The organism is Jannaschia maritima (genome assembly GCF_030973515.1).
Lineage (GTDB): Bacteria > Pseudomonadota > Alphaproteobacteria > Rhodobacterales > Rhodobacteraceae > Jannaschia > Jannaschia maritima.
Genome location: NZ_JARGZA010000009.1, coordinates 1 through 171,595, shown reverse-complemented (window position 1 = coordinate 171,595; position 171,595 = coordinate 1). Strand labels below are relative to the sequence as shown.

Annotated in this window: 195 protein-coding genes, 3 tRNA genes and 2 pseudogenes; 139 read left to right on the top strand and 61 right to left on the bottom strand. The window is 68.4% G+C overall.

Translation table 11 applies throughout. From position 1 onward, the window contains the following. A partial coding sequence (locus P0084_RS10945) for an EF-Tu C-terminal domain-related protein (protein WP_219435318.1) occupies positions 1-77 on the top strand: 77 nt, incomplete at its 5' end. 588 nt (positions 78-665) lie between these two features. Then, a complete protein-coding gene (locus tag P0084_RS10940) occupies positions 666-953 on the top strand; it encodes a hypothetical protein (protein ID WP_308916884.1) in 288 nt (95 codons plus the stop codon). Between the two features lie 58 nt (positions 954-1,011). Here P0084_RS10940 and P0084_RS10935 read toward each other — a convergent pair whose 3' ends face one another. Then, positions 1,012-1,278 (bottom strand): hypothetical protein, encoded by a 267-nt coding sequence (locus P0084_RS10935; protein WP_308916883.1) that lies wholly within the window; start codon positions 1,276-1,278, stop codon positions 1,012-1,014. Positions 1,279-1,431: 153 nt separating this feature from the next. Beyond that, the gene (locus P0084_RS10930) at positions 1,432-2,004 is read right to left on the bottom strand and encodes a peptide-methionine (R)-S-oxide reductase (protein WP_308916882.1); all 573 of its coding nucleotides are present in this window, start codon (positions 2,002-2,004) and stop codon (positions 1,432-1,434) included. Between the two features lie 293 nt (positions 2,005-2,297). Between P0084_RS10930 and rpsJ the strand changes: the two genes are divergently transcribed. The 43 genes and pseudogenes from rpsJ to P0084_RS10715 all read left to right on the top strand — a co-directional run bounded on the left by rpsJ (position 2,298) and on the right by P0084_RS10715 (position 31,170). Next, a complete protein-coding gene (gene rpsJ / locus P0084_RS10925) occupies positions 2,298-2,606 on the top strand; it encodes a 30S ribosomal protein S10 (RefSeq protein ID WP_308916881.1) in 309 nt (102 codons plus the stop codon). 10 nt (positions 2,607-2,616) lie between these two features. Continuing rightward, positions 2,617-3,471, top strand: a complete 855-nt coding sequence (gene rplC, locus P0084_RS10920; RefSeq protein ID WP_308916880.1) for a 50S ribosomal protein L3 — start codon at positions 2,617-2,619, stop codon at positions 3,469-3,471. Continuing rightward, a complete protein-coding gene (rplD, locus tag P0084_RS10915; RefSeq protein WP_308916879.1) occupies positions 3,468-4,085 on the top strand; it encodes a 50S ribosomal protein L4 in 618 nt (205 codons plus the stop codon). Before rplC ends, rplD begins: the two co-directional genes overlap by 4 nt. Next, entirely contained in the window at positions 4,082-4,366 is a 285-nt protein-coding gene (locus P0084_RS10910; RefSeq protein ID WP_308916878.1) for a 50S ribosomal protein L23, read from the top strand. Before rplD ends, P0084_RS10910 begins: the two co-directional genes overlap by 4 nt. A 138-nt stretch (positions 4,367-4,504) precedes the next feature. Further along, on the top strand, positions 4,505-5,263 hold the full coding sequence (locus P0084_RS10905) for a glycosyltransferase family 25 protein (protein WP_308916877.1): 759 nt from the start codon (positions 4,505-4,507) through the stop codon (positions 5,261-5,263). 11 nt (positions 5,264-5,274) lie between these two features. Next, positions 5,275-5,907 (top strand): trypsin-like serine peptidase, encoded by a 633-nt coding sequence (locus P0084_RS10900; RefSeq protein WP_308916876.1) that lies wholly within the window; start codon positions 5,275-5,277, stop codon positions 5,905-5,907. 227 nt (positions 5,908-6,134) lie between these two features. Beyond that, entirely contained in the window at positions 6,135-6,977 is an 843-nt protein-coding gene (gene rplB, locus P0084_RS10895) for a 50S ribosomal protein L2 (protein WP_308916875.1), read from the top strand. Positions 6,978-6,980: 3 nt separating this feature from the next. Then, the gene (gene rpsS / locus P0084_RS10890; protein WP_308916874.1) at positions 6,981-7,259 is read left to right on the top strand and encodes a 30S ribosomal protein S19; all 279 of its coding nucleotides are present in this window, start codon (positions 6,981-6,983) and stop codon (positions 7,257-7,259) included. After that, complete coding sequence (gene rplV, locus P0084_RS10885) at positions 7,256-7,636, top strand: 50S ribosomal protein L22 (RefSeq protein ID WP_308916873.1); 381 nt, start codon at positions 7,256-7,258, stop codon at positions 7,634-7,636. The genes rpsS and rplV overlap by 4 nt, the downstream gene beginning before the upstream one ends. Further along, complete coding sequence (gene rpsC, locus P0084_RS10880; RefSeq protein ID WP_308916872.1) at positions 7,636-8,358, top strand: 30S ribosomal protein S3; 723 nt, start codon at positions 7,636-7,638, stop codon at positions 8,356-8,358. Before rplV ends, rpsC begins: the two co-directional genes overlap by 1 nt. A 16-nt stretch (positions 8,359-8,374) precedes the next feature. Then, positions 8,375-8,800 (top strand): 50S ribosomal protein L16, encoded by a 426-nt coding sequence (rplP, locus tag P0084_RS10875; protein ID WP_308916871.1) that lies wholly within the window; start codon positions 8,375-8,377, stop codon positions 8,798-8,800. Between the two features lie 158 nt (positions 8,801-8,958). Beyond that, positions 8,959-9,573 carry a hypothetical protein gene (locus P0084_RS10870; protein WP_308916870.1) on the top strand — a complete coding sequence of 205 codons (615 nt, stop codon included), beginning with the start codon at positions 8,959-8,961 and terminating at the stop codon, positions 9,571-9,573. Positions 9,574-9,581: 8 nt separating this feature from the next. Continuing rightward, positions 9,582-10,202: a TIGR02466 family protein gene (locus tag P0084_RS10865; RefSeq protein ID WP_308916869.1), complete on the top strand. Its 621-nt coding sequence runs from the start codon at positions 9,582-9,584 to the stop codon at positions 10,200-10,202. A 62-nt stretch (positions 10,203-10,264) separates the two neighbouring features. Further along, on the top strand, positions 10,265-11,020 hold the full coding sequence (locus P0084_RS10860) for a hypothetical protein (RefSeq protein ID WP_308916868.1): 756 nt from the start codon (positions 10,265-10,267) through the stop codon (positions 11,018-11,020). Between the two features lie 38 nt (positions 11,021-11,058). Continuing rightward, positions 11,059-11,178 (top strand): annotated as a pseudogene (locus tag P0084_RS10855) (putative 2OG-Fe(II) oxygenase); the annotation flags it as partial. A gap of 129 nt (positions 11,179-11,307) precedes the next feature. Then, positions 11,308-11,517, top strand: a complete 210-nt coding sequence (gene rpmC, locus P0084_RS10850) for a 50S ribosomal protein L29 (protein ID WP_308916867.1) — start codon at positions 11,308-11,310, stop codon at positions 11,515-11,517. Positions 11,518-11,520: 3 nt separating this feature from the next. Next, entirely contained in the window at positions 11,521-11,850 is a 330-nt protein-coding gene (gene rpsQ, locus P0084_RS10845; protein ID WP_308916866.1) for a 30S ribosomal protein S17, read from the top strand. A gap of 68 nt (positions 11,851-11,918) precedes the next feature. Further along, positions 11,919-12,287 (top strand): 50S ribosomal protein L14, encoded by a 369-nt coding sequence (gene rplN / locus P0084_RS10840; protein WP_308916865.1) that lies wholly within the window; start codon positions 11,919-11,921, stop codon positions 12,285-12,287. Continuing rightward, positions 12,287-12,592, top strand: a complete 306-nt coding sequence (gene rplX, locus P0084_RS10835) for a 50S ribosomal protein L24 (RefSeq protein ID WP_308916864.1) — start codon at positions 12,287-12,289, stop codon at positions 12,590-12,592. Before rplN ends, rplX begins: the two co-directional genes overlap by 1 nt. Then, complete coding sequence (gene rplE, locus P0084_RS10830) at positions 12,592-13,155, top strand: 50S ribosomal protein L5 (RefSeq protein ID WP_308916863.1); 564 nt, start codon at positions 12,592-12,594, stop codon at positions 13,153-13,155. Before rplX ends, rplE begins: the two co-directional genes overlap by 1 nt. A 12-nt stretch (positions 13,156-13,167) precedes the next feature. After that, positions 13,168-13,473: a 30S ribosomal protein S14 gene (gene rpsN, locus P0084_RS10825; protein ID WP_308916862.1), complete on the top strand. Its 306-nt coding sequence runs from the start codon at positions 13,168-13,170 to the stop codon at positions 13,471-13,473. Between the two features lie 13 nt (positions 13,474-13,486). Then, the gene (gene rpsH / locus P0084_RS10820; protein WP_308916861.1) at positions 13,487-13,879 is read left to right on the top strand and encodes a 30S ribosomal protein S8; all 393 of its coding nucleotides are present in this window, start codon (positions 13,487-13,489) and stop codon (positions 13,877-13,879) included. A gap of 10 nt (positions 13,880-13,889) precedes the next feature. Next, positions 13,890-14,423, top strand: coding sequence for a 50S ribosomal protein L6 (rplF, locus tag P0084_RS10815; RefSeq protein ID WP_308916860.1), 534 nt, complete (start codon positions 13,890-13,892; stop codon positions 14,421-14,423). 12 nt (positions 14,424-14,435) lie between these two features. Beyond that, on the top strand, positions 14,436-14,795 hold the full coding sequence (rplR, locus tag P0084_RS10810) for a 50S ribosomal protein L18 (protein WP_308916859.1): 360 nt from the start codon (positions 14,436-14,438) through the stop codon (positions 14,793-14,795). A gap of 369 nt (positions 14,796-15,164) precedes the next feature. Then, positions 15,165-15,752, top strand: coding sequence for a 30S ribosomal protein S5 (rpsE, locus tag P0084_RS10805; protein ID WP_308916858.1), 588 nt, complete (start codon positions 15,165-15,167; stop codon positions 15,750-15,752). Between the two features lie 3 nt (positions 15,753-15,755). After that, positions 15,756-15,941: a 50S ribosomal protein L30 gene (rpmD, locus tag P0084_RS10800; protein ID WP_308916857.1), complete on the top strand. Its 186-nt coding sequence runs from the start codon at positions 15,756-15,758 to the stop codon at positions 15,939-15,941. Positions 15,942-16,057: 116 nt separating this feature from the next. Further along, a complete protein-coding gene (gene rplO, locus P0084_RS10795) occupies positions 16,058-16,528 on the top strand; it encodes a 50S ribosomal protein L15 (RefSeq protein WP_308916856.1) in 471 nt (156 codons plus the stop codon). A gap of 128 nt (positions 16,529-16,656) precedes the next feature. Next, the gene (secY, locus tag P0084_RS10790) at positions 16,657-18,027 is read left to right on the top strand and encodes a preprotein translocase subunit SecY (RefSeq protein ID WP_308916855.1); all 1,371 of its coding nucleotides are present in this window, start codon (positions 16,657-16,659) and stop codon (positions 18,025-18,027) included. 27 nt (positions 18,028-18,054) lie between these two features. Then, positions 18,055-18,705 (top strand): adenylate kinase, encoded by a 651-nt coding sequence (locus P0084_RS10785; RefSeq protein ID WP_308916854.1) that lies wholly within the window; start codon positions 18,055-18,057, stop codon positions 18,703-18,705. Positions 18,706-18,908: 203 nt separating this feature from the next. Continuing rightward, complete coding sequence (rpsM, locus tag P0084_RS10780; RefSeq protein ID WP_308916853.1) at positions 18,909-19,277, top strand: 30S ribosomal protein S13; 369 nt, start codon at positions 18,909-18,911, stop codon at positions 19,275-19,277. A gap of 15 nt (positions 19,278-19,292) precedes the next feature. Then, positions 19,293-19,688, top strand: coding sequence for a 30S ribosomal protein S11 (rpsK, locus tag P0084_RS10775; RefSeq protein ID WP_308916852.1), 396 nt, complete (start codon positions 19,293-19,295; stop codon positions 19,686-19,688). Between the two features lie 119 nt (positions 19,689-19,807). Then, positions 19,808-20,824, top strand: coding sequence for a DNA-directed RNA polymerase subunit alpha (locus tag P0084_RS10770; protein WP_308916851.1), 1,017 nt, complete (start codon positions 19,808-19,810; stop codon positions 20,822-20,824). A gap of 158 nt (positions 20,825-20,982) precedes the next feature. Beyond that, positions 20,983-21,402, top strand: a complete 420-nt coding sequence (gene rplQ / locus P0084_RS10765) for a 50S ribosomal protein L17 (RefSeq protein ID WP_308916850.1) — start codon at positions 20,983-20,985, stop codon at positions 21,400-21,402. Positions 21,403-21,678: 276 nt separating this feature from the next. Then, positions 21,679-22,260 (top strand): autoinducer binding domain-containing protein, encoded by a 582-nt coding sequence (locus P0084_RS10760; protein ID WP_308916849.1) that lies wholly within the window; start codon positions 21,679-21,681, stop codon positions 22,258-22,260. Positions 22,261-22,336: 76 nt separating this feature from the next. After that, complete coding sequence (locus P0084_RS10755) at positions 22,337-22,927, top strand: acyl-homoserine-lactone synthase (protein WP_308916848.1); 591 nt, start codon at positions 22,337-22,339, stop codon at positions 22,925-22,927. A 53-nt stretch (positions 22,928-22,980) separates the two neighbouring features. Continuing rightward, on the top strand, positions 22,981-24,303 hold the full coding sequence (locus P0084_RS10750; protein ID WP_308916847.1) for a replication-associated recombination protein A: 1,323 nt from the start codon (positions 22,981-22,983) through the stop codon (positions 24,301-24,303). A gap of 32 nt (positions 24,304-24,335) precedes the next feature. Next, a complete protein-coding gene (gene crcB / locus P0084_RS10745) occupies positions 24,336-24,710 on the top strand; it encodes a fluoride efflux transporter CrcB (protein WP_308916846.1) in 375 nt (124 codons plus the stop codon). Next, a complete protein-coding gene (locus P0084_RS10740) occupies positions 24,707-25,738 on the top strand; it encodes an RluA family pseudouridine synthase (protein WP_308916845.1) in 1,032 nt (343 codons plus the stop codon). Before crcB ends, P0084_RS10740 begins: the two co-directional genes overlap by 4 nt. Further along, positions 25,735-26,454, top strand: a complete 720-nt coding sequence (locus tag P0084_RS10735) for an ATP12 family chaperone protein (RefSeq protein ID WP_308916844.1) — start codon at positions 25,735-25,737, stop codon at positions 26,452-26,454. Before P0084_RS10740 ends, P0084_RS10735 begins: the two co-directional genes overlap by 4 nt. 214 nt (positions 26,455-26,668) lie before the next feature. Continuing rightward, positions 26,669-27,688: an amino acid ABC transporter substrate-binding protein gene (locus P0084_RS10730; protein WP_308916843.1), complete on the top strand. Its 1,020-nt coding sequence runs from the start codon at positions 26,669-26,671 to the stop codon at positions 27,686-27,688. Between the two features lie 136 nt (positions 27,689-27,824). Further along, positions 27,825-29,066: an amino acid ABC transporter permease gene (locus P0084_RS10725; RefSeq protein ID WP_308916842.1), complete on the top strand. Its 1,242-nt coding sequence runs from the start codon at positions 27,825-27,827 to the stop codon at positions 29,064-29,066. Between the two features lies 1 nt (position 29,067). Then, positions 29,068-30,366 carry an amino acid ABC transporter permease gene (locus P0084_RS10720; protein WP_308916841.1) on the top strand — a complete coding sequence of 433 codons (1,299 nt, stop codon included), beginning with the start codon at positions 29,068-29,070 and terminating at the stop codon, positions 30,364-30,366. Between the two features lie 9 nt (positions 30,367-30,375). Then, positions 30,376-31,170, top strand: coding sequence for an amino acid ABC transporter ATP-binding protein (locus P0084_RS10715; protein WP_308916840.1), 795 nt, complete (start codon positions 30,376-30,378; stop codon positions 31,168-31,170). 177 nt (positions 31,171-31,347) lie between these two features. On the opposite strand, the gene preA is transcribed toward P0084_RS10715, so the two are convergent. From preA to P0084_RS10695, 4 genes are all read right to left on the bottom strand, one after another. Further along, entirely contained in the window at positions 31,348-32,691 is a 1,344-nt protein-coding gene (preA, locus tag P0084_RS10710) for an NAD-dependent dihydropyrimidine dehydrogenase subunit PreA (RefSeq protein ID WP_308916839.1), read from the bottom strand. A gap of 52 nt (positions 32,692-32,743) precedes the next feature. Next, positions 32,744-33,730 (bottom strand): sulfotransferase family protein, encoded by a 987-nt coding sequence (locus P0084_RS10705; RefSeq protein WP_308916838.1) that lies wholly within the window; start codon positions 33,728-33,730, stop codon positions 32,744-32,746. Between the two features lie 115 nt (positions 33,731-33,845). Further along, the gene (locus tag P0084_RS10700; RefSeq protein WP_308916837.1) at positions 33,846-34,205 is read right to left on the bottom strand and encodes a hypothetical protein; all 360 of its coding nucleotides are present in this window, start codon (positions 34,203-34,205) and stop codon (positions 33,846-33,848) included. Further along, positions 34,202-35,527, bottom strand: coding sequence for an NAD(P)-dependent oxidoreductase (locus P0084_RS10695; RefSeq protein WP_308916836.1), 1,326 nt, complete (start codon positions 35,525-35,527; stop codon positions 34,202-34,204). Before P0084_RS10695 ends, P0084_RS10700 begins: the two co-directional genes overlap by 4 nt. An 87-nt stretch (positions 35,528-35,614) precedes the next feature. Here P0084_RS10695 and P0084_RS10690 point away from each other — a divergent pair, with 87 nt between their 5' ends. Both P0084_RS10690 and P0084_RS10685 read left to right on the top strand, forming a co-directional pair. Further along, entirely contained in the window at positions 35,615-35,902 is a 288-nt protein-coding gene (locus tag P0084_RS10690; RefSeq protein ID WP_308916835.1) for a DUF1330 domain-containing protein, read from the top strand. 186 nt (positions 35,903-36,088) lie between these two features. After that, positions 36,089-36,685: a thermonuclease family protein gene (locus tag P0084_RS10685; RefSeq protein WP_308916834.1), complete on the top strand. Its 597-nt coding sequence runs from the start codon at positions 36,089-36,091 to the stop codon at positions 36,683-36,685. 62 nt (positions 36,686-36,747) lie between these two features. Here P0084_RS10685 and purL read toward each other — a convergent pair whose 3' ends face one another. Next, on the bottom strand, positions 36,748-38,907 hold the full coding sequence (gene purL, locus P0084_RS10680) for a phosphoribosylformylglycinamidine synthase subunit PurL (protein ID WP_308916833.1): 2,160 nt from the start codon (positions 38,905-38,907) through the stop codon (positions 36,748-36,750). A gap of 141 nt (positions 38,908-39,048) precedes the next feature. On the opposite strand from purL, the gene P0084_RS10675 reads away from it, so the two are divergent. After that, on the top strand, positions 39,049-39,705 hold the full coding sequence (locus tag P0084_RS10675; protein WP_308916832.1) for a hypothetical protein: 657 nt from the start codon (positions 39,049-39,051) through the stop codon (positions 39,703-39,705). Between the two features lie 4 nt (positions 39,706-39,709). On the opposite strand, the gene P0084_RS10670 is transcribed toward P0084_RS10675, so the two are convergent. From P0084_RS10670 to P0084_RS10660, 3 genes are read right to left on the bottom strand one after another with little or no spacing between them, the layout of a single operon-like run. Continuing rightward, the gene (locus P0084_RS10670; RefSeq protein ID WP_308916831.1) at positions 39,710-40,375 is read right to left on the bottom strand and encodes a DUF1638 domain-containing protein; all 666 of its coding nucleotides are present in this window, start codon (positions 40,373-40,375) and stop codon (positions 39,710-39,712) included. Beyond that, positions 40,372-40,701 (bottom strand): YbjQ family protein, encoded by a 330-nt coding sequence (locus tag P0084_RS10665; protein ID WP_308916830.1) that lies wholly within the window; start codon positions 40,699-40,701, stop codon positions 40,372-40,374. The genes P0084_RS10670 and P0084_RS10665 overlap by 4 nt, the downstream gene beginning before the upstream one ends. Then, on the bottom strand, positions 40,698-40,913 hold the full coding sequence (locus P0084_RS10660) for a hypothetical protein (RefSeq protein WP_308916829.1): 216 nt from the start codon (positions 40,911-40,913) through the stop codon (positions 40,698-40,700). Before P0084_RS10660 ends, P0084_RS10665 begins: the two co-directional genes overlap by 4 nt. A 148-nt stretch (positions 40,914-41,061) precedes the next feature. Here P0084_RS10660 and P0084_RS10655 point away from each other — a divergent pair, with 148 nt between their 5' ends. From P0084_RS10655 to P0084_RS10610, 10 genes are all read left to right on the top strand, one after another. Next, the gene (locus P0084_RS10655) at positions 41,062-42,249 is read left to right on the top strand and encodes an ABC transporter substrate-binding protein (protein ID WP_308916828.1); all 1,188 of its coding nucleotides are present in this window, start codon (positions 41,062-41,064) and stop codon (positions 42,247-42,249) included. Between the two features lie 75 nt (positions 42,250-42,324). Then, complete coding sequence (locus tag P0084_RS10650) at positions 42,325-43,104, top strand: ABC transporter ATP-binding protein (protein ID WP_308916827.1); 780 nt, start codon at positions 42,325-42,327, stop codon at positions 43,102-43,104. Positions 43,105-43,258: 154 nt separating this feature from the next. Continuing rightward, the gene (locus P0084_RS10645; RefSeq protein WP_308916826.1) at positions 43,259-44,095 is read left to right on the top strand and encodes an ABC transporter ATP-binding protein; all 837 of its coding nucleotides are present in this window, start codon (positions 43,259-43,261) and stop codon (positions 44,093-44,095) included. A gap of 8 nt (positions 44,096-44,103) precedes the next feature. After that, the gene (locus tag P0084_RS10640) at positions 44,104-44,589 is read left to right on the top strand and encodes a hypothetical protein (RefSeq protein ID WP_308916825.1); all 486 of its coding nucleotides are present in this window, start codon (positions 44,104-44,106) and stop codon (positions 44,587-44,589) included. Next, the gene (locus P0084_RS10635) at positions 44,583-44,951 is read left to right on the top strand and encodes a hypothetical protein (protein WP_308916824.1); all 369 of its coding nucleotides are present in this window, start codon (positions 44,583-44,585) and stop codon (positions 44,949-44,951) included. Before P0084_RS10640 ends, P0084_RS10635 begins: the two co-directional genes overlap by 7 nt. Then, complete coding sequence (locus P0084_RS10630) at positions 44,948-45,271, top strand: hypothetical protein (RefSeq protein ID WP_308916823.1); 324 nt, start codon at positions 44,948-44,950, stop codon at positions 45,269-45,271. The genes P0084_RS10635 and P0084_RS10630 overlap by 4 nt, the downstream gene beginning before the upstream one ends. Positions 45,272-45,644: 373 nt before the next feature. Next, a complete protein-coding gene (locus tag P0084_RS10625; RefSeq protein ID WP_308916822.1) occupies positions 45,645-46,655 on the top strand; it encodes a branched-chain amino acid ABC transporter permease in 1,011 nt (336 codons plus the stop codon). After that, a complete protein-coding gene (locus P0084_RS10620; protein WP_308916821.1) occupies positions 46,652-47,944 on the top strand; it encodes a branched-chain amino acid ABC transporter permease in 1,293 nt (430 codons plus the stop codon). Before P0084_RS10625 ends, P0084_RS10620 begins: the two co-directional genes overlap by 4 nt. A gap of 1 nt (position 47,945) precedes the next feature. Next, on the top strand, positions 47,946-48,293 hold the full coding sequence (locus tag P0084_RS10615; RefSeq protein WP_308916820.1) for a hypothetical protein: 348 nt from the start codon (positions 47,946-47,948) through the stop codon (positions 48,291-48,293). A gap of 3 nt (positions 48,294-48,296) precedes the next feature. Further along, on the top strand, positions 48,297-48,674 hold the full coding sequence (locus P0084_RS10610) for a hypothetical protein (protein WP_308916819.1): 378 nt from the start codon (positions 48,297-48,299) through the stop codon (positions 48,672-48,674). A gap of 37 nt (positions 48,675-48,711) precedes the next feature. Here P0084_RS10610 and P0084_RS10605 read toward each other — a convergent pair whose 3' ends face one another. Continuing rightward, on the bottom strand, positions 48,712-49,368 hold the full coding sequence (locus P0084_RS10605; protein WP_308916818.1) for an SDR family NAD(P)-dependent oxidoreductase: 657 nt from the start codon (positions 49,366-49,368) through the stop codon (positions 48,712-48,714). 93 nt (positions 49,369-49,461) lie between these two features. Between P0084_RS10605 and P0084_RS10600 the strand changes: the two genes are divergently transcribed. Next, a complete protein-coding gene (locus tag P0084_RS10600) occupies positions 49,462-50,031 on the top strand; it encodes a biotin transporter BioY (RefSeq protein WP_308916817.1) in 570 nt (189 codons plus the stop codon). A gap of 108 nt (positions 50,032-50,139) precedes the next feature. Here the strand turns inward: P0084_RS10600 and P0084_RS10595 are convergent, their stop codons facing one another. Further along, positions 50,140-51,363, bottom strand: coding sequence for a cytochrome b/b6 domain-containing protein (locus tag P0084_RS10595; RefSeq protein ID WP_308916816.1), 1,224 nt, complete (start codon positions 51,361-51,363; stop codon positions 50,140-50,142). Between the two features lie 161 nt (positions 51,364-51,524). Between P0084_RS10595 and fabD the strand changes: the two genes are divergently transcribed. The 5 genes from fabD to ccmE all read left to right on the top strand — a co-directional run bounded on the left by fabD (position 51,525) and on the right by ccmE (position 55,030). After that, positions 51,525-52,481 (top strand): ACP S-malonyltransferase, encoded by a 957-nt coding sequence (gene fabD, locus P0084_RS10590; RefSeq protein ID WP_308916815.1) that lies wholly within the window; start codon positions 51,525-51,527, stop codon positions 52,479-52,481. Then, the gene (fabG, locus tag P0084_RS10585) at positions 52,481-53,218 is read left to right on the top strand and encodes a 3-oxoacyl-[acyl-carrier-protein] reductase (RefSeq protein ID WP_308916814.1); all 738 of its coding nucleotides are present in this window, start codon (positions 52,481-52,483) and stop codon (positions 53,216-53,218) included. The genes fabD and fabG overlap by 1 nt, the downstream gene beginning before the upstream one ends. A gap of 142 nt (positions 53,219-53,360) precedes the next feature. Beyond that, positions 53,361-53,594 (top strand): acyl carrier protein, encoded by a 234-nt coding sequence (locus P0084_RS10580; protein WP_308916813.1) that lies wholly within the window; start codon positions 53,361-53,363, stop codon positions 53,592-53,594. 186 nt (positions 53,595-53,780) lie between these two features. Then, on the top strand, positions 53,781-54,590 hold the full coding sequence (locus P0084_RS10575; protein WP_308916812.1) for a glutamate racemase: 810 nt from the start codon (positions 53,781-53,783) through the stop codon (positions 54,588-54,590). Further along, positions 54,587-55,030 carry a cytochrome c maturation protein CcmE gene (gene ccmE / locus P0084_RS10570; RefSeq protein WP_308916811.1) on the top strand — a complete coding sequence of 148 codons (444 nt, stop codon included), beginning with the start codon at positions 54,587-54,589 and terminating at the stop codon, positions 55,028-55,030. The genes P0084_RS10575 and ccmE overlap by 4 nt, the downstream gene beginning before the upstream one ends. Before the next feature lie 5 nt (positions 55,031-55,035). Here the strand turns inward: ccmE and P0084_RS10565 are convergent, their stop codons facing one another. Continuing rightward, entirely contained in the window at positions 55,036-55,449 is a 414-nt protein-coding gene (locus P0084_RS10565; RefSeq protein ID WP_308916810.1) for a type II toxin-antitoxin system VapC family toxin, read from the bottom strand. Then, positions 55,442-55,741: a type II toxin-antitoxin system Phd/YefM family antitoxin gene (locus P0084_RS10560; protein ID WP_308916809.1), complete on the bottom strand. Its 300-nt coding sequence runs from the start codon at positions 55,739-55,741 to the stop codon at positions 55,442-55,444. Before P0084_RS10560 ends, P0084_RS10565 begins: the two co-directional genes overlap by 8 nt. A 139-nt stretch (positions 55,742-55,880) precedes the next feature. Between P0084_RS10560 and P0084_RS10555 the strand changes: the two genes are divergently transcribed. From P0084_RS10555 to cysE, 25 genes are all read left to right on the top strand, one after another. Beyond that, on the top strand, positions 55,881-56,492 hold the full coding sequence (locus tag P0084_RS10555; protein ID WP_308916808.1) for a holin-associated N-acetylmuramidase: 612 nt from the start codon (positions 55,881-55,883) through the stop codon (positions 56,490-56,492). Continuing rightward, positions 56,492-57,046 carry a holin family protein gene (locus tag P0084_RS10550; protein ID WP_374213637.1) on the top strand — a complete coding sequence of 185 codons (555 nt, stop codon included), beginning with the start codon at positions 56,492-56,494 and terminating at the stop codon, positions 57,044-57,046. Before P0084_RS10555 ends, P0084_RS10550 begins: the two co-directional genes overlap by 1 nt. Positions 57,047-57,241: 195 nt before the next feature. Continuing rightward, positions 57,242-59,218 (top strand): heme lyase CcmF/NrfE family subunit, encoded by a 1,977-nt coding sequence (locus P0084_RS10545; RefSeq protein ID WP_308916806.1) that lies wholly within the window; start codon positions 57,242-57,244, stop codon positions 59,216-59,218. Next, entirely contained in the window at positions 59,215-59,667 is a 453-nt protein-coding gene (locus P0084_RS10540; RefSeq protein ID WP_308916805.1) for a cytochrome c-type biogenesis protein, read from the top strand. Before P0084_RS10545 ends, P0084_RS10540 begins: the two co-directional genes overlap by 4 nt. A gap of 66 nt (positions 59,668-59,733) precedes the next feature. Beyond that, positions 59,734-60,510: an enoyl-CoA hydratase-related protein gene (locus P0084_RS10535; protein WP_308916804.1), complete on the top strand. Its 777-nt coding sequence runs from the start codon at positions 59,734-59,736 to the stop codon at positions 60,508-60,510. 89 nt (positions 60,511-60,599) lie between these two features. Further along, positions 60,600-61,865: a beta-ketoacyl-ACP synthase II gene (gene fabF, locus P0084_RS10530; RefSeq protein WP_308916803.1), complete on the top strand. Its 1,266-nt coding sequence runs from the start codon at positions 60,600-60,602 to the stop codon at positions 61,863-61,865. Positions 61,866-61,885: 20 nt separating this feature from the next. Next, positions 61,886-63,043 (top strand): endolytic transglycosylase MltG, encoded by a 1,158-nt coding sequence (gene mltG / locus P0084_RS10525; protein ID WP_308916802.1) that lies wholly within the window; start codon positions 61,886-61,888, stop codon positions 63,041-63,043. 264 nt (positions 63,044-63,307) lie between these two features. Continuing rightward, complete coding sequence (locus tag P0084_RS10520) at positions 63,308-63,655, top strand: hypothetical protein (protein ID WP_308916801.1); 348 nt, start codon at positions 63,308-63,310, stop codon at positions 63,653-63,655. Continuing rightward, positions 63,621-64,931, top strand: coding sequence for a DNA-packaging protein (locus P0084_RS10515; protein ID WP_308916800.1), 1,311 nt, complete (start codon positions 63,621-63,623; stop codon positions 64,929-64,931). The genes P0084_RS10520 and P0084_RS10515 overlap by 35 nt, the downstream gene beginning before the upstream one ends. A 53-nt stretch (positions 64,932-64,984) precedes the next feature. Further along, the gene (locus P0084_RS10510) at positions 64,985-66,139 is read left to right on the top strand and encodes a phage portal protein (RefSeq protein WP_308916799.1); all 1,155 of its coding nucleotides are present in this window, start codon (positions 64,985-64,987) and stop codon (positions 66,137-66,139) included. Further along, a complete protein-coding gene (locus P0084_RS10505) occupies positions 66,136-66,378 on the top strand; it encodes a GTA head formation protein, RCAP_rcc01685 family (RefSeq protein WP_308916798.1) in 243 nt (80 codons plus the stop codon). The genes P0084_RS10510 and P0084_RS10505 overlap by 4 nt, the downstream gene beginning before the upstream one ends. A 26-nt stretch (positions 66,379-66,404) precedes the next feature. Continuing rightward, positions 66,405-66,935, top strand: coding sequence for an HK97 family phage prohead protease (locus P0084_RS10500; RefSeq protein WP_308916797.1), 531 nt, complete (start codon positions 66,405-66,407; stop codon positions 66,933-66,935). Between the two features lie 28 nt (positions 66,936-66,963). Beyond that, positions 66,964-68,106 (top strand): phage major capsid protein, encoded by a 1,143-nt coding sequence (locus P0084_RS10495; protein ID WP_308916796.1) that lies wholly within the window; start codon positions 66,964-66,966, stop codon positions 68,104-68,106. A 124-nt stretch (positions 68,107-68,230) separates the two neighbouring features. Continuing rightward, entirely contained in the window at positions 68,231-68,785 is a 555-nt protein-coding gene (locus P0084_RS10490) for a head-tail connector protein (protein WP_308916795.1), read from the top strand. Further along, the gene (locus P0084_RS10485) at positions 68,782-69,135 is read left to right on the top strand and encodes a head-tail adaptor protein (RefSeq protein WP_308916794.1); all 354 of its coding nucleotides are present in this window, start codon (positions 68,782-68,784) and stop codon (positions 69,133-69,135) included. The genes P0084_RS10490 and P0084_RS10485 overlap by 4 nt, the downstream gene beginning before the upstream one ends. Further along, positions 69,125-69,529 (top strand): DUF3168 domain-containing protein, encoded by a 405-nt coding sequence (locus P0084_RS10480; protein ID WP_308916793.1) that lies wholly within the window; start codon positions 69,125-69,127, stop codon positions 69,527-69,529. Before P0084_RS10485 ends, P0084_RS10480 begins: the two co-directional genes overlap by 11 nt. 20 nt (positions 69,530-69,549) lie before the next feature. After that, positions 69,550-69,963, top strand: a complete 414-nt coding sequence (locus P0084_RS10475) for a phage major tail protein, TP901-1 family (RefSeq protein WP_308916792.1) — start codon at positions 69,550-69,552, stop codon at positions 69,961-69,963. Continuing rightward, positions 69,963-70,289, top strand: a complete 327-nt coding sequence (locus tag P0084_RS10470; protein WP_308916791.1) for a GTA-gp10 family protein — start codon at positions 69,963-69,965, stop codon at positions 70,287-70,289. Before P0084_RS10475 ends, P0084_RS10470 begins: the two co-directional genes overlap by 1 nt. Beyond that, complete coding sequence (locus tag P0084_RS10465) at positions 70,286-70,486, top strand: rcc01693 family protein (protein WP_308916790.1); 201 nt, start codon at positions 70,286-70,288, stop codon at positions 70,484-70,486. Before P0084_RS10470 ends, P0084_RS10465 begins: the two co-directional genes overlap by 4 nt. Continuing rightward, the gene (locus tag P0084_RS10460) at positions 70,476-70,907 is read left to right on the top strand and encodes a hypothetical protein (RefSeq protein WP_308916789.1); all 432 of its coding nucleotides are present in this window, start codon (positions 70,476-70,478) and stop codon (positions 70,905-70,907) included. Before P0084_RS10465 ends, P0084_RS10460 begins: the two co-directional genes overlap by 11 nt. A 13-nt stretch (positions 70,908-70,920) precedes the next feature. Next, positions 70,921-71,547 (top strand): DUF2460 domain-containing protein, encoded by a 627-nt coding sequence (locus P0084_RS10455; RefSeq protein ID WP_308916788.1) that lies wholly within the window; start codon positions 70,921-70,923, stop codon positions 71,545-71,547. After that, positions 71,544-72,401, top strand: coding sequence for a DUF2163 domain-containing protein (locus P0084_RS10450; protein ID WP_308916787.1), 858 nt, complete (start codon positions 71,544-71,546; stop codon positions 72,399-72,401). Before P0084_RS10455 ends, P0084_RS10450 begins: the two co-directional genes overlap by 4 nt. Then, entirely contained in the window at positions 72,302-72,826 is a 525-nt protein-coding gene (locus P0084_RS10445) for a C40 family peptidase (protein ID WP_308916786.1), read from the top strand. The genes P0084_RS10450 and P0084_RS10445 overlap by 100 nt, the downstream gene beginning before the upstream one ends. A gap of 1 nt (position 72,827) precedes the next feature. Continuing rightward, positions 72,828-76,649 (top strand): baseplate multidomain protein megatron, encoded by a 3,822-nt coding sequence (locus tag P0084_RS18580; RefSeq protein ID WP_459554090.1) that lies wholly within the window; start codon positions 72,828-72,830, stop codon positions 76,647-76,649. A gap of 75 nt (positions 76,650-76,724) precedes the next feature. Further along, the gene (cysE, locus tag P0084_RS10430) at positions 76,725-77,552 is read left to right on the top strand and encodes a serine O-acetyltransferase (protein ID WP_308916785.1); all 828 of its coding nucleotides are present in this window, start codon (positions 76,725-76,727) and stop codon (positions 77,550-77,552) included. Here the strand turns inward: cysE and P0084_RS10425 are convergent. From P0084_RS10425 to P0084_RS10365, 13 genes are all read right to left on the bottom strand, one after another. Then, positions 77,510-77,932 (bottom strand): MliC family protein, encoded by a 423-nt coding sequence (locus P0084_RS10425; protein WP_308916784.1) that lies wholly within the window; start codon positions 77,930-77,932, stop codon positions 77,510-77,512. The two genes, cysE and P0084_RS10425, sit on opposite strands and share 43 nt — an antisense overlap. Next, positions 77,932-79,320: a pyruvate dehydrogenase complex dihydrolipoamide acetyltransferase gene (locus P0084_RS10420; RefSeq protein ID WP_308916783.1), complete on the bottom strand. Its 1,389-nt coding sequence runs from the start codon at positions 79,318-79,320 to the stop codon at positions 77,932-77,934. Before P0084_RS10420 ends, P0084_RS10425 begins: the two co-directional genes overlap by 1 nt. A 12-nt stretch (positions 79,321-79,332) precedes the next feature. After that, a complete protein-coding gene (locus P0084_RS10415) occupies positions 79,333-80,718 on the bottom strand; it encodes a pyruvate dehydrogenase complex E1 component subunit beta (RefSeq protein WP_308916782.1) in 1,386 nt (461 codons plus the stop codon). Position 80,719: 1 nt separating this feature from the next. Beyond that, positions 80,720-80,893, bottom strand: coding sequence for a hypothetical protein (locus tag P0084_RS10410; RefSeq protein ID WP_308916781.1), 174 nt, complete (start codon positions 80,891-80,893; stop codon positions 80,720-80,722). Continuing rightward, positions 80,893-81,930, bottom strand: coding sequence for a pyruvate dehydrogenase (acetyl-transferring) E1 component subunit alpha (gene pdhA, locus P0084_RS10405; RefSeq protein WP_308916780.1), 1,038 nt, complete (start codon positions 81,928-81,930; stop codon positions 80,893-80,895). Before pdhA ends, P0084_RS10410 begins: the two co-directional genes overlap by 1 nt. Positions 81,931-82,042: 112 nt before the next feature. Further along, complete coding sequence (locus tag P0084_RS10400) at positions 82,043-83,428, bottom strand: protein adenylyltransferase SelO (protein WP_308916779.1); 1,386 nt, start codon at positions 83,426-83,428, stop codon at positions 82,043-82,045. Next, a complete protein-coding gene (locus tag P0084_RS10395) occupies positions 83,425-84,354 on the bottom strand; it encodes a nucleoside hydrolase (protein ID WP_308916778.1) in 930 nt (309 codons plus the stop codon). Before P0084_RS10395 ends, P0084_RS10400 begins: the two co-directional genes overlap by 4 nt. 12 nt (positions 84,355-84,366) lie before the next feature. Then, positions 84,367-85,176 (bottom strand): nucleoside triphosphate pyrophosphohydrolase, encoded by an 810-nt coding sequence (mazG, locus tag P0084_RS10390; protein ID WP_308916777.1) that lies wholly within the window; start codon positions 85,174-85,176, stop codon positions 84,367-84,369. Between the two features lie 8 nt (positions 85,177-85,184). Continuing rightward, positions 85,185-85,547 carry a hypothetical protein gene (locus P0084_RS10385; protein ID WP_308916776.1) on the bottom strand — a complete coding sequence of 121 codons (363 nt, stop codon included), beginning with the start codon at positions 85,545-85,547 and terminating at the stop codon, positions 85,185-85,187. 8 nt (positions 85,548-85,555) lie between these two features. After that, on the bottom strand, positions 85,556-85,903 hold the full coding sequence (locus P0084_RS10380) for a hypothetical protein (RefSeq protein ID WP_308916775.1): 348 nt from the start codon (positions 85,901-85,903) through the stop codon (positions 85,556-85,558). 58 nt (positions 85,904-85,961) lie between these two features. Beyond that, the gene (locus tag P0084_RS10375) at positions 85,962-86,972 is read right to left on the bottom strand and encodes a patatin-like phospholipase family protein (protein ID WP_308916774.1); all 1,011 of its coding nucleotides are present in this window, start codon (positions 86,970-86,972) and stop codon (positions 85,962-85,964) included. A gap of 76 nt (positions 86,973-87,048) precedes the next feature. Continuing rightward, on the bottom strand, positions 87,049-87,585 hold the full coding sequence (locus P0084_RS10370; protein ID WP_308916773.1) for a carboxymuconolactone decarboxylase family protein: 537 nt from the start codon (positions 87,583-87,585) through the stop codon (positions 87,049-87,051). Then, complete coding sequence (locus P0084_RS10365; protein WP_308916772.1) at positions 87,582-88,367, bottom strand: 3-hydroxybutyrate dehydrogenase; 786 nt, start codon at positions 88,365-88,367, stop codon at positions 87,582-87,584. The genes P0084_RS10370 and P0084_RS10365 overlap by 4 nt, the downstream gene beginning before the upstream one ends. A 388-nt stretch (positions 88,368-88,755) precedes the next feature. Here P0084_RS10365 and P0084_RS10360 point away from each other — a divergent pair, with 388 nt between their 5' ends. After that, positions 88,756-90,558 carry an extracellular solute-binding protein gene (locus tag P0084_RS10360; RefSeq protein ID WP_308916771.1) on the top strand — a complete coding sequence of 601 codons (1,803 nt, stop codon included), beginning with the start codon at positions 88,756-88,758 and terminating at the stop codon, positions 90,556-90,558. A gap of 22 nt (positions 90,559-90,580) precedes the next feature. On the opposite strand, the gene P0084_RS10355 is transcribed toward P0084_RS10360, so the two are convergent. Beyond that, positions 90,581-90,871, bottom strand: coding sequence for a DUF3572 family protein (locus P0084_RS10355; protein ID WP_308916770.1), 291 nt, complete (start codon positions 90,869-90,871; stop codon positions 90,581-90,583). A gap of 69 nt (positions 90,872-90,940) precedes the next feature. Here P0084_RS10355 and P0084_RS10350 point away from each other — a divergent pair, with 69 nt between their 5' ends. Genes P0084_RS10350 through P0084_RS10340 form a run of 3 tightly spaced genes read left to right on the top strand, consistent with a single transcriptional unit; the run spans position 90,941 to position 93,347 of the window. Further along, positions 90,941-92,326 carry a diguanylate cyclase gene (locus P0084_RS10350; protein ID WP_308916769.1) on the top strand — a complete coding sequence of 462 codons (1,386 nt, stop codon included), beginning with the start codon at positions 90,941-90,943 and terminating at the stop codon, positions 92,324-92,326. 51 nt (positions 92,327-92,377) lie between these two features. Further along, complete coding sequence (locus P0084_RS10345; protein ID WP_308916768.1) at positions 92,378-92,755, top strand: DUF983 domain-containing protein; 378 nt, start codon at positions 92,378-92,380, stop codon at positions 92,753-92,755. Next, positions 92,739-93,347, top strand: a complete 609-nt coding sequence (locus P0084_RS10340; protein WP_308916767.1) for an NUDIX hydrolase — start codon at positions 92,739-92,741, stop codon at positions 93,345-93,347. Before P0084_RS10345 ends, P0084_RS10340 begins: the two co-directional genes overlap by 17 nt. A gap of 3 nt (positions 93,348-93,350) precedes the next feature. Here the strand turns inward: P0084_RS10340 and P0084_RS10335 are convergent, their stop codons facing one another. Beyond that, entirely contained in the window at positions 93,351-94,247 is an 897-nt protein-coding gene (locus P0084_RS10335; RefSeq protein WP_308916766.1) for a DMT family transporter, read from the bottom strand. Positions 94,248-94,471: 224 nt separating this feature from the next. On the opposite strand from P0084_RS10335, the gene P0084_RS10330 reads away from it, so the two are divergent. Together P0084_RS10330 and P0084_RS10325 are read left to right on the top strand one after the other, a co-directional pair. Beyond that, the gene (locus P0084_RS10330) at positions 94,472-94,834 is read left to right on the top strand and encodes a hypothetical protein (protein ID WP_308916765.1); all 363 of its coding nucleotides are present in this window, start codon (positions 94,472-94,474) and stop codon (positions 94,832-94,834) included. 68 nt (positions 94,835-94,902) lie between these two features. Beyond that, complete coding sequence (locus P0084_RS10325) at positions 94,903-97,176, top strand: NADP-dependent malic enzyme (protein WP_308916764.1); 2,274 nt, start codon at positions 94,903-94,905, stop codon at positions 97,174-97,176. A gap of 55 nt (positions 97,177-97,231) precedes the next feature. Here P0084_RS10325 and P0084_RS10320 read toward each other — a convergent pair whose 3' ends face one another. Further along, complete coding sequence (locus P0084_RS10320) at positions 97,232-98,248, bottom strand: nuclear transport factor 2 family protein (protein WP_308916763.1); 1,017 nt, start codon at positions 98,246-98,248, stop codon at positions 97,232-97,234. Between the two features lie 97 nt (positions 98,249-98,345). Here P0084_RS10320 and P0084_RS10315 point away from each other — a divergent pair, with 97 nt between their 5' ends. Next, positions 98,346-99,491, top strand: coding sequence for an ABC transporter ATP-binding protein (locus tag P0084_RS10315; RefSeq protein ID WP_308916885.1), 1,146 nt, complete (start codon positions 98,346-98,348; stop codon positions 99,489-99,491). Positions 99,492-99,503: 12 nt separating this feature from the next. Here the strand turns inward: P0084_RS10315 and P0084_RS10310 are convergent, their stop codons facing one another. Both P0084_RS10310 and P0084_RS10305 read right to left on the bottom strand, forming a co-directional pair. Beyond that, positions 99,504-99,983: a fasciclin domain-containing protein gene (locus tag P0084_RS10310; RefSeq protein ID WP_308916762.1), complete on the bottom strand. Its 480-nt coding sequence runs from the start codon at positions 99,981-99,983 to the stop codon at positions 99,504-99,506. 183 nt (positions 99,984-100,166) lie between these two features. Then, positions 100,167-100,598 (bottom strand): GFA family protein, encoded by a 432-nt coding sequence (locus tag P0084_RS10305; protein ID WP_308916761.1) that lies wholly within the window; start codon positions 100,596-100,598, stop codon positions 100,167-100,169. A gap of 55 nt (positions 100,599-100,653) precedes the next feature. Between P0084_RS10305 and P0084_RS10300 the strand changes: the two genes are divergently transcribed. Next, a complete protein-coding gene (locus P0084_RS10300) occupies positions 100,654-101,187 on the top strand; it encodes an ester cyclase (RefSeq protein ID WP_308916760.1) in 534 nt (177 codons plus the stop codon). A gap of 7 nt (positions 101,188-101,194) precedes the next feature. On the opposite strand, the gene P0084_RS10295 is transcribed toward P0084_RS10300, so the two are convergent. Next, positions 101,195-101,410 (bottom strand): hypothetical protein, encoded by a 216-nt coding sequence (locus P0084_RS10295; RefSeq protein WP_308916759.1) that lies wholly within the window; start codon positions 101,408-101,410, stop codon positions 101,195-101,197. Between the two features lie 76 nt (positions 101,411-101,486). Between P0084_RS10295 and P0084_RS10290 the strand changes: the two genes are divergently transcribed. Continuing rightward, complete coding sequence (locus P0084_RS10290; RefSeq protein WP_308916758.1) at positions 101,487-101,747, top strand: DUF2312 domain-containing protein; 261 nt, start codon at positions 101,487-101,489, stop codon at positions 101,745-101,747. 42 nt (positions 101,748-101,789) lie between these two features. Next, positions 101,790-101,862 (top strand) — tRNA-Thr (locus P0084_RS10285). Positions 101,863-102,109: 247 nt separating this feature from the next. Here P0084_RS10285 and P0084_RS10280 read toward each other — a convergent pair. Then, positions 102,110-104,380: a leishmanolysin-related zinc metalloendopeptidase gene (locus P0084_RS10280; protein ID WP_308916757.1), complete on the bottom strand. Its 2,271-nt coding sequence runs from the start codon at positions 104,378-104,380 to the stop codon at positions 102,110-102,112. 493 nt (positions 104,381-104,873) lie between these two features. Between P0084_RS10280 and P0084_RS10275 the strand changes: the two genes are divergently transcribed. The 8 genes from P0084_RS10275 (at position 104,874) to P0084_RS10240 (ending at position 112,240) form a co-directional block, all read left to right on the top strand. Then, positions 104,874-105,269 carry a DUF4112 domain-containing protein gene (locus tag P0084_RS10275; protein ID WP_308916756.1) on the top strand — a complete coding sequence of 132 codons (396 nt, stop codon included), beginning with the start codon at positions 104,874-104,876 and terminating at the stop codon, positions 105,267-105,269. Between the two features lie 70 nt (positions 105,270-105,339). Further along, positions 105,340-106,332, top strand: coding sequence for a YihY/virulence factor BrkB family protein (locus P0084_RS10270; protein ID WP_308916755.1), 993 nt, complete (start codon positions 105,340-105,342; stop codon positions 106,330-106,332). Further along, positions 106,316-107,530: an AI-2E family transporter gene (locus tag P0084_RS10265; RefSeq protein ID WP_308916754.1), complete on the top strand. Its 1,215-nt coding sequence runs from the start codon at positions 106,316-106,318 to the stop codon at positions 107,528-107,530. Before P0084_RS10270 ends, P0084_RS10265 begins: the two co-directional genes overlap by 17 nt. Positions 107,531-107,630: 100 nt before the next feature. Further along, on the top strand, positions 107,631-108,593 hold the full coding sequence (locus P0084_RS10260; protein ID WP_308916753.1) for a Bug family tripartite tricarboxylate transporter substrate binding protein: 963 nt from the start codon (positions 107,631-107,633) through the stop codon (positions 108,591-108,593). A gap of 81 nt (positions 108,594-108,674) precedes the next feature. Further along, positions 108,675-109,115 (top strand): tripartite tricarboxylate transporter TctB family protein, encoded by a 441-nt coding sequence (locus tag P0084_RS10255; RefSeq protein WP_308916752.1) that lies wholly within the window; start codon positions 108,675-108,677, stop codon positions 109,113-109,115. Then, positions 109,116-110,639, top strand: a complete 1,524-nt coding sequence (locus P0084_RS10250; protein WP_308916751.1) for a tripartite tricarboxylate transporter permease — start codon at positions 109,116-109,118, stop codon at positions 110,637-110,639. It begins immediately after the preceding gene. Continuing rightward, on the top strand, positions 110,620-111,954 hold the full coding sequence (locus P0084_RS10245; protein WP_308916750.1) for an acyclic terpene utilization AtuA family protein: 1,335 nt from the start codon (positions 110,620-110,622) through the stop codon (positions 111,952-111,954). The genes P0084_RS10250 and P0084_RS10245 overlap by 20 nt, the downstream gene beginning before the upstream one ends. Continuing rightward, entirely contained in the window at positions 111,947-112,240 is a 294-nt protein-coding gene (locus P0084_RS10240) for a DUF4387 family protein (RefSeq protein ID WP_308916749.1), read from the top strand. Before P0084_RS10245 ends, P0084_RS10240 begins: the two co-directional genes overlap by 8 nt. A 10-nt stretch (positions 112,241-112,250) precedes the next feature. On the opposite strand, the gene P0084_RS10235 is transcribed toward P0084_RS10240, so the two are convergent. Then, a tRNA-Tyr gene (locus P0084_RS10235) sits at positions 112,251-112,334 on the bottom strand. A gap of 79 nt (positions 112,335-112,413) precedes the next feature. Here P0084_RS10235 and P0084_RS10230 point away from each other — a divergent pair. Continuing rightward, positions 112,414-113,190 carry a TrmH family RNA methyltransferase gene (locus P0084_RS10230; protein WP_308916748.1) on the top strand — a complete coding sequence of 259 codons (777 nt, stop codon included), beginning with the start codon at positions 112,414-112,416 and terminating at the stop codon, positions 113,188-113,190. Between the two features lie 286 nt (positions 113,191-113,476). Here the strand turns inward: P0084_RS10230 and P0084_RS10225 are convergent, their stop codons facing one another. The 3 genes from P0084_RS10225 to hisF all read right to left on the bottom strand — a co-directional run bounded on the left by P0084_RS10225 (position 113,477) and on the right by hisF (position 115,354). Then, positions 113,477-114,145, bottom strand: a complete 669-nt coding sequence (locus P0084_RS10225; protein WP_308916747.1) for a PRC-barrel domain-containing protein — start codon at positions 114,143-114,145, stop codon at positions 113,477-113,479. 139 nt (positions 114,146-114,284) lie between these two features. After that, positions 114,285-114,596: a phosphoribosyl-ATP diphosphatase gene (locus P0084_RS10220; protein ID WP_308916746.1), complete on the bottom strand. Its 312-nt coding sequence runs from the start codon at positions 114,594-114,596 to the stop codon at positions 114,285-114,287. Beyond that, positions 114,593-115,354 carry an imidazole glycerol phosphate synthase subunit HisF gene (hisF, locus tag P0084_RS10215; protein ID WP_308916745.1) on the bottom strand — a complete coding sequence of 254 codons (762 nt, stop codon included), beginning with the start codon at positions 115,352-115,354 and terminating at the stop codon, positions 114,593-114,595. Before hisF ends, P0084_RS10220 begins: the two co-directional genes overlap by 4 nt. A 113-nt stretch (positions 115,355-115,467) precedes the next feature. Here hisF and P0084_RS10210 point away from each other — a divergent pair, with 113 nt between their 5' ends. Then, a complete protein-coding gene (locus tag P0084_RS10210; RefSeq protein ID WP_308916744.1) occupies positions 115,468-115,908 on the top strand; it encodes a DUF302 domain-containing protein in 441 nt (146 codons plus the stop codon). Positions 115,909-115,922: 14 nt separating this feature from the next. On the opposite strand, the gene hisA is transcribed toward P0084_RS10210, so the two are convergent. Next, entirely contained in the window at positions 115,923-116,642 is a 720-nt protein-coding gene (gene hisA / locus P0084_RS10205) for a 1-(5-phosphoribosyl)-5-[(5-phosphoribosylamino)methylideneamino]imidazole-4-carboxamide isomerase (protein WP_308916743.1), read from the bottom strand. A 135-nt stretch (positions 116,643-116,777) separates the two neighbouring features. Here hisA and P0084_RS10200 point away from each other — a divergent pair, with 135 nt between their 5' ends. Beyond that, positions 116,778-117,161, top strand: a complete 384-nt coding sequence (locus tag P0084_RS10200) for a DUF2147 domain-containing protein (protein WP_308916742.1) — start codon at positions 116,778-116,780, stop codon at positions 117,159-117,161. 3 nt (positions 117,162-117,164) lie between these two features. On the opposite strand, the gene hisH is transcribed toward P0084_RS10200, so the two are convergent. The 6 genes from hisH to P0084_RS10170 form a co-directional block, all read right to left on the bottom strand. Next, on the bottom strand, positions 117,165-117,803 hold the full coding sequence (gene hisH, locus P0084_RS10195; protein ID WP_308916741.1) for an imidazole glycerol phosphate synthase subunit HisH: 639 nt from the start codon (positions 117,801-117,803) through the stop codon (positions 117,165-117,167). 4 nt (positions 117,804-117,807) lie between these two features. Next, complete coding sequence (gene hisB, locus P0084_RS10190) at positions 117,808-118,395, bottom strand: imidazoleglycerol-phosphate dehydratase HisB (RefSeq protein WP_308916740.1); 588 nt, start codon at positions 118,393-118,395, stop codon at positions 117,808-117,810. A gap of 62 nt (positions 118,396-118,457) precedes the next feature. Continuing rightward, positions 118,458-118,532 (bottom strand) — tRNA-Gly (locus P0084_RS10185). Between the two features lie 71 nt (positions 118,533-118,603). Further along, a complete protein-coding gene (locus P0084_RS10180; protein WP_308916739.1) occupies positions 118,604-119,323 on the bottom strand; it encodes a Flp family type IVb pilin in 720 nt (239 codons plus the stop codon). Positions 119,324-119,481: 158 nt separating this feature from the next. Beyond that, on the bottom strand, positions 119,482-122,922 hold the full coding sequence (gene pyc / locus P0084_RS10175; RefSeq protein WP_308916738.1) for a pyruvate carboxylase: 3,441 nt from the start codon (positions 122,920-122,922) through the stop codon (positions 119,482-119,484). A 73-nt stretch (positions 122,923-122,995) separates the two neighbouring features. Beyond that, complete coding sequence (locus P0084_RS10170) at positions 122,996-124,276, bottom strand: DUF2254 family protein (protein WP_308916737.1); 1,281 nt, start codon at positions 124,274-124,276, stop codon at positions 122,996-122,998. Positions 124,277-124,406: 130 nt separating this feature from the next. Here P0084_RS10170 and P0084_RS10165 point away from each other — a divergent pair, with 130 nt between their 5' ends. Continuing rightward, positions 124,407-126,836 carry an ATP-dependent helicase gene (locus tag P0084_RS10165; protein WP_308916736.1) on the top strand — a complete coding sequence of 810 codons (2,430 nt, stop codon included), beginning with the start codon at positions 124,407-124,409 and terminating at the stop codon, positions 126,834-126,836. Between the two features lie 419 nt (positions 126,837-127,255). On the opposite strand, the gene P0084_RS10160 is transcribed toward P0084_RS10165, so the two are convergent. After that, the gene (locus P0084_RS10160; RefSeq protein WP_308916735.1) at positions 127,256-127,465 is read right to left on the bottom strand and encodes a DUF1127 domain-containing protein; all 210 of its coding nucleotides are present in this window, start codon (positions 127,463-127,465) and stop codon (positions 127,256-127,258) included. Between the two features lie 281 nt (positions 127,466-127,746). Between P0084_RS10160 and P0084_RS10155 the strand changes: the two genes are divergently transcribed. The 11 genes from P0084_RS10155 to murD all read left to right on the top strand — a co-directional run bounded on the left by P0084_RS10155 (position 127,747) and on the right by murD (position 139,174). Further along, positions 127,747-128,820: an Mrp/NBP35 family ATP-binding protein gene (locus P0084_RS10155; RefSeq protein WP_308916734.1), complete on the top strand. Its 1,074-nt coding sequence runs from the start codon at positions 127,747-127,749 to the stop codon at positions 128,818-128,820. Between the two features lie 699 nt (positions 128,821-129,519). Then, positions 129,520-130,026, top strand: a complete 507-nt coding sequence (locus P0084_RS10150; protein WP_308916733.1) for a division/cell wall cluster transcriptional repressor MraZ — start codon at positions 129,520-129,522, stop codon at positions 130,024-130,026. Next, positions 130,023-130,997 (top strand): 16S rRNA (cytosine(1402)-N(4))-methyltransferase RsmH, encoded by a 975-nt coding sequence (gene rsmH / locus P0084_RS10145; RefSeq protein ID WP_308916732.1) that lies wholly within the window; start codon positions 130,023-130,025, stop codon positions 130,995-130,997. Before P0084_RS10150 ends, rsmH begins: the two co-directional genes overlap by 4 nt. 3 nt (positions 130,998-131,000) lie before the next feature. Continuing rightward, positions 131,001-131,417: a cell division protein FtsL gene (gene ftsL, locus P0084_RS10140; protein ID WP_308916731.1), complete on the top strand. Its 417-nt coding sequence runs from the start codon at positions 131,001-131,003 to the stop codon at positions 131,415-131,417. Further along, the gene (locus tag P0084_RS10135) at positions 131,414-133,174 is read left to right on the top strand and encodes a peptidoglycan D,D-transpeptidase FtsI family protein (protein ID WP_308916730.1); all 1,761 of its coding nucleotides are present in this window, start codon (positions 131,414-131,416) and stop codon (positions 133,172-133,174) included. Before ftsL ends, P0084_RS10135 begins: the two co-directional genes overlap by 4 nt. 48 nt (positions 133,175-133,222) lie before the next feature. After that, positions 133,223-134,674 (top strand): UDP-N-acetylmuramoyl-L-alanyl-D-glutamate--2,6-diaminopimelate ligase, encoded by a 1,452-nt coding sequence (locus tag P0084_RS10130; protein ID WP_308916729.1) that lies wholly within the window; start codon positions 133,223-133,225, stop codon positions 134,672-134,674. Beyond that, entirely contained in the window at positions 134,671-136,047 is a 1,377-nt protein-coding gene (locus tag P0084_RS10125; protein WP_308916728.1) for a UDP-N-acetylmuramoyl-tripeptide--D-alanyl-D-alanine ligase, read from the top strand. The genes P0084_RS10130 and P0084_RS10125 overlap by 4 nt, the downstream gene beginning before the upstream one ends. A gap of 7 nt (positions 136,048-136,054) precedes the next feature. Beyond that, positions 136,055-137,137 carry a phospho-N-acetylmuramoyl-pentapeptide-transferase gene (gene mraY, locus P0084_RS10120; protein WP_308916727.1) on the top strand — a complete coding sequence of 361 codons (1,083 nt, stop codon included), beginning with the start codon at positions 136,055-136,057 and terminating at the stop codon, positions 137,135-137,137. Beyond that, on the top strand, positions 137,137-137,517 hold the full coding sequence (locus P0084_RS10115) for an ACT domain-containing protein (RefSeq protein ID WP_308916726.1): 381 nt from the start codon (positions 137,137-137,139) through the stop codon (positions 137,515-137,517). Before mraY ends, P0084_RS10115 begins: the two co-directional genes overlap by 1 nt. After that, positions 137,514-137,777 carry a hypothetical protein gene (locus P0084_RS10110; protein ID WP_308916725.1) on the top strand — a complete coding sequence of 88 codons (264 nt, stop codon included), beginning with the start codon at positions 137,514-137,516 and terminating at the stop codon, positions 137,775-137,777. The genes P0084_RS10115 and P0084_RS10110 overlap by 4 nt, the downstream gene beginning before the upstream one ends. Beyond that, positions 137,774-139,174, top strand: a complete 1,401-nt coding sequence (gene murD / locus P0084_RS10105; RefSeq protein ID WP_308916724.1) for a UDP-N-acetylmuramoyl-L-alanine--D-glutamate ligase — start codon at positions 137,774-137,776, stop codon at positions 139,172-139,174. Before P0084_RS10110 ends, murD begins: the two co-directional genes overlap by 4 nt. A gap of 397 nt (positions 139,175-139,571) precedes the next feature. Here the strand turns inward: murD and P0084_RS10100 are convergent, their stop codons facing one another. Then, on the bottom strand, positions 139,572-140,093 hold the full coding sequence (locus tag P0084_RS10100; RefSeq protein WP_308916723.1) for a DUF3859 domain-containing protein: 522 nt from the start codon (positions 140,091-140,093) through the stop codon (positions 139,572-139,574). A 280-nt stretch (positions 140,094-140,373) separates the two neighbouring features. Here P0084_RS10100 and P0084_RS10095 point away from each other — a divergent pair, with 280 nt between their 5' ends. Next, positions 140,374-141,822 carry a TrkH family potassium uptake protein gene (locus tag P0084_RS10095; protein ID WP_308916722.1) on the top strand — a complete coding sequence of 483 codons (1,449 nt, stop codon included), beginning with the start codon at positions 140,374-140,376 and terminating at the stop codon, positions 141,820-141,822. Between the two features lie 12 nt (positions 141,823-141,834). Here P0084_RS10095 and P0084_RS10090 read toward each other — a convergent pair whose 3' ends face one another. Then, a complete protein-coding gene (locus P0084_RS10090; protein WP_308916721.1) occupies positions 141,835-143,547 on the bottom strand; it encodes a serine protease in 1,713 nt (570 codons plus the stop codon). Positions 143,548-143,684: 137 nt separating this feature from the next. Between P0084_RS10090 and P0084_RS10085 the strand changes: the two genes are divergently transcribed. The 8 genes from P0084_RS10085 (at position 143,685) to glmM (ending at position 154,291) form a co-directional block, all read left to right on the top strand. Beyond that, entirely contained in the window at positions 143,685-144,617 is a 933-nt protein-coding gene (locus P0084_RS10085) for a glycine--tRNA ligase subunit alpha (RefSeq protein WP_308916720.1), read from the top strand. A gap of 259 nt (positions 144,618-144,876) precedes the next feature. Beyond that, complete coding sequence (locus tag P0084_RS10080; RefSeq protein ID WP_308916719.1) at positions 144,877-145,395, top strand: DUF6446 family protein; 519 nt, start codon at positions 144,877-144,879, stop codon at positions 145,393-145,395. A gap of 4 nt (positions 145,396-145,399) precedes the next feature. After that, entirely contained in the window at positions 145,400-147,505 is a 2,106-nt protein-coding gene (gene glyS / locus P0084_RS10075) for a glycine--tRNA ligase subunit beta (protein WP_308916718.1), read from the top strand. A gap of 352 nt (positions 147,506-147,857) precedes the next feature. After that, positions 147,858-150,404, top strand: coding sequence for a putative PEP-binding protein (locus P0084_RS10070; RefSeq protein WP_308916717.1), 2,547 nt, complete (start codon positions 147,858-147,860; stop codon positions 150,402-150,404). Positions 150,405-150,478: 74 nt separating this feature from the next. After that, complete coding sequence (locus tag P0084_RS10065; protein WP_308916716.1) at positions 150,479-151,108, top strand: cell wall hydrolase; 630 nt, start codon at positions 150,479-150,481, stop codon at positions 151,106-151,108. Between the two features lie 53 nt (positions 151,109-151,161). Then, positions 151,162-151,971: a dihydroneopterin aldolase gene (locus tag P0084_RS10060; protein ID WP_308916715.1), complete on the top strand. Its 810-nt coding sequence runs from the start codon at positions 151,162-151,164 to the stop codon at positions 151,969-151,971. Then, a complete protein-coding gene (gene folP / locus P0084_RS10055; protein WP_308916714.1) occupies positions 151,941-152,951 on the top strand; it encodes a dihydropteroate synthase in 1,011 nt (336 codons plus the stop codon). Before P0084_RS10060 ends, folP begins: the two co-directional genes overlap by 31 nt. Continuing rightward, entirely contained in the window at positions 152,948-154,291 is a 1,344-nt protein-coding gene (gene glmM, locus P0084_RS10050) for a phosphoglucosamine mutase (protein ID WP_308916713.1), read from the top strand. The genes folP and glmM overlap by 4 nt, the downstream gene beginning before the upstream one ends. Before the next feature lie 97 nt (positions 154,292-154,388). Here the strand turns inward: glmM and P0084_RS10045 are convergent, their stop codons facing one another. Continuing rightward, on the bottom strand, positions 154,389-155,321 hold the full coding sequence (locus tag P0084_RS10045; protein ID WP_308916712.1) for a DMT family transporter: 933 nt from the start codon (positions 155,319-155,321) through the stop codon (positions 154,389-154,391). A 103-nt stretch (positions 155,322-155,424) separates the two neighbouring features. Here P0084_RS10045 and P0084_RS10040 point away from each other — a divergent pair, with 103 nt between their 5' ends. Further along, positions 155,425-155,571: a hypothetical protein gene (locus P0084_RS10040; protein WP_308916711.1), complete on the top strand. Its 147-nt coding sequence runs from the start codon at positions 155,425-155,427 to the stop codon at positions 155,569-155,571. 81 nt (positions 155,572-155,652) lie between these two features. Here P0084_RS10040 and ilvC read toward each other — a convergent pair whose 3' ends face one another. After that, on the bottom strand, positions 155,653-156,675 hold the full coding sequence (gene ilvC / locus P0084_RS10035; RefSeq protein ID WP_308916710.1) for a ketol-acid reductoisomerase: 1,023 nt from the start codon (positions 156,673-156,675) through the stop codon (positions 155,653-155,655). 128 nt (positions 156,676-156,803) lie between these two features. Between ilvC and P0084_RS10030 the strand changes: the two genes are divergently transcribed. Next, positions 156,804-157,259, top strand: a complete 456-nt coding sequence (locus tag P0084_RS10030) for an Lrp/AsnC family transcriptional regulator (protein WP_308916709.1) — start codon at positions 156,804-156,806, stop codon at positions 157,257-157,259. A gap of 278 nt (positions 157,260-157,537) precedes the next feature. After that, complete coding sequence (locus tag P0084_RS10025; RefSeq protein WP_308916708.1) at positions 157,538-157,993, top strand: Lrp/AsnC family transcriptional regulator; 456 nt, start codon at positions 157,538-157,540, stop codon at positions 157,991-157,993. Between the two features lie 96 nt (positions 157,994-158,089). On the opposite strand, the gene metG is transcribed toward P0084_RS10025, so the two are convergent. Further along, positions 158,090-159,808: a methionine--tRNA ligase gene (gene metG / locus P0084_RS10020; protein WP_308916707.1), complete on the bottom strand. Its 1,719-nt coding sequence runs from the start codon at positions 159,806-159,808 to the stop codon at positions 158,090-158,092. A gap of 165 nt (positions 159,809-159,973) precedes the next feature. On the opposite strand from metG, the gene P0084_RS10015 reads away from it, so the two are divergent. Genes P0084_RS10015 through P0084_RS10005 form a run of 3 tightly spaced genes read left to right on the top strand, consistent with a single transcriptional unit; the run spans position 159,974 to position 161,660 of the window. Beyond that, the gene (locus tag P0084_RS10015) at positions 159,974-160,516 is read left to right on the top strand and encodes a hypothetical protein (protein WP_308916706.1); all 543 of its coding nucleotides are present in this window, start codon (positions 159,974-159,976) and stop codon (positions 160,514-160,516) included. Continuing rightward, entirely contained in the window at positions 160,516-161,304 is a 789-nt protein-coding gene (locus tag P0084_RS10010) for a hypothetical protein (RefSeq protein ID WP_308916705.1), read from the top strand. Before P0084_RS10015 ends, P0084_RS10010 begins: the two co-directional genes overlap by 1 nt. Next, complete coding sequence (locus P0084_RS10005; protein WP_308916704.1) at positions 161,301-161,660, top strand: hypothetical protein; 360 nt, start codon at positions 161,301-161,303, stop codon at positions 161,658-161,660. Before P0084_RS10010 ends, P0084_RS10005 begins: the two co-directional genes overlap by 4 nt. Before the next feature lie 42 nt (positions 161,661-161,702). On the opposite strand, the pseudogene P0084_RS10000 reads toward P0084_RS10005, so the two are convergent. The 3 genes and pseudogenes from P0084_RS10000 to P0084_RS09990 form a co-directional block, all read right to left on the bottom strand. Further along, a pseudogene (locus tag P0084_RS10000) lies at positions 161,703-161,996 on the bottom strand (class I tRNA ligase family protein); the annotation flags it as partial. A 71-nt stretch (positions 161,997-162,067) separates the two neighbouring features. Beyond that, the gene (locus P0084_RS09995) at positions 162,068-162,796 is read right to left on the bottom strand and encodes a methyl-accepting chemotaxis protein (protein WP_308916703.1); all 729 of its coding nucleotides are present in this window, start codon (positions 162,794-162,796) and stop codon (positions 162,068-162,070) included. A gap of 47 nt (positions 162,797-162,843) precedes the next feature. Next, on the bottom strand, positions 162,844-163,608 hold the full coding sequence (locus tag P0084_RS09990) for an NAD kinase (protein WP_308916702.1): 765 nt from the start codon (positions 163,606-163,608) through the stop codon (positions 162,844-162,846). A gap of 160 nt (positions 163,609-163,768) precedes the next feature. Here P0084_RS09990 and glyA point away from each other — a divergent pair, with 160 nt between their 5' ends. Beyond that, positions 163,769-165,073: a serine hydroxymethyltransferase gene (glyA, locus tag P0084_RS09985; protein WP_308916701.1), complete on the top strand. Its 1,305-nt coding sequence runs from the start codon at positions 163,769-163,771 to the stop codon at positions 165,071-165,073. A 17-nt stretch (positions 165,074-165,090) separates the two neighbouring features. Beyond that, positions 165,091-165,378: a hypothetical protein gene (locus P0084_RS09980; protein WP_308916700.1), complete on the top strand. Its 288-nt coding sequence runs from the start codon at positions 165,091-165,093 to the stop codon at positions 165,376-165,378. A gap of 29 nt (positions 165,379-165,407) precedes the next feature. Here P0084_RS09980 and P0084_RS09975 read toward each other — a convergent pair whose 3' ends face one another. The 7 genes from P0084_RS09975 to P0084_RS09945 all read right to left on the bottom strand — a co-directional run bounded on the left by P0084_RS09975 (position 165,408) and on the right by P0084_RS09945 (position 171,586). After that, positions 165,408-166,469 carry an ABC transporter ATP-binding protein gene (locus tag P0084_RS09975; protein WP_374213639.1) on the bottom strand — a complete coding sequence of 354 codons (1,062 nt, stop codon included), beginning with the start codon at positions 166,467-166,469 and terminating at the stop codon, positions 165,408-165,410. A gap of 8 nt (positions 166,470-166,477) precedes the next feature. After that, positions 166,478-167,275, bottom strand: coding sequence for an ABC transporter permease (locus tag P0084_RS09970; RefSeq protein WP_308916698.1), 798 nt, complete (start codon positions 167,273-167,275; stop codon positions 166,478-166,480). Then, positions 167,275-168,135: an ABC transporter permease gene (locus P0084_RS09965; protein ID WP_308916697.1), complete on the bottom strand. Its 861-nt coding sequence runs from the start codon at positions 168,133-168,135 to the stop codon at positions 167,275-167,277. Before P0084_RS09965 ends, P0084_RS09970 begins: the two co-directional genes overlap by 1 nt. A 60-nt stretch (positions 168,136-168,195) precedes the next feature. After that, positions 168,196-168,813, bottom strand: coding sequence for a CHRD domain-containing protein (locus P0084_RS09960; protein WP_308916696.1), 618 nt, complete (start codon positions 168,811-168,813; stop codon positions 168,196-168,198). A gap of 244 nt (positions 168,814-169,057) precedes the next feature. Continuing rightward, complete coding sequence (gene rpsI / locus P0084_RS09955) at positions 169,058-169,561, bottom strand: 30S ribosomal protein S9 (RefSeq protein WP_308916695.1); 504 nt, start codon at positions 169,559-169,561, stop codon at positions 169,058-169,060. Positions 169,562-169,565: 4 nt separating this feature from the next. Further along, complete coding sequence (gene rplM / locus P0084_RS09950; protein ID WP_308916694.1) at positions 169,566-170,024, bottom strand: 50S ribosomal protein L13; 459 nt, start codon at positions 170,022-170,024, stop codon at positions 169,566-169,568. A 152-nt stretch (positions 170,025-170,176) separates the two neighbouring features. After that, complete coding sequence (locus tag P0084_RS09945; protein ID WP_374213638.1) at positions 170,177-171,586, bottom strand: aminotransferase-like domain-containing protein; 1,410 nt, start codon at positions 171,584-171,586, stop codon at positions 170,177-170,179. Positions 171,587-171,595 lie beyond the last annotated feature (9 nt).

Genomic DNA, 171,595 nt, shown 5'->3' with positions numbered 1-171,595 from the left:
AGGACGGCCTGCGCTTCGCCATCCGCGAAGGCGGCCGCACCGTCGGCGCCGGGGTCGTGTCGAAGATCATTGAGTAAGCGCAGCCGCCCCACCGGGGCGGATGCGCGAACCCCGGCAGCGTATCCCGCAGGGATGCGCGAGAGGGGGGAGGCGGTCCGTCCCTGCGGGGCGACGAATGCCGGTGGCCCGGCCGCGGCAGCGGTCTCGCCGAAGGCGACGACCGCGAGAGCGGCCGGACCACACGGCAGCCATTCCAGGCGCCCCACACGACATCGCAACGAAGGCCCCCCGCACGGGGGCCTTCGCACGTTCGGGGGAGGCGGGCCGCGACGGCACACATCCCCGGCCCACGCGCGGGCCGCCCCGGCGCATCGCCCACCCCCGTGATCCCCCACGACCCGCAACCCTGTCCGACGCATCGCAGACGCGGAGCAGACGCGCGGCAGACACCCGCCCTCCGCGTCCGGCGCATCCCCTCCACGCCACCGGACCACGAACCGAACCCCCCGAACCCCTATCTTCGCAGCCCGACGCCCGACTTGCCCCGAACCCCCGCTCGCGGTCATACTGACCACCTGGCCACCCCCGGTCCCACCGACGCCGCCGACCTTTCCGCCGCACCGCAGCGAAAACGCCCGGAGAACGGCCGACCCCGCCGCGATGCCATGCCCGACACCCTCCTGAACGACCCCGCCGCCGCGGCCGCGCGTCTCGCGCACCTGAACGACCCGCATATGCGCCCCCTCGCGGCAGCGACATCGGTGATGCGCGAATGGGGCACACGAGCGTACCCGAACGACAAGGTGGCCATGCCTTGGTACGACGACCGATCAGGACAGGAGGACTTCTGCGAGGGGCCTTCGTCAAGTTCGAGCCATCTTAGGCAGGAGTACCGCCCCGACGACCCAGGATCGATCCGCTCCGCCATCCGCGCGACGTGCCTAAGCCTTTGAACGAAGAAGGGCCGCCCCGCGGGGCGACCCTTCCGAAACTCGGTCCGATCCGGATGGATCAGCTGCCGCTGTTCTCGATGATGGCTTCGACTTGCTGCATCTTCGTGCTGTCGTTCTCGTCGGAGTCGATGATCGACTTGATCGCGGCGATCTCGGACAGGCGCAGGTCGTTCAGGACCATCGGGTCGATGCCCATGCGCTCGATGTCGTTCATGATGGAGGCCTCCAGCATGCTGAAGCCTTCCTGCAGGTGGGCGTCGGCGAAGGCGGCACCACCGAAGGCGATCGAGGCGGCGGTGATGGCGGTGGCAATAGTGCGGTTCATCGTATGTCTCTCCTAAGACGTTGTCAGGTTCGGCCAACCGGAGGTTGCGTTCGCTCGACCGAAGCCGTGTTGACCTTAACCCCGGAAAGCTGCTCCGTGTAAAGCCAACTTGCGGCGCGCGTTACCGTTCCACAAAGATACGTGACACCAGCATCAGCCCCGTTGACCGATCTCCAGCGCCGTCCCGTTGATGCAGTGCAGGTTCTGGCCGTCCACGTCCAGGTGATGCCCCAGATGACATCCGCAGCGGCGGCAATGGATCTCGATCAGGGCCAGTCGATCGTCGGCCATCCGCACCTGTCCGTACTGTCGGACGGGTCCGTCGATTCCCAACATGATCGCGTTCGGGATCGAATGCTCGAAGAAGACCCACCCCTTGTCCAGCGGAACGAACCACGCGCCGTCGTACACCGGCAGGTCGCAGCCGCGGCAGCGGTACTCCCCATCCACCGCCTCGCGCCACAGATCGGTCGTCTTCGGCCACTCGGTGTCGGCTTCGCGCATGATCTTGTAGGCGTCGTCGCCCAGATCCGCCCGCCACTGCTCCTCCGACATCGTGACCTCGAACGGGAAGTCGGAGGTCGCCGGGACGTATTGCTCGAACGTCTTGCCGGTCGCGCTCGTGACGCGTTCCTGCGCTGCCGCCGCGGCGGGTGCCAACGCCAACGCCGCGCTGCCGGCCATCAGCTGCCGCCGCGACACGGCGGTGGTCCTGCGTTCGTCCATGGTCTCGTCCCCTCGCGGCTGTGTCCGTTCCCCGCCGTTATGGCCAATCGGGCGACACGTTGTCATCTCACGTCTGCGCGGTCGGCCGTGATGGACCGGGCGCGTCGGAAAACTGCCCCGATAGCCTTGCGGCACGAGCCCATGGGGTGTAGGCGCGCGCATCCCGGGTGGCCGCACGGCCCATGCCGGAGGTTCCGACGAGGGGTGCGGATGCGCCGCCCTCCTCCTCTCGAACCGAACGACGGGTCGGATGGCCGGATGGGCCGCCCCCCGTGCAATCGAGCGAAGTGCCGATGAAAAGCCAAAATATCCGCATCCGGCTGAAGGCGTTCGATTACCGCGTCCTGGATTCCAGCACGCAGGAAATCGTCGCCACAGCCAAGCGGACGGGCGCGCAGGTGCGCGGCCCCATCCCGCTGCCGAACAAGATCGAACGGTTCACCGTGCTGCGCGGTCCGCATATCGACAAGAAGTCCCGCGACCAGTGGGAGATCCGCACCCACAAGCGTCTGCTCGACATCGTCGATCCCACGCCGCAGACCGTGGACGCGCTGATGAAGCTCGACCTCGCCGCTGGCGTGGACGTCGAGATTAAAGTCTAAGGGGGGTCACATGCTTCGTTCAGGAGTGATCGCCCGCAAGGTGGGCATGACGCGTCTGTTCCAGGAGGACGGGCGCCAGGTTCCGGTCACCGTGCTGCAACTCGACGGCCTGCAGGTCGTGGGCCAGCGCACGGCAGACAAGCACGGCTACAGCGCCGTCCAGCTCGGCACCGGAACGGCCAAGGCCAAGCGCACGTCGAAGGCGATGCGCGGCGTGTTCTCGGCTGCGGGCGTCGAGCCCAAGCGCCGGATCGTCGAGTTCCGCGTCGATCCCGACAACATGATCGAGGTCGGCGAGGAGATCATCGCCGACCACTACTTCGAGGGCCAGTTCGTCGACGTGTCCGGCACGTCGATCGGCAAGGGCTTCGCGGGCGCCATGAAGCGCCACAACTTCGGCGGCCTGCGCGCGTCGCACGGCGTGTCGATCAGCCACCGCTCGCACGGCTCGACCGGCCAGTGCCAGGACCCCGGCAAGGTGTTCAAGGGCAAGAAGATGGCCGGCCACATGGGCGCCGCCCGGGTGACCACGCAGAACCTGCAGGTCGTTCGGACCGACACCGACCGCGGCCTCATTATGGTCAAGGGCGCCGTGCCCGGATCGAAGGGTGGCTGGGTCACGGTCAAGGACGCCGTGAAGAAGCCCACGCCCGAGAACGTGATCCTGCCCGCGGCGCTGGCATCCGCCAAGCGCGAGGCCCAGCGCCTGGCCGAGGAGGCCGCCGCCGCCGCCGAGGCCGAGGCCAAGGCCGCGGAGGAGGCCGCCGCCCAGGAGGCCGCGTTGGCCGAGGCCGAAGCCGAAATCGCCGAGGAGAAGTCCGACACCGACAACTCCGACGCCCCGAAGAAGGAAGGTGACGCATGAAACGCGACGTCATCACGCTCGACGGCGGGACGGCCGGCGACATCGACCTGTCGGACGCCCTGTTCGACGTCGAACCGCGCGCCGACATCCTGCATCGCGTCGTCCGCTGGCAGCGCAACAGGGCCCAGCAGGGGACCCACAAGGTCAAGACCCGGTCCGAGGTCAGCTATTCGACCAAGAAGATCGTCCGGCAGAAGGGCTCCGGCGGTGCGCGCCACGGCTCCCGCAAGGCGCCGATCTTCCGCAAGGGCGGCGTCTACAAGGGCCCCACGCCCCGCAGCCACGCCCACGACCTGCCCAAGAAGGTGCGTCGCCTGGGCCTGCTGATGGCGCTGTCCGCCAAGGCCCGCGACGGCGACTTGGTGATCCTGGACGCGGCCGCCGTGGACGGCAAGACCGCCGCCCTGGCCAAGCAGGTCGCGAACCTGGGTTGGAAGCGCACGCTGGTCATCGACGGCGCGGACGTGAACGAGGGGTTCGCCCAGGCGGCCCGCAACCTCGACCACGTGGACGTGCTGCCCAGCCAGGGCGCCAACGTCTACGACATCCTGAAGCGCGACACCCTGGTCATCACCAAGGCCGGCGTCGAAGCCCTGGAGGCACGGCTGGCATGAACACCTACGACGTGATCCGAAAGCCCATCATCACCGAGAAGGCGACCATGGCCTCGGAGGCCAACGCCGTCGTCTTCGAGGTGGCGATGGACGCCGCCAAGCCGCAGATCAAGGCCGCGGTCGAGGAACTGTTCGGCGTGAAGGTCAAGGCGGTCAACACCGCCATCGCCAAGGGCAAGGTCAAGCGGTTCCGGGGCCGTCCCGGCAAGCGGCGCGACGTCAAGAAGGCTTACGTCACGCTGGAGGAAGGCAACACCATCGACGTGACGACCGGCCTGTAAGGCCCGTCCCGACCCGACGACGCGGCCGGCCCCCCGGGGCCGGCCGTCCGCGTTCACCGCGATGCCCCCGCGGCCCTTGCACCGGCCCCCGCGACGCGGTTCTGTCCCCCGCAGCCGGACCGAGTGGAGTGACCCCCGATGCGACCCGACCCGACGCGCCCGGACCGGGCGGCGCTGCGCGACCGTCTGCTGTCCGTGTTCCGTCGCGTCCACGTCATCAACCTGCCCGAGCGCACCGACCGCCGGCACGAGGTCGCGGTCCAATTGCGCCGGGTGGGCCTGGACTTCGACCACCCCGCGGTCGAGCTGGTCGCCGCGAACCGGCCCGACGCGCCGGGGGGGTTCGGCTCGATCGGCGCGCGGGGCTGCTTCCACAGCCATCTGGGCATCCTGGCGCAGGCCCGCGCCGCATCCGGCCCCGTCCTCGTGCTGGAGGACGACGCCGACTTCGCCCCCGACGCCGAAGCGCGGTTGGACGGCATCGTCGACGGTCTGTCCCGCGGCGGGTGGGACGTCTTCTATGGCCATCCGGGTCCGGACGGCCTGGGTCGGGCGGGGCAGGGGGCGGCGGGACCGCTGACGACGTGGGCGCCCGACGATCCGATCCGGGGCACGCACGTGATGGGGTGGACACCGGTCGCCGCGGGTCGGGCCTTCGCCTATCTCGACGCGATGCGCGGGCGGACGCCGGGCCATCCGGACGGCGGGCCGATGCACGTGGACGGCGCGTTCAGCTGGTTCCGCGCGGCCCATCCGGACCTGACCACGCGGGTAACCCCCGACCCCCTGGCGGTGCAGCGGGCGTCGCGGACCGACATCCAGGCGATGCGCTGGTTCGACCGGGCGCCAATCCTGCGCGACGGCGCGCAATGGCTGCGTCGGATGCGGCGGGGCTAGGGGGGCGCGCGATGCGGACGCCGCCCATCCTCCCGACCTGCCTCGCGATCCTGCTGGCGGTCCAGGCGCACGCGCAGTCCGGGCGGCTGGGGTCGCGGGACGGCATCCAGGGCTGCGGGGCCACCGCCATCGGCTCCGACCTGATCGTGACGGCGGCGCATTGCGTCCACGACGGCCGCGGCGGTCCGTTCTATCACCCCGGCGGCGGCCTCGACCCCATCCCGCTGCGGCGCATCGTCCACGACCCCGACTATGCCAAGACGTCCGACCGCCACGCCAAGGCCGGGCGCGACCTGGCCCTCGGCCGCCTGGCCCGCCCCATGGGCGCGGGCCCGATCCGCCATACCGTCGGCCCGCCCCCTCGCGCCGGCGAGGTTCTGGTGCTCGAAACGCTGTCCCATCCCGGGCGGGGCGAGACGCGCCGCCAGACCTGTCCCGTCGTGCGCCGAACCGAAGGGGCCGCCACCTTGTCCTGCGCCGTCGTGTCGGGCGACAGCGGCTCGCCCGTGCTGCGGATCACCGACACCGGATCCGAGATCGCCGCCGTCGCCGTGGCCCGCACCACGTTCCTCGGCGCCCCCGCCACCGTGGCCGCCGACCTCCTCCCCCGCATGCGCGTCCTGCGGGGGCGGCTGGGGAACTGACGGCGTCGGGCGGGCCCCGGGGAACGACCGCCCCTCCGGTGCCGCACCACCCCCACCCCGCTTGACCCCGTCCCGCAACCCCCCTACACGCCCCCATCCGCAGCGCGCCCCGGACCCCGTCCGGGGCTTCGTCGTCTGGCGAATGCGGCACCAACCGGGGACCTACGGGGCCCTTCACCTTCGCGGGGGCCAGCCCTCCGCCACATAGCCAACGGAAGACAGTCAACATGGCACTCAAGTCGTACAAGCCGACGACGCCGGGCCAGCGCGGGCTGGTGCTGATCGACCGTTCGGAGCTGTTCAAGGGCCGCCCGGTCAAGACCCTCACGGAAGGGTTGACCAAGAAGGCGGGCCGCAACAACACCGGACGGATCACGATGCGTCGTCGCGGGGGTGGGGCCAAGCGGCTCTATCGGATCGTGGACTTCAAACGCACGCGCCGCGATTCCTCCGCCGTCGTCGAGCGGATCGAATACGATCCCAACCGCACGGCTTTCATCGCCCTCGTCCGCTACGAGGACGGCGAACGGTCCTACATCCTTGCGCCGCAGCGCCTGGCCATCGGCGACCAGGTCGTCGCGTCCGAGCGCGCGGACATCAAGCCGGGCAACGCGATGCCGTTCCAGGGCATGCCCATCGGCACCATCGTCCACAACGTCGAGCTCAAGCCCGGCAAGGGCGGCCAGATCGCGCGCGCGGCCGGAACCTATGCCCAATTCGTCGGGCGCGACGGCGGCTATGCCCAGCTGCGCCTGTCCTCGGGCGAGTTGCGCCTCGTGCGCCAAGAATGCATGGCCACGGTGGGGGCGGTCAGCAACCCCGACAACTCGAACCAGAACCTCGGCAAGGCCGGCCGCTCGCGCCACATGGGCAAGCGCCCATCCGTTCGCGGCGTCGTGATGAACCCGATCGACCACCCGCATGGCGGCGGCGAAGGCCGCACCTCCGGTGGCCGGAACCCCGTCACCCCGTGGGGCGTCCCCACGAAGGGCAAGCGGACCCGCAACAAGAACAAGGCGTCGTCGAGGCTGATCCTTCGCACGCGCCATGCCAAGCGCAAGGGGCGCTGATACATGACACGTTCAGTCTGGAAGGGTCCGTTCGTCGACGCCTACGTCCTCAAGAAGGCGGAGAAGGCTCAGGAATCGACCCGCAACGACGTCATCAAGATCTGGTCGCGTCGCTCCACCATCCTGCCGCAGTTCGTCGGCCTGACCTTCGGCGTGTACAACGGGCAGAAGCACGTGCCCGTCAACGTGACCGAGGACATGATCGGCCAGAAGTTCGGGGAATACTCGCCCACCCGCACCTATTACGGGCATGCGGCCGACAAGAAGGCGAAGCGCAAATGAGCAAGGACAAGAACCCCCGCCGCGTGGCCGACAACGAGGCCATGGCCAAGCTGCGGATGCTGAAGACCAGCCCGCAGAAGCTGAACCTGCTCGCCGCCATGATCCGCGGAAAGAAGGTCGAGCGCGCGTTGAGCGAGCTGACCTTCTCCAAGAAGCGGATCTCGGAGGACGTGCGCAAGTGCCTCCAATCGGCCATCGCCAACGCCGAGAACAACCACAACCTGGACGTCGACGATCTGATCGTCGCGGAAGCCTGGGTCGGCAAGAACCTGACCATGAAGCGTGGACGCCCCCGGGCGCGCGGTCGCTTCGGTCGGATCACCAAGCCGTTCGCCGAGCTGACGATCAAGGTCCGCCAAGTCGAGGAGCAAGCCTGATGGGCAACAAGGTCAATCCGATCGGGATGCGCCTGCAGGTCAACCGCACCTGGGACAGCCGCTGGTACGCCGATACGAAGGAATACGGGAACCTCCTGCTGGAGGATCTGAAGATTCGTGAGTTCATCGAGCGGGAATGCAAGCAGGCCGGCATCAGCCGCATCATCATCGAACGTCCGCACCGCAAGTGCCGCGTGACGATCCACACGGCGCGGCCGGGTGTCATCATCGGCAAGAAGGGCGCCGACATCGAGACGCTGCGCAGGAAGCTGGCGGCGTTGACCGACAGCGAGCTGCACCTCAACATCGTCGAGGTCCGCAAGCCCGAGCTCGATGCCGCGCTGGTCGGCGAAAGCATCGCGCAGCAGCTGGAACGCCGTGTGTCCTTCCGTCGTGCGATGAAGCGGTCGGTCCAGAACGCCATGCGCATGGGCGCCCTGGGCATCCGCGTGAACCTGGCGGGTCGCCTGGGCGGGGCCGAGATCGCGCGCACCGAATGGTACCGCGAGGGTCGCGTGCCGCTGCACACGCTGCGCGCCGACATCGACTATGCCGGGATCGAGGCCGTAACGCCCTATGGGATCATCGGGATCAAGGTCTGGATCTTCAAGGGCGAGATCATGGAGCACGATCCGCAGGCCCGGGACCGCAAGGCCCAGGAGCTGCAGGACGGGCCGGCACCCCGTGGCGCGGGCGGCGGACGCCGCGACCGCCGCAACTGATCGGGAGGGGTAGGATATGCTGCAACCGAAACGGACCAAGTTCCGCAAGCAACACAAGGGCCGCATCAGCGGCGAGGCCAAGGGCGGCGCCACGTTGAACTTCGGCACGTTCGGTCTGAAGGCCGTCGAGCCGGAGCGCGTGACCGCCCGCCAGATCGAAGCCGCCCGCCGGGCCATGACGCGCCACATGAAGCGTCAGGGCCGGGTCTGGATCCGGATCTTCCCCGACGTGCCCGTCACGTCGAAGCCCGTCGAGGTGCGCATGGGCAAGGGCAAGGGTTCGGTCGACTTCTGGGCCTGCAAGGTCAAGCCCGGCCGCGTCATGTTCGAGCTGGACGGCGTGCCGGAGCCTGTCGCGCGCGAGGCCCTGCGCCTGGCCGCCATGAAGCTGCCGGTGAAGACCCGCACCGTCATGCGCGAGGACTGGCATACGACGGCCTGATCCGTCGGCATCCGACCGAAAAAGGGGCGCCTTCGGGCGCCCCTTTTTCGTGGCGCCGCAGGGCGATGCGCCGATGGACCGGGACGCGCATCGGTCCACAGACAGAATCTCGTCACGTAAGTTCGCCTGATTCAGCATGCCTTCTCAGGAGAAAGCCAATGACCCGAACAGTGATTCTAGCCGCCGCGACCCTACTGCTGACCGCCCCCGCCCAGGCGGCCGTCGTCGAGGTAACAAGCGGCGACACGGCCTCCGACAGCTTCTTCGCAGATTACTTCGCCACGGGGCAGATCGGCGCCGCCCTCGCCCCGTATGCCGACGATCCGGCCCTGTCCAACGGCGCAGTCCTGGAGGTGACGCTGACCGTCTCCGGCGGCTTCCGGGGGTTCGGGCCGCTCAGTTCTGACACCGGCTTCGATCCAGGTCTGGCGGAACCCTACGATTGGACCGGATCGCTGGACCTGACCTTCGTGGCGCCATCCGGCCTCTCGCTGCCCGGCCTGCAGGCGTTGAACGTCGCCTCCCTCGGTTCGCAAGGCTTCGCAGGATCGGGCCCGAACTTCGGTTATTCCGAAGGCGATTACGACATAGCCCTGTCCGCCAGCCTGACCTATTTCGACGGGGACGACCTGCCGCCCGTGGTCCCGCTGCCGGCAGCCGGTCTGCTGCTCCTGGGGGCGTTCCGGCTTTCTGGGCCTGCAGCGCCGGGCATAGCATCGCCGGGTCGGTGGCTCCGTCCGCCGGCGCTTACGTACGGCCCGCAGCCGGGGTAGGGGGGCGCATGGCCGATCTATCATCCCTCTTCGTGACGCGTCTCTACCGGGCCTTGCTGTCCGACCACGATCCGAAGGTCGATGCGGGCGAACTTCGCGCATCCTGCATCTCGATCGCCGAAGACGACGAAGCCGGGCAGGAATGGTGCGACCGGAACGACTTTCCGGGCTACACCTCCTATGCCTCGCTCACGGACCTGCCGTGGCGCTTCCCCATCTTCGACGCGCTGCGCCGCAACCTGGACCGGCACGTCTCGGCCTTCGCCGCCGACGCCGCCTTCGACCTCGACGGGCGCGACCTCGCCCTGGACGACATCTGGATCAACGTCCTGCCCCCCGGCGGCATCCACACCGGCCACCTGCACCCCCACGCCGTCGTCAGCGGAACGACCTACGTCGCCTTGCCCGACGGCGCCGGGGCGATCCGGTTCGAGGATCCGCGCCTGCCGTTCATGATGGCCGCGCCCGGCCGGACGCCCGACGCGCCCGCCGACCGCCGCACGTTCCATACGGCCCGCCCCGCCGTGGGCGACGTCCTGCTATGGGAAGGCTGGCTGCGCCACGAAGTGCCGATGAACATGACCGACGACGACCGTATCAGCGTCAGCTTCAACTATCGGTGGGGATAGGGATTAACCAAACGGGTTCGTCTGCGTTGATACCTGACTCTGCGCCGTCCTATAGATACTTTTTGAGTAGTTTGTTGTGTGTTGTAATGATTGGTCACGGTACGTTCTCGTTGTCGGTAGCGATTTGGCAGCGTCCTCCCAATGCGCTCTTCGTCTTCGCGCTTTCCCTGACGGCTTGCTTCTTTGTCTCGCAGTTGATGCTCAGCGAATGCACGACCGCAGCATGTCGTGTCGTCCTCGTCCTTTTCGACCTTGGCGGGGAAGCGAACCTGCCCACCTGGTTTTCATCCAGTTGCTGGCTGCTGATGGCGATCCTCTCGCTTTTTGCGGCTAGGCGGCAGGATATGAAGAACCTACGGCTGGGTTGGGTCATCGTCGCACTTATCGCAGTTTACATATCGGTCGATGAAACCGCTATGTTGCACGAGACGTTCGGCGGCGCTATCGGCAGCCGTATTGTCGGCGGCGCCCCGCTGGGGATTTTCCATTGGCAAGTCTACGGAGTGCTTGCGGTCTGTGGATCCATGATAGTGCTAGCGCCGTTCGCGTATCGCTTGCCGGCTGCGGTTCGGAACCGGTTAATCCTCGCCGCGTGCGTGTTCATCCTGGCTGCGCTCGGCATGGAAACTATCGAGGCGAAATTCTTCATTCCCGATCCCCAGATGAACCCTGACATGATCGACCCGTCAAATTGGGTTCGGATGTTGCGCACAACCGTCGAAGAATTGGGCGAGATGATCGCAATCATTATCGCGATCTCGGCGGTCATCGTTTATCTATTGGTGCCAGCTTCGATAAACGAACGCCGCACGACCTGACAGCTTGATCGCGAAACGCTCGCGAGCCCGCACCCACCTTCGTCCGCCCCCACGCGGGCGACGTCTTCCTGACGGATTCCTGGCTGCGGCGAGAAGCGCCGACGAACATGACCGACGACGACCGCATCAGCGTCAGCTTCAACTATCAGTGGGGGTAGGGCACTAAAAGTTCCCGCGGCCCATTGCGCCACGCCGGGCCTTCGTCTAATGGCCGCGCTCTAACCTCTCCACCGGGATCGCGGGTCACCCTCACGGGGCCTGCCGGTGATGTTGACAGGAGAATGGCGATGGATGCCAAGGAACTGCGGGGCAAGACCCCGGACGAGTTGCGCACGCAGCTGACGGCCCTGAAGAAGGAGGGGTTCAACCTCCGCTTCCAGCAGGCCACCAATCAGTTGGAGAACACGGCGCGCATGCGCCAGGTCCGCCGCGAGACGGCGCGTGTGATGACTGTTCTGAACGAAAAGGCGCGCACTGCGCCCGAAGCGGAGGCGTAGACCATGCCCAAGCGTATTCTCCAGGGCGTCGTGACGTCCGATCAGAACGCCCAGACCGTAACCGTGTCGGTCGAGCGCCGCTTCAAGCACCCGCTGCTGCAGAAGACGGTGCGGAAGTCCAAGAAGTACCGCGCCCACGACGAGACGGACGCGTTCAAGGTGGGCGACACGGTCCGCATCCAGGAATGCGCGCCCAAGTCGAAGACGAAGCGCTGGGAGGTGATGACCGCCGAGATGGTCGAAGCCTACGAACGCACGCGCCAGGAAGACGCGAAGCAACAACAGGTCGACGACGCTGAGCGTCACGCAGCCCACGAGGCTGCCGCCCACTGAGGGCGTTGCCGTAATCGAAACCCTGGGGACACGGGCCGCATCGCCCCCCCAAAGGTCGGGAGAAACCAATGATCCAGATGCAGACCAACCTTGATGTCGCTGACAACAGCGGTGCACGCCGCGTTCAGTGCATCAAGGTCCTGGGCGGGTCCAAGCGGAAGTACGCCTCCGTCGGCGACATCATCGTGGTGTCGGTCAAGGAAGCGATTCCGCGGGGACGCGTGAAGAAGGGCGACGTCCGCAAGGCCGTGGTCGTGCGCACCGCCAAGGAAGTGCGCCGCGACGACGGCACCGCGATCCGCTTCGATGGCAACGCCGCCGTCATCCTCAACAACAACAACGAACCCGTCGGCACCCGCATCTTCGGGCCGGTGGTCCGTGAACTGCGCGCGAAGAACTTCATGAAGATCATCTCGCTCGCGCCGGAGGTGCTGTGATGGCTGCGAAACTGCGCAAGGGCGACACGGTCGTCGTGCTGGCGGGCAAGGACAAGGGCAAGACGGGCGAGATCGAATCCGTGGATCCCAAGGCCGGAAAGGCCGTCGTCGGCGGCGTGAACATGGCTATCCGTCACACCCGTCAGTCCCAGGCCAGCCAGGGCGGACGGATCCCCAAGGCGATGCCGATCGACCTGTCGAACCTGGCCATCCAGGACGCAAACGGCAAGGCGACCCGTGTCGGCTTCCGCTCGGAAGACGGCAAGAAGGTTCGCTTCGCCAAGACCACGGGGGACGTGATCTGATGCTCGACCAAGCCAACTACATCCCGCGTCTGAAGGCGGACTTCCAGGACCGCATCAAGCCGGCCATGAAGGAAGAGTTCGCCTACAAGAACGACCTTCAGATCCCGCGGCTCGAGAAGATCGTGCTGAACATCGGCGCCGGCGCGGAATCCGTCCGGGACAGCAAGAAGGCCAAGAGCGCACAGGACGACCTGACCGCGATTACGGGCCAGCAGGCCGTCGTCACGAAGGCCAAAAAGTCCATTGCGGGCTTCCGCGTCCGCGAGGGCATGCCCCTGGGCGCCAAGGTCACGCTGCGCGGCGATCGCATGTACGACTTCCTGGACCGCCTGGTCACCATCGCCCTGCCGCGCGTCCGCGATTTCCGTGGCGTGAGGGCGTCGGGGTTCGACGGGCGTGGGAACTACAACATGGGTCTGAAGGAGCATATCGTCTTCCCGGAGATCAACTTCGACAAGGTCGACGAGAACTGGGGCCTGGACATCGCGATCGTCACGACGGCGAAGACCGATGCCGAGGCGCGGTCCCTCTTGGGCCACTTCAACCTGCCGTTCACCAGCTAAGGGGTCAGAGAGATGGCTAAAGAATCCATGATCCAGCGTCAGAAGAAGCGCGAGCGGCTGGTCAAGCAGTACGCGGAGAAGCGTGCGGCGCTGAAGGAAATCGCGAACGATGAATCCAAGCCGATGGAGGATCGGTTCAAGGCACGCCTGAAACTGGCCGAATTGCCCCGTAACTCGTCGCCCACCCGTCTGAACAACCGCTGCCAGCTGACCGGTCGCCCGCGCGGTTACTATCGCAAGTTGAAGCTCAGCCGGATCATGCTGCGCGAACTGGCCTCGAAGGGTCAGATCCCCGGCATGGTCAAGTCGAGCTGGTAAGGAGGATCACGCAATGAACGATCCCATCGCCGACATGCTGACCCGCATCCGCAACGCGTCCCTGCGCGGCAAGTCGACCGTCCGGCCCCCCGCATCGAAGCTGCGCGCGCGCGTCTTGGACGTCATGGCCGACGAAGGCTATATCCGTGGATACGAGCAGGTCACTTCCGATCGAGGCCATCCCGAGATCGAGATTAGCCTGAAGTACTACGAAGGCGCGCCCGTCATCCGTGAACTCAAGCGGATCTCGAAGCCCGGCCGCCGCGTGTACTTGGGCGCCGCATCCGTGCCTTCGGTCCGCCAGGGCCTGGGCGTATCCATCGTGTCCACGTCGCGCGGCGTCATGTCCGACGCCTCCGCCCGTTCGCAGAACGTCGGCGGCGAAGTGCTCTGCACCGTATTCTGAGGAGGGTTCCATGTCTCGTATCGGAAAACGGCCCGTGGACCTCCCTTCGGGCGTAGAGGCCAGCGTCAGCGGCCAGACAATCCAGGTGAAGGGTCCCAAGGGCACCCGCAGCTTCACCGCGGCCGACGACATCAGCCTGTCGGTCGCGGACAACGCCGTCAGCGTTGATCCGCGCGGCAAGTCCAAGAGGGCGCGCCAGCAATGGGGCATGTCCCGCACCCAGGTCGCAAACCTGGTCCAGGGCGTGACCATCGGCTTCAAGAAGGACCTCGAGATCCAGGGCGTCGGCTACCGGGCGCAGGTTCAGGGCAAGACCTTGAAGCTGGCTCTGGGGTACAGCCACGACGTCGAGTACGACATCCCCGAAGGCATCACGATCACGGCGGCCAAGCCGACCGAAATCACCGTCGAGGGGATCGATCAGCAGCAGGTCGGCCAGGTCGCTGCCGAGATCCGCGCGTGGCGCGCGCCCGAACCCTACAAGGGCAAGGGCATCCGTTACAAGGACGAGTACATCTTCCGCAAGGAAGGCAAGAAGAAGTAAGGACCGGACATCATGGCACTTTCCAAGCGAGAGCTGTTCCAGAAGCGCCGCATGCGCGTCCGGAGCAAGCTGCGGAAACTGGCCGCCGGGCGCCCGCGCCTGTCGGTCCACCGCTCCAATAAGAACATCAGCGTGCAGGTCATCGACGACGCGCAGGGTCGGACCTTAGCGTCCGCGTCCTCGCTGGAGAAGGACCTAGGCCTGATCGGCAAGAACAACGTCGAGGCCGCGGCCAAGATCGGGGCCGCCATCGCGGAACGCGCGAAAGCGGCGGGGGTCGAGGACGTGTATTTCGATCGCGGCGGCTTCCTGTTCCACGGCAAGGTGAAGGCCCTGGCCGACGCCGCGCGGGAGGGTGGTCTGAGGTTCTGATGGACGACGACGCGTTCAAGGCGGCCGTGCTGGAGCGGTTCGATCAGCTCGATAAGCGGGTTGATGAGGGTTTTTCCCGTTCGGATTGCCGCATGGATGCATTGTTTGCCTGAAATGAGGCGGTCGAAACTGAACTGGACCACATGGCGCGTGACCAGCGGGCGCTTCGGATGACAGTGATGGAGTCGATCGATGCGCACGGCGTGCAATCGAACGGATTTATGAACTGAACCGCCGGATCGTTCGGTTAGAATACCCCGACGAAGACTGATGCAGGGGGCTGCACCGGCCCCCTCGATGGTCCGGGCGCATTCTGCGCATCGCGGCCGGTGAAGCGGGCAGTAGGCCCGGAACAGCAGGAGATGCCGGATGGCAGAACGTGACAACAACCGCCGCGGACGCGGGCGCGATCGGGATGAGACGCCGGAATTCGCCGATCGCCTCGTCGCGATCAACCGCGTGTCGAAGACCGTCAAGGGCGGCAAGCGCTTCGGCTTCGCGGCCCTGGTCGTCGTGGGCGACCAGAAGGGCCGCGTTGGTTTCGGCAAGGGCAAGGCCAAGGAAGTGCCCGAGGCCATCCGCAAGGCCACCGAGCAGGCCAAGCGCCAGATGATGCGCGTTCCGCTGCGCGATGGCCGCACGTTGCACCACGACATCAACGGGCGCTGGGGTGCGGGTCGCGTGACCATGCGAACCGCTCCCGAGGGCACCGGCATCATCGCCGGTGGTCCGATGCGGGCCGTGTTCGAGATGCTGGGCATCAAGGACGTCGTCGCTAAGTCGCTGGGATCGCAGAACCCCTACAACATGATCCGCGCCACGCTGGACGGCCTGCGTGCCTCGCAGTCGCCGCGCAACGTAGCGCAGCGCCGTGGCAAGAAGGTCGCCGACATCCTGCGCAAGGACGACGCGCCTAAGATCGACGGCGAACAAGCCCCCGTCGCAGAGGAGGCCTGATCCATGGCAACTATCGTCGTAAAGCAGGTTGGCTCTCCCATCCGCCGCCCCGCCGAGCAGCGCGCCACGTTGATCGGCCTGGGTCTGAACAAGATGCACAAGACCCGCGAGTTGGAGGATACGCCCTCCGTCCGCGGAATGATCCGCAAGATCCCGCACTTGGTCGAGATTGTGGAGGAGCGGGGCTGACCCCGCGACCCTGAATTCGACGCCCGCCCTCACGGGGCGGGCGTTTCACGCGAGAACACATGCCGCGTCCGGTCCATTCGCTTCGGGGACCGCGTCCGGCGAACAGGAGAAGCGAGATGAAACTCAACGAACTGCGCGACAACCCCGGCGCCACCCACAAGCCCAAGCGCGTCGGTCGCGGTCCGGGTTCGGGCCTGGGCAAGACCGGTGGCCGCGGCATCAAGGGTCAGAAGTCGCGTTCCGGCGTGGCGATCAACGGGTACGAAGGCGGTCAGATGCCGCTGTACCAGCGCCTGCCCAAGCGTGGCTTCAACAAGCCGAACCGCAAGGCATATGCCGTTGTGAACCTGGGCAAGATCCAGCAGTTCATCGATGCGGGCAAGCTGGATGCCTCGAACGTGACCGAGGATGCGATGGTCGCCGCGGGTCTGGTCCGTCGCAAGCTCGACGGCGTCCGAGTCCTCGGCAAGGGCGCCCTGACCGGCGCTGCCACGATCACCGTGACGGGCGCGTCCCAGTCGGCGATCGACGCGGCATCCGCGGCCGGCGGCAGCTTGACCGTCGCGATCGCCCCCGGGGCGGAGTGACCGCCCGGCGGTACGGGTTGTGACCCGTTCCGCCACCGCCTACATCGGTCCGGGCACCGTGCCGTGCGTCCCGGGGGGGACCGGATCGACTGGCACGATCGCCTGAACGACACCATTGGGAGGCCGCGATGGCATCCGCTGCGGAACAAATGGCCTCGAACATGAGCTGGGGGGCGTTCGGCAAGGCGAAGGAGCTGCGCCAGCGCATCCTGTTCACCATCGGCCTCCTGATCATCTACCGCTTCGGGACGTACATCCCGGTCCCCGGCATCGACACGACGGCGCTGCGCGACTTCATGGACCAGGCGGCCGCCGGTCTGGGGGGCGTGCTGAACATGTTCACGGGCGGCGCGATTGGACGGATGGGCGTCTTCGCCCTGGGCATCATGCCGTATATCAGCGCGTCGATCATCGTGCAGCTGATGGCCGCGATGGTCCCGCAACTCGAGGCCCTGAAGAAGGAGGGCGAGCCGGGACGCAAGAAGCTGAACCAGTACACGCGCTACGGCACCGTGGCCCTGGCGACGCTTCAGGCCTACGGCCTGGCGGTCAGTCTGGAATCGGGTGGCCTGGTCGCCGATCCCGGCTGGTTCTTCCGGGTGTCCTGCGTCGTGACGCTGGTGGGCGGAACGATGTTCCTGATGTGGTTGGGCGAGCAGATCACCGCGCGGGGCATCGGCAACGGGATCAGCCTGATTATCTTTGTGGGCATCGTGGCCGAGCTGCCCGCCGCCCTGGCGCAGTTCTTCGAGTCGGGGCGCACGGGCGCGCTGACCACGCCAGTCATCATCGGCGTGACGCTGATGTTGCTGGGAACGCTGGTCTTCGTCGTGTTCATGGAACGGTCCCTGCGCAAGATCCACATCCAGTACCCGCGCCGACAGGTCGGGATGAAGGTCTATGACGGGGGGTCCAGCCATCTGCCGGTAAAGGTGAACCCGGCGGGCGTCATTCCTGCGATCTTCGCGTCCAGCCTGCTGTTGCTGCCGACCACGATCAGCACGTTCTCCGGCGCGGAGACGGGTCCGATAATGGCCACCGTACTGGCCTATTTCGGGCCTGGGCAGCCGCTGTACCTGCTTTTCTTCGCGGGCATGATCATCTTTTTCGCGTACTTCTACACGCACAACGTGTCCTTCAAGGCGGAGGACGTGGCCGACAACCTGAAGAACCAGAACGGTTTCATCCCCGGCATCCGTCCCGGCAAGCGGACGGAGGAGTACCTCGAATACGTGGTGAACCGGGTCTTGGTCCTTGGGTCCGGCTATCTCGCCTTGGTCTGCCTGATCCCGGAGGTCGTGCGGAACGAACTGGCGATCACGGCCTATTTCGGGGGCACGTCGATCCTGATCATCGTATCCGTCGGGATGGACACGATCCAGCAGGTCCAATCGCATCTGCTGGCCCACCAGTACGAGGGGCTGATCGAGAAGTCACAGTTGCGCGGCAAACGCCGTGGGCAGCGGGGCCGGGGAAAGGCCGGAAGCGCACGCCGGTAGGGCAGGCGCATCCGGGGGGAGGACATCATGAACATCATTCTGTTGGGACCGCCCGGTGCCGGCAAGGGCACGCAGGCCCGTCGGCTGGTCGAGGATCGGGGTATGGTTCAGTTGTCCACCGGGGACATGCTGCGTGCTGCCCGGTCGTCCGGCACCGAGATGGGGCGCCGTGTCGCCGCGATCATGGATGCGGGCGAACTGGTCACGGACGAGATCGTGATCGGACTGATCGAGGAACAATTGCAGACGTCGCGTGGCGGCGGCTTCATCTTCGACGGGTTTCCTCGTACGTTGGGTCAGGCCGACGCGTTGGGCGACCTGCTGGCGGCCAATGGCGCCATGCTCGACGCCGTCATCGAGATGCAGGTCGATGATGCTGCGCTCGTGGCGCGGATCGTCGCCCGGTCCACCTGCGGCGACTGCGGCGAAGTCTACAACGATCAGACCAAGCCCATTCCCGCGGACGGGCGGTGCACGAATTGCGGCGGCGCAACGTTCAATCGCCGCGCCGACGATAATGCCGATGCGCTGACGACCCGGTTGATGGAATACTACAAGAAGACGTCGCCACTGTTGGGCTACTACTATGCCAAGGGCGACCTAGTGAGCGTCGATGGCCTGGGCGAGATCGAGACCGTCGCCGGGGCCATCGCGGAGGCACTGGCCGCGCGGAGCTAGGACGCGCCGGTCAAAAAGTTCTTGACAGCCTTTCGCTGGTCTTGACGGCGACGGGGTCGGCTAGTACGTGCCGACCCCTGACCCGGGGACGGGTTCATCCATACGCACCGATGTTCGGATTGCCGCCATGGCGGCGCGGTCGGTCGCGGTTGTGAAAAAAGGGTCTGGAACGACGGATCCGCAACGAACGAAGGAAACGCGACTTGGCACGTATCGCTGGCGTTAACATCCCCACGGGCAAGCGGGTTCCGATTGCCCTGACATACATCACCGGAATCGGGCAAAGCGCGGCCAAGCAGGTTTGCGAGGCGGTGGGCATCGACCCGAGCCGTCGTGTGAACGAACTGTCCGACCAGGAAGTCCTGCAACTGCGCGAGTATATCGACGCGAACCTGACGGTCGAGGGCGACCTGCGCCGCGAAACGCAGATGAACGTCAAGCGCTTGATGGATTTGGGGTGCTACCGTGGTCTGCGCCATCGCCGGAACCTGCCGGTCCGGGGCCAACGCACACATACCAATGCACGCACGCGCAAGGGCCCCGCGAAGGCCATTGCCGGCAAGAAGAAGTAAGGGAGGGCATAGGACATGGCACGTGATACTCGCCGTGCGGCCCCCCGCCGCAAGGAACGCAAGAACATCGCCACCGGCGTGGCGCATGTGAACTCGTCGTTCAACAATACGAAGATCCTGATCTCCGACGTGCAGGGCAATGCGATCTCTTGGTCGTCTGCTGGCACGATGGGGTTCAAAGGGTCGCGCAAGTCGACGCCCTATGCCGCCCAGATGGCGGCGGAGGACGCGGGCCGCAAGGCGCAGGAGCACGGGATGAAGTCTCTGGAGGTCGAGGTTCAGGGTCCCGGCTCGGGTCGCGAATCTGCCTTGCGCGCCCTGGCGGCGCTGGGCCTGCAGATCACGGCGATCCGTGACGTTACGCCGATCTCACATAACGGGGTCCGCCCGCCGAAGCGCCGCCGCGTCTGAGCGCGGACCATTCGAACCGCACCGCATTCGCCGGGGCCGCGTCGCGCGGTCCCGACGTGCCGTTTCAACCTCGGGATTCCGGCAGACGCCCCCGCCGGATGGGAATGGAGGGATTGGGCATGATCCACAAGAACTGGCAAGAGCTTATTAAGCCCGCGCAACTCGACGTTAAGCCGGGAAACAATCCCGCCCGTCAGGCCACCGTCACGGCCGAACCGTTGGAGCGCGGTTTCGGTCTGACGCTGGGCAACGCGCTGCGTCGCGTGCTGCTGTCGTCGTTGCAGGGCGCGGCGATCACGAGCGTGCAGATCGACAACGTCCTGCACGAGTTCAGCAGCGTATCGGGCGTCCGCGAGGACGTGACCGACATCGTGCTGAACCTGAAGGGCGTCAGCCTCAAGATGGAGGTCGAGGGACCAAAGCGCGTCACCGTACAGGCCAAGGGACCGATGGTCGTCACCGCGGGCGACATCAGCGAGAGCGCGGGCATCGAGGTGCTGAATCGCGACCACGTCATCTGTCACCTGGATGACGGCGCCGACCTCTATATGGAACTGACGGTTGAGACTGGTAAAGGTTACGTGTCCGCCGACCGTAACAAGCCCGAAGACGCGCCCATCGGTTTGGTGCCGATCGACGCAATCTATTCGCCCGTCCGCCGCGTATCCTACGAGGTGACGCCAACGCGCGAAGGTCAGGTACTCGACTACGACAAGCTGACGATGAAGATCGAGACCGACGGCTCGGTCACGCCGGACGATGCGGTCGCCTATGCCGCGCGCATCCTGCAGGACCAGTTGCAGGTCTTCGTCAACTTCGACGAGCCCGAGGCGGCGCGGTCCGGTGACGATGCCGATGACCTGGAGTTCAATCCGCTACTGCTGAAGAAGGTGGACGAGCTGGAACTGTCGGTGCGGTCCGCGAACTGCCTTAAGAACGACAACATCGTCTACATCGGCGACCTGATCCAGAAGACCGAGGCCGAGATGCTGCGCACCCCGAACTTCGGCCGGAAGTCCTTGAACGAGATCAAGGAGGTGCTGTCCGGAATGGGCCTGCATCTAGGCATGGACATCGTCGATTGGCCGCCCGAGAACATCGAGGATCTGGCGAAGAAGTTCGAAGACAACTTCTGAGACGTCCTTTGATCGAGCCCCGGGTCTCCCCCCGGGGCCCGACGGGTCCGGCGCAACGTCGGACCTGCTACGTCGAGCAGACCGGGCGTGGTGCCCCAACAAGGAGGCGATCCCAACGCAGGATCGCCGGACAAAGCATAATCTGACGGAGAAAACCCATGCGTCATGCCCGCGGCTATCGCCGCCTGAACCGCACCCACGAACATCGCAAGTCGCTGTTCAAGAACATGTCCGCCAGCCTGGTGGAGCACGAGCAGATCAAGACGACCCTTCCGAAGGCGAAGGAACTGCGCCCCATCGTAGAGAAGATGGTGACCCTGGCCAAGCGGGGCGACCTGCATGCCCGCCGCCTGCTGGCGTCCCGCCTGCACGACGATGCGGCCGTTGCCAAGCTGATGGACGTGATCGGACCGCGTTATGCGGACCGGAACGGTGGCTATGTCCGCGTGCTGAAAGCCGGATTCCGTTATGGCGATATGGCGCCCATGGCGATCATCGAGTTCGTCGATCGCGACGTGGACGCGAAGGGCGCGGCGGATCGCGCCAGGGTGGAAGCCGAGGATGCCGTCGACGGGTGACGTCCGGTGTCGGACCTTGCCCGTGGAGCCCCGGCCAATGCGGCCGGGGCTTCGTCGTTCTGGTTCGAAGAGATGGGCGCGACCTTCCCGCCTCTGGACTTTCGGGATGGCAATTCCGACGTAGAGGCAGTCCGATCAGCCTGCCGCTACGTCGCCTGACGCGTTCATGATTCGTTAACCACCTTCGTCGTGTAACGGATGGGCAGCCGGACCACGTCGTCGCATACGGGGTCCCCAAACGTCATGTCCGAGAGCCGAAGTCTGATGCACCGTCACATGCAGAGCCTGGAACAGCTTGCCCCCTCGGGGTTCAGTGCCGGGCTGCATATCCGCTTCGCGGCGCCGCTCTTCTTTCGGTCGACCTATCCGCGGGCTTGGCAAGATCGATACAGCAGCAACAACTTCGGCCTGCGCGATCCCCTGGTCTTCTGGGGCATATCCCAGACTGGCGCCATCCGGTGGAGCGCGATCACCCTTCCCGACCCGTTCGGCATCCTCCGGCAGGCGCAGGAACATGGCCTGACCTATGGTGTCGTGGTGTCCTGCGGAAAGATCACCTCCCGCAGCGTCGTCGGCGCAGCCCGGACGGACCGCGAGTTCTCCGACGCGGAGATCGCGGAGATCCAGGCCGTGGCTGCCGACCTTCATGCAGTGACCCGGCCCCCCGACGACCTGAGCGCACCCATGGTCGATGCGTTGCGCGCGGTGGCGTTGGGCGACAGCCAGCCCGGTGCCGCGGCCGCATTGGGAATTACCGAGGGTGCGCTAACGCGGCGCCTCTCGTCGGCCCGGCAAACGCTGGGCGTGGAAACGACGGACGAAGCGTTGAGAATGGCGAGGGAGTACAGGTTGTTCTGACGACCTGACTGTTCAACGACATCGGGAGAACGCAGCGGCCATTGGGACGGGACCAGGGGCATAGGAGGGACTTGCCTTGCAGACGACGACACTTTCCTTCGACAACATACATTCGCATGGCCGGCTCTTCGCCAACCTGCTGCGTGCACGCCACCGAACCTTCATCGAGCAGGCCCATTGGGATCTGCCGGCCGCCGACGGCATGGAGTTCGATCAGTACGACACCCCCGCAAGCCGTTGGGTCGCGGTCCACGACGATCTGGGCGGCATCAAGGCGGGCGTCCGACTGACGCCGACGACGCATCGATGCGGGATCTACAGCTATATGATCCGCGACGCGCAGCTGGGCCTTCTGGACACCATTCCGCGCGACATCCTGTTCGGCAATGCGCCCATTGCCCCCCACATATGGGAAAGCAGCCGGGTCTTCGTTTGCGACGACGTTCCGGCCTGTGACCGCACGCGGGTGCAGTTGCAATTGATCGGTTCCATGGTTCAGTCCGCCCGCGAACTGGGTGCGACCAGCCTGATCGGATTGATTCCCGCCAGCGGGCCGCGTCTCGCGCGGCGCGTTGGACTGGACTGTCGCCCCGCCGGCCCCGTCCGCGATATCGGCGGATCCGACTCCGTGGCCGTCACGATCTCGATGCAGACGAAGATGCATTGACGCGGCCCCTCGGACCCCTTCCCAGAAAGGGTTTTCCTGCCTAACTTGGGGTCATGGCCGACCTGTTCGACATGACCCCCGCGACGCGAACGACGGAAGATGCATCCGCTTCATCGGGGGCTCCCCTGGCGGAGCGTCTTCGTCCGGCCACATTGGAGGAGGTGATCGGCCAGACGCATCTCCTGGGGCCTGACGGCGCGCTCACCGCGATGCTGGACGGCCATCTGCCCAGCCTGATCCTGTGGGGGCCGCCGGGCGTCGGCAAGACGACGATCGCCCGCTTGCTCGCGGACAGGACGGGACTGCGGTTCGTGCAGATCTCGGCGATCTTCACGGGGGTCGCCGATCTGCGGAAGGTGTTCGACGCGGCGCGCCTGCGCCGTCAGGACGGGCAAGGCACGTTGCTGTTCGTCGACGAGATCCATCGCTTCAACAAGGCGCAGCAGGACGGTTTCCTGCCCCACATGGAAGACGGCACGATCACCTTGGTCGGCGCCACGACCGAGAATCCATCATTCGAACTGAACGCCGCCCTGATGTCGCGCGCACAGGTCCTGGTGCTGGATCGGTTGAAGCCGCGCGACACCGAACTGCTGATGCAGCGGGCGGAACGGATGCTGGGTCGCAAGCTTCCGCTGGACGGACCTGCACGCGACGCCTTGCAGGACATGGCAGACGGCGACGGCCGCGCCTTGCTGAACCTGATCGAGCAGGTGGCGGGCTGGGACGCCGCGATCCCCATCGACCGGCGGGGGCTGTCGAAGCGGCTGCAGCGGCGGGCCACGCAGTACGACAAAGCGGGTGACGCGCACTACAACCTGATCTCGGCGTTGCACAAGGCGGTCCGGGGGTCCGATCCGGACGCCGCATTGTACTGGCTCGCGCGGATGCTGAAGGGGGGGGAGGATCCGCGCTATCTCGCCCGGCGCATCACCCGCATGGCGGTGGAGGACATCGGTTTGGCCGAGCCGCAGGCGCAGGGGGTCTGCCTCCAGGCGTGGGAGACGTACGAACGGCTGGGCAGCCCGGAAGGGGAGCAGGCATTGGCGAACGCCGTCCTCTATCTCGCGCTGGCGCCGAAGTCGAACGCGGGCTATGCGGCCTACAAGGCCGCGATGAAGGCGGCGGCGGAACACGGGTCTGAGCCGCCGCCCAAGCACATCCTGAACGCCCCTACCAAGATGATGAAGGACCAAGGCTACGGGTTCGGATACGCCTATGACCATGACGCGGCGGATGGATTCTCGGGGCAGAACTACTTCCCCGACGGAATGCGCCGTCCCGTCTTCTATGTCCCCGTGGACCGGGGATACGAACGCGAACTGGGCCGCCGGTTGGACTGGTTCGTCCAGCAGCGTGAGAAGCGGCGCGGTTGACAGCGACGCGGCACGGGAAGACAGGACGGGCCATGATCGTCTCGATGATGCAGGTCGCCCTAGGCGGGGCCATCGGGTCCGCCCTGCGGTTCGGCATCGGGGCGACGTTGACGCGGCCCGGACAGGCGTTTCCCGTGGGTGTCCTGACGGTGAACGTGCTGGGATCGTTGCTGATGGGGTCGTTTGCGACATGGTTCGCCTCCCGCGGCGGTGCATCCTGGCAGCCCTTCGTCCTGACGGGCCTCCTTGGCGGGTTCACGACGTTCTCCGCCTTCTCGCTCGAAGCGTGGACACTGTGGGAGCGGGGGCAGGGCGGGCTGGCCGCCTCCTATGTCGGGGCGTCGGTGACGTTGTCGTTGGCTGCCCTGGCCCTCGGCGTCTGGCTGGCCCGCGCAGTGGCGGCATGAGCGGGGTGCAGACGCTCACCGTCGGCGCCGACGACGGGGATCAACGGCTGGACCGCTGGCTGCGCCGTCGGTTTCCGCACGTCAACCAAGGCACGATCGAGAAGTTGTGCCGGAAGGGCGAGATCCGCGTCGATGGTGGGCGCGCCCGGGCGAACACGCGCGTGCAGCCGGGTCAATCCGTCCGGGTCCCGCCCCTGCCGGACGGGCAGGCGCCGACTCGACCCAAGCTTCTGAAGGCGTCGAACGACGACGTCGCGATGATGCGGTCCATCGTCCTATACCGGGACGACCATCTCATCGCGCTGAACAAGCCGCCCGGCATCGCCGTGCAGGGCGGGTCCGGTCAGACGCGGCATCTCGACGGGCTGTCCTCCGCATTGCAGTGGGACAAGCCGGAGCCGCCGCGTCTGGTCCATCGCCTCGACCGGGACACGTCCGGCATCCTGCTGCTGGCGCGTGACCGGACGACCGCGGCGGCCATCGCGGACGCCTTCCGCGAGCGGGAGACGCGCAAGATCTACTGGGCCGTGGTCGCAGGCCAGCCCAGCCCCCGCATGGGCACGATCCGGTATGGCCTGGTGAAGGCGGGCGGATCCGCCGAGAAGATGCACGCCGTCGCTCCCGACGCGGTGCGGACGACGCCCGGCGCGAAGAACGCGACGACGGATTATGCCGTTCTCCAAGCACTGGCGACGCGGGCGGCCTGGGTCGCGCTGGTGCCTGTGACGGGTCGGACCCATCAGCTGCGCGCCCATATGGCGGAGATAGGGCACCCGGTCATCGGCGACGGCAAGTATGGCGGGTCTGGCCAGGAGAACCTGGGCAACGGTTGGGGCGCGATGCTGGGGGGAGACGTCAGCCGCAAGCTGCACCTGCACGCGCGCAGCCTGACGATGGATCACCCCGTGACCGGCGCGCGCCTGCATCTGACCGCGCCCCTGCCGGACCACATGGCGCGGACCTGGGACATGCTGGGATGGGACGCCGCCGACGTTCCCGTGGACCCCTTCGCGGAGGATGCGGGATGACCGAGTGGAAGGCCCGCCGGTTCTGGACGGAAGCCACCGTCGAGGGTCGGGACGATGCGTTCGCGGTTCGTCTGGACGGCCGCCCCGTGCACACCCCGTCGAAGATAGTCCTGGCGGTCCCGACGCTTGCGTTGGCGGAGGGCATCGCGGCCGAATGGCGCGCGCAGGGCGAGGTCATCGACCCCCTGTCAATGCCTTTGACGCGGGCCGCCAACAGCGCGGTCGACAAGGTCCGGCCCCAACACGACGCCGTCGCAGCGGAACTGGCGGGCTATGGTGGGACGGACCTCCTGTGCTATCGCGCGGCAGCCCCGGAACGTCTGGTCGCGAAGCAGGCGGAAGCGTGGGATCCGATGCTGGACTGGGCGGCCGCCGACCTCGGCGCCCGGCTGGCGGTCACGTCGGGCGTCATGCCCGTCCAGCAGCCGGCGAATGCCCTGGCCACCCTGCGCGAGCATGTGAAAGCCCTGTCGGACTGGCATCTGACGGCCCTGTCGGAGTTCGTGACGCTGACCGGAAGCTTGGTGCTGGGACTGTCCGTCCTGCATCGCCATCGTCCGGCGGCGGAGGTGTGGAACCTGTCGCGCATCGACGAGGAATGGCAGATCGCTCAGTGGGGCGAGGACGAGGAGGAGGCGGCCCGCGTCGCAGTGAAGCGTGCGGACTTCCTCCAGGCGGACCGGTTCCTGCACCTGATCGAAGACGGCTCGTCCTGACGCCCGGTAACGGATCGCAGCTCGCGCGGGTGGCCCGGAAGGGTCGGTGCGACCGGGGAGTGAATTGTATCCCTACACCTTGACCTTGCCGGTCGCATTTCGTTTGTTCGCCGCCAGTGAGGGGGATGAACACCCTCATATGCAAATGACCGGGTGGCGCATGACGCGGCCCGGCGCCGGACGGAAACGTACGGTCCAATAGGAAGAGGTAACTATGAACAAGACGATCTTCGTCGCCACCGCCGCCGCCGCCGGCCTGGTCGCGATCGGCGCGCAGGCGCAGACGCTGAACCAGGTGCAGGAGCGTGGTACCCTGAACTGCGGCGTGACCACCGGCGTTCCCGGCTTCGCCGAGCCCGATGCCAACGGCGTGTGGCAGGGCTTCGACGTGGCCGTCTGCCGCGCCGTCGCCGCCGCCGTCCTCGGCGACCCCGAGGCGGTCGAGTTCGTTCCGACGACGGGCAAGACGCGCTTCACCGCATTGGCGTCGGGCGAAATCGACATGCTCGCGCGGAACACCACGTGGACGTTCTCACGCGATACCGACTTGAAGTTCGACTTCGTCGGCGTGAACTACTACGATGGTCAAGGCTTCATGGTCCCCGCCGACCTCGGCGTGTCCTCCGCGACGGAACTGGACGGCGCGACCGTCTGCATCCAGACCGGCACCACGACCGAGCTGAACCTCGCGGACTTCTTCCGGGTCAACGGCATGTCCTATGAGCCGGTGCCGATCGAGACGGGCGCGGAAGCGGTGCAGCAGTACCTGGCCGGTGCCTGCGACGTGTACACCACCGACCGTTCCGCTCTGGCTGCGCAGCGCGCGGGTTTCGAGAATCCCGACGACAGCGTGATTCTGCCCGAAGTCGTCTCGAAGGAGCCGCTGGGCCCCCTGGTCCGTCACGGTGACAGCGAGTGGGCCGATATCGTCCGCTGGACGCTGAATGCCATGATCACGGCGGAAGAGCTGGGCGTGACCCAGGACAACGTCGAGGACATGGCGGCGTCCCCCGGCGACAACCCAGAGATCAACCGCCTGCTGGGCACCGAGGGTGAGTTGGGCGCGATGATCGGTCTCGACGCCGATTGGGCGAAGAACGCCATCGCCGCGGTCGGCAACTATGGCGAGGTGTTCGACACCAACATCGGCGAGTCCACGGCCATCGGCCTGGCGCGCGGCCTGAACGCCCAGTACACCGATGGCGGCCTGATCTACTCGCCGCCCTTCCGGTAAGCACATCAAGCATGGGGCGCGGAATTCCGCGCCCCTTCGCGCATCCGCGCGACGAAACGCCTGACGATGGATGACAGACGGTCCGAAGGCCGCGACATCGTCAAGGGCAGGCCGGTACAGTGCCGGGGGGAAACCGATGGCGATCACAGAAGATCCGGGACGGCGTTCCGGCAGCGGCGGCGCATTCCAACTCAGCCAGCTGATCAACGACACCCGCTATCGCAGCTATACCTTCCAGTTCATCGCATTGGTGCTGCTGTTCCTCGGGTTCGGTTGGCTCATCAATAACGCGATCAACAATCCCGTGCTGGCGCAGGTCGGCATTGACTTCGGCTTCCTCCAGACGCCGGCCGGCTACGACATCAACCAGCAGCCGATCCCCTACGACAGCCAGGACACTCACCTGCGCGCGACCGTGATCGGGGCCATCAACACGCTGATCGTCGCGTTCCTCGCCTGCATCACCGCGACCGTGTTCGGGGTGTTCGCGGGCGTGCTGCGCCTGTCGAACAACTGGATCGTGTCCAAGCTGATGTCGATCTACGTCGAGATCTTCCGCAACATCCCGGTGCTGATTTGGATCATTATCATCTTCACCGTCGCGGCGAACACATTCCCCCCAATCTCGGAGTTCCGGATTCCACGCGACGGATCGGATCCCGATCGGGGCCTGCTGTTTGGCATGATGGCCGCGACCAACCAGGGCGTCTTCGTGCCGCGTCTGGTCTTTGCCGAGCAGGGCTGGCTGGTCGCGATCGTCCTGTTGGCATCCGTTGCAGGGGTCTTCGCCTTTCGCGCCTGGGCCCGGAACCAACTGTACGCCCATGGGCGCGAGGTCGGGACGCTCCTGCCGACGCTGGCCATCCTGATCCTGCCGGCGGTGATCGCATATTTCGCCCTGGGCCGCCCCATCGGGGTGGAGAACCCGGAGATGGGGCGCTTCCGCTTCGAAGGCGGGTTCACGCTGCGTCCGTCGCTCATCGCGCTGTGGTTCGCGCTGTCGATCTATACCGGCGCATTCATTGCCGAGAACGTTCGCGCCGGCATTCTGGCCGTCAGCCGCGGCCAGACGGAGGCCGCGGCCGCGCTGGGATTACGGCCCCGTCGGGTCATGTCGCTGGTCGTGCTGCCGCAGGCGCTGCGGGTCATCATCCCGCCGCTGATCAGCCAGTATCTGAACATCACGAAGAACACATCGCTCGCGATCGCGGTCGGCTACATGGATCTGACCGGCACGTTGGGTGGCATCACTCTGAATCAGACGGGTCGGGCGCTGGAATGCATTCTGCTGCTGATGCTGTTCTATCTGACGTTCAGCCTGGCGATCAGCGCGGTGATGAACGTCTATAACAACGCCGTCCGGTTGAAGGAGCGCTGAGATGAGCGATGCGCACGCCCATTCCGTGGCCTTCGTCCGGGACACGGAGATCCCAGCGGCCCCTCCCCCCACGCGTGAGACGGGGGCCGTGAAGTGGATGCGGGAGAACTTGTTCTCCTCGGTCGCCAACACGGTCATGACGATCATAGGCGTGCTGATCGCATGGTATCTGCTGTCGGGACTGATCCCGTGGATCGTCAATGGCACTTGGCAAGGCGACGACATCCGCGAATGCCGTGAAATCCTTGGCGATTCGGGCGGGGCCTGCTTCGCGGTCATACGTGAACGCTGGCCACAGCTGCTGTACGGGTTCCAGTACCCCGATGAGCTGCGCTGGCGTCCCACCGTCGCGTTCTTCCTGCTGTTCGTCGCCGTGCCGCCTGCGCTGTTCGCGATGTTCCTTCCCCGTTGGACGCTCGCGCTGACAGCGCTGTACCCGTTCGTGGCCTATTGGCTGATCTGGGGCGGTTCCGTCCTTTCGCCGGTCTTCGTGGCCATGGGAATCGCCGCGGGCTACGTGGTGTTCACACGGGTCGAGCGGCGGGGCTTCGTGCCGGGCCTGTTGGCGGCGGTCGCCACCGCGGTCGCGGTCTGGTGGCTCGGCGGCTTCGTCGTCGAGGCGGCATCGGGCGTGCTGGCCCTGGAACCGGTGGAGAGCCGGGCCATGGGTGGATTCATGCTGAACCTGATCTTGGGCGTCGTCTGCGTGTCGCTGTCGCTGCCGATCGGAATCGCACTGGCACTTGGTCGCCAGTCCCGTTTGCCGGTGGTCAAGGGTTTCTGCGTCGTCTTCATCGAGTTCATCCGCGGCGTGCCGTTGATTACCCTGCTGTTCGTGGCGAACGTGGTGCTGTCCTACTTCCTTCCGCCGGAATCGAACTTCGATTTGATCGTGCGGGTCATCATCATGATCACGGCCTTCTCATCGGCCTACATCGCGGAGGTCATCCGCGGCGGCCTGGCCGCCCTGCCGAAGGGCCAGTACGAAGCGGCAGACAGCCTGGGCCTGGACTATCCGCAGGCTATGCGGCTGATCATCCTGCCCCAGGCGCTGAAGATCTCCATCCCCGGTATCGTCAACGTCGCGGTGGGTCTGTTCAAGGATACCACGTTGGTCAGCGTCATCTCGATGTTCGACCTGGTGGGGCTGATCCGCGGGCCGATCCTGTCCAGCACCGACTGGGTCGGCGTCTATTGGGAGTTGTGGGCGGCGGCCTGCATCCTCTTCTTCGTCGTCTGCTACGGCATCTCGCAATACTCGCAATGGCTGGAACGCCAGTTGCGGACCGACCATCGCTAGGGGGCGACCATGGCTGCATTGGACACCAACACGGACGGCGACCGTACCGCCGCGATGAAGGTCAGCGATGAGGTCGCGATCAAGATCACGGACATGAACAAGTGGTTCGGCCAGTTCCACGTCCTGCGCGACATCGACCTGACCGTGTTCCGGGGCGAACGCATCGTGATCTGCGGGCCGTCCGGGTCGGGCAAATCCACGCTGATCCGCTGCATCAACGCCCTGGAGGAACACCAGCAGGGCAGCATCGTCGTTGACGGAATCCCATTGTCGTCGGACCTGAAGAACATCGACAAGATTCGGTCCGAGGTCGGGATGTGCTTCCAGCACTTCAACCTGTTCCCGCACCTGACCATCCTGGAGAACTGCACCCTGGCCCCGATCTGGGTACGCAAGACGCCCAAGCGCGAGGCCGAGGAAACGGCCATGTACTTCCTTGAGAAGGTCAAGATCCCCGATCAGGCCAACAAGTATCCGGGCCAGCTGTCCGGAGGCCAGCAGCAGCGGGTGGCCATCGCGCGGTCCCTTTGCATGCGACCCAAGATCATGCTGTTCGACGAGCCGACGTCGGCCCTCGATCCCGAGATGATCAAGGAGGTGCTCGATACGATGATCCAGTTGGCGGAGGAGGGGATGACCATGCTGTGCGTGACCCACGAGATGGGATTCGCGCGTCAGGTGGCGAATCGGGTGATCTTCATGGATGCCGGTCAGATCGTCGAGCAGAACGAGCCGGAAGCGTTCTTCAAGAACCCCCAGAACGAGCGCACTCAACTGTTCCTGAGCCAGATCCTGGGTCACTGAACCGGATCGTCGAGCGGCGCGTCGGTCAACCCCGGTTCGCCACCGTTCGCGGTGGGCGCGCCCCGTACGCCCCCCGTTCACAAGGACCGTCGCCCCTGATCCGATGACGTGCGGCACGCATCCGACCGTCCAGGCGGACCGTGAACGTTCGTGCCGCGCGTGTGTCCGTAAGCCGGCCTACTCGGCCGGTTCGCTGACCATCGTGTCCTGGCCGGCGGGGACGTAGTTGGGGGAGCCGGGATTGTTGGGGTGGGTGGTCCAGTCGGCGGGCTCGGCCTGCACGATCCGGCCGGTGCGGGGATCGGTCGTCCCGGCTTCCAGCCGTTCCATGGTGATGCAGTCCTCGACCGGGCAGACGTCGACGCACAAGTTGCAGGCGACGCATTCCTCATCGACTACGGTGAATGTCCGGTCGGCGGACATGGCGACGGCCTGGTGCGACGTGTCCTCGCAGGCGGCATAGCAGCGGCCACATTTGATGCAGGCGTCTTGGTCGATGCGAGCCTTGGTGACGTAGTTCAGATTCAGGTGCTGCCAGTCGGTGACGTTGGGCACGGCGCGGCCGCGGAAGTCCTCGATCGACGCGTATCCCTTCTCGTCCATGTAGCGGGACAGGCCGGCCGTCATCTCTTGCACGACCTTGAAGCCGTAGGTCATGGCTGCGGTGCAGACCTGTACGTTGCCGCAACCCAAGGCGATGAACTCCGCCGCGTCGCGCCAAGTCGTCACGCCGCCGATGCCGCTGATCGGCATGCCGCGTGTTTCGGGGTCCCGGGCAATCTCGGACACCATGGACAGGGCGATGGGCTTCACCGCCGGGCCGCAATAGCCGCCATGCGACCCCTTGCCATCGATGGTGGGTTCGGGCGCGAAATCGTCCAAATCTACGGCGGTGATGGAGTTGATCGTGTTGATCAGCGACACCGCGTCCGCGCCCCCGGCCTTCGCCGCCCGGGCGGGCTTGCGGATGTCGGTGATGTTGGGGGTCAGCTTCACGATGACGGGGAGGTGCGTGTAATGCTTGCACCATTCGGCGACCATCTGGATGTACTCGGGCACCTGGCCCACGGCCGACCCCATGCCGCGTTCCGACATGCCGTGCGGGCAGCCGAAGTTCAGCTCGATCCCGTCGGATCCCGTATCCTCGACCCGCGGCAGGATGGCCTTCCAGGCTTCTTCCTCGCACGGCACCATGATGGATGCGATCATCGCGCGATCGGGATAGTCCCGTTTGACCCGCGCGATCTCGTCCAGGTTGGTCTGGAGCGGTCGATCGGTGATCAGCTCGATGTTGTTGATGCCCAGCACGCGGCGGTCGGCGCCGTGGATCACGCCATAGCGGGGGCCGTTCACGTTGACGACGGGCGGGCCTTCGGCGCCCAGGGTCTTCCACACGACGCCGCCCCATCCCGCGTCGAAGGCGCGGCGGACGTTGTATTCCTTGTCCGTCGGCGGGGCGGAGGCCAGCCAGAAGGGGTTCGGGCTGCGGATGCCGATGAAGTCGGTGGTCAGATCGGCCATGGTTCGGTCGTCCTCTCGGTTCGGGTCCCGGCCCCGATCGGGGCGCGGCGGGTCACTTCAGGTACTTGACGGTCTTCTCGTCCATGCGCCGTTCGGGACCGCGGCGCAGGGCGGGGATGTTCAGACGGCGGCCGACGCCGCGCAGGACGGGATCCGCGATGCCATAGCGGCGGATCAGATCCCTCCATACGAACGTGCGGTTCGACAGCCGCAGGCGCGCCTGCATCCACGCGGACGGGGCGGGCGGCGGCGCCCCGGACAGGGCATAGCCGGAGCCGGGCAGCAGGTCGCCGACCCGGTGTTCCACCAAGGCGATCTGCTGGGGCGTCAGCTTGCGCTTCCACTGATCGGCGAGCTTGGCATCCGGCGCGTCGTAGGTCGTATGGTCGGGATAGGACAGCATCGCGGGATCGTAGGGCAGGCCGACGAAGGCGCATAGGGCGCGGAGGCCTTCCTCCGGCGCGGAGACCAGGTCCTCGAACCGCAGGGTCAGGATCGGATGGGCTGGCTCCGTGGCGGCGAAGGCCTGCCAGTCCCGCTCTGTCTCGATCCACGGGACGACGCCGTGCCAGACGTCGCCCGCCCAGCCCATGCCGATGGCGGACCGGGCGGAATCGCGCGGGTCACGGGTGAAGCGCAGGATCGCGGCGTCGGGCACCATCGCCGACGCGACCTCGATCCGGCGATGCAGCATCAGTACGGGCAGCGTGTCCGATGCGCTGGCGATCTGACGGACCATGTCGCGGAAGGCGTCGCGCCCGTCCAGCCCTTCGGGGATGCGCACGCCGCTGCCACGATAGATGCGGTCCGCTTCGAGCTCCGTCCGGTCGTAACGCCAACCGTCCTCGTCGTGGTGGAGGTGATCGACGAGGAAGTCCGTTTCGTCGATGCATGACAGGCGGGGATGCCCGTCGATCATCAAACGCAGCAGCGTCGTGCCGCCCCGCAGCGGTCCATAGACGATCAGGCAGCTCGGCCGCGTCCTGTCCGCCGAGCCGTCCATCATGCAGCCGCGCCCCGGCCCGGGATGAACGGGCATGGAACGCTGCGGCCCCCGTCCGTGGTCGCGGCCACGGTAGGCCGGGATGGCCGGCGGAACTCGATCCCCGCGGGGGTTGTCGTCGGATCTGTCATGGAACCCTTCCCGGCTCGGGTCATTCGATCGGCACGCCGCATTCGGCGTAGGACGACGCGAAGGCGTCGCGGTTGTCCGTCACGAAGGCGACGATCACGTCCTGCGTCGGCGGTCCGGGGGGATCGGGCAGGTCGGGCAGGGTGGCCGGATCGATGCGCATCGATAGCTGGCCCACGATGCAATAGCAGCCGGCGATGCATTCGGCCCCCTTCGCTGCCGCGTCGCAATTCTCCTCGCAGGCCGCGGAGAAGCCCCGCACGATGCCGCGCAGCATCTCCGCCTGCGGGGGCGTCATGCCAGGCCCGGTCTGGGCCGAGGCCACCTGGACTCCGCCGGACGCGATCGCGACCGCAATCGATGCGAGCAGGAGCGCCCTCATGACGACAGGCTTCCGTGAATGTCCTCCGCCGCGTCCCGTCCCTCGGCCACCGCGGTGACGGTCAGATCCTCGCCCCCCGCGGCGCAGTCGCCGCCGGCCCAGACGTCATCCAGCGACGTGCGGCCCGCACCGGTGACGGCGATCTTGCCGCCTGCCAGGTCAAGTCCTTCGACCGCTTCCAGCTTCTGCCCGATGGCGCGGAAGAGCTGGTCGGCGCGGACCCGCACGGTTTCCCCCGTGGGCGTCATGTCCGGGTTCACGTAAGCCAGCTCGACCTCGCGCAGCTTGCCACCCCGGGCGTGCAGCGCGTGCGGCACCAGGCCGAAGGCCAGGCGGACGCCATGGCTGGCCGCGAGATCCTGTTCCCACCGGGAGGCAGGCATCCGGTCGCGCGTACGGCGATAGGCGATGGTCACCACCTCCGCGCCCAGCAGCTTGGCCTGCACGGCGGCGTCCACCGCGGTCATGCCGCCGCCGATCACGACGACGTGGCGTCCGATGGGCAGGGTGGTCAGGTCGTCGTGCTGGCGCAGGGCGGCGATGAAGTCGACCGCGTTCTCGACCCCCGCCGCGTCCTCGCCGTCCAGGCCCAGCGCGCCGACGCCGCCCAGGCCCACGGCGAGGAACACCGCGTCGAAGTCGGAGCGGAGCGCGGACAGCGACAGGCCCTTGCCGATGGCCTTGTCGTTCTCGATCGCGATGCCGCCGATCTTCAGGAGCCAGTCGACCTCCGCCTGGGCGAAGCCGTCGGGGGTCTTGTAGGCGGCGATGCCGTATTCGTTCAGGCCGCCGGGCTTGGGCTGAGCGTCGTACACGGTGACGGCGTGGCCATGCATCGCCAGCCTGTGCGCGCAGGCCAGCCCCGCCGGTCCCGCGCCGACGACGGCCACGCGCCTGCCGGTGTCGGGCGCACGGGCGTAGGGATGCTCGCCCGCCGCCATCATCGCGTCGGTCGCATAGCGCTGCAGGCGCCCGATCTCGACCGGCTTGCCTTCCGCGGCCTCGCGCACGCAGGCTTCCTGGCACAGCGTTTCCACCGGGCAGACGCGGGCGCACATGCCACCCATGATGTTCTGGTCGAAGATGGTCTTAGCCGCCGCTTCCGGCTGGCCGGTCTGAATCTGGCGGATGAACAGGGGAATGTCGATGTCGGTCGGGCAGGCCGCGATGCAGGGTGCGTCGTGGCAGAAGTAGCAGCGATCGGCCGCCACCGTCGCTTCGTGCGCATCCAGACCGGGATGCAGGTCGCCGAAGTTGCGCGCCAGGTCGTCCGGCCCCAGCCGCCCCGCGCGTATCCCGTCCAGCCGCATCGCTTCGGTCATCGTCGTTCCCCGTGAGAGATCCAAGTGGACAGACTGCCGGTATCGGGGGCTTATTCAACCGCAAATCGACATGCAGGATGCCGCACCATGCCCAAAGCCTATTGGATCGCCCACGTCACGGTCACGGATCCCGAACCCTATGCGCTGTACGCCGCGGGCGCGACCGAGGCCTTCGCGAAGCACGGCGCCCGCGTGCTGGCCCGTGGCGGCCGGCTGAAGGCGCTGGAAGGAGAGAGCCGTCCTCGCAACGTCGTGATCGAGTTCGACAGCATGGACGCCGCGCTGGCGTGCTATCGATCCGCCGAATACCAGTCCGCGAAGGCGCATCGGGAGGGGGCCGGGGAGGCGCAGATCATGATATTGGAGGGGGTTTAAGCAACAGGTCACCTGGTAGGACCAGACACCTAATAGAGTGATGTCGTGATTGGACCGGATTACTGAGAAATCGAAACAGAAAGCCGTTGGTTAACGTCGCCATGCAGCGCGAAACATAACCGATCTGCTTCTGGTCAGCATGTTTCATGGCCTACGGCAGCGCGGTTGCCTGTAGGAGGTCGAGACATGGATCCACTGATGATCGGCGTCGGATTGATCGTCGCGGTAATCCTCGTCGGGCGGCTCGTGGCCCACGCGATGCGGTCCAGTCAGGCCTATTGGTCCGAACCGAAGCGTTTGGACAGACATCAATCGCCTCCCGCACCCCCTACGGGCGCGGCGCCGGACCACCAAACCGGCAGGATTGTCTCGCAGCCGATCGTCATAGAGGGCCGGGCCCGGATCGTGGATGGCGACACTCTGATAATAGGTCGGACCTCGATCAGGTTGTTCGGTATCGACGCTCCCGAGATCGATCATCCGTATGGTAACAAGGCGAAGTGGGCGTTGATCGGCCTTTGCAAGGGACAGGACGTGACCGCAACACTCATGGAAGCGGATCACTACGGCCGCCTGGTGGCTCGATGTACATTGAAGGACGGACGCGACCTGTCCGCGGAAATGGTCAAGCTGGGCCTCGCGATTGACTGGCCAAAGCATTCCGGTGGTCGATATTTGCGGTACGAGGTTTCCGGGGCCCGCAAACGCATGTGGTTGGCCAATGCGCGGCAGAAAGGCCGCATGGACGTTTGGAAACGGTACGAGGCGCGCCGCGCGAACTGATCGTGGTTGGTTCACGAGATGCGCTGCCAGGGCTGTCCTGCGGACCGCTTGCTCCGGCTTCCTTAACCGAACACCTGCTCGAACCGTTCGCGGAACACCGCGGACAGGTCCGCCAGCCCCGCGCTGCTGTTGCCCAGCGTCACGCTGTCGCCGCCGAACTGGCCCACCATGGACAGGGGCACGCCCGCCTTGCCGGCGGCGACCATCAGGGCCTCCGCCGCGTCGAAGGTGACGGCCAGGAGGTAGCGGGCCTGGTCCTCGCCGAACAAGACCGCCTGATCGGACACGTCCAGCGCGACGCCCGTGCCGCCGGCCTCCGCCAAGGTGAACGCCGCAAGCGCCAGGCCGCCGTCGGACAGGTCGGTGCAGGCCGTGACGTAGGCGCGATTGGCCAGAAGGAACGCGCCATGCGCACGCTCCGCCTGGAGGTCGACGGGCGGGGGGGCGCCGTCCTCGCGGCCCTGCACGCACCACAGGAACGCCGATCGGCCCATATGGGTGCCCGGATGGCCCAGCAGCAGGGCCACCATCCCGGCCCGCGCGCGCCCCGCGATGCGGCTGCCAGCTGGCTCGATCAGGCCCACCGCGCCGATGGTGGGGGTGGGCAGGATGCCGCGGCCGTCCGTTTCGTTGTAGAGGCTCACGTTGCCCGACACGATCGGCATGCCCAGCGCGTCGCATGCCTCGCCGATGCCCTGTATCGCACCCACGAGCTGACCCATGATGCGCGGCTTCTCGGGGTTGCCGAAGTTGAGGTTGTCGGTCGCGGCCAGGGGCCTGGCGCCGCGCGCGACGAGGTTGCGGTAGGCTTCCGCCACCGCCTGCCGCCCGCCTTCGACCGGGTCGGCCACGACGTAGCGTGGCGTCACGTCGGCGGTGAAGGCCAGCGCCGTGTCCGTGCCGTGGACGCGGATAACGCCAGCGTCGTGGGACGGCACGACGAGCGTGTCTGCCATGACCTGCGTGTCGTACTGACGGATCACCCAGTCCTTCGCGCAATGGTCCGCGCTGCCGACGATGGCGCGCAAGGCGTCGATCGGGTCCACGGGTTCGACATGCCCCAGGGGGTCGGGGGGAGGCGTGGGGTCCCACGGGCGGTCGTATTCGGGGGCGCTGGACGCCAGGGTGGACAGGGGCAGGTCGGCCATCGTCTCGCCCCCGTGGACCACCACGAAGCGGTCATCGGCGATGGTCTCGCCCACGACGGCGAAGTCGAGTTCCCACTTATCGAACACGGCACGGGCCTGCGCTTCGCGTTCGGGGTCGAGGACCATCAGCATGCGTTCCTGGGACTCGGACAGCATCATCTCGTAGGCCGTCATCGCATCCTCGCGCACGGGGACGCGGTCCAGGTCCAGGCGGATGCCCAAGCCGCCCTTGTCCCCCATCTCCACCGCCGAACAGGTCAGGCCGGCGGCGCCCATGTCCTGGATCGACACGACGGCTCCGGTGACCATCAGCTCCAACGTGGCCTCCATCAGGCGCTTCTCGGTAAAGGGGTCGCCGACCTGGACGGTGGGGCGCTTCTCCTCGATCGTGTCGTCGAACTCCGCGCTCGCCATCGTGGCCCCGCCCACGCCGTCGCGTCCGGTCCTGGCGCCCAGATAGACGACCGGGCGGCCCACGCCGGAGGCGGCGGAATAGAAGATCGCATCGCTTCGCGCGATGCCTGCGGCGAAGGCGTTGACCAAACAGTTGCCGTCGTAGGAGGGGTGGAAGCGTATCTCGCCGCCCACCGTGGGCACGCCGAAGCAGTTGCCGTACCCGCCGATCCCTTCGACCACCCCGTGGACGAGCCGGCGCGTCCTGGGATGGTCCGGGCTGCCGAAGGATAGCGCGTTCATCGCCGCGACGGGCCGCGCGCCCATGGTGAACACGTCGCGCAGGATGCCGCCCACGCCGGTCGCCGCGCCCTGGTAGGGTTCGATGTAGGAGGGGTGGTTGTGGCTCTCCATCTTGAAGACGCAGGCCAGGCCGTTCCCGATGTCCACGACGCCCGCGTTCTCGCCCGGTCCGCAGATGACCTGGGGCCCGGTGGTGGGCAGGGTCCGGAGGTAGCGCTTGGACGACTTGTAGGAGCAGTGCTCGTTCCACATCGCCGAGAAGATGCCGAGTTCGGTGAAGGTCGGCTCGCGTCCCACGATGTCCAGGATGCGGTCGTACTCGTCCGACGTCAGTCCGTGGGCCGCCACCAGGTCGGGCGTGATCGCGGGGTCGGTCATTCGTTTCTCCGGTCCTGACAGGGCCGGTCTAGGGCACGAACCCGATGGGGTGAAGGGCGCGCGGCGGGGTGGGGATAACCCCACTACCGCGGGGGTGGGCGGGCGTGCATCCTGGGACCACCATCGAGGCGGAGGGAACGGATGGCGGAGGAGGAGCGCGACGCGAAGACGTCCGGGATCCTGGGACCGGTGCTGGGGTTCGCGGCAGGCATCGCGGCGACGGCGGGCGCGTTCCTGTCGGGCATCCTGGACCGCGACGTCGCCAACCGAGAGGTCGACGTGGAGGTCATGCGGATCGCGTTCGACATCCTGGAATCGCCGGTCGCCGCGACGGGCACGACCTATCGCGACTGGGCTTGTTCCGTGCTGGACACGCACACCCCCGACGATCCCTTGGACTGCGAGGCGCCGGACGCCGCGGCGGCGCGGATCTGGGATCCCGGCCGGTTCGCCGGAACAGCGGTGGGCGCGCGCGATGCGGGCGATGCCAGTCAGATCGACGTGACGGTGTTCACCTGTTCGGATGCGGATCTGCCCGCGGCGCGGACGGCGATGGACTATCTGACCCGCGAAGGCGTGGGAGAGGTGCGCTTGGCGGAGTGGACGCTGTCGGACGAGTTGTCCCCCGCCGATTTGCAGGGGCGGGTGACGATGGTGCTCGACATGGACCACCCGGAGGCGGAGGAGGAAGAAAGGCTGCGCCGCGCCGTGGGCCACATGGAGTTGACCATCAAGACGCTCGCCAACGAGGGGGATGCGACGCCGTGGCGAGCGTCGGTGATCGTCTGCGGCGTGTGACCGTTCAGGCGCGCGCGGCGACGGGACCCAGGGCGTGGGCGAACGACTCCAACCCGGTGAACCGTCGCTCGAACGTCAGTCCGAGGCGATCCGCCGCCGCCCGGGCGCGGGCGGTCAGGGCGGCGTCGTCGGTCTGGGCCAGGTAGACGAGCGCGCGGTAGTTGCCGAAATAGGCGTCGCGAAGCTCCGGGTGGCGGTCCAGCCCCAGCGGTTCGATCACGAAGGCGTCGAACTGCCGGGCCAGGAAGTCCGTCAGGTAGAAGGCGTCCGTCTCGCCATGGGCGGCGAACTCGGCCTCCCCCTCGAAGAAGGCATAGCAATGCGGCCCGGCGATCATGGGCACGCCACGCGCCTCGCAGACCTTCCGCAACGCGCCCCCCGTCCCGCAATCGGCATAGGCGACGAAGGTCCGGCCATAGGCCTCCATCCGGGCGTCGAGCGCGTCGGCCAGGGCGGGGGCGATGCGGTCGGGATGGTTGTGGAGCATCGCGGGCAGGCAATGGAGGTCGAGGTGAGACCATGCGCCCGCCCGCGTCACGGCCCCGATCTCGCGGGCCAGCGCGCCGCAGGCGACGACTAGGACGCGGCCCGCGGCATCGGCGGGCGGGCGCGGCGGGGTGGCGGGGCGGGTCGGCGGCGGAGGCGCGCCGGGGCGGCGTCCGCGCCTCACCGCAGGGTGACGGCGGTGCCGTAGGCCACGACCTCGGACGCGGCCTGCGCGATGTGCGACGTTTCCAGGCGCATGCCCACGACGGCGTCCGCCCCCATCGCGCGGGCGTCGGCAACCATTCGGTCGATGGCCTGCTCGCGCGCACCGGTCAGCAGCGCGCCGTATTCCTTGACCTCGCCGCCCACCAAGTTGCGCAGGCTCGCCACGATGTCCGATCCGATATGCTTGGCCCGCACGGTGGAGCCCTTGGCCAAGCCCAGCACGGTCGCGACCTCGCGGCCCGGGGGGGCGTCGACGGTCACGATCAGCATGGCGGGGGACGTCACGGATCCATTCCGTCGTAGGGGTCGTCGCGCCGGTCGGCCAACCTGTCCGCCACCACGCGCCACAGGACGTAACCCACCAGCATGATCGGCACGATCAGGGCCCAGCCGATGGGCAGGTGCGCCGACGCGGTGGCCCAGGCGACCAGCCAGACGGTCGCGCCCGCCGCGCAGAGCACGGTCACCAGGAGAAGGACGAGTCGATCCAGCGGCATGCCGATCCTCCGTTCGTGCAACCAGGGGCAATATGGGCGCCCGCGGGCTTGCGGGAAAGGGCGGGATTGCTCGGATTCGATGCTTTCCAATCAGGCGACCGCCGCTTAGGCTGCGCGCCGGACAACGTTCCAACAGGGAGTCGAACGAATGAAGAAGGTATTGCTGGCCACGGCCGCGACCCTCGCCGCCACCGCCGCGTTCGCGGACGGCCACAGCCCCGTCAAGATCGGCATCAGCCTGGGCTTCACCGGCCCGCTGGAATCGATGGCGGTCGACATGGGCGCCGCCGCCGAGTTCGCGGTCGCCGAAGTCAACGAGAGCGGCGCGCTGCTGGACGGCGTGACGGTGGAAACGGTGCGGGCCGACTCGACCTGCATCGATGCGTCCGCGGCGACTGCGGCGGTCGAGCGCCTGATCACGTCGGACGGCGTGGTGGGCATCGTCGGCGGCATGTGCTCCGGCGAGACGGGGGCCACGCTGCAGAACGTCGCGATGCCCAACGGCATCGTCATGATCTCGCCCTCCGCCACGTCGCCCGGCCTGTCCACGGTCGAGGATAACGGCCTGTTCTTCCGCACGTCCCCGTCGGATGCCCGCCAGGGCGTCGTGATGGCGGAAGCCCTGATGGACAAGGGGATCGAGGAAGTCGCCGTCACCTATACGAACAACGACTACGGCAAGGGTCTGGCCGACAGCTTCCAGGCCGCGTTCGAGGAGCGGGGCGGCAGCGTGACGATCAACGCCGCGCACGAGGACGACCGTGCCGACTATTCGGCGGAGGTGGGCGCCCTGGGTGCCGCGGGCGGCGAGTTGCTGGTGGTCGCGGGCTATGTCGATTCGGGCGGCTCTGGCATCGTGCGTTCCGCCCTGGACACGGGCGCGTTCGACACGTTCTATTTCCCGGACGGGATGATCGGGAACCAGCTGGTCGAGAACTTCGGCGACGAGATCGACGGCTCGATGGGTGCCAACCCTTCCCCGCCGGAAGAGCTGGCGAGCCGCTTCGGCGAGCTGTCGGGGGACGCGTTCGATTCGACCGGGGCCTTCGCGCCGGAGGCCTACGACGCCGCAGCGCTGCTGATGCTGGCGATGCAGGCGGCCGGGTCCACCGATCCGTCGGTCTACAAGGACGAGGTCCTGAACGTGGCAAACGGCCCGGGCGAGGAGATCCAGGCGGGCGAGCTGGCCCGTGGCCTGCAGATCCTCGCCGATGGCGGCGAGATCGACTATGTCGGCGCGACCGGCGTGAACCTGATCGGACCGGGCGAGGCCGCGGGCAATTACCGCGAGGTGACGTTCGAGGGCGGTGCCGAGCAGATGGTCGGCTTCCGCTGATCGCCGTTCTGGCTTGACGTCGCGCGGCCCCGGGTTCGACGCCCGGGGCCGTCGCGTGGAAGGGGTCCGCACGACATGATCGAGGTCCATGACCTGCACCGGCACTTCGGCGGCTTCCGGGCCGTGGACGGGGCGACGCTGACGGTCGCGCCCGGTTCGATCACGGGGCTGATCGGGCCCAACGGGGCGGGCAAGACGACGCTGTTCAACGTGATCGCGGGCGTGCTGAAGCCGACTTCCGGCACGGTGACGATGGCGGGCGAGGACATCACCGGGCTGCCGCCGCACGAGCTGTTCCACAAGGGCCTGCTGCGCACGTTCCAGATCGCGCACGAGTTCGGGTCGATGACCTGCCGCGAGAACCTGATGATGGTGCCCGGCGGGCAGGCGGGCGAGTCGCTGTGGAACACATGGTTCGGGCGCCGTCGGATCGCGGACGCCGAGCGCGCGCTGCGCGCCAAGGCGGACGAGGTGCTGGACTTTCTGACCGTCGCCCATTTGGCCGACCAGCGGGCGTCGGACATTTCGGGCGGGCAGAAGAAGCTGCTGGAACTGGGGCGCACCATGATGGTCGACGCCCGGATCGTGTTCCTGGACGAGGTGGGGGCCGGCGTGAACCGCACGCTCCTGAACACGATCGGCGATGCGATCCTGCGCCTGAACCGGGAGCGGAACTATACCTTCGTGGTGATCGAGCACGACATGGATTTCATCGGCAAGATCTGCGACCCCGTCATCGTCATGGCCGAAGGCAAGGTCCTAGCCGAAGGGACGCTGGACCGGATCAAGGCCGACGAGCAGGTGATCGAGGCGTATCTGGGCACGGGCCTGAAGAACAAGGATCAGGTCGCGTGAGGTGTTTCATATCGTCGCGGATTTCCGCCCCGGTGCGGAAAATGCGCGTACACCCCCCGTGCACCCCCCGTACACCCCCCGTGCATACGGCGTTCGCCGGGATGGCGTTGCGCGTTTCGGGATTTGACAGAGCGCATGCTCGGGATCGCGTGGCGTGAGCGGTCGGGCGAATCCCTACGCCGACGACCGGGGCAACAAGGACCGGTCGATCACGAAGCCGGGGCAGGGCGGCACGATGGGCGCGGGCACGGCGCCCGAACCGTCCGACCGACCCGCGGGCGTCAATGCCTTCCTGATCGGCGAGGCCATGACCGGCGGCTACGGCAGCGGCGCGGACATCCTGCACGATTGCACCATCGCCGTGGACCCGGGCCAGATCGCGGTCATCGTGGGCCCCAACGGCGCGGGCAAGTCCACCGCGATGAAGGCGGTGTTCGGGATGCTGAACCTGCGCAAGGGAAGCGTGCGGCTGGACGGCGAGGACATCACCGCGCTGACGCCCCAGGACCGCGTGAAGGCGGGCATGGGCTTCGTGCCGCAGACGTCCAACATCTTCCCCACCCTGACGGTGGAGGAGAACCTGGAGATGGGCGCCTTCATCCGGCGTGACGACATCCGGGGCACCATGGCGCAGATCTACGATCTGTTCCCCATCCTGGCGGACAAGCGGCGGCAGGCGGCGGGCGAGTTGTCGGGCGGGCAGCGCCAGCAGGTCGCCGTGGGCCGTGCGCTGATGACGAAGCCCAAGGTCCTGATGCTGGACGAACCCACGGCGGGGGTCAGCCCCATCGTCATGGACGAGCTGTTCGACCGCATCATCGAGGTCGCGCGCACGGGCATCCCCATCCTGATGGTCGAGCAGAACGCCCGGCAGGCGCTGGCCATCGCGGACCGGGGCTATGTCCTGGTGCAGGGGGCGAACGCGCATACTGGGACGGGCAAGGAACTGCTGGCGGACGAGCAGGTCCGGCGCAGCTTCCTGGGGGGGTGAGGGGGGTGGTGCGCGCCCTGCTCCCATTCGCCGTGTCCGTGGCATCGGCCTGCGGCGCGGTCCCGATACCGGAGGCCGCCTTCACGACGGTGCTGTCGTGCGAGGTGCGCCGTTCCCCGTCGGAGCGGTCGCTGCCCGTCCGGTTCGGCTATGCGGAGAACCGACCGGCCGCGGCGATCGGGTCGGGCCGGATCGGGCATCTGACGGCGATCGACCCGGATCCGTTCGAGGCGACGCTCGCCGTGTTCGGATCGGCGGGGTCAGCCGCCATGGGGTCGTTTTCTACCGACGAGGACGGCGCCCTGCGCGTCACGACGACCCCGTTCCTCCGGAACGAGCCGCCATCCTATGTCGGGTCCTGCCCCGGCGTCGTCGACTATGCAGTGCAGGCCGCGCGCGTGAACGTCGAGGCGGCGCGGGTGGACCGGGACGCCTGGCCCTGCCAGGGACCCACCATAGACCACGGCATCGGTGAGATCGTCACGACATGCTAGGACGGATCGAACGGATCGCCTGCGCTGCGGCGCTGATCGTGCCGGCGACGGCGGGGGCGATGGAATGCGCCTTCGTGTCGGAGTGCATCCCCGGCGAGCCCTGTGCTGAGACGGCGTTCGCCGTCGGTGTCGAGACGGACCCGGCGGCGGGCCGTGCGGAACTGGTGACCGATTTCGGCACGTTCGCTGGTCTCTACTCGAACGTCCGGGGCGCGTTGCCTGCGAACGTCACCGCCTTCTCGGGCGATAGCAGGGACAGCCATGGTCTGAGTTGGACGGCTACGGGCGCATGGTCGACCGTCCATCTGCCAGGATCCGGCATGGCGATCACCTATACCGGTCTCTGCGAGGTTGCGGAGTGAGTGCCGCGGCGATGCTGTTGGCCGGTGCGACCTGCACCTTCGCCACCGTTCCGGCGGACAGCCGCGCGGTGGACCCGCCGGTGATCGTCATGCCAGTATCCGCGGCGGGGGCGTCGGGTCGTCTGAGCGCGGACTTGTTCGGCGAGGCGCTGACGCTGTTCCGCGACGACGGAGGCGGTTCGGTCGCGCAATGGCGCACCGGGGTCGGGGCGACGGCGATCGTGCTGTCGGTCGCGCCCGATGGCGGGGCCGATCTGTTGCAATTCGAGGGCGCCCACCTGCGCGGCGTCTTCCCCGGACGATGCGAGTCATCACTTTGAGTAAATATATGCCATGGATCCTGATTGCCTCGCTACCGCAATTCGTATCCGCGGCACCGGTGTCTTGGGCATGCGAATTTACGAGCGAGTGCTACGCGGGAAAGTGCGATACCGGCAGGATGAACCTGACATTCTTTGTAGAGGACAGTGGGCGTGGCAACGCATACATGCAAGGAAATCAAGGGTTAGTGAACGTATATCCGGTCATAGGCGAAGCAGCCGTGTCGTTCATCGAGCCGGTTACGGCAGGCACCGTGCAAGCGACTTCAATTCTGAACGACGGCACGGCGGTCCATTCACGCCATACTCAGTTTGTCGGGCAATTTGTTCTGTCGCAATGGACCGGGTCCTGTACATATCACGCGGGGAACTGATGGACCTTCTCAACGCCTTCGTCACCCTGGCGAACTTCGTGATCGTGCCGGCCACGGCCTATGGCGCGCAGCTGGCGCTGGGGGCGCTGGGGGTGACGCTGATCTATGGGATCCTGCGGTTCTCGAACTTCGCGCATGGGGACACGATGGCCTTCGGCACGATGGTCGTGATCCTGGGGACCTGGGGCCTGCAGGCCGCCGGGGTGTCGGCTGGGCCCTTGCCCACGGCGCTGATCGCGCTGCCCCTTGGGATCGCCGCGACCGCGCTGCTGATGCTTGGGACCGACCGGGTCGTGTACCGGTTCTATCGCGCGAAGAAGGCGGTGCCGGTGATCTTCGTGATCGCGTCGCTGGGGGTCATGTTCATCACGAACGGCCTGGTGCGCTTCGTGATCGGGCCGGACGACCAGCGCTTCGCGGACGGGGCGCGGTTCCTGATCTCGGCCCGCGACTTCCGCGACATGACCGGGCTGGACGAGGGCCTGGCCATCCGGTCCAGCCAGGCGCTGACGGTCGTGGTGGCGGTGATCGTGGTGGCGGCCCTGTTCTGGTTCCTGAACCGGACGCGGACCGGCAAGTCGATGCGGGCCTATTCGGACAACGAGGATCTGGCGCTGCTGTCGGGCATCGACCCCGAACGGGTCGTGGTCATCACCTGGCTGATCGTGGCCGCGCTGGCGACGGTGGCGGGCACGCTGTACGGGCTGGACAAGTCGTTCAAGCCGTTCACGTACTTCCAGCTGCTGCTGCCGATCTTCGCATCGGCCATCGTGGGTGGGCTGGGCAACCCCCTGGGCGCGATCGCGGGCGGCTTCCTGATCGCCTTCACCGAGGTGACGATCACCTATCCGCTGAAGAAGGTGCTGGAATACGCCCTGCCGGAAGCGTTGGAGCCGGAGGGGTTGGTGCAGCTGCTGTCGACCGACTACAAGTTCGCGGTCAGCTTCGTGATCCTGCTGGTCGTGCTGCTGTTCCGTCCGACGGGTCTGTTCGCGGGGAGATCGGTATGACGACGCGTGGCATCCTGCTGTTCGGCCTCGTGGCGCTCCTGTTCGTCGGGACCGGCTTCGTTCAGTCGTGGAACGTGTCGCTGACGATCCTGAACATGGGTCTGGTGTCGGCGATCATGGCCTTGGGCGTGAACATGCAGTGGGGCTATGCCGGGCTGTTCAACGTCGGCGTCATGGGGTTCGTCGCCCTGGGCGGCCTGGGGGCGGTGCTGGTGTCGATGCCCCCCACGGGCGAGGCCTGGGCGGCGGGCGGCGTGCGGGTGCTGACGGGGCTGGTCCTGGGGGCCGCGACCATCGTGGCGGCGATCCTGGCCTGGTCGCGGTTGGGCCGTTATCGCGGCTGGGCCGTGGCCGCGATCCTGCTGGCGGGGTTCTTCGTGTACCGCGCCGTCTATGACGGAGGCGTCGAGCGGGTGGAAGCCGTGGACCCGGCCGTCAGCGGGTATCTGGGTGGCCTGGGCCTGCCGATCCTGCTGGCCTGGCCCGTGGGCGGGCTGCTGGCGGCGGGGGCCGCCTGGCTGGTGGGCAAGACGGCGCTGGGGTTGCGGTCGGACTACCTGGCCATCGCGACGCTGGGCATCGCCGAGATCGTGATCGCCGTGCTGAAGAACGAGGACTGGCTGTCGCGCGGCGTGAAGAACGTGATCGGCCTGCCGCGACCCGTGCCGTACGAGATCGACCTGCAGCAATCGGCCGACTTCCAGGAGCGCGCCGCCGGCCTGGGCGTGGACGTCGTGACGGCGTCGTCGCTGGCGGTGAAGCTGTCCTATGCCGGGTTGTTCACGGTGGTTCTGCTGATCCTGCTGTGGCTGGCGCAGGCGGCGCTGGCCTCGCCCTGGGGCCGCATGATGCGCGCCATTCGCGACAACGAGGTCGCGGCGGAGGCGATGGGCAAGGACGTCACCGCGCGGCACCTGCAGGTCTTCGTGCTGGGATCGGCCGTCTGCGGTCTGGCGGGCGCGATGATGACGACGCTGGACGGGCAGCTGACGCCGTCGTCGTACCAACCGCTGCGCTATACGTTCCTGATCTGGGTCATGGTGATCGTGGGCGGGTCGGGCAACAACTTCGGCGCGGTGCTGGGCGGCTTCCTGGTGTGGTGGCTGTGGGTCCAGGTCGAACCGCTGGGCGGGGGCCTGATGGACCTGATCACCGCCGGCATGGCCGACGGCACGTGGCTGAAGGCCCATCTGCAGGAGGCCGCGGCCCACATGCGCCTGCTGACCATGGGGGTCATCCTGTTGCTGGTGCTGCGGTTCAGCCCGAGGGGGCTGATCCCGGAGCGGTAGGGTGGCCGCGCGGACGTCATATTTCGCGAAGCGTGGACTGCCCGTGCGGGTGGTGACGACGGAGCAGGCGGAGTTCGACATCGCGCAGTTCGGGCTGTCCGAACGGGTTGTGGAGGCGATTGGAAAGAACCTGCAGGAGGTGGCGTTCTCGCCCCGCGATCGGGAAGTGGCCGGTATTCGTATAAGGGAACTCCACGGGTATGAGGTCATGTTTCTGACCACCAAGGTTGGGAACGCATTCGAGGTCGCAGTGGGCAGTATCCGTCCGCCCGATCCGTCGGATCCGGTGGACGAGAAATTGAAACGTCTTGGTTTCCTCGCTACGTTCCGAAGTGCATTCGGGATCTGATCGATGACATACGAAGAATACATCGCACTATCGGAAGAAGAGCAGCTCGCCGCTGGGGTGCAGAGTATGATCCGCATGCTTCTGGTGCAGGGGCGGACGTTGGTTCGCCTTTCGGACGTCGATCCGCGCCAAGGCAATCCTTCTGCCGAGGAGATCGTTCTAGAACCGCTTGCATCGTGGGATGCGTCGGTTAGCGACATTAGATCGGTAAGCGGTGCGAGGACCTACCGGGTCGATAAGTCCGGACTTACTCGCAATGCCTGGGAACAGAGTGTTCCCCGATCTGGTCTACATGGACGGTTCGTTGAGCGGGCGGCTGCCATGTCCCTTAAGCCGAAGAAGATTGCGCCGGCGAACGGCACTGTTAAACGTTCGCCCTGACGGATCGAACGCTCCGCGCCTCGAGCGTAACACGGTGCTACAGTCCCACGTCACCCATCAACCGCGCCGCCTCCGCCGGGCAGGTCGCCAGCTTCGCGCGGTCCTCGCCGGGGTGGAAGCGGGCGCGGAGGGCGGTGGGCATGGGGCGCGGGGTCAGCAGGTGGACGGCGGTCGCGCCGTCGGTCGTCGCCTCCGCCTGCCAGGCCTGGACCATGGCCCGCTGCGCGGCCTTCGTGGCCAGATAGCCGCCGGCGAACTTGATCGGGCGGTCGTCGTCGAAGAACACGGCCGTCCCCCCGCCCGCGGCCCGCAGCAGCGGCGCGACATACGCGATCAGGCGGGACAGCGCGGTGACGTTGCAGTCCACCGCCCTGGCCATGTCGCGTTCCGGGATCGAGACGGCGGGCGACAGGGGCGGGACCTCTACGGCCGTGTGGACCCAAAGCGGCAGCTTGCCCCACCGGTCGTAGATCGAGCGGCACAGGTGCTGCATCGCGCCCGCATCCGTCACGTCCATCGGCGCCAGCGTCGCCTGTCCGCCCGCGGCCTGGATGCGGTCGTCCAGTTCCTCCAACGCGCCCTGCGTGCGGGCCACGGCCAGGACGTGCGTTCCGCGCGACGCCAGGCGTTCCGCGACCGCGGCCCCCAATCCGCGGGAGGCGCCGGTGACGAGTGCGAGGTCGGGTCGGGTCATGGCCGCGTGCGTCGCATGCGAAGGGTCCAGGCACAAGTTGACACCGCCCGCCACGGGGCGGCAAAAGCCGCCCAAACGCATGGAGTGGTGGACATGACCCTGACGACCCTGGCCCTGGGCCGGATGACCTGGCCCAAGCAGATTGCCGCGGCCGTCGCGGGCAGCGCGCTGATCGCGGTGGCGGCGCAGATCTCGGTCCCGTTCTTCCCGGTTCCGATGACCCTGCAGACGCTGGCCGTGCTGGCAATCGGGCTGGCGTTCGGTCCGACCCTGGCGGCGGCGACGGTGGTCCTCTACCTCCTCGAGGGGCTGGCGGGTCTACCGGTCTTCACGGGGATGCGGAACGGCGTGGCCTTCGCCGGACCCACGGCGGGCTTCCTGGTGGGCTTCGTCGCGATGGCCTGGATCGCGGGGCAGGCGGCGGGGCGCGGCCTGGTCGCCATGATCGCGGCGGCGCTGCTGGCCTCCGCCGTCCTTTATGTCTTCGGTCTGGCCTGGCCCTTCGCGGTGGCGGGCGCGGTGGGCATCGAGGCGGGCTGGGCTTCGATGGACGCGGGCGCGATGCTGGGCGCCTTCATGTACCCCTTCCTTCTGGGCGACGCGGTCAAGGCCGTGCTGGCCGCCCTGCTGGTCGCGGGCGGGGCCACCTTGCTGCGACGCTGACGACCTTCGCACCCGCTTCGGATGGGCCGCCCTGCCGGGCGGCCCTTTCCTTTGGGCATGGCCTGCGCGGCGTCGATCGCCTCGACGTGGGCGCTTCCCCGAAGCCCGTCAGCTGGCCGGGACGGCGCCGTCGCCCCGCTGGGCGGTCAGCTCGACGGATATCGTGACGCCGAAGCCGACGTTCGATTCGTCGGGATAGGCCTGCCCCATCTCGAAGTCGCGGCGGTCCACGTCGGTGCTGCCGGACATCGTGGCGGTGTCGCCCTCCACGTCCAGGTCGAAGGGCAGCGTGACGGGGACGACGACGTCGCGGATCGTCAGCGTGCCCTCCGCCACGTGGCCGGTTCCGTCCTCGGCGGGCGCGATGTCGGCGGCGAAGGTCGCGGTGGGGAACGCGCCGGAGGCCAGGAACTCGTCCCCCGTCGCCTGGCCGCTGACCGACCCCAGGGTCAGGGACCCGGTGGCGACCGACACCTCGACCGCGCCCGTGCCGGTGGCGTCGTCGAAGTCGATCGACGCCTGCCAATCGGCGAAGCTGCCGGTGACGGCCGATCCCAGTTGCGTGACGGTGATGGACAGGGTGCCGTCCTCCACGGTCCAGTTCGCCGGCGCGTCGACCTGCGCCACGCCGCCCACCGCCTGCGCGCCCTGGGGCACCAGGGCCAGGCCCACGCCGAGGGTCGCGGCCCAGACGCCCAGCGCCACGACGGCGGGCAGGGCGTGGCCGCGGGACCGTTCGGGCAGGGGTCCCGGATCGGTGCCGCGCCACATCCGGGCCATCGTCGCGTCGCGGTCGACGGCGGCATGCTTGATCGCGCCCGCGACGTGCAGGATCAGCGCGGCGACCAGCACCTTGTTGAACGTCTTGTGCAGCGTGCCCAAGGTGGCGGACAGGTCCGGGTCCCGGGGCACGAACGGCAGGGTCTGGCCGAAGGGCCACCAGATCGGCGCGAAGCCCGTGGCCGCCGCGTGATGCGTCCAGCCCAGGAGCGGCACGATCACCAGGCTGCCGTAGAGGAGCCAATGCACCGCGGCGGCGAGCCTGCCTTCCCACCCGCCGTGCAGGGGGCGGGGCCGGGGTTGCGACAGGGCCCACAGGATGCGCGCCAGGGCCACGAAGAAGATTGCCAGGCCCACGGTCTTGTGCGCGCTGAAGAGCAGCACGACCCGTTCGATCTGCGCATCGGTCTGCACCGGCATCCGGTAGGCGATCGCGCCCAGGGGGATCACCGTGAGCATCAGCGCGGCGATCGTCCAATGGAACGCGCGTTCAACCCAGCCATAGGTCCGGACGGTGTTGGTGGCTTCGGTCCGGCGGGTGGCGGCGATCATGGCGGAACCCCTGTGACGCGGTACGTGCTCGAACCTAGGACGTCCTGCGTCGTCGGTCATCCGCGACCTGCGCACAACCACGGTGCGTGATCCGCGACGATTGCGACCCCGTCCGCCGCGCGCTAGGTGCCCGCGCGAGGTCCCGGACGGCGGAGGAAACCATGACACGTGCACTCGTCTTTCCGGGGCAGGGGGCGCAGACCATCGGGATGGGACGGGATCTGGCCTTCGCCCATCCGGAGGCCCGCGCCGTCTTCGACGCCGTCGATGCCGCCTTGGGCGAGGACCTATCGGGGCTGATCTGGAACGGTGCGCAGGACACGCTGACGCTGACGCGCAACGCCCAGCCGGCATTGATGGCGACGTCGGTCGCGGCCCTGCGGGCCCTGGAGGCGGGCGGCCTGTCCGTCGCGACCCATGCCGCGATGGTGGCCGGACATTCGCTGGGTGAGTATTCGGCGCTAGTCGCTGCTGGATCGCTGTCGCTGGAGGATGCCGTCCGGTTGCTGCGCCTGAGGGGCGAGGCCATGCAGGATGCCGTGCCGGCGGGGCGGGGCGCGATGGCGGCGCTTCTGGGCCTGGACGCGGACGCGGTGCGCGGGATCGCGGCCGAGGCTTCGGGGGACGGGGTCTGCGAGGCCGCGAACGACAACGATCCCGCGCAGGTGGTCGTTTCCGGCGACACGGCGGCGGTCGAACGTGCGGTGGAGCTGGCCAAGGCGGCGGGCGCCAAGCGCGCCGTGATGCTGCCCGTCTCCGCCCCCTTCCACTGCGCGCTGATGGCACCGGCGGCGCAGGCCATGGCCGACGCGCTGGACCGGGTCGAGATCCGGGACCCCGTCGTGCCCGTCGTGGCGAACGTCACCGCGGCGCCCGCGACGGACGCGGCCACGATCCGCGACCTGCTGGTTCGGCAGGTCACCGGTGCGGTCCGATGGCGCGAGAGCGTGGCTGCCATGGCCGCCGCCGCCGTGACCGAGACGTGGGAGATCGGGGCTGGCAAGGCCCTGTCGGGCATGGTGCGACGCATCGACCGCTCGATCGCCACGCGCAGCGTGGGCACGCCGGACGACGTCGCGGCTGCGCTGGAGTCCTTGCACGAGGGGAAAGAGGGTTGATGTTCGATCTTTCGGGAAAGGCCGCGCTGGTCACGGGCGCGTCGGGCGGCATCGGGGCCGCGATCGCGCGCGCGTTGCATGGCCGGGGTGCCGTGGTGGGCCTGTCCGGCACGCGCGAGAACCCGCTGAAGGCGCTTGCGGGGGAGTTGGGCGACCGGGTCCACGTCCTGCCCTGCGACCTGTCGGACGCGGGCGCGGTCACGGCCCTGCCGAAGGACGCGGCGGCCGCGATGGGGTCGGTCGACATCCTGGTGAACAATGCCGGCGTGACGCGCGACAACCTGTTCCTGCGCATGTCCGACGACGAATGGGACGGCGTGATCGCGGTGAACCTGACCGCCGCCTTCAAGCTGTCCAGGGGGGTCCTGCGGGGCATGATGAAGGCGCGGTGGGGCCGCATCGTGAACGTGTCGTCCGTCGTGGGGGCCACGGGCAATCCCGGGCAGGGGAACTATGCCGCGTCGAAGGCCGGTCTGGTGGGCATGGGCAAGTCTCTGGCGCACGAGGTCGCGTCGCGCGGGATCACCGTGAACGCGATCGCGCCGGGCTTCGTGGCGACGGCGATGACCGACAAGCTGACCGACGACCAGAGGGGCAAGATCGACGCCCAGGTGCCCGCGGGTCGCATGGGCACGCCCGAGGAGATCGCCGCCGCCGCCGTGTTCCTGGCGTCCCCGGAGGCGGCCTACGTGACGGGAACGGTCCTTCACGTGAACGGCGGATTGGCGATGGTCTGAGGCGTCCGATCCGCGGTTCCGCTGCCGGAATCGGGGACCCCGCGATAGCATTTGCCATCGCGGACCCCCATGATATAGGCCGCGCACAGGCCGGAACGGTCGATCGATACAGGGCCTTCGGGCCGCCATACGAGGTACAGACATGAGCGACATCGAGGATCGCGTCCGCAAGAAGGTGGTCGAGCATCTGGGCGTGGAAGAGGACAAGGTGAAGGAGAACGCCTCGTTCATCGACGATCTCGGCGCCGACTCGCTGGACACCGTGGAGCTCGTGATGGCCTTCGAGGAAGAGTTCGGGATCGAGATTCCCGACGACGCCGCGGAGTCGATCCAGACCTTCGGCGACGCGGTCAAGTTCATCAAGGAGAACACCTGATCCCTTTGGATCGGTGGTGACGACGCGGGCGCCCCACGGGGCGCCTTCTTCGTTCGTGGGGTTCCGTCGCGGTGTGGCCTGGATCGTGCCGTGCGATGTCCTGGCAGCGATCGCCCGGACGGGCCCCGGATGGACAAGGCCCCGCCCGGCGCCCTATTCCCCACGCCAGCAGCGGGGACCATCACGATGAGCGTCGGCATCTTCGACAGCGGCCTGGGTGGCCTGACCGTATGGGATGCCGTCCGGCGGCGCCTGCCGGACCTGCCGCTCCTGTATTACGCCGACAGCGCGCACGCCCCGTACGGCGTGCGCACGATGGACGACATCCATGCCCTGACCGTCCGCGCCGTCCATGCGATGTGGGACCGGGTCGATCTGGTCGTGTTGGCGTGCAACACGGCGTCGGCCGCGGCATTGCGCCGGATGCAGGAGGACGGGGTGCCGCAGGGCAAGCGCGTCCTGGGCGTGTTCGTGCCCCTGATCGAGGCCCTGTCGGAACGCGGCTGGGGCGACAACTCCCCCCCGCGCGAGGTGGCGGTCAATCAGGTCGCCCTGTTCGCCACGCCCGCCACGGTCGCGAGCCGTGCCTTCCAGCGGGAGTTGGCCTTCCGCGCCGTGGGCGTGGACGTCGAGGCGCAGGCCTGCGCGGGCGTGGTGGACGCCATCGAGGACGGGGACATGATCCTGGCCGACGCGCTGGTGCGCAGCCACGTCGACGCGCTGAAGCGCAAGATGCCCCATCCCCAGGCCGCGATCCTGGGATGCACGCATTACCCGCTGGTCGCCGACAGCTTCCGCCGCGCGCTGGGCGGGGACGTGACCGTGTTCAGCCAGGCGGACATTGTCGCGGACAGCCTGGCCGATTATCTGTCGCGCAGGCCGCATTTCGCCCTGGGCGGGACGGCCGCGATGATGACCACCGGGGATCCGGACCGCGTGTCGGCCCGCGCCACGCAGTTCCTGCGCCGTCCCCTGACCTTCGAGGCCGCGCCATGAGAAGCCTTCGCAAGACCCGCCGCATCCAGATCGTCGCCATCGCGGCCGTGCTGCTGGCCGGGTCGAGCGCGCTGGTCGGCTATGCGATGCGCGACGGGATCGCGTTCTTCCGCTCGCCCAGCCAGGTGGCCGAAGCGCCCCCCGCGGCGGCGGAGGTGTTCCGCATCGGCGGTCTGGTGGAGGACGGGACCCTAGTGCGGGGGCGGGGCACGCAGGTCGTGTTCAACGTCACCGATGGCGGCGCGTCCATTCCGGTCACCTACGAAGGCGTGCTGCCAGACCTGTTCGGGGAGGGCGAGGGCATGGTCGGGACGGGCCGCTACGTGGACGGCACGTTCGTAGCCCACGAGATCCTGGCCCGCCACGACGAGACCTACATGCCCGTCGAGGTGATCGAGGCCCTGAAGGAGCAGGGCGTGTATCAGCCCGCGGAGGGGTAGGGGACCTACCAGATCGTCGCGACGAACGGGCTTTCGTGGAGGGAGCGATCCCGGGTGACCAGGATCTCACCGCGAAGCGTGGCCGTCGCGGACAGGATCCGGTCGAACGGATCGCCGTGGTCCCAATCCAGCCTTGCCGCCTCGGACAGGATTTCCGCGGAAACCTCGACTTGTCCGATCCCCGATCGTCGCGCCCGCTCGGGCAGGGTCGGGAGGACCGGACGCATCGAGTCCCAACGCCCCCGGTGGACCTTGAAGCCGATCTCGTAGAGGGACGCCGTGCTGTAGGCGATGGAACCCGCCCGTTCGATCGCGTCGCGCGCGCGTTCGCCGAGCAGGTCCGGCGCCGCCGCCAGCCAGGCGAAGGCATGGGTGTCGAGTAGCAGGGCGGGATCGTCGGATCGCCCGAGGTCATTCATTCGGGTCGTCCAGCCACGTTTGGACCTCCGCATCCGTCACGCCCGGTTCGGTCAAATCCGGCATGTCGTGTCGCAGGTGACCCAGGCTTCCGACGAACTGCATCCAGGGGCGTTCGCCCGCTGCCGGGGGAACGGCCGAATCCGCCACGGCCGTGTCCCGGCCATCGACAGACAGACCCGTCAACCGCGCGACGGGCTTGTTCCCCCGCATGATGACCACGTCATCGCCCGCTTCGGCTGCGGCGACGAGTTGCGACAGCTTGGCCTTCGCTTCGGCGATCTTCATCCGCATCGGACCGTCCTTCGTGCCGGATCGGGATACTACGTGGTCCAACTTGGACCAGTTCGCAAGGACCATCGTACGGTGATCGGGGCTTAACCGCTCCGCCGGACCGTCCGGCCCCTGGACTCGTAATTCCCGGAGCAGGACCATGCAGACCGTACGACAGATCGCGGAAGCCATCGTCGCCCGCGAGGGTGGATACGTGAACGATCCGGACGATCCCGGCGGGGCGACGAACCATGGCGTGACGATCCATACCATGCGGGGCCTCGGCCTGGATCTGGACGGCGACGGGGACGTCGACGCGGCGGACGTGCGCCGCCTGGACCGGACGAAGGCGCTGGAGATCTTCGTCGACCACTATTTCCACCGGGTGCGCGTCGACGCGCTGCCCGATCCGCTGCACCCCAGCGTGTTCGACATGTACGTCAACGCGGGCGCGAACGCGGTGAAGATCCTCCAACGGCTCGCGACCCGGATGGGGCATCCGTTGGCCGCCGACGGGGTGATCGGACCCCTGACGGTCCGTGGCGTCCACGCCGCCCACGACGCCGCGCCGGGCCATATCGTGGATGCCTATGGGATCGCGCGACGCAACTACTATTACGATCTGGCGGACCGCCGGCCGCGATCGCGCAAGTTCGCGCGGCGCCGCGATGGCGGGAAGGGGGGCTGGATCACCCGTGCGGAGGAGTTCATCTCGCCCCGCTTCCATCTGACCGACGCGCAGCATGGGGCCCGCGTCGCGGGTTGGGCGTGATGGACCTGTCCGCGCCCCTGACCGCCGTGGCCCGCATCGGCGACACGGTGCGCGGCGTCAGCCGCGTGTTCCGCGCCGACGCGTCCGAGGGACAGGCGCTGGAGTTCGCCGCCCAGCGCGCGGCGCTCGATCAGTTGGGCCACGAGTTCGCGCATCCGACGCGAACGTGGTTCGACGCCACCATCGACGGGCTGAACCGGCTGCCGCGGCCTTTGCTGGCCTTCGGGACGCTGGGCCTGTTCGTGTTCGCGATGGTGGACCCGGCCAGCTTCGGCCACCGGATGGAAGGGTTGGCGTTGGTGCCCGAGCCCCTGTGGTGGCTGCTGGGCGCCATCGTCGGCTTCTATTTCGGCGCGCGGGAGCTTCATTACCGCCGGACCCCGGGCGTTCCGACCCCGCGACCGCGTCTGTCGGCCTGGCATCGCGAGTCCGACGAGTACGGGATCGACACCGGCGCCGCGCTGACGATCGAGACCAAGGGCGGCACCACCGACCCCGCCTCCGACGACAACCCGGCCCTGGCGGAATGGCTGCGCGGCCGATCCGGGGACTGACATCCGCGGAGCCATTCGATCGCGTCGCGTGATCGCCGGGTTCCGCCCGGCGGTCCGTGTCAGGAGCACCGACCGGGTGGCCAGGCCTTCGGGCCTCGTCACGCCGGGGCGAACGTTTCGCGGCACCCGGAGACGTGATGCGGCCCCCGGCCGCGCCCCGTTGGCGTTCCCCCCCGGGCCCCCTATACCCTTCCCATGATCGTCGAGCTCGGCCACTTCGCCCTGATCCTCGCCTTCGCGGTGGCGGTGGCGCAGACCATCGTGCCCATGGTGGGGGCGCACAACCGCTGGTCGGGTTGGATGGCCGTGGCCGAACCCGCCGCCATCGTGCAGGCGGTGCTGGTCGCGTTCAGCTTCGCGGCGCTGACCTATGCGTTCGTGACGAGCGATTTTAGCCTGCGCCTCGTCGTGCTGAACAGCCACACCGACAAGCCCATGCTGTACAAGGTGACGGGCGTGTGGGGGAACCACGAGGGGTCGCTGCTGCTGTGGGTGCTGATCCTCGCGGTGTTCGGGGCCGCCGCCGCCGTGTGGGGCGGCAACCTGCGCGACACGCTGCGCGCCCGCGTCCTGGGCGTGCAGGCCGCGGTGGGCGTCGCGTTCTATGCGTTCATCCTGTTCACGTCGAACCCGTTCATCCGCCTGGAGGTCCCGCCCTTCAACGGCGAGGATCTGAACCCGCTGCTCCAGGATCCCGGCTTGGCGTTCCATCCGCCGTTCCTGTACCTCGGCTATGTGGGCCTGAGCATGGCGTTCTCGTTCGCCGTGGCCGCGCTGATCGAAGGCCGGGTGGACGCCGCCTGGGGCCGGTGGGTCCGGCCCTGGACGCTGGCGGCCTGGCTGTTCCTGACCATCGGCATCGCGCTGGGATCCTGGTGGGCGTATTACGAGTTGGGCTGGGGCGGGTTCTGGTTCTGGGACCCGGTCGAGAACGCGTCCTTCATGCCCTGGTTGATCGCCGCGGCGCTGCTGCATTCGGCCATCGTGGTCGAGAAGCGCGAGGCGTTGAAGGCCTGGACGATCCTTCTGGCGATCCTGGCCTTCGGATTCAGCCTGGTGGGGACGTTCATCGTGCGATCCGGGGTCATCACGTCCGTCCACGCGTTCGCCAACGACCCGGAGCGGGGCGTCTGGATCCTGGTGATCCTGGGCGTGTTCACCGGCGGCGCGCTGCTTCTGTACGCCGTGCGCGCCCCGGTCATGCAGGCGAAGGGCGTGTTCGGCGTAGTCAGCCGGGAATCGGCGCTCGTGGCGAACAACCTTCTGCTGGCCGTGTCCTGCTTCGTCGTGTTCGTCGGGACGATCTGGCCCCTGGTCGCGGAGATGGCGTTCGATCGGACGCTTTCGGTTGGGCCGCCCTTCTTCGACGCCGCCTTCACCCCCTTCGTGATCGCCACCGCGATCCTCGTCCCGATGGGCTCGCTGATGCCCTGGAAGCGCGGCCGTGCGAAGGCTCTGAAGCCCGTGATCCCCGTTCTGATCCTGTCGCTCGCCGTGCTGGCGCTGGTTTGGGCGATGCAGACGGGACGGTCCGCGGGCGGCCCCCTGGGGGCCGCGCTGGGCGTGTGGCTGGTCGTCGGCGCGGCGGTCGACCTGCTGACCCGGACGGGCCGGGGGGCATGGTCCAACCGCCTGTCGCGCCTGACCCGCCTGCCGCGGGCGGATTGGGGCAAGGCGGTCGCCCATGCGGGCTTGGGCGTCACCATCTTCGGCGTCGCGGCCCTGACGGCCTGGGAGCAGGAACGCCTGGAGGCGCTCGACATCGGGGACAGCCTGACGGTCGGGAACGTGACGGTCACCCTGGACGCCGTCGACCGGGTGGAGGGGCCGAACTACGTCGCGACCGTCGCCACGCTGTCGACCTGGGAGGACGGCGAACCCATCGGCGTCCTGCGACCGGAGAAGCGGATCTATCCCGTGGCGCGGATGCCCACGACGGAGGCCGGGATCGACAACGGCATCACGCGCGACGTCTATGCCGTGATCGGCGATCCGCAGGTGGGTGGCGGCTGGGCCATCCGAGTGTACATCAAGCCCTTCGCCAACTGGATCTGGGGCGGCGCGATCCTGATGGCGCTGGGCGGGCTGGTCAGCCTGACCGACCGCCGGTGGCGCATCGCGGCCGGTGCGCGCAAGGCGCCCGCAGGCCCCGCGCCGGTTCCCGCCGAATGAGGGGGCTGGTCCTGGCGCTGCTTCTGGCGGCCGTGCCCGCGGCGGCGGTCGAGCCCGACGAGGTCCTGGACGATCCCGTTCTCGAAGAGCGCGCCCGCGACCTGTCGAAGGGGCTGCGCTGTCTGGTCTGCCGCAACGAGAGCATCGACGAATCCAGCGCGGGCATCGCCCGGGATCTGCGGCTGCTGGTGCGCGAACGGCTGGTGGCGGGCGACACCGACGCCGAGGTGATCGACTTCGTCGTCGACCGCTATGGCGAGTACGTCCTTTTGAATCCGACGACCGACGGGGCGAACCTGATCCTGTGGATCGCGCCCCTCGCGCTGTTGGCGCTGGGGATGGGGGTCGCGGGTGTCCACATCACGCGTCAACGCCCGGTGCCCGATGCCGGCCTGGATGCCGTCGAGGAGGCGCGCCTGCGAGAGCTGACGGAGGACCGCGGGCCGTGACGCACCGTCCCGCTTCCCCCCGTCGTCCCGGCTGATAGGGTCCACCCCGAACCATCGGGGGCCGCCATGCAGTACGAGACCATCCGCCTGGGCGTCCGCGACGGCGTGGCCGTCCTGACGCTGAACCGTCCCGACCTGATGAACGCCCTGAACACCCAGATGCGGGCCGAGATCCTTCATGCCATGGGCGACGTCCAGGACAGGGCCCGCGTGCTGGTGATGACCGGCGAGGGTCGCGCGTTCTGTTCCGGCCAGGACCTCGGGGATCGCGCGAACCTCGCCTCCATGAACATGGAGCGCGTGCTGCGCGACGAATACGAGCCGATGCTGCGCGCCATCTTCGACAGCGCCATCCCCACCATCGCCGCCGTGAACGGTCCCGCCGCGGGTGCGGGCGCGAACCTGGCCCTGGCCGCGGATGTGGTGATCGCGGCGGAGAGCGCGGTCTTCCTGCAGGCCTTCACCCGGATCGGGCTGATCCCGGATGCGGGCGGGACGTACTGGCTGCCCCGGCAGGTGGGCGCGGCCCGCGCGATGGGGGCGGCCCTGTTCGCGGAACCGGTCCCGGCCCGGCAGGCCGCCGACTGGGGCATGATCTGGGAGGCCGTGCCCGATGCCGACTTCCCGGCCCACTGGGCGGAGCGTGCGGCGCATCTGGCCAACGGACCGACGGCGGCATACCGCAACGTGAAGCGCGCCATCCGAGGCAGCTTCGACCATACGTTGGACGAGCAGCTGACCTTCGAGGCGAAGCTGCAAGGCGAGGTGGGGCGCACCCGGGACTTCCAGGAAGGCGTGCTCGCGTTCCTGGAGAAGCGCGCCGCGACGTTCCAGGGGCGTTGACGCCCCCCGTTCCCCGCGCGCCCGCTTGCCCCCCCGCCGTGCGGCCCGTATCAGCGGCGCCGTAGGGAACCGCCTGGGGATAGCCGATCATGCGCCGCGTCGTCGTCACGGGATTGGGAATGGTCACGCCGTTGGGCTGCGGGGTGCAGACGACGTGGGACCGCCTGATCGCGGGGGCATCCGGCGCCGGTCCGATCACGCGGTTCGACGCGTCCCACCTGGCCACGACCTATGCCTGCGAGATTCCGCGCGGCGATGGATCGGACGGGACGTTCAACCCCGACGATTGGATGGAGCCCAAGGAAGCGCGCAAGGTCGACGACTTCATTCTCTATGCGATGTGCGCGGCCGATCAGGCGATCGCGGATTCGGGCTGGCAGCCCGACGAGGCTGGCAAGCTGCGCACGGGCGTCATGATCGGATCGGGCATCGGGGGGCTGTCGTCCATCGCCGACACCGCGATCCTGCTGAAGGAACGCGGCCCCCGGCGGGTGTCGCCGTTCTTCATCCCGTCCGCCCTGATCAACCTTGCGTCGGGTCAGGTCAGCATCCGATACGGCTTCAAAGGGCCGAACCATTCGGTCGTCACGGCATGTTCGACGGGCGCGCATGCGATCGGGGACGCGGCACGGCTGATCGCGCTCGACGATGCCGACGTCATGGTCGCGGGCGGGGCCGAGAGCCCGATCAGCGAGATCGGCATCGCGGGGTTCAACGCCTGCAAGGCCCTGTCCACCCGGCATGCCGGCGACCCGACAGCCGCGTCGCGGCCCTGGGCGGCGGACCGGGACGGCTTCGTCATGGGCGAGGGGGCCGGCGTGGTCGTGCTGGAGGCGTACGAGCATGCGAAGGCGCGGGGTGCCACGATGCTGGCGGAGGTCGCGGGCTATGGGCTGTCGGGCGATGCGCATCACATCACCGCGCCGCCGCCCGATCACGAGGGCGCGGAACGCGCGATGCGTGCGGCGCTGAAGCGGGCGGGCCTGTCGGGCGACGACATCGACTATGTCAACGCGCACGGAACGTCGACGATGGCCGACACGATCGAACTGTGCGCCGTCGAGCGGATCGTCGGGGACCATGGGAAGGACGTGACCATGTCGTCCACCAAGTCCGCGATCGGCCACCTGCTGGGGGCGGCCGGGTCCGTCGAGGCGATCTTCTGCATCCTCGCCCTGCGCGACGGCGTCGCCCCCCCGACGCTGAATCTGCACGATCCCGCGCCGGAGGCGGCGGCGAGCGCGATCCACCTTGCGCCGAACGCCGCGCAGCGGCGGCGAATCGACGTGGCGGTGTCGAACTCGTTCGGCTTCGGTGGCACGAATGCGTCGCTGGTGCTGCGGCACGTGGTCTAACTTCGAGGCGTATCCGTCCGATGTGGAAGCATATCACAGCGAACTTCCTGACCTTGGCCGTGGTCGCGGTCCTGGCGGTGGCCGTCGTCGTGCAGATCGGCAAGTCGCGTTGGGACGAACCGGGGCCGCTGGCGGAGGCCGCGTTCTTCGAGGTGCCGCCGGGTGCGTCCCTGCACGACGTCAGCGAGGCCTTGCAGGCGGCCGGCGTCATCGCATCGGGGACGGTCTTCCGTCTGGGCGCGCAGTATACGGAGCGGGCGGACGACCTGAAGTTCGGGACCTATGAGATCCCGGCGGGCGCCACGATGCCCGAGGTGCTGGACATCATCACGTCGGGTGGCCCCAGCGTGGTCCCGTTCACCGTGACCTATCTGGTGCGCAGCATCGGGCCGGAGATCCGCGTGCGCGAACGGCGCCCGGGCGAGACGCAGGCGGTCGAGGTCGCGACCTATGCGCCGGGCGATCCCGTGCCGGCGGCGTTCACGGCGCTGCTGGACCGAGACGTCCCGATCACCTGGCGCGTGGCCATCGCCCCCGGGCTGACGTCGTGGGAGGTGGTCGAGGGTCTGAAGGGTGCCGACTTCCTGACGGGCGAGGTCGAGGTTCCGGCGGAGGGGACCCTGGCACCCGACACCTATCAGGTGGATCGAGGATCCGCCCGCGATGCGTTGCTGGCGCGGATGACCTCCATCCAGGAGCGGCGGTTGGCGGATGCGTGGGCGAACCGCGCCCCCGGCCTGCCGATCGATACGCCGGAGGAGGCGCTGATCCTGGCGTCGATCATCGAGAAGGAGACCAGCGTTCCGGAGGAGCGGGGCCTGGTCGCCAGCGTGTTCGTGAATCGTCTGAACACGGGCATGCGTCTGCAAACGGACCCAACGGTGATCTATGGCGTGACCGAAGGCCGGGGGGCGTTGGGCCGTGGCCTGCGGCGCAGCGAGCTGGACACGCGAACGCCCTGGAACACGTACCAGATCGACGGATTGCCGCCGACGCCCATCGCGAATCCCAGCGCGGAGTCGCTGGCGGCGGCGGTGGATCCGGACAGCAGCGACTTCGTTTTCTTCGTCGCGGATGGAACGGGCGGACATGCCTTCGCGGAAACGCTCGCGGAGCACAACGCCAACGTCGCGCGCTGGCGCGCGATCGAGGCGGAGCGCGCGACCGACGACGGTTGACGGCCCCGGCCGGGGGCCACCCGTGCGGTCGTCGGGTGATGGACCGGATGAAGGCGGTGACTTCGCCGCGGCGGGGTTAACCGTTTCCAAACATTCCCGACGGCATTTTACGGATCTCGTCCGAAAAGGACGTTGACCGGCGCGGACGCTCCCACGGACACCATACCCAAGCTGGAAGACATGGGAGGACGGAACGGGGCCGCAGGGTCCGGGACCGCTCGACCGTTGGCTGCCCGTGCAACGCTTGTAGCACGGAGTTTTAGAATGACGGATCAGGACTTTTCGGACGACCGCGACGACCTGCTCGCGGACATCGAGGGACAAGCGCGCGCCGCGTTGACCGCCATGGCTTCGGTTCGGCGAGTCGTCGAGCGCGCGACACGGCAGATGGCGGAACGCCACGTCGTCGGGGGGGACGAAGACCTCCCCCGTCTGCAACGCGAACTGGGCGCCGCCCTCCGGGTGGTGACCGATGTGGAAGGGAAGGCCAAGGATGCACGACTCAAGCGCGATGGTGGAGGCGGACTCGATCTCGATGCCGCCCGGCGCGAGGTCGCCGATCGCCTCGCTCGCATCCATGCCGCCGGATCGACTGACGGCATGGCTGGATGAGCTGAGCGACAACGCCCTGGCGTCCCTGCCGTGGCTGTTCGACGTGTGGGGGCTGCCGCATCAGCAGCCCCCAGCGGGAGACTGGCGCACCTGGGTCGTGCTGGGCGGTCGTGGCGCGGGCAAGACCCGCGCCGGGGCCGAATGGGTCCGTGCGCAGGTCGAAGGTCCCCGTCCGCTGGACGCGGGCCGTGCCCGCCGCGTGGCGCTCGTCGGCGAGACCTACGACCAGGTGCGCGACGTCATGATCGAGGGCGACAGCGGGCTGCTGGCGTGCACCCCGCCGGACCGCAGGCCCGACTGGATCAGCACGCAGCGCAAGCTGGTGTGGCCAAACGGTGCGGTCGCGGTGGTCTGCTCCGCCAGCGATCCGGAGGCCATGCGCGGGCCGCAGTTCGACGCGGCCTGGGTCGACGAGCTCGCGAAGTGGCGCCGGGCCCATGACGCCTGGGACATGCTGCAGTTCTGCCTGCGCCTGGGGGACGATCCCCGCGCGGTGGTGACGACGACACCACGGAACGTCGAGGTCCTGAGGACCTTGCTGGCGCAGGACGATACCGTGACGACGCAGGCCCCCACGGAAGCCAACCGCGCCAATCTGGCACCCGGCTTCCTGAGCGCCGTGCGTCGCCGGTTCGGTGGGACGCGACTGGGTCGGCAGGAGTTGGACGGCGTTCTGGTGGACGAGGTTCCGGGCGCGTTCTGGACAGCCGCAGGTCTGGACGCCCTGCGCGGCACGCCGCCCGCACGGTTCGACCGGGTGGTCGTCGGCGTGGATCCAGCCGTGACGTCGCAGAGTGGTTCGGACGAGACCGGCATCGTCGTGGTGGGCGTGGTGCAGGATGGACCACCGTCCGACTGGACCGCCTGGGTGCTGGAGGATGCGAGCGTATCAGGCGCGACCCCGTCGCAATGGGCCGCCGCCGTGGCGGATGCCTACGATCGACATGGCGCCGATCGCGTCGTAGCCGAGGGCAATCAGGGCGGCGACATGATCGAGGCGGTGCTGCGCCAGGCCGCGCCCTCCGTGAGCTATCGCAAGGTGACGGCACGGCGAGGCAAGTCCGCGCGGGCCGAGCCGGTGGCTGCGTTGTACGAACGGGGCCGGGTCCGCCATGTCGCGGGACTGGTGCCCTTGGAAGATCAGATGTGCGCGATGGCATCGTCCGGCTATGGCGGTTCCGGCTCGCCCGATCGATGCGATGCGTTGGTCTGGGCCCTTTGGGCTGCCCTGCTGGAGCCGGGGCGGCGCGGCGAACCGGTCATCCGGCGATTGTGAGAAAGGGGTCCCGCGGGGCCCCTTTTCTTTTCCGACACAGGAAGGACGGCACGATGTTCAATTTCCTCCGCAAGGCCGATGCGCCGGACGCGACGAAGGCCAGCGCAGCGGGACGCGTCACCACGTGGGGCGTGGCCGGGCGCAGCGTCTGGTCTGCTCGTGACGCGGGCACGCTGACGCGCATGGGGTTCCTGAACAACCCCGTCGGGTTCCGTGCCGTGAAGCTGATCGCGGAAGCCGCGGCGGCCCTGCCGCTGACGGTATCCGGCGCGGAGGGCCGCTATGCCGATCATCCGGTGTTGCGGCGCCTGTCGAACCCGAACTGCGTGCAGGGCGGCGCGGACTGGTTCGAGGGGCTGTACGGGCAGCTTTTGCTGTCAGGCAACGCTTACGTGGAAGCGGTCGGCCTGGAGGCGGGGTGGCCTGCGGAACTGCATGTGTTGCGGTCCGACCGCATGAGCGTCGTGCCGGGCACCGATGGCTGGCCCGTGGCGTTCGAGTATGCCGCCGGAGGCCGCACGCACCGGTTCGAGGTGGGGGCCGTATCGCCCATCTGCCACCTGCGCTGCTTCCATCCGTTGGACGATCACTACGGTCTGAGCCCGCTCGCCGCGGCCGCGGCCGCCATCGACGTCCACAACGCCGCGAGCCGTTGGTCGAAGGCGCTTCTGGACAACGCCGCCCGGCCATCGGGCGCGATCGTGAACGAATCCAACGAACCGCTGACGCCGGCGCAGTTCGACCGCCTGAGCGAGGCATTGGCCGCTGAACACCAGGGTGCTGCGAATGCGGGCCGCCCGATGCTGCTGGATGGAGGGCTCGAATGGAAGCCGATGGGCCTGTCCCCGTCCGACATGGAGTTCCGCGCGACCAAGGAGGCCGCCGCGCGCGAGATCGCGACCGCCTTCGGGATCCCGCCGATGATGCTGGGGATCCCCGGGGAGGCGACCTATGCGAACTACGCGGAGGCGAACCGCGCGTTCTATCGCCTGACGGTCCTCCCGATGGCGGGCCGGGTCTGCGAAAGGCTGGCGGCATGGCTTTCGGTGGTGGGGGGCGAGACGGTCCGGCTGGACGTCGACCGCGACCGGGTACCGGCCCTGCAATCGGAGCGGGACGCGGAATGGGGCCGCGTGTCCGACGCCACCTTCCTGACGGAGGCGGAACGGCGCAGCCTGCTGGGTCTGCCGCCCGCGCCGAGCGCATGAGCGGGTCCCGCGCCAATGCCGCCAGTGGATCGCGGTTCCTGTACGACCCGTTCGACGCGGCCAATGCTCGGATCGACGCCAACGAGCGCGTCCTCGCCGAGCGTTGGGAAGGTCTCGAATTCCGGCTGAACGCCATCGAGGTCGCCTTGGAGCGCCTGGAGAAGCGCCTGTGGCTGGCGATGATGGGAGTCGTCGGCACCGTCCTGGCCCAAGGGGTCAAGTACCTGACGTCCCTGTGACGCAACACCCTGAAAGGAGGCCCACCATGGGTCTGGAAACGAAGTTCGCGGCGGAATGCGACGTACCGCTCCGGCTGGAGGGGGATGCCTTGGTCAGCGGCTATGCGTCCCTCTTCGGGGTGGTCGACAGCGGCGGCGACATCGTCGCGCCCGGCGCCTATTGCGACGGCCTCGCGCGCATCGCCACCGAAGGTGGCCGGGTGCGGATGCTGTGGCAGCACGACCCGTCCTGCGTCATCGGCGTCTGGGACGAGGTGCGCGAAGATGCGAAGGGCCTGTTCGTCCGCGGTCGCCTGCTGCCCGACGTGGCGCAGGGCCGGGAAGCCGCAGCACTGGTCCGTGCCGGCGCGCTGGATGGCCTGAGCATCGGATACACGGTCAAGCGCGCAGTCCGGAACGAGGCCGGGCATCGCGTGCTGAAGGAGTTGGACCTTTGGGAGGTGTCGCTGGTGACCTTTCCCATGCTGTCCAGCGCGCGGGTCGGCGCGAAGTCCCAATCCGACCGAACCTTGGTGCGTCTGCTGCAAGCCGCGCGCCGCGACCTGGCGCATGGCTGAGCGCCGCCACCACCCCGAGGAGACAGACATGAGCGAAGACCGCACCGGCGACGTCGCCGAGGCGCTGACGGGACTCGTCAGTGACATGGCCGGGTTCCGCCGGACCATCGAGGAACGCATGGAACGACAGGAGACGCGAATGACCCACGGCCTCAAGCACGCCCGCCCCCCCCTGGAGGTCGCGGCACAGGAAGCCCCCCATGGCAAGGCGCTGGACGCCTATCTGCGCCGGGGCGACGACGAGCCGCTGCGCGCGCTGCCCCTGGAGGGCAAGGCGCTGAACACCGCCGTGGCGGGTGAGGGCGGCTATCTCGTCGATCCCGAGACGGCGGCCACGGTCGCAAGCGTCCTGAAGGCGTCGGCATCCCTGCGGACCGTCGCGTCGGTCGTGACCGTCGAGGCGACCTCCTACGACGTTCTGGTCGACCATGCCGATCTCGACGCGGGTTGGGCCGCCGAGACGGCAGCCCGCACCGAGACCGGGACGCCCGTCCTGGATCGCATCAGCATCCCGCTGCACGAGTTGTCCGCCCTGCCGAAGGCGAGCCAGCGCTTGCTGGACGACGCGGCGTTCGACGTCGAGGGTTGGCTGGCCAAGCGGATCGCGGACAAGTTCGCCCGCGCCGAGGCGACCGCCTTCGTGTCCGGCGACGGCCAGGACAAGCCTCGTGGCTTCCTGACCTATGCGGCCGTTCCGAACGATACGTGGAGCTGGGGGAGCCTGGGATACGTCGCATCCGGCGCCGATGGGGACTTCGCCCAGTCCTCGGCCACGGACGCGATCGTCGACTTGGTCTATGCGCTCGAGGCTCGCTACCGGACGAACGCCACCTTCGTGATGAACTCCAAGACGGCGGGTGCGGTGCGCAAGATGAAGGATGCGGACGGCCGGTTCCTTTGGTCGGACAGCCTCGCATCGGCGCAGCCCGCGCAATTGATGGGCTATCCGGTCCTGGTGTCCGAGGACATGCCGGACATCGGCTCGGGCGAGTCCGCCATCGCGTTCGGCGACTTCGCGTCCGGCTACACCATCGCGGAGCGTCCCGACCTGCGGGTCCTGCGTGATCCGTTCAGCGCGAAGCCGCACGTCCTGTTCTATGCGACCAAGCGCGTGGGCGGGAACGTGACCGACTTCGCGGCGATCAAGGTCCTGCGCTTCTCGGTCGACTGACCGGCACGCGCGCCATCCCGCCCCCACGAGGGGGCGGGTCAGGGGCCGGGCGGCTTCCAGCTCGATCCGCATGGGCGGCGGTCCGGCCCCATCAATCCGACATCCATCCACGAAGGGGGACGCCATGTCCTTGACGATCCTGCGTGACGAAACGGTGCCCGATGCGCGCCTGCCCGTTGCCGATCTGGCCCGTGCGATGCGCTTGCCCGAAGGGTGGGACGCGGAGACGGGACGCCCGACGCGCCTGGCCGAACGATTGCGGGCCGCCTTGTCCTTCGTGGAGCTGCGCTGCGGTCTGGCGCTGTTGGCGCGGACGGTCGAGATGGCGGGTCCGCACCGGACCGGGTCCGGCGTGCCGCTGCCCGCGGGACCGGTCGAGGCTGTGCAATCCGTATCGGTGGACGGGATCCCCGTCGCAGGGGAGGACGTGGCCGTGCACATCGCGGATGGCCGTTGGTCGCTGGGCCTGCCGTCCGCCCCCTTCGACGGCGCCGCCCTGAGCGTGACGGTGCGAGCCGGATACGGCGAATGGGCGGATCTGCCTGCCTTGCTGCGGGAGGCCGTCCTCGCCGTCGCGGAGGCGCTGGAGTTAGGGGAGGATCCGCTTCGCAGCGGAACCGTCGCACGTCTGTTGGGGCCGTGGCGCCCGGTCGGCCTGGGCGGAAGGGCCTTCGCATGAGGCGTACCCTGACGCGACGCCTGGTGCGGCTGGTGCCCGATCACGTCGGGGACGGTGCGGGCGGGCTGTCCCGGACCTGGGTCGAGGTCGGCGCCCTGTGGGGCGACGTGCAGGCGCGATCGGGTTCGCTGCGCGTGACGGAACTGGGTGCGGACCCGCGGTTGAAGGTGCGCATCGTGATCCACGGCGTTCCGGACGACCATCCCAGCCGTCCCCGGCAGGGGGACCGCCTGCGCGACGGCGGACGCCTGTTCGAGGTCGAGGCGGTCCACGCGATCGACCATCGCGGTCGGTATCTGGGTTGCTTCGCCCACGAGGTCAGCGAACGGGAGGGCGGAGATGTCCTATGAGGCGGGGGCTGCACTGCAGAAGGCCCTGTTCGATGCCCTCTCGGTGGACAGCGCACTGCGCGAGCTGGTCGGGACGGCGATCCACGACGCCGATCCCGATGGGGCGGCGGACCTCTACGTCGTGCTGGGGCCGGAGCGGGTCGCTGGTGCCTCCGATGCGACGGGTGCCGGAGCCGTGCATCGGGCGACGATCGGAGTCGTGACGACACGCGCCGGCTTCCGTGCGGCCAAGGCGGCTGCTGCGCGGATCAGCGCCATCCTGCACGATGCGTCCCTGCCGTTGGCGACGGGGCGGCTGGTCGCGCTCGACTTCCTGGACGCGCGGGCGTCGCGCGACCGAACAGCACGGACACGACGCGTGGACATGACGTTCCGCGCGCGCATCGAACTCTGAGATAGTACGGGAGGCACGCCATGGGCGCGCAACGGGGCAGGGACCTTCTGCTGAAGATCGACCTGGACGGCGACGGGACATTCGAGACCTTGGGAGGCTTGCGGGCCACGCGGATCGCGTTCGACGCGGGCACGGTGGACGTCACGCACATGGACAGCGCGGGCGGATGGCGCGAACTGATGCCGAACGCCGCGCCCAAGTCCGCCGCGATCCGCGGGTCGGGCATATTCCGCGACGAGGCCTCGGACGCCCGTGCCCGTCAACTGTTCTGGGACGGTCGCGTAGCGACGATCCGCGTCGTGATCCCGCATTTCGGGATCGTCTCCGGCCCGTTCCAGATCACGTCCCTCGAATTGTCCGGCAATCACGATGGAGAGGCGACCTATGAACTCGCACTCGCTTCCGCCGGGGCGTTGGACTTCGCGGCGCTCTGATGGCGAACCCATGGGAAGGCGAGGTCGAGCTGACAATCGACGGGAAGGCACGGCGGATGCGATTGACCTTGCGGGCCCTCGCCGAACTGGAACGGTCGCTCGACGTGGATGACGTCGACGCCCTGCTGGCGATACTCGACGGCAATCGATTGGGGGCGCGCGAACTGGTCGCGTTGGCCGTAGCAGGCCTGCGTGGCGGCGGGTGGGCGGTCGATGCAGGCATGCTGCTGGATGCGGACATAGCGGGTGGACCCGCGGCCCTGATCGCGGCCGTGGCCCGTATGGTGGAGACGGGGTTCCGGCTGCCTGACGGGGCTGCACGATGATCCTGCCTTGGCCGGACCTGATGCGCGCAGGCCTGCGCGACCTGAAGCTGGAACCGCGGGTGTTCTGGGATCTGACCCCGGCGGAACTGCTGTTCCTTCTGGGCGACGGTGCCGGGGGCGCGCCCATGCGCACGGAAGGGTTGCGGCAGCTGATGGCCCGCTTCCCCGACGAAACGGAGGACGATCATGCGATCTGATGACTTGGACGACGCGTTGCTGGAACTGGAGGACGCGCTTGGCGGCTCCGGTGCGGTCGCGACGCGGTTCGCGGCCGAACTGGCCTCCCTGGAGGCCGGAATGACCCGGGCGGGGCGCCAGTCGGAACGACTGGGTCGGTCCGTGCAGTCGAGCTTGCGGCGGGCCTTCGACGTTGTGCTGTTCGACGGTGCAGCGGTCGGGGACGCGGCCCGGGGAGCAGCGCGATCGGTGTCGCAGCGATCCCACCACGCAGCGATATCGCCAATCGGCGACGCCCTGGCGGCGGCCTCGCCCTTCGGCGGTGGCGTCAACGTCACCATGAACGTCGCCACGCCGGACGTCGCGGGGTTCCAGCGGACCCGGACGCAGATCGCCGGGGCCCTCGGTCGGGCCATCGCCCGTGGTCAGCGCAATCAGTGAGAGGGAGGATGCGATGGCATTCGATGACGTGCGCTTTCCGGCGCGGATTTCGTTCGGCGCCACGGGCGGTCCCGAGCGGATGACCGAGATCGTGACCCTTGCCAACGGACGCGAGGAACGCAACACGCCCTGGGCGCACTCCCGGCGGCGCTTCGATGCCGGCACCGGCATTCGATCGCTGGACGACGTCGCCGAAGTCGTGGCGTTCTTCGAAGCACGCAGAGGTCGGCTGCGCGCATTCCGTTGGAAGGACTGGTCCGACTTCCAGTCTTGCTCCCCGTCGGGGACCATCGCAGCGACAGACCAGGTCCTGGGACACGGCGATGGAGCGCGGACCGCGTTCCTTCTGAGCAAGACATATGGCGGAGGCGACCACGGGTATGTTCGTCCTATCGGAAAGCCGGTCGTAGGAAGCGTCGTGGTAGCCGTGAACGGGGAGCCCGTAGCTGCCGGGTTCGAGGTCGACCATGGTTCCGGCACGGTAACGTTCGGCGCCCCACCCCCGTCCGGCACGGTCGTCAGTGCTGGCTTCGCCTTCGACGTTCCGGTCCGGTTCGACACCGACGCGCTGCCGGTGACGGCAGCGGGCTTCGCCGCCGGCATCCTGCCGGAGATCCCGGTGCTGGAGGTTCGCGCATGAGCGTCCTCGGCACGCGGATGGCGGCTTCAGCCTCGACGATCTGCCGGGCCTGGATACTTCGACGCGAGGACGGCGTCGTCCTCGGGTCGACCGATCACGACGGTGAACTGATCGTGAACGGCGTGGCGTGCCGTCCGACGGCTGGGGCGTCCGGGGGAGCTTTCGAAGCCGGAACGGGCCTCGGGGTCGATACGGGCGCCATCACGGGCGCATTGAGGGATGACACCCTGTCCGAGGAGGACCTGTCCGCAGGGCGATGGGATGGTGCGTCGGTCGAAGGGTTCATCGTCGATTGGTCCGACGGCGCGTTCGAGCGGACGTTCCGTGGCACCCTGGGCGAGGTCGTAGAGGAGGACGGCACGTTCCGAGCGGAGCTGCTGGGTCAATCGTCCAAGCTCAACACGATGCGCGGGCGCATCTACCAGGCCGACTGCGATGCGATCCTGGGGGATGCCCGGTGTCGGGTAGACCTGACCGCGACCGGACGCCGGGCGACCGGACGGATCCTGGATATCGGTGTGGGAACGGTGGACGTCCAATTGGACGATACGAGCTTCAGAAAGCCCGCCGGTTGGTTCGGGCACGGGGTCGCGATCGGCCTCGACGGGCCGGCGACCGGCCTGCGGGGACAGGTCGAAGGAGATCTTCTCGAAGGATCAGTCCGCCGCGTGGGCATCCGCTGGAATGGTGCAGTGACGCCAAGCATCGGGGACAAGCTCACGCTGGAAGTGGGATGTGACAAGACGTTGACGACATGTCGGGACAAGTTCGACAACCGATTGAACTTTCGAGGATGTCCGCACATTCCGGGCGCCGACTGGCTGACCGCCGCACTGCCGGTTACAGCAGGATGAATGCGGTGGTCGCCGAGGCACGATCGTGGATCGGGACGCCGTACGTTGCCGGTGCGTCGCGACGTGGAGGCGGATGCGACTGCCTGGGCCTCGTGCGCGGGGTCTGGCGAACCATGGTCGGCCCCGAACCGTCCTATCCCCGTCAACCGACCGACGCACCCGTGTCCACGGATGTCCTGATCCACGGCCTTCGCGATCACATGCGCATGGTCCCCGCCGATCACGTCCTGCACGAGGGGCAAAACCTCGTCTTCGACCTCCGCGGTGCCACCGGCGGGGGTCACCTCGGGGTTCTATGCCGGTCGGGTGACGGTTGGACCTTCCTGCATTCCTATTCCGGACGGGGTGTCACCGAATCCACCCTGTCCGATCCCTGGCACGGCCGCATCGTCGCCAGATTCCTGTTCCCCATGGAGGGTCGATAGCATGGCGACTTTGGTTCTGGGCGCGATGGGTGCCGCCATAGGGGGGTCCATCGGAGGGTCCGCGTTGGGCCTGAGCGGTGCGATCCTGGGGCGCGCCGTGGGCGCTACGGTCGGACGTGCCGTCGATCAAGCCGTGTTGGGCGGTGGATCGCGAACGGTGTCCCAGGGGCGGCTGGAGCGCATCTACCTGACCGGGGCCAACGAAGGCGCGCCGATCCCGCGCGTCTGGGGGCGGATGCGAGTGTCCGCGCAGGTGCTGTGGGCATCGAACGTCGTCGAGACCGCGACGCGGCACGGTGGGGGGAAAGGACGCGCCGCCGTGGAGGCGCACGCATATTCGATCAGCCTGGCATTGGGCCTATGCCAGGGCGAGGTGACTGGCATCGGGCGTGTCTGGGCGGATGGACGCGTGGTGGCGGATGGTGCGATGCATCTTAGGTTGCACACGGGCTCCGAAGAGCAACTGCCCGATTCCGCATTGGAGGCAGCCTTGGGTCCGGCGAATGCGCCGGCGTTCCGCGGGCTCGCCTATATCGTCATCGAGGACCTCGACCTCGGGCCTTATGGGAACCGGATCCCCCAGTTCAGCGTGGAGGTGATGCGGCGCCCACCCTCGTCGGACGGGGCGCCCGGCGTTCCCGACCTCGTACGGGGGGTGGCCTTGATCCCCGGCAGTGGAGAGTTCGCGTTGGCGACCGATCGTGTCGATTATCGCGACGGGCCTGGAATGACCCGATCGGCAAACGTCCACAGTCCGGCGGAAGTGCCCGATCTAGCCGCGTCGCTGACGCAGTTGCGCACCGAGCTTCCGAAGGTGGAAACGGTTTCACTGACAGTGTGCTGGTTCGGGGACGATCTGCGATGCGCCGACTGCACGATCCGCCCAAAGGTCGAGCACCGCGGCGTGGAGACGGTTCCGTACGCTTGGTCCGCCGGCGGGCTGGATCGCGCTTCGGCCCGTGTCGTGCGCCGGAGAGACGGGCGTCCCATGTTCGGGGGGACGCCGAGCGACCGGTCCGTCCTGGACGCGATCCGTGCCGTGCATGCGGGCGGTCAACGGGTGACGTACTATCCTTTCGTCCTCATGGATCAACTCATGGTCGATGGACTTCCTGATCCCTGGGGCAACGGTGTGCAGGGTGACCTGCCATGGAGAGGGCGCATCACCGCATCACGGGGCCCCGGCACGGGTGGAGGTGTCGACGGAACCGCCCAAGCCGCCGCCGAGGTGGCGACATTCTTCGGTCACGCCGACGCCGCCGATTTCGTACAGCAGGGAGACAACGTCGTTTTCCGCGGCGATCCAAGCGATTGGGGCTATCGCCGCTTCGTCCTGCATCAGGCCGCCCTGTGCATGGTCGCGGGCGGGGTCGACTCGTTCTGCATCGGTTCCGAGATGCGGGGGCTTACGCAGGTGCGCGACGAAGCCGGGGGCTTTCCCGCGGTGGACGCGTTGCGCGCCCTGGCGGCAGAGGTGCGGGTCATGCTCCCGGAGGCGGCGATCGGCTATGCAGCGGATTGGTCGGAGTATTTCGGTTATCACCCACAGGACAGGTCCGGAGACGTGCTGTTCCATCTCGATCCGCTATGGGGGGATCCGAACGTCGATTTCGTCGGGATCGACAACTACATGCCCCTGTCCGACCGGCGCCCGGGCGACGGTGCCGGCGACCTTGAGTCCCATGTCGAAGGCGGGGAAGGGTTCGACTGGTACTATGCTTCCCGGGAGGACCGCGATGGCCGACGTCGAACGCCGATCACGGACGGCATCCACGACGAAGCATGGCTGTTCCGGTATAAGGATATCCGGTCGTGGTGGTCCTTGCCACATCACGAACGGCATGGAGGTCGAAGGTCGTCCCAGCCGACGGAGTGGGTGCCCCGGTCGAAGCCGATCCGCTTCACGGAATATGGATGCGGTGCGGTCCACCTCGGATCGAATGAGCCGAACCGGTTCCCCGACCCGCATTCGGTCGAAGGGGGCCTTCCGTACCATTCGGATGGACGACGGGACGATGCGGCGCAGCATGCACATGTTCGGGCCCTCCTGCGCCATTGGACGACGGATGCCGTCAACCCGATATCCGACCTGTACGGTGGCCCGATGCTCGACCTCGGGCGATCCTGCCTGTGGGCATGGGACGCGCGACCTTGGCCTGCCTTCCCGCGCGATCTGGACGCCTGGTCGGATGGGGGGGCATATGCCGCGGGCCACTGGTGGAACGGGCGTGCAACGCATGTCCCCCTTGCCGACCTCGTCGCGATGCTCTGTCGAGAGGCCGGGATCACGCATTTCGACGTGACCGGTCTGCACACCGTGATCTCGGGCTATGCCGTCTCCGAAGTCCAATCGGCACGCTCCGACCTCCAGCCGTTGCTTACAGCGTACGACGTGGTGGCAGCGGAGCGGGACGGCGTGCTGGTCTTTAGTGAACGCGGCACGGAATCGATCACCCCGATCGAGATCGATGATCTCGCTCGTCGCGGCGATGATCCGGTACTGGTTCGGTCGCGTGACGAACTCGGCGTCGGTTTCGCCCGGGTCCGGGTGCACCATGTCGAAGCCGGCGGAGACTTTGCGGTCACGGTCGCGTCGGGAGGAGGGGGACACGGCCTCGAAGGCGATATGGACCTACCCTTGATGCTATATCCGGGGCAGGCATCACGCATCGCGACGCGGGCGGTCGGGGTAGCGTCGGCCGGGCGCGATACACTGGAACTGAGTCTGCCGCCGTCGCGGCGGGACATCACCATCGGGTCCGTCCTGAGCCTCGATGGCCGATCTGGAAGGTGGGAGGTCGAGCGATCGATTGAGGCGGGGACGCGCGACGTCGTGGCGCGGCGACTGGCGGAATCAGTTCACCCTGCGTCGGATGCAAACATCCCCGCAAAGCGTTCGAGCGGTCATCAGGCGCGAGGACCGGTGGAAGCCGTCGTCCTAGACCTTCCATCGCCCGACGGTGGCGACGGCATCGCGCAGTTGCATGTCGGCGCCGTTGCCTCTCCATGGCCCGGTGTCGTGGATGTCGCGACCTCGCCGGAGAACGGCGGGTATCGGAATGCATCGCGGTTGACCCGCCCGGCGCAGATCGGCCTGACCGAAACTCCGCTGGTCGCAGCCGCGCCGGGCGTTCTAGATAGGGGGGCGGCCTTGATCGTGCACCTGGCGGGTACGTTGGAGTCCGTGACACGGCGCGCCTTGTTGGATGGCCGCAACCGCCTGGCCATTGGGTCCGGTACCTCCGATGAATGGGAAGTGGTTCAGTTCGCGGACGCAACGCCCCTCGGCGATGCAAGGTGGGCCTTGTCGGGACGATTGCGGGGTGCTCGGGGATCGGGCGGCGCCGAGATCGCGCGGGGACATCCCGTCGGCAGCATGGTGGTGATGCTAGACGACGGCGTGGTGCCGTTACCGGTTCCAACCGAACACATCGGTACGGATCGGTTCATCCGATACCGGCCGAGCGGCGCCGGAGCGGCAGGCGACGTCCATCATGTCGTGCGGCCCATCGACGTGGCAGGACGGGAGATGACGGTCGCACATCTGTCCCATGTGCGCGTCGGTCAGGTCGACCGGTTCGAGTGGTTCGGGCGTTCGATCGGTGCGCGGCCGTTCACGATATCTCCGCGACCGAGTTCGTTTCACGTTACCGTTCGAGCCGGAGGGATCGACGTGCTGGATGGGAGTACGCAGGTTCCGCGGTTCGAACTGACTCAGGGGGAGCGGGCGACCCTGGGGTTGGGTGAACCCTATCAGCTCGGGGTCGCCCAGGTCGGAGCGGATGGGCGGCACGGGCCCGAGCGCTGGGTCACGGTGAAGTGACGGAACATGGACCGTGTTGCGCGGGCCCGTCCCACGCCCTAGGTCAGACGGACCCTCCGTCTGGGAGCCCGTGCGATGACTCGACCCGACGCCACCATTCACCCCGTCGACTTCGTCTGGGGACGAACCTGTGACGAGGCGCGGGACGCGGTGCGGGTGGAGCCGCTGCTCGGCGGGTTGATCCACGCCGCCGTCCTGCACCATGACACGCTGGAGAAGGCGTTGGCTTTCCGGTTCGCGGCGAAGCTGTCGTCTGACGGTATGTCCGAGCAGGCGCTCCGGGAACTGGCGGATGCGGCCTACGCTCTGGAACCGGATCTGGGCGCGGCGGCCCGGGCCGATATGGTCGCCGTGTTCGAGCGTGATCCCGCCTGCCATCGGCTGCTGGAGCCCCTGCTCTACTTCAAGGGGTTCCAGGCCATCCAGGCATACAGGATCGGCAACTGGTTATGGAGGGACGGGCGCAAGGACTTGGCCCGATACGTCCAGATGCGGGTGTCCGAGGCGTTCGGCGTCGACGTCCACCCCGGTGCGCGCATGGGACGTGGTATCATGATCGATCACGCCCACTCCATCGTCATCGGGGAGACCGCTGTCGTGGGGGACAACGTGTCCATGCTGCATTCGGTCACGTTGGGCGGGACCGGCAAGGAGGACGACGACCGGCATCCCAAGATCGGCAACGGCGTGCTGATCGGGGCTGGTGCCCATGTCCTTGGCAACATCCATATCGGTCATTGCTCGCGCATCGCGGCAGGTTCGGTCGTGCTCCAGGACGTGGCGCCGAAGAAGACGGTCGCAGGCGTGCCTGCACGGGTCGTGGGCGAGGCCGGTTGCGCGCAACCGTCGATCATGATGGATCAGTTGATCGGGATGGGGTCGCCGGACACGACGATCGGCTGACCCAGCGGGATCGTGTCGTCGGTTCCGAAGGTGACGGGGGACGGACCTGCCTGCACACGGCAGTTCTTCTGTCCGCCCCGATCGGTCAGAACGCCGCGGTTGCCCTGAACGAACCACACGAACCCATCGCTCGCATAGGTGGTCGGCGCGGCCTCCGGGATGCGGGGCAGGCGAAGCACCTCGCCGGTCTCCAACCTCAACTGGGCACTGCCCGCGTCACGGCTGGCCGTCAGGGTCACGCCGGTGTCGCACTCGTAGGAGCGGGTGGCCCCGGTCGGCGGACCGGACGGAATGGCGGCCGACGGATCATCGGGAAGGGGTTCTGCGGGATCGCAGGCCGTTAGCGTCAGCAGGACGATCGGAACGAGGATGCGGGTCATCACGCGAGCATCATGATCGGGTTTTCCAAGTTGTCCGCGAACGCTTGCAGGAACTGTGCACCTAGCGCACCGTCGATGACCCGGTGATCGACCGAAAGGGTCACGGACATGACGGTCGCGGCCGCAAGCTGCCCTTCGGCGTCTACAATCGGCTTCCTGACGCCGGCGCCGACCGCGAGGATCGATCCGTGTGGTGGATTGATGACCGCATCGAAGTTGTCGATGCCGAACATCCCCAGGTTCGAGATCGCGAAGCTGCCGCCCTGATATTCGTGCGGCGCGAGCTTGCGATCGCGGGCACGGGCCGCCAAGTCCTTCATTTCCGCCGACAGGGCGGACAAGGACTTGAGGTGCGCATCCTTCAGAACGGGGGTGAACAGCCCGCCCTCGATCGCGACCGCGACGGCCACGTCGGACGGCGTTAGCTTCAGGATGCGGTCGCCGGCCCAGACGGCGTTCGCGTCGGGCACCGCCTGAAGCGCCAGGGCACCGGCCTTGATGACGAAGTCGTTGACCGACAGCTTCACGCCGCGACCATCGAGTTTGCCGTTCAACTCGCTGCGGAACGTCAACAACTCATCGAGACGGATGTCCCGGCGGAGATAGAAGTGCGGGATCGTCTGCTTTGCTTCCGTCAGGCGCGCGGCGATGGTCCTGCGCATTCCATCGAGCTTGACCTCCTCGAACTCCCGCCCTTCGTACATCTTCAACACGGCGTCGGCGGACAGGCCGGCTGGGGCGGTGGGCTTGCGTCCTTCGGTGGCGCTAGCGGGGGCCGGCTTGCCGTCATCGGGCGTGCATGTCGCCGTTGCCTGATCAGGTTGGAACGTTTCGACGTCGGCCTTGATGATGCGACCACGGGGGCCGGTGCCCTTGATCTCCGCCAGGTCGATTCCCTTATCCTTGGCGATGCGCCGGGCGAGCGGCGTGGCGAAGATTCGGTCGCCGTCGCCTGACGTGCTGCCGGACGTGCCGCCCGATGTGGTGACGGACGGCTCCGAGTGCAGTTCGGCACGCGGCGCATGATCCGTGCCCCCCGGCTCCCGCCCGTAGCCGCCTTGCGGCTCGGTGCCGGGCGTGGGTTCGGCGGGGGCGGCGTGGGACGACCCGTCGGAGGACGTGGAGGCCGCCGCCGAGGCATCCTCACCCTCCTCCAGCAGCACCGCGATCGGAGAGTTGACCTTCACCCCTTCGGTACCCTCCGCCACAAGGAGCTTGCCGACGGTGCCTTCGTCGACCGCCTCGAACTCCATCGTCGCCTTGTCGGTCTCGATCTCGGCCAGCAGGTCGCCGGAGGACACGGTGTCCCCCTCCTTCACGAGCCACTTCGCGAGCGTCCCTTCCTCCATCGTGGGGGAGAGCGCGGGCATCAGGATTTGCGTCGCCATGTCGTCGTCCCCTCAGCGATAGGTCACTTGCTTCACGGCCTCGATCACCTCGGTCGTAGACGTCAGTGCCAGCTTCTCGAGGTTCGCGGCATAAGGCATCGGCACGTCCTTGCCGGTGCAGGTGACGACAGGCGCATCTAGATAGTCGAAGGCCCGTTGCATGATCGTGCTGGCGAGGTGGTCGCTGAAGCTCGCGACGGGGAACCCCTCCTCGACGGTGACGCACCGGTTGGTCTTCATGACGGAGGCGAGGATGGCGTCATAGTCGACGGGGCGCAGGGTGCGCAGGTCGATCACCTCCGCGGATATGCCCTCCTCCGCCAACTTCTCGGCGGCATCCATGGCATAGGTCATCCCGATGCCCCAGGATACGATTGTGACGTCATCGCCTTCCCGCCAGATGCGGGCCTTGCCGAATGGAACGGTGAAGTCGTCCAGCTTGGGCACGTCGAACGTCTTCCCGTAGAGGATCTCGTTCTCGAGGAAGATCACGGGGTTGGGGTCGCGTATCGCAGTCTTCAGCAGGCCCTTCGCGTCAGACGCCGAGTAGGGCTGCACCACCTTCAATCCCGGCACCGACGCATACCACGCCGCGTAGTCCTGGCTGTGCTGCGCGCCCACGCGGGCGGCGGCGCCGTTGGGCCCGCGGAACACGATCGGGCAGCCCATCTGTCCGCCCGACATGTAGAGCGTCTTGGCCGCCGAGTTGATGATCTGATCGATCGCCTGCATCGCGAAGTTGAAGGTCATGAACTCGACGATGGGGCGCAGGCCGCCGAAGGCCGCACCGACGCCGATGCCGGTGAACCCGTGTTCCGTGATCGGCGTGTCGATCACCCGCTTGTCCCCGAACTCGTCCAGCATGCCCTGCGTGATCTTGTAGGCGCCGTTGTACTCCGCCACCTCCTCGCCCATGACGAAGACGTGGTCGTCGCGCCGCATCTCCTCCGCCATGGCATCGCGGAGGGCCTCGCGGACCGTCTGCTGCACCATCTCGGTGCCCTCCGGCCAGTCGGGGGAGGAGTCGGGTTGCGGGGTCGGATGCTCGTCCGCGACGCGGGCGGGGGTCTTTTCGGGGGCGGCACCGCGCGCCTCGTCGGCGGCAGGCTTCGCATCGTCGACGGGGGCGGCATCGGTCACGTCGTCCACGCTCTCGCCCTCGTCCAGAAGGACGGCGATGGCGGTGTTGACCTTCACCCCTTCGGAACCCTCGGGGACCAGGATCTTGCCGATCGTTCCCTCATCCACGGCCTCGAACTCCATCGTGGCCTTGTCGGTCTCGATCTCGGCCAGGATGTCGCCGCTCGCGACCTCGTCGCCTTCCTTGACCAGCCATTTGGCCAGCGTGCCCTCCTCCATGGTGGGGGATAGGGCGGGCATCAGGATTTCGGTCGCCATCTCAGCGGACTCCCCGTGAGGATTGGAGGTTCGCAAGCTGTTGCTTCTCGAACTCACGCTTCTGGCCGTCAGAAAGCTGCATAAAGGCGAGTTGCTGAAGGTTGTGAAGCAGAGGGTTTGTAGCTTTCTGCTCCTTGATGAGCATATAGAGCTTCGAAATCGTGAGATCCGCCATTACGCCGCCTCCTCCGGCTCGCCCTGCGGCAGCTCATCGGCGTAGATGTCGGTCCACAGCTCGGACAGGTCGGGTTCCGGGCTTTCCTTGGCGAACTCGGCGGATTCGTTGACGATCTCCTTGATCTCCTTGTCGATCGATTTCAGATCGTCCTCGGAGGCGTGCTCGCCCGTCAACAGCAACTGGCGGACATGCTCGATGCAGTCGCGTTCCTCCCGCATCTTCTGCACCTCGTCCCGGGTCCGGTACTTGGCAGGGTCGGACATGGAATGGCCACGGTAGCGGTAGGTCTTCACTTCCAGGATGTACGGGCCCTTTCCGGACCGGCAGTACTCCACGGCGCGTTGACCCGCATCCTTAACGGCAAGGACGTCCATGCCGTCGACCTCCTCGCCCTCGATCCCATAGGCCGCGCCCCGTTCCCAATAGGACGGCGACTTCGTCGATCGCTTGGTCGAGGTGCCCATCGCGTACTGGTTGTTCTCGATCACGAAGACGCAGGGCAGGTCCCAGAGTTCGGCCATGTTGTAGGTCTCGTAGACCTGGCCCTGGTTCGCCGCGCCGTCGCCGAAATAGGTGAAGGTCACGCGGTCGTTGCCTAGGTACTTGTCCGCGAAGGCAAGGCCTGCGCCGATGGGCACCTGTGCCGCGACGATGCCATGTCCGCCGTAGAAGTGCTTCTCGCGGCTGAACATATGCATGCTGCCGCCCTTGCCCTTCGAATAGCCCCCCTCGCGACCCGTCAATTCGGCCATCACGCCCTTCGGATCCATGCCGCATGCCAGCATATGTCCGTGATCGCGGTAGGAGGTGACGCGCTTGTCGCCCTTGCTGGCCGCGGCCTCCAATCCTACGACGACCGCTTCCTGGCCGATATAGAGATGGCAGAATCCCCCGATGAGACCCATGCCGTAAAGTTGGCCCGCCTTCTCCTCGAACCGCCGGATCAGCAGCATGTCGCGGTAATACTGCAGGAGATCGTCCTTCGCGACGTTCGGTATCGCTGCCGCCTTCGCGGCGGGCTTGCGGGCTGCCATTCGTCCGATCCTCCCCGGGTCGTTCAACGTTGAACGGTTCGATAGCCGCAAACGTTCCGCAGGGCCAGGGGGGATCGGTATCGCATCACCCGCACACGCGTCGGGTCGAGGATCAGGTGCCGCAGAACGTCCGCGTCACCCGCTCTCCGGGAGCGGCAGGCGCGCGGTAAGACGCATTGTACTCCGTCTCGGTCCAGGGATCGGACAGGACTGCATGAAGCGCGTGCATCTCGGCATAATTGCCCCCTTCTGCGGTAACGATGGCCTGCTGCACGCGGTGGTTCCGCGGTATCACCACCGGATTGGCATTCCGCATGGCGTCAACGTCGGGGCACCGCTTCGTCCACCGCGCCAGCCAGTCGTCCATTCGCGCGGTGTCTCCGAGCGCATGGGGATCGGTCGCAAGCATGCGGAACGTGTTCGTGAAATCGCGTCGATCCTCCGCCATGATGGCGAGCAATTCGTGACCCTTGTCCATGTCGTCGAGACCGATCTTCGCACTCAAGCGCGCACGCCATTCCCGCGCATAGAGGTCGGCGAAGCCTTCGAGCGTTTCGGTCGCCTCGCGGATCGCGACGTCCCTGTCGCCCATCAACGGCAACAGCGCGGTGGCGAACTGCGCCAGGTTCCACAATGCGATATCGGGCTGGTTCTTCCAGGCGTATCGTCCCAGCTGATCGATGCTGCTGAAGACGGTATCGGGGTGATAATCTTCCAGGAACGCGCAGGGGCCATAGTCGATCGTTTCGCCCGATACCGTCATGTTGTCGGTGTTCATCACCCCGTGGACGAAGCCCAATGCCATCCACCGGGACACGAGTTCCGCCTGCACGCTCATGACGTGTCTGAGCAGGTCGAGCGGCGTTCGCGCGTCGGGTGCATGACGGGCGACGACGTGGTCGAACAACAACCGCAAGGCTGCCACATCCCCCCGCGCCGCGAAGACCTGGAAGGTGCCCACGCGGACATGGCTCGACGCGATCCGGGTCAGGACCGCACCGGGCAGGGGGCCCGCTTCGCGCAGGACCGGCTCGCCGGTCGTGACCGCCGCAAGGGCCCGGGTGGTCGGAACGCCCAGGGCATGCATCGCCTCCGACAGCAGGTATTCCCGTACGACGGGACCGATGGCGGTGCGACCGTCCCCCATCCGGGAATAGGGGGTGGGTCCGGACCCCTTCAGGACCACGTCCCATCGGCGATCGTCGTGGATATGCTCGCCCAGCAGGATGGCACGGCCGTCGCCGAGCTGCGGGGACCATCCGCCGAACTGATGCCCCGCATACAACTGAGCGAGCGGTTCGGCCCCTTCCGGTACGACGTTGCCCGCGAAGACGTCCGCCGACGCCCGCATCGCATCCGGATCCAGCCCCAGATCGCGCGCGAGCCGTTCGTTCAGCGCGATCCAGGCTGGGTCCCTGACCGGCGTCGGCATAAGCCTCGTGTGGAACCGGTCCGGTAGCCGGGCATAGTTGTTGTCGAACTGGAACCCGATGGTCACAGGCGGGCCAGGCGTTCCGTCAACATGGCGAAGAACCCGTCCGCGTCGACGTCGCCGAGGAACAGGGCGTTGGGTTCACGATCCGTGACGCCCCACCAATCGGCGACCGTCATGCCGCGGGTCAGATCGCTGTCCGCTTCGATTTCCACGTTGATCTCCCGTCCGGTGAACAAGTCGGGACGCAGCAGCCACGCGATGACCAGTGGATCGTGGAGCGGCGCGCCTTCGGAGCCGTACTTCTCCTTGTCGAATCGTTCGAAGAAACCTGTCCACGCGGCCACGACGTCGCCCACGCGATTGCCCAGTCCGCGGATGGCGTCGTTGCGGGCACGGGTGGTCAGCGCCTTGTGCGTGCAATCGAGGGGCACCACCGTCAACGGAATGCCCGCAGCGAAAACCGCCTTCGCTGCCTCCGGGTCGACATAGATGTTGAACTCGGCCGCGGGGGTAATGTTGCCCACCTCGAAATAGGCGCCGCCCATCAGGACGATGCGCGCGATACGCGATGTGATGTCGGGTGCGCGTCGCAGGGCCGTCGCGATGTTGGTCAGGGGGCCCAGGGGACACAGCGTGACCGAGCCGGGCGGTTCCCGGCAAAGGGTGTCTACGATGAAGTCGACCGCGTGCCCGTCCGCCAGCGGCATCTTGGGGTCGCGAAGTTCGACCCCGTCGAGTCCAGTCTTGCCGTGTACGTGCTCCGCGGTCACGAGGTCCCGCGTCAGCGGACGTTCGCATCCCGCGAATACGGGAACGTCCTTGCGACCAGCCAGTTCGCACACGATGCGCGCGTTCCTGGCCGTCAGGTCCAGGGGGACGTTGCCCGCGACGGCGGTGATGCCTAGGACGTTCAATTCGGGGGAGGCCAGCGCCAGCAGGATCGCGACGGCGTCGTCCTGGCCGGGATCGGTGTCGATAATGATCTTCATGCACCCGTCCTGCTAGGCGTCGCCGGTCTTGTCCAGCGTTCCGACCTTGTCGGCCGCACGGACGTCGTTCCAGAGCGCGTCCATCTCGGCCAAATCGCTGTCGCGGGGCGTGCGACCCATCGCGGCGAGGGCATCCTCGACGGCGGCGAAGCGACGCTCGACCTTCGCGTTGGTGCGGCGCAGCGCAGCCTCCGGGTCCACGCCGAGGTGGCGGGCGACGTTGACCAGCGTGAACAGCAGATCCCCCATCTCGTCCTCGACGGCATCCGCATCCCGCGCATCGCGTGCGACGACCAGTTCCCCCGCCTCCTCGGCCACCTTCGCCACGACGTCGTCGACCGCGGCCCAGTCGAAGCCGACGCGGGCCAGACGCTTCTGCAGCTTGGCGGCACGCAGCAGGGCGGGCTGGCCCAGCGCGACGCCGTCCAAGGTCCGCCCGCCGCGCTCCACCTCCTTGGTCGCCTCCCAATCCTCGACCTGCTGTTCGGCGGATTTCGCGGTGCCATCGGTGCCGAACACATGTGGGTGCCGGTCCCACATCTTCCGTGCCACGCGGTCCGCGATGGATTGGAAGTCGAACCGTCCCGCCTCGCGGCCCATCTGCGCGTGATAGACCACCTGAAGCAGCAAATCGCCCAGCTCGCCTTCCAGTTCGCCCCATGCTTCGCGTTCGATGGCGTCCGCTACCTCGTACGCCTCCTCGATCGTATAGGGGGCGATCGATGCGAATTCCTGCTCGACGTCCCAAGGGCATCCGCCCTCGGGGTCGCGCAGGCGTTCCATGATCGCCAAGAGCCGCGGGAGGCCCCGCTCGTCACGCACGGGGTCGGTCAGCGGGGAAACCCACCGGGCCGCAATGCATACGCCGCGTCGTTTCGGTCGATGTCGCCGACGATGGCGTGCAGGGCGCGGTGATACGCGATGGGCCGCGCGCGATGAAGCGGCATCCGCATCATCAGATGGGCAAGCTGCCGGCCGTATTCGCGTTCCAAGGCGAAGGTCTGGTTCGCGTCCAACCGGACCGCGGTGCCGTTGCCGGGATGGGGGGCGAGGCGGACATGCCCCTCGCCCGCCCGGATCCGTTCCGGCCACAGCTTGTGCAGCACGGTGACGGGGCCGTCCGGGACGACCACGGGCGGCAGATCATGCGCGAGGCCGGGGACGGCGGCGACCGCGACCGCGGCGGCGAGCACCGTTGCCCTCAATGCTCCCGCCCCACGGGATTCTCCTCGGTGTGGTCGTCACCGAAACGGCGGTCGTCCGCGAGCGCGTCCTCACCTGCGGGTATATAGTCCTCGGACTCCATCACGGCGGCGTTGTCGTTGGTGGGATCGGCGAAGGCGTCCGCCGGCATCGGACCTTCCAGGAACTCGTGCAGTCGTTCCTGCGCGTCGGCGGGGGTGGTGCCCTCGATCTCGGCGATCCGCTTGGCAAGCACCGCCGTGTCCCCGTCGGCATCCGTAAGGTCGCCATCCGTCAGGTCCGGATAGCGCGTCATCAACCCGTCGCGGTAGGGCACCCAATCGGCGCGGAAATCGGTCAGGCTCATGATGGTGGTCTCCTTCGGTGCGAAACGCCTGCGGGGGAGGGGGGTTCCCCGAGGGGCTTCAGGCGAACATCTCGATCAGGTCCACCGTGGATCGTTCGCCGATGGCATCGAAGTCCCGGTCCAGGAAGGCGCCCGCCGCCTTCGCCCCCGCGTCCCGCAGTTGATGTATCACGACCGGGTTCGGCACCAGCTTCGTAGCCACGGACAACTGACGCATCAACGCGTCGTCGGCGATCATGTGGACGATCACGTCCTTCATCGCGCCCGGTTCCACCTTGCCCCCCCGCACCAGACGCTGGGCGAACTCGATGGCCCGCAGCTCGCGCAGAAGCGACGTGTTGAAGCTGATCTCGTTGATGCGGTTCTGGATGTCGCGCGCGGTGACCGGAACCTCCGGCCGTTCGAGCGGATTGATGTTCACGATCAGGATGTCGCGCGGCAGGTCTGGCTCGAACAGGGGAAACAACGCCGGGTTGCCGGTATAGCCGCCGTCCCAATACGCTTCGCCATCGATCTCGATCGCGGGGAACAGAGTGGGCAGGCAGGCGGATGCGAGGATCGCGTCGGTGCTGATCTGATTGCGGGTGAACAGGCGGATCTTGCCGGTCCGCACGTTGGTCGCGCAGATGTGGAACTGCGGCCCTTGCGGCGAGCGTACGTGGCGGAACGCGAACCGGTCCACGATGCGCCGAAGGGCACGGTCGTTCCAATCCGGCGTCAGGTACGGGCTGACGCCGCGACTGACCAAGTCGACCCATTGATAGCCCGACGATGCCTCCACCCCCATCGAGACCGCCATGGGCGAGATGGACGACAACCAGGATGCCCAATGCGGCTCCGTGATCGCGCCCACCTGGGTCCACAGCCATTCAAGGTTCTCGCGCGCCAGGTCGCGCGATCCCTGGGCCAGCCCGGCCTTCACGGCGGCACCGTTCAGCGCGCCCGCGGACGTCCCCGAAATGGCCGCCACCTCGATCCGGTCGTCCGCGAGGATCCGATCGAGCGCCCCCCAGGTGAACGCCCCGTGCGCCCCGCCACCTTGCAGCGCGAGGTTGATACGCTTGGTCATGTCCTGCCGCCTTCGTTCGGTCGATCCGGTTCGGCCGGCTCGGTCCGGCATTCGCGGCCCGGACCCCCGTGACGCATCATGATCCCGCATCCGACAGCCGCCGCATCGTCGATAGATCGCATGCCGTCGCGAAGCCCATGGCTCGTTTGATGCCCGGCAACAGTGCGGCACCGTTCATTGCGAAGGATAGCTCGATCAGGCCCGCCTTTCCGTAAGCGGCCACGATGTCGGCGCGCGCGTCCGCATCATCCTCGCGACGCAGGACGACCGCGTCCGTCAAACGCACCACCGCATCCAATTCGGGCGTCGGGCCCGTGCCGGTGAGGATCGCATCGATCGTCGTGCCGGAAAGTCCGGCACGTCGGGCCAGGGCGATCTCGGCAGCCACGCAGGTGCCGCAATCGGTCGCCAACGCTGCCCTCAGCCGTGCGGCCGCATAGGCGTCCGCCGGGACGTGCCGGTTCGGATCGAGGAACGGGAATATCCGTCCGTAGCGCCGCAGCAGCCCGAGGCGGGTCGCGCCGATCTCGCGTGCATAGTCGAGGCGGACGCCTAACCGGCGCTCGGCCGGACCCAGCAGGACGTCGAGCAGGCGTCCGCGAAGGCCGGTCACAGCGCGGTCCAGCCGCCGTCCACGCTGATCGTTGTCCCCGTGATCTGCGCGGCGTGATCGCTGCAAAGGAAGATCGCCGTGCCGCCTAACTGATCCGTCGTGGCGAACGCCTTGGACGGCTGTCGATCCAGCAGGACCTCCTTGATGGCCGTTTCCCGGTCCAGGCCGTACTTCTCCATCGTTTCCGGGATCTGCTTCTCGATGAGCGGGGTCATCACGTAGCCGGGGCAGATGGCGTTGGCGGTGATGGGCTCCTCCGCCGTTTCCAACGCCACCACCTTCGTCATGCCCACGACGCCGTGCTTGGCGGCGACGTATGCCGACTTGTAGGGGGATGCCGTCAGCCCATGGGCGGACGCGATGTTGATCACGCGACCCCATCCGGCTCTGCGCATCATCGGCAGCGCGGCGGCCGTCGTATGGAATGCGGACGACAGGTTGATCGCGATGATGGCGTCCCACTTCGCGGTCGGGAACTCGTCGATGCCCGCCACGTGCTGGATCCCCGCGTTGTTGACCAGCACGTCGCAGACGCCCGCCGTCTCGACCAGCGCACGCGCCTGATCGCCGTCGGACAGGTCGGCCTGGATGTACCGGACGTCCGATCCCGTCTCGTCGGCCATGTCCCGGGCAAGCGCGTGGTCCGATTCGTCGTCCGTATAGCTGTTCAGCACGACCGAGGCCCCCGCCCGTGCGAAGCTGCGGGCGATCCCCAATCCGATGCCCGAATTCGATCCGGTGACGATCGCGGTCTTGCCGCGCAGGGGGGTGGCATCGGGCATGCGGTGTCCTTCCGGTCGGGGTCGTTGCGGCGCAGCATAGCCGCCACGCACCCGAAGGAAAGTCGCCTACGGGTCATGCGTTCCACGCGACGAACCGCCGATCCGCGACGTCACGCGGGAATGGCGCGATGGGGGATTCACATTCCGGAAACCAGATACTAGGAACCCCCATCGATCACCCGAAGCTCGGCGTCGGCACAAAAAAACGCCGGCACGAGGCCGGCGCAAAGTCGTTGAGGCAGGTTTCATACAGGCAAGAAACCTATCGAGCAGTGGTCCCCGTATAGACGTTCACGTCACAGAGTCCAAGCATAAAGTTTTGCAAGGCAAATCAGGGGTCGCTAGGGTCGCGTCGAAAGCCGAGGGAGCAGCAGGGGGACGCCGGACGATGATCCGTCACATACTCACGATCGCCGCTTTTATAAGCATTTCAACCTCTTCCACGTGGGCGGACGGTCACGGGGTCGCCCTCTATGGCGATCCGGCCCTGCCGCCCGACTACCATCATCTGCCCCAAGCGAACCCCGACGCGCCGAAGGGCGGCGATTTTTCCGACGGTCAGGTCGGCAGCTTCGACAGCGTGAATCCCCACATCCAGGCGGGGCGCGTTCCATGGCAGCTTCGGTTCCTGGCCTACGAAAGCCTGCTGGGCCGCGCCTACGACGAGCCGTTCACCCTCTACGGCCTTCTCGCGGACAGCGTCGCCATCGCCGAGGACGAACGGTCTATCACCTATACGCTGCATCCGGACGCGACCTTCTCGGACGGAACGCCCGTCACCATCGAGGACGTGATCTGGTCCTTCGAGATCCTGGGCCGGACCGGCGCGAACGGGCGCTACCGGTCCGCGTACGAGAAGATAACCAACGTGGCGCCCGTCGGCGACCGTGGCATCCGCTTCACCATCGCCGAACCCGACCGGGAACTCCTCATGGTCACCGGTCTCAGGCCGATCATGAAGAAGGCCCAATGGGCCGGCCGGGAGGACGAGTTCTTCCGCTCCGGGCTGGAGGCACCGATCTCGTCGGCGCCCTATGTCGTCGGCGACGTGGATCCGGGGCGGTTCGTTGAACTGGTCCGCGACGCGGACTATTGGGGGGCCGACCTTCCGTTCCGCCGCGGGACCGCGAACGTCGACACCATCCGCATGGAATTCTTCGCCGACGCCACCGCCCACTTCGAGGCCTTCAAGGCCGGCGCCCTGTCCACCATGCGGGAAACGAACGCCGGCGCGTGGGTCACGCGCTACGACTTTCCGGCTGTGCAGGACGGTCGCGTGATCCTGTCCGAGATACCGCACAGCCGCCCGAGCGGAATGCAGGGGTTGGTCATGAACACCCGTCGGGCCCCGTTCGACGACTGGCGGGTGCGACAGGCCATGATCGAGGCGTTCAACTTCGAGTATGCCAACGGCGTCGTCAACGGAGGGGCGCTTCCGAGGATCACGTCCTACTTCTCCAACTCGCCGCTGGGGATGCGTCCCGGCCCGGCGGAGGGCAGGGTCGCGGCGCTGCTGGAACCGCACGCCGCCGACCTCCTTCCCGGGACGTTGGACGGATACGAATTGCCGGTCACCGACGGGCGGGCGGCCAACCGTCGCGGCATCCGTCGCGCCACTGCTTTGCTGGAGGAGGCGGGCTTTTCCGTGCGGGACGGCGTCCTGGTCTCGCCCGACGGGCAGCCGGTCGAGATCGAGATGCTCGTCCCCCAGGGATCGACGGAGGTGGGCCGCATCGTCGACATCTACCGGGAAGCGCTGGACCGCCTCGGCATCGACGTGTCGGTGGCCTCCGTCGATTCGGCGCAGTTCAAGGAACGTCAGGACGGCTACGACTACGACATGATCTGGTACCAATGGGGTCTGTCGCTGTCGCCGGGCAACGAGCAGTTGACCTATTGGGGCCCGGAGGGGGTCGAACAGGCCGGTACCCGTAACCTCATGGGGGTCAATGACCCGGTCGTCGTCGCCATGATCGATGCCATGCTGTCAGCGCCGACGCAGGACGACTACGTCGCGGCGATTCGGGCCCTGGACCGTGTGCTGACGGCGGGTCGCTATGTCGTGCCGATCTGGCACAATCCGGTCAGCTACGTGGCGCACGACGCATCGTTGCGGTATCCTGCCGACCGGCTGCCGATCTATGGCGACTGGATCGGCTTCCAGCCGGACGTCTGGTGGTTCGAGGAATAGGGGCCCGAACCGGGATGGGGCATCAGGTCCAGTGCGGCGCGTCTCCGCCGGGCAATGCGGCACGAGCCCGGAGCAGGGCGTCGTCCGCCAGATCCAGGTCCCGCGTCGCCTGCCGTGCGAGCGACTCGTCGGAAAGGACATGGTCCAAGACGGCGCCGAGAGTCGCGGGTTGGGCGGTCCGTGACCTCAGCCCGTCCAGGTCCATTCCGGTGGCGGCACAGAAGGCGTCGAGGCGCTCCTCCGCGGCGAGCCATTCCAACGTCTTCAAAGCGACCGTCTCCGCTCGATCCTGGTGCAAACCCGCTTTTCCCATCCAGTGGTTACACTTCGTTAACCACTATGGCGGCATCCGCTGACCGTCCAGTAGGAGCGTCGGAAGATCATGGCCGGTAGGATCCTCATCGTCGACGATGTCGCGACGAACCGCATTCTCATGAAGGTGAAGCTGGCGGCCGCGCGCTACGACGTGATCCTGGCATCGTCCGGGGAGGAGGCGCTGGACATCGCCCGGGCGGGCGGAATCGACGTGGTGATCATGGACATGCTGATGCCCGGTCTGACCGGGGCGCAGGTCTGTGCCCGGCTCCGCGCCGACCCTGCGACCGCGTCCATTCCCGTGGTGCTCATCACCGCGACGGCCGACCCCGACGCCCGCCTCGCGGGGCTGGAGGCCGGTGCCGACGATTTCCTGTCCCGGCCCATCGACGAGGTCGCACTCCTGGCGCGGGTCCGTGCCCTGTTGCGGAGCCGGGAGGAGGACCGCGCGATGGGCGGTGGCGGCGAATGGGCCGACGCGCTCGACATGGGGGCCGCTGGCGATTCGGTCGCCACCGACCGGATGGAGGGACGGATCGCCATTCTGGAGTCGGACCGAGCCATGGGTCGCGCCCTGGCCGATCTGCTCGCGCCCGATTTCGCTCGAACCCCGACCACGTTGGAAGGCGACGCCGCCTTGTCGTTGGAACCCGACGAGGCACCGGACCTGTTCCTGATCGACGCGGACTTCGATGGTCGCGGTGGCGGCCTGCGTCTGTTGTCGGATCTCCGCGCGCGGGGCGCGACGCGACGGGCCGCCTGCGTCGTGATGCTGCCCGCGGGCGACAGCGAGCGTGCCGCCACGGCGCTCGATCTCGGCGCATCCGACGTCGCCTATCGTCCGATCCTGCCGCGCGAGCTGACGATGCGCCTGCGCACGCAGCTGAAGCGCAAGCGGCAAAGAGACCGCATGCGCGACGCGTTGCAGAACGGATTGCGGATGGCGGTGACGGATCCGCTCACGGGTCTCTACAACCGTCGATACGGCCTCCACCACCTGGAACGGGTGGCCGCGCGCGGCCGGCAGCAGGACAAGCCCTGCGGCGTCATCGTGCTGGATCTGGACCATTTCAAGTCGGTCAACGACACGCACGGACATGCCACGGGCGACCGCGTCCTCGTCGCCGTGGCCCAAGCGCTACGCGACAATCTGCGATCCGGCGACTTGGTTTGCCGAATGGGCGGGGAGGAGTTCCTGGCCGTCCTGCCCGATGCGACGTTGGAACAGATCCACGGTATCGCCGTCCGACTGCGTGGTGTGATCGGTCGCCTGCGGCTCGTGGCTCCGGATGGATCGCCGCTCCGCGTCACCTTGTCCATGGGCATCGCGAAGATCGAGGTCGAGGCGGGCGGTGCGTTGGCTGCGGTCGACCGAGCCGACCGTGCTCTTTATCGGGCGAAGGCGGGGGGGCGCGACCGCATCGTGGCCGCCGACGCTACGCCGCCGGCCTGACGTCTCGCATCCACGCTGGCCATGCCCCCTTCGTCACCCTAGGTGACGGGAATGACAGATACGGTCGATCCCGAACGCCCAATGCGGTCCGCCCTGTGGCGGGGTTGGCGGTGCAAGTGCCCCAATTGTGGCGAAGGGGCGATGATGCAGGGGTACCTCAAGGTCCGCGACGCCTGTCCGCAATGCGGGGAGGCGCTGCACCATCATCGCGCGGATGACGGCCCCCCTTACCTGACGCTGCTGATCGTGGGGCACGTGGTGGGTCCGCTGATGCTGTGGGCCTATGTGCAATACGAGCCGAGCCCCCTGATCTTCATCCTGATCTTCGGCACCTTGTCCGTGGTCATGTCCCTTTGGATGCTGCCCCGGCTAAAGGGGCTGATCGTCGGCGTCCAATGGGCCAACCGGATGCATGGCTTCGGCATCTGATTCGGCCATCCGCGATGCGGCGGGCCTGATCCTGGTGCGGGATGCACCGGACGGACGACGGGTGCTGATGGGGCGTCGCGGGGCGGGGGCCGTGTTCATGCCGTCCAAGTTCGTCTTCCCCGGGGGGCGGGTCGATCCTGCGGATGCCGGTGGCATCCCCGCCTCGGTCCTGCCCATGGCCGACCGTGCCGCGCTGGAACGTGAATCGTCCTTGCCGGCCGAAACGCTGGCGGCGGCCGCGATCCGGGAACTGCTGGAAGAGACGGGACTGACCTTCGGGAACCCGATCGCGGCGACCAAGCGCCTGCGCTTCGTGTTCCGCGCGATCACCCCGCCGGGCCGACCGCGCCGCTTCGATGCGCGCTTCTTCGCGGCGCCCGCGGACGCCCTCGCATGCGATCCCGACGCGCTGGGTGGCGACGGCGAACTGTCCGACTTGGCTTGGTTCCGCATCGACGCGGCGGGGCGGCTCGACATGCCGTTCGTGACGCGCCTCGTCCTGGCGGAGGTCGCGGCTCATGGGGCTACCGCGCCCGACGGTGTTCCGTTCCTCGACAATTCGGGGCCGGCGACCCGGGTGGTCCGCCTGTGACCGTCAGGCCAGCAGGACCACCACGACGCTGAAGCCGATCAGGACCGTGCCGACCAGTTCGCGCCAGGTGATCCTTTCGGAAAGCAGAAGCCACGAGATGGCCAGCGACAGGATCAACTCGACCTGGCCGACTGCGTTAACCAGCGCTGCCTGCTCGAGCGTATAGGCCGTGAACCAGCCGAGGCTGCCCCCCATCGAGGTCAGCCCGATCGCCAGCGTGACCCGCCAGCGGCGGAAGACCGCAACCATCGCGCCCCGATCCCGCAGGAGCAACCATGCGGCCAGCAGCGCTGTCTGCAGAAGGGTCACCCAGAACAGGGTGACGGACGCCCGCAGGATCGGCTCCTCAGCCGCGACCGCCAGCGACCCGGCGCGGTAGGCCACGGCGGAGACGCTGAAGAACGCCCCCGATCCCAGGCCGTACAGGATCGCTACGTCCGTCATGCCGGCCCGGAACGACTGCCCCTTGGGGATCGATATCGCTAGTACGCCGACGACGCCCACGGAGATGGCGGCGATGACGGGAAGGGTCGGCACCTCGCCCAACAGGGCGAACCCCGTCAGGATCGTCATGAGGACGGTGGTCTTCGACAGGGCGATCCCCACCGCGAAGTTCCGGCGCGAGAAGGTCGCGACGACCAGGATCGTCGCGGCGATCTGCGCGATGCCGCCGACGATGGCCCATGGCCAGAACGTGGCGTCCAGGGCGGGAAGCGCGGTGGTCGTATCCATCGACCACCACACGAGAAGTCCGGAACCCAGGAACAGGGGCGCATACACGAAACGCGCGAAGGTCGCGGCAACCGGTCCCGCGCCGCCGGCGCTCAGGCGCTTCTGCAGATAGAACCGAAAGGCCTGCAGCGCGGAGGCGGCGAGTGCTGCGAAGACCCAAAGCGACATCCCCCTCTGCCTCGCACGGCATGCAGGGGCATGCCACCCTCCCTCGATCGGAAACCGTTGCCTGCAAACGGCCCCGATTGTCGCCCCGATCGGGTTGTACCGCCCGATCGAACGCCACAATTCCGCCCCCATGGATCGGCAGTTTGCTGCAAATTGTAGTGTTTCACATTCGTCCGGTTTCTTCGATGTCCCTCGTTCCGTTCCGTCTGCTCCCCCGACCCGTCATGACCGATCTGCGGCCATCCAACGCCGACCTGCGCGCCACGATCTGGATCGCCTTGGGGATGGCGGTGGTGCTGGGGGCCATATCGATGCTGCCGCACAAGCCGTTCGCGACGGACGATTCCGATGTCGTCGCCGCCGTCGCGGCCCTGGGCGACGCGGTCTGTCCGGAGGGTTGGGCCGCGGAGCATGCGGCGCGGGCCGGACTGTCGGAAGCCCAGACGACCGCCCGCTACGTCGCGGTCAGCTTCGACGCCAGCGACAGGACCATCCTGCGGCGGGTGCGGGCCGGATTGCAGCATGCGGCATCCGACACGGACGCACAGATCGCGCTGTGCGTGGCCCGGTCCCGCCGCCTGTTGTGACGCGCCCCTGTTGACCCCCGGCCCCCGGAAGCCGAAACCGGACCGGCAACGACCGGGACGGTGACACGATGAGCGATGACGACACGGTCCGCAGTGCGGCACTGGACTATCACCTGCTGCCGCGCCCCGGAAAGCTGGAGATTCGCGCCACCAAGCCCCTGGAGAACGGCCGCGACCTCGCCCGCGCCTATTCCCCCGGCGTCGCCGAGGCATCCGTGGCCATCCGCGACGACCCCGCCGCCGCGGCGCTCTACACCGCCCGGGCTAACTTGGTGGCGGTCGTCACCAACGGAACGGCCGTATTGGGCTTGGGAAACATCGGTGCGCTGGCGTCGAAGCCGGTCATGGAAGGCAAGGCCGTCCTCTTCAAGAAGTTCGCCGGCATCGATTGCTTCGACATCGAGCTGAACGAGACCGACCCGGAGAAGCTGGCCGATATCGTCTGCGCCCTGGAGCCGACCTTCGGCGCCATCAACCTGGAGGACATCAAGGCGCCCGACTGCTTCGTCGTGGAGAAGCTCTGCCGGGAGCGGATGAACATCCCCGTCTTCCACGACGATCAACACGGCACCGCCATCGTGGTCGGCGCTGCGGCCCTTAACGCGTTGCTCCTGACGGACCGTCGGTGGGAGGACGTGAAGGTCGTGTCCACCGGCGGTGGCGCGGCGGGCATCGCCTGCCTGAACATGCTGCTGACGTTGGGCGTGCGACGCGAGAACGTGTCCCTGCTGGACCTGCACGGACTGGTCCACCAGGGGCGGGAGGCGGACATGACCCCCCAGAAGGCGGCCTTCGCCCAGCCGGGCGGGCCGCGCGGCCTGGGCCAGGTGATCGACGGGGCGGACCTGTTCCTCGGCCTGTCCGGACCGAACATCCTGACCGCCGAGATGGTGGAACGCATGGCGGACCGTCCCATCATCTTCGCGCTGGCCAATCCCAACCCGGAGATCGCGTACGACGCCGCGCGGGCCGTGGCGCCCCGCGCCATCATCGCCACGGGGCGGTCCGACTACCCCAACCAAGTCAACAACGTGCTTTGCTTTCCCTTCATCTTCCGCGGCGCGTTGGACGTCGGTGCCACCGAGATCAACGAGCAGATGAAGGTCGGGTGCGTCGAGGGGATCGCGGCGCTCGCTCGCGCGACGACCAGCGCGGAGGCGGCGGCCGCCTATCGCGGCGAACAGCTGACATTCGGACCGGACTATCTGATCCCGAAGCCGTTCGACCCGCGCTTGATGGGCGTTGTGGCCAGCGCCGTCGCCAAGGCCGCCATCGAGTCCGGCGTGGCGTCCCGGCCCGTGCCCGACATCGCCGCCTACAAGCGGACGCTGGATCAATCGGTGTTCCGGTCGGCCTTCGTGATGCGTCCGGTATTCGAAGCCGCCGCCGGGGCCGAGCGCCGCATCGTCTTCGCCGAGGGCGAGGACGAGCGCGTGCTGCGCGCGAGCCAGGCCATGACCGAGGAGATGACCGACAGCCCCATCCTGATCGGCCGCCCGGAGGTAATCGCGGCCCGCATCGAGCGTGACGGATTGACCCTGCGCCCCGGCGAGAACGTGGAGATAGTGAATCCGGAATCCGACCCCCGATATCGCGACTACTACGAGACGTATCATGCGCTGATGGCGCGACGTGGCGTGGCCCGGGACGAGGCGCGGGCGATCATGCGCACGAACAGCACGGCCATCGCCGCCGTGATGGTCGCGCGGGGGGAGGCCGACAGCATGATCTGCGGCACCTACGGCCAGTTCCTGTGGCATCTGCGCTACGTCGCGGACGTGCTGGGCCGGGATCACCTGCACCCGGTGGGCGCCATGTCGCTGATGCTGCTGGACCAGGGACCGCTGTTCATCGCCGACACGCATGTCCATCCCCAGCCGACCCCCGAACAGGTGGCGGAAACGGTCTGCGCCAGCACGAGGCACGTTCGCCGGTTCGGCATCGCGCCCAAGGTGGCTTTGTGTTCGGGCAGCCAGTTCGGCAATCTCGACTCGCCTTCGGGGCGGACGATGCGCGAGGCCCTGCGGATCCTCGACGCGCAGGAGCACGACTTCGAGTACGAGGGGGAGATGAACCTCGACGCCGCGCTCGACCCCGACCTCCGGGCGCGCTTCCTGGACCACAGCCGCATCGAGGGGCCCGCCAACGTCGTGGTCTTCGCAGGAACGGACGCCGCGGGCGCGACGCGCAACGTCCTGAAGGCCCGCGCCGGGGGGTTGGAGGTCGGCCCGATCCTGATGGGGATGGGCAACAAGGCGCATATCGTGACGCCTTCGATCACCACGCGCGGCCTGCTGAACATGGCGGCGCTGGCCGGAACGCCGGTGGCCACCTACGGTTAGCGGGGGCTCGGCGGACGTTGACAGCCGTCAACAGCTCGCATCGTAACGATTTCCTTCACGCATCCTTCACATCCCGACGGGGCGCGCCCTGACGGTGACGCAGGCGGGCCAGCACGTCGACGCCGAGATCGTGCATCAGGCCCAACGTGTCGTTCGGCAACCAGTTCTCCGCAATGCGCCCTTCGGCGTCGAAGCGGTAGAAGTCCATCACGCGGAACATCACCCGGCGCCCGGATGGGGCCAGGCCCATGTATTCGTCGCCCGAATGGTCCAACCGGACGTCGCCGCCCGTGACGGCATAGGGGCCGTCCGACAGGCGCACGAAATGACCCGCGCCGATGCGGGTGGGGAAGGCGCGCAGGAACGGGAGCTGATGGTGGGCGCGGAACCCGTCCAGCCCCTTGCACGCACCGATGCCACCCGCGGCCCAGTACAGGAACCCGTCCGCCCAGGCCGACATGTCCATGCTGTCGATCGACGCCCCGTCATAGGCGTGCAGGGCGTCGTGCATCGCCAGGACGCGGCGCAGGCTCCCGCCGTCCTCCGCCCCGTCGGCGTTCGAGCGCATGCCATCCTGCGTGGCGGGCGCCGGCCAATGACCGGGCGCGCCGAGCGGCGCGGCCATCGGCCATTGCCCCGTCGCGATCATCAATCCGGCGAGGTCCCAGACCAGCCAGGACCGGACGATCCGACCATGCGCATCGAAGGCATGCCCCTCGCCGTAGTCCAGGCGCGCCACGCCCCGCGTGGGGGCGATGCCGCAGAACCCTTCCCGGAACGTGCCGACATAGGATCCGACGCAAGCCACCATCTCGTCCGCCACGGGCGCGCCAACCCGGTCGTCCGGCTGGTTGCGCCCCGCGAGCACGATGGCATCGCGCCGTTCCAGGTCGGGAAAGGCGCGGCGCAGCGCGTTCCACGGGTCCCGCGCCGCCGCCCCCGTCAGACGGCCGAACGGATGGGACGCGTCGCAGCGGGCGTCGTCGGCCAGCGTTTCCAGATCACCCGATGCCAGCCGCCGCAGCGCGGCCACCGCGATCCGCCTGTTGATGCCGCACGTGTACGTCGTCATGTCGATCCCCGTTCCGAACACGGCGAGCTAGCCTGCAAATCGCTTGTGGCGATGGCGCGGGCATGTCTAGTTGATCGGAAAGGACACGGGGGACGCGATGGCGGAGATCAACCTGAAGCGAGTCACGAAGCGCTGGGGCGACTTCGTCGGGGTGCAGGAGTTCGACCTGGACATCCACGATCGGGAGTTCCTGGTCCTGCTCGGCCCGTCGGGCTGCGGCAAGACGACGACGATGCGGATGATCGCGGGACTGGAGGAGCCGACCTCCGGCGACATCCTGATCGGCGGGGACCGGGTGAACGACAAGGACCCGAAGGACCGCGACATCGCGATGGTGTTCCAATCCTACGGCCTCTACCCGAACCTCACCGTCTACGAGAACATCCGCTTCCCGTTGAAGGTCCGCAAGGTTCCCGCGGCCGAACACGACGAGCGGGTGATGCGGGCCTCCGCGATGGTCGAATTGGACGACTTCCTCCATCGCAAGCCGGCGGCCCTGTCGGGCGGTCAGCGGCAAAGGGTGGCCCTGGCCCGTGCCATCGTCCGGACGCCCAAGGTCTTCCTGATGGACGAGCCGCTGTCGAACCTGGACGCCAAGCTGCGCGTCAGTACGCGTGCCCAGATCAAGAACCTGTCCCACGAGCTGAAGGTCACCACGATCTACGTCACGCACGATCAGATCGAGGCGATGACCTTGGCCGATCGCGTCGTCGTGATGAAGGCCGGCGTCGTGCAACAGGTCGGCACGCCGACCGAGATCTACGACATGCCCTCCAACACCTTCGTCGCCAGCTTCATCGGAAGCCCGGCCATGAACCTGATGGAAGGGGAGATCCGGAACGGCACATTCACATGCAAGGGCGTCACGATCCCCGGCGTGACGGGGCCCGACGGTCCGGTCACCTGCGGTTTCCGGGCGGAGGACGCGTCCGTCGCCGAAGGCGGGTCGGGCGAGGTCCAGGCCCCGGTCTATTCCATGGAGCTTCTGGGCGACTCGACGATGGTCACGGTCCGCGTGGGCGGTAGCTTGGTCGCGGTGAAGGCGCCGAAGGAGTTCAGGGCCGAGATCGGTGCCCCCTTCGCGGCGAACGTGCCGGCCGGCATCTGCCATTTCTTCGACGCGAAATCGGGGGAGCGGGTCGGGGGCGGCCACCCGGTCACGCCCGCCCGTCAGGCCGATGCGCCGGCCGGCGCGGATGTCGTCCCCCCCGCGGCGGTCGGAGCGCCCGACGGGGGGAACTGAGTCATCGATCGATCACTCCGGGAGGAGGACCGCGTCGATCACGTGGATGACACCGTTCGACGCCTCGATGTCGGGCGTGACCACGTTCGCCCCATTGATGGTGACGCCACCTTCCGTGCCGATCGTCAGGGTGCCTTCGTTCACCGCCGTGGCCTCCATACCATCGGACAGGTCGCTCGACATGACACGACCGGACACCACGTGATAGGTCAGGATGTCGACCAGCTGATCGCGGTTCTCCTCCAGCAGCAGATCGTCGACGGTGCCTTCCGGCAGGGCCGCGAAGGCGTCGTCCGTGGGGGCGAAGACGGTCAGAGGACCTTCGCCCTGCAGCGTCTCGACCAGGCCGGCGGCTTCTGCGGCGGCCAGCAGGGTCGTGAAGGAGCCGGCTTCGGTGGCGACGGCGACGATGTCGTTGGAATGCCCGTCCGCGAAGGCGGGGGCGGCGAAGGCGGCGGTGGCGCTGAGGGCCAGGAACGTTCTGCGGATCATGGTCGTCTCCCATTGGGTCTTCGGATCGGCATCGGTGCCGACACGAGAGAGGTTGGGAGGGGTGCCGCGACTCGCAAGGCGGGGGCATTCCGCCGATAGGACAGGGTGCCGCGTTGAGGCGCGGGACGCGGACGCCAAGCCGGACCGTGTTCCGCCGTCAACTGACGATAACGTGATCGGTGGCTATGCTTTCGCGTTCGAGGATCGCTCGTAGAGCAACCGTCCAGCGATCCCCCCGCCGCCGTCGCTGGGATGGTCGATCCCGTCCATGACATCGACCTGCGTCAGGTCGAAGGGTGAGATCCCCTCCAGGCACGCGACGTTCACGCCGTACTCGTCCGGGTTCGACCGGCGGCGGTGATGGGTATAGATCCCGCACGTTCCGCAGAACCAATGCCGCGCCACCCCCGTGTTGAAGGTATAGAGGCGCAAGGACTCCTTCCCCTCCAGGATGGTGATGCCATCCTTCGGGGCGCTGACGGCCACGGCGCCACGCATCGTGCAGAACGAGCAATCGCAGCGTCGTGCGGTGGCGAGGCCGTCCGTCAGGGCGACCTCGAAGCGGACGGTGCCGCAATGGCACCGGGCGGGGTGGGGGGATCGGATTTCCGTCATAGATCGCATCCTAAGTCGAGAGGCGTGGCCGATCCAACGAAAGAAGGAGCATGACATGAAGGGAAGCCGACCGGAACAGGCGGTCCTGACGAAGGATGCCGACCTGTCCAAGACCGCGGAGACGCGGGCGGTCATCGAAGGCATGGTCGACGGATTGAACGATCACCGCATCGGGGACATGGGGGCGTTCTTCGCCGAAACGTTCCGATGGATGGGCAATCGCGGGTGCGGGACGAAGGATGGGCTGCAAGCATTTCAGCGGAACTGGCAAGCCCCGTTCCAGGCGGCGTTCGGGGATAAGGTCTGCATCGACGAAGGTCGGATCTACATGGGGGAATGGGCGGCGGCCTTCGGGCGACAGGAGGCCACGCATCGCGGCACCTTCATGGGGATGGAACCGACCGGCAAGCGCGTGACGATCCGCTACATGGACGTATGGAAGGTCGCCGACGGTCGAATCCAGGACAATTGGGTAATGGTCGACTTCGCCGACGTGATGTCGCAACTGGGCGTCGACGTGTTCGGCGGCCATGGGTGGGAGGCCTACGACGACGGCACGCGGAGCCCGCCCGAACCGCCTTCTCGCTGAACCGACATCACGTCAGCATCACGCCGACGACCACCATCATCAGACCCAGGGCGGACAGGCCCATCGCGGATAGGTTGACCACCACGAGCCGACGCAATCGATCCTGCATCGCCTGCCCCTGCAGTCCGGTTCGGCGTGCCTTCGCCGCCGCCGTGATGCACCACCCCAGGCCGCACAGACCAGCCAGCGCGAAGGCGGCGCCGATCCAAACCAACCATACCATGCGGGTCCCCGTGCTGCGTTGCATCCCCTGGGCGGCGGCGCTACCCCGCCGGGCAACCGCAGGCAAGGGGACGGGAATGGACGACGTGATCGAGGGTGGCGCAGGCGGCGTGGCCGCGGAGGAGCTGAAGCAATTCGTCGAGCGGATCGAACGGCTGGAGGAGGAGAAGCGCGATATCGCCGACGCGATTAAGGAGGTGTTCGCGGAGGCGAAGGGCCGAGGCTACGACACCCGCGTCATGCGCAAGGTCGTCGCCCTGCGCCGCCGGGAGCCGAACGACATCGCCGAGGAGGAAGCCGTGATGGACCTGTACCGCGAAGCGCTGGGCATGCGCTGACCCGTTGCCCGGGCGGCTGCGGACGGCTATGAATGTCGCGGCGCCCCTATAGCTCAGCTGGTAGAGCATCTGATTTGTAATCAGAGGGTCGGGAGTTCGAGTCTCTCTGGGGGCACCGCCAATCTGAAATCGATTGATACCGGCGCAACGATCCCGACCGGGATCGCCGCTGCGCGGTGGAGCGCAGGGTCGCGAAATGATGCCGCGCAAGTCACGTAATTGCGTGACACCACCGGCGGGATATCGCCTGAAACGTTAACGGCCGGACCGGGAAATTAACTTTCTCCGGATCGAAAAAAGGGGCTCCGCATCGCGGAGCCCCCTCGTTCGATCGAACATGTTAATAGCCATTAACCGATGGGTCAGCCGTAAATCGTATCGTAGCCCATGTCCTGCAACGCCGCGATCGTCATGTCGGACAGCGTATTGGAACCGTTGACGTATCCGGTCATGATCTCGTTCCCGAAGGTGCGGTCGTCCCAATGTCCGCCCGCCGTTCCGCTACCACCGTCCGTTTCGACCGGAACCCCGTACTTCGCCAGCGGGTCGTTCTTGGCGATGTCCGGGAAGCCGTCCTTGTACGCCTTCGTCGCGTCCTTGCCCGTGAACCGCAGGTCGCCGTCGAAGTCTTTTACCAGCCCCATCAGCTCCCACAGGGTCCCGAAGCCGACGGTGTGCATCATCTCGTGGAAGATCACGTCCTCCCAGATGCCGCGGCTCAACATGGACTGGGCGTCGGCCGTGTCGAACCTCATCTGTCCCATGACCGAGAGATAATCGTCGGACCGGACGTAACGGGGACCCGCGCTGCCGATCGTGCCACCCCGACCGTCGATCGCCTCCAAGGTCGCCTCGACGCGCATGTCGTCGATCGTGTTGCCGTTCACCTTGGCGTCCGGCAGATCGCCGATGATCAACGACGTCACGGCGTTCGCCGCGTCGATGAACGCGTCGCGCAGTGAGGAGTCCCACGTACCGTTGAACACGACCTCCAGATTGTAGCCGTTCGGAGCACCCGCCACGAAGGCATTCCCCTTGCCTTCGATGTCGAGGGTGGCGGAGCCGCCGACCGAACCCCCTTTGCCATCCACGACGTCGTAATCGAAGGTCAGCGTCTCGGTATCGCCGTCGAAGAGAAGGTTGGCGAAATCGCCCGGGTCGATCGTCGCGACGCCGTTCTTCAGCGTGAACGCGACGTCCTCGCCGGAGGAATCGACGACCGACAGGTTCACGACCGACAGGGCGTCGCCGTCCGCGTCCTTCGCCTTGCTCAGGAGGTTCACGGACGCGCTCGACGCCTTCTCCGACACCGAACCGCCATCGACGGGTGCCGTCACCGGTGCGGAATTTGACGTAGGTGTGGGGGCAGGGTCGTTGGTGACAGGCTGGGGAGCGGGGGTGCCGTTCCCGATCCGGATATCGGACCACGTCGTTTCCATCGTTCCGCCGGTGTCGTCGTCGTTGACCAGCACCAGTCGCGAGAAGGACTGCCCCGCCAGGCCGGACAGGTCGATCGTCACGACCTTCGTGTCGCCGTCCGACAGGCTGCGCGCATAGCTCTGATCGCCATAGGACGTCTGCGTTCCCGCGACCTGCCAGACGATGCCGCCCTTGTTGTCGTGGTCGCGGTCGTTGTCCAATCCGATCCCATGGATCTCGCCCAACGCGCCCTTCGCGATGGTTACGGTGGCCTGCAAGGTCATGCCGTCCTGAATCACGAGGGGGCCGTCCTCGAACGTGAAGTCACGCCATGTGTTGTCCCGTAGGCGCATCGTGTTCGAGTCGATCCGCTTGGCGTTCCCGTCGAAGTCCTGTCCGTCGCCATAGGAGGTCCCGGTGTCCTCGAAGACGAAGGTCTGCGTCCCGGCCGCGGGGGGGGCATAGCCCGAGGGCGACCCATTCGCGACCGCCGTGCCATCCAGGCTCAGATCGGACCAGATCGAAGTATAGCCTGCGGCGAACAGGCTGTCGTCGTCGTTCACAATCACCAGTTGGGACACGGTCTGGCCGGCATAGGCGTCGAGGTCGATCTCAAAGTCGACCGTCTTGCCCGCCTTGACGGCCTTCCCGTCGTATTGCTCGAAGAAATCGATATGTTCGCGCCCACCAAGCTGGACGAAGAAGTCGTTTCCGTTGTCGAAATCGCCGTCGATGTCGAAGCCGATGCCCACGACCTCGGCGATGCCGTCCTTGGGAACCTCGACCGTCCCGCGCAGGACCATGCCCTTCTCGATCACGGTCGCGCCGCCCTTCAAGTCGATCGACTTCCAGGCGTTGCCCGACATCGTCAAGGTCGACCCGTTGCCCGACACCGACACGCTGCCGAGGCCGGGGCGGTCCTGCCACGTGTCATAGGAGTCGATCGCACCGCGGAAGTCGAAGTCGTCGGCGGTCGCGTTGTCGTTCTTGGCCTGCGCTTTACTGCAACAGTCGCCGCACCCGCATCCCTCGGGATGGGGGGCACCGTGCCCATGTCCATGCCCGTGATCGTGTCCGGCATGCGAGTCCACGAACCGATCGAGCCACGCCTCCGTCAGGATGCGGGGATCCAACTCGATGAGACCGGAGATGGTATCGGAGTTCGCCTGTCGCACGCCGCCCCAGTTGGCGCGAATGCCGTTCGCTGCGCTCATATCGCTGTCCCTTGCCTAGAGGTCCGTTAACCGGACTTTGCCCGTCGTTTGGTCCGAGCGGATACGGAATGCAAATCAGCGATGGGTAACCAGACCATGAATAGGCGATTATCTGCTCCACCGTTTCATGACGTCCACGTCACATCGCCGGCGCCGCAATCGCGACAAGAACACCGGACAGCCGGTCGTGCCGGCCAATGGCTATCCGTGCGCCCGAACGCGATCTATCCATGGGTGGTTGCAGATTTGCATCGTTTACAGAACTGCGCGAATTGACGGCACATCGTGGCGCTGTTGCGACGCATCTGGCGTTCCTCGTCATTTCCGGGTCGGATCTGCAAATGCGTGCTCGTGCGAATGCGGGTGGGACATCACCGAACCGCGGGGTTGCGCGAACCCCCACCCGGGCTCGATGGGGCGATGGCGGCGGACACGCGGAACCGCGGAGCCGTACTCGGGCGTTCCTTCAGCGTCCCCAACGTGGAGGCCAACGATGCAAGCGAACCGACACCCCCCGGCCGAAGTCGCAGCACGCCTGGCGAGACTGGATCGTCTCGCCGACAACCTCGACAGTCGCTATCGCGTGCCCGGGACGAACATCCGGTTCGGCTGGGACGCGCTGCTGGGTCTCGTTCCCGGGATCGGGGATGTCGCGGCCCTCGGACCGTCCGGCTACATCCTGCTTGAAGCCCATCGCCTCGGAGCACCAAGCCACGTCAAGGCGAGGATGGCGGCCAATGTTGGGATCGACTGGATCGTCGGCACGATCCCCATCGTCGGCGACTTGTTCGATGTCGGATGGAAGGCGAACCGGCGCAACGTAGCCCTGCTGCGAGACCACCTCGGCGGTTCTCCCGCGCCGCCGGATCGGGACGACGTGGCGGCCTGACGGTACCGCCGCGGAACGAGCGGCCCCGTCGTGCGTTCCATCGTCACACCGCAATCGGAGCGCCGCATCAATGACCGATATCAGTCACACCCCGCCGCGGCATCGCGCGACGCGGGCGCAATCGGGGCGAGGACGCGAGGCGACGTCGCCGACGAACATCCCCGCGACCGGTTGGAAGGACATCCTTCTGCGCGTGAAGGACGAGATATCGAAGGACCATGTCAGCCTCGTCGCTGCCGGGGTCGCATTCTATGGCCTCCTCGCGATCTTCCCGGCGATCACGGCGATGATGTCCATCGCCGGATTGCTCTACGAACCGCAGGAACTTGTCGCGATCCTCGACGGTGCTGCCGCGGTCGTGCCGGCCCAGATGGCGGAGATCCTGCTTGGCCAGGCGGAGGCGGTTGCGGGGTCGCAGGACGGACGCCTGACGTTCGCCTTGATCCTCGGCGTGGGCATCGCGCTCTGGTCCGCTTCCGCAGGAGTTGGCAGCTTGATCGAGGGCATCAACCTCGCCTACGACGAGGAGGAGACGCGTGGTTTCGTGCGCCTCAAACTGACGACCCTCGCGCTCACGCTGTGCATGATCGTCGGTGTCGTGGCGGCTGCCGGCCTGATCATCGTGCTCCCCATCGCTTTGTCGTTCCTCGCGTTCGCACCGATGATGGAGACGCTGATCCAGGTGCTCGCCTACTTACCGCTTGCCCTGCTCATACTGTTCGGCATCGCGATCCTTTATCGCTTCGCACCCGACCGGGACGCGGCGCGGTGGCGATGGCTCGCGCCCGGAACGCTGGCGGCGGCCGTCCTTTGGCTGATCGCATCGGTCGGGTTCTCGTTCTACGTCGCGAACTTCGCCTCCTACAACGAGACGTTCGGCTCCCTGGGCGGTGTCGTCGTCATGCTGATGTGGATGTGGATTTCGGCCTACGTGATCCTGATGGGGGCCGAGATGAACTCGGAGATCGAGGCGCAGACGGCGCGCGACACGACCGTGGGGCATCGTGAACCGATGGGGCACCGCAATGCGGTCAAGGCCGATACGCTTGGCGAAGCGCGCTGAGGCCGAGCCACCCGCCGCACCGGCGCGGCCGGCGGCTACCGGGGAGGCGCGGGCGGAGTTCGACTCGCGCTTCCGGAGGGAGGCGTCGGCACGCGAACGCCACCCCCTCGCCACGCCGGTCACCGGCATCTTCATCATCCTGCTGATCCACAGCCTGATCTTCGCGTCCGGGTTCCTGTTGCCCGTCACCGCGGCGGTGCTGGGATACTTCATCCTGAACGCGCCGCGTCGCGGGCTGGAGAAGATCGGAGTGCCAGCCCCGGCCGCGGCCGCCCTGTTCACCGGCGCCATCGCAGCCGTCCTCGTGCTGGGGGGCATGGCCCTCGCGGAACCGATCACGGAGTTCGTCACCGACCTGCCGTCCCTGCTGGACGACACGATGGCGATGCTGACCGGCCCCGGCGGTCCGCTGGAGGCGTTCTCGCGCGCCGCCGAGGCGACGGAGGAGGCGGTCGTCGCCGCCGGGGCCGAGGAACCCGTGCAGGTCGAGGTGGTCAGCCAGGGCGGGATCGCGTCGTCGATCTTCGCCAACGCACCGGGTCTGGTCTCGCAGATCGTGTTCGCCGTCTGCCTGCTGTTCTTCCTGGTCGCCAGCGGGGACCTGTTCATCCAGAAGGCCGTCCAGATCGCCGATCGGTTCGAGGACAAGCGCACCACGGTCCGCGCTGTCCGCACCATCGAACGGGGGCTCGGCAATTACCTGGGCTCGATCACGCTGATCAATGCCGGCTTGGGCGTGGCGATCGGGTTGGCGATGTGGTGGTGGGGGATCCCGTCGCCATGGCTCTACGGCATCATGGCGACGCTGCTCAACTTCGTGCCGTTCGTCGGCGCGGTCGTCGGGGCCGCGGTGGCGGGGTTCACCGGCTTCGTCACGTTCGCGGATTTCTGGATCGGCCTCGGGGTAGCCGGCACGTACTATGCGCTGACGGCGTTCGAAGGGCAGTTCGTCACACCCACCCTGGTCGGTCAGCGCCTGCGGTTGAACATTACCATGGTGTTCCTGACGGTCGCGTTCTTCGCCTGGATCTGGTCGATCATGGGGATGGTGGTCGCGGTGCCCGTCCTGATCGTCGTGAAGGTGATCTGCGACGGCATCCCGCGCTTCCGCAAGGTCGGGTTGTTCCTGGGCGACGCGGAAGGGTTCGTGCCCGAGGCCCCGCTCAACCCGAGCAAGCCCGCGGACGCCGAGACCTGAGCGACGCGGACTTCGCCACGCTTGAATACGGCCCGGTCGCGCGTCTATCGTCCATCCCACGGTCGGCGGGAGGAATCGCCCGGCTGGAGGGAGGAACATCATGACGCTTCGACTGAAGGCCCTGTTCGCAGGGGCTGTCATCTTCACGGCTGGAACGGCGAGCGCCGCGACCGAATGCATCGCACCGGCGAACCCCGGGGGCGGCTGGGACTTCACCTGCCGGCAGATCGGCAAGATCCTGTACGACATAGGTCAGGTCGACCAACCGGTGCAGGTCACGAACATGGCGGGCGGCGGCGGCGGCCTGGCCTATCAGTCCGTTGCGAACGAGCGGACGGACGATGCCGACCTGATCGTCGCGGCGTCCCAGGCCACGGCGACGCGTCTGGCGCAGGATGCGTTCGGCGGTGCGACGGCCGATCAGGTGCGCTTCGTGGGTGCCATCGGCGCGGATCCGGGCGTGATCGTCGTGGGTGCCGATTCCGAGTTCCAGTCGCTGAACGAGATGCTGGACGCCATGGCCGCGGATCCCGGGTCGGTCAGCTTCGCCGGCGGATCGGCCGCGGGCGGCTTCGATCATCTCAAGGTGCTTCAACTCGCGCAGGAAGCGGGCGTCGAGGACATCCGCGCCATCCGCTACATCGGCGTCGATGGCGGGGCGGACGCGATCACCCAGACGGTGGGCGGGTTCACGCAAGGCATGACCGGCGACATGTCCGAGGTCGTGGGCTTCATCGAATCCGGCGACGTTCGGGTCCTCGCCGTCCTGACGGAGGAGCGGGTCCCGGGCTTCGAGGACATTCCCACCGCGCGGGAGCAGGGGTACGACGTGGTCGCCGTGAACTGGCGCGGGCTGTACGTGCCCAAGGACATCAGCGACGAACGGTTCCAGGAATGGGCCGACAAGCTGCGGGCCGTCGGTGAATCGGACGAGTGGAAGGCCGCGATGGAGGCCAACGGCCTGGCCCCGTTCCTGGTGACGGGCGACGACTTCCAGTCGTTCATCGACGGGAACATCGCGGACGTCCGCACCCTGTCGCAGGAGATCGGCGTCATCCAGTAGGGCGCGCGCCCGGCCGGGGCGCCCCGTGATGCGGTGGCGCCCCGGTCGCACTTCCCGTCCCAGACCGCATCGGAGGTTTCCATGCGTGTGAGCGACCGCATCTTCGGCGCGGTCGTGGTCGTCGGTTCGCTGGGCTACGTGGCCGCGGCGTCCCAGATCGCGGCGCCCTTCTTCTCCGATCCCATGGGATCGCGGGCCTTTCCGATGCTGGTCGGCACGGTGGCGGCCATCTGCGGCGCCATGATGATCCTGCGTCCCGACGGCGAACCCGACTGGCCCCCGGGTCGCGCGTTCGGCGCGCTCCTCCTCGCCACGGCCCTGCTGGTGGGCTATGCCTATGCGCTGCGCCCGCTGGGCTTCCTGATCCCGACGGCCATCGTCGCCGGCGTCCTGTCCTGGCAGATCGCACCGAACCCGAAGGCCGCGGCCCTTACGGGGGTTGGACTTTCCGCGGGCCTGTTCCTCGTGTTCCGGTACGTCCTGGGACTGAGCCTGCTGGGCTTTCCGCGGGGGTGGTTCTGAATGGCCGAGATCGTCGCCAACCTGGGGTTGGGCTTCTCCATCGCGCTGTCGCCATACACGCTGATGCTGGCCATCCTCGGGTGCTTCATCGGCACCATCGTCGGTGCCCTTCCGGGGCTCGGTCCGTCGAACGGCGTGGCGATCATGATCCCGATCACCTTCACGCTGGGCTTGGATGCCGTCGCGGCCCTCGTCCTGCTGACGGCGATCTACTACGGCGCGATGTACGGGGGGCGGATCAGTTCGATCCTCCTGAACATACCGGGCGACGAGCCCGCGATGATGACCTGCCTGGACGGACACCCGATGGCGCGCAACGGACGCCCCGGGGACGCGCTGGTCATATCCGGCGTCGCGTCCTTCGTCGGCGCGACGCTGTCAACGATCGGCCTGATGATCCTGGCACCCGCGCTGTCGCGCGTGGCGTACCAGTTCGGGCCGGCGGAATACTTCGCGCTGTACCTGCTGGCGTTCTGCACCCTGGGCGGGATGGCGTCGAACAACCAGGCCAAGGCGGCCCTCGCGTCCTGTCTGGGCATCATGATCGCGATGGTGGGCCTGGACCCCAACAGCGGCATGGCCCGTCTGACGGGGGGCAACCTGCACCTCTACGACGGGGTGGACTTCCTCGTGGCGATCGTGGGCCTGTTCGCGGTGTCGGAGGTGTTCTTCTTCATCGAGAAGCACGGCAAGCAGGGCGCCCTGAACATCGTGGTCGGGCGTGTCACGATCCCCTGGGCCGAGATCTGGTCGACCCGCTGGACCATGGCCCGGTCTTCGGTTCTGGGGTTCCTCGCCGGCGTCCTGCCGGGGGCGGGGGCATCGCTTGGATCGTTCCTGACCTACATGACCGAGAAGTCCATCGCGGGCGACAAGGGCGGTTTCGGCACGGGGGTCGCGAAGGGCATCGCCGCGCCGGAGGTGGGCAACAACGCCGCCGCGGGGGGCGCGCTCGTTCCGATGCTTACGCTGGGCGTGCCGGGGTCGGGGACGACGGCCGTCCTGCTGGCCGTGCTCGTCACCCTGAACATCACGCCGGGACCGACCCTGTTCACGGAGCGTCCGGACGTGGTGTGGGGACTGATCGCGTCGCTGCTGATTGCGAACTTCGTGTTGCTGGCGATGAACGTGCCGATGGTGAAGGTCTTCGTGCGGATCCTCCGCCTCCCGCCCGCGGTGCTGATGCCGGGCGTCACGATGGTCAGCTTCGTGGGGATCTATGCGCTCACGGGCAGCTACTTCGACCTGCTGCTCGTCGTGGCGTTCGGCGTGCTGGGCTACGTCCTGCGCAAGCTGGACGTCCCGACCGTGCCCGTGATCCTCGGCATCCTGCTGGGCGGCAAGATGGAGAAGCAGTTGCGCGACGCGATGGTCCTCTCCGACGGGGACTGGACCTATCTGGTGTCGTCCCCCATCGCCGTCGGCTTGCTGTTGGCCGCGTTCCTGGGCTTCGTCGCGCCCCTGTTCCTGCGGCGGTTCATCCGCAAGCCCCCGGTGCCCGACCATGCCAAGCCAATCGACTAGGATCCTGGTCCCCGCGGGCGCGTTGGGGCTGGGCTGGAACGCCGGCGCGCTCGCCGTCGGGGTGGCGGCGGGGCCGGACCTGATCGCGATCGATGGGGGATCGACGGATTCGGGGCCGTCCTATCTGGGTCGCGGGGTGTCGAAATATTCGGATACCCGTATCCGCGCCGATTGGGGTGAGCTGGTCCGGGCGCGGGCGGAAGCGGGATGCCCGCTGATCATCGGGACGGCGGGGACCTGCGGCGTCGATGCGATGGTCGACCACTTGGCCGACATGACGGCGGACATCCTGGCGGAGGCGGGACTGTCGGCGCGCGTGACACGCCTCCATTGCAACCGGTTGCAAGAGGAGGTCGCCGCGCGGTTCGACGATCTGCGGCCGCTGCCCGGCGCACCGCCTTTGGCGTTGGACGATGTAACCTGTTGCAGCAACATCGTCGCCTTGGCTGGGGTCGAACAGGTCCAGGCCGCGTTGGCAACGGGGGCCGACATCGTGATCTGCGGGCGGACCACCGACACCGCCATCCTGGCGGCCCTGCCGATCCGGCGCGGCACCGATCCCGGGGTGGCATGGCACGGCGCGAAGATCGGGGAATGCGGCAGCCTGTGCTGCACCCATCCCTGGGCCGGTCCCATCCTGCTGGACTTCGAAGCGGACGCATTCACCGTAACGCCATGCCTACCCGAGGCCCGCGCCACCCCCGACAGCGTCGCGGCCCACATGCTTTACGAGAACGCGGACCCCTGGGTCCTGTCCGAACCGGGCGGTCATCTGGACGTGACGGGGGCACGATACGACGCGCAGGACGACCGCCGGGTCCGCGTGACCGGCGGTCGATGGGTGCCTGGACCCTATGCGGTCAAGCTGGAAGGGGCGCGGGCGATGGGGTGGGGGGCCGCGAGCCTCGTCCTGATCCGCGACCCGGACACGATCGCCGAGTTGGATGCATGGTGCGACACGTTGCTGGCCGCCGCCCGGGAGGGGACGGGGCCGGGGGTCGACATGGCCATCGCCCGCATCGGGCACGACGCCGTCCTCGGCGCGGCGGAGCCTTCGACCACGGCGCCGCACGAAGTCGGCATCCTGCTGAAGGTCAGGGCGGGCACTCAGGATGCCGCGCTCGAGGCCGCACGCGCGGTCAATCCCCTACTGCTGCATCATTCGGTCGATCCGTCCGTTCCGATGCCGACCTTCTCGTTCCCCCTGTCGCCGCCGGAGATGGCGACCGGCCCGTCCTTCGAGTTCGTGATGCATCACGTCCTGCCCCTCGACGACCCCATGGACGGCTTCCGGCTGGAGGTGGCGGATGTCTGATCTGTCCGACCTGGCCCGACTGCGATCGAAGAACGCGGGTCCGTTCTGGGTGACGGTCGATCTGTTCTGCCGACCCGACACGTTCGACGCGGTCGCGGCAATCCCCACCGGGGTCTTCGCCCGAAGGTTGGGAATGGACGAGGCGGCGATCCGGCGCTTCGATCTGCCGTCCCTCCGCGTCGTGAAGATCAGCCTGCCCCGGCCCGTCGTGCAGGGGGCGTTGGCCGACAACGACATGCACGGCGCAGGCGTGGCCGCGGCACTGGCAGGCATGGCGATCGGCTGAGCGGAGATGATGGTGGGCGACCCTGGAATCGAACCAGGCATGACTCTCGTCGGCGGAGTTACAGTCCGCTGCCGCACCTTGCAGCACGTCGCCCGACGGGGCCGGACCTAGGACGGCGTCCGGGCCGGGTCAAGCGGAGTTGTGGCGTGGCCGCACCCACGCCATAAGCCCGCATGGCGTCCAAACCGAAATGGATCGTGGCGAAGGAACGGGACCGTCGTGCGGCCGCGAATGCGACGGTGTGGCTGTTCGGCCTGCACGCCGTCCGCGATGCCCTGGCCAACCCCCTGCGTGACAAGCTGCGCTTGGTCGTGACGCGGAACGCGGCGGACCGGTTGGGAGACGCGGTTCCCGCCGATGGGCTGCCGGTGGAGGTTGCCGACCCACGCCGGTTCCCGGTGCCGCTGGACCCCGGATCGGTCCATCAGGGCGCCGCGTTGGAGGTCCGTCCCCTGGACTGGGGCAAGCTGCCCGATGTCGCCCGCATCGGGTCGGGGCCGCCGCCCCGCATCGTCCTCCTGGACCGGGTCACGGACCCGCACAACGTCGGCGCCATCCTGCGCAGCGCGGAGGTGTTCGGAGCCCGCGCGGTGATCGCGCCCTCGCGGCATTCCGCGCCCGAAACGGGGGCCCTGGCGAAGGCCGCGTCGGGCGCGCTGGAACGGCAGCCCTACCTGCGGGTGGGCAATCTCGGCGACACGATGACCGCGTTGCGGGGTTTGGGATACGCGACGGTCGGCCTCGACGGCACCGCGGACGCAACCCTGGCCGATCTACCGCAGGATGTCCCCCTCGCACTCGCCTTCGGCGCGGAGGGGCCGGGCTTGCGGGATCGAACCAAATCGCTGTGCGACCACCTATTGAGGATCGATGCGTCCGGGGAGTTCGGTTCGCTGAACGTGTCGAACGCCGCAGCCGTCGCGTTGTACGCGACCCATTGTCGAGGTTAACGATCACCCCCGGATCGCTACACGCATCGGGCGAGTGGTTCGTAAGAAACCGGAATTGCGAAAAAAATTCGGGCGGGACGGAACGAACTCGGTTAAGGAGAGTTCATCTTACGTCTGTGAGGCGCGAGTTCGGAACCTCCGCTTCGTCACTGTCCCTCGTTCCGTACCTTGGCCCGCGTCTTGATTGCCGCGGGCCTTTTTCTTGCGAGCGATATCTCCGGGCAGGACGAACGAGAAAGGGCGGCCCACTGGACCGCCCCATGCTTCGTCGTCGGTATCGGTCGGATCAGAGTTCGGGCAGCGCCTCCAACTCTTCCTCCGTCATGTCGGCGTAGACGCGGAGTTCATCCTCGCCACGCAGGATGTCCAGGTCGCGAACCAGGATGGCCACCCGACGCTCGCCCAGGCCGAGAAAACCACCGATATCGGTGATCGCCACCGGACCGTTCGCCCCATCCATCACGTCCTCGACCTCGCCCACGCGCTCGTCGGTCGCGTCGTACAGGTCGAGCCCGACCAGATCGCCGACCGTGGCAGGGTCGTCCGCCGCCAACCGGGCATAGCCTTCGCGCTCGATAGGTGCGCGTACCGGTTCGGCATCCACGATCGCACCGGCGACTTCTCCACCGGACGTCTCGACACGCCCGTTCTCGACCCGGGCCGTGGCGGGGGTCTTCCGGTTGTCCACGACCGTGCCGTCGTCCAGCGTCGCCTGCTCCACCGGGGATCCTTCGGGCATGCCGTCGCTCAGTTCCGCGGTGGACGTGGGCGTCTCCGCCACCTCGACGCCCGCCGCATCGGCGGTCGTCAACCCGGAGCCCTCGTAGTTCACGTCGTCCACGTTCTCGACCCGCGGGTCGGCCTGCGCATCGACGATGCGTAGCGTCCGGGCATCGGCGAATGCGAGACCGACGCTCCCCAGTAGGATGACGCTGGACGTGATTGCGGCCTTCATCGTAGCCTCCGGTTCGTTCCTGGGGTGATCGGTTTGCAGGTTGATCGCTGCGGGAACACGCAAGACGGCGACAAGGTTCCGCGTCCGTGGCGCCGTCTTGCCCCCCCGGGGGAGCGGACGATACGGCGGCAGGGTCGGGTCAGCGGCTTGCCTTTTCCTCCAACCCCGACAGGCCGGCGCGGCGATCCAGTTCCGCACCCACGTCGGCCAGCGTCGCACCCCGTGATTCCAGCATGACGCACAGGTGATACAGGACGTCCGCAGCCTCCCGCACCAGGGCGTCGCGATCGCCCCGGACCGCCTCGATCACCGCTTCCACGGCCTCCTCGCCGAACTTCTCGGCGCATTTCTCCGGGCCGCGGGACAGCAACCGCGCGGTCCAGCTGGCATCGGGGGACGCGCCGCGCCTGTTCTCGATTTCGGCCCACAGCCGATCGAGCGGGTGTGTCATGACATCCTCATGGGAACGCCAGCCCGCTGCATATGAGCCTTCGCCTCGCCGATCGTGTGGGTGCCGAAATGGAAGATGCTGGCCGCCAGGACCGCGCTGGCACGTCCTTCCACGACACCCGCGACCAGGTGATCCAGGTCGCCCACGCCGCCCGACGCGATCACGGGGATGCCGACCGCGTCCGATACGGCGCGTGTCAGGGGGATGTTGAACCCGGCCTTCGTTCCATCACGGTCCATCGACGTCAGCAAGATCTCGCCCGCCCCCTTGGCCTCTACCGTGCGGGCGAACGTGACCGCGTCGATGCCGGTCGAACGGCGGCCACCATGGGTGAAGACCTCCCACCGGCCGTTGCCCACGGACTTCGCGTCGATGGCGCAGACGATGCACTGGCTGCCGAACCGGTCCGCGGCCCGGGCCAAGACGTCCGGGTCCGCGACGGCGGCGGAGTTGAAGCTTACCTTGTCGGCCCCCGCCAGCAGCAGGTTGCGCACGTCGTCCACGGACCGCACGCCGCCGCCGATGGTCAGCGGCATGAAGCAGGCCTCAGCTGTGCGGGTGGCCAAGTCGTACATCGTGCCGCGATTCTCGTGGGTCGCGTGGATGTCCAGGAAGCACAGCTCGTCCGCGCCTGCCGCGTCGTAGGCGCGCGCGCTTTCGACCGGGTCGCCCGCATCCACCAGGTCGACGAAGTTGACCCCCTTCACGACGCGTCCGTCTGCGACGTCGAGGCAGGGGATGATGCGGGTCTTCAGCATGGCCGCCCTATGCCCCGTCGGCGGTTTCACGTCCAGTCGCGGTCGTCACGCCGTCGTGTGATGACACGCCCGGCCGGAGCCGCACCATTGCCGGATCATCGACGGAGAACCCCATGCTGAAGCTCATCGCCGCCGCCGCCCTGCTCGGCGCCACACCCGCCGCCGCCGAGGTGGTGACCAAACCCTCGCCGCATACCGTGGACGTTACGGCGGACCGTTTGGCCGCGGCGGCCGGGGACGCGGGCGCCACCGTGGTCGCCCGCGTCGATCACGCCGCCGCAGCGGAGGGGGCGGGCATGGTCATCCCAGGTGCGACGCTTCTGATCTTCGGCGACCCCCAAGTCGGGACCCCCGTCATGCAGGAAGACCTGCGCGCGGGTCTGGTCCTTCCTCTGCGGGTGCTGGTGCACGAGGCTGACGGCTCGGCATCCGCCGTCACGTACCAGACTGCATCCGACCTGTTCGCCGGATTGGACGTCGACCCGTCGGGCGAGGCGGCGGCGCGCATCGACGGCGCGCTGGACAACCTGACGAACTCGGCTGTGGCCGATTAGGGCGCCCCGCGGGATCAGTCCCGCAACGTCGTCAGGGCCTCCCCCAGGTCGATCGCACCGTCATAGAGCGCGCGCCCGCTGATCGCGCCGGCCACCGCCCCGGTCGCCCTCAGCGCGCGCAGATCGTCCAGCGACGCGATCCCGCCGGACGCGATCACGGGGATCGACACGGCTCGGCCCAGGGCGGCGGTGGCGTCGACATTCACGCCGCCCATCGCGCCGTCGCGGTCGATGTCGGTGTACACGATGGCCACGACGCCGGCATCCTCGAACCGCCGGGCCAGGTCCGTCGCATCCACGTCCGTCGTTTCCGCCCAGCCCTTCGTCGCGACCTTGCCGCCGCGGGCGTCGATGCCCACCGCGACGCGGCCGGGATGGGCGCGGGCCGCATCGCGGACGAAACCGGGATCCTCGACCGCTGCGGTGCCCAGGATGACGCGTGCGATGCCGGCGTCGATCCAGGCGTCCACCGTGTCCATGGACCGGATGCCGCCGCCCAGTTGCAACGGCACGGCGACGGCGGCCAGGATCGATCGCACCGCGGCGGCGTTCACGGGTCGCCCCGCGAAGGCCCCGTTCAGATCGACCAGATGGATCCACTCGGCACCCGCGTCGGCGAAGGCGGCCGCCTGCGCGCCCGGGTCGTCGTTGAAGACGGTGGCCGCCTCCATCTCGCCCCGGAGGAGGCGGACGGCTTGTCCGTCCTTCAGGTCGATCGCGGGATAGAGGATCATCGGCAGGCTCCGAGGCTTGGGCGGCAACGCCCCCTTAACGGTCCGCGCGTGAAGTGGAAGCCCACGCCGCGACGTCGCGCTTGCCTCCGCCCGGGGCGGCGCGCTTACCTGCCCGAAGGGATGGAGAACCGAACCATGAAGACGACATTCACCACGACCATTGCAGCTCTGTGCCTGGCCGCGGGGGCCGCCTTCGCGGCCGATCCGGTGGAAGGCATGTGGCGGTCCCAGCCGGGCGAGACGGGATCGACCATCGACGTCCGCATCGCGCAATGCGGATCGAAGCTGTGTGGTACCATCGCGCGGCTGAACGGCGCAGGCGACCCGTCCGTGGTCGGTCGTCGGATCATCTGGGACATGCAGCCGGACGGGCAGGGCGGTTACCGGAATGGCAAAATCTGGGCGCCCGACCAGGACAAGACGTACAATTCGAAGATGACGCTGAACGGGAACATGCTGAAGGTCGAAGGCTGCATCGCCGTCTTCTGCCGAGGCCAGACCTGGGCGCGCCTGAACTGACCGTCAGGGACGCCAGCGCAGGAAGTTCGCGATCACGCGCAGCCCGGTGCGCTGGCTCTTTTCCGGATGGAACTGCGTCCCGACGACGGTGTCCTTCGCCACGATGGCCGTGACGTCGGCGCCATAGTCGGCATGTGCCAGGCGATGCGACGGTTCGAGGACCGTCATCGCATAGGAATGGACGAAGTAAGCGTGATCCCCAGTGGCTACGCCGTCCAGCACCGGATGGGGCCGTTCGACGACGAGGTCGTTCCAGCCCATATGCGGGATCTTCAAGGCAGGGTCCGACGGGGCGATGCGGTCGACAGTTCCCGGAACCCAGTCAAAGCCGGGGACGGCTTCGTACTCGCGTCCCAGCGTGGCCAGCATCTGCATGCCGACGCAGATGCCCAGGAACGGCTTCGCATCGCGTTCCACCGCCTCCACCATCGCCTGTTCCAACCCGTCGAACGCGGCCAACCCGCGACGACACGCGGGGAACGCGCCATCGCCGGGCAGGACGATGCGGTCGGCCCGGCGCACGACGTCGGGGTCGGACGTGACGACGACGTCGCCCGCGCCGACCTCGCGCGCCATGCGTTCGAACGCCTTGCGCGCGGAGTGGAGGTTCCCGCTCTCGTAGTCGATCAGGACGGTGGTCATGCGGCTACAGGCTGCCCTTCGTGGACGGCACGGCGTCGGCTTGCCGGGGGTCGACCTCCAACGCGTCCCGCAGGGCACGCGCGACGGCCTTGAACGCGGCCTCGGCGATGTGGTGGCTGTTCACGCCACGCAGGGCGTCGACGTGAAGCGTGATGCCGCCATGCGTCGACAGGGCCTGGAAGAACTCGCGCACCAACTCCGTGTCGAAGGTGCCGATCTTGGGCGCCGTCATCGCGACGTTCCAGGCCAGCCAGGGCCGTCCGGACAGGTCCAGCGCCGCGCGGACCAGGGCGTCGTCCATCGGCAGGTGGCATTCGCCGTAGCGCCGGATGCCCCGCTTGTCGTCCACAGCATGGGACAGCGCCTGACCGATGGCGATGCCGACGTCCTCGACGCTGTGATGGTCGTCGATATGGGTATCGCCGTCGCAGCGCACCATCAGATCCAGCAAGGCATGGCGCGCGAGCTGATCGAGCATGTGATCGAAGAAGCCGATGCCGGTCCGGTTGTCGTGCCGGCCGGTGCCGTCGAGGTCCAGATTGACCGTGATCGCGGTCTCGTTCGTGGTGCGGGTGATCTGCGCGCGGCGCATGCGAACCCTCCGGCGATGGCGCAAACGAAAAGGGCGGCCCAGCGGCCGCCCGTTTTCCGAATTGGAGCGGGCGAGGCGATTCGAACGCCCGACCCTAACCTTGGCAAGGTTATGCTCTACCCCTGAGCTACGCCCGCCCCGTTCGGTGAGGCGCAGATAGGATAGCGGCCGCGCGGGCGCAAGCCGGAAATCGCGCGTCCGGCGGACGTCAAGGCCGTGCCACGCCGGTCACGACGACGTTGTCGAGCGCGAAGCTCTCGTCCGACGCGCCGCTGTCCGCGGTCGATCCGATGCCGAAGCTCATCACCGCGCCCGGGTCGTCGACGGTCAGGGTGATGCTGGTGATGGCGTCCCGCTCCCACCCCTTGTCGCCCGTCATGTAGCCCCCCAACTGCTGTTCCTGCGCGATCACGTCGCCGAACATCGTCACGCCCGCCACGGCTCCCGGCGACAGGGTCACCGTCCCGGCCCGGGCCGTGAGGCGCCCGACTTCGCGTCCGTTGACGTAGAAGACCGCATCCTCCCCGTCGAGCGAATCAAGCGACATCAGATCGAAGGAGAGGACGGCCCTCCTCTGACCGGGCCGCATCGTGAACTGCCGCACCACGGACGCCACGCCGCCGGAGCCGGTGATCGGACCCAGCACGCGACCGAACCCCGGCACGTCCGTCACGATCGCACCGGTCCAGTCCACGGCGCCGTCGCTGAAATCCTCCGCCAGCGCGTCCAGGTCGGCCCCACGGGTCGCGTCGACGCCGGTCAACTCTGTGGACACCCCACTGCTGAAGTCGCGCAGGCCGCCGCCGATCGAATCGAACGCGGCCAATCCCAATGCCGTGACGCCAGCTGCCAGGACGACGTATTCGACCGTGATGGCACCGCGTTCGCAGCGCAGGAAGCGGCTGAATGCGCGCCGCGGGCAGGTCATGGGAGGGGTCCTTCCGATGGTCCGACGCCCTTGGGGATCGCATGCGCATGGGGCAGGGTCGGGGTCTATCGGTGACCCCGGGGGGGCATCGTAGCCGTCTGGATGACGATGACGCCGATCGGGGGCGTCCGTGTCCGTACCTGACACGGACGATTGGATTACGACAGTTCGACTAACAGGTCCTTCGCGTCGATCTGCGCGCCGGTGGTGACGTGGATCGCGGCGATCGTCGCGTCGCGTTCCGCGTGCAGACCGGTCTCCATCTTCATAGCCTCGATCGTCAGCAGTAGATCGCCCTGCTTGACGGGGCGCCCGACCTCCACCGCGATCCCGGCGACGACGCCGGGCATCGGTGCGCCGACATGGTCCGTGTTCCCGACCTCCGCCTTGGGCCGGACGGTCGCCGTCGCCCCGGCCTTGCGATCGGGCACCCGGATCACCCGGGGGGCGCCGTTCAACTCGAAGAAGACCCGGACCTCGCCGTCCTCGTGCGTCTCGCCCACGGCCTGCAAGCGGATGTTCAGGGTCTTTCCGTTCTCGATCTCAGCCTCGATCTCGTCTCCCGGATCCATGCCGTACAGGAAGACCGGCGTCGGCAGGGCCCGTACGGGACCATAGGTCTGGTGCCGTGCGGCATAGTCGAGGAAGACCTTCGGATACATCAGATATCCGTTCAGGTCCTCGTCGTCGATGTCCTGCCCGGCCTTCGCGGCGGCCTCCGCACGGACGGCGTCCAGATCGACGGGCGCCAGATGCTTGCCGGGCCGTTCGGTCGAAGGCGTCTCGCCCTTCAGGACCTTCGCCTGCAACGTCTTCGGCCATCCACCAGGGGGCTGGCCCAGATCGCCCCGCATCATGCCCACCACGCTGTCGGGGAACGACACGTCGGTCGCGGGGTCCAGCACTTGCTCGACCGTCAAACCTTGGCTGACCATCATCAAGGCCATGTCGCCCACCACCTTGGACGAGGGCGTGACCTTCACGATGTCGCCGAACATGGCGTTCACGTCGGCATACATCTGCGCGACCTCGTGCCAGCGCTCCTCCAACCCCATCGAGCGGGCCTGGGCCTTCAGATTGGTGAACTGACCGCCCGGCATCTCGTGCAGGTACACCTCGGACGACGGGGCCTGCATCCCGCTTTCGAAGGCCAGGTACTGCGCGCGCACGGCCTCCCAGTAATCGGACATCCGCCGCACTGCGCCGATGTCCAGGCCCGGATCGCGGGGCTGGCCCTTCAGCGATTCGAGGATCGTGCCGAAGGTCGCCTGCGACGTGTTCCCCGACAGCGCGTCCATGGCCACGTCGGCCGCATCCACGCCGGCTTCCGTGGCGGCCAGGATCGTGGCACAGGCGATGCCCGCGGTGTCGTGGGTGTGGAAGTGAATGGGCAACCCGACCTCGGACTTCAGCGCGCCGATCAGCGCGCGCGCCCCTGCGGGCTTCAACAGGCCCGCCATGTCCTTCAGGCCCAGGACGTGCGCGCCGGCCGCTTCGAGGTCCCTGGCCATCCCGACATAGTACTTCAGGTCGTACTTCGCGCGGTCCGGGTCCATCAGGTCGCCGGTATAGCAGACCGTCCCTTCGCAGACCTTCCCGCTCTCGATTACGGCGTCCATCGCCACGCGCATGTTCTCGACCCAGTTCAAGCTGTCGAACACGCGGAACACGTCCACGCCCGACGCGGCGGCCTGCCGGACGAAGCTGACCACGACGTTGTCGGGATAGTTCGTATAGCCGACCCCGTTGGACGCACGGAGCAGCATCTGCGTCAGAAGGTTCGGCATCGCGGCGCGAAGGGCGCGCAACCGATGCCATGGATCTTCCTGCAGGAAGCGATAGGCGACGTCGAAGGTCGCGCCGCCCCAGCATTCGACGCTGAACAGTTGGGACAGGTTCGTCGCATAGGCAGGCGCCGCGCGGACCATGTCGATCGTCCGCATCCGGGTGGCGAGCAGCGACTGATGCCCGTCGCGCATCGTCGTGTCGGTCAGCAGCAGGCGGTCCTGCGCCAGCATCCATTCGGCCAGGCGCTTCGGCCCGTGCGTGTCCAGGATCTGACGCGTTCCGTCTGATACGCTCCCGCCGATCCGCTCGGGGGGGCGGGGCGCACGCACGTCGGCGGCGGGGCGGGGGCGTCCCTCGGTTTCTGGATGGCCGTTCACAGTGACGTCGGCCACGTAGGTCAACAGCCGCGTGGCCCGGTCGCGGCGGACCTTGAAGTCGAACAGGTCCGGCGTCGTGTCGATGAACTGCGTCGAATACTCGTTCGACAGGAAAGTTGGATGCTTCAGCAGGTTGATGACGAAGTCGATGTTCGTCGCCACACCTCGAATCCGGAACTCCCGCAACGCACGGTCCATGCGCGCGATCGTGGCCTCCGGCGTGCGGGCCCAGGCCGTCACCTTGGTCAGCAGGCTGTCGTAGAACCGCGTGATGACCGCGCCCGAATAGGCCGTCCCCCCGTCCAGGCGGATGCCCATGCCGGTGGCTGAACGATAGGTCGTGATGCGGCCATAATCGGGGATGAAGTTGTTCTGCGGATCCTCGGTGGTGACCCGGCATTGCATCGCGTGACCGTCCAACTGGACGTCGTACTGCGTGGCGACGCCGGTGGCCTCCGTCAGGGACTTGCCCTCGGCGATCAGGATCTGGGCGCGGACGATGTCGATGCCCGTCACCTCCTCGGTCACGGTGTGCTCGACCTGCACGCGCGGGTTCACCTCGATGAAGTAGAACTCGCCCGAATCCATATCCATCAGGAACTCGACGGTGCCCGCGCACTCGTAATGCACGTGCTCGCAGATCTTCTTGCCCAGGGAGCAGATCCGCTCCCGCTGGGTTTCGGACAGGTACGGGGCGGGGGCGCGTTCCACGACCTTCTGGTTGCGCCGCTGGACCGAGCAGTCCCGCTCGTACAGGTGATAGATGTTGCCGTGGCTGTCGCCCAGGATCTGCACCTCCACGTGGCGGGCCCGGGTGATCATCCTTTCCAGGTAGCCCTCGCCGTTGCCGAAGGCGGCCTCCGCTTCACGGCGCCCCTCCAGCACCTTCTCCTCCAGCTCGTCCGGCCCCGCGATGGGTCGCATCCCGCGACCGCCGCCGCCCCAGGACGCCTTCAGCATCAGGGGGTATCCGATGGCCTCCGCCACGGCCCGGATCGCATCCATGTCCTCGCCCAGCACCTCCGTCGCGGGCACGACCGGAACGCCCGCCTCGATCGCGACGCGCCGCGCGCTGGCCTTGTCGCCGAGCGCCCGCATGGTGTCCGCCTTGGGACCGATGAAGGTGATCCCGTTGGCCGCGCAGGAATCGACGAAGTCCGGGTTCTCCGACAGCAGACCATAGCCCGGGTGGATCGCGTCGGCCCCGCTCTCCTTCGCGACTCGGATGATCTCGTCGATCGACAGATACGCCTGGACCGGTCCCAGCCCGCGCCCGATCTGATACGCCTCGTCGGCCTTGAAGCGGTGCAGGCCGAGCTTGTCCTCCTCCGCGAAGACGGCGACGGTCCGCTTGCCCATCTCGTTGGCCGCCCGCATGACGCGGATCGCGATCTCGCCGCGGTTCGCGATCAGGATCTTCTGGAAGTCGGCCACTGCATCGTCTCCCCGTTGGATGACGCCTGCGTAACGACCTCGCCGCGCTGCGGCAACAGGATCCGGGGGGTCGCTATTCCGCTGCGTCCGGGAACGCGGCGGTTCCGGTTCCGGCGGCCAGGTGCAGCCGCATCCGTTCCGTGGGCGTCGCATTTTGGGGCAGGGCGGCCATCACTTCCGCGATCAGGTCCGACAGGGTGCGATGGTCCTCAGGCGCCGTGACGCGCGCCCGCGCGGCCGCATAGGCAGCCACCAGCCGTTCGGCAACGAAGGGCTGGGACCGAGCAGCGCGGTGCAGGACGGTCAGATGCGGCCGGGCCTGGGCCAGGATGCCACTCTCCGGGACCAGCAGGCGGGGCACGCCATCGTCGTCCGCGAACCAGCCGTCGTCGCCCTGACCGCGTTCCAGGCGGTGGCACAACCCATGGCCGATCCAGTCCGCACAGGTCGCGGCGGTGTAAGGATCGTTGATGCCGGGCGACAGCGCCCTCGTTGCGATCTCCACCAGGAGGGCCAGGCCGAACGGACCCATCGGGCGGTCGCTGCGGTAATCCCCCAGGTCGAACGTCTCACGCAGCGCGTCTTCCAGGTCGGGCGGCCCCCATAGCGCCGCCAATGGGTCGCCTTCCACCACGAAGCCGCCATCCGGCAGGCAGAACGCGACCCGGCCGCCGGCCTTCCGCGCGGCGTCGATCAGGTGGGCCCGATCGAATCCACCGAGGTAACCCGACCGCGGCGCACGCATGACCCGGTCGGGCGGGGTGTGGGGCGGCGGTGGCGCGATCGGCCAGCTCTGCCGGCGGCGGGCGAAGTCGTGGCCCAGATCGGCAATGGAGGTGTCGACATGGGCCGTCCGCGCCAGCCGGTGGTATCCGAAGCCCATCCAACCCAGCGCCAGCAGCGTGAAGACGAGTGCCACGATAACCGTCAGGCGCGGCGCCGGCTGCGTGACGTCCGCCGCGAACAGATGTGCGGTCAGGGTGAACGACACGAGCGCGGCCCATTGCACGAGCGAGGCGCGCAGCTCGATCCGGGCGATCCATCGCTCGATCAGACGCGCGCCGAGCGATTGCGCGGCCAGCGTCAGGACCAGGAGCGTGATCGAGAAGTAGAGCGTCAGGACCGCCACCTGCACCGCCAGGATCGTGGACAGGGTGCCCGCCGCCGCCTCGGCATCGAAGGTGAGCGGCCAGCCCAGCCGCCCCATCCACGCAGCGGTCGACCGATCCAGCAGCGCGGCCCCGACCGACAAGAGCGTGGCCAGGACCACGGCGACCAGCATCGGGACCCAGATGCCCGTGAGCAATCGATTGACGAGGAACGACTCCGTCCAGCGTATCCCGTCCCGAAGCATGCTTGGCCTTGCAGCTGTAATCCCGAGAAACCGAACCGGAACGGCGGCGATTCTGTTCCCGGCTCCGCTGGGCGGAACACAGCGCGAACACCTCTTCCCAACCCCGGGCGGTCGTCCTACCCTAGGGGGCATGACCGAACACACCGAGATCGTGGAAGCTGTCGGCCTGTCCGCGCGCGCCGCGGCGGCACGGCCCGCGCCCTATCTGGATGGCCTGAACGATGTGCAGTTGCAGGCGGTGCGGACGCTCGACGGTCCCGTCCTGATGCTCGCGGGCGCGGGGACGGGCAAGACGCGGGCGTTGACGGCGCGCATCGCGCACCTTCTGGCTCAGGGAAAGGCCCGCCCGAACGAGGTGCTGGCCGTCACCTTTACCAACAAGGCCGCCCGCGAGATGCGCGATCGTCTGGGCCGCATGATGGGCGAGGTGGTCGAAGGCATGCCCTGGCTGGGCACGTTCCACGCGATCTGCGTCCGCCTCCTGCGCCGCCATGCCGAACTGATCGGCACCGAACGTGTGGACCCCCTGCTGGAGGGGGCCACCCGCGACGTTCACCTGAAGTCGAACTTCACGATCCTGGACACCGACGATCAGATACGCCTGCTGAAGCAGTTGATCGTCGCCGCCGACATCGACGAGAAGCGTTGGCCCGCTCGCATGCTGTCGGGGATCATCGACGGCTGGAAGAACCGCGCCTGGACCCCGGACAAGGTCCCCGCGCACGAGGCGCAGGCCTTCGACGGCAAGGGTGTCGACCTCTACCGCGCCTATCAGGACCGGTTGCTGGACCTGAACGCGGTCGATTTCGGCGACCTGCTGATGCACGTCATCCACATCTTCCGGACGCATGACGACGTGCTAGCCCAGTACCGGCGCTGGTTCCGCTACATCCTGGTGGACGAGTATCAGGACACGAACGTCGCGCAGTACCTTTGGCTGCGCCTTCTGGCGGGCGGGCATCGGAACATCTGCTGCGTGGGCGACGATGACCAGTCGATCTATGGCTGGCGCGGCGCCGAAATCGGCAACATCTTGCGGTTCGAGAAGGACTTCGACGGCGCGACCGTCATCCGGCTGGAGCAGAACTACCGCTCTACCCCCCACATCCTGGCCGCGGCCTCCGGGGTGATCGCTGGCAACGAGAGTCGTCTGGGCAAGACCTTGTGGACCGAGGTCGCGGACGGCGAGAAGGTCCGCCTGATCGGCCATTGGGACGGGGAGGAGGAGGCGCGCTGGATCGGCGAGGAGGCGGAGGCGATGCAGGGTGGTACCCGCGGGATGCGCCCCTTCAGTCTGGACGACATGGCCATCCTCGTCCGGGCCGCCCACCAGATGCGCGCCTTCGAGGATCGGTTCCTGACCATAGGCCTGCCGTATCGCGTCATCGGCGGCCCGCGCTTCTACGAGCGGTTGGAGATCCGGGACGCCATGGCCTACTTCCGCCTCGTGGTCAGCCCCGACGACGACCTGGCCTTCGAACGTATCGTCAACACCCCCAAGCGCGGCCTCGGCGACAAGGCGCAGCAAACGATCCAGCGCATGGCGCGGTCCAACGGCGTGTCCCTCGTCGAAGGCGCGAGGCTGTGCGTCCGCACCCAGACGATCGGCGGCAAGGGCGGCAAGGCGCTGGGCGAGCTGGTCGACGGTTTGGCGCGCTGGCGGGCCGAGATGCTGGATGGCCGCGACCACATCCGCCTGGCCGAGGAGGTCCTGGACGAATCGGGCTACACCGGTTTCTGGCAGAACGAGAAGTCGCCCGAGGCCCCCGGACGGCTGGAGAACCTGAAGGAATTGGTCAAGGCGTTGGAGCAGTTCGAGAACCTGCAGGGGTTCCTCGAGCACGTCTCCCTCATCATGGACAACGAGCAGGGCGGCGAGCAGGAACCCAAGATCACTCTGATGACCCTGCACGCCGCGAAGGGGCTGGAGTTTCCGGCCGTCTTCCTGCCGGGGTGGGAGGACGGTCTGTTCCCGTCCCAGCGGTCCATGGACGAGTCCGGCGTCAAGGGATTGGAGGAGGAGCGCCGTCTCGCCTATGTCGGCATCACCCGGGCGGAGGAGGTCTGCACGATATCGTTCGCGGCGAACCGCCGGGTCTATGGACAGTGGCAATCGGCCCTGCCGTCGCGCTTCATCGACGAGCTGCCCGAGGAGCACGTGGAGATCCTGACCCCGCCCGGTCTGTACGGCGGCGGCTTCGGCGCGGTCGGCATGGCCGGCGCGCAGCGCGACGCGATGTCGGGGGGCGTGGCCAGCGATCTGCAGGACAAGGCGGCGAAGGCCGACGTCTACAACTCGCCCGGATGGCGGCGGCTGCAGGACAATGCGGGCCGCCGCCCCGTCCGCCAGCCGGCGGAGGCCAAGAACATGGTCATCGACGCCACCGCCGTGTCGGCCTTCACGATCGGCGACCGCGTGTTCCACGCCAAGTTCGGCTACGGCGAGGTGATGGCCATCGAAGGCGACAAGGTCGAGGTGGAGTTCGACAAGGCCGGCGCGAAGAAGCTGGTTGGGCGATTCCTGATCGCGGCCGATATGGCGGGCGACGCCCCGTTCTAGGCCCGGCATCTCGACTCCGGATCAGCACGGATCGTCTTGCGGCCACGATCGCGTCGACGACCCGGGCCTTGCATTCCGCTGATACCGAACGGAAAACGGCGGCACCCGGGAGGAGGGCACCGCCGCTTCGGGTCGCGTCACCGCTTGGGAGGAAGCGGTGGCGACGTCAGGGTCCCGCCCCGAGGGAGGATCGGGGCGGGACCCGTTCGGTCCGGCGGGCGGGGCCCGCCTTCGTTTGGTCCGGACCCTCGACGCACGCCGCAGGGAGGACGCGACGGGGTCGCAGGTCCGGTTTCCCGGCCCCGAGGGAGGAATGGAGCCGGTATCGGTACGGCACGGTCCCGGGAGGATGGAACCGTACCGCGGTCGCGGGCCCGCGCGCCCTGAGAGAGGAAGGGGGCGGTCCCGCGTGTTCCGTGTCAGTGCCCGTAGGCGGCTTGACGGGCGATCGCCTCGACGTCGCCGGGGGCGACCCCCAGATCCGCCAGGTCCCGTTCGCTCAGCGCGGACAACTCGTCCCGCGTCTTGCGATACACGCGCCACTGCGCATAGGACGTCTTGATGCCATCGACGTAGCGGGCGAGGCCGTTCTTGCGGACGACCGGATTGCCGTAGGTGGTGTAAGCCATGGTTGACCCTTCCGTGTTGGGGGCCCGTTCCGCCCCGCTCTGCGTCCGACCGGATTGTCGGTGCCGCGTTTCGTTGACTGGAAGATGGGTCGAATGCTGCACCCGCACAATCTCCAAGACTTCAATGCCGCTATGCGGCATGCGCATGGGTCGCGCTGGGTCAGTCGGAACCCTCCCCGTGGTCACGGGATTATGCCCCGTTTCCCCGGCGCGTCGGTCCGTCCGCTTGCCTTCCCCGGGCCGCCGCCCCACCTGTGCGCGGCAGCGAACGGGGGACCGCCATGGCCAGCATCGACGACATCCGCGCGGCGCTGTCGCGCATAGCCCTTCCCGGCGGTGGGGACCTGATCTCGCGCGACGTCGTGCGCGCGCTCGACCTGACGGACGGCCGGGCCTCCTTCGTGATCGAGGCGCCCGACCCTGACGTCGCCGCGCGATGGGCGCCGATCCGCGACGCGGCTCAGGACGCCGTCGCGCGCCTGCCCGGGGTCGCGCAGGTCAACGCGGTGCTCACCGCGCCCACCCAGCAGAAGGCCCCGCCCAGCTTGAAGGTGGGCGGGCATCCCAAACCCCAGGACGGCCCGAAGGCCGTGCCCGGCGTGGCGCGGGTCATCGCCATCGCCTCGGGCAAGGGGGGCGTGGGCAAGTCCACCGTGGCCGCGAACCTGGCCGTCGCCCTGGCCCGGCGGGGCAAGAAGGTCGGATTGCTGGATGCCGACATATACGGCCCGTCGCAGCCGCGGATGATGGGCGTTTCCGAACGCCCCCAAAGTCCGGACGGCAAGATCATCCACCCACTCAGGGCGCATGGCGTCACGATGATGTCAATCGGCCTGATGCTGGCGGAGGACAAGGCCGTCGTTTGGCGGGGCCCCATGCTGATGGGCGCGCTGCAGCAGATGATGGGGCAGGTGGCGTGGGACATGCACGACGGACCGCTCGACGTCCTGCTCGTCGACCTGCCGCCGGGCACGGGCGACGTGCAGTTGACCCTGTGCACCAAGGCCGTCGTCGCAGGCGCCATCGTCGTCTGCACGCCCCAGGACGTGGCACTGATCGACGCCCGCCGCGCGCTCGACATGTTCGCCACCCTCAAGACGCCCGTGCTCGGCCTGATCGAGAACATGTCGCTGTTCCACTGCCCCAATTGCGGGCACGAAAGCCACGTCTTCGGTCACGGCGGGGTCGCCGCGGAAGCGTCGAAGCTGGGCCTGCCGTTCCTGGGCGCCTTGCCCATCGACCTCGCGACCCGCGAGGGGGGCGACGCGGGCATGCCGGTCGCCGCGGGGGAGGGGCCCGTGGCGGACGTGTTCGCCGGGCTGGCGATGCGCCTCGTCGAGGGCGGCATCGTCTAAGCCAGCCGGGTGCCGTCCGACACCGCGGGCGCACCGCCCCGTCTTCGTCACGGGTCCAACCGGATCCACTGCCGGGACCGCACGGATTCGCACGCCACCCGATGCCCTCGGACGCCCCCGACGGGAATCGTTCGTCCCACCCGATATCGCGAATCGGGAAGGCGCTCGACTAAACCCTTGATAACAAGGAAGCAGGGTTCGGAGACATGCGTGTGGGACCGGTGATCGCCACCCGTTGGCCGCCCGTGTCGGCGAAAAATCCGCCCGAACAGTGCACAATGGCCACGCACCAGATCGGGAGAGGATAACCGTTGGATAACACAATATATCGTGGCTAGCCGCGTTCTATCCCCAGCCCATCCACATGTTGTGAATCCGCTCGGTGGCATGAAGGGGCATAAAAAGGCTTTCCAACCCGCCGCCCGCATGTCACTAAAGGTGCACGGAGAAACGGGGCGGAACGCGGCAAAGATCGCATCCCCAAAGCACGAGAGGCAGGGTAAAACAGGCACCCCCCACGACGTCTCCGATGACGACGAGCCGGAGCGCGCATTCGAGCAGTAATCCCCATGGTGACTGCGCGCGACGGACACGCCCTCACGGGTGGAGCGGCGGACGGGTTTTGGCAGAAACCCGGCCGCCGCCTTCCGTTCGAGGGTCCAACGATCACACCCCCGCGCAGACGGGGCGGAGGGCACGGTGGCACAGCGGTTCCGCGGCACCAGCAGGCACAAGGTCGACGGGAAGGGGCGCGTCTCCATCCCCGCAGACTTCCGCCGCGTGCTGGACGTGCAGGACCCCGACCGCGACCCCGGCACGAACCCGACGGTCATCCTGCTGCACGGCGACGACCGCCACCCCTGGTACGAATGCTATTCCGTCTCTTCCATGGAGGAGATGGACGCCAAGCTAGACGACCTGGAGGACAGCGACCCCGACCGGTACGAGTTGCTATCGTACTTCTATTCCACCGCGGTGACGTTGAAGATCGACGATTCCGGCCGCCTGATCCTGTCGAAGGCCCTGCGCGACCGCATCGGCATCGCCGACGAGGCCGTGTTCCAGGCACGCGGCAAGACGTTCCGCATTATGGCGCCCGACGCCTCCGACGCGGCGGCCGAGCGGTTGCGCGCACGACTGGCGCAGATGCCCGACGACGTTCCGATCACCGCGCTCCTGTCCCAGAAGAAGGCGGACGGCGCGTGACCGACGGCGCGGCCGCGCCGCACGTCCCGGTCCTGATCGACGCCATCCTGGCGGCCTGCGCGCCCATCCGCGGCACCTGGATCGACGGCACGCTTGGGGCGGGGGGCTATGCCCGCGCGCTCCTGCAGGCGGGGGCCGACCGCATCGTGGGCATCGACCGCGACCCGACGGCCATCGCCATGGCGGAGGCGTGGAAGGACGATCGCGTGACCTCGTGGCAGGGCACCTTCGCGGAACTGGACGAAGCCGCCATGGACGTCGACGGCGTGACGCTGGACCTGGGCGTGTCGTCGATCCAGCTCGACCGTGCGGAACGTGGTTTCAGCTTCCTGCGCGACGGCCCGCTGGACATGCGCATGGGCGCCACGGGGCCGACCGCCGCCGACCTCGTCAACGACCTGCCCGAAGCCCGGCTGGCCGACATCCTGCACCGCTACGGCGAGGAACGCATGGCGCGCCGCATCGCCCGCGCGATCGTGCGCCGCCGCACGGCCGCCCCCATCGCCACGACGCTCGACCTCGCCGACATTGTGGCCGGATGCCTGCCTCGCGCCAAGCCGGGTCAGAGCCATCCGGCCACCCGCAGCTTCCAGGCCCTCCGCATCGCCGTGAACGACGAGTTGGGTCAATTGGCGCAGGGGCTGGAAGCCGCGGAACGCGCTTTGTCCCCGGGCGGCTGGCTGGCCGTCGTGACCTTCCATTCGATCGAGGATCGCGCCGTGAAGCGGTTCCTGGCGGACCGGTCCGACCCGGGCGGCGGCGGGTCGCGTCATGCCCCGGCACGCGCGGTCCGCGATCCCGCCTTCGCGGACGTCGCCAAGCCGATCGCCGCGGCGGAGGCGGAGGTCGCGGCCAACCCCCGCGCCCGATCGGCGCGCCTGCGTGTGGCGCGGCGGACTCAGGCGCCGGCCGGTCGCACCACGCGCGCCGCGATGGGCCTTCCCGATCCCGTCGCCATCGGACAGGGCTAGTTCATGCGCGTCCTCCTTTACACCGTCTCGATCCTGTCCGTGGTCCTCCTGGCCTTCTGGGCGTACCGCGAAGGCTATGCGACGCGGGCTACCGAACGGCAGGTCCGCGACCTTCACCGTCAGATCGCGCAGGCGGAGGCGGAGTTGGCGATGCTCAACGCCGAATGGGCCTATCTGAACCGCCCGGAGCGACTCCGCATCCTGGCGGAGATGAACTTCGAGCGGTTGGGCCTGATGCCCCTGGCGGCCACGCATTACGCGATGATCGACCAGGTCGCCTATCCGCCCGAACCGCAGGCCGCATCGGACGGCACGGCCTGGGCCACCGATCTGGACGCCGCGCTGGGCGACGTCGCGACCTTGTCCCATGGCCCAGCCCCCCTGCCGCCCCTGGCCGGCGACGGGGAGCAGTTGCCATGATCTTCCGTCGCCGGAGGCATGCCTATCTTCCGACCGATCCGTTCGCGCCCGTGCCGGCCCGCGACCGTCGACCTTCGGTCGATGCGGCGCCCCGCCGATCCGCTCGGCTCGACGCCGATGCGGTCCGGGTGCGGGCGGAACGTCGTCTCCGCGTCACCGCAGGCTGCTTCCTGGTGGGCTTCCTGACGATCGGTCTGAAGATGGCCTCCATCGCCGCGGTCGGGCCGGACGAGGGCGGCGCCTTCGGCACGGGGCCGGGCATCGCCGGATATCGGGCCGACATCACCGATCGGGCCGGGCGGGTGCTCGCGACGAACGTGCATGCCACCGCCCTCTATGCCCAGGTGGACGACATGGTCGATCCGGCCGCCGCGGCACTGGGACTGGCGCGGATCTTCCCCGACCTGGACGCGGCGACGTGGGAACGCCGCTTCACGGACGGGCGGCGCTTCCTCTGGATCAAGCCCACCATCTCGCCGGAGCAGCGGCAGGCCGTCCACGACCTGGGCGAACCCGGTCTGCTGTTCGCGCGCCGTCAGATGCGCGTCTATCCGGGCGGCGCGCTGGCCGCGCACGTGCTGGGCGGTGCCCGCTACGGCGAGCAGGACGTCCGTGCGGCCGAGATCGTGGGCATCGCCGGCGTGGAAGGCGCGTTCGACTCCACCCTGGCCGCCACGGGGCCGGGGGCGGCGCCGCTTCGCCTGTCGCTCGATCTGGGGGTGCAGGCCGCGGTCGAACGCGTCCTCGCCTCCGGCATGGACCTGATGGGGGCGAAGGGTGCGACTGCCATCCTGATGGACGTCGATACCGGCGAGATCGTGTCCCTCGCCAGCCTGCCGGACTTCGACCCCAACGCGCGACCCGCCCCCGCGACGGAAGGGGACCCGGCGGATTCGCCGCTGTTCAATCGCGCGGTGCAGGGCCTCTACGAGCTGGGGTCCACCTTCAAGATCTTCACCGCCGCGCAGAGCGTCGATCTGGGTCTGACGAACCCGTCCACGATGATCGACACGAAGGGCCCGATGCGGCAGGGGCGGCACACGATCCGCGACTTCCGCAACTACGGCCCGCGCCTGTCGGTGACGGACGTGATCGTCAAGTCGTCCAACGTCGGCACCGCGCGCATGGCGCTCGACATCGGGGCGTCGCGGCAGCAGGACTTCCTGCGCGGTCTGGGCTTCTTCGACCCCCTTCCCGTCGAGCTGCTGGAGGCGCGGCGCGCCAAGCCGCTCGTCCCTTCCCGCTGGCCCGACATCACGACGATGACGGTCAGCTACGGGCACGGCCTGTCGGCGTCGCCGCTGCACCTGGCCGCCGGGTACGCCAGCATCCTGAACGGCGGGCTGCGGGTCGCGCCGACGCTGGTGGCGGACGGGGGCGGCCCGGGCGAGCGGGTGCTGTCCGAACGCGCCTCCCGGGCGGCGCGCGACATGCTGCGGCAGGTCGTGACGCGGGGCACGGCCTCGCTGGCGCAGATCGACGGCTATGCGCTCGGCGGCAAGACCGGCACGGCGGACAAGCCCAAGCACACGGGGGGCTATTGGGACGACCGCGTCATCGCGACCTTCGCCGGCGCCTTCCCCGCGGAGGAGCCGGAATACGTGATCGTCGTTACCCTGGACGAGCCCGAGATCGACGCCGCGGGCGAGCGCCGCCGCACGGCAGGCTGGACCGCCGTGCCCGTGGCCGCCGAGATCGTGCGCCGCGTCGCGCCCCTGATGGGCCTGCGTCCCGAACGGGACGTGGCGGCTCGCTGAGGGGGTGGCGCATGGACGCCGCCGGACCGCTGGGATAGGCAGCCGCGCATGGGGTGGACGCTAGGCGAGCTTGGGCTGACGGGGCCGGACGTGACCGTGACCGGGCTATCGGTCTCGGACCGCGACGCGCGCCCGGGCCACCTGTTCGCGGCCCTGCCGGGCACGAACGCCCATGGCGCCCGCTTCGCCGGTGCGGCTGTGGCGAACGGCGCCGTCGCGGTGCTAACCGACCCCGCCGGCACCGACATCGCGGCCGTGGACGTCCCCGTGATCGCGGTGGAGGATCCGCGCGCTGCCCTGGCCTTCGCCGCCGCCCTGATGGCGGGCGACCAGCCCGACACGATGGTCGCGGTCACGGGCACCAACGGCAAGACGAGCGTCGCGGCCTTCACCCGCCAGATTTGGGAAGCCCTGGGCCACCGCGCCGTGAACCTGGGCACCACGGGGGTCGAGGGGGGCTACCACGCGCCGAGCGTCCACACGACGCCCGAACCCATCACCCTGCACCGCCTGCTGGCCGACATGGCCCGCGCCGGCGTCACCCATGCCGCGATGGAGGCGTCGAGCCACGGCCTCGACCAGCGCCGCCTGGAAGCGGTCCGCCTGGCCGCCGCGGCCTTCACCAACCTGACGCAGGACCACCTCGACTACCACGGCGACATGGACGCCTATCTGGCGGCGAAGGCTGGCCTGTTCGAGCGGATCCTGCCCGCCGACGCGGTCGCGGTGATCGATCTGGACGACCCCGCCGGGCCGGCGCTTGCAACCGGTTGCAACGCCCGCGGGCAGGAGGTGATCGGCTACGGGCGCGCGCCTGAATCCCGCCTCCAATTGACCGGACAGCGGTTCGACGCGACCGGCCAGGACGTCGTGTTCCGGTGGCAGGGCCGGGCGCACGCCGCCCGCCTCGACCTGATCGGCGGGTTCCAGGCCACCAACGTCCTGTGCGCCGCGGGCCTGGCCATCGCCGCGGGCGAGGATCCGGTCCAGGTCTTCGCCGTCCTGCCGAAGCTGACGGGCGTGCGGGGCCGGATGCAGCTTGCCGCCACGCGCGGCAACGGGGCCACGGTGTTCGTCGACTACGCCCACACGCCCGACGCCGTCGCCACCGCGCTGCGGGCGCTGCGGCCCCACGTCATGGGCCGGATCGTCGCCGTGGTGGGGGCGGGCGGCGACCGCGACACGGGCAAGCGCCCCCTGATGGGCGCAGCCGCCGCCGAACACGCCGACGTCGTGATCGTCACGGACGACAACCCCCGGTCCGAGGACCCAGCCGCCATCCGCGCCGCCGTGCGGGGGGGCGCCCCCGGGGCCGTCGAATGCGGCGACCGGGCGGAGGCCATCCTGCGCGGCGCGGGCCTGTTGGAGCCGGGCGATGCCCTGCTGGTGATGGGCAAGGGCCACGAGAGCGGGCAGATCGTCGGCGACATGGTCCTGCCCTTCGACGACGTCGAGCAGGCGTCGATCGCCGTGGCCGCCTTGGACGGACGGGTCGCATGACGCTGTGGACCGCCCAAGATGCGGCGGCCGCGACGGGCGGCCGGGCGGCGGGCGAGTGGACCGCGACGGGCCTGTCGATCGACAGCCGGACGATCGGGCCGGGCGAGCTGTTCGTGGCCCTGACCGACGCGCGCGACGGGCACGACTTCGTCGGCGCCGCCCTCGATGCGGGGGCGCCCGCCGCGATGGTGTCGCGCGTGCCCGACGGCATCGACCCCCGGCGCCTCCTGGTCGTTCCCGACGTCCAGTCCGCGTTGGAGGCGATGGGCTGCGCGGGCCGCGCGCGCACGCGGGCGAAGGTGGCCGCCGTCACGGGCAGCGTCGGCAAGACGTCCACGAAGGACATGCTCGCCCACATGCTGACGGGGCAGGGCCGGACCCATGCCGCCGCCCGGTCCTTCAACAACCATTGGGGCGTCCCGCTGACCCTGTCGGCGATCCCGCCCGACGCCGACTTCGCCGTGGTCGAGATCGGCATGAACCACCCGGGCGAGATCGCGCCCCTGGCCCGCCTCGCTGCCCCCCACGCCGCCCTCGTCACGAACGTGGCCCCCGTCCACTTGGAAGCCTTCGCCGACGGGATCGAGGGCATCGCGCGCGAGAAGGCGTCGATATTCGGGGGCCTCGTCCCGGGCGGCGCGGCGGTCTGGAACGCCGACCTCGACGTGTCGCCCATCCTGCGCGACGCGGGCGGCACCGTCGGCTTCGGGACATCCCGGGCGGACTGGCGCCTGCGCGAGGTCGCGGCCGGCGCCGATTCCGTGACCTGCGCGGCGGACACGCCCGTGGGCGAGGTCGCGTTCCGCATCGGGGCGCCGGGCGCGCATTTCGCGCTAAACGCGCTGGGCGCCCTCGCGGTCGTGCACGCGCTGGGCGGCGACGTCGCGATCGCGGCCCTGGCGCTGTCCGGTTGGGCCCCGCCCGCGGGACGGGGGCAGCGCCATGCCGTGCGGCTGTCGCCCGACACCCCGCCGGTGGACCTGATCGACGACGCGTACAACGCGAACCCGGCCTCCGTGGGCGCGGCGCTCGACCTGCTGGCCGCGACGCCCGTGGCGCGGCGGGGCCGGCGCATCGCCATCCTGGGCGACATGAAGGAGCTCGGGCCGACGGGGCCGGCCCTGCACGCGGCGCTGGCCGATCACGACGCCATGGCGTCGATCGACGTGGTCCATTGCGTGGGGCCGCTGATGCGGTCCCTGTACGACGCCCTCCCCCCGGGGCAGAGGGGGCACGTCTGCGCCCGGGCCGAAGCGCTGGGACGCCAGATGCGCGACATGCTGCGCCCGGGCGACGCGGTGCTGGTGAAGGGGTCGCTGTCGATGGGAATGCAGGCGCTGGTCGGGACCATCCGCGGCCTGGAACGGGGATAGACGACGCATGCTGTTTTGGCTGGCAGAGCTTTCGGACGGGGGCGGCCCCTTCAACCTGCTGCGGTACATCACCGTGCGGGCAGGACTGGCCTTCTTCACCGCGCTCGTCTTCGGCTTTCTGTTCGGGCGCCCTCTGATCGACCTCCTGCGCAAGCGGCAGGGGCGGGGCCAGCCGATCCGCAGCGACGGCCCCGAAAGCCACCGCGCGAAGGCGGGGACCCCCACGATGGGCGGCGTCCTGATCCTGGGCGCGGTCACGGTGGCGACGCTCCTCTTCGCGCGCCTCGACAACCCCTATGTCTGGCTGGTCCTGGGCGTGACCATCAGCTTCGGGGCCATCGGCTTCGTGGACGACTTCGCGAAGGTCAGCGCGGGCGACACCAAGGGCGTGCCCGGCCGCGTCCGCCTCGCGCTGGGCTTCCTGATCGCGGCCGTGGCGGCCATGGTCGCGCTGTGGGCGCACCCGGCGGAACTGTCCGCGCAACTGGCCTTCCCCGTCTTCAAGGACGTGCTGCTGGACATGGCGTGGATCTACGTCCCCTTCGTGATGCTAGTGGTGGTGGGATCGGCCAACGCGGTGAACCTGACCGACGGGCTGGACGGCCTGGCGATCATGCCCGTGATGATCGCGGCCTTCACCCTCGGCGTCATCGCCTATGCGGTCGGCCGCGTGGACTTCACCGACTATCTCGACGTCCACTACGTCCCCGGCACGGGCGAGTTGCTGATCTTCTGCGCGGGCCTGATCGGCGGGGGCCTGGGCTTCCTGTGGTACAACGCGCCGCCCGCGGCCGTCTTCATGGGCGACACCGGCTCGCTGGCCCTGGGCGGCGCCCTGGGCGCCATCGCGGTGGTCACGAAGCACGAACTGGTCTGGGCCGTGATCGGCGGCCTGTTCGTGGTGGAAGCGCTCAGCGTCATCGTTCAGGTCGCCTACTTCAAGACGACCGGGCGCCGCGTCTTCCTGATGGCCCCCATCCACCACCATTTCGAGAAGAAGGGCTGGGCCGAACCGCAGGTCGTCATCCGCTTCTGGATCATCGCCCTGATCCTGGCCCTGATCGGGCTAGCGACATTGAAGGTTCGCTGATGGCGACGGTGCGGGACACGGGGGCCATGATCGCGGGCATGGACCCCGTCCTCGACCTGCGCGAATACGTATTCACGACCGACCCGCCCGATCTTGACGCCGCCATCGCCACGATCCGGGAGGACGAGGGCCTGTCCGCCATTGTCCCCTTCGCCGGTTCGGGCGTGCCGATGCGCCGCATCACCCTGCGCGTCGCCAGCGACCTGGAAGGCGTGGGCCTGACCGCCGCCGTCGCCACCGCGCTGACGGACGCCGGCATCGCCTGCAACATGGTCGCGGGCCATCACCACGACCACGCCTTCGTCCCGTCCCGCGACGCCGACCGCGCCCTGGCCGTCCTGCACGCGCGGGCGGCGGCCGGAGGCGGGGGGACGCCTTGATCGGTCGCTATTTGGAATGGCGGCTGCGCAAGGCCCGCCCGCCTGTCGCGCTGGGCCTTCGCGCCGCGCGCTGGGGCGCGGTCGCGTGCCTCGCCGGGATCGTCATCGCGGCCTTCCCCGTGGCGGAAGGCTGGCGCGACGCTCGGGACGGACAGGCCCGCGCGAAGGCGGCGGGCGAACCGTTCACCGTGACCTGGGACGGGGCCGAGGGCGTCGAAGCCCTGCGTCGTTTAGGTGCGATGATGGCCGTGGGCCGATGATCCCGGTCCCCGGATACGACGGCGCGATGGTCGCGGTCCTGGGGCTGGGCCGGACCGGCCTGTCCGCCGCCCGCGCCCTTCGGGCGGGCGGCGCGCACGTGCTGGCCTGGGACGACGGCCCCGGGGGTCGCGACGCCGCCGCCGCCGAAGGGTTCGACGTCGCAGATCCCACCCGGCCCGGCGCGCTGGATGGCGTGTCGATCCTGGTCACGTCGCCGGGCATCCCGCACCTGTTCCCGGCCCCGCACCCCGCCATCCGCGCCGCCTGGGCGGCGGGCGTGGCGGTGGACAACGACATCGGCTTGTTCTTCCGCTCCCTGGGCTGGACGGACGAACCCCCCCGCGTCGTCGCCGTCACCGGGTCGAACGGCAAGTCCACCACCGCCGCCCTGCTGCACCACCTGTTGACCCGCGCGGGGCGGACCGCGCACCTGGCGGGCAACATCGGGCGCGGCGTCCTGGACCTGGACCCCCCCGGGGCGGACGACGTCGTGGTGCTGGAACTGTCGTCCTACCAGACCGAGCTCGCGCGCAGCCTGACGCCCGACGTGGCCGTGTGGACCAACCTGTCGCCCGACCACCTGGACCGGCACGGGGGGTTCGGCGGCTATGCCGCGGCCAAGCGGCGCCTGTTCGCCGAAGGGGGCCCCGACCGCGCCGTGATCGGCGTGGACGAGGACGTGGGCGCGTTCCTGGCCAACCAGATGGCGCAGGCGCCCGGCGACGACCGCATCCTGCGCGTGACGGGGGCCAAGCCCACCGGACCCGGCTGGACCCTGTCCGCCCGCAAGGGCTGGCTGACCGAACACCGCAAGGGACGGCAGGTCGCCTCCGTGGATCTGCGCGGCGTTCCCGGCCTGCCCGGGCGGCACAATCACCTGAACGCCGCCTGTGCCTGGGCCGCTGCCCGCGCGCTGGGCCTGGGGCCGCGGGAGCTGGAACCGGGCTTGCACGACTTCCCCGGCCTGCCGCACCGGTCGCAGCGCGTGGCGGAGGTGGGCGGCGTCGCTTTCGTGAACGACAGCAAGGCCACCAACGTCGATGCCGCCGCCCAGGCGTTGCAGGCCTTCCCGCGCATCCGCTGGATCGTGGGCGGCCTGATGAAGGAGGGCGGGCTCGACGCCCTGCGCCCTCACTATGCCAACGTCGCCCGCGCCTACGTCATCGGACGGGAGGCGGCGGCCTTCGCCGTGGTCCTGGGACCGGGCGTGGACGCGGTCGTCTGCGGCGACATGGCGACGGCCGTCGCGCAGGCGGCGGCGGAGGCGGAGCCGGGCGACACGGTCCTGCTGGCCCCCGCGGCGGCAAGCTTCGATCAGTACGACAGCTTCGAGCGGCGGGGGGAGGATTTCGTGGGGCGGGTGAGGGCGCTTCGTTCACCGCAAAGCGAAAGCTAGCGAGAGGACTGGTCCAACATCGTTAGGAACCGCCCCGCGCGTTAATAGCGTCCGACGACGCCGGTCGCCGCGCATCGCCGGGCCGTCACGCGGCTCGGCGATTTGGCTAGGGCAGGCACCTCCGGTCCTGACGTTCGACGGACTTGGCTAGCATAAAGGGGCAGGCGCGAACGTCGGGTCGTCGATCCCCGGCCCTGCGATACGCGGCAGAATGGGAGCTGAGACTTGTGCGCGAACCATAATGTCGGCGTGGTGGGTTGGAAACCAACCCTACGCCGAGCCGGTTCGACGACTGCGGCAAGCGTGATTGGATGCCACCTTACCGCTCCGGGAACGGCCCTACATCCCACCGTGGTGAGAGCGCGGTCATGCTCGGCCGCCTCGCAGGACCACGTGCCTAGAGGCGGTCGGCGCAGTCGATACCTGCCCGCGCGGCGACGTCCGGTGCTACGACGTCGAAGCTGGCCGATAGCAGGACTTCCTCGCCGTCCTGCACGGTCAGGGTCCACCGACCGCGATGGGGCCGATTATCTGTTCCCAGCGTTTGCGTAATCAGCGTGTTCGAACTTCCTGCACCGGCCGAAGCCCCGATGCTCGTGCTCAGGACCTCGCGCCCCGAGGGTCCGTCGATGCTCACATTAACGGTACGCCGGGACGAGACGGAGCCGACGGTGTGGTCGATCCGCACACCGAACGCGGTGCCAAGTTCCGCAGGGACCACCGAAGCGCGATAGTCGAAGCGGCTTAGGGATTCGCCGGTCTGCTTTGCCGCGCGGCGCGTTGCCGGGCATGCGACGCCCCCATCGATTGTACCGGTTAAGCCGGGGTTCGAAAGACGAAGGCTCGGGTCAAGTGCGTCCATCGGCGAGACGCACCCGGCAAGACAAATGACCGGGCCGGAGAGGAAGTATCTGAGCATGCCGCAACCTTACTGTTCCGGCATCATCGCATCAAGACGCGGGTATCCCGTGTGCCTCGGAAAGCGTAGCTCCTATCCACCATTCGCCTCGCATCGGTGGGTTGAAGCGCACCTTTACGAACCCTCGCAGTCAACCATCGATGTCCGCAGTTTACGTCTATAACCTGCTTGAGCAGAACATTGGCACGTGTGCAGCGAAAGCGCACCCTGTCCGTACGCTGGACTTACCCCAAAACCCCCACGCCTTGACCCCCCGCGCGCTCTCCCCCAACCCTCCCCCATGATCGACGTCCGTCCCGTCGGATACGTGATCGGCCTGCTCCTGCTGGTCCTCGCGGTGTCCATGCTGATCCCGATGGCCGCCGACATCGCCGACGGCAACGACCATTGGCCCGCCTTCTTCGAGGGCGCGATCCTGACCGGCCTCGTGGGGTTGGCGACGGCGCTGGCCTGCGCGAACGCGGTGCGCGACCGCCTGTCGTTGCAGCAGACGTTCCTCCTGACCGTGGCCGTCTGGGTCGCGCTGCCGGTCTTCGCGGCCATCCCCTTCGTCCTGGGCGCGACCGCCGCCGACCCGACCGACGCGATGTTCGAGGCCATGTCGGGACTGACCACCACGGGCTCCACCGTCCTGACGGGGCTGGAGGACCTGCCCGCGGGCCTGTTGTTGTGGCGGGGGCTGCTGCAATGGTTCGGCGGCATTGGGGTCATCGTCATGGCGATGGTCTTCCTGCCGGAACTGCGCGTGGGCGGCATGCAGATCTTCCGGTCGGAGGCGTTCGACACGATGGGCAAGGTCCTGCCGCGGGCGGCCCAGATCTCCAGCCAGATCAGCACCATCTACCTGGGCATCACGATGGCCTGCGCGGTGGCCTACGGCGCCGCCGGGATGCAGGCGTTCGACGCCGTGGTCCACGCGATGACCACCGTCTCCACGGGCGGGTTCGCCAACACGGACAGCAGCTTCGGCGCGTTCAAGGGCGCGCACGAATACATCGCCACGCTGTTCATGCTGGCCTCCGCGCTGCCCTACGTCCTGTTCGTCCAGGCCGTGAACGGCAAGGCATGGCCGCTCTGGCGCGACCCCCAGGTGCGGGCCTTCCTTGCGACCTACGGCGTCCTCGTGGCGATGGTCGTGTCGATGCTGCTGGCCCGCCACCAATACGGGGTGGAGACGGCCCTGCGCGAGGCGCTGTTCAACGTGGCCAGCATCATCACCGGCACGGGCTATGCCAGCGTGGACTACATGGGGTGGGGCGGCTTCCTCGTCGCGCTGTTCTTCTTCATCGGCCTGATCGGCGGCTGCGCGGGCTCGACCTCGTGCTCGGTCAAGGTGTTCCGCTATCAGATCCTCTTCGCCGCGGTGAAGGCGCAGGTGCGCGCGATCCATTCCCCCCACGGCGTGTTCGAGCCGCGCTACGGCCACCGCCCCGTGGGCGCCGACGTCCTGAACTCCGTGATGGCGTTCTTCACGATGTTCGCGGTGTCGCTGGGCGTGTTCGCCGTGGCGCTGGCGATGACCGGCCTCGACTTCGTGACCGCCGTGTCGGGCGCGGCCACCGCCCTGGCGAACGTCGGCCCCGGCCTGGGGCCCATCATCGGGCCCGCGGGCAACTTCGCCCCCCTGAACGACGCGGCCAAGTGGCTGCTGATCGCCGCCATGCTGATCGGGCGGTTGGAGCTGATGGCCGTGTTTGTGCTGTTCACCCGCCGGTTCTGGCTGGCCTGATGGGGCCGCCCCTCACTCCTCCCAGCACTGCACCAGAACGGCCAGGTCGGCGGCGCGGTCGACCAGGCGCTCGGGGGGCAGGGGGGCCAGGTCCCGGTCCGCGGGGACGGCGTCGCGGCCGAACGTCTCGACCGCGCGCAGAAGGCGGCGGCCATCGATGGCGAAGGCGGCGTCGAACGGCAGCACCTGGCCCCGGTCGCCCGTGTCGGGGGCCAGCATGCCCACCACCCGGCCCGCCCGGTCGAGGACGGGACCGCCCCGGTCGCCGTCCCGCGCCTCCAGCGACAGGCGCAGCGTGCCGTCGGTGCCGTCCAGCGCGCGGATGTCCTCCAGGGTGCCGAAGGTCAGCGTGGCCTGCCCCAGGAGCCCGTCGAAGGGAAAGCCCGCCACCGCCAGCCGGTCGCCCAGCCGCGGGGGCCGGTCGCCGATCGCCGCGACCGCGCGGGGTGCTATGATCGCCCGGGGCTCCAGCACGGCGATGCCGTCGCCCTCCATGATCGACCGCGCCTCGATGCCGTCGCCGATCGTCAGGCGCGTGCAGAACCCCGCCAGGGCGGACGACGTCAGGATCCGCCCGTCCGCCGTGATCCAGAACCCCGTTCCGCTGCGCAGGGGCTGGCGCACCTCCAGCCCCGACACCCGGTCGATGGCCTGCGCGTCCGCGTCGAACCCCGCATCCGACGGCAGGGGCGCACCGGTGGAGGCGATCGTCTCCTCCATCGCCGCGACCGCCCGTTCCGCCGCGCGGGCCGCGTCCGGGCCCCAGGACAACAGGAACCCGACCACGTGGTCCCCGTCCGCCCGCGCGAAGGCGTGCGCCGTGCGCGCGCCCTCGCCGCGGATGCGGAACTCGGCGGGCGACCGGTCGCGCGGCCCGGCGGGCGGCATCGCGTCGAGCGTCTGGATGATCTGGTACAGCCCCGCCAGGGCGTCCCGCCCCCCGGCCTGCGAGATCAACGACAGCGTCACCCCCGACCCGTCGCGTTCCCCGTAATGGACGAACGGGGCCGCGATCCGGTCGAACGCGACCAGCCCCTCGGGCAGCGTCAGGGTCAGCCCGGCCTCCGCCACCGTGACGGGCGCCAGCCCCAGGGCGGCCCGCTCGGCGCGCCACGCCCCCAGCAGCGCCGCGCGCTGCCGCGTGGTCAGCACGCCCGTCTGCGGCAGGCCCTGCGACGCCTGCCAGCCGATCATGGCCCCCCGCGTCCCGCGCCCGAAGCTGCCGTCGATGGCCGCCGCGTAATGCCCGAACCAGCGCAGTGCGCGCTGCAGATCCTGCTTCTCCGGGCGGCTCAGCGCGCGCTCCGACCGCTGGGCCTGGCGCAAGGTCTCCTCCGGGGCGGCGACCTCGGGGGCGGGGGCCGACGCGACCTCCGGGCCGGGGGACGGGGCGGGCGCGAACAAGGGGCCCCCGCCCTCGGGCCAGACCCGCTCGCCGTAATCCGAGACGTCGCTGACGAAGGAATCCCGCGGGATCAGCCCCTGGCCCCGCAGGGCGCGCAGGCGGGCCCGCGCCAGCGGCGGGTCGGGATAGGGGCCCAGCGCCACCACGTGCCAGCGCGATCCCTGGCGGAACGCCGCCACGTCGTCGAACAGGTTCGCATAGGCCTGGGCCCGGTCCACCGCCTCCGCGCGGCTGGGATGCGCTTCGATCTGGACGAAGGCGTCCTGCGCCCAGGCCACGCCGCCCCACAGGACCGCCAAACAGATCACCACCACGCGCATCGCCCAACACCCCTCCGCTCGGAACCGCGGTACCGTGGCGCAACGCTTGCCCGCGCGAAACCCGCCCGCCCGCGTTGACGCCTTGCCTGTTGCCGCATAGACGCGCCCGGACCCGCCAGCCCCACCCCCCGAGTGCCATGCCCGACGCCCCAGACGCGCCCCGTTCGTTCCAGGACATCATCCTGCGCCTGCAGGCGTACTGGGCGGAACGGGGCTGCGCGATCCTGCAACCCTACGACATGGAGGTGGGCGCCGGCACCTTCCACCCGGCCACGACCCTGCGCGCGCTGGGCCCGGTGCCGTGGACCGCGGCCTACGTGCAGCCCTCGCGCCGCCCCACCGACGGCCGCTACGGCGACAGCCCGAACCGCTGGCAGCACTACTACCAGTACCAGGTCATCATAAAGCCCAGCCCGCCCGACCTGCAGGAGCTCTACCTCGGCAGCCTCCAAGCCATCGGCATCGACATGGCGCTCCACGACATCCGCTTCGTGGAGGACGACTGGGAATCCCCCACGCTCGGCGCCTGGGGCCTGGGGTGGGAGGTGTGGTGCGACGGGATGGAGGTGTCGCAGTTCACCTACTTCCAGCAGGTCGGCGGCCACGATTGCCGCCCCGTGTCGGGCGAGCTGACCTATGGCCTGGAACGCCTGGCGATGTACGTGCTGGGCCGGGACGACGGCAACGCCATGCCGTTCAACGCCCCCGATGCCCCCATCCCCCTGACCTATGGCGACGTGTTCCGCGAGGCGGAGGCGCAGTACGCCCGATGGAACTTCGACACCGCCGACACCGCGATGTTGGAAGGGCACTTCCGGGACGCCGAAGCCGAATGCCGCCGCATCCTGGACCAGCCCGCGGACGATCCCCGCACCGGTCGCCGCATCGTCATGGCGCAGCCGGCATACGACCAGGCGATCAAGGCCAGCCACCTGTTCAACCTGCTCGACGCGCGCGGCGTGATCTCCGTGACCGAACGCCAGGCCTATATCGGCCGGGTCCGCGCGCTGACGAAGGCATGCGCGGATGCGTTCCTGAAAACGCCCGCGGGCGGGTGGGAAGCGGCATGAGGAATGGTCCGACCGGAGGGTCGAGCAGGGCCAGCGGCGGACCGGGGGGTGACGCTCCGACGGTCGTGGCCTGTTCGTTTATGGTGCCGCCGGCATCCGAACCCATCGGCGGGTGCGCGACGTCATCGAAGCGGCAGATTGCGGGACGGTCCGCCGCTGGCGTCGTGCGGATGCACGCCTCCGGCGCGACGGGGTCTGCGACCCCGCGCACCGGGCCATTGGTGCAAGCTGCGGGCGTCGCGCCATTGGTTCTTCCACGATGACCCCCGCCCGCCGCCAAACGCTCGGCAAGGCCGTCATCCTGAGCATCGCCGTCATCTGCGCCCTGGGCGGCGCGGGCCTGTGGTACACGCAGGTCCACGCCTATTGGGACGAACTGGACGGCCCCGTGACCCTGCCGGTGGACGCCACCGACGTCGCCGCCATCGCCTCCGCCTCCTCGCCGTTGGGCTTCCGCGCCTGCTTCCGCCACGACGGCACGCCGATCGATGCCGCGCCGGTGGCGAACCCGGCCCCCACCGTCGCCCCCGGCTGGTTCGACTGCTTCGATGCCGAAGCGGTGGCGGACCTGCTGGCATCCGGCCAGGCGACGGCGCACGTCGCGGTGAAGAACGCGGCCTACGGCGTGGACCGCATCGTGGCCCTGGCGGACGACGGACGCGGATGGGCGTGGCACGAATTGAACGATTGCGGGCGCAAGTCCTTCGACGGCAGCGTCGTGGGCGAGGCCTGCCCCGATCGCGACACCTTCACGCCACTGGCCGAGGGACAGGACTGACCCCATGCCCGACCTCCTGATCGAACTCTTCTCCGAGGAGATCCCGGCCCGCATGCAGGCCCGCGCCGCCGCCGACCTGCGGCGCCTGATGACCGACGGCCTGGTTGAGGCCGGATTGACCTATGACGGGGCAGCGGCTTTCGCCACGCCCCGCCGCCTGGCCCTTCGCGTGGACGGCCTGACCGACGAAAGCCCCACCCGGACCGAAGAACGCCGCGGCCCCAAGGCCGACGCGCCAGAGAAGGCGATCGACGGGTTCCTGCGTTCCACCGGCCTGTCCCGCGACGAGCTGGAAGAACGCGACGACAAGAAGGGCCGGGTGCTGTTCGCCACGGTCACCCATCCGGGCCGTCCGGCGGCCGACATCGTGGCGGAGGTGCTCGAACGTACGATCCGCAACTTCCCCTGGCCCAAGTCGATGCGCTGGGGCGACGGCCCGCTGCGCTGGGTCCGCCCCCTGCGCCGCATCCTGTGCATTCTGACGCGCGAGGACGGGGTGGAGGTGGTGCTCCTGGACGTGGACGGCATCGCCGCGGCCGACGTCACCGAAGGCCACCGCTTCATGGCGCCGGGCCCCTTCCGCGTCACAGGCTTCGGCGATTACGAACGGAAGCTGAAGCGCGCCCATGTCGTCCTGTCGGCCGACGAACGCGCCGACGCGATCTGGCAGGGCGCGACCAACCTGGCCTTCGCCTCAGGCGTCGAAGTGAAGGAAGACAAGGGGTTGCTGGCCGAAGTTGCGGGACTGGTCGAATGGCCCGTCCCCCTGATGGGCCGGATCGAGGATCGCTTCCTGTCCCTGCCGCCGGAGGTGCTTCAGACCTCGATGCGCGAGCATCAGAAGTTCTTCTCCGCCGCCGACCGCACGGGCCGTATCACCCACTTCGTCACGGTCGCCAACCGCGACACGGCGGACGACGGGGCCACGATCCTGGCGGGCAACGGCCGCGTCCTGTCCGCCCGCCTGGCCGACGCCGCCTTCTTCTGGGAGAACGACCTGCGCGTCGCGAAGGCCGGCATGGACGAATGGCTGGCGAAGCTGGCGAACGTCACCTTCCACGCCAAGCTGGGCAGCCAGGCCGATCGGATCGAGCGCATCGCGGCGCTTGCGCGCGAGATCGCCCCGGGCGTCGGCGCCGACCCCGACCAGGCCGAACGGGCCGCCCGTCTGGCGAAGGCCGACCTGGCCTCCGAGATGGTCTATGAATTCCCCGAGCTACAGGGCGTCATGGGCCGCTACTACGCCCTCGAAGCCGGCGAACCCGAGGCGGTGGCCGACGCCGCCCGCGACCACTACGCCCCCCTCGGTCCCTCCGACACCGTCCCGACAGACCCGGTGACGGTCGCCGTCGCCCTCGCCGACAAGATCGACACCCTCACCGGATTCTGGGCCATCGACGAGAGGCCGACCGGATCGAAAGATCCCTATGCGCTAAGACGAGCGGCGTTGGGCGTCATCCGTTTGGTGCTCGATAACCGCATCATACTACCTCTTTGGGGGCCTATGCGTTCTGGGTTCAGTGCATACGGACTAGCGCAGCCGGACCCGAACGATCCGGAAGACTTTTCAGGAATGGCTGAGCCGGCGAACTTGGAGGCCTTCCTCCACGACCGCCTCAAGGTGTACCTCCGCGACGAAGGCATCCGCCACGACGTCATCGACGCCTGCCTGACCGGCGACCGCACGGACGATCTGGCCGACCTGGTGTCCCGCGCCCGCGCCTTGAACGCCTTCCTCGCCACCCCCGACGGCGAGACGCTGATCCAACTCTACCGCCGCGCCAGGAACATCCTGACGCAGGCCGAGGATCGCGACGGCGTCGAATACTCCTACGGCGCCGAACGCGCCCTGGCCGAGACGGCTGAGGAACGCGCCCTGTTCGACGCCCTGGACGCCGCAAGCCCCGCCATCGACGCCGCTCTGGGGGCGGAAGACTACGCCGCTGCCATGGCCGCCCTGGCCCCCCTGCGCGGCCCCATCGACGCGTTCTTCGAAGCCGTGCAGGTCAACGCCAACTCCCCCAGCATCCGGCGCAACCGCCTCAACCTCCTGTCCCAGATCGTGCGTACCGCCGAACGCATCGCCGACCTGTCGCGGGTGGAAGGCTAGGGTCCCGCATCCCCAGGCCCCGACCCCGGGGTCCGCCGCCACCCGCACCGAACCCCGGCCGTCCTCCTCCCACACCCGACCGCCCCCGCCGCGCCACCCCCACGGCCGCAAACCGACGCCTGCGCCATTCGCGCTTGCGCCGCCCGCCGCTCCGGCCGTGGGGGCGCGATGCACGGATCCGTATGCACGGGGGGTGCACGGGGGGTGTACGGGGGGTGTACGGGTATTTTCGGCGATATCGCCGGGTGGCGCGAACGATTCGGAAACCACGTCGCGTCATGTCGGTTGTGGTTGACATTGAGTATGCCGCAGTGCGGCATAGGTACTGCGCTGCACGTGCGAAAGGTTCGACATGCTCGACACGCCAGGCTTCGCCGAGATCACGCCGACCGCGGACATCGCGGCCGACCGCCACGGCCGTCGCGCCAAGTGCCTGCAACGCCTCGTGCGCCTGGACCTGCCCGTCCCGCCCACGGTCGCGATCCCCTTCACCGCCGTGCGCGGCATCGCCGACGGACGCTTGCCCGACCTGCCAACGATGCTGTCCCTCCTGGGTCCCGCGCCCCTGCTGCTGTCGGTCCGCTCGTCCTCCGAGATGCCCGATTGGGGCGGCCCCGGCGCGGTCCTGAACATCGGCATGAACGACGCCGCCCACGCCCTGCTGTCCAACACCCTGGGCCACGACGTCGCCGACGCCCTCTACCTCCGCTTCATCCGCTCCTACGCGATCGAGGTGATGCGCCTGGACGAGGCCCCGTTCCTCGATGCCGCCACTCCGGCCGCGGCCCGCGACATCTTCGAGGCGGAGGCCGACGAAGCGTTCCCCCAGGCGATCGCAGCCCAGTTGGGCGCCGTCCTGCGGTCCATGGCACGTGCCTGGGAAGGCACCTCCGCGCGCCTTCTGCGGCAGGCCCAGGGCGCCCCGGCGGATGCCGGTTTGGGCCTCGTCGTGCAGCGCATGGCGCAGGGCATGGGACCGGGCGAATCCGGCTCGGGCGTGGTCCAGTTCGTGTCCCCCGAAACGGGGGAGCCGCAGGTCACCGGCCGTTATGCCGGGCAGGCCATGGGCCGCGACGCCCTGTCCCGCCGCGCCGGATCCCTCTACCTGACCCGCGACCCCCGCGGCCCGTCCCTGCAGGAACGCCTGCCCGAGTTGTTCGACGAGCTGCTGGCCGCCGGCGCCCTGTGCCGCACCCGCCTGCGCGAGGAGATGCAGATCGAGTTCACCGTCGATCAGGGCCGCCTGTTCGTGCTGGACGCGGTCCGCTGCCCCCGCGACGCGCGCGCCACCGTCGCCATCGCCGCCGCCCTGGCCCGCGACGGGATCATCCGGCGCGAGGACGCGATCGGCCGCGTCACCCCCGCCACCCTGGCCCGCCTCCTGCATTGCCAGATCGACCACCGCGCTGCCCGCAAAGTGTTGGCGACGGGCATCGCGGCGTCCCCCGGCGCGGCGTCCGGTCGAATCGTGTTTGACTCCGCGGCCGCTCAAGCGTCCCTATCCCGCGACGAGCCATGCATCCTGGTCCGTCGGGAAACCGCGCCCGACGACGTCCGGGGCATGCACGCCGCCGACGGAGTGCTGACCGAACGCGGTGGCACTACCAGCCACGCCGCGGTCATCGCGCGCGGTCTGGGCGTGCCCTGTGTCGCCGGCGCCACGGGGCTGCGCATCGACGGCAAGCGCCGCGTGGTCGTCCTGCCCGGCGGGCGCACGCTGGGCGAAGGCGACGAGATCACGATCGACGGCGGATCGGGCGAGGTCCTGGACGGCGCCGTTCCGCTGCTGGAGCCTCAGCTCGACGGGGCGTTCGGCGACCTGATGGCGTGGTCCGACCAGATCCGCGACATCGGCGTGCGGGCCAACGCCGACACGGTCGCCGACGCGACACTGGCGCGCAACTTCGGGGTCGACGGCATCGGCCTGTGCCGGACCGAGCACATGTTCTTCGACCCCGCCCGCCTGACCGTGATGCGCGAGACCATCTTCGCGGCCACCCCCCGCGACCGTGCCGCCGCGGTGGAACGCCTCCTGCCGATGCAGCGGGCCGATTTCACCGACCTGTTCCACCTGATGGACGGCCTGCCGGTCTGCATCCGCCTGCTCGACCCGCCCCTGCACGAGTTCCTGCCTTCGGGCGGGGAGGGCGTGCGCGACCTGGCCGAAGCCCTGGACCGCCCCCAGTCGGAGGTCCGCGCCCAGATCGAAGCCATGCAGGAATACAACCCCATGCTCGGCATGCGCGGCGTCCGCCTCGGCGTGACGATGCCGGAACTCTACGACATGCAGGCCCGCGCGATCTTCGAGGCCACGGTGGACGCCTCGGCGCAAGGCACCGTCGTCCGCCCCGAGATCATGATCCCCCTTGTCACGGCCTCGCGGGAGGTCGAGCTGGTGGGCCGCCGCATCGACGCGGTGGCCGCCGCCGTGCGGGCCGAGCAGGGAGCGTCCTTCGACTATCGCCTGGGCGTGATGGTCGAGACGCCGCGCGCGGCCCTGCGCGCGGGCGAGATCGCCGAGAACGCGGCCTTCCTGTCCTTCGGCACGAATGACCTGACCCAGATGACCTATGGCCTGTCGCGGGACGACGCGGGACGGTTCATGTCGGCCTACGTCAACGAGGGCGTCTATCCGGAGGACCCCTTCCAGCAGCTCGACATCGAAGGGGTGGGCGAGCTGCTTCTGATGGGCGCCAGGCGGGGGCGCGAGGCGCGGCCGGACGTGACCCTGGCCCTGTGCGGCGAGCATGGGGGCAACCCGGAATCCGTGGCGTTCTGCCGGTTGGCCGGGTTCGACTACGTGTCCTGCTCGCCGTTCCGGGTGCCGGTGGCCAAGCTGTCTGCCGCCCAGGCGACCCTGATGGCCCGCGATGCGGGGCACGCGGGACCGCGGACCTGACGGGGGCACCCAGCCCTCGCGGCACCGGGTCGTCGCTAACGCGGCGGTAACCGTCCCCCGTTTAGGACGACGCCATGCGCGTCCTGCTGATCCTGCTTCTGACCACCGTCCAGGCCTCCGCGCAGTCCCTGTTCCGTTCGGATCCCGTCGCGGCCGCACCCTCCGCCTGGGGACGGGCCGCGCCGATCCGGAACGGGGCCCGGCCGTTGGCAATCCGCGTCCGCCCCCTGGACGAGCCTGCGCCGGATATCGCGGACGTCCCGCGCCGCCCGGATACGTCCGCCCGCGGCCCCGTTCGCCATGCCGCGGACGCGAAGGGATGCCTTGCGGAGGCGATCTACTTCGAAGCGCGGGGTGAGCCGATCTCCGGGCAGGTGGCCGTGGCCGAGGTCGTGCTGAACCGGGTCGACGATGCGCGGTATCCTGATACCGTATGCGCCGTCGTGAACGAGGGCACCGGCCGCATCGACGCCTGCCAGTTCAGCTATACCTGCGACGGCATCCCGGAGGAGGTGGACGACCCCGCCGCTTGGCGCGACGCCGAAGGGATCGCGGCCCACATGCTGGGCGGCGCGCCCCGCCGCTTGACGGGTGACGCCACGCATTATCACGCGACATACGTCGATCCGTACTGGGCGCAGGTCTATCCCCGCACGGCGCAGGTGGGCCGTCACGTCTTCTATCGCCGCACGCCGGATGCATGATCCTGCACGCCCGACCCTTTGCGTTTCGCCCCCGCCCGTGGTGAAGGGACGCCATGGACCGCGACGACAGCTTCCGCGGCGCGCCCTTCGGTGACGCGCGCGCCTCCGCGATGCCGCGGGACCGCATCACCCTGCGGGACCACGTGCGCGAGGTCGAGATCGGCGCTTTCCAGGAGGAACGCGGCCGACGGCAGCGCCTGCGCTTCGACATCGCAGCGGAGGTGACGCCCGATCCCGGCGCGGCCGCCTCGGACGACGTGGACGGGATCCTGTCCTACGACGCGCTGGTCGATGCCATCGACGCCGAGCTTGCGGCCGGCCGCTTGAACCTGCTCGAAGCTCTGGCCGAACGCATCGCCGCCCGCATCCTGCGACACGGCCGGGCCGCCTTGGTCTTCGTGCGCATCGAGAAGTTGGATCGCGGCCCCCACGCATTGGGGGTCGAGATCGTGCGCCGGTCCGGCACGGCGGGGCCAGACGACGGCGAACGGATCGACGGCCTGCGGGTGGTGGTGCACGACGACGCCGTGGCGGACCTGTCCGCCTGGCTCGACGATGCGACGACGCATGGGCCCACGGTCATCCTGGCCGCGCCCGGGGATGCCCGGCCCCGCACCGGCATTGCGCAGGCTCAGCGCCGCATCGACCTTCTGGCGACCGAGATCGCGGCTTGGCGCCTGGCCGCGCAGGATCCGCGGTGCATCGTCGCCGACACCCGGACGGAACTGGTCCATCTGCTGCGTGGCGCGGGATTGGCCGTCTGGGCCCCGTCGCGGCTGGTCCTGGATGCGGTCGATCCGCCGGCCGCGGTCGACCCGCGATCCCTCGCCGCATGGCTGTCCGACCGGCTCGGCGCGTCGTGATCTATCCACAGCCCATTTCCGCCGCCGACGGCCTGCCCTTGGCCGGGGGCTGGGCGCGGTTCCGAGACGTTCGGCTCCGCGACCGGGATGGACGGGACGAGGTCGTCGCCGCCGACATTCTTCCGGGGGAGGTGCTGGACCGACTGACCCGACCGCGTGGACCGATCCTCGGCCTGTCCCATGACCGGCCCCGGCTGATGGGCATCCTCAACGTGACGCCCGACAGCTTCTCCGACGGGGGGCAGTTCGCGGAAGACCGGGCGATGCGGAGTGGGTTGGACATGATGGGTCGTGCGGACATCGTCGACATTGGCGGCGAAAGCACCCGCCCCGGTGCGACCCCTGTCGAACCGGGGGAGGAGGTCGCCCGCATCCTCCCCGCCATCCACGCCGCCGCGGGGCGGCGCATCAGCGTGGACACGCGCAAGGCCGATGTCGCGCGGGCCGCACTGCGGGCAGGGGCCGGTGCCGTGAACGACGTCAGCGGTCTGACCTTCGATCCCGCCATGATCGACGTCGTCGCCGATGCGGGCGCACCGGTCTTCGTGATGCACGGACCGTTCGATCCCGCGACGATGCAGGATGCGCCCCGCTACGATGACGTGGTGCCGGACGTGTTCGACTTCCTCGCCCACCGGATTGCCGCGGCGCAGGAGGGCGGCATTCCGCGCGACCGCATCGTGGCCGACCCGGGCATCGGCTTCGGCAAGACGCTGGAACACAACCTCGCCCTCCTTCGGGCGTTGCCCCTGTTCCACGCGCTGGGCGTGCCGCTGATGCTGGGCGTGTCGCGCAAGGGCATGATCGGGACGCTGGGCGGCGCGCCCCTCGCCGGCGACCGGATGCCCGGGACGCTGGCCTTGACCCTGGCTGCCGTGGCAGGAGGCGTGCAATGGCACCGCGTCCACGACGTGACGCAGATCGCGCAGGGCTTGGACCTGTGGCGCGCGGTGCATGGGCAGACGGAGGCAGAGGGATGAAGCTGTTCGGGACCGACGGGGTGCGGGGTCGTGCCAACGCGGGCAACATGACCGCCGCCATGGCGCTGCGGCTGGGGGCCGCGGCGGGCCGCTACTTCCGGCGGGTGGGCGACAGCGCCGCGCATCGCGTGGTGATCGGCAAGGATACGCGGCAGTCGGGCTATATGCTGGAAACGGCCCTGACGGCCGGCTTGACCTCGACCGGCATGAACGTGCTGCTTCTGGGGCCCGTGCCGACCCCTGCGGTCGGCCTCCTCGCGCGGTCGATGCGCGCCGATCTGGGGGTCATGATCTCGGCCAGTCACAACCCGGCGGACGACAACGGGATCAAGTTCTTCGGCCCGGACGGCTTCAAGCTGTCCGACGCGGCGGAGGACGCGATCGAGGCATTGGTCCGGGACGGCGCGGAACCGGTCGACGCCACCGAGATCGGACAGGCTGCCCGGGTGGACGATGGGCGCGGGCGGTACGTCGAGTACGTCAAGACGACGATCCCGTCGGGCATGTCGCTGGAAGGGCTGCGCGTGGTGGTGGATTGCGCCAACGGCGCGGCCTATCGCGCGGCGCCCGACGTTCTGTCGGAGCTCGGGGCCACGGTCATCCCGATCGGCGTCACGCCCAACGGGCGCAACATCAACGATCGCTGCGGGTCCACGGACACCGCTGCGGCGGCGGCGGCGGTGGTCGCGCATGGCGCGGATCTGGGCATCTCGCTCGACGGGGACGCGGACCGGGTCATGCTGCTCGATGCCGATGGCCAGGTCGCGGACGGCGATCAGATCATGGCGCTGTTTGCCGCCCGCTGGGCCGCCGAAGGGCGGCTGTCGGGTGGTACCCTGGTCGCGACCGTCATGTCCAACCTGGGGCTGGAGCGGTTCCTGCAGGGTCATGGCATCGTCCTGCACCGCACCAAGGTCGGCGACCGCCACGTGGTCGAGGCGATGCGCGGCGGCGGGTTCAACCTGGGCGGCGAGCAGTCGGGTCATATCGTGATGACCGATTACGCCACCACGGGCGACGGGCTGATCGCGGGGTTGCAGTTCGCCGCCGAGATGGTGCGGACCGGGCGCCCCGCCGCGGATCTGATGCGCCGCTTCGAGCCCGTGCCCCAGCGGTTGGAGAACGTGCGCTTCGCCGCCGGCAGCGCGCCCCTCGACGACGCGCAGGTGAAGGCCGCGATGGCCGATGCGGCGGCCCGGCTGGGCGGGCAGGGGCGGTTGCTGATCCGGGCCTCCGGGACGGAACCCCTGATCCGCGTCATGGCGGAGGCGGAGGATCCGGTGCTTCTGAACGAGGTCGTGGACGGGGTCGCGGACGCGGTGCGGGGTGCGGCGGGTTGACGTCTCGTGGAGGTCCGCGGGCGCGATCGACGTGCCGGGCGAGGCGGAGCATGATCCATGCGATGCCGCCGCGTATTCGATCCGGCTCTCAATCGAGCTAACGACGAACGGTAAACAGGGTTTTCAGCGTCGTCCATTGGCTCACGAGAAGACCCGTCAGGATCAATCCGAGCGCGAAGAAGAAACGCCCGGGCAGAGCCTCTCCAAGGACCAGCCAACCGAACGTCATGGCCCAGACGGGCACCTGATAGTTCACCAACGTCATGAAGCTCGGCCCCGCCGTGCGGATGACCTGCACGCGCAGGAGGGCGGCGAAGGCGGTGGGGACGAGGCCCAGGAACACGATCGCGGCCATGGGGCCTGCAGGTGCCTTGATGGGCAGGCCTTCGGTCGCCAGCATCGCGGGCACCAGCACGATCGCACCGACCACGAGGCTTCCGGCCGACAGCCAAGTGCCGTCGACGGGTGGACATCGCCGCGTCAGGATCGAACCGGTCGCATAGCAGAGCGTCGCCGCGATGCAGGACAAGCGGCCCAGCGCCTCCAGGTCGCCACCGGCGGCGGCGAGCGTTCCGGGACCCAACAGCACGACCGCCCCCAGCAGGCCCAATGCGAAGCCGCCGCCCTTGCGCCAGGACAACCGATCACCCGGCACCAGCCAATGCGACAGCGGCAGGACGAACAGGGGCAGGACCGCCATCGTCAGTCCGGCGAAGGCAGACGGCACGTGCTGCTGCCCCCAGGACAAGAGGAAGAAGGGCGCGGCGGCGGTGGTCAGACCTATGGCGACCACGAACATGGCCAGCGATCCCGACCAGGCGGGGCGGGGCCGACCCAGCGCGGCCGCCAGCGTAAGCAGGGCAAGCGCGCCAAGCGCCGTGCGCGCTGCGGCGACCGTGACGGGCCCGTACCCCTGCAAGGCGATGGACACGACCATGAACGTCCCACCCCAGATCAGTCCGAGGGCCGCGATGCTGGCATAGTTGCGCGACGTGGGGGCGGCGACGGGGGCGTCGGTGGTGGCGGTCACGGACCCGTGTTCCGTCGTGCCGACATTCGCCGGGGAAGGGGGATCGGAACCGCCGGCCGGTTAGGCGGTTCGGCTAGGTCACGCAAAGCCAAAGGGTTGCACCATGGATATCATCCTCGCCGTCATAGCGCTGGGCCTGCTCCTGGCCATCGTCGTCTTCGGCCTGTTCAAGCAGGAGAAGCGCCATCGCGCCAGCGGTGCCCGCTTCAACCAGACGGAGAACCGTTCCACGGAATCCGCCACGAGCTGACCGTTACCGAACGGAAGGGCTGTCCCGGCACGTTGCTGGGACGGCCCTTCGGCAGCCGATAGAATAAGTATCGACCTTTAATCAGTTCTTCGCCCGATCGACCATCTTTCCTTCGGAGATCCAGGGCATCATGGCGCGGAGCTTTTCGCCGGTCTCTTCGATCTCGTGCGCATCGTTCATGCGGCGGGTGCCCTTGAAGAAGGGCTGGCCAACGGCGTTCTCGGTCATGAAGTCGCGCACGAACTTGCCGGTCTGGATGTCGGTGAGGATCGCCTTCATCCGCGCCTTCGTCTCGTCGTAGGGTAGGACGCGGGGGCCGGAGACGTATTCGCCGTATTCGGCCGTGTTCGAGATCGAGTAGTTCATGTTAGCGATGCCGCCCTCGTAGATCAGGTCCACGATCAGCTTCACCTCGTGCAGGCACTCGAAATACGCCATCTCGGGGGCATAGCCGGCTTCCACCAACGTCTCGAACCCCATGCGGATCAACTCGACCAGACCACCGCACAGCACGGCCTGCTCGCCGAAGAGGTCGGTCTCGCACTCCTCGCGGAAGTTGGTCTCGATGATGCCCGATCGCCCGCCGCCGATGGCGGAGCAATAGGACAGGCCCAGTTCCAGCGCGCGGCCGGAGGCGTCCTGGTGGACGGCGACGAGGCACGGCACGCCGCCGCCCTTCTGGTATTCGCCGCGCACGGTATGGCCGGGACCCTTGGGCGCCATCATGATGACGTCCACGCCCCCTTTGGGCTCGATCAGACCGAAATGGACGTTCAGGCCGTGGGCGAAGGCGATGGCGGCGCCGTCGCGCAGGTGATCGTGGACGTGGTCGCGATACGTCTTCGCCTGCAACTCGTCGGGCATCGTGAACATGATGAGGTCGCACCAGGCGGCGGCCTCCTCGATCCCCATGACCTGCAGGCCTTCGGCTTCGGCCTTGGCGCGCGACGGGCTGCCGTCGCGCAGGGCGACGACGACGTTCTTCGCCCCTGAATCGCGCAGGTTCAGGGCGTGGGCATGGCCCTGGGATCCATAGCCCAGGATGGCGACCTTCGTGTCCTTGATCAGGTTCACGTCGCAGTCGCGGTCGTAGTACACTCGCATGATGGTCCCTCCGGTTGTGCCTTGGGCACGGTAGCGGACGGGACGGTCCGCGTGCAGGGGCGTGGGGTGTTCCATCCTCAGGCGATCCGAAGTAGCAATTCGTGAAACCATTGGAACGCGTATGAATCATGCTCGACGATCTGGACAGGCGATTGCTGCGGCGGTGGCAGGCGGACCCGGACCTGCATGTGACGGAACTGGCTGCGGAAATCGGCATCCACCAGTCGGTCGCCACGCGGCGGATCGACCGGCTGCGCGAAGCGGGCGTCCTGCGCGGGGTTCACGGGGTGATCGACTGGAAGGCGCTGGGCTACGCGGTGGAGGTGTCCCTTCGGTTCACGTTGGAGAAGTCCTCCCCCCGCGCCCTGGACCGGTTCCTCGCGGCGGCGGAGGGCATCCCGGAAGTCGTTGAGATGCAGACCTTCCTGGGGCGGGTCGACGTGCGCCTGGCGGTGGTCGCTCGTGATCTGGGACATTGGCAGACCCTCTATCGCGATCGCATCCTGACGCTGCCGCACATCGCGGACATCGAGGCGCTGATGCAGGTCGCGCGGGTGAAGACAGATGCCGTTCTGCCGGTTTGAGACGCGCATAGGGGGGGGGATGCACCCCCCGTACACCCCCCGTACACCCCCCGTGCATACGCGGAACCGCCCCCCGGCGTCGGAGGCGCGCGATGCGCGGTCGCTCCGGGCTTCGGATCGGTCCCCCGGATCGGCCGATCCATGCGGGACCCCCCCTGCATTTCCCATTCCCCGCGCCAGCCGCACGCGCGGGCGCGGCCGTGTCTCACGTTCGGCCTCGACCGCCGCCCCGTCGACGTCGCACGGGGCCGCGGCCCTTGGGCCAGAGGCGCTGCCGCGTGCCTGATCCCGACGACACGGACCTGGCGATCCTGCGGGTGGTGCGGGCGAACGCGGCGCTGTCGACGGCGGCGGTGGGCCGGGCCGTGGGGTTGAGCCAGGCCGCGACGTGGCGGCGGCTGGACCGGCTGCGCAAGGCCGGCATCCTCGCGGGGCGGGAGCTTGCGTTGGACCTGGAAGCGCTGGGCTTCGGTGTCACGGTCTTCCTGGGCGTGAAGCTGGCCGCGAAGGCGCGGGTCAGCCTGGAGGACTTCGAGCGTGCGGTTTCCGCCATCCCGGAGGTGCGGCGCGTGGATCACGTGCTAGGGCGCTATGACTATCGCCTGCGGGTGGTGGCGCGCGACATCGCGGATTTCGAGCGGGTGTTCCGACGCCGGATCCTCGCCCTGCCCGGCATGGGCGAGGTGGAGGCGAACGTCATGCTGTCGGAACGGCGGCTGCCTGGGCCGTTGTGACGGGGACGCGCGATGCGGTGGGTCGGGTCGGAGGCGGGCAGGGCCTGTGGCCGGGCCCTGCGACGATGGACGTCGCCGGGCCCGGTCCGGATGGTGTCAGCTGCGAGTGCCGGCAAACCGGTCCTGCCATTCGGCGCGCTGGTCATCCGTGATCTTGGCGAACAGCACGTCGGGGACGTCGAAGGCGTGGCCGGGGGGCAGGGCGGTCAACGCGCCCGCCACGTCGTCGGGCCAGGGGGTCGCGTCCAGGCGCATCGCGCCCGCCATGGCGCGCGCCGCGTCGGGGACGAACGGCGCGGACAGCGCCGCGTAGAAGGGCACGAGGTTCAGGGCCAGGCGGATCTGCATGGCCGCCGCCTGCGGGTCGGTCTTGAACGTCGTCCAGGGGGCGGCGGCCTGCAGGTACTCGTTGCCCGCGACCCAGATGGCGCGAAGCTCGGCCGCCGCCTTGCGGATCTCGATCGCGTCCATGTGGCGGACGTAAGCCGCGGTGGCCCCCTGCAGGCGATCGACCAGGGCGCGTTCGGCATCGCCCCATTCGCCGCCCTCCGGCACGGACTCGCCGAACTTGGCGCGGCAGAACTTCGTGACGCGCGACACGAAGTTGCCCAGCACGTCGGCCAGGTCCTTGTTCACGCCGGCCTGGAACCCGTCCCACGTGAACTCCGCATCGCCGGATTCGGGGCAGTGCGACAGCAGCCACCAGCGCCAATAATCGGCGGGCAGGATCGACAGGGCCTGGTCCATGAAGACGCCGCGGCCCTGCGACGTCGAGAACTGGCCCCCGTCGTAGTTGAGGTAGTTGAACGACTTGAGGTAGTCGACGCGCTTCCACGGCTCGCCCGACCCGATCAAGGTGGCCGGAAACGACAGCGTGTGGAACGGCACGTTGTCCTTGCCCATGAACTGCACGTAGCGGACGTCGTCCGCGCCCTCGTCCGTGCGCCACCAGCGGCGCCAGTTGGCCTCGCCCAAGCCGTTGGCCTCCGCCCATTCGCCGGCGCAGGCGATGTACTCGATCGGCGCGTCGAACCAGACGTAGAAGACCTTGCCCTCCATCCCCGGCCAAGGGTCGGGGCCGCGACGCACGGGGATGCCCCAATCGAGGTCGCGGGTGATGCCCCGGTCCTGCAACCCGTCGCCGTCGTGAAGCCACTTCTTCGCGATCGACGTGGTCAGCACGGGCCATTGATCCTGCGCGTCGATCCAGTCGCCCAGCTCGCCGCGCAGCTTCGACTGGAGCAGGTGGAGGTGCTTGGTGTCGCGCACCTGGAGGTCCGTGCTGCCCGAGATGGCGGAGCGGGGGTCGATCAGGTCCGTGGGGTCCAGCTGCTTGGTGCAGTTCTCGCACTGGTCGCCGCGGGCGCGGTCGTACCCGCAATTGGGGCAGGTCCCTTCGACGTAGCGGTCGGGCAGGAAGCGGCCGTCGGCACGGGAATAGACCTGACGCTCCGTGCGTTCCTCGATGTAGCCGTTGGCGTCCAGGCGGCCGGCGAAGTGCTGCGTCAGGGCGTGGTTCTGAGGCGAGGAGGACCGCCCGAAATGGTCGAAGGACAGGCGGAAGCCGTCGGCCAGGTCCTTCTGGACGGCCCACATGCGCGCGCAATAGTCGGCCACCGGCTCCCCCGCCTTGGCGGCGGCCAGCTCGGCGGGGGTGCCGTGCTCGTCGGTCGCGCACAGGAACAGCACCTCGTCCCCCTGCGCGCGGCGGTAGCGGGCGTAGAGGTCCGCGGGAAGCTGGCTGCCGATCAGGTTCCCCAGATGCTTGATCCCGTTGATGTAGGGGATCGCGGAGGTGATGAGCGTGCGGGGCATGGGCGCGGGCCTGTCGGTGGTGGCCCTGGGGGGATAGCGAGTGCGGCGGTGCGGGGGAAGGTCCGACGGCGCGTTCCGGCCCGGGTGTCGGGCGCGGCGCATCGTGCCTTGATGAGGAGGGCAGCCTGGCCCTACCTTCGGGCGCGACTTGCGGGGGCGGCGGCATTGCGCGGAATCGACTACATCAGGCAGACGCGGCGAACGCCGGACGCAGTGCGCAGCAGCGCTCTGGCCCGTTCGTTGCGCCATTGCCGCCAGAACATCTGTGAGTGCCTGTCGACGTTCATGCAGGCACAGGATGGGGGTGGCAGCGGGCTGGATGCGAGGTTCGACCGGATGATGGGACCGGACGCGGTGCAATCGGGTCGCCCGACGCATATAGAGCAGATTGAAGGGCGCCAACAAGCTATGGAAGAGGCGATGGAGGTCTATGATGATCACTGCCGCGGTCCGAATGCCCCGGAGCATGCGCTGATCCCGGAACGGGCATTGAGGAACATGGTCCGGCCGATACCGACCGTCGAAGATTGGGAAACGGAGCATGGCCGCCCCCAGCCGGAGGGCGACTATCAGCCGGGGAACGGAAGCAATTTCGACGCGGCAGATTACGCCGATGAAGCGGCAGCCGGCATCACGATCGCAGGGGCCGCATACCTGCTTTGGCAACTTGCCCGGGTTTATCCGCCCCGCAATTTGATCCCATTCTGATGACGCCCCTTATCAAGCAGTACTCGCGGACCGCACTCGGCGAGATGGTGATCATGATGTCTCTGGACGGCTACATTCCGCTATTGCAGTATGCCGAACTTACGCTGGATCGGTTCGATACGTTGCAGTCCTTTTGTGCTGAGTTGACATTCGCCGTCGATGAAGCCGTCTGGGATGAAGATTCAATCGGATGGTACCGGCGCTATCATGAAATTGCGGGACTTCTGTTGCGAACCGATATGGAGGCTCTGCTTCCCGCTGACCGACGACGCTTTCTGTTCTGGCTTGAGAACGGAACCGTCGCCACCATGCATTCCTTCCCTCATCGAAATCTTTGGCACAAGTCGATCGCTTGGGTCCTGCACGATCACAGCGCCGTCGAAAGCCTCGACGCTTCCACATTTCCCATTGTTCGAGCCTTTGCCGAGTCAGTCGAAGCTCGCCTAAAAGATTCTAGCTACAGCGCCGCCAAGGAGGCCTTCGCCGAAGGTCCGGACAGCTTCTTCGATACGTTTCAGAAAACGAAGTTCCACATCAACGTCATCCCAGGGGCCATCGTCTCCCAACACCTTATCGGGCTCAACTGGATGCGCCGGGTCCATATTCTGCGCCAGGAAACGGAGCGGTTCATCGCCGAGGGGGGCGACGTCGCGATCCTCGAGGACACAGTCATGCGCTATGCCGATGCTCGGGTCACTTCGGAATGGCTGACCGGCTACGTCGCGGACCGTGCGGCGTTCCGATACGACCGACTGTGGTCGAACACCTTCCGGGAGCCGGAGGCATGAAGCTGACCCTTGCTCAGATGGAACGTGGCGCCGCGCGGCGGGAGGCGGAGGCGCGGCGGCAGTTGACCGAACGGTTCGCCGACCATCCGGAGGCGGACTTCCTGAACCTCGGCTCCGGCCGCCATTCGGTCGGAATGCTCGTGGAGCGGCTGAACGACCGGGGAATTCACGACGAGGCGGTGATCGATCGCCTGATCGCATCGCTCCTGGACGGCTCCCTCCACCGGTTGCAGGTCGTGCGGATATCCCGCCTGCTCAACGATCCCGACGAGGACCTAGAGCCGGAGGATCGGGAGCTGCTGATCGCGCAGGTTCTGGACCTGGAATGGCCAAAGGCCTTCGGCCGTCCGAACTAGGGTCCGTCGCGCGGGGCACGCTTTGTCCGGGGTCGCTGCCCCCGGGCTGGAGGAGCGCCCGAAATGATCGAAGGACGCGCGTGAGCCGTCCACGAGGTCCTTCTGGACGGCCCACATGCGCGCGCAATAGTCGGCCACCGGCTCGCCCGCCTTGGCGGCGGCCAGCTCGGCTGGGGTGCCGTGTTCGTCGGTCGCGCACAGGAACAGCACCTCGTCCCCCCGCGCGCGGCGGTAGCGGGCGTAGAGGTCGGCGGGAAGCTGGCTGCCGATCAGGTTCCCCAGATGCTTGATCCCGTTGATGTAGGGGATCGCGGAGGTGATGAGCGTGCGGGGCATGGGCGCGGGCCTGTCGGTGGTGACCCGGCGGGGATAGCGGTTGGGATGGCGGGGGGGAAGTGGCGCCTGCCTCAGACCTCGCGATAGCTTCGCAGGATCCCGTCGATGCCGGTCTGGACGTCGGTATTCGCGACCTCCACCTGGCCCGCGAGATCCGTGACCTCGTCCGCGATGACCTTGAACGCCATGCCCGCCTCGCCCGCGCGGGCGGCTTCGATCCGGGCATTGACCGAGATCATCCGCACGATGCGCGTCAGCCGGGCGATACGGGTCCGGGCGGCCTGCGCCTCCACGTGCGCCGCCTCGGCCCGCTCCGCCTGCATCACGCGCTCCGCTTCCACCGCCCCGTCCATCGCGGCGCGCAGACGATCGATCGCCGGCAGGTAGGTTTCGAACGAGTAATCCATCAGGCGATTGAACGCGGATCGATCCGCCGTGTCCGCGGGGGGGACGCATCGTTCGTTGAACCGATCCAGGCAAGGGAGGAGGTCCGGTTCCGCGGCCACGACCCGGGCCACCACGCTTCGGACGACGTCGTGCCGGCCTTCGGCGTGCGCGTCCAGCATCCCGCGCAGGGTCGCCAACCCATCGACGGCACGGCGCAATCCGTCCCCGGCGCGCGCCATGTCCGCCGGCGAGTCGGCCAGAAGGATCGCCCCGATCCACATGCAGGCCCGGGCCCCTTGCGCGCGGGTCGCTTCGGGGACGGTCGCGACCGCGCGCAACGCTTCCGCCCGCCCGCTTTCGGGGGACAGCGCGTCGGCCAGGCGCATCAGGGCGGTGATCTTCGTATCGTCCACGCCCGCCTGCCTAGGGGTCGGACGTTAACCGCAGGCTAAGGCGGCGGTCAGGTGAACTGCTCGCGCAGCAGGCGTTCCTCCAGCCCGTGGCCGGGGTCGAACAGGAGGCGGTGACGGATATCGCCGGCGGACGCGATCTCGACGCAGGTGACGTCGCGGACGGACGTGCCGTCGGCTTCGGCCATCATCGGGCGCTTCTGAGGGTTCACGACCTCGAACCGGACCCGGGCGGCCTGCGGCAGCAGCGCGCCGCGCCAGCGGCGGGGGCGGAACGCGGCCACGGCGGTCAGGGCCAGGACGCCCGCCCCGATGGGAAGGATGGGGCCGTGGGCGGAATAGTTGTAGGCGGTGCTGCCCGCGGGCGTGGCGACCAGCGCGCCGTCGGCGACAAGCTCGTCCATCCGCTCGCGCCCGTCGATCAGGATGCGCAGGCGCGCGGCCTGCGGTCCCGCGCGCAGGAGCGACACCTCGTTGATGGCCAGGGCCTCGACCACGGTGCCGTCGGTGTCGGTGGCGGTCATGCGCAGGGGGTTTATGACGGCCTCCTCCGCCGCCTGGAGGCGCGCGACGAGGCCGTCCTCGTCGTAGTCGTTCATCAGGAAGCCCACCGTGCCGCGGTTCATCCCATAGGTCGGAACGTCCAGCCCGCGCGTGTCGTGGAGGGTCTGGAGCATGAAGCCGTCGCCGCCCAACGCCACGACGATGTCGGCGTCCCGGGCCGCGGCCTGGCCGTAGGCGCCCGTCAGCCGGGTCAGCGCGGCCTGCGCCTCCGGGGTGGGGGCGGCGGTGAAGGCGATGGCGGGCTTCGGCATGGGCGGTCCGGTGGTGGCGTGGGCGGCAGGGTTGGCGGGGCGGGACGGGGTTGTCCAGTGCGTCGCCGCCGAGCGCGGCGTGGTCGCACCCGGCTTCCCCACGGGCCCGGGGCGGCGTATGGGGGGCGGAACCGCCTTGCGACCCACGGGAGAGGACGACATGAACGCACCCCACCGCGACGGCCTGGCCGACGGCTTCTTCACCCGCACCCTGGCGGAGGTCGATCCCGCCATCGCCCACGCCACCCGCCAGGAGCTGGGCCGCCAGCGCGACGAGATCGAGCTGATCGCGTCCGAGAACATCGTGTCCCGCGCCGTGATGGAGGCGCAGGGCGGCGTGATGACGAACAAGTACGCCGAAGGGTATCCGGGGCGCCGGTACTATGGCGGCTGCCAGTACGTCGACATCGCCGAGGATCTGGCCCGCGACCGGGCGAAGCAGCTGTTCGGTTGCGGTTATGCCAACGTGCAGCCCAATTCGGGCAGCCAGGCCAACCAGGGCGTGTTCACCGCGCTGCTGACGCCCGGCGACACGATCCTGGGCATGTCGCTGGACGCGGGCGGGCACCTGACGCACGGGGCCAGGCCGAACCAGTCGGGCAAGTGGTTCGACGCGGTGCAGTACGGCGTGCGGCGGCAGGACATGCTGCTGGACTACGACGCGGTGCAGGCGCTGGCAGAGGAGCATCGGCCCAAGCTGCTGATCGCGGGCGGCTCGGCCATCCCGCGGGTCATCGACTTCGCCCGGATGCGCGAGATCGCGGATTCGGTGGGTGCGTACCTGCTGGTGGACATGGCGCATTTCGCGGGGCTGGTGGCGTCGGGCCATTATCCAAGCCCGTTCCCGCATGCCCACGTCGCGACCAGCACGACGCACAAGACCCTGCGCGGCCCGCGCGGCGGGATAATCCTGACGGACGACCCCGACATCGCGAAGAAGGTGAACTCCGCCATCTTCCCGGGCATCCAAGGCGGGCCGCTGATGCACGTCATCGCCGCGAAGGCCGTGGCGTTCGGCGAGGCGCTGGATCCGTCGTTCAAGGACTACCAGGCGCAGGTGATCGCCAACGCGCGGGCCCTGGCGGACCAGTTGCAGCGGGGCGGGCTGGACATCGTCACCGGCGGCACGGACACGCACCTGATGCTGGTCGACCTGCGCCCCAAGGGCGTGAAGGGCAACGACACGGAGGCCGCGCTGGGCCGGGCACACATCACCTGCAACAAGAACGGCATCCCCTTCGACGACGAGAAGCCGACCGTCACGTCGGGCATCCGGCTGGGCACGCCGGCGGGCACCACCCGTGGCTTCGGCGAGCCGGAGTTCCGGGAGGTCGGCGACCTGATCGTGGAGGTCGTGGACGGTTTGGCGGCGAACGGGGCGGACGGCAACGGCGCGGTGGAGGACGCGGTGCGCGCAAAGGTCGCCGGGCTGACCGCCCGGTTCCCGGTCTATCCCGACCTGTGAGGCGGGGGGCGGTTCCCTTGCTGGCGATCGGCCTGGCGGCCTGCGCGGCCGATCTGCCGCCTGCGGAGGGATCCGTGTCCCGGGCGGCGCTGGACGCGCCGCCGCCGCGCTTGGCGCCGCTCGACCCCCTCCTGGGCGCGCTGGACGCTCCCGTGCGGGCACAGGCGGCGGGCGCGTCGCTGGACCGCCAGGGCGACGTCCTGCGGGGGGCGCGGATCGGCGTGCCGGGGGATGCCGACCTGGACGCCCGCGGCGCCGCGCTGCGGCGGCGGGCCGATGCGCTTCGCCGGGCGGAGGTGGAGTAGGCCCGAACCACCGCCGCGCGGCGCGTCCGTCAGGTGAACAGGACCATCGCGCCGGGCGACCAGGCCAGGCGGGTGCGCTGTCCGATCTCCATCACCTCGCGGCCATAGACGTTGCGCATGGACACGCGCAGCTTGGCGTCCGTGCCGTCCAGGCAGACGTCGTAATAGGTCATGTCGCCGTAATACACGACCTCAGCGACGGTGGCGTCGGTGACGCGGTCGGGGGCGTCCTGGCCGGGGAACAGCAGCGTGACCGCTTCCGGCCGGAAGCCGATCGTCGGGGCGTCGTTGGCGCGTGCCCGGACCCCCACCGCGTCCAGCGGGATGCGGCCGAGGCCCGGCGCGTCGACGGAGTCCGCGGCCACGGCGGCGGGCAGGAAGTTCATGACCCCGATGAACTGCGCGACCCGCTGGTCCACGGGACGGCGGTACAGGTCCTCCGCCTCCGCCAGCTGCGCGATGGCGCCGTCGAACATGACCGCGATGCGGTCGGACATGACCAGGGCCTCCTCCTGGTCGTGGGTGACGAGGATGAAGGTGATGCCGATGTGGCGCTGCAGGCGGATCAGCTCCTCCTGCATCTGCTCGCGCATCTTGCGGTCGAGCGCGGACAGGGGCTCGTCCAGCAGCAGGACCTTCGGCTGCAACACGAGCGCGCGGGCCAGCGCGACCCGCTGGCGCTGCCCCCCCGACAGGGCGGTGGCGGCGCGGCCGCCGTAGCCTTCCAGACCGACCATGTCCAAGGCGTCCGCCACCATCGCGCGGCGGGCGTCGTCGTTCAGATCCGACCGCTTGCGCAAACCGAACCCCACGTTCTGCGCCACGGACAGATGCGGGAAGATCGCGTAGGACTGGAACACCATGTTGGTGGGTCGCTTGTTCGGCGGCACGCGCGTCATGTCCCGGCCCCCGATCGCGACGCTGCCCCCGCTGACGCCCTCGAACCCCGCGATGGTGCGCAGCAGCGTGGTCTTGCCGCAGCCCGACGGGCCGAGCAGGCTGAAGAACTCGCCCGCCGCGATGTCCAAATCGACGTCGCGCAGCGCGTGGTAGTCGCCGTAGTACTTGTTCACGCCCCGAAGGCGGATCAGCGGGTCGGTCACAGGAACCCCCCCTTGTCGTCCATGCCGGCGCGCTTCAGCCCGCGGCGGCGGTTCCATTCGGCCAGGGTCAGGATGCCGATGGACAGGATCACCAGGATCGTCCCTAGCGCCATGATGACCGGCAGCTCGCGCGGGAACCGCAGGAGCGACCAGATGTAGACGGGCAGGGTCACGTCCGATCCCGTCAGGAAGAAGGCGATGATGAACTCGTCCAGGCTGATGGTGAAGGAGATCAGCAGGGCCGCCACGATGCCCGGCATGACCAGGGGCAGGGTGACCAGTCGGAACGTGCTGGCGCGCGTCTCGCCCAGGTCGATGGCGGCCTCCTCCAGCGACGGGTCGAGGGCGGCGAAGCTGGCGTTCAGGATGGCCACGGCGAAGGGCACGCAGATCAGCGTGTGCGCCGCCACGAGCGTGAGCAACGACAGGCGCAGGCCGAAGACCTGGACGGCCACGACCAGCAGGGACACGGCGACGATGATCTCCGGCAGGACGAGGGGCAGCATGATGAGGCCCATCATCCCCGCCTTGCCCGGCCAGCGATAGCGGACCTGCGCCCGCGCGGCGGCGAGGCCCAGGAGCACGGCCAGCACCGCCGACGACGCGGCGACGACCACGCTGTTGCCCAGGGCCGCGTGCAGCTCGGTGTTCGTGGTGAGGCGTCCGAACCAGCGGGTCGTGAACCCGTCGAGGGGGAAGGCGATCACGGTGCCGTCGTTGAACGCGAAGACAGGCAGCAGCAGGATCGGCGCATAAAGGAAGGCCAGGAACAGCCAGACATAGGCCCGCAGCATCAGCGCGCGCCCCCGCCCGCCAGGCGCCGCGACAGCCAGACCACCGCCAGGGCAACCACCGTCACGCACAGCATCGCCAGGATCGCCAGCGTCGCGCCCATGGGGGCGTTGTTCAGGGCCAGGAACTGCGTCTGGATCATGTTGGCGATCATCAGGCCCCCGGGGCCGCCCACCTGCGCCGGCGTGACGTAATCGCCCACGGTCGGGATGAACACGATCAGCAGCGCCGCCACCACGCCCGGCGCGGCGAGCGGCAGGGTCACGCGGAAGAAGGTCGTGAACGCCGTCTCGCCCAGGTCGCGCGAGGCTTCGAGCAGCGAGCGGTCGATCTTCTCGAGCGCCACGAAGATGGGCAGGATGGCGAAAGGCGCGAAGGCGTGGCTGAGCGTGATGACCACCGCGTTCGCGTTGTAAAGGATGAAGGTCAGCGGCTCGTCGATCAGGCCGATGCCCGTCAGGGCCGAATTGATGACGCCGTTGAAGCCCAGCATCACCTTCCACAGGAAGATTCGCAGCAGATAGCTGGTCCAGAACGGAATGGTGATCAGGAACAGCCACAGCGACTTGTGCCGGGGCGCGACCCGGAAGCTGACATAATAGGCGACGGGGAAGGCCAGGACCACCGTAACCAGCGTGACGGCCCCCGCGATCAGGAGGCTGCGGCCCATCAGCGTGCGATAGATCGGGTCGCTCACCGCCTCGACGTAGTTGGCGACCGTGAAGCCGCGGTCGATCGTCAGGTAGTCCTGCGACCAGAAGCTGAGGACGAGGACGGCCACCAGCGGAAGCGCCAGCAGCGCGAAGGCGTATCCGAACGGGGGTGCGATCAGGGTCAGACCGCGGGTCGTTTCCTGATTCACTGCATCCTCCGGCCCGGTGCGCCAGCTTTGCGGCGAACGGGCCGGAGGCGCAAGCGCGGGCTAGCCGCGGCGGCGCAGGGCCGCGAGGCCACCCAGGCCGGCCAGCAGCAGGAACGCGCCCGCCGGCAGCGGAACGGGGGACACCTGGCCGCGGATCTCGCCTGACACGACGGTCGTCGTGTGGATGTTGACGTAGTAGTCGCTGGCATCTAGGGCGGCGAGGAAGTCGTCGAAGCTGGCGGCCGTGAAGTTGGCCTGCGTCGATTCGGATAGCGCGACCGCATCGGAATAGGCGTAGTCGAGCGCCTCCAACGTGAAGCCCGTCGCGGTCGCGACATAGCCGGCGCCGGCGAGGGTCGAAGGCCGCGGGAACGGGATGACGACCGGTCCGGTCTGGCCCACCCCGCCGAAGTGGATGTGCAGCGGACCGAGCGGCCCTTCATCGAAGCTGGGCGCGAAATCGGGGATCGAGATCCCGTCGACGGCCAGGGTGAAGTCCAGCGTCTCGTCCGCATCGTCCACAACGAGCGTCGCGTTGCCGGTCGCCTTGCTTGGGCTGGAGGGCACCGCCTGGGCGCCGTTCAGCACGGCGTCGTATCGAAAGGACGCCGCCGAAAGCGGCATGGCGGTGATGCCAACGAGCATCGCGCCCGCGAGAAGTTTCATGTGGATGGTCATCTCGTTCTCCCTCATCGGGACCGACCGAATGACGGAATGCCACCGCGACCCCGAGGAAACAGTCACGTCGGAGATCGGGCGATAGTTTCGAGATCGGGGATAAAGTTTCGATGACCGAAATCCGTTCGGCCGGTCGTCGTCCGGTCCCCCATGCCGCCCCACCCGTTGGTGGGCGGCGAACCGGCATCCCGGAACCCAAAAGGCCCGCCGGGGGGCGGGCCTTACGATGATTGGCGCGACGCGATCAGCGCTTCGAGAACTGGAAGCTCTTGCGGGCCTTCGCGCGGCCGTACTTCTTGCGCTCCACCACGCGGCTGTCGCGGGTGAGGAAGCCCGCGGCTTTCAGGGCCGGGCGCAGGGCGGGTTCGTAGAGTTGCAGGGCCTTCGACACGCCATGCTTCACGGCGCCCGCCTGGCCGGACAGGCCGCCGCCCTTGACGGTCGCGGTGACGTCGAACTGACCCTCGCGGTCCGTGATCTGGAACGGCTGGCGCAGGATCATCTGCAGCACGGGTCGCGCGAAGTAGGCGTCGATGTCCTTGCCGTTCACCGTAACCTTGCCGGAGCCGGGCTTGATCCAGACGCGGGCGACCGCGTCCTTGCGCTTGCCCGTGGCATAGGCGCGGCCGTGCTCGTCGCGCACCGGCTCCCGCTCGATCTGGTTCTCGAGGGCGGTGGTGTCGACGCCCGCATCCGCGGTGTCGACGGCGCCGCGGAGTTCTTCCAGGGAATTGATCTGATCGGCCATCGTGTCAGCTCCGCGTGTTCTTCGGGTTCATGGAGGCCACGTCCAGCACCTCGGGGGCCTGGGCGTCGTGGGGATGTTCGGTGCCGGCATAGACGCGCAGGTTGGTCATCTGTTGACGCGCCAGCTTGTTGCCGGGCAGCATCCGCTTGACGGCCTGCATGACCACGCGTTCGGGGTGCTTGCCCTCCAGGATCTGCCCCACGGTGCGCGACTTGATCCCGCCGGGATAGCGGGTGTGCCAATGGACCGGGCGGTCGCGGTGCTTGCCGGTCAGCTGCACCTTGTCGGCGTTGATGACGATGACGTTGTCGCCCATGTCCATGTGCGGCGTGAACGTCGCCTTGTGCTTGCCGCGCAGGCGCGTGGCCACGATGGACGCGAGCCGACCCAGGACCACGCCTTCGGCGTCGATCAGGATCCACTTCTTGTCGATCGCGTCGGGGGTCATGGTGAAGGTCTTCATAAGAGCCCGTCCCTGTTGCGAGAGGCCGGGCGCGCCCCGGCTGCGGATGGGCGGGTTCTAAGCATGCGGCGGGGGGTGTCAAGCCGGGCGATCCCGGCAAAGATGCACATAAACAATGCCTTACGAGAAAGGTATCAAATTACCCCACGAGATCAGACGTCAGGCCCCTCCATCGGGTCATCCAGGAGCGCGCGCAGCCGGGCGATCGCGCGGGCATAGCTGGCATGCGTGACGCCGCCGTTCACGGCGAAGCGCACGGCATGGGGCGCGTTGGCGTCGCGGGCGGCGTATTCCTCCGCCGCGCGCAGCTTGACGCCCGCCCCTTCGGCCGCCCGGCAGAAGGCCGAGGCCCGCCAGCCCGGGGGCAGCGTCAGCCACAGGAACGACGCGTCGTCGCGGCACCGCAGGTCGTGCCCCCGCAGGCCGTCGCGGGCGATGGCCACGTAGCGTCCGACCTCGTCGCGCACGGCGTCCATGATCGCGCGGAGGTCCGGGTGGACAAGCAGCTTCGCCGCCAGGTCCGACATCGGCGTCGCCAACCCGAAGGCGTTGTACTCGGCGGACCGGCGCAACGCCATCTGCGCCGAGGGCGGCGCCATGGCGAAGCCCAAGCGCAGGGCGGGGCTGATCGTCTTGGCCACCGACGACACGTGCCAGGTCCGTTCGGGCGCCAGCTTGCGGAAGGAGTCGATGCCCGAGGGCGTCATGAGATAGCAGTCGTCCTCCAGGATCTGCAGGTCGTGACGGCGCGCGACCTCCACGATCCGGCGCCGCCGCTCCAGGGGCATCACGGCCAGGGTGGGATTCTGCAGGTCGGGCGACGTGCACAGGACGCGGGCACCGGTCCGCGTCGCCACGTCGTCCAAAGCGTCGGGCAGGATGCCGTGCTCGTCCGCCGGCACGGTCCCGACGGAGGCGCGCAGCAGTTCCGCCAGGCGTCGGAACCCGGGATAGGACAGCTCCTCCACCAGGACGGTCGGGCGGTTGGTGCGCAGCACGGTCTGGAGGACCAGCGCGATGCCGTGCTGCCCGCCATGCGTCAGGGTGATGTCGTCGGGCTCCAACGGTCCCAGCGCGTCGTTGCGCAGGAAGGCCGCCGCCGCCTCTCGGGTCGGACGCTCCGCTGCGAAGACCGGGTAGTGCATCAGCCCGGACGGGGGGTCCGCCGCGATCTCGGCCAGCAGGCTACGGATCAGGCCGGTCTGCCCGACGGCGGGCAGATGGGGGGACAGCATGTCCACGCGATCGACGTCGCCCCCGGTCCGGTGGGGCGTCGAGTCGACCGCGAGGGGCTGGAATTCCTCGTAGATGGGGGGCGGGGGCGCGCGATCCGCCACGAAGGTGCCCCGACCCACGGACGCTTCCAGAAGGCCCGCATCGGTCAGGGCGCGGTAAACGCGGGCCACGGTGCCCGGGGTGACGCCGACCGTCCAGGCCAGTTCGCGCACGGGCGGCAGCTTCGTGCCGACGGGAAGGGTCCCGTCCACGACCGCCTGCCGGACGGCGCCCTCCAGCACGACGTATTTGGGTCGATCCGCCGCGCCGAAGTCGACATGGATCACGGAGGTGAC

Bases quoted from the DNA above. Each gene is read 5' to 3' on its own strand.
- P0084_RS10940 (WP_308916884.1), top strand. From the start codon at position 666: ATGCCCGACACCCTCCTGAACGACCCCGCCGCCGCGGCCGCGCGTCTC.
- P0084_RS10935 (WP_308916883.1), bottom strand. From the start codon at position 1,278: ATGAACCGCACTATTGCCACCGCCATCACCGCCGCCTCGATCGCCTTC.
- P0084_RS10930 (WP_308916882.1), bottom strand. From the start codon at position 2,004: ATGGACGAACGCAGGACCACCGCCGTGTCGCGGCGGCAGCTGATGGCC.
- rpsJ (WP_308916881.1), top strand. From the start codon at position 2,298: ATGAAAAGCCAAAATATCCGCATCCGGCTGAAGGCGTTCGATTACCGC.
- rplC (WP_308916880.1), top strand. From the start codon at position 2,617: ATGCTTCGTTCAGGAGTGATCGCCCGCAAGGTGGGCATGACGCGTCTG.
- rplD (WP_308916879.1), top strand. From the start codon at position 3,468: ATGAAACGCGACGTCATCACGCTCGACGGCGGGACGGCCGGCGACATC.
- P0084_RS10910 (WP_308916878.1), top strand. From the start codon at position 4,082: ATGAACACCTACGACGTGATCCGAAAGCCCATCATCACCGAGAAGGCG.
- P0084_RS10905 (WP_308916877.1), top strand. From the start codon at position 4,505: ATGCGACCCGACCCGACGCGCCCGGACCGGGCGGCGCTGCGCGACCGT.
- P0084_RS10900 (WP_308916876.1), top strand. From the start codon at position 5,275: ATGCGGACGCCGCCCATCCTCCCGACCTGCCTCGCGATCCTGCTGGCG.
- rplB (WP_308916875.1), top strand. From the start codon at position 6,135: ATGGCACTCAAGTCGTACAAGCCGACGACGCCGGGCCAGCGCGGGCTG.
- rpsS (WP_308916874.1), top strand. From the start codon at position 6,981: ATGACACGTTCAGTCTGGAAGGGTCCGTTCGTCGACGCCTACGTCCTC.
- rplV (WP_308916873.1), top strand. From the start codon at position 7,256: ATGAGCAAGGACAAGAACCCCCGCCGCGTGGCCGACAACGAGGCCATG.
- rpsC (WP_308916872.1), top strand. From the start codon at position 7,636: ATGGGCAACAAGGTCAATCCGATCGGGATGCGCCTGCAGGTCAACCGC.
- rplP (WP_308916871.1), top strand. From the start codon at position 8,375: ATGCTGCAACCGAAACGGACCAAGTTCCGCAAGCAACACAAGGGCCGC.
- P0084_RS10870 (WP_308916870.1), top strand. From the start codon at position 8,959: ATGACCCGAACAGTGATTCTAGCCGCCGCGACCCTACTGCTGACCGCC.
- P0084_RS10865 (WP_308916869.1), top strand. From the start codon at position 9,582: ATGGCCGATCTATCATCCCTCTTCGTGACGCGTCTCTACCGGGCCTTG.
- rpmC (WP_308916867.1), top strand. From the start codon at position 11,308: ATGGATGCCAAGGAACTGCGGGGCAAGACCCCGGACGAGTTGCGCACG.
- rpsQ (WP_308916866.1), top strand. From the start codon at position 11,521: ATGCCCAAGCGTATTCTCCAGGGCGTCGTGACGTCCGATCAGAACGCC.
- rplN (WP_308916865.1), top strand. From the start codon at position 11,919: ATGATCCAGATGCAGACCAACCTTGATGTCGCTGACAACAGCGGTGCA.
- rplX (WP_308916864.1), top strand. From the start codon at position 12,287: ATGGCTGCGAAACTGCGCAAGGGCGACACGGTCGTCGTGCTGGCGGGC.
- rplE (WP_308916863.1), top strand. From the start codon at position 12,592: ATGCTCGACCAAGCCAACTACATCCCGCGTCTGAAGGCGGACTTCCAG.
- rpsN (WP_308916862.1), top strand. From the start codon at position 13,168: ATGGCTAAAGAATCCATGATCCAGCGTCAGAAGAAGCGCGAGCGGCTG.
- rpsH (WP_308916861.1), top strand. From the start codon at position 13,487: ATGAACGATCCCATCGCCGACATGCTGACCCGCATCCGCAACGCGTCC.
- rplF (WP_308916860.1), top strand. From the start codon at position 13,890: ATGTCTCGTATCGGAAAACGGCCCGTGGACCTCCCTTCGGGCGTAGAG.
- rplR (WP_308916859.1), top strand. From the start codon at position 14,436: ATGGCACTTTCCAAGCGAGAGCTGTTCCAGAAGCGCCGCATGCGCGTC.
- rpsE (WP_308916858.1), top strand. From the start codon at position 15,165: ATGGCAGAACGTGACAACAACCGCCGCGGACGCGGGCGCGATCGGGAT.
- rpmD (WP_308916857.1), top strand. From the start codon at position 15,756: ATGGCAACTATCGTCGTAAAGCAGGTTGGCTCTCCCATCCGCCGCCCC.
- rplO (WP_308916856.1), top strand. From the start codon at position 16,058: ATGAAACTCAACGAACTGCGCGACAACCCCGGCGCCACCCACAAGCCC.
- secY (WP_308916855.1), top strand. From the start codon at position 16,657: ATGGCATCCGCTGCGGAACAAATGGCCTCGAACATGAGCTGGGGGGCG.
- P0084_RS10785 (WP_308916854.1), top strand. From the start codon at position 18,055: ATGAACATCATTCTGTTGGGACCGCCCGGTGCCGGCAAGGGCACGCAG.
- rpsK (WP_308916852.1), top strand. From the start codon at position 19,293: ATGGCACGTGATACTCGCCGTGCGGCCCCCCGCCGCAAGGAACGCAAG.
- P0084_RS10770 (WP_308916851.1), top strand. From the start codon at position 19,808: ATGATCCACAAGAACTGGCAAGAGCTTATTAAGCCCGCGCAACTCGAC.
- rplQ (WP_308916850.1), top strand. From the start codon at position 20,983: ATGCGTCATGCCCGCGGCTATCGCCGCCTGAACCGCACCCACGAACAT.
- P0084_RS10760 (WP_308916849.1), top strand. From the start codon at position 21,679: ATGCAGAGCCTGGAACAGCTTGCCCCCTCGGGGTTCAGTGCCGGGCTG.
- P0084_RS10750 (WP_308916847.1), top strand. From the start codon at position 22,981: ATGGCCGACCTGTTCGACATGACCCCCGCGACGCGAACGACGGAAGAT.
- crcB (WP_308916846.1), top strand. From the start codon at position 24,336: ATGATCGTCTCGATGATGCAGGTCGCCCTAGGCGGGGCCATCGGGTCC.
- P0084_RS10740 (WP_308916845.1), top strand. From the start codon at position 24,707: ATGAGCGGGGTGCAGACGCTCACCGTCGGCGCCGACGACGGGGATCAA.
- P0084_RS10735 (WP_308916844.1), top strand. From the start codon at position 25,735: ATGACCGAGTGGAAGGCCCGCCGGTTCTGGACGGAAGCCACCGTCGAG.
- P0084_RS10730 (WP_308916843.1), top strand. From the start codon at position 26,669: ATGAACAAGACGATCTTCGTCGCCACCGCCGCCGCCGCCGGCCTGGTC.
- P0084_RS10725 (WP_308916842.1), top strand. From the start codon at position 27,825: ATGGCGATCACAGAAGATCCGGGACGGCGTTCCGGCAGCGGCGGCGCA.
- P0084_RS10720 (WP_308916841.1), top strand. From the start codon at position 29,068: ATGAGCGATGCGCACGCCCATTCCGTGGCCTTCGTCCGGGACACGGAG.
- P0084_RS10715 (WP_308916840.1), top strand. From the start codon at position 30,376: ATGGCTGCATTGGACACCAACACGGACGGCGACCGTACCGCCGCGATG.
- preA (WP_308916839.1), bottom strand. From the start codon at position 32,691: ATGGCCGATCTGACCACCGACTTCATCGGCATCCGCAGCCCGAACCCC.
- P0084_RS10705 (WP_308916838.1), bottom strand. From the start codon at position 33,730: ATGCCCGTTCATCCCGGGCCGGGGCGCGGCTGCATGATGGACGGCTCG.
- P0084_RS10700 (WP_308916837.1), bottom strand. From the start codon at position 34,205: ATGAGGGCGCTCCTGCTCGCATCGATTGCGGTCGCGATCGCGTCCGGC.
- P0084_RS10695 (WP_308916836.1), bottom strand. From the start codon at position 35,527: ATGACCGAAGCGATGCGGCTGGACGGGATACGCGCGGGGCGGCTGGGG.
- P0084_RS10690 (WP_308916835.1), top strand. From the start codon at position 35,615: ATGCCCAAAGCCTATTGGATCGCCCACGTCACGGTCACGGATCCCGAA.
- P0084_RS10685 (WP_308916834.1), top strand. From the start codon at position 36,089: ATGGATCCACTGATGATCGGCGTCGGATTGATCGTCGCGGTAATCCTC.
- purL (WP_308916833.1), bottom strand. From the start codon at position 38,907: ATGACCGACCCCGCGATCACGCCCGACCTGGTGGCGGCCCACGGACTG.
- P0084_RS10675 (WP_308916832.1), top strand. From the start codon at position 39,049: ATGGCGGAGGAGGAGCGCGACGCGAAGACGTCCGGGATCCTGGGACCG.
- P0084_RS10660 (WP_308916829.1), bottom strand. From the start codon at position 40,913: ATGCCGCTGGATCGACTCGTCCTTCTCCTGGTGACCGTGCTCTGCGCG.
- P0084_RS10655 (WP_308916828.1), top strand. From the start codon at position 41,062: ATGAAGAAGGTATTGCTGGCCACGGCCGCGACCCTCGCCGCCACCGCC.
- P0084_RS10650 (WP_308916827.1), top strand. From the start codon at position 42,325: ATGATCGAGGTCCATGACCTGCACCGGCACTTCGGCGGCTTCCGGGCC.
- P0084_RS10635 (WP_308916824.1), top strand. From the start codon at position 44,583: ATGCTAGGACGGATCGAACGGATCGCCTGCGCTGCGGCGCTGATCGTG.
- P0084_RS10625 (WP_308916822.1), top strand. From the start codon at position 45,645: ATGGACCTTCTCAACGCCTTCGTCACCCTGGCGAACTTCGTGATCGTG.
- P0084_RS10620 (WP_308916821.1), top strand. From the start codon at position 46,652: ATGACGACGCGTGGCATCCTGCTGTTCGGCCTCGTGGCGCTCCTGTTC.
- P0084_RS10610 (WP_308916819.1), top strand. From the start codon at position 48,297: ATGACATACGAAGAATACATCGCACTATCGGAAGAAGAGCAGCTCGCC.
- P0084_RS10605 (WP_308916818.1), bottom strand. From the start codon at position 49,368: ATGACCCGACCCGACCTCGCACTCGTCACCGGCGCCTCCCGCGGATTG.
- P0084_RS10600 (WP_308916817.1), top strand. From the start codon at position 49,462: ATGACCCTGACGACCCTGGCCCTGGGCCGGATGACCTGGCCCAAGCAG.
- P0084_RS10595 (WP_308916816.1), bottom strand. From the start codon at position 51,363: ATGATCGCCGCCACCCGCCGGACCGAAGCCACCAACACCGTCCGGACC.
- fabD (WP_308916815.1), top strand. From the start codon at position 51,525: ATGACACGTGCACTCGTCTTTCCGGGGCAGGGGGCGCAGACCATCGGG.
- fabG (WP_308916814.1), top strand. From the start codon at position 52,481: ATGTTCGATCTTTCGGGAAAGGCCGCGCTGGTCACGGGCGCGTCGGGC.
- P0084_RS10580 (WP_308916813.1), top strand. From the start codon at position 53,361: ATGAGCGACATCGAGGATCGCGTCCGCAAGAAGGTGGTCGAGCATCTG.
- P0084_RS10575 (WP_308916812.1), top strand. From the start codon at position 53,781: ATGAGCGTCGGCATCTTCGACAGCGGCCTGGGTGGCCTGACCGTATGG.
- ccmE (WP_308916811.1), top strand. From the start codon at position 54,587: ATGAGAAGCCTTCGCAAGACCCGCCGCATCCAGATCGTCGCCATCGCG.
- P0084_RS10565 (WP_308916810.1), bottom strand. From the start codon at position 55,449: ATGAATGACCTCGGGCGATCCGACGATCCCGCCCTGCTACTCGACACC.
- P0084_RS10560 (WP_308916809.1), bottom strand. From the start codon at position 55,741: ATGCGGATGAAGATCGCCGAAGCGAAGGCCAAGCTGTCGCAACTCGTC.
- P0084_RS10555 (WP_308916808.1), top strand. From the start codon at position 55,881: ATGCAGACCGTACGACAGATCGCGGAAGCCATCGTCGCCCGCGAGGGT.
- P0084_RS10550 (WP_374213637.1), top strand. From the start codon at position 56,492: ATGGACCTGTCCGCGCCCCTGACCGCCGTGGCCCGCATCGGCGACACG.
- P0084_RS10545 (WP_308916806.1), top strand. From the start codon at position 57,242: ATGATCGTCGAGCTCGGCCACTTCGCCCTGATCCTCGCCTTCGCGGTG.
- P0084_RS10540 (WP_308916805.1), top strand. From the start codon at position 59,215: ATGAGGGGGCTGGTCCTGGCGCTGCTTCTGGCGGCCGTGCCCGCGGCG.
- P0084_RS10535 (WP_308916804.1), top strand. From the start codon at position 59,734: ATGCAGTACGAGACCATCCGCCTGGGCGTCCGCGACGGCGTGGCCGTC.
- fabF (WP_308916803.1), top strand. From the start codon at position 60,600: ATGCGCCGCGTCGTCGTCACGGGATTGGGAATGGTCACGCCGTTGGGC.
- mltG (WP_308916802.1), top strand. From the start codon at position 61,886: ATGTGGAAGCATATCACAGCGAACTTCCTGACCTTGGCCGTGGTCGCG.
- P0084_RS10520 (WP_308916801.1), top strand. From the start codon at position 63,308: ATGACGGATCAGGACTTTTCGGACGACCGCGACGACCTGCTCGCGGAC.
- P0084_RS10515 (WP_308916800.1), top strand. From the start codon at position 63,621: ATGCCGCCGGATCGACTGACGGCATGGCTGGATGAGCTGAGCGACAAC.
- P0084_RS10510 (WP_308916799.1), top strand. From the start codon at position 64,985: ATGTTCAATTTCCTCCGCAAGGCCGATGCGCCGGACGCGACGAAGGCC.
- P0084_RS10505 (WP_308916798.1), top strand. From the start codon at position 66,136: ATGAGCGGGTCCCGCGCCAATGCCGCCAGTGGATCGCGGTTCCTGTAC.
- P0084_RS10500 (WP_308916797.1), top strand. From the start codon at position 66,405: ATGGGTCTGGAAACGAAGTTCGCGGCGGAATGCGACGTACCGCTCCGG.
- P0084_RS10495 (WP_308916796.1), top strand. From the start codon at position 66,964: ATGAGCGAAGACCGCACCGGCGACGTCGCCGAGGCGCTGACGGGACTC.
- P0084_RS10490 (WP_308916795.1), top strand. From the start codon at position 68,231: ATGTCCTTGACGATCCTGCGTGACGAAACGGTGCCCGATGCGCGCCTG.
- P0084_RS10485 (WP_308916794.1), top strand. From the start codon at position 68,782: ATGAGGCGTACCCTGACGCGACGCCTGGTGCGGCTGGTGCCCGATCAC.
- P0084_RS10480 (WP_308916793.1), top strand. From the start codon at position 69,125: ATGTCCTATGAGGCGGGGGCTGCACTGCAGAAGGCCCTGTTCGATGCC.
- P0084_RS10475 (WP_308916792.1), top strand. From the start codon at position 69,550: ATGGGCGCGCAACGGGGCAGGGACCTTCTGCTGAAGATCGACCTGGAC.
- P0084_RS10470 (WP_308916791.1), top strand. From the start codon at position 69,963: ATGGCGAACCCATGGGAAGGCGAGGTCGAGCTGACAATCGACGGGAAG.
- P0084_RS10465 (WP_308916790.1), top strand. From the start codon at position 70,286: ATGATCCTGCCTTGGCCGGACCTGATGCGCGCAGGCCTGCGCGACCTG.
- P0084_RS10460 (WP_308916789.1), top strand. From the start codon at position 70,476: ATGCGATCTGATGACTTGGACGACGCGTTGCTGGAACTGGAGGACGCG.
- P0084_RS10455 (WP_308916788.1), top strand. From the start codon at position 70,921: ATGGCATTCGATGACGTGCGCTTTCCGGCGCGGATTTCGTTCGGCGCC.
- P0084_RS10450 (WP_308916787.1), top strand. From the start codon at position 71,544: ATGAGCGTCCTCGGCACGCGGATGGCGGCTTCAGCCTCGACGATCTGC.
- P0084_RS10445 (WP_308916786.1), top strand. From the start codon at position 72,302: ATGTCGGGACAAGTTCGACAACCGATTGAACTTTCGAGGATGTCCGCA.
- P0084_RS18580 (WP_459554090.1), top strand. From the start codon at position 72,828: ATGGCGACTTTGGTTCTGGGCGCGATGGGTGCCGCCATAGGGGGGTCC.
- cysE (WP_308916785.1), top strand. From the start codon at position 76,725: ATGACTCGACCCGACGCCACCATTCACCCCGTCGACTTCGTCTGGGGA.
- P0084_RS10425 (WP_308916784.1), bottom strand. From the start codon at position 77,932: ATGACCCGCATCCTCGTTCCGATCGTCCTGCTGACGCTAACGGCCTGC.
- P0084_RS10420 (WP_308916783.1), bottom strand. From the start codon at position 79,320: ATGGCGACGCAAATCCTGATGCCCGCGCTCTCCCCCACGATGGAGGAA.
- P0084_RS10415 (WP_308916782.1), bottom strand. From the start codon at position 80,718: ATGGCGACCGAAATCCTGATGCCCGCCCTATCCCCCACCATGGAGGAG.
- P0084_RS10410 (WP_308916781.1), bottom strand. From the start codon at position 80,893: ATGGCGGATCTCACGATTTCGAAGCTCTATATGCTCATCAAGGAGCAG.
- pdhA (WP_308916780.1), bottom strand. From the start codon at position 81,930: ATGGCAGCCCGCAAGCCCGCCGCGAAGGCGGCAGCGATACCGAACGTC.
- P0084_RS10395 (WP_308916778.1), bottom strand. From the start codon at position 84,354: ATGAAGATCATTATCGACACCGATCCCGGCCAGGACGACGCCGTCGCG.
- P0084_RS10380 (WP_308916775.1), bottom strand. From the start codon at position 85,903: ATGAGCCTGACCGATTTCCGCGCCGATTGGGTGCCCTACCGCGACGGG.
- P0084_RS10375 (WP_308916774.1), bottom strand. From the start codon at position 86,972: ATGACCAAGCGTATCAACCTCGCGCTGCAAGGTGGCGGGGCGCACGGG.
- P0084_RS10365 (WP_308916772.1), bottom strand. From the start codon at position 88,367: ATGCCCGATGCCACCCCCCTGCGCGGCAAGACCGCGATCGTCACCGGA.
- P0084_RS10360 (WP_308916771.1), top strand. From the start codon at position 88,756: ATGATCCGTCACATACTCACGATCGCCGCTTTTATAAGCATTTCAACC.
- P0084_RS10355 (WP_308916770.1), bottom strand. From the start codon at position 90,871: ATGGGAAAAGCGGGTTTGCACCAGGATCGAGCGGAGACGGTCGCTTTG.
- P0084_RS10350 (WP_308916769.1), top strand. From the start codon at position 90,941: ATGGCCGGTAGGATCCTCATCGTCGACGATGTCGCGACGAACCGCATT.
- P0084_RS10345 (WP_308916768.1), top strand. From the start codon at position 92,378: ATGACAGATACGGTCGATCCCGAACGCCCAATGCGGTCCGCCCTGTGG.
- P0084_RS10340 (WP_308916767.1), top strand. From the start codon at position 92,739: ATGGCTTCGGCATCTGATTCGGCCATCCGCGATGCGGCGGGCCTGATC.
- P0084_RS10335 (WP_308916766.1), bottom strand. From the start codon at position 94,247: ATGTCGCTTTGGGTCTTCGCAGCACTCGCCGCCTCCGCGCTGCAGGCC.
- P0084_RS10330 (WP_308916765.1), top strand. From the start codon at position 94,472: ATGACCGATCTGCGGCCATCCAACGCCGACCTGCGCGCCACGATCTGG.
- P0084_RS10325 (WP_308916764.1), top strand. From the start codon at position 94,903: ATGAGCGATGACGACACGGTCCGCAGTGCGGCACTGGACTATCACCTG.
- P0084_RS10320 (WP_308916763.1), bottom strand. From the start codon at position 98,248: ATGACGACGTACACGTGCGGCATCAACAGGCGGATCGCGGTGGCCGCG.
- P0084_RS10315 (WP_308916885.1), top strand. From the start codon at position 98,346: ATGGCGGAGATCAACCTGAAGCGAGTCACGAAGCGCTGGGGCGACTTC.
- P0084_RS10310 (WP_308916762.1), bottom strand. From the start codon at position 99,983: ATGATCCGCAGAACGTTCCTGGCCCTCAGCGCCACCGCCGCCTTCGCC.
- P0084_RS10305 (WP_308916761.1), bottom strand. From the start codon at position 100,598: ATGACGGAAATCCGATCCCCCCACCCCGCCCGGTGCCATTGCGGCACC.
- P0084_RS10300 (WP_308916760.1), top strand. From the start codon at position 100,654: ATGAAGGGAAGCCGACCGGAACAGGCGGTCCTGACGAAGGATGCCGAC.
- P0084_RS10295 (WP_308916759.1), bottom strand. From the start codon at position 101,410: ATGGTATGGTTGGTTTGGATCGGCGCCGCCTTCGCGCTGGCTGGTCTG.
- P0084_RS10290 (WP_308916758.1), top strand. From the start codon at position 101,487: ATGGACGACGTGATCGAGGGTGGCGCAGGCGGCGTGGCCGCGGAGGAG.
- P0084_RS10280 (WP_308916757.1), bottom strand. From the start codon at position 104,380: ATGAGCGCAGCGAACGGCATTCGCGCCAACTGGGGCGGCGTGCGACAG.
- P0084_RS10275 (WP_308916756.1), top strand. From the start codon at position 104,874: ATGCAAGCGAACCGACACCCCCCGGCCGAAGTCGCAGCACGCCTGGCG.
- P0084_RS10270 (WP_308916755.1), top strand. From the start codon at position 105,340: ATGACCGATATCAGTCACACCCCGCCGCGGCATCGCGCGACGCGGGCG.
- P0084_RS10260 (WP_308916753.1), top strand. From the start codon at position 107,631: ATGACGCTTCGACTGAAGGCCCTGTTCGCAGGGGCTGTCATCTTCACG.
- P0084_RS10255 (WP_308916752.1), top strand. From the start codon at position 108,675: ATGCGTGTGAGCGACCGCATCTTCGGCGCGGTCGTGGTCGTCGGTTCG.
- P0084_RS10250 (WP_308916751.1), top strand. From the start codon at position 109,116: ATGGCCGAGATCGTCGCCAACCTGGGGTTGGGCTTCTCCATCGCGCTG.
- P0084_RS10245 (WP_308916750.1), top strand. From the start codon at position 110,620: ATGCCAAGCCAATCGACTAGGATCCTGGTCCCCGCGGGCGCGTTGGGG.
- P0084_RS10240 (WP_308916749.1), top strand. From the start codon at position 111,947: ATGTCTGATCTGTCCGACCTGGCCCGACTGCGATCGAAGAACGCGGGT.
- P0084_RS10230 (WP_308916748.1), top strand. From the start codon at position 112,414: ATGGCGTCCAAACCGAAATGGATCGTGGCGAAGGAACGGGACCGTCGT.
- P0084_RS10225 (WP_308916747.1), bottom strand. From the start codon at position 114,145: ATGAAGGCCGCAATCACGTCCAGCGTCATCCTACTGGGGAGCGTCGGT.
- P0084_RS10220 (WP_308916746.1), bottom strand. From the start codon at position 114,596: ATGACACACCCGCTCGATCGGCTGTGGGCCGAAATCGAGAACAGGCGC.
- hisF (WP_308916745.1), bottom strand. From the start codon at position 115,354: ATGCTGAAGACCCGCATCATCCCCTGCCTCGACGTCGCAGACGGACGC.
- P0084_RS10210 (WP_308916744.1), top strand. From the start codon at position 115,468: ATGCTGAAGCTCATCGCCGCCGCCGCCCTGCTCGGCGCCACACCCGCC.
- hisA (WP_308916743.1), bottom strand. From the start codon at position 116,642: ATGATCCTCTATCCCGCGATCGACCTGAAGGACGGACAAGCCGTCCGC.
- P0084_RS10200 (WP_308916742.1), top strand. From the start codon at position 116,778: ATGAAGACGACATTCACCACGACCATTGCAGCTCTGTGCCTGGCCGCG.
- hisH (WP_308916741.1), bottom strand. From the start codon at position 117,803: ATGACCACCGTCCTGATCGACTACGAGAGCGGGAACCTCCACTCCGCG.
- hisB (WP_308916740.1), bottom strand. From the start codon at position 118,395: ATGCGCCGCGCGCAGATCACCCGCACCACGAACGAGACCGCGATCACG.
- P0084_RS10180 (WP_308916739.1), bottom strand. From the start codon at position 119,323: ATGACCTGCCCGCGGCGCGCATTCAGCCGCTTCCTGCGCTGCGAACGC.
- P0084_RS10170 (WP_308916737.1), bottom strand. From the start codon at position 124,276: ATGCTTCGGGACGGGATACGCTGGACGGAGTCGTTCCTCGTCAATCGA.
- P0084_RS10165 (WP_308916736.1), top strand. From the start codon at position 124,407: ATGACCGAACACACCGAGATCGTGGAAGCTGTCGGCCTGTCCGCGCGC.
- P0084_RS10160 (WP_308916735.1), bottom strand. From the start codon at position 127,465: ATGGCTTACACCACCTACGGCAATCCGGTCGTCCGCAAGAACGGCCTC.
- P0084_RS10155 (WP_308916734.1), top strand. From the start codon at position 127,747: ATGGCCAGCATCGACGACATCCGCGCGGCGCTGTCGCGCATAGCCCTT.
- ftsL (WP_308916731.1), top strand. From the start codon at position 131,001: ATGCGCGTCCTCCTTTACACCGTCTCGATCCTGTCCGTGGTCCTCCTG.
- P0084_RS10135 (WP_308916730.1), top strand. From the start codon at position 131,414: ATGATCTTCCGTCGCCGGAGGCATGCCTATCTTCCGACCGATCCGTTC.
- P0084_RS10130 (WP_308916729.1), top strand. From the start codon at position 133,223: ATGGGGTGGACGCTAGGCGAGCTTGGGCTGACGGGGCCGGACGTGACC.
- P0084_RS10125 (WP_308916728.1), top strand. From the start codon at position 134,671: ATGACGCTGTGGACCGCCCAAGATGCGGCGGCCGCGACGGGCGGCCGG.
- mraY (WP_308916727.1), top strand. From the start codon at position 136,055: ATGCTGTTTTGGCTGGCAGAGCTTTCGGACGGGGGCGGCCCCTTCAAC.
- P0084_RS10115 (WP_308916726.1), top strand. From the start codon at position 137,137: ATGGCGACGGTGCGGGACACGGGGGCCATGATCGCGGGCATGGACCCC.
- murD (WP_308916724.1), top strand. From the start codon at position 137,774: ATGATCCCGGTCCCCGGATACGACGGCGCGATGGTCGCGGTCCTGGGG.
- P0084_RS10100 (WP_308916723.1), bottom strand. From the start codon at position 140,093: ATGCTCAGATACTTCCTCTCCGGCCCGGTCATTTGTCTTGCCGGGTGC.
- P0084_RS10095 (WP_308916722.1), top strand. From the start codon at position 140,374: ATGATCGACGTCCGTCCCGTCGGATACGTGATCGGCCTGCTCCTGCTG.
- P0084_RS10090 (WP_308916721.1), bottom strand. From the start codon at position 143,547: ATGCGCGTGGTGGTGATCTGTTTGGCGGTCCTGTGGGGCGGCGTGGCC.
- P0084_RS10085 (WP_308916720.1), top strand. From the start codon at position 143,685: ATGCCCGACGCCCCAGACGCGCCCCGTTCGTTCCAGGACATCATCCTG.
- P0084_RS10080 (WP_308916719.1), top strand. From the start codon at position 144,877: ATGACCCCCGCCCGCCGCCAAACGCTCGGCAAGGCCGTCATCCTGAGC.
- glyS (WP_308916718.1), top strand. From the start codon at position 145,400: ATGCCCGACCTCCTGATCGAACTCTTCTCCGAGGAGATCCCGGCCCGC.
- P0084_RS10070 (WP_308916717.1), top strand. From the start codon at position 147,858: ATGCTCGACACGCCAGGCTTCGCCGAGATCACGCCGACCGCGGACATC.
- P0084_RS10065 (WP_308916716.1), top strand. From the start codon at position 150,479: ATGCGCGTCCTGCTGATCCTGCTTCTGACCACCGTCCAGGCCTCCGCG.
- P0084_RS10060 (WP_308916715.1), top strand. From the start codon at position 151,162: ATGGACCGCGACGACAGCTTCCGCGGCGCGCCCTTCGGTGACGCGCGC.
- folP (WP_308916714.1), top strand. From the start codon at position 151,941: ATGGCTGTCCGACCGGCTCGGCGCGTCGTGATCTATCCACAGCCCATT.
- glmM (WP_308916713.1), top strand. From the start codon at position 152,948: ATGAAGCTGTTCGGGACCGACGGGGTGCGGGGTCGTGCCAACGCGGGC.
- P0084_RS10040 (WP_308916711.1), top strand. From the start codon at position 155,425: ATGGATATCATCCTCGCCGTCATAGCGCTGGGCCTGCTCCTGGCCATC.
- ilvC (WP_308916710.1), bottom strand. From the start codon at position 156,675: ATGCGAGTGTACTACGACCGCGACTGCGACGTGAACCTGATCAAGGAC.
- P0084_RS10030 (WP_308916709.1), top strand. From the start codon at position 156,804: ATGCTCGACGATCTGGACAGGCGATTGCTGCGGCGGTGGCAGGCGGAC.
- metG (WP_308916707.1), bottom strand. From the start codon at position 159,808: ATGCCCCGCACGCTCATCACCTCCGCGATCCCCTACATCAACGGGATC.
- P0084_RS10010 (WP_308916705.1), top strand. From the start codon at position 160,516: ATGACGCCCCTTATCAAGCAGTACTCGCGGACCGCACTCGGCGAGATG.
- P0084_RS10005 (WP_308916704.1), top strand. From the start codon at position 161,301: ATGAAGCTGACCCTTGCTCAGATGGAACGTGGCGCCGCGCGGCGGGAG.
- P0084_RS09990 (WP_308916702.1), bottom strand. From the start codon at position 163,608: ATGCCGAAGCCCGCCATCGCCTTCACCGCCGCCCCCACCCCGGAGGCG.
- glyA (WP_308916701.1), top strand. From the start codon at position 163,769: ATGAACGCACCCCACCGCGACGGCCTGGCCGACGGCTTCTTCACCCGC.
- P0084_RS09970 (WP_308916698.1), bottom strand. From the start codon at position 167,275: ATGCTGCGGGCCTATGTCTGGCTGTTCCTGGCCTTCCTTTATGCGCCG.
- P0084_RS09960 (WP_308916696.1), bottom strand. From the start codon at position 168,813: ATGACCATCCACATGAAACTTCTCGCGGGCGCGATGCTCGTTGGCATC.
- rpsI (WP_308916695.1), bottom strand. From the start codon at position 169,561: ATGGCCGATCAGATCAATTCCCTGGAAGAACTCCGCGGCGCCGTCGAC.
- rplM (WP_308916694.1), bottom strand. From the start codon at position 170,024: ATGAAGACCTTCACCATGACCCCCGACGCGATCGACAAGAAGTGGATC.